At 51.0% G+C, this 230,686-nt stretch carries 216 protein-coding genes, 2 tRNA genes and 1 riboswitch (1 of these 219 running past the window's edge); of the genes, 139 read left to right on the forward strand and 79 right to left on the reverse strand.

Features of this window, described 5'->3' with window-relative positions; translation table 11 throughout:
- The 5 genes from cyoE to MJO52_RS00270 form a co-directional block, all read left to right on the forward strand.
- Positions 1–187: the 3' portion of a heme o synthase gene (cyoE, locus tag MJO52_RS00250; RefSeq protein ID WP_252084009.1), read on the forward strand. 707 nt of this gene lie to the left of the window's left edge; 187 of the gene's 894 nt are visible here — the last part of the coding sequence; its start codon lies beyond the left edge, outside the window; its stop codon occupies positions 185–187.
- Between the two features lie 3 nt (positions 188–190).
- Positions 191–874 (forward strand): SCO family protein, encoded by a 684-nt coding sequence (locus MJO52_RS00255; RefSeq protein ID WP_252084010.1) that lies wholly within the window; start codon positions 191–193, stop codon positions 872–874.
- Between the two features lie 67 nt (positions 875–941).
- Positions 942–1,721, forward strand: a complete 780-nt coding sequence (locus MJO52_RS00260) for a CPBP family intramembrane glutamic endopeptidase (RefSeq protein ID WP_252084011.1) — start codon at positions 942–944, stop codon at positions 1,719–1,721.
- Between the two features lie 110 nt (positions 1,722–1,831).
- A complete protein-coding gene (locus MJO52_RS00265; RefSeq protein WP_252084012.1) occupies positions 1,832–3,028 on the forward strand; it encodes a dipeptidase in 1,197 nt (398 codons plus the stop codon).
- 98 nt (positions 3,029–3,126) lie between these two features.
- A complete protein-coding gene (locus MJO52_RS00270) occupies positions 3,127–3,336 on the forward strand; it encodes a hypothetical protein (RefSeq protein ID WP_252084013.1) in 210 nt (69 codons plus the stop codon).
- Between the two features lie 411 nt (positions 3,337–3,747).
- Here MJO52_RS00270 and MJO52_RS00275 read toward each other — a convergent pair whose 3' ends face one another.
- From MJO52_RS00275 to znuC, 3 genes are all read right to left on the reverse strand, one after another.
- Positions 3,748–6,381: a TonB-dependent receptor gene (locus MJO52_RS00275; RefSeq protein WP_252084014.1), complete on the reverse strand. Its 2,634-nt coding sequence runs from the start codon at positions 6,379–6,381 to the stop codon at positions 3,748–3,750.
- A 231-nt stretch (positions 6,382–6,612) separates the two neighbouring features.
- Positions 6,613–7,422: a zinc ABC transporter permease subunit ZnuB gene (gene znuB, locus MJO52_RS00280; protein WP_252084015.1), complete on the reverse strand. Its 810-nt coding sequence runs from the start codon at positions 7,420–7,422 to the stop codon at positions 6,613–6,615.
- Positions 7,423–8,208: a zinc ABC transporter ATP-binding protein ZnuC gene (gene znuC / locus MJO52_RS00285; RefSeq protein WP_252086047.1), complete on the reverse strand. Its 786-nt coding sequence runs from the start codon at positions 8,206–8,208 to the stop codon at positions 7,423–7,425.
- A 135-nt stretch (positions 8,209–8,343) separates the two neighbouring features.
- Between znuC and MJO52_RS00290 the strand changes: the two genes are divergently transcribed.
- Positions 8,344–9,243: a metal ABC transporter substrate-binding protein gene (locus tag MJO52_RS00290; protein ID WP_252084016.1), complete on the forward strand. Its 900-nt coding sequence runs from the start codon at positions 8,344–8,346 to the stop codon at positions 9,241–9,243.
- Positions 9,244–9,341: 98 nt separating this feature from the next.
- On the opposite strand, the gene MJO52_RS00295 is transcribed toward MJO52_RS00290, so the two are convergent.
- Positions 9,342–9,638, reverse strand: a complete 297-nt coding sequence (locus MJO52_RS00295) for a hypothetical protein (RefSeq protein ID WP_252084017.1) — start codon at positions 9,636–9,638, stop codon at positions 9,342–9,344.
- A gap of 339 nt (positions 9,639–9,977) precedes the next feature.
- Here MJO52_RS00295 and polA point away from each other — a divergent pair, with 339 nt between their 5' ends.
- The 4 genes from polA (at position 9,978) to MJO52_RS00315 (ending at position 15,939) form a co-directional block, all read left to right on the forward strand.
- Entirely contained in the window at positions 9,978–12,716 is a 2,739-nt protein-coding gene (polA, locus tag MJO52_RS00300; protein WP_252084018.1) for a DNA polymerase I, read from the forward strand.
- 461 nt (positions 12,717–13,177) lie between these two features.
- The gene (locus MJO52_RS00305; RefSeq protein ID WP_252084019.1) at positions 13,178–13,822 is read left to right on the forward strand and encodes a dienelactone hydrolase family protein; all 645 of its coding nucleotides are present in this window, start codon (positions 13,178–13,180) and stop codon (positions 13,820–13,822) included.
- The gene (locus MJO52_RS00310) at positions 13,819–14,787 is read left to right on the forward strand and encodes a ribose-phosphate diphosphokinase (protein ID WP_252084020.1); all 969 of its coding nucleotides are present in this window, start codon (positions 13,819–13,821) and stop codon (positions 14,785–14,787) included. Before MJO52_RS00305 ends, MJO52_RS00310 begins: the two co-directional genes overlap by 4 nt.
- Positions 14,788–15,480: 693 nt before the next feature.
- Positions 15,481–15,939 (forward strand): hypothetical protein, encoded by a 459-nt coding sequence (locus MJO52_RS00315; RefSeq protein ID WP_252084021.1) that lies wholly within the window; start codon positions 15,481–15,483, stop codon positions 15,937–15,939.
- 340 nt (positions 15,940–16,279) lie between these two features.
- On the opposite strand, the gene yihA is transcribed toward MJO52_RS00315, so the two are convergent.
- The gene (gene yihA / locus MJO52_RS00320; protein ID WP_252084022.1) at positions 16,280–16,948 is read right to left on the reverse strand and encodes a ribosome biogenesis GTP-binding protein YihA/YsxC; all 669 of its coding nucleotides are present in this window, start codon (positions 16,946–16,948) and stop codon (positions 16,280–16,282) included.
- 124 nt (positions 16,949–17,072) lie between these two features.
- On the opposite strand from yihA, the gene MJO52_RS00325 reads away from it, so the two are divergent.
- The 9 genes from MJO52_RS00325 (at position 17,073) to MJO52_RS00365 (ending at position 25,163) form a co-directional block, all read left to right on the forward strand.
- Positions 17,073–17,747, forward strand: a complete 675-nt coding sequence (locus MJO52_RS00325) for a c-type cytochrome (protein WP_252084023.1) — start codon at positions 17,073–17,075, stop codon at positions 17,745–17,747.
- Between the two features lie 229 nt (positions 17,748–17,976).
- On the forward strand, positions 17,977–18,663 hold the full coding sequence (locus tag MJO52_RS00330; protein WP_252084024.1) for a thiol:disulfide interchange protein DsbA/DsbL: 687 nt from the start codon (positions 17,977–17,979) through the stop codon (positions 18,661–18,663).
- A 112-nt stretch (positions 18,664–18,775) separates the two neighbouring features.
- A complete protein-coding gene (locus MJO52_RS00335; RefSeq protein ID WP_252084025.1) occupies positions 18,776–19,969 on the forward strand; it encodes a c-type cytochrome in 1,194 nt (397 codons plus the stop codon).
- 45 nt (positions 19,970–20,014) lie between these two features.
- On the forward strand, positions 20,015–20,479 hold the full coding sequence (locus MJO52_RS00340; protein ID WP_252084026.1) for an ecotin family protein: 465 nt from the start codon (positions 20,015–20,017) through the stop codon (positions 20,477–20,479).
- 276 nt (positions 20,480–20,755) lie between these two features.
- On the forward strand, positions 20,756–21,241 hold the full coding sequence (locus tag MJO52_RS00345) for a hypothetical protein (RefSeq protein WP_252084027.1): 486 nt from the start codon (positions 20,756–20,758) through the stop codon (positions 21,239–21,241).
- Positions 21,242–21,317: 76 nt separating this feature from the next.
- Positions 21,318–22,043 carry a hypothetical protein gene (locus tag MJO52_RS00350; RefSeq protein ID WP_252084028.1) on the forward strand — a complete coding sequence of 242 codons (726 nt, stop codon included), beginning with the start codon at positions 21,318–21,320 and terminating at the stop codon, positions 22,041–22,043.
- Between the two features lie 186 nt (positions 22,044–22,229).
- The gene (locus tag MJO52_RS00355; RefSeq protein WP_252084029.1) at positions 22,230–22,640 is read left to right on the forward strand and encodes an ACT domain-containing protein; all 411 of its coding nucleotides are present in this window, start codon (positions 22,230–22,232) and stop codon (positions 22,638–22,640) included.
- A gap of 10 nt (positions 22,641–22,650) precedes the next feature.
- Complete coding sequence (locus MJO52_RS00360; RefSeq protein WP_252084030.1) at positions 22,651–23,394, forward strand: hypothetical protein; 744 nt, start codon at positions 22,651–22,653, stop codon at positions 23,392–23,394.
- 149 nt (positions 23,395–23,543) lie between these two features.
- On the forward strand, positions 23,544–25,163 hold the full coding sequence (locus MJO52_RS00365) for a M28 family metallopeptidase (RefSeq protein ID WP_252084031.1): 1,620 nt from the start codon (positions 23,544–23,546) through the stop codon (positions 25,161–25,163).
- Positions 25,164–25,231: 68 nt separating this feature from the next.
- On the opposite strand, the gene MJO52_RS00370 is transcribed toward MJO52_RS00365, so the two are convergent.
- On the reverse strand, positions 25,232–25,939 hold the full coding sequence (locus MJO52_RS00370; RefSeq protein WP_252084032.1) for a 4'-phosphopantetheinyl transferase family protein: 708 nt from the start codon (positions 25,937–25,939) through the stop codon (positions 25,232–25,234).
- Positions 25,940–26,460: 521 nt separating this feature from the next.
- On the opposite strand from MJO52_RS00370, the gene MJO52_RS00375 reads away from it, so the two are divergent.
- From MJO52_RS00375 to MJO52_RS00465, 19 genes are read left to right on the forward strand one after another with little or no spacing between them, the layout of a single operon-like run.
- Complete coding sequence (locus MJO52_RS00375; protein ID WP_252084033.1) at positions 26,461–27,192, forward strand: beta-ketoacyl synthase chain length factor; 732 nt, start codon at positions 26,461–26,463, stop codon at positions 27,190–27,192.
- On the forward strand, positions 27,182–27,967 hold the full coding sequence (locus MJO52_RS00380) for a lysophospholipid acyltransferase family protein (RefSeq protein WP_252084034.1): 786 nt from the start codon (positions 27,182–27,184) through the stop codon (positions 27,965–27,967). The genes MJO52_RS00375 and MJO52_RS00380 overlap by 11 nt, the downstream gene beginning before the upstream one ends.
- The gene (locus MJO52_RS00385; RefSeq protein WP_252084035.1) at positions 27,964–28,221 is read left to right on the forward strand and encodes a phosphopantetheine-binding protein; all 258 of its coding nucleotides are present in this window, start codon (positions 27,964–27,966) and stop codon (positions 28,219–28,221) included. Before MJO52_RS00380 ends, MJO52_RS00385 begins: the two co-directional genes overlap by 4 nt.
- An 11-nt stretch (positions 28,222–28,232) precedes the next feature.
- On the forward strand, positions 28,233–28,487 hold the full coding sequence (locus tag MJO52_RS00390; protein ID WP_252084036.1) for an acyl carrier protein: 255 nt from the start codon (positions 28,233–28,235) through the stop codon (positions 28,485–28,487).
- Complete coding sequence (locus MJO52_RS00395) at positions 28,484–29,035, forward strand: hypothetical protein (protein ID WP_252084037.1); 552 nt, start codon at positions 28,484–28,486, stop codon at positions 29,033–29,035. Before MJO52_RS00390 ends, MJO52_RS00395 begins: the two co-directional genes overlap by 4 nt.
- A gap of 9 nt (positions 29,036–29,044) precedes the next feature.
- Positions 29,045–30,751: an AMP-binding protein gene (locus MJO52_RS00400; RefSeq protein WP_252084038.1), complete on the forward strand. Its 1,707-nt coding sequence runs from the start codon at positions 29,045–29,047 to the stop codon at positions 30,749–30,751.
- Positions 30,744–31,484 carry a glycosyltransferase family 2 protein gene (locus tag MJO52_RS00405; RefSeq protein ID WP_252084039.1) on the forward strand — a complete coding sequence of 247 codons (741 nt, stop codon included), beginning with the start codon at positions 30,744–30,746 and terminating at the stop codon, positions 31,482–31,484. Before MJO52_RS00400 ends, MJO52_RS00405 begins: the two co-directional genes overlap by 8 nt.
- Positions 31,481–32,404 carry an LpxL/LpxP family acyltransferase gene (locus MJO52_RS00410; protein WP_252084040.1) on the forward strand — a complete coding sequence of 308 codons (924 nt, stop codon included), beginning with the start codon at positions 31,481–31,483 and terminating at the stop codon, positions 32,402–32,404. The genes MJO52_RS00405 and MJO52_RS00410 overlap by 4 nt, the downstream gene beginning before the upstream one ends.
- Positions 32,401–33,960 (forward strand): HAL/PAL/TAL family ammonia-lyase, encoded by a 1,560-nt coding sequence (locus MJO52_RS00415; RefSeq protein WP_252084041.1) that lies wholly within the window; start codon positions 32,401–32,403, stop codon positions 33,958–33,960. The genes MJO52_RS00410 and MJO52_RS00415 overlap by 4 nt, the downstream gene beginning before the upstream one ends.
- Entirely contained in the window at positions 33,950–34,384 is a 435-nt protein-coding gene (locus MJO52_RS00420) for an acyl-CoA thioesterase (RefSeq protein ID WP_252084042.1), read from the forward strand. The genes MJO52_RS00415 and MJO52_RS00420 overlap by 11 nt, the downstream gene beginning before the upstream one ends.
- A gap of 2 nt (positions 34,385–34,386) precedes the next feature.
- Positions 34,387–35,001, forward strand: a complete 615-nt coding sequence (locus tag MJO52_RS00425; RefSeq protein ID WP_252084043.1) for a LolA family protein — start codon at positions 34,387–34,389, stop codon at positions 34,999–35,001.
- 4 nt (positions 35,002–35,005) lie between these two features.
- Positions 35,006–37,270 carry an MMPL family transporter gene (locus MJO52_RS00430; protein WP_252084044.1) on the forward strand — a complete coding sequence of 755 codons (2,265 nt, stop codon included), beginning with the start codon at positions 35,006–35,008 and terminating at the stop codon, positions 37,268–37,270.
- A gap of 3 nt (positions 37,271–37,273) precedes the next feature.
- Positions 37,274–38,503 (forward strand): NAD(P)/FAD-dependent oxidoreductase, encoded by a 1,230-nt coding sequence (locus MJO52_RS00435; RefSeq protein ID WP_252084045.1) that lies wholly within the window; start codon positions 37,274–37,276, stop codon positions 38,501–38,503.
- Positions 38,488–39,039 carry a DUF3261 domain-containing protein gene (locus MJO52_RS00440; protein ID WP_252084046.1) on the forward strand — a complete coding sequence of 184 codons (552 nt, stop codon included), beginning with the start codon at positions 38,488–38,490 and terminating at the stop codon, positions 39,037–39,039. Before MJO52_RS00435 ends, MJO52_RS00440 begins: the two co-directional genes overlap by 16 nt.
- Before the next feature lie 2 nt (positions 39,040–39,041).
- Positions 39,042–40,202, forward strand: a complete 1,161-nt coding sequence (locus MJO52_RS00445) for a beta-ketoacyl-ACP synthase (protein ID WP_252084047.1) — start codon at positions 39,042–39,044, stop codon at positions 40,200–40,202.
- Between the two features lie 5 nt (positions 40,203–40,207).
- On the forward strand, positions 40,208–40,654 hold the full coding sequence (locus MJO52_RS00450) for a hotdog family protein (protein ID WP_252084048.1): 447 nt from the start codon (positions 40,208–40,210) through the stop codon (positions 40,652–40,654).
- A complete protein-coding gene (fabG, locus tag MJO52_RS00455) occupies positions 40,655–41,383 on the forward strand; it encodes a 3-oxoacyl-ACP reductase FabG (protein WP_252084049.1) in 729 nt (242 codons plus the stop codon). It abuts the gene before it with no gap.
- A complete protein-coding gene (locus MJO52_RS00460) occupies positions 41,383–42,609 on the forward strand; it encodes a beta-ketoacyl-ACP synthase (RefSeq protein ID WP_252084050.1) in 1,227 nt (408 codons plus the stop codon). The genes fabG and MJO52_RS00460 overlap by 1 nt, the downstream gene beginning before the upstream one ends.
- Positions 42,610–42,645: 36 nt before the next feature.
- Positions 42,646–43,179, forward strand: a complete 534-nt coding sequence (locus MJO52_RS00465; RefSeq protein ID WP_252084051.1) for an acyloxyacyl hydrolase — start codon at positions 42,646–42,648, stop codon at positions 43,177–43,179.
- 52 nt (positions 43,180–43,231) lie between these two features.
- Here the strand turns inward: MJO52_RS00465 and MJO52_RS00470 are convergent, their stop codons facing one another.
- The 3 genes from MJO52_RS00470 to MJO52_RS00480 all read right to left on the reverse strand — a co-directional run bounded on the left by MJO52_RS00470 (position 43,232) and on the right by MJO52_RS00480 (position 45,343).
- Complete coding sequence (locus MJO52_RS00470) at positions 43,232–43,630, reverse strand: hypothetical protein (protein ID WP_252084052.1); 399 nt, start codon at positions 43,628–43,630, stop codon at positions 43,232–43,234.
- A gap of 27 nt (positions 43,631–43,657) precedes the next feature.
- Entirely contained in the window at positions 43,658–44,155 is a 498-nt protein-coding gene (locus tag MJO52_RS00475) for a hypothetical protein (RefSeq protein ID WP_252084053.1), read from the reverse strand.
- Between the two features lie 300 nt (positions 44,156–44,455).
- The gene (locus tag MJO52_RS00480; RefSeq protein WP_252084054.1) at positions 44,456–45,343 is read right to left on the reverse strand and encodes a LysR family transcriptional regulator; all 888 of its coding nucleotides are present in this window, start codon (positions 45,341–45,343) and stop codon (positions 44,456–44,458) included.
- 124 nt (positions 45,344–45,467) lie between these two features.
- Here MJO52_RS00480 and MJO52_RS00485 point away from each other — a divergent pair, with 124 nt between their 5' ends.
- Both MJO52_RS00485 and MJO52_RS00490 read left to right on the forward strand, forming a co-directional pair.
- Positions 45,468–46,244, forward strand: coding sequence for a ferredoxin--NADP reductase (locus tag MJO52_RS00485; RefSeq protein ID WP_252084055.1), 777 nt, complete (start codon positions 45,468–45,470; stop codon positions 46,242–46,244).
- Between the two features lie 140 nt (positions 46,245–46,384).
- Positions 46,385–46,945 (forward strand): lipocalin family protein, encoded by a 561-nt coding sequence (locus MJO52_RS00490; RefSeq protein ID WP_252084056.1) that lies wholly within the window; start codon positions 46,385–46,387, stop codon positions 46,943–46,945.
- On the opposite strand, the gene MJO52_RS00495 is transcribed toward MJO52_RS00490, so the two are convergent.
- The 10 genes from MJO52_RS00495 to MJO52_RS00540 form a co-directional block, all read right to left on the reverse strand.
- Positions 46,937–48,628, reverse strand: a complete 1,692-nt coding sequence (locus tag MJO52_RS00495) for a hypothetical protein (RefSeq protein WP_252084057.1) — start codon at positions 48,626–48,628, stop codon at positions 46,937–46,939. The two genes, MJO52_RS00490 and MJO52_RS00495, sit on opposite strands and share 9 nt — an antisense overlap.
- On the reverse strand, positions 48,625–50,853 hold the full coding sequence (locus MJO52_RS00500; protein WP_252084058.1) for a hypothetical protein: 2,229 nt from the start codon (positions 50,851–50,853) through the stop codon (positions 48,625–48,627). Before MJO52_RS00500 ends, MJO52_RS00495 begins: the two co-directional genes overlap by 4 nt.
- Complete coding sequence (locus MJO52_RS00505; protein WP_252084059.1) at positions 50,846–52,072, reverse strand: BatA domain-containing protein; 1,227 nt, start codon at positions 52,070–52,072, stop codon at positions 50,846–50,848. Before MJO52_RS00505 ends, MJO52_RS00500 begins: the two co-directional genes overlap by 8 nt.
- Position 52,073: 1 nt before the next feature.
- Positions 52,074–52,976, reverse strand: a complete 903-nt coding sequence (locus MJO52_RS00510) for a DUF58 domain-containing protein (RefSeq protein WP_252084060.1) — start codon at positions 52,974–52,976, stop codon at positions 52,074–52,076.
- A 5-nt stretch (positions 52,977–52,981) separates the two neighbouring features.
- Positions 52,982–53,980, reverse strand: coding sequence for an AAA family ATPase (locus tag MJO52_RS00515; protein WP_252084061.1), 999 nt, complete (start codon positions 53,978–53,980; stop codon positions 52,982–52,984).
- A 2-nt stretch (positions 53,981–53,982) separates the two neighbouring features.
- Positions 53,983–54,708: a DUF4159 domain-containing protein gene (locus MJO52_RS00520; protein ID WP_252084062.1), complete on the reverse strand. Its 726-nt coding sequence runs from the start codon at positions 54,706–54,708 to the stop codon at positions 53,983–53,985.
- Positions 54,709–54,912: 204 nt separating this feature from the next.
- On the reverse strand, positions 54,913–56,544 hold the full coding sequence (locus MJO52_RS00525) for a TldD/PmbA family protein (protein WP_252084063.1): 1,632 nt from the start codon (positions 56,542–56,544) through the stop codon (positions 54,913–54,915).
- Between the two features lie 27 nt (positions 56,545–56,571).
- Positions 56,572–57,903, reverse strand: coding sequence for a TldD/PmbA family protein (locus tag MJO52_RS00530; protein ID WP_252084064.1), 1,332 nt, complete (start codon positions 57,901–57,903; stop codon positions 56,572–56,574).
- A gap of 35 nt (positions 57,904–57,938) precedes the next feature.
- The gene (locus MJO52_RS00535) at positions 57,939–59,570 is read right to left on the reverse strand and encodes a TldD/PmbA family protein (protein WP_252084065.1); all 1,632 of its coding nucleotides are present in this window, start codon (positions 59,568–59,570) and stop codon (positions 57,939–57,941) included.
- 209 nt (positions 59,571–59,779) lie between these two features.
- Complete coding sequence (locus MJO52_RS00540) at positions 59,780–61,162, reverse strand: nicotinate phosphoribosyltransferase (RefSeq protein WP_252084066.1); 1,383 nt, start codon at positions 61,160–61,162, stop codon at positions 59,780–59,782.
- A gap of 296 nt (positions 61,163–61,458) precedes the next feature.
- Between MJO52_RS00540 and MJO52_RS00545 the strand changes: the two genes are divergently transcribed.
- The 8 genes from MJO52_RS00545 (at position 61,459) to MJO52_RS00580 (ending at position 67,939) form a co-directional block, all read left to right on the forward strand.
- Positions 61,459–61,914 carry a hypothetical protein gene (locus MJO52_RS00545; protein WP_252084067.1) on the forward strand — a complete coding sequence of 152 codons (456 nt, stop codon included), beginning with the start codon at positions 61,459–61,461 and terminating at the stop codon, positions 61,912–61,914.
- Positions 61,915–62,080: 166 nt separating this feature from the next.
- Positions 62,081–62,743, forward strand: coding sequence for a PspA/IM30 family protein (locus MJO52_RS00550; protein ID WP_252084068.1), 663 nt, complete (start codon positions 62,081–62,083; stop codon positions 62,741–62,743).
- Complete coding sequence (locus MJO52_RS00555) at positions 62,743–63,396, forward strand: YqiJ family protein (RefSeq protein WP_252084069.1); 654 nt, start codon at positions 62,743–62,745, stop codon at positions 63,394–63,396. The genes MJO52_RS00550 and MJO52_RS00555 overlap by 1 nt, the downstream gene beginning before the upstream one ends.
- Positions 63,397–65,106: a flotillin family protein gene (locus tag MJO52_RS00560; RefSeq protein ID WP_252084070.1), complete on the forward strand. Its 1,710-nt coding sequence runs from the start codon at positions 63,397–63,399 to the stop codon at positions 65,104–65,106.
- Between the two features lie 128 nt (positions 65,107–65,234).
- The gene (locus MJO52_RS00565) at positions 65,235–65,798 is read left to right on the forward strand and encodes a zf-TFIIB domain-containing protein (protein ID WP_252084071.1); all 564 of its coding nucleotides are present in this window, start codon (positions 65,235–65,237) and stop codon (positions 65,796–65,798) included.
- A gap of 355 nt (positions 65,799–66,153) precedes the next feature.
- The gene (locus tag MJO52_RS00570) at positions 66,154–66,522 is read left to right on the forward strand and encodes a hypothetical protein (protein ID WP_252084072.1); all 369 of its coding nucleotides are present in this window, start codon (positions 66,154–66,156) and stop codon (positions 66,520–66,522) included.
- A 137-nt stretch (positions 66,523–66,659) separates the two neighbouring features.
- Positions 66,660–67,613 carry a DnaJ C-terminal domain-containing protein gene (locus MJO52_RS00575; protein WP_252084073.1) on the forward strand — a complete coding sequence of 318 codons (954 nt, stop codon included), beginning with the start codon at positions 66,660–66,662 and terminating at the stop codon, positions 67,611–67,613.
- Positions 67,614–67,615: 2 nt separating this feature from the next.
- Positions 67,616–67,939, forward strand: a complete 324-nt coding sequence (locus MJO52_RS00580; protein WP_252084074.1) for a chaperone modulator CbpM — start codon at positions 67,616–67,618, stop codon at positions 67,937–67,939.
- A 3-nt stretch (positions 67,940–67,942) separates the two neighbouring features.
- Here the strand turns inward: MJO52_RS00580 and MJO52_RS00585 are convergent, their stop codons facing one another.
- Positions 67,943–68,932 (reverse strand): glycerophosphodiester phosphodiesterase family protein, encoded by a 990-nt coding sequence (locus MJO52_RS00585; RefSeq protein WP_252084075.1) that lies wholly within the window; start codon positions 68,930–68,932, stop codon positions 67,943–67,945.
- Positions 68,933–69,072: 140 nt separating this feature from the next.
- Positions 69,073–70,053, reverse strand: coding sequence for a calcium/sodium antiporter (locus tag MJO52_RS00590; RefSeq protein WP_252084076.1), 981 nt, complete (start codon positions 70,051–70,053; stop codon positions 69,073–69,075).
- A 348-nt stretch (positions 70,054–70,401) separates the two neighbouring features.
- Here MJO52_RS00590 and MJO52_RS00595 point away from each other — a divergent pair, with 348 nt between their 5' ends.
- From MJO52_RS00595 to MJO52_RS00610, 4 genes are all read left to right on the forward strand, one after another.
- The gene (locus tag MJO52_RS00595) at positions 70,402–70,650 is read left to right on the forward strand and encodes a hypothetical protein (protein WP_252084077.1); all 249 of its coding nucleotides are present in this window, start codon (positions 70,402–70,404) and stop codon (positions 70,648–70,650) included.
- Positions 70,651–70,905: 255 nt separating this feature from the next.
- Complete coding sequence (gene hppD, locus MJO52_RS00600; protein WP_252084078.1) at positions 70,906–71,985, forward strand: 4-hydroxyphenylpyruvate dioxygenase; 1,080 nt, start codon at positions 70,906–70,908, stop codon at positions 71,983–71,985.
- A 15-nt stretch (positions 71,986–72,000) separates the two neighbouring features.
- Positions 72,001–72,561, forward strand: a complete 561-nt coding sequence (locus tag MJO52_RS00605; protein ID WP_252084079.1) for a VOC family protein — start codon at positions 72,001–72,003, stop codon at positions 72,559–72,561.
- Positions 72,558–73,565 (forward strand): fumarylacetoacetate hydrolase family protein, encoded by a 1,008-nt coding sequence (locus MJO52_RS00610; RefSeq protein ID WP_252084080.1) that lies wholly within the window; start codon positions 72,558–72,560, stop codon positions 73,563–73,565. Before MJO52_RS00605 ends, MJO52_RS00610 begins: the two co-directional genes overlap by 4 nt.
- Positions 73,566–73,659: 94 nt before the next feature.
- On the opposite strand, the gene MJO52_RS00615 is transcribed toward MJO52_RS00610, so the two are convergent.
- Positions 73,660–74,517, reverse strand: coding sequence for a carbon-nitrogen hydrolase family protein (locus MJO52_RS00615; RefSeq protein ID WP_252084081.1), 858 nt, complete (start codon positions 74,515–74,517; stop codon positions 73,660–73,662).
- Positions 74,518–75,158: 641 nt separating this feature from the next.
- On the opposite strand from MJO52_RS00615, the gene MJO52_RS00620 reads away from it, so the two are divergent.
- Both MJO52_RS00620 and MJO52_RS00625 read left to right on the forward strand, forming a co-directional pair.
- Positions 75,159–75,896, forward strand: coding sequence for a YopT-type cysteine protease domain-containing protein (locus MJO52_RS00620; RefSeq protein WP_252084082.1), 738 nt, complete (start codon positions 75,159–75,161; stop codon positions 75,894–75,896).
- 229 nt (positions 75,897–76,125) lie between these two features.
- On the forward strand, positions 76,126–77,910 hold the full coding sequence (locus tag MJO52_RS00625) for a DUF885 domain-containing protein (protein WP_252084083.1): 1,785 nt from the start codon (positions 76,126–76,128) through the stop codon (positions 77,908–77,910).
- Between the two features lie 106 nt (positions 77,911–78,016).
- On the opposite strand, the gene MJO52_RS00630 is transcribed toward MJO52_RS00625, so the two are convergent.
- The 3 genes from MJO52_RS00630 to rtcR all read right to left on the reverse strand — a co-directional run bounded on the left by MJO52_RS00630 (position 78,017) and on the right by rtcR (position 82,079).
- Entirely contained in the window at positions 78,017–78,796 is a 780-nt protein-coding gene (locus MJO52_RS00630; protein ID WP_252084084.1) for a TSUP family transporter, read from the reverse strand.
- A gap of 133 nt (positions 78,797–78,929) precedes the next feature.
- A complete protein-coding gene (locus MJO52_RS00635) occupies positions 78,930–80,420 on the reverse strand; it encodes a C13 family peptidase (protein ID WP_252084085.1) in 1,491 nt (496 codons plus the stop codon).
- Between the two features lie 60 nt (positions 80,421–80,480).
- Positions 80,481–82,079, reverse strand: a complete 1,599-nt coding sequence (gene rtcR, locus MJO52_RS00640) for an RNA repair transcriptional activator RtcR (RefSeq protein WP_252084086.1) — start codon at positions 82,077–82,079, stop codon at positions 80,481–80,483.
- A 229-nt stretch (positions 82,080–82,308) separates the two neighbouring features.
- Between rtcR and MJO52_RS00645 the strand changes: the two genes are divergently transcribed.
- The 5 genes from MJO52_RS00645 to MJO52_RS00665 all read left to right on the forward strand — a co-directional run bounded on the left by MJO52_RS00645 (position 82,309) and on the right by MJO52_RS00665 (position 88,072).
- On the forward strand, positions 82,309–83,538 hold the full coding sequence (locus MJO52_RS00645; protein WP_252084087.1) for an RtcB family protein: 1,230 nt from the start codon (positions 82,309–82,311) through the stop codon (positions 83,536–83,538).
- 184 nt (positions 83,539–83,722) lie between these two features.
- Positions 83,723–83,791 (forward strand) — tRNA-OTHER (locus tag MJO52_RS00650).
- Positions 83,792–84,165: 374 nt separating this feature from the next.
- Entirely contained in the window at positions 84,166–85,326 is a 1,161-nt protein-coding gene (locus MJO52_RS00655) for a slipin family protein (RefSeq protein ID WP_252084088.1), read from the forward strand.
- Positions 85,327–85,720: 394 nt separating this feature from the next.
- Positions 85,721–86,605 carry a helix-turn-helix domain-containing protein gene (locus MJO52_RS00660; protein WP_252084089.1) on the forward strand — a complete coding sequence of 295 codons (885 nt, stop codon included), beginning with the start codon at positions 85,721–85,723 and terminating at the stop codon, positions 86,603–86,605.
- Positions 86,606–86,671: 66 nt separating this feature from the next.
- Positions 86,672–88,072: an amidase gene (locus MJO52_RS00665; protein WP_252084090.1), complete on the forward strand. Its 1,401-nt coding sequence runs from the start codon at positions 86,672–86,674 to the stop codon at positions 88,070–88,072.
- A gap of 242 nt (positions 88,073–88,314) precedes the next feature.
- Here MJO52_RS00665 and MJO52_RS00670 read toward each other — a convergent pair whose 3' ends face one another.
- The 3 genes from MJO52_RS00670 to MJO52_RS00680 form a co-directional block, all read right to left on the reverse strand.
- Positions 88,315–88,758, reverse strand: a complete 444-nt coding sequence (locus MJO52_RS00670) for an SRPBCC family protein (RefSeq protein ID WP_252084091.1) — start codon at positions 88,756–88,758, stop codon at positions 88,315–88,317.
- 54 nt (positions 88,759–88,812) lie between these two features.
- A complete protein-coding gene (locus MJO52_RS00675) occupies positions 88,813–89,487 on the reverse strand; it encodes a CHRD domain-containing protein (RefSeq protein WP_252084092.1) in 675 nt (224 codons plus the stop codon).
- Positions 89,488–89,877: 390 nt separating this feature from the next.
- Positions 89,878–91,728 (reverse strand): histidine kinase, encoded by a 1,851-nt coding sequence (locus MJO52_RS00680; RefSeq protein ID WP_252084093.1) that lies wholly within the window; start codon positions 91,726–91,728, stop codon positions 89,878–89,880.
- Between the two features lie 317 nt (positions 91,729–92,045).
- Here MJO52_RS00680 and MJO52_RS00685 point away from each other — a divergent pair, with 317 nt between their 5' ends.
- From MJO52_RS00685 to MJO52_RS00705, 5 genes are read left to right on the forward strand one after another with little or no spacing between them, the layout of a single operon-like run.
- Positions 92,046–95,798, forward strand: coding sequence for a nitrate reductase subunit alpha (locus MJO52_RS00685; protein WP_252084094.1), 3,753 nt, complete (start codon positions 92,046–92,048; stop codon positions 95,796–95,798).
- Positions 95,799–95,800: 2 nt separating this feature from the next.
- Positions 95,801–97,348 carry a nitrate reductase subunit beta gene (gene narH, locus MJO52_RS00690; protein WP_252084095.1) on the forward strand — a complete coding sequence of 516 codons (1,548 nt, stop codon included), beginning with the start codon at positions 95,801–95,803 and terminating at the stop codon, positions 97,346–97,348.
- A 19-nt stretch (positions 97,349–97,367) separates the two neighbouring features.
- The gene (gene narJ / locus MJO52_RS00695) at positions 97,368–98,102 is read left to right on the forward strand and encodes a nitrate reductase molybdenum cofactor assembly chaperone (protein ID WP_252084096.1); all 735 of its coding nucleotides are present in this window, start codon (positions 97,368–97,370) and stop codon (positions 98,100–98,102) included.
- A gap of 4 nt (positions 98,103–98,106) precedes the next feature.
- Positions 98,107–98,796 carry a respiratory nitrate reductase subunit gamma gene (gene narI, locus MJO52_RS00700; protein ID WP_252084097.1) on the forward strand — a complete coding sequence of 230 codons (690 nt, stop codon included), beginning with the start codon at positions 98,107–98,109 and terminating at the stop codon, positions 98,794–98,796.
- A gap of 55 nt (positions 98,797–98,851) precedes the next feature.
- The gene (locus MJO52_RS00705) at positions 98,852–99,676 is read left to right on the forward strand and encodes a peptidylprolyl isomerase (RefSeq protein WP_252084098.1); all 825 of its coding nucleotides are present in this window, start codon (positions 98,852–98,854) and stop codon (positions 99,674–99,676) included.
- A 96-nt stretch (positions 99,677–99,772) separates the two neighbouring features.
- Here MJO52_RS00705 and MJO52_RS00710 read toward each other — a convergent pair whose 3' ends face one another.
- From MJO52_RS00710 to MJO52_RS00735, 7 genes are all read right to left on the reverse strand, one after another.
- A complete protein-coding gene (locus MJO52_RS00710; protein ID WP_252084099.1) occupies positions 99,773–100,225 on the reverse strand; it encodes a hypothetical protein in 453 nt (150 codons plus the stop codon).
- Positions 100,226–100,353: 128 nt separating this feature from the next.
- The gene (locus MJO52_RS00715) at positions 100,354–100,758 is read right to left on the reverse strand and encodes a hypothetical protein (RefSeq protein WP_252084100.1); all 405 of its coding nucleotides are present in this window, start codon (positions 100,756–100,758) and stop codon (positions 100,354–100,356) included.
- Between the two features lie 136 nt (positions 100,759–100,894).
- Positions 100,895–101,014: an energy transducer TonB gene (locus MJO52_RS21345; RefSeq protein WP_353505455.1), complete on the reverse strand. Its 120-nt coding sequence runs from the start codon at positions 101,012–101,014 to the stop codon at positions 100,895–100,897.
- Between the two features lie 193 nt (positions 101,015–101,207).
- Positions 101,208–101,999, reverse strand: a complete 792-nt coding sequence (locus tag MJO52_RS00720; protein ID WP_252084101.1) for an MBL fold metallo-hydrolase — start codon at positions 101,997–101,999, stop codon at positions 101,208–101,210.
- 264 nt (positions 102,000–102,263) lie between these two features.
- The gene (locus MJO52_RS00725; protein ID WP_252084102.1) at positions 102,264–102,653 is read right to left on the reverse strand and encodes a VOC family protein; all 390 of its coding nucleotides are present in this window, start codon (positions 102,651–102,653) and stop codon (positions 102,264–102,266) included.
- A 75-nt stretch (positions 102,654–102,728) separates the two neighbouring features.
- Positions 102,729–103,355, reverse strand: a complete 627-nt coding sequence (locus tag MJO52_RS00730; RefSeq protein WP_252084103.1) for a class I SAM-dependent methyltransferase — start codon at positions 103,353–103,355, stop codon at positions 102,729–102,731.
- Between the two features lie 109 nt (positions 103,356–103,464).
- Complete coding sequence (locus tag MJO52_RS00735) at positions 103,465–103,797, reverse strand: hypothetical protein (protein ID WP_252084104.1); 333 nt, start codon at positions 103,795–103,797, stop codon at positions 103,465–103,467.
- A gap of 689 nt (positions 103,798–104,486) precedes the next feature.
- Between MJO52_RS00735 and MJO52_RS00740 the strand changes: the two genes are divergently transcribed.
- Entirely contained in the window at positions 104,487–104,672 is a 186-nt protein-coding gene (locus tag MJO52_RS00740) for a hypothetical protein (RefSeq protein WP_252084105.1), read from the forward strand.
- Between the two features lie 86 nt (positions 104,673–104,758).
- Here the strand turns inward: MJO52_RS00740 and MJO52_RS00745 are convergent, their stop codons facing one another.
- From MJO52_RS00745 to MJO52_RS00780, 9 genes are all read right to left on the reverse strand, one after another.
- Positions 104,759–105,832, reverse strand: a complete 1,074-nt coding sequence (locus tag MJO52_RS00745; protein ID WP_252084106.1) for an alpha/beta fold hydrolase — start codon at positions 105,830–105,832, stop codon at positions 104,759–104,761.
- 103 nt (positions 105,833–105,935) lie between these two features.
- Positions 105,936–106,343: a GFA family protein gene (locus MJO52_RS21350; protein WP_353505456.1), complete on the reverse strand. Its 408-nt coding sequence runs from the start codon at positions 106,341–106,343 to the stop codon at positions 105,936–105,938.
- A gap of 91 nt (positions 106,344–106,434) precedes the next feature.
- The gene (locus tag MJO52_RS00750; protein ID WP_252084107.1) at positions 106,435–106,725 is read right to left on the reverse strand and encodes a DUF1330 domain-containing protein; all 291 of its coding nucleotides are present in this window, start codon (positions 106,723–106,725) and stop codon (positions 106,435–106,437) included.
- A gap of 285 nt (positions 106,726–107,010) precedes the next feature.
- Entirely contained in the window at positions 107,011–107,409 is a 399-nt protein-coding gene (locus MJO52_RS00755; RefSeq protein ID WP_252084108.1) for a nuclear transport factor 2 family protein, read from the reverse strand.
- 542 nt (positions 107,410–107,951) lie between these two features.
- Positions 107,952–108,386: a hypothetical protein gene (locus tag MJO52_RS00760; protein ID WP_252084109.1), complete on the reverse strand. Its 435-nt coding sequence runs from the start codon at positions 108,384–108,386 to the stop codon at positions 107,952–107,954.
- Entirely contained in the window at positions 108,383–108,874 is a 492-nt protein-coding gene (locus MJO52_RS00765) for a GNAT family N-acetyltransferase (protein WP_252084110.1), read from the reverse strand. Before MJO52_RS00765 ends, MJO52_RS00760 begins: the two co-directional genes overlap by 4 nt.
- Before the next feature lie 209 nt (positions 108,875–109,083).
- A complete protein-coding gene (locus MJO52_RS00770; protein WP_252084111.1) occupies positions 109,084–109,461 on the reverse strand; it encodes a hypothetical protein in 378 nt (125 codons plus the stop codon).
- A 317-nt stretch (positions 109,462–109,778) separates the two neighbouring features.
- A complete protein-coding gene (locus MJO52_RS00775; RefSeq protein ID WP_252084112.1) occupies positions 109,779–110,156 on the reverse strand; it encodes a hypothetical protein in 378 nt (125 codons plus the stop codon).
- Positions 110,157–110,550: 394 nt separating this feature from the next.
- Positions 110,551–111,075, reverse strand: a complete 525-nt coding sequence (locus MJO52_RS00780) for a hypothetical protein (RefSeq protein WP_252084113.1) — start codon at positions 111,073–111,075, stop codon at positions 110,551–110,553.
- 891 nt (positions 111,076–111,966) lie between these two features.
- Between MJO52_RS00780 and csrA the strand changes: the two genes are divergently transcribed.
- Positions 111,967–112,155, forward strand: coding sequence for a carbon storage regulator CsrA (csrA, locus tag MJO52_RS00785; protein ID WP_252084114.1), 189 nt, complete (start codon positions 111,967–111,969; stop codon positions 112,153–112,155).
- Between the two features lie 462 nt (positions 112,156–112,617).
- On the opposite strand, the gene MJO52_RS00790 is transcribed toward csrA, so the two are convergent.
- From MJO52_RS00790 to MJO52_RS00805, 4 genes are all read right to left on the reverse strand, one after another.
- Positions 112,618–113,253 (reverse strand): hypothetical protein, encoded by a 636-nt coding sequence (locus tag MJO52_RS00790; protein ID WP_252084115.1) that lies wholly within the window; start codon positions 113,251–113,253, stop codon positions 112,618–112,620.
- Positions 113,254–113,928: 675 nt separating this feature from the next.
- Positions 113,929–114,666 (reverse strand): hypothetical protein, encoded by a 738-nt coding sequence (locus MJO52_RS00795; protein ID WP_252084116.1) that lies wholly within the window; start codon positions 114,664–114,666, stop codon positions 113,929–113,931.
- 354 nt (positions 114,667–115,020) lie between these two features.
- The gene (locus MJO52_RS00800) at positions 115,021–116,793 is read right to left on the reverse strand and encodes a bifunctional protein-serine/threonine kinase/phosphatase (RefSeq protein ID WP_252084117.1); all 1,773 of its coding nucleotides are present in this window, start codon (positions 116,791–116,793) and stop codon (positions 115,021–115,023) included.
- 115 nt (positions 116,794–116,908) lie between these two features.
- Complete coding sequence (locus MJO52_RS00805; RefSeq protein WP_252084118.1) at positions 116,909–118,384, reverse strand: NarK family nitrate/nitrite MFS transporter; 1,476 nt, start codon at positions 118,382–118,384, stop codon at positions 116,909–116,911.
- Positions 118,385–118,792: 408 nt separating this feature from the next.
- Here MJO52_RS00805 and MJO52_RS00810 point away from each other — a divergent pair, with 408 nt between their 5' ends.
- The 11 genes from MJO52_RS00810 to MJO52_RS00860 all read left to right on the forward strand — a co-directional run bounded on the left by MJO52_RS00810 (position 118,793) and on the right by MJO52_RS00860 (position 127,798).
- On the forward strand, positions 118,793–120,094 hold the full coding sequence (locus MJO52_RS00810) for an MFS transporter (RefSeq protein WP_252084119.1): 1,302 nt from the start codon (positions 118,793–118,795) through the stop codon (positions 120,092–120,094).
- A gap of 141 nt (positions 120,095–120,235) precedes the next feature.
- The gene (locus MJO52_RS00815; protein ID WP_252084120.1) at positions 120,236–121,459 is read left to right on the forward strand and encodes an alginate export family protein; all 1,224 of its coding nucleotides are present in this window, start codon (positions 120,236–120,238) and stop codon (positions 121,457–121,459) included.
- A gap of 217 nt (positions 121,460–121,676) precedes the next feature.
- Positions 121,677–121,827: riboswitch (molybdenum cofactor riboswitch) on the forward strand.
- Positions 121,816–122,793: a GTP 3',8-cyclase MoaA gene (gene moaA / locus MJO52_RS00820; protein WP_252084121.1), complete on the forward strand. Its 978-nt coding sequence runs from the start codon at positions 121,816–121,818 to the stop codon at positions 122,791–122,793. (Overlaps the previous riboswitch by 12 nt.)
- 4 nt (positions 122,794–122,797) lie before the next feature.
- Positions 122,798–123,397 (forward strand): molybdenum cofactor guanylyltransferase, encoded by a 600-nt coding sequence (mobA, locus tag MJO52_RS00825; RefSeq protein WP_252084122.1) that lies wholly within the window; start codon positions 122,798–122,800, stop codon positions 123,395–123,397.
- A 2-nt stretch (positions 123,398–123,399) separates the two neighbouring features.
- On the forward strand, positions 123,400–123,942 hold the full coding sequence (gene moaB / locus MJO52_RS00830; RefSeq protein ID WP_108731355.1) for a molybdenum cofactor biosynthesis protein B: 543 nt from the start codon (positions 123,400–123,402) through the stop codon (positions 123,940–123,942).
- 3 nt (positions 123,943–123,945) lie between these two features.
- Positions 123,946–124,437 (forward strand): cyclic pyranopterin monophosphate synthase MoaC, encoded by a 492-nt coding sequence (gene moaC / locus MJO52_RS00835; RefSeq protein ID WP_252084123.1) that lies wholly within the window; start codon positions 123,946–123,948, stop codon positions 124,435–124,437.
- A 21-nt stretch (positions 124,438–124,458) separates the two neighbouring features.
- Entirely contained in the window at positions 124,459–124,704 is a 246-nt protein-coding gene (moaD, locus tag MJO52_RS00840; protein WP_252084124.1) for a molybdopterin converting factor subunit 1, read from the forward strand.
- Positions 124,705–124,714: 10 nt separating this feature from the next.
- A complete protein-coding gene (moaE, locus tag MJO52_RS00845; RefSeq protein ID WP_252085941.1) occupies positions 124,715–125,194 on the forward strand; it encodes a molybdopterin synthase catalytic subunit MoaE in 480 nt (159 codons plus the stop codon).
- Positions 125,179–125,961 carry a molybdate ABC transporter substrate-binding protein gene (gene modA, locus MJO52_RS00850; protein ID WP_252084125.1) on the forward strand — a complete coding sequence of 261 codons (783 nt, stop codon included), beginning with the start codon at positions 125,179–125,181 and terminating at the stop codon, positions 125,959–125,961. Before moaE ends, modA begins: the two co-directional genes overlap by 16 nt.
- Entirely contained in the window at positions 125,958–126,680 is a 723-nt protein-coding gene (gene modB / locus MJO52_RS00855; protein ID WP_252084126.1) for a molybdate ABC transporter permease subunit, read from the forward strand. Before modA ends, modB begins: the two co-directional genes overlap by 4 nt.
- Positions 126,680–127,798, forward strand: a complete 1,119-nt coding sequence (locus MJO52_RS00860; RefSeq protein ID WP_252084127.1) for an ATP-binding cassette domain-containing protein — start codon at positions 126,680–126,682, stop codon at positions 127,796–127,798. Before modB ends, MJO52_RS00860 begins: the two co-directional genes overlap by 1 nt.
- Before the next feature lie 174 nt (positions 127,799–127,972).
- On the opposite strand, the gene MJO52_RS00865 is transcribed toward MJO52_RS00860, so the two are convergent.
- Positions 127,973–129,586 carry an MFS transporter gene (locus MJO52_RS00865; protein ID WP_252084128.1) on the reverse strand — a complete coding sequence of 538 codons (1,614 nt, stop codon included), beginning with the start codon at positions 129,584–129,586 and terminating at the stop codon, positions 127,973–127,975.
- Between the two features lie 195 nt (positions 129,587–129,781).
- On the opposite strand from MJO52_RS00865, the gene narL reads away from it, so the two are divergent.
- Together narL and moeA are read left to right on the forward strand one after the other, a co-directional pair.
- Positions 129,782–130,447 carry a two-component system response regulator NarL gene (narL, locus tag MJO52_RS00870; protein WP_252084129.1) on the forward strand — a complete coding sequence of 222 codons (666 nt, stop codon included), beginning with the start codon at positions 129,782–129,784 and terminating at the stop codon, positions 130,445–130,447.
- Between the two features lie 45 nt (positions 130,448–130,492).
- A complete protein-coding gene (gene moeA, locus MJO52_RS00875) occupies positions 130,493–131,734 on the forward strand; it encodes a molybdopterin molybdotransferase MoeA (RefSeq protein ID WP_252084130.1) in 1,242 nt (413 codons plus the stop codon).
- Positions 131,735–132,337: 603 nt separating this feature from the next.
- On the opposite strand, the gene MJO52_RS00880 is transcribed toward moeA, so the two are convergent.
- Positions 132,338–132,414: transfer RNA gene (locus MJO52_RS00880), tRNA-Arg, on the reverse strand.
- 187 nt (positions 132,415–132,601) lie between these two features.
- On the opposite strand from MJO52_RS00880, the gene MJO52_RS00885 reads away from it, so the two are divergent.
- Positions 132,602–133,018 carry a c-type cytochrome gene (locus MJO52_RS00885; RefSeq protein WP_252084131.1) on the forward strand — a complete coding sequence of 139 codons (417 nt, stop codon included), beginning with the start codon at positions 132,602–132,604 and terminating at the stop codon, positions 133,016–133,018.
- A gap of 327 nt (positions 133,019–133,345) precedes the next feature.
- Complete coding sequence (locus MJO52_RS00890) at positions 133,346–135,307, forward strand: hypothetical protein (RefSeq protein ID WP_252084132.1); 1,962 nt, start codon at positions 133,346–133,348, stop codon at positions 135,305–135,307.
- Positions 135,308–135,484: 177 nt separating this feature from the next.
- Here MJO52_RS00890 and rep read toward each other — a convergent pair whose 3' ends face one another.
- A complete protein-coding gene (gene rep, locus MJO52_RS00895; protein WP_252084133.1) occupies positions 135,485–137,518 on the reverse strand; it encodes a DNA helicase Rep in 2,034 nt (677 codons plus the stop codon).
- A 153-nt stretch (positions 137,519–137,671) separates the two neighbouring features.
- Between rep and MJO52_RS00900 the strand changes: the two genes are divergently transcribed.
- From MJO52_RS00900 to bla, 7 genes are all read left to right on the forward strand, one after another.
- On the forward strand, positions 137,672–137,890 hold the full coding sequence (locus tag MJO52_RS00900) for a DUF3565 domain-containing protein (protein WP_252084134.1): 219 nt from the start codon (positions 137,672–137,674) through the stop codon (positions 137,888–137,890).
- 2 nt (positions 137,891–137,892) lie between these two features.
- Positions 137,893–138,345, forward strand: coding sequence for a YaiI/YqxD family protein (locus MJO52_RS00905; protein WP_152450565.1), 453 nt, complete (start codon positions 137,893–137,895; stop codon positions 138,343–138,345).
- Positions 138,346–138,362: 17 nt separating this feature from the next.
- Positions 138,363–138,866, forward strand: coding sequence for a GNAT family N-acetyltransferase (locus MJO52_RS00910; RefSeq protein ID WP_252084135.1), 504 nt, complete (start codon positions 138,363–138,365; stop codon positions 138,864–138,866).
- Between the two features lie 10 nt (positions 138,867–138,876).
- The gene (locus MJO52_RS00915; protein WP_252084136.1) at positions 138,877–139,446 is read left to right on the forward strand and encodes a GNAT family N-acetyltransferase; all 570 of its coding nucleotides are present in this window, start codon (positions 138,877–138,879) and stop codon (positions 139,444–139,446) included.
- 449 nt (positions 139,447–139,895) lie between these two features.
- Entirely contained in the window at positions 139,896–140,471 is a 576-nt protein-coding gene (locus tag MJO52_RS00920; protein WP_252084137.1) for a GNAT family N-acetyltransferase, read from the forward strand.
- Between the two features lie 120 nt (positions 140,472–140,591).
- Positions 140,592–141,560, forward strand: coding sequence for an alpha/beta hydrolase (locus MJO52_RS00925; RefSeq protein WP_252084138.1), 969 nt, complete (start codon positions 140,592–140,594; stop codon positions 141,558–141,560).
- A gap of 5 nt (positions 141,561–141,565) precedes the next feature.
- Positions 141,566–142,432 (forward strand): subclass B3 metallo-beta-lactamase, encoded by an 867-nt coding sequence (gene bla / locus MJO52_RS00930; protein ID WP_435583637.1) that lies wholly within the window; start codon positions 141,566–141,568, stop codon positions 142,430–142,432.
- A 226-nt stretch (positions 142,433–142,658) separates the two neighbouring features.
- Here the strand turns inward: bla and MJO52_RS00935 are convergent, their stop codons facing one another.
- From MJO52_RS00935 to MJO52_RS00950, 4 genes are all read right to left on the reverse strand, one after another.
- Positions 142,659–143,102, reverse strand: coding sequence for a MarR family winged helix-turn-helix transcriptional regulator (locus MJO52_RS00935; RefSeq protein ID WP_252084140.1), 444 nt, complete (start codon positions 143,100–143,102; stop codon positions 142,659–142,661).
- A complete protein-coding gene (locus MJO52_RS00940; protein WP_252084141.1) occupies positions 143,102–143,389 on the reverse strand; it encodes a putative quinol monooxygenase in 288 nt (95 codons plus the stop codon). Before MJO52_RS00940 ends, MJO52_RS00935 begins: the two co-directional genes overlap by 1 nt.
- A 149-nt stretch (positions 143,390–143,538) precedes the next feature.
- Positions 143,539–145,035 carry a YifB family Mg chelatase-like AAA ATPase gene (locus tag MJO52_RS00945; protein WP_252084142.1) on the reverse strand — a complete coding sequence of 499 codons (1,497 nt, stop codon included), beginning with the start codon at positions 145,033–145,035 and terminating at the stop codon, positions 143,539–143,541.
- A 34-nt stretch (positions 145,036–145,069) separates the two neighbouring features.
- Entirely contained in the window at positions 145,070–145,312 is a 243-nt protein-coding gene (locus tag MJO52_RS00950) for an accessory factor UbiK family protein (RefSeq protein WP_252084143.1), read from the reverse strand.
- Between the two features lie 422 nt (positions 145,313–145,734).
- Here MJO52_RS00950 and MJO52_RS00955 point away from each other — a divergent pair, with 422 nt between their 5' ends.
- The 5 genes from MJO52_RS00955 to MJO52_RS00975 all read left to right on the forward strand — a co-directional run bounded on the left by MJO52_RS00955 (position 145,735) and on the right by MJO52_RS00975 (position 149,214).
- On the forward strand, positions 145,735–146,490 hold the full coding sequence (locus MJO52_RS00955; protein ID WP_252084144.1) for a TorF family putative porin: 756 nt from the start codon (positions 145,735–145,737) through the stop codon (positions 146,488–146,490).
- A gap of 49 nt (positions 146,491–146,539) precedes the next feature.
- Positions 146,540–146,878: a P-II family nitrogen regulator gene (locus tag MJO52_RS00960; RefSeq protein WP_252084145.1), complete on the forward strand. Its 339-nt coding sequence runs from the start codon at positions 146,540–146,542 to the stop codon at positions 146,876–146,878.
- A 54-nt stretch (positions 146,879–146,932) separates the two neighbouring features.
- Entirely contained in the window at positions 146,933–148,192 is a 1,260-nt protein-coding gene (locus MJO52_RS00965) for an ammonium transporter (RefSeq protein WP_252084146.1), read from the forward strand.
- 86 nt (positions 148,193–148,278) lie between these two features.
- Positions 148,279–148,617, forward strand: a complete 339-nt coding sequence (locus MJO52_RS00970) for a P-II family nitrogen regulator (protein WP_152450594.1) — start codon at positions 148,279–148,281, stop codon at positions 148,615–148,617.
- Positions 148,618–148,989: 372 nt separating this feature from the next.
- Complete coding sequence (locus MJO52_RS00975; RefSeq protein WP_252084147.1) at positions 148,990–149,214, forward strand: hypothetical protein; 225 nt, start codon at positions 148,990–148,992, stop codon at positions 149,212–149,214.
- 78 nt (positions 149,215–149,292) lie between these two features.
- Here the strand turns inward: MJO52_RS00975 and MJO52_RS00980 are convergent, their stop codons facing one another.
- The 4 genes from MJO52_RS00980 to lptM all read right to left on the reverse strand — a co-directional run bounded on the left by MJO52_RS00980 (position 149,293) and on the right by lptM (position 152,640).
- A complete protein-coding gene (locus tag MJO52_RS00980) occupies positions 149,293–150,030 on the reverse strand; it encodes a DUF484 family protein (RefSeq protein ID WP_252084148.1) in 738 nt (245 codons plus the stop codon).
- Between the two features lie 83 nt (positions 150,031–150,113).
- Positions 150,114–150,944: a diaminopimelate epimerase gene (gene dapF / locus MJO52_RS00985; RefSeq protein WP_252084149.1), complete on the reverse strand. Its 831-nt coding sequence runs from the start codon at positions 150,942–150,944 to the stop codon at positions 150,114–150,116.
- 125 nt (positions 150,945–151,069) lie between these two features.
- The gene (gene lysA, locus MJO52_RS00990; RefSeq protein ID WP_252084150.1) at positions 151,070–152,323 is read right to left on the reverse strand and encodes a diaminopimelate decarboxylase; all 1,254 of its coding nucleotides are present in this window, start codon (positions 152,321–152,323) and stop codon (positions 151,070–151,072) included.
- Entirely contained in the window at positions 152,320–152,640 is a 321-nt protein-coding gene (gene lptM / locus MJO52_RS00995; protein WP_252084151.1) for an LPS translocon maturation chaperone LptM, read from the reverse strand. The genes lysA and lptM overlap by 4 nt, the downstream gene beginning before the upstream one ends.
- Before the next feature lie 105 nt (positions 152,641–152,745).
- On the opposite strand from lptM, the gene cyaY reads away from it, so the two are divergent.
- Positions 152,746–153,072 carry an iron donor protein CyaY gene (gene cyaY / locus MJO52_RS01000; RefSeq protein WP_252084152.1) on the forward strand — a complete coding sequence of 109 codons (327 nt, stop codon included), beginning with the start codon at positions 152,746–152,748 and terminating at the stop codon, positions 153,070–153,072.
- A 75-nt stretch (positions 153,073–153,147) separates the two neighbouring features.
- Here cyaY and argH read toward each other — a convergent pair whose 3' ends face one another.
- Positions 153,148–154,566 carry an argininosuccinate lyase gene (gene argH / locus MJO52_RS01005; protein ID WP_252084153.1) on the reverse strand — a complete coding sequence of 473 codons (1,419 nt, stop codon included), beginning with the start codon at positions 154,564–154,566 and terminating at the stop codon, positions 153,148–153,150.
- Between the two features lie 89 nt (positions 154,567–154,655).
- On the opposite strand from argH, the gene MJO52_RS01010 reads away from it, so the two are divergent.
- Together MJO52_RS01010 and MJO52_RS01015 are read left to right on the forward strand one after the other, a co-directional pair.
- Positions 154,656–155,813 (forward strand): sensor histidine kinase, encoded by a 1,158-nt coding sequence (locus MJO52_RS01010; protein ID WP_252084154.1) that lies wholly within the window; start codon positions 154,656–154,658, stop codon positions 155,811–155,813.
- Positions 155,810–156,550 (forward strand): LytR/AlgR family response regulator transcription factor, encoded by a 741-nt coding sequence (locus MJO52_RS01015; protein WP_252084155.1) that lies wholly within the window; start codon positions 155,810–155,812, stop codon positions 156,548–156,550. The genes MJO52_RS01010 and MJO52_RS01015 overlap by 4 nt, the downstream gene beginning before the upstream one ends.
- 3 nt (positions 156,551–156,553) lie before the next feature.
- Here the strand turns inward: MJO52_RS01015 and MJO52_RS01020 are convergent, their stop codons facing one another.
- From MJO52_RS01020 to MJO52_RS01035, 4 genes are all read right to left on the reverse strand, one after another.
- The gene (locus MJO52_RS01020) at positions 156,554–157,162 is read right to left on the reverse strand and encodes a LysE family translocator (RefSeq protein WP_252084156.1); all 609 of its coding nucleotides are present in this window, start codon (positions 157,160–157,162) and stop codon (positions 156,554–156,556) included.
- Between the two features lie 11 nt (positions 157,163–157,173).
- Positions 157,174–157,923 (reverse strand): SDR family oxidoreductase, encoded by a 750-nt coding sequence (locus MJO52_RS01025; RefSeq protein ID WP_252084157.1) that lies wholly within the window; start codon positions 157,921–157,923, stop codon positions 157,174–157,176.
- Between the two features lie 247 nt (positions 157,924–158,170).
- The gene (locus tag MJO52_RS01030; RefSeq protein ID WP_152450611.1) at positions 158,171–159,322 is read right to left on the reverse strand and encodes a PilT/PilU family type 4a pilus ATPase; all 1,152 of its coding nucleotides are present in this window, start codon (positions 159,320–159,322) and stop codon (positions 158,171–158,173) included.
- A 47-nt stretch (positions 159,323–159,369) separates the two neighbouring features.
- Entirely contained in the window at positions 159,370–160,404 is a 1,035-nt protein-coding gene (locus MJO52_RS01035; RefSeq protein WP_252084158.1) for a type IV pilus twitching motility protein PilT, read from the reverse strand.
- A gap of 69 nt (positions 160,405–160,473) precedes the next feature.
- On the opposite strand from MJO52_RS01035, the gene MJO52_RS01040 reads away from it, so the two are divergent.
- Complete coding sequence (locus MJO52_RS01040; RefSeq protein ID WP_252084159.1) at positions 160,474–161,178, forward strand: YggS family pyridoxal phosphate-dependent enzyme; 705 nt, start codon at positions 160,474–160,476, stop codon at positions 161,176–161,178.
- Between the two features lie 72 nt (positions 161,179–161,250).
- Complete coding sequence (locus tag MJO52_RS01045) at positions 161,251–161,535, forward strand: hypothetical protein (protein WP_252084160.1); 285 nt, start codon at positions 161,251–161,253, stop codon at positions 161,533–161,535.
- Positions 161,536–161,594: 59 nt separating this feature from the next.
- Here the strand turns inward: MJO52_RS01045 and MJO52_RS01050 are convergent, their stop codons facing one another.
- Positions 161,595–163,598 carry a S9 family peptidase gene (locus MJO52_RS01050; protein WP_252084161.1) on the reverse strand — a complete coding sequence of 668 codons (2,004 nt, stop codon included), beginning with the start codon at positions 163,596–163,598 and terminating at the stop codon, positions 161,595–161,597.
- A 121-nt stretch (positions 163,599–163,719) separates the two neighbouring features.
- Between MJO52_RS01050 and proC the strand changes: the two genes are divergently transcribed.
- The 16 genes from proC to MJO52_RS01125 all read left to right on the forward strand — a co-directional run bounded on the left by proC (position 163,720) and on the right by MJO52_RS01125 (position 178,726).
- Positions 163,720–164,574, forward strand: a complete 855-nt coding sequence (proC, locus tag MJO52_RS01055) for a pyrroline-5-carboxylate reductase (protein WP_252084162.1) — start codon at positions 163,720–163,722, stop codon at positions 164,572–164,574.
- Positions 164,575–164,637: 63 nt separating this feature from the next.
- Positions 164,638–165,246, forward strand: a complete 609-nt coding sequence (locus MJO52_RS01060) for a YggT family protein (protein WP_252084163.1) — start codon at positions 164,638–164,640, stop codon at positions 165,244–165,246.
- Between the two features lie 150 nt (positions 165,247–165,396).
- The gene (locus tag MJO52_RS01065; RefSeq protein ID WP_252084164.1) at positions 165,397–167,364 is read left to right on the forward strand and encodes a dynamin family protein; all 1,968 of its coding nucleotides are present in this window, start codon (positions 165,397–165,399) and stop codon (positions 167,362–167,364) included.
- A 103-nt stretch (positions 167,365–167,467) separates the two neighbouring features.
- Positions 167,468–168,673, forward strand: a complete 1,206-nt coding sequence (metX, locus tag MJO52_RS01070; RefSeq protein ID WP_252084165.1) for a homoserine O-succinyltransferase MetX — start codon at positions 167,468–167,470, stop codon at positions 168,671–168,673.
- A complete protein-coding gene (gene metW, locus MJO52_RS01075) occupies positions 168,664–169,254 on the forward strand; it encodes a methionine biosynthesis protein MetW (protein WP_252084166.1) in 591 nt (196 codons plus the stop codon). Before metX ends, metW begins: the two co-directional genes overlap by 10 nt.
- 136 nt (positions 169,255–169,390) lie before the next feature.
- The gene (locus MJO52_RS01080) at positions 169,391–169,834 is read left to right on the forward strand and encodes a DUF4426 domain-containing protein (protein ID WP_252084167.1); all 444 of its coding nucleotides are present in this window, start codon (positions 169,391–169,393) and stop codon (positions 169,832–169,834) included.
- A 130-nt stretch (positions 169,835–169,964) separates the two neighbouring features.
- Positions 169,965–170,585: an RdgB/HAM1 family non-canonical purine NTP pyrophosphatase gene (rdgB, locus tag MJO52_RS01085; RefSeq protein ID WP_252084168.1), complete on the forward strand. Its 621-nt coding sequence runs from the start codon at positions 169,965–169,967 to the stop codon at positions 170,583–170,585.
- Positions 170,575–171,555: a radical SAM family heme chaperone HemW gene (gene hemW / locus MJO52_RS01090; RefSeq protein ID WP_353505459.1), complete on the forward strand. Its 981-nt coding sequence runs from the start codon at positions 170,575–170,577 to the stop codon at positions 171,553–171,555. The genes rdgB and hemW overlap by 11 nt, the downstream gene beginning before the upstream one ends.
- The gene (locus MJO52_RS21355; RefSeq protein ID WP_353505460.1) at positions 171,513–171,788 is read left to right on the forward strand and encodes a hypothetical protein; all 276 of its coding nucleotides are present in this window, start codon (positions 171,513–171,515) and stop codon (positions 171,786–171,788) included. Before hemW ends, MJO52_RS21355 begins: the two co-directional genes overlap by 43 nt.
- Before the next feature lie 144 nt (positions 171,789–171,932).
- Positions 171,933–172,262: a thioredoxin TrxA gene (trxA, locus tag MJO52_RS01095; protein WP_252084169.1), complete on the forward strand. Its 330-nt coding sequence runs from the start codon at positions 171,933–171,935 to the stop codon at positions 172,260–172,262.
- A gap of 372 nt (positions 172,263–172,634) precedes the next feature.
- Complete coding sequence (gene rho, locus MJO52_RS01100; protein WP_108731406.1) at positions 172,635–173,894, forward strand: transcription termination factor Rho; 1,260 nt, start codon at positions 172,635–172,637, stop codon at positions 173,892–173,894.
- Positions 173,895–174,164: 270 nt separating this feature from the next.
- On the forward strand, positions 174,165–174,434 hold the full coding sequence (locus MJO52_RS01105) for an RNA recognition motif domain-containing protein (RefSeq protein WP_108731407.1): 270 nt from the start codon (positions 174,165–174,167) through the stop codon (positions 174,432–174,434).
- Between the two features lie 155 nt (positions 174,435–174,589).
- Positions 174,590–176,056 carry a 4-hydroxy-3-polyprenylbenzoate decarboxylase gene (gene ubiD, locus MJO52_RS01110; RefSeq protein ID WP_252084170.1) on the forward strand — a complete coding sequence of 489 codons (1,467 nt, stop codon included), beginning with the start codon at positions 174,590–174,592 and terminating at the stop codon, positions 176,054–176,056.
- A gap of 179 nt (positions 176,057–176,235) precedes the next feature.
- Entirely contained in the window at positions 176,236–177,456 is a 1,221-nt protein-coding gene (locus MJO52_RS01115; RefSeq protein ID WP_252084171.1) for a serine hydrolase domain-containing protein, read from the forward strand.
- 140 nt (positions 177,457–177,596) lie between these two features.
- Positions 177,597–178,109: a hypothetical protein gene (locus MJO52_RS01120; RefSeq protein ID WP_252084172.1), complete on the forward strand. Its 513-nt coding sequence runs from the start codon at positions 177,597–177,599 to the stop codon at positions 178,107–178,109.
- A gap of 287 nt (positions 178,110–178,396) precedes the next feature.
- Positions 178,397–178,726 (forward strand): hypothetical protein, encoded by a 330-nt coding sequence (locus tag MJO52_RS01125; RefSeq protein ID WP_252084173.1) that lies wholly within the window; start codon positions 178,397–178,399, stop codon positions 178,724–178,726.
- Positions 178,727–179,014: 288 nt separating this feature from the next.
- Here the strand turns inward: MJO52_RS01125 and MJO52_RS01130 are convergent, their stop codons facing one another.
- The 9 genes from MJO52_RS01130 to gshB all read right to left on the reverse strand — a co-directional run bounded on the left by MJO52_RS01130 (position 179,015) and on the right by gshB (position 187,739).
- Entirely contained in the window at positions 179,015–180,055 is a 1,041-nt protein-coding gene (locus tag MJO52_RS01130; RefSeq protein WP_252084174.1) for an alpha/beta fold hydrolase, read from the reverse strand.
- A gap of 96 nt (positions 180,056–180,151) precedes the next feature.
- On the reverse strand, positions 180,152–181,402 hold the full coding sequence (locus MJO52_RS01135) for a heme biosynthesis HemY N-terminal domain-containing protein (protein WP_252084175.1): 1,251 nt from the start codon (positions 181,400–181,402) through the stop codon (positions 180,152–180,154).
- The gene (locus MJO52_RS01140) at positions 181,399–182,757 is read right to left on the reverse strand and encodes a uroporphyrinogen-III C-methyltransferase (RefSeq protein ID WP_252084176.1); all 1,359 of its coding nucleotides are present in this window, start codon (positions 182,755–182,757) and stop codon (positions 181,399–181,401) included. Before MJO52_RS01140 ends, MJO52_RS01135 begins: the two co-directional genes overlap by 4 nt.
- 119 nt (positions 182,758–182,876) lie before the next feature.
- The gene (locus tag MJO52_RS01145) at positions 182,877–183,647 is read right to left on the reverse strand and encodes a uroporphyrinogen-III synthase (RefSeq protein WP_252084177.1); all 771 of its coding nucleotides are present in this window, start codon (positions 183,645–183,647) and stop codon (positions 182,877–182,879) included.
- Between the two features lie 17 nt (positions 183,648–183,664).
- A complete protein-coding gene (gene hemC / locus MJO52_RS01150) occupies positions 183,665–184,582 on the reverse strand; it encodes a hydroxymethylbilane synthase (RefSeq protein ID WP_252084178.1) in 918 nt (305 codons plus the stop codon).
- 89 nt (positions 184,583–184,671) lie between these two features.
- Positions 184,672–185,094 carry a Holliday junction resolvase RuvX gene (gene ruvX, locus MJO52_RS01155; protein WP_252084179.1) on the reverse strand — a complete coding sequence of 141 codons (423 nt, stop codon included), beginning with the start codon at positions 185,092–185,094 and terminating at the stop codon, positions 184,672–184,674.
- 59 nt (positions 185,095–185,153) lie between these two features.
- Complete coding sequence (locus tag MJO52_RS01160; protein WP_252084180.1) at positions 185,154–185,738, reverse strand: YqgE/AlgH family protein; 585 nt, start codon at positions 185,736–185,738, stop codon at positions 185,154–185,156.
- Between the two features lie 35 nt (positions 185,739–185,773).
- Positions 185,774–186,682: an energy transducer TonB gene (locus tag MJO52_RS01165; protein WP_252084181.1), complete on the reverse strand. Its 909-nt coding sequence runs from the start codon at positions 186,680–186,682 to the stop codon at positions 185,774–185,776.
- 100 nt (positions 186,683–186,782) lie between these two features.
- On the reverse strand, positions 186,783–187,739 hold the full coding sequence (gene gshB / locus MJO52_RS01170) for a glutathione synthase (RefSeq protein WP_252085942.1): 957 nt from the start codon (positions 187,737–187,739) through the stop codon (positions 186,783–186,785).
- Between the two features lie 353 nt (positions 187,740–188,092).
- Here gshB and pilG point away from each other — a divergent pair, with 353 nt between their 5' ends.
- The 6 genes from pilG to MJO52_RS01200 all read left to right on the forward strand — a co-directional run bounded on the left by pilG (position 188,093) and on the right by MJO52_RS01200 (position 199,045).
- Positions 188,093–188,488 carry a twitching motility response regulator PilG gene (pilG, locus tag MJO52_RS01175; protein WP_020413651.1) on the forward strand — a complete coding sequence of 132 codons (396 nt, stop codon included), beginning with the start codon at positions 188,093–188,095 and terminating at the stop codon, positions 188,486–188,488.
- Positions 188,489–188,723: 235 nt separating this feature from the next.
- Entirely contained in the window at positions 188,724–189,086 is a 363-nt protein-coding gene (pilH, locus tag MJO52_RS01180; protein ID WP_252084182.1) for a twitching motility response regulator PilH, read from the forward strand.
- 16 nt (positions 189,087–189,102) lie between these two features.
- Complete coding sequence (locus MJO52_RS01185) at positions 189,103–189,642, forward strand: chemotaxis protein CheW (protein WP_252084183.1); 540 nt, start codon at positions 189,103–189,105, stop codon at positions 189,640–189,642.
- A gap of 160 nt (positions 189,643–189,802) precedes the next feature.
- On the forward strand, positions 189,803–191,944 hold the full coding sequence (locus MJO52_RS01190; RefSeq protein WP_252084184.1) for a methyl-accepting chemotaxis protein: 2,142 nt from the start codon (positions 189,803–189,805) through the stop codon (positions 191,942–191,944).
- 159 nt (positions 191,945–192,103) lie between these two features.
- Positions 192,104–198,520 (forward strand): Hpt domain-containing protein, encoded by a 6,417-nt coding sequence (locus tag MJO52_RS01195; protein ID WP_435583638.1) that lies wholly within the window; start codon positions 192,104–192,106, stop codon positions 198,518–198,520.
- Positions 198,521–198,562: 42 nt separating this feature from the next.
- The gene (locus tag MJO52_RS01200) at positions 198,563–199,045 is read left to right on the forward strand and encodes a chemotaxis protein CheW (RefSeq protein ID WP_252084186.1); all 483 of its coding nucleotides are present in this window, start codon (positions 198,563–198,565) and stop codon (positions 199,043–199,045) included.
- 142 nt (positions 199,046–199,187) lie between these two features.
- Here the strand turns inward: MJO52_RS01200 and MJO52_RS01205 are convergent, their stop codons facing one another.
- Positions 199,188–201,872, reverse strand: a complete 2,685-nt coding sequence (locus tag MJO52_RS01205; protein WP_252084187.1) for a penicillin-binding protein 1A — start codon at positions 201,870–201,872, stop codon at positions 199,188–199,190.
- Positions 201,873–202,019: 147 nt separating this feature from the next.
- On the opposite strand from MJO52_RS01205, the gene MJO52_RS01210 reads away from it, so the two are divergent.
- The 11 genes from MJO52_RS01210 to MJO52_RS01260 all read left to right on the forward strand — a co-directional run bounded on the left by MJO52_RS01210 (position 202,020) and on the right by MJO52_RS01260 (position 217,722).
- On the forward strand, positions 202,020–203,096 hold the full coding sequence (locus tag MJO52_RS01210; protein WP_252084188.1) for a pilus assembly protein PilM: 1,077 nt from the start codon (positions 202,020–202,022) through the stop codon (positions 203,094–203,096).
- A gap of 1 nt (position 203,097) precedes the next feature.
- Complete coding sequence (locus MJO52_RS01215) at positions 203,098–203,688, forward strand: PilN domain-containing protein (protein WP_252084189.1); 591 nt, start codon at positions 203,098–203,100, stop codon at positions 203,686–203,688.
- Positions 203,689–203,700: 12 nt separating this feature from the next.
- Entirely contained in the window at positions 203,701–204,321 is a 621-nt protein-coding gene (locus tag MJO52_RS01220; RefSeq protein WP_252084190.1) for a type 4a pilus biogenesis protein PilO, read from the forward strand.
- Positions 204,322–204,371: 50 nt separating this feature from the next.
- A complete protein-coding gene (locus tag MJO52_RS01225) occupies positions 204,372–204,848 on the forward strand; it encodes a pilus assembly protein PilP (RefSeq protein WP_286037014.1) in 477 nt (158 codons plus the stop codon).
- Complete coding sequence (gene pilQ, locus MJO52_RS01230; RefSeq protein ID WP_252084191.1) at positions 204,848–207,037, forward strand: type IV pilus secretin PilQ; 2,190 nt, start codon at positions 204,848–204,850, stop codon at positions 207,035–207,037. The genes MJO52_RS01225 and pilQ overlap by 1 nt, the downstream gene beginning before the upstream one ends.
- Positions 207,037–207,558 (forward strand): shikimate kinase AroK, encoded by a 522-nt coding sequence (aroK, locus tag MJO52_RS01235; RefSeq protein ID WP_252085944.1) that lies wholly within the window; start codon positions 207,037–207,039, stop codon positions 207,556–207,558. The genes pilQ and aroK overlap by 1 nt, the downstream gene beginning before the upstream one ends.
- 79 nt (positions 207,559–207,637) lie before the next feature.
- Entirely contained in the window at positions 207,638–208,723 is a 1,086-nt protein-coding gene (gene aroB, locus MJO52_RS01240; protein ID WP_252084192.1) for a 3-dehydroquinate synthase, read from the forward strand.
- Between the two features lie 344 nt (positions 208,724–209,067).
- Complete coding sequence (gene gltB / locus MJO52_RS01245; RefSeq protein ID WP_252084193.1) at positions 209,068–213,516, forward strand: glutamate synthase large subunit; 4,449 nt, start codon at positions 209,068–209,070, stop codon at positions 213,514–213,516.
- Positions 213,517–213,536: 20 nt separating this feature from the next.
- Entirely contained in the window at positions 213,537–214,955 is a 1,419-nt protein-coding gene (locus MJO52_RS01250) for an FAD-dependent oxidoreductase (RefSeq protein ID WP_252084194.1), read from the forward strand.
- 159 nt (positions 214,956–215,114) lie between these two features.
- The gene (gene hemE / locus MJO52_RS01255; RefSeq protein ID WP_252084195.1) at positions 215,115–216,194 is read left to right on the forward strand and encodes a uroporphyrinogen decarboxylase; all 1,080 of its coding nucleotides are present in this window, start codon (positions 215,115–215,117) and stop codon (positions 216,192–216,194) included.
- 121 nt (positions 216,195–216,315) lie between these two features.
- Positions 216,316–217,722: an HD-GYP domain-containing protein gene (locus MJO52_RS01260; RefSeq protein WP_252084196.1), complete on the forward strand. Its 1,407-nt coding sequence runs from the start codon at positions 216,316–216,318 to the stop codon at positions 217,720–217,722.
- Between the two features lie 54 nt (positions 217,723–217,776).
- Here the strand turns inward: MJO52_RS01260 and asd are convergent, their stop codons facing one another.
- The 3 genes from asd to rsgA are packed head-to-tail and all read right to left on the reverse strand — an operon-like array spanning position 217,777 to position 220,498.
- Positions 217,777–218,640: an archaetidylserine decarboxylase gene (gene asd, locus MJO52_RS01265; RefSeq protein WP_252084197.1), complete on the reverse strand. Its 864-nt coding sequence runs from the start codon at positions 218,638–218,640 to the stop codon at positions 217,777–217,779.
- 29 nt (positions 218,641–218,669) lie between these two features.
- Positions 218,670–219,461 carry a sulfurtransferase gene (locus tag MJO52_RS01270; RefSeq protein ID WP_252084198.1) on the reverse strand — a complete coding sequence of 264 codons (792 nt, stop codon included), beginning with the start codon at positions 219,459–219,461 and terminating at the stop codon, positions 218,670–218,672.
- Positions 219,458–220,498, reverse strand: a complete 1,041-nt coding sequence (gene rsgA / locus MJO52_RS01275; protein WP_252084199.1) for a small ribosomal subunit biogenesis GTPase RsgA — start codon at positions 220,496–220,498, stop codon at positions 219,458–219,460. Before rsgA ends, MJO52_RS01270 begins: the two co-directional genes overlap by 4 nt.
- Before the next feature lie 86 nt (positions 220,499–220,584).
- Here rsgA and orn point away from each other — a divergent pair, with 86 nt between their 5' ends.
- Positions 220,585–221,127, forward strand: coding sequence for an oligoribonuclease (gene orn / locus MJO52_RS01280; RefSeq protein ID WP_252084200.1), 543 nt, complete (start codon positions 220,585–220,587; stop codon positions 221,125–221,127).
- A gap of 81 nt (positions 221,128–221,208) precedes the next feature.
- On the opposite strand, the gene queG is transcribed toward orn, so the two are convergent.
- Entirely contained in the window at positions 221,209–222,312 is a 1,104-nt protein-coding gene (gene queG / locus MJO52_RS01285) for a tRNA epoxyqueuosine(34) reductase QueG (RefSeq protein ID WP_252084201.1), read from the reverse strand.
- A 134-nt stretch (positions 222,313–222,446) separates the two neighbouring features.
- On the opposite strand from queG, the gene MJO52_RS01290 reads away from it, so the two are divergent.
- From MJO52_RS01290 to hflX, 7 genes are all read left to right on the forward strand, one after another.
- Positions 222,447–223,928 carry an NAD(P)H-hydrate dehydratase gene (locus tag MJO52_RS01290; protein ID WP_252084202.1) on the forward strand — a complete coding sequence of 494 codons (1,482 nt, stop codon included), beginning with the start codon at positions 222,447–222,449 and terminating at the stop codon, positions 223,926–223,928.
- 2 nt (positions 223,929–223,930) lie between these two features.
- Positions 223,931–224,419: a tRNA (adenosine(37)-N6)-threonylcarbamoyltransferase complex ATPase subunit type 1 TsaE gene (tsaE, locus tag MJO52_RS01295; protein WP_252084203.1), complete on the forward strand. Its 489-nt coding sequence runs from the start codon at positions 223,931–223,933 to the stop codon at positions 224,417–224,419.
- A gap of 56 nt (positions 224,420–224,475) precedes the next feature.
- Positions 224,476–225,786, forward strand: coding sequence for an N-acetylmuramoyl-L-alanine amidase (locus MJO52_RS01300; RefSeq protein WP_252084204.1), 1,311 nt, complete (start codon positions 224,476–224,478; stop codon positions 225,784–225,786).
- Positions 225,787–225,840: 54 nt separating this feature from the next.
- Complete coding sequence (gene mutL / locus MJO52_RS01305; protein ID WP_252084205.1) at positions 225,841–227,736, forward strand: DNA mismatch repair endonuclease MutL; 1,896 nt, start codon at positions 225,841–225,843, stop codon at positions 227,734–227,736.
- A gap of 70 nt (positions 227,737–227,806) precedes the next feature.
- Entirely contained in the window at positions 227,807–228,730 is a 924-nt protein-coding gene (gene miaA, locus MJO52_RS01310; RefSeq protein WP_252085945.1) for a tRNA (adenosine(37)-N6)-dimethylallyltransferase MiaA, read from the forward strand.
- Positions 228,731–228,921: 191 nt separating this feature from the next.
- On the forward strand, positions 228,922–229,206 hold the full coding sequence (gene hfq / locus MJO52_RS01315; RefSeq protein ID WP_020413623.1) for an RNA chaperone Hfq: 285 nt from the start codon (positions 228,922–228,924) through the stop codon (positions 229,204–229,206).
- A 136-nt stretch (positions 229,207–229,342) separates the two neighbouring features.
- Entirely contained in the window at positions 229,343–230,674 is a 1,332-nt protein-coding gene (gene hflX / locus MJO52_RS01320) for a ribosome rescue GTPase HflX (RefSeq protein WP_252084206.1), read from the forward strand.
- Positions 230,675–230,686: the final 12 nt, after the last annotated feature.

The raw sequence follows: 230,686 nt of genomic DNA on the forward strand, positions 1-230,686 counted from the left end.
TGCAATGTTAGGTTGGTTATACCTTCTTGGGGCGGTGGTGCTAGGTCTTGGGTTTATATATTGGAGTTTGGTAATGCTACGGGGTCGAGACCCCAATGCGGGAATTGAAACCTTTAAGTACTCTATTATTTATCTGATGGCTTTATTTTGCATTATGTTGTTGGATCACTATTTAATATCGGTGTAAAAAATGACTAATCTTCATAAGATGGCTGAGCCTAAATTCATACAACGCCAAAAGCGTGGTGTTCGTATAACGATTACCGTTTTACTGATGTTTATTGTGGCAGTTTTGGTTGGCTTTGTTCATAAGTTAAGTCAGCCAAGGATATTAAGTGATTCTGAGCTTCGCATAAATGGTGCCGTGAAATTACAGCGAGCAAGAATTTTAGATAATTTTCAGTTAATCGCCGATACAGGCAGTGCATTTGAAACAAAAAATATGAAAGGCCAATGGACTTTCATATTCTTTGGATTTACCCATTGTCCCGATGTTTGTCCTACAACTCTGTCGAGTCTCAATAGTTTCTATAAACTCCTTGATGAAGATATTCGTGCAGATACCGATGTTATTTTAGTTTCGGTTGATCCTGCCAGAGATAAACCACTGATCTTACATGATTATGTTCGATATTTTAATAATGATTTTCTCGGTGTTACTGGCAATTTCATAGAAATAAAGCGTTTTGCTAGTCAACTTAATGTTCCTTTTAATAAAGTTATTCTAGATAATAATGATTATACGATGGATCATGGTTCTCAAGTTGTATTAATAAATCCCCTTGGACATTACCATGCTTTCTTTAGAGCCCCACTGGATCCGGCAAAAATGAAATTAACCTATCGTTCAATTCGTGCCACTTTTAATGGTTAATTTACATATTGGAGTATTCTCATAAATTACTCTTTGACCTGTGTATACTTAGATGTAAGGAAGTAAAGTGCAGTTGAAAAGCCTTGACAAGGTTCACTCAACGGATGTTTCTAAAGTCCCTTGGGGTGCACCACTTATATTATCCTTATGTATTATTCCTTTTGGCTGGGCTGGCTTTCTTGCACCTCTTACCTGGATCGCTTTAACCACACTTGAAATATGCCGAGGATGGAGGCGTGCGGCTTTATATTTTGTTTGTATTGCGCTTATGCTGTTGGCCGGCTTTAATATCATTCCTGGTAGTGAGCGAATTCACATTTTTACTCCCTACTCAGATAGTGCAGGGAATTTGATATATGTAAGCTTCAATAGTGGTAAAGCATTAGTTGCTATTGGCTTGCTCGCTTTTATGCTTCGTCAAAAACAAACCGTACGATCTATCGATTTATTTTTTTTAATAATTACTATTGCTATTCCAATCGCTATTGGTTTGGTTTTGTATGGCCCTTCGGTAAAAATATCTAATACAATATTAATAGCAGCAGTTATCAATCTTTTAGTCGTATGTATTAGTGAGGAAGGCTTTTTTCGCTGGGTGTTACAAAGAGGATTAGAAGAATCCCTTGCTGAGTGGCGATGGCTTTCTGTTCCAATAGTCACAGTTATTTTTACCATGCTTCATGTTGAGTGGTCTGCAGATACTTCAGCAATTATTCTACTTGGTTTAGCCTCTTTTTGTTATGCAATTCTCTGGTATTTACGTAGAAATTTTTGGCTTTGTGTGATGGCTCACTGGGCGGTCAATGTATTTCATATGTTATTACTCCCTTATCCTCTTCCTACTTAAAACTGAAAAGTGATAATAATCTAACCAAGATATACGTTGAAGCGTACTGATAATGTTCAAGTTTTTACCGCAGATCTTATTCACGTTTACTATTTGATTGGGAGATTCTTATGAAAAAATGCTTGGCTTTTATTTTGATATTCTTGTCGGCTTGTGATGAGTGGAATGTTGAAAATCACCATGCACTTGCGAAAAAACTTGTACTGGAAAATATGTTAGTGGATGGTCATATAGATGTTCCATATAGGTTGTCGAAAGAAAATGTTGATGTTGGTTCCAGCGTAGAAGGTGGAGACTTTGATTATCATAGGGCCATTAAAGGTGGTTTAAACGCTCCTTTTATGTCGATCTACATACCTGCCGAAAAGGAAATTGATGGAACTGCTAAAGATTATGCAGACCAGCTGATTACTAATGTCGAGACATTGGTAGAAATGCATCCAGAAAAATTTGCGATTCCTAAATCTTTAAAAGAATTAAAAGCTCAAGTTGAGCAGGGTAAAATTTCACTGCCTCTGGGCATGGAAAATGGTGCAGGTGTCGACGGAAGCTTAGATAATTTAAGGCATTTTTATAACCGCGGGGTTCGGTATATTACCCTAACCCACTCTAAGAGTAATCATATCTCGGATTCTTCCTATGATGAGTCAAGGCCGTGGAAAGGATTGAGTGAGTTTGGTAAGGATCTAGTGAGAGGGATGAATGCACTAGGTATTATGATTGATGTGTCCCATATTTCTGATGAGGCCTTTTGGCAGGTAATGGAAATTTCATCAGTTCCTGTAATCGCCTCACATTCCTCAGCGAGACATTTCACCCCAGGTTTTGAACGCAATATGAGTGATGCAATGATAACTGCGCTTGCAAAGCAGGGAGGGTTGATTATGGTCAATTTTGGCTCAACATTTATTAGTGCTAAATCTAGAGATTCCTATAACTCAATTAGTCGGCTGACTGAAAAATATATTAAAGAAAATAACTTAGATATACATAGTCCGGAAGTTGAAAAATATACGGAAACGTTACATCAGGATATGTTTGTCTATGCCGATTTAAGTGATGTACTTGATCACTTTGATCATATTCGCGATTTAGTTGGTGTTGACCATATTGGAATAGGTTCAGATTTTGATGGTGTTGGTGACAGTTTACCTGTTGGGCTAAAAGATGTTTCAGAATATCCAAACCTTGTCTTTGGTTTACTTGAACGAGGTTATAATGAAGAAGACATCAAAAAGATCCTCGGGGGTAATCTACTGAGAATCTGGCAAAGTAATGAAGAGCATGCGACTTCACAAAGGCACTGATTTAGACATTGGCCTCAAGTTGGTGAGCTATGCTTTTAGCAATTTTATAAATTTTACTGTCGAACCTGAACACAGGTCTTTTGAAGAGATTAATTTGTATGTTTCATCGACTGAGGAAAGCGCGGCTTTTTCTTGGTTGGTTTGGTCTTTTAATTGCTATGCCATTTTTTCTTTGGGGATTGGCAGGTGTGCTAAATATTGTTCCATCAATGATTCAATATTTTGGGATCCAAGGGATAGGTATTCCCGCGATGATTACAATATCAGGATTGTTATTAGCTGCGGTAGGGTTTTGGGACTATGATTAAATTTGGCGGTTAAATCAATGTTGAAGGCATCTGATTTCTTTATTTTATTAGCTGTTCTGATCTCATTTTTTTTATCTGGGTACTTATGGTTTAACGGCTATAAGGAACAGGGTATTTTTACTGCCTTATGGGTGCCCAGTATTTTAAGTTTTGGCATCTACTTTAAAGTATCAGCTCTTCTGGCAAGAAGATAAAGGCTATGTCTGATACATTAATTTTGATAATAGGAATTGGCGTATCTACCTGTATCTTAATGGGGATAGGGCTGACTATCTATGAATTCCATAAGGCGGGTTATGAGCCAGTTGGAGATCGATCGAAGAAGAATAAGTCTATTAAATAATTTCAAAAAATCTATAAGATAAAAAGGGAAGCTAATGGCTTCCCTTTTTGTTTGCGAAAGCCCTTTGATTAGAAGCTATAAGTCATTTTTCCGTAGATAAAGCGTCCGCGAGGGTCGTGCTGAGATTGTACATAGCCATAAAGATCGCCATCTTGATTACCAATTGCGAAAGGCGGCTCTTCGTCGAAGACATTGTCGGCGCCGAGACTTAAAACCATATTTTCAAAGCCGGTATATCGAGCCTGTATACCTAAAGTGAGGAATGAATCCACTGTGCGATAAGCATTATCACCATAATCAAGGTTTCCATAGATATTTGGGGTATCCTCAAATTCACCGATATAGCTGAGCAAGGCACTTATACCGAAGGTATCAAAGTTCCAATCAGCTGTGGCATTCCAACGGTGCTGTGGGTACTCGTATTTCCCTGCTAAATCATGGGTCATAAGTGCATCACCGTTTAAGTTGAGCTCCACACGCTCAAACTCAGTTAAATAGGAGTAGTCCAAACGTAGGTTTAACTCTCCACCGGCTAGTTCCAACCCACTGTATACAGCGCTAAGGTCGACTCCAGATACGTCTTGTTCGCCAATATTGGTATAGCTACTAAGCAGGGATTGCAGCTGTCCTAAAGATTGGCCTGCAAGTGGTTCATTGCGTCGGCAGACGGTGCTGTCTTGATCGTTACAATGAAGACTATAGATGCCGGTATATGGAATGTCATCGATCTTTCCTTCCTGGGTGATATTCCAGTAGTCCAGGGAAAGACGCAGGTTCTCAATAGGCTCGTAAACGGCACCTATGTTGAAGGACTCAGACTCCTCTGCCTCTAAATCCGGGTTTTGAGAGTAAATAATTGTGTAATCGAGCTTAGTGCAATCTTTAATATCTATGCCATTGGCTTCACAGCCATAATAGTCTGTCAAAAATTTTGATTCTTGTGAGTCACCAAGACCTATCTGCGCAAGAGATGGCGCACGAAAACCGGTGCCCCAGGAGGCGCGTAAGGATAGTTGCTCAGTGGCAGTCCACAACAGCTTGGCCATGGGATTAGTGGTGCTGCCAAAGTCGCTGTAATCGTCGTAGCGGGCCGCCAATGTGAGGTCGAATTTAGCGGGAAGAGGGATGGCTACTTCGACATAAGCCGAAGAGATATCACGGCTGGCGCTGGCTGATACAGACTCAGTACCAAAAATGAGGCCACGCTGGAATTGATCGTCGGGAATATCGGAGGCTTTTTCCTCACGGTATTCCAAGCCAGCAGCCATAGCAATGGTGCCATTGGAGGTATCAAATAAATCACCATTGATTGAGAAATTGTAGCTTGTTAGATCAGACTTACCCTGGCGGACCAGATTGGTGGTGATGGCATCAATTACAGAGTCCGGATTTTGTACGCCGCCAAAGGGATTGTAATTCCCGGCATTAATCTGTTCTTGCAATAGGTCGGTGCGTACCCAACCTTGGGATTTATTCCCGGTTTGTTCTGATTCGCTCCGTGAGCGTTGAATGGATGTCTCCCAATCCCAATCGGCGATAGAACCTCGTAGGCCGAAAACGCCACGCAAGTTGTCGGTTTCTATATCCCATTGGCGTGCCCCAGCATCTACAGTGCGGTAAAAGGCGATATCGACATCTTCGCCAAAGGGGTTATTGGGGTGGTCGGCCAGTACATAAAGCCCTGCATCAGCATCTAGGGGGGTTGGGGCACCCTGGGCTACAGAAGTATTATGTTGCACAGCGATTTCACTGAAAAACTCTATGTCCTCATTTAACTGCTTATGACCAAGCATAATTAACCCGGTACGTTCCGCTTCGGGAGTAAGTAGTGTCCAAGGGCCGTAATCGTAAACACATACATTGCCATTATCGGTTACTTTTATGCGATCCTCTGGACAGTTAGGATCTTCAATTGTTTTAGTGGCCCCTGGCAGGATGAAACTTCCCGGATAACCACGACCTGAACGAAGGTCCAGGCCGCCATTACCGGACTGGTTGGCCGTACCCAAGCCGCTACGTTCGGTGCTTGCTAGGCGGCTATTTTTATGATGATCAAAAATAACGGTGAAATTGGAGTTTTCCCCATTGATGCCCCAAACAGCCGAGAAAGACTGCTCGTCATAGCCATCTGCACTGCCGTAGTCCATAGAAACTTCAGTACCTTCGAAATCTTTGCGTAGCACTAGATTGACTACACCGGCTACCGCATCAGAGCCGTAAATGGCGGAGGCACCATCCTTCAAGACTTCCACACGCTCAACAGCGGCCAACGGAACACTGTTGATATCGACGAAGTTGGTGGTTATCCCTTCGGCAAAGGCACTGATAGCGACACGGCGGCCATTAACTAGCACCAGAGTTGCATCAGCTCCCATACCGCGCAAACTCACCGCAGCAGCACCGTTAGCGGTGGAATCCTGGTTGTTGCCGCGGGTGGAGAATGTGCCATTACCCGCAGCGGGGTTTTTCTCAAACAGCTGCTGTAGGTTGGTATAACCGGATTTCTCGATGCTTTCGCGGTCCATTACCTGGATCGGAGTAGCATTTTCAAATTCAGAGTTGCGGCTGATGCGGGAGCCGACAACGGTAACCTCTTCAATAGCGCCTTCCTCGGCGGCGAAGAGAGCCTGTGGGGTTGTTGAAGCGGCCGCGGCCAAAATGGCAGAGGCCAACACATTGCGACGGAGAGTGAATTTTTCCATGTTTATTGCTCAACTTTTTTATTGTCATAGTCCATGACTGGCCCAAATTGGCTGGTCGTCGAGCAACACTAGCAATGGCGGAAAACTGAAACAATTAGCTCAGAGCTGGGCAAAGACCCTGTGGATAAATGGGTGAAGTGGGTCGCTTTTTCCGGATGAAATAAACGCCAAAGCTGCTAAAGGCAGTGTATTAGAAGCTGTGGCAGAGCTTAAAGACAGTAAAAAGGAGCGCTAGTAATTTTGAAGCGGACGTAGTTGGCTACAGAGAAAAAACACAGCCGCTGCCAGGACAATAGAGGGCCCGGCTGGGGTGTCCCATAAAATAGAGGCGAGCAAGCCGAGCACTACGGCGAGGCAGCCGATCAGGGATGCCAGCAGCGCCATTTGCTCTGGAGTGCGGGAGAGCCTGCGTGCTGCAGCAGCGGGAATAATCAGCAAGGCGGTGATCAGCAACACACCAACCACTTTCATGGCAATGGCAATTAGCAGGGCTAGCATCAGCATTAGCGCCATGCGTATTCTCTCTACCGGTACACCTTCCACCGAGGCCAGCTCCTCGTGCAGAGTGAAGGCTAATAATTTTTCCCATAGCCAATAAAGCAGAGTGAGGATGCCCACGGCAGTAACAGACATCAGCACCAGATCTTGGCTGCCTACGGCGAGTAAGTCGCCGAGTAACAGGGAGAGTAGGTCCACCTTAATTTCGAACAGGCTGACAGTCACGATTCCGAGAGCGAGCATCGAGTGGGAGAGAATCCCCAATAGAGTATCCACGGCTAACTTCTGCCTGCGCTGCAGGTACACCAGTAGAATTGCCAGCAAACAGCAGGTTGCGCCAACGGCGAGAGTGGGCATGATGTGTAGTACAAAGCCGAGGGTGACACCGAGCAAGGCTGAGTGAGCCAGCGTGTCACCGAAGTAAGCCATGCGCCGCCAGACGGCAAAACAGCCCAGTGGGCCGCTAACTAATGCGACTAGCAGACCGGCACCCAGGGCGTACCAGAGAAATTGGCTGTGCAGTAATTCTCCAAATTCGACCACTTATTGTTGCTCTCTATTTTTGCCGTTCGACTTTGTACCAGAGTGGTTGCACTCTCCGGCAATATCGCCACTCAGTTTGTGCTGATGGTTATGCTGGTGGGTATAGGGAGCCACGGTATCGCCAAAGAGCGCCAGGTAGGCGGGATCTTTGCTCACCTGTTCCGGGTGTCCGTGACAGCAGATGTGTTGATTGAGACACAGCACCCTGTCGGTGGCGGCCATCACCAGATGTAAATCGTGCGACACCAGCAGCACTCCGCAGCCCAGCTCATCGCGAAGGGTGGCTATCAATTGATATAGCTCACTCTGCCCACCAACATCGACGCCCTGGGTGGGCTCATCCAGTACCAGTAATTGCGGTTTGCGGGAGGCGGCGCGAGCGAGTAGTACTCTCTGCATCTCCCCGCCAGAGAGGTTTGCCAGGCTGGCTTGTAACAGCTGCCCGGCACCCACTCTATCCAGTGCAGCCTGTGCTTGAGTAGTCTTTATTCCCGGCTGGCCCATTTGTAGGAAGCGCTGCACGGACATGGGCATCGAGTTGTCTATGTGTAAGCGCTGGGGCATATAACCGATTCGCAAGCCCGGTTGGCGCCAGACGGTGCCACTTGTAGGCTTGGTCAGCCCCAGTAATAGTCGCAGCAGGGTGGTCTTGCCGGCGCCATTGGGGCCGATCAGGGTGACAATCTCCCTCTGAATCAACTCCACGGAGATATCCCGGAGTAATTGCCGGCCGGCGAGTTGTAGCGCGACACGGTCGGCGGTAATTAGCGGCGGGGAAGGGTTCAGGACAAAATCTCCGGGACGGGCGTGAAAAACCGTATGTTTGTGGCCTCCAAGCGAGGACTCAAAAGGAGAGTCTGTCACCAGTCGGGCTGGCGGCACGAAGCCGGTTGTGATTATATCTCAGTTTTGCGTCGCCAAATGTCTCTCATGTCTCCCTCTTCGCGTGTTTTCTACTTTTCCGCCCTGATGTTGTTCTGCCTCAGCCTGCTGGCCTGTGGTAAATCGCAGCCCATTGAGCGCACAGAGCTGGTGGTGAGCGTGCGCCCTCTGGCACTGATCGCACGGGAAATTGCCGGTGATAACCTGCCGGTGAAAATATTAATCCAGGGGGCCGACCCCCACCATTACGCCCCCAGTGTTGCGGAGCGGGCACGTCTGGAGCGCGCCTTATTAATGATTTGGTTGGGGCCGCAGATGGAGGGGCTGCTGGCCGGGCAGGTGAATTCGCTACCCGAAGAAAGGCAATTGCAGTTATTGGGCGCAACTGAATTTGAGTACCAGGGGGCCAATGCAGCCGATCCCCACCTGTGGCTGCGTCCGCGCAATGCGGCATTGGCTGGGGCCCTGATCGCTGAGCGCCTGGCACAATTGCAGCCGCAACAGGCTGAGCTGTATCGCAGTCGCGCCCGCGACTTTTCCCAATCTATGGCCAGCCTTCAGAAAGTGCTGGACCGGGCCCTGTGGGCCTACCGCGATGTACCCATAGTGGTGACCCATGATGCTTATGGACATTTCTTTGGCTCCGCTGGGGTGAATACCCGTGCTCTAAGTAATGGCAGCGGTGGCGGTCGCGGTGCACGCGCCATGTTAGGCCTCAGTGGGATGGGGCGAGGTTGCCTGTTTGGAGAAGTCCCAGAAAATACTCGGGACCGGCAAGTGGCAGAGCATTTGGGGTTGGAATATGTCGCTCTGGACCCCCTCGGCGAACAGCTGGGGCCCGATGCCAGCTATCGCGACTTGATCGAGTCACTGTTGGTACAGGCGCGCAGCTGTCTTAGTGAGATACCCGACAGCGGTGTAGATGAAGCAGAGGAGTAAACTGGGCCCCAGGTAATGTGATGTCGACTTGGGAAAAAAAGATGGCCCGACAGTAGAGACGCGGGCCATACCTTGTAACCATACCTTATTAGAGCCGCTTAACCGGCATTACCGGATTTATTTTTGAATTGCAGAAGTTTTTCTGCGCGCGCTGAATCTCGCTCGGCCTTGCGCTGCATCTTTTCCAGTTGACGCATCTGGCGTTGAAATAACGCTTCACTCTGTTCCCTGGTGGCTTCTTCCAGCATCAGCTCGTGACTTGGTATCTGTGGATAATCTGCTGTAGCGGAGACCGTTTGATGGGACTTTTCCGTTTGGCAGGCAGATACCGCGGCTACTGGCGTTGCTAGAAATGAGGCGGTAAATAGCAGTGCGGCGTACATCACTCCTCTCATAATAAGAATCCTTCCTGTACATCTGTGGGTAACTTTTTTGCGGAAATAAAAGGCCCCGTGCCGCCTGTGGGCGGCCATTGGCATTTGTTTCCGGGGAGTTGGCGATTAATAAAAGTCGCTACCGGCAAGACTAGACAAGCCTGAGCATTTGGTGAGATTGCTGCGTCGATTGTTAGTAACCCAGCGTCGAGATGAGTTGGCTTTACCGCAGGGGCTGTGGTGGCGGTAAATGTTCTGCCTGGTGCTAGCGAGCGGAAAAACTGTGCAAAGGGGGGTATCCTATCGGCCAATCCAGCGCCGCGAGCGCCCGACAGGACAAATAACAGAATCCCGAGATTTATGAGTAAACAAAGCACCCCTGCCGCCCCGCTGATCCTGGTGGATGGCTCCTCCTATCTGTACCGCGCCTTTCACGCTCTTCCGCCGTTGACCACCAGCCAGGGCAAACCCACCGGCGCCGTGCGTGGTGTGATCAGCATGCTGCGCCGCCACTTGAAGGAGCATCCGCAAAGCCCAGTGGTAGTGGTGTTTGATGCGAAGGGAAAAACCTTCCGCGATGAGATGTTTGCCGAATACAAGTCCCATCGCCCTCCCATGCCGGACGACCTGCGCGAGCAAATTCAGCCGATCCACGACATTATCGATGCCATGGGGCTACCGCGCCTGGTGGTAGATGGGGTCGAGGCGGACGATGTGATCGGCACCCTGGCCCTGGAAGCCCAGCGTAAGGGCCAGGAAGTGATTATCTCCACCGGTGATAAAGACATGGCGCAATTGGTGCGCCCCGGCGTCACACTGGTCAATACCATGTCCAACACGGAGATGGATAGCGAAGGGGTTGTGAAGAAGTTTGGCGTTGGGCCGGAGTTGATTATCGACTTCCTCGCCTTGATGGGGGATAAATCCGACAATATTCCCGGTGTCCCCGGAGTAGGGGAAAAGACGGCGCTGGCGTTGCTGCAAAATCTCGGCAGCCTCGAAAATATCTACGCAGACCTGGACGCCATTGCACCGTTGGGATTCCGCGGCGCCAAGACTCTGGGCAAGAAAATGGCCGAACACCGCGAGGCGGCAGAACTCTCCTACAAACTGGCCACCATCAAGACCGATGTGGAGATGCCTTATCACCCACAGGATCTGCATAATGCGGATCCCAATACCGATGCCTTGATAGAGCTGTTCACCCAAAATGAATTTCGCGGCTGGCTGGAAGAGCTGACCAGTGAAGAGTCTGAAGAGGCCATGGCTGAGGCGGTTGAGCGGGATTATGTCATCGTCACCGAGATGACTGAATTCGACGCCTGGCTTGAACAGCTCAAGGCATCTGAGATCTTTGCTTTCGATACCGAGACCACCAGCCTTAACTATATGCAGGCAAAACTGGTGGGGGTGTCTTTTGCGGTAGAGCCCTACCGTGCCGCTTATGTGCCCTTGGCCCACGATTATATGGGCGCACCCGAACAGCTCCCCTTCGATGAGGTACTCGCCAAGCTGAAACCACTGTTGGAAGATGAAAAGCAGAAAAAGGTGGGGCAAAACCTCAAATACGACAGTCATATCCTGGCCAACTACGGCATCGAGCTGCGTGGTATCGCGCGGGATACGATGTTGGAGTCCTATGTACTGGACAGCACCGGCAGCCGCCACGATATGGACAGCCTGGCACTAAAATACCTGGGCGAGCACACGGTACATTTCGAGGATATCGCTGGTAAAGGTGCCAAACAGCTTACCTTCAATCAGATCGAGCTGGATAAAGCCGGTCCCTATGCTGCTGAAGATGCGGATATCACTTTGCGTCTGCACAATGAGTTGAGCGCACGCCTACAGAGGGAGCCGACGCTGCAAAAGGTACTCGATGAAATCGAGATGCCACTGCTACCGGTGCTCGCACTTATGGAGCGCAACGGCGCCTATATCGATGCGAAAATGCTCGCCGAGCAGAGTGCCGAACTCGAGCAGAAGATGCGTGCGTTGGAGCAAAAGGCTTACGAGGTGGCCGGTGAGGAATTCAACCTGGGTTCCACCAAGCAGCTGGGAGTCATTCTGTTTGAGAAATTGCAGATCCCGGTGATCAAGAAAACCCCCAAGGGGGCGCCATCCACTGCCGAAGCGGTACTGCAGGAACTGGCCCACAATCACGAGCTGCCAGCGTTGATCATGCAGTATCGCGGTCTGGCCAAATTGAAGAATACCTATACCGACAAGCTGCCGAAAATGATCGACCCCAGCAGCGGGCGGGTGCATACCTCTTACCACCAGGCGGTGGCGGCCACCGGTCGGCTGTCCTCCAGTGACCCCAACTTACAGAACATTCCCATCCGCACTGAGGAAGGGCGTCGTATCCGCCGTGCCTTTACTGCGGACCCGCGCATTAATGGCGGTAGTGAAATTATTGCAGCGGACTATTCACAAATTGAGCTGCGCATCATGGCGCACCTGTCTGGGGACAAGGGTTTAGTGGATGCCTTCGCCCACGGAGCCGACATTCACCGCGCCACTGCTGCAGAGGTCTTTGAAGTGGCGCTGGATGCTGTCAGTGATGAACAGCGCCGCCGTGCCAAAGCCATCAACTTTGGCCTGATCTACGGTATGTCAGCATTTGGCTTGGCCAAGCAATTGGATATCCCACGCGCCGATGCGCAGACTTATATCGACCGCTATTTCGAACGCTATCCCGGTGTGTTGCGTTATATGGAGGATACCCGCAAGCAGGCGGCGGAAAAGGGCTACGTAGAGACCCTATTTGGTCGCCGCTTGTATCTGCCGGAGATCAACTCGCGCAACGGCATGCAACGCCAGGCGGCCGAGCGTACCGCGATCAACGCGCCAATGCAGGGCACCGCCGCAGATATTATCAAGCGCGCCATGATAGCCGTGGATGCCTGGCTGAAAGAGCAGCAGCTGTCGACAAAACTGATTATGCAGGTACACGATGAACTGGTACTCGAAGTGCCTAAGGATGAGGTTGAGACGGTGGCCAGTGGTGTACAGGAGATTATGCAGGGCGCTGCCCAATTGCATGTGCCTTTGATTGTGGATCTCGGGCGCGGCAAGAGCTGGGATGAAGCGCATTGAGTTTCTCAATTTAAGCGACTGGTTCATCCATTAAGTAAAAGAGCCAGTTCAATGAGATACGCCGGTACAAGATGGCTTAATAGGCGTCTTTTTGATGAAAAAAGTGCCAATAAGTGTGTTTTAGTCGGCGTTTTTGCATTCTTTGCGCGAAATCGTGGAACTGTTCCGGCGACATCCCCTCTAAAAAGGCAAGATCGTTGGAATGCGTCATCATCCCCCAAGGAAGTCAGATGTTTGCCCCGGAACTCCCCCAAGTCCGGGGCATTTTTTTTACCTTCAAATTAAACCCTTCTACAGCTCTCGCTTTTTCATGGATTAAGCGACACAAGTAATTCCCGCAGGCCCGCTGGCGTTCATCTGGTCTAGTCTGAGCACTACAAAGATTTCATTCGTTTGCCATAACGTCTGGGCGGCTAGGATTATTAACTGCCCCTGTCCCCTGGTTACCGAGAGGGCCATCAATGCAGAACAAAACTATAGCGTTGGCAGCGGAGCACAAAACTCTCCAGGCTTCTCTCACGCTGCCCCAGGAGGCGCGTGCGCTGGTGATCTTTGCCCATGGCAGCGGTAGTAACCGCAACAGTCCGCGCAATATCGCCGTGGCTCGACGTCTGAACGATGATGGATTTGCCACACTTTTATTTGATCTGCTCAGCAAAGAGGAAACCCGTGCAGATGAGGCCACCAGCGAATACCGCTTTGATATCGACCTGAGTGCCCGGCGTCTGGTGGAAGTGATCGATTGGGCCGCACATGGGGAAACTACCCAAACTCTGCACATCGGACTATTTGGCGCCAGCACTGGGGCTGCGGCAGCTTTGATTGCCGCCGCCGAGCGTCCGTCCCTGGTGGGTGCGGTGGTTTCACGGGGCGGCAGACCGGACCTGGCCGGTTCCGATCTACCCCTGGTTAAGGCGCCAACGCTGTTGTTGGTAGGCGGTGATGACAAGCAGGTGCTGGAATTAAATAAAGAGGCCCTAAATCATATGGTCAATGAGCCCCGCTTGCACTTGATACCCCACGCCGGTCATTTATTTGAGGAACCCGGTGCCATGGATGAAGTAGTTCGCATGACCGAGCGCTGGTTTCGTGCGAGTTTACTATGAGTAGACTGAAACTATTTAGCCTGGATGCCGGCGCCGATTTTGCTGGTCGTGTGGCTGCAGCCTTGGGTGAACCACTAGCTCGCCACGAAGAGCGATGCTTTGCCGATGGTGAGCATAAAGTGCGTCCATTGGATGATGTCGAGGGGGCGGATGTCTTCCTGGTGCAATCCCTATACAGGGACCATTGCAGTAGTGTCGATGAAAAACTGCTGCGTTGTTTGTTCTTCATTGGCGCCCTGCGCGATGCAGGGGCGGCACGCATTACCGCAGTAATGCCCTACCTTTGCTACGGACGCAAAGACCGGCGCACCAAATTACACGATCCACTACCGACTCGCTATCTGGCCAGCTTGTTTGAGGCCGTGGGGACTCAGGTGGTCGTGACTCTCGATGCCCATAACCTGGCTGCGTTCGAGAATGCTTTTCGCTGCCGCACCTTACATTTGCTGTCGGAATCGTTGTTACTGGAATTTGCGCTGAGTCAGCTGTTGGCGGAACCGCGCCCACTGTCGGTATTATCGCCAGATGAGGGCGGTATAAAGCGTGCGGAGGCCTTGCGCGAGGCGCTGAGCGAGCGTCTGGGGCGCCCAGTAGGTTGCGCTTTCGTTGAGAAGTATCGCAGTGGAGAAAAAATCAGCGGGGGCACCTTGGTGGGTGAAGTACAGGGGGCGGTCGTGTTGGTTGTGGATGATCTTATCGCCAGTGGTGCAACGCTCTGCCGGGCGGTGGAAGCTGCCCATGGAGGCGGGGCGCAGCGTATCCTGGCACTGGCCAGCCACGGCCAATTTAGTGGCGATGCTTTCTCAAACTTGTCACAACTACCCCTGGAGGCGGTGGCAGTGACCAACTCTTTACCCCAGTTAAATTTGCCACAGAGTTTCCATCTACTTGACTGCGCCCCATTGATGGCGGAAGCGATTCGGCGCCTGCATGATTGTGGTCCGGTGAGTGAGCTTACACTTTAATTTTTTCAGCAAATTAGTCTTATCGACAAAGTAACTCTCAGCTTCACACCTGTCTTACGCAATGTTGGCGCATAAATACTCCTTTGAAATCCGTTCCATCCCTATCACGCGTTATTTTTTCCGCCCCTGAGCCGCATTTACATTTATTTACTTAAGCAATGGGAACAAACGGGGCAAATGTCCTATCGAATAAAACAGATCATTGTTGCTCCCTAACCCCAAAGCGTTCAGCTTTTTAACCCCGGAATTCCCCAAACCCGGGGTTTTTTTTGTCTGCGCGTAGGAGGATTTGTTTTCCGCCTCTCTGGACCTTTCTCATTAGCTGCTGATTTATTGGTGTCTTTGGAACCTATTTCCGGAAATTAGTGATTAAAGGGCATAGTATTCGCGCACCTCTGATCGTGGTGTTTACTGGCTGGGAAACGAATCTGAGCCAGCCTAACCTTTCAATATGTAAGGTGTTTGCATATGTAGAGGAACCCTCAGACGTACCCGTCCCCCTGGGTGCGTCTGGCAAGTGCCCCACCCCAAGGGCACTGACCCCTAGCCGGCAGCCCCCATCTGCCGGCTTTTTTTATGCTTTGTTCTCAATACCTCCCCAAAAGTCTTTTCATTTGTTTCTTTCAGTCAAATGCACTTGCAAATGATAATATTTCTCATTATCTTTAATTTAAACCTAACAGGGGGGTTACCGTGAATTTACGTTACCTATGTGCTAACCACCGCCAGTGGCTGATTGAGAATAACGATCGTGCGGAACAGGCGTGGTTGGATTGGATGGAGCGCGGCAGGATGCTGTGCGAAGAGGGAAATCATAGTGAGGCGATTCCCTATCTGGGTTGCGCGTTTGATGTGGCGGGAATGCTGCTCACAAGCGAGTGGCCCAGCTATGCCGTATCTGCAACACGTTTTAGTGAATGTGCCGCTCAATTAATGGCGGCTTACCGGAAGCAGGGAGATGAAAAACACCACTACTACCTCCTTGTTGGAGCCAGTTCTGTTCTCGCCCGCCAACTGGGAGATCGCGATAAACAGCGGCTTGCCGCTGACTGCATCAGCGCACTCTATACGGATGGGGACGACGAGCCGGCACCCTTACTTGCCGGGGGAAAGCTCGTATCCCATGGCGGGGCGAACCTGCAGTTGCACTAAAGGGGAGGCGGCAGCAGAGGTCGAAAAATCCTCGCATCTGCTCACCGTTGCTATTTGCGAGGATACCCTGGTGAATCTGTTAGCACAGCGTGCCCTTTGCGCAGAGGCGCTGCACTGTGCGACCCCCCAAGCGCGACGTCGTCTGCGCGAGTTGCTACTGCGTTCGCTGTTGCCCGGGGGAGAGAACATTTCGCCGGGCCGGAACTGACAGGGTGATCATGGAGCCCCCGACCTCCTTGATCATCGCTTTGACTTGCAGATCGGTGGCTTTGGCTAGATGTTCACTGAGCAGAACCGCGTGCCAAGGCGTAACTGGATCCCGTCTCCCCCAGAGTTTGCTTTAGCTTTCAGTCTCGGTTGGCACTTCAGCATCGGTCTGGGGCGCCAGCCAGGTGTTTAGCTTGCGCTCCAGCTTGTCGAGGCCGGTTTTTTTCAGTGAAGAAAAGGTCTGTAGAGTTACGCCGCGACTCAACCCCTGCTCCTTGAGGGATTTCTCCACGGCGAATAGGGCGTTGTTGGCCGGGCCATTTTTCATTTTATCGGCCTTGGTAAGCAGGATATGCACGGGCAGTCCGGCCTCTACCGCCCAGGTGAGCATATGCAGATCGAACTCCTTGAGAGGCTGGCGTATGTCCATTAATAACACCAGGCCGCGCAGGCAGGTGCGCTGCTCCAGATACTCGGCCAGATGGCGCTGCCACTCGTCTTTCATAGCACGGGCTACCTTTGCGTAGCCATAGCCTGGCAAGTCTACTAGGCGCTGGTCTTCTGACAGGCTGAAAAAGTTGATCAGCTGGGTGCGCCCGGGGGTTTTAGAGGTGCGCGCCAGCTTGTTGTTGCTGGTCAGGGCATTGATGGCGCTGGACTTGCCCGCATTGGAGCGGCCGGCAAAGGCCACCTCGGCGCCAATGTCTTCAGGACACTGTGCCAGAGTAGGGGCGCTGGTGAGAAATCGTATGGAACGATAGTTCAGTTTCTGTGGTTGGGCTTCAAATTTGTTAATTGGCATCGTTTAAGTCTGCTGATTCAGTACACTCGCTTGGCGCGCAAGTATATAATGCCGCGGTTTTCGCGTCGCAGGACTATCGGGGGCGACACGAAACGCCATATTTCAGCGCGCAACGGGACGACGTATGAACAGCATTATCAAGAACACTGCTCTGGCACTCGGTTTGGTTTTCGGCTTGGGGGCCGTACCTTTTGCAATGGCTTCTGGCGATGCTGCTGCGGGCAAGGCTAAGGCCGCCCAGTGCGCCGCCTGTCACGGTGCTGATGGCAACAGCCTGTCACCGGCTTTCCCAAAAATCGCTGGCCTCGGTGAAAAATACCTGTACAAGCAGCTTCAGGACATCAAAGGTACTCCTGATGGTGAGAAGGCCCGCGACATACCGCAGATGATCGGTCAGTTGGATAACTTTAACGACCAAGACCTGCAGGATATCGCCGCCTACTTCGCCTCCCAGCCAATGCAGCTGACTGGCTCCACAGCCTTCCCGGTGATGCTTAATAGCGGTGACAGTGTCGATAGCCTAATCCTTGGCCGCAAGCTGTTCCGCGCAGGCAATAAAGAAACTGGCGTACCGGCTTGCATGGGCTGTCACTCTCCCACCGGTCAGGGCAATGCGCCAGCGGGTTATCCGCGTCTGTCCGGTCAGTATCCGGAGTATATTGAAGCGCAGCTGAAAGCCTTCCGTGCGGGTACTCGTGCCAATGATGGTGAGATTCGCACCATGCGCACCGTTGCCAAGCAGCTCTCCGATGCAGAGATCAAGGCGGTTGCCAACTATATCGCTGGTCTGACCGACTAAAAGGGTTAGCCACAGTAACGAGAGGCCGGTCACACACCGGCCTTTTTTGTGCCCGACGCTCGCTCAAGTGAGCGGGAATTGGGTAAAGTATTGCCACTTTTGCGACCTTTCCTTGCGCCTGGCGCTGGGAACTTAAATAATCTGCGCTGTCTATTGTGTCCTCAGTGGCCCGACAGTATGCCGCCAAATCAGGCGCTCGAACCACGAATGTACAAGCTGGAGAAGACTTATGAGAGCAGTTCTCGCCCCTATAACGATGGTTTTGGCTGTGTTGTTCAGCCTAGTCGCCTGCGCCCAAGAAGGCGGTGAATTCAAGGCGGGCCAACACTACCAAGTGCTGCCACAGGCGGTAGCGCAAAAAAACGCCAATAAAATCGAAGTGACCGAGATGTTCTGGTATGGCTGCGCTCACTGCTTTCATTTCGAACCGACCCTGGAGCGCTGGAAAGAAAAAATGCCCAGTGATGTCTCCTTGGTGAAGCTGCCGGCTATTTGGCAGCCAGTGATGGATGTTCACGCCCGCTTGTTCTACGTGGCTGATGCCATGGGTGTTCTGGAAAAAATGCACACTCCGCTGTTCAATACCATTTACAACCAGCGCCAAATGCTGGCGATTCGTGAAGGTCGCAACTTTAAGCCCGACCTGGCTGCTATTGAAGCCTTATTTAACAAGCATGGCGCCGATGGTGCTAAAGCGGCCAAGCTGATGAACTCCTTCGCCATTAACAGCAAGGTCAAGCAGGGTGTTGCCAATCAGCGCGCCTATAAAATGACTGGTACACCTGAAGTGGTTGTGGCTGGTAAGTACCGTATCAGCTCCTCTCTGCCGGGTTACAAGGGCAAAAGCAATGGTCAGGAATTGATGCTGCAGGTAGCGGATTACTTGATCGCCAAGGAGCGCGCCGATCGAGGCTAATAGCCCACCTGAAAACAAACCCCGCCCAGTGCGGGGTTTTTTGTATCTAGGCGTTTGCCACAATTAACGACTACCACCCCTTTCGTTATCTGCCAGTAACAGGAAGTCATTTTTGCGAAATTCATGGACTTTACTACTCTTGCTGGCCCTCTCAGTTCAATCTCTTTGGGCGCAGCAGGTCGCGGAAAATGACAAGCTTGCAGCGCGCGCGAGCAACCTGCTTTCCTATATCGCTGTGGGTTACGGGGATGCCATCGATAAAGGCCAAATTATCGATACAGGTCTCTATCAACTCCAGCAAGACCATGCTGCCGAGGCGCTGGATCTGGTGCGGAAGTTGCCAGATAAACCGGGCCGTTCAGCCCTGGAAAACAGCATGGCAGGGTTACAGGCGGCTTTGAGCCGACGCGAGGATGCTGAAAAAGTGCGAAGGCGCGCCAATGAGATAGCCGACCGATTGGCGGCTCTCTATCAAATGCAGCGTTCACCAGCCCACTCACTGCCTTCAGCCAGCTTGGCTGCTCCCCTTTTCCAACAGCGCTGCGCCAGCTGCCACGGTAGATGGGGCCAGGGTGATGGAGCCCTGCCCGATCTGCGCGATGCTAGGCGGATGGCGAGTTTCAGTCTTTATGACCTCTACAATACTCTCGACCCTAACGTGGATAGCGTGCATAGCGAGCGGGTTGATGGCGACTTAAATAGTCGCCAGCGCTGGGCTCTCGCGGTGACGGTGGCCGCTTTTGCCGTAAAAAATCAGCTGCCACCCTCCGCCGATCTTGCCGAGCGCTATCCAGCACTGATCAGTCTGCCGGGTATGGCGGTAACCCGACCGATTGAGTTGCCCACTGATGCCAGGAGTGCCTTATTGTGGTGGCGGGGCCACCCGCACCTGATCCGCTCCCTCGAACACCCCCTTACTCGCGCAGAGGGGTTACTAAGCCTGGCGGAAACCGCTTATCGAGGCGGTGACAATGCCGGTGCTTATCACAAATTGATGCTCGCCTATCGAGAGGGCTATAAGCCGTTACAGCAATCCATTGAAATGAGCGACCGGGTTTTGTACAGCAAGTTACAAGCCCAATGGCAAACATTGCGCCGAGAAGTGCTCTCAAACGCGCCCAATACTGATGTGATCGCTTCAATTCAAAATTTAGGCACCTTGCTGGGAAGAGCCAGAGCACGCCTGGAACCAATGCCGGGGGGACACATCAGCTATTTATGGGCGGCATTGCTCTTTGCATTGGCACTAGCACTGGGGGTGTCACTTTGGTGGGGACTGCGCTGGAGAAAGCGGTCTAGACTTTAAAGGGTTTGTGCGCCAAATCAGCTGATCAGCCGTGAGGAAGTCGCCGTGGCAAGATCCTTATTCTCCGCTCTTATTCTCTGTTGTGTGGTGCCGCTTCAGGCGGCCGAACCGCTAGATGCCTTTCCTGCAGAAGTTGAGGGTAAGCGGCGCCATGTTATTGAGTTGCCCAAGGTGGTCGATGAGAGCCGCTTTATGGTTGAGTTAGTGCCAGGCAAGAATGCATTGGCCGATTGCAACCTGCGCAGTTATAGCGCGCCCTTACAGCGCCAGGTTCTACCGGGTTGGGGTTACCCCTATTATGTGCTGGCAGAACTAAAGCCCTCCAAAGGTACCAGTAAAGTTTGCGGGTCCGATTCCGAATCGCGCCGTTTTATCCGCGTGCGCGGTAACGGCCTGATACTGCCTTATTCAAGTAGCCAGCCCCTGGTGGTGTATTTGCCGGAGGGCGTCCAATTGAAATACCGTGTGTGGCGTGCGGATAAAAACTTGTCTGATGCTCACTCAAAATAATGATTGCTCGTAGCCCTATCTAACAGCCTTTCTAATTCCACTCCCCCATAGTGGCGCCTCAATAAATATTTTTAATGCTTCTAATGCCACTGTGGGATTTAGCGTCTAGCCTTACTAAGCAAGGGATGTGAAAAATAGCGCCTGTGCGATTTTTCACGCCGGTTTTTTTGGCCTGTGGCCGTAACCGGCCAGGAAAATTGGCGGTGACGCCAGCCGCCGTTTACAGCAACCCCTTTCCGCGGTTCTTACCGTGGAGCACTTACGGTAGAGCAGCGCATGAAGTACTTGCGTAATCCCCCTTCGAATTTTGTGTTTGTCTCCATACGACAGAGTTGTGCCATTGCCTTAATGCTGTTCCTGCTATTGCCCTCAATGGCAACGGCGGAATCAGCTCAACAAAGGTGGGCGGGCAACTGGTTGGTAGTGAGTGAAGGTGACGACCAACTGGTTTGGCAACTCAATGCCGATGGCTCCGGTTATGCCTATGGCTTTAACTCCGGTGGCAGATTGACCCATGGTTTTGCCATTAACTGGCAACTGGATGGTGATCGTGTACGGGTCCGCACCGGTGCTTCCGTTAGCTGTAAGGGCGGTGTGGTCTCGGTGGCGTTTCGTGGTTGGAGCCGCTCCACTCTTTTATTTGCCGTAATAGACGGGCGGCACTGGCTGCAGGCTGGCGGTGGATTACTGAGTTTCCAGCGCCGATTGAGTGACTGGAGTACACCTAAAGCGGGTAGTAACTGCCCCAACATTGCCAGCTGATTTTTGGGTCCGAGTAAGAAACAAAAACAGGAATTTTCCACTCAGGGAGGGGAGCGCCGAACATTGGAGTAGAGCTGTGATGCAAAAGTCCTTGGTTTTGACTCTGGTATTTTTGCTCACAGCATTTTCAGCTTTTGCCAAGGAGGAGCAGAAAAAAAAAGAAAAACAGAGTGAACAGACACAGCAGCGCAATGCAGGCTGGCACGCTCAATCCAAGCTGAATGCCAGCCAGTGGGTGGGTGCCTGGCTAATCTCCAGAGATGGGGAGGCCCGCCATGTATGGAGTCTCAAACCCGATGGTACTGGCCGCTCCTACGCTTTTCTCCCACATGACGGAAAAATGCAATTTGCTTTTGGTTACGATATCCACTGGTATTTTGATCCTTTCACCCAAATGGCCAATATAAAAACCGGTCGTAGAATCATTTGCCGCAGAGGAAAAATATATCCCTATTTTCTTACCTTGAAATCCTATGAGAGCGATTATTCAGTGCGAGGTAAATTTGCATGGCAGACTACCTGGACGGAAGTGAGTGTCGGTCGGGATCGCCTGCATAAATCTCTGATTGTTTTTGTTGCACCATTATCTGCCTGGCATGATCCTGGCAAGGGTGCTCCCTGTCCCGAGTTCCCTCGTGTGCGTCTGGAAAAAGCGATTGATAGAATGTTGCAACGCTGGGAAAAGAAAGATTCCCCCGATTTAAAGGTGAATACTGCACCAGCTCCGGGCGAGCCAGAGCTAGAAGGAGAGGAGCTGAAAAAAACCAATAAAAAGAGGGTGAAAACCCGTCAGCGAAATTAAAATAAAAAACCTCTGAGACAGTGGTGTTGTCATCCATTAATAGAACGTGATGATCAAGCAGGTCTTATGGCCATGTAGTTTTACCTGTGGGAAATGTTCCCTCTGGATAATTACACTAGGTGGTTTCTGACTGGTAACCATTCGCTGAGTATTTTCACAGCAGGTTTTTTCAACGGCAAACCGGATATGACTGCAGAAGTTTCCCTCGCAAATATCCTGAGAAATATGTGCCCAGAGTTACATGAGGAAACCTACGTGTTTTGCCAGGTGTCGGATGCTCGGCTCGAAGAAGTCTTGACTCAAAGCCTGTGTATCTTCCGCGAAGGCGAGGGGATGAGTGCGATCTTACCCAGATGCTTGGCACAGCAGTATGGGATTGCTTCCAGCGGGCCCTTCAGACAAATTACCCTGCAGGTCTTTTCCGGTCTCAGTGCGGTGGGCCTTACCGCTACAGTCGCCAGGGAGCTGGCTGATGCGGGCATAGTGGCCAATATGGTAAATGCCCTGCGTCACGATCATGTCTTTGTCCCTGAAGAGAGCGCGCAGCGAGCCTTACAGCTTTTACGCGGGCTCAGTAATCGGGTGTATTACACCTGAGCGCTTGCCAGTGCGTATTAATTACCCCGAACCCCAGCCCCACGGCGAGATTCGCCAACTACTACCAGACCTGTTCTTCGTCCCTGGGACCGTAAAACTGGCTCCGGCGGTTACCATTAACCGCAACATGGCCATTGTGCGTTGGCAGGAAGAGCTGATACTGGTGAACCCGATACGCCTGCGTCCAGCGCAAGAAGAGAAGTTGCAGGATCTCGGCCGAATAGCTCATGCAGTGCGTCTTGGCTACCATCACGGCCAGGATGATCTTTATTACCGTGACCATTTTGATCTGACTTTTTGGCGGCAGACCGGCTCAAACTTTTATCCACCTAGTGCCGATAGATTGGTGAGGGATGGTGGTGTTTGTCCAATACCCGGCAGTCGCTTCGTGGAACTGCGTTACAGCCGTTACCCAGAGGCATTCTGGTGGCTGCCCTTCAATGACGGCCTGTTGCTGGGCTGTGATGCTCTGCAGTATTGGGGGAAGTGGAGCGGTTGTAGCTGGTTTGGCCGAAATCTGCTGCGACTGTCCGGTATGCGCTCGGGGATGCAGGTACCGCCTGCCTGGCGAACACGGATGACTCCTGAAGGCCGGGACCAACGCTGTTGGCTGCAGGAGGATTTTGAGCGCCTGCTACAGCTGCCCTTCCTACACTTTCTGGCAGCCCATGGAGAGTTTTGTGCGGATCGGGCCCATGAGGAAGTGACCGCAGCAATAAGCCGAGCCTTTCCTGGGCTCTACAAGGCCGCCTGAATTCTATATATTAACCCTTTCAAGTAAGTGATCACTCACATCTTGGTGCTCTGCACTAAGTCTGAACGTGGTAAGATTGCGCTCCTTTTTGGTGCGGTGTTGGTTCTGTCTGGCAGACCGCAAAGATTTATTCGAGAAGTAGTAATCCGATGAAAAGAAAAGTCCTGCTCAGCGGCCTGCTGTCGTTGCTGCTGGTGGCCTGTATGCCAGTTTCCACCAGCACAGCCCCAAGCGCGAATATCGACAATATCAGTCGGGATGTGAATTACCTGGCTTCTGCAGAGCTGGCGGGAAGAGACACAGGCAGCGAAGGCTACCTCAAGGCGGCGCAATATGTGGCCGCGCAGTTCCAATCCATGGGGCTCGCTCCGGCTGGTGAGCAGGGGTATTTTCAGGATGTACCTTTCCGTAGTGCCAGCTGGAATGGCACTGAGCCGACTTTTGTTTTAAAGGGGGGCAAAGGTGAGGTCGGCTTTGCCTTCGGGGAGGACTTTATCACCTCGCCTTCTGCGTCCAGTGAGCAGGCACGCTTGGAGGCCGAGCTGGTGTTTGTTGGCTACGGAATTGAAGCGCCGGACTATGGCCTAGATGATTATGCCGGATTGGATGTGAAGGGTAAGATTGCAGTGATACTGAGTGGTCGCCCGAAGAGTCTGCCCAGTGAAGTGGGGGCTCACTATGCATCAAGTCGCAACAAGGGTGAGACCGCTGCTCGTCATGGTGCGGTGGGTTATATCACCATTTATACCCCCGAGCGCGAGAAGCGCCGCCCCTTCGTGCGCTATGCGGAGCATCGTCACGATGAGACTTTCGACTGGGTAAACCGAAAAGGCGAGCCGGGCAGCGCTATCCCCGGTTTGTATCCTGGTGTATTGCTTGATATCGATGCGGCGAGCAAACTCTTCGACGGTGCCCAACAGAGCCTCGCAGCTATCTTCAGCATTATGGAAAAAGGTCAAAATCCCCGTGGATTTTCGCTGCCTTACCGTGCTGCCCTGAGTACAAGCTCTAGGCACGAGGAAGTGCGTAGCCCCAATGTTGTGGCCGTATTACCGGGTAGCGACCCGGTGCTTAAAAATGAATATGTGGTCTTCTCTGCACACTTGGACCATATCGGTAAAAAAGAAGATGGCCAGATTTATTACGGCGCTCAAGATAACGCTGCAGGAATCGCAGTAATGCTGGAAACCGCACGGTTGTTTGCGGAGTCTGGCCAAGCACCACGACGCTCTCTATTGTTTGTTGCGGTGACCGGAGAAGAGAAGGGATTACTCGGCTCGGACTACTTTGCCGAATACCCTACCGTACCTCTGCAGTCCATCGTGGCCAATATCAATCTGGATATGCCCATGCTGCTCTACCCATTCCGCGATATTATTGCCTTTGGTGCCGAGCATTCGTCCCTTGGCCAGATTGCGGAGCATGCGGCAAAACTCAGCGGTTTAAAATTGAGCCCTGATCCCATGCCTGAAGAAGTGATCTTTGTTCGTAGTGATCACTATAATTTCGTTCGCCGCGGTGTGCCCTCTATTTACCTAATTACTGGGCGCGAAGCTCAGGATCCGAATATTGATGGTACCGCTAAACAAGTGGCATTCCTGAAAGAGAGCTATCACAAACCCGGAGATGCGCCTGATGCTGGGGTGAGCTACGCAGCTGCTAGGCAGTTCACCGAAGTTAATTATCTAATTGCCAGGGAAGTGGCGGATGCTAAGGATAAGCCTTCATGGTATGAGGGAGATTTCTTTGGGGACCTGTTTAGCCAGTAGTTAACGTGCACTAGTGGTTATTGGAGATTCCCTCGATACCTGGCAAATTTGAGTGGGGAATCTCCAGGTCATGAAGCTTTCAGCCGAATTTCTCGAGTTGCAGGGCCTTTAAAACTATTCCGGTAAGTTCCTATTACCTCTTTAGAAGTAAAATTGGGCCTAGGCCTAACTACAAGTGAAAGGTAGATATCTTCTTCAGGCTGCCCACTCCAACATCGGTATTCAGAATAGGGTTCAGGCCAATTTTCTACTTGGCCGACCAGTGAAGAGACTTTAAGCAGCTTACCCAGTGGATCACCACTGCACTTGGCAAGCGCCTCCTTTATGGTCCAAGATTTTATAAACTCTTGCTTTAAGAGGGCTTTCGGTAAGCTTTGTAACCAGGACACCTCATAGGAGCTAAAGTAATTCTGGGCTATTGCCAGCCAATCTCTTTTGGGATGGTCTCTTTCACAGTCAATACCAACCGGAATTTTTCCAATGGAGACTGCAAGGTAGTCTGCCGTATGGCTGATCGAGAGGTTGACAATAGGGGTTCCTGAGAAATTGGCAACTGTAGGGTTCTTAGGGTCAACTTCCAGATCAGAAGGGTGGCATCCAAACCGTTCAGCAATAAGGGTTTTCGCGAGTAGGCGCCCGGCTAAAAATTGCATCCTCCGATTCGGGTTGCGAATGTTTTTTAAACGTAAATGTTCCGTGTCACTCAATAAGAAAGATGAGTTCGCCTGCCAATCCTCAGGCCAATTTTTGAATGAAGAGCAAGTAAAATAAAGCATAAAGTCTTATCTATCGATTCAGACTTAGATTGTAATCACTAATAAAGCTGAATAGCAGAACGGCTATCATGGTAAATGGTTGAGGAAAAGATGGGGTACATACATCTTCAAAAATGCCTCGGAAATAGACCATAAATGCCAGATTGGGCAATTAAGGATCACTCCTAAGTTTAGAGTTTTTTCCTTTAAGTCGTCACCTTAAGGGAATTTTGTTCTTGGTGAGAGCTTTATCATTTTTAGAAGCCTACGAAAGCTTAAGTTGACCTTATGCCAGTGAAATTAAGGGCGCTAGTATACGAGAACTGTCCGAAGGAATAGTTCTCGTGTATTTAGGTGTAATAAAGAAACTCACCAGTCCCAATTGAAGGTTCTTTTGCTAGCGGGAATTGATCATTTTGTGTACCATTCCCGCCCTGTTGCCGGTCACGAAAAGCTCAAAAAGCCACCTAAAAACAATGGTAGAGCTGGCTGGATACTAAGGCTTGATATTGAGGGTTGGAGCCAAGCTCCATAAGAGTAGTTTGTCTATTGAATTTGTAATTTCCGATTGGCGAGCTTGGTATGCGGGGGTTTCGGAACCTGCGGACTGGCATCGATGGCACAGTGGCGAGTTAGAACTGCAGGAAGATACCCTGGCTGATGTCTCCTTTCTTCCGGCGATGCTCAGGCGCCGCCTGAGCCCATTGTCTAAAGCCGTATTTAATAGTGCTTACCCACTTCTGCAGCAGAGAGATATCCCCCTGCTGTGTTGCTCTGTGCACGGAGAGGCGAAGAGAACTTACTCTCTTCTACAGGGGGTTGCTGCGGAAGAAGATTTATCCCCTACGGCGTTTGGTTTATCAGTACACAATGCGATCGCCGGCCAATTGTCTATAGCGAATAAAGTACGATCTCCAGCTCTCGCTTTAGCGGGTGGTGACTATCCATTACTGGCAGGTTTAATGGAAGCTAACGGTATTTTGCGGGAAGGTGCAAAAGAAATACTGCTGATATTTTGTGAGGAACCCCTGCCAGAAATGTATCACCCTAGCACCCAAAGTCCCTCAGGTGTTTGTGCTACAGCTTTACTCTTAACCTTACCAGTTGAGGGAAGTAAGGGTAGTGGAGTGACTTTGGTAAATTCTTCGAGCGTCAGACTAAAAACGGCATTTGAAGAGGCAGATTATCAGTTACCTCTGTTAAGCGCACTTATTAAAAATTCAGGAAAAGTACCTGTTGCCAAAGGGTGGGAGTTACTAATCAATGCAAACTAATTTGGAGTCTGGCAAGAGGTATGATCGGTATTGGTTTAGGCTGATAGCCACTGCCGTTGCGTTTAGTCTATTTGGTTTTGGTGGTCTGATCCTTCGATTTATTTTATTTCCACCTCTCAGAATTTTATACCCTAATGCAAATGTACGTATGCGTAAGGCTAGGTTAATCATACATCATGCCTTCCGTTTGTTTATTGGGTTTATGCACAAAACAGGGATATATACTTATGATTTCAAGGGTGAGAGTAAACTGCAAGAGCCCGGCCAATTAATACTGGCTAATCATCCCACTCTTATTGATGTCGTTTTTCTTATATCTCGAATACCTAATGCAAACTGTATTGTAAAGGCGAGTCTATTTCGAAATCCCTTTATGCGTGGAGCTGTAATGACTGCGGGTTATATTCCCAATGATGACCCGGAAAAAATAATTGAGCTTGCCTCAAAATCTTTGAAAAAAGGGGAGTCAGTGGTTTTATTTCCGGAAGGAACCCGCTCTGTGCCAGGGAAACCATTCAAGTTCCAGCGGGGGGCTGCCTATATGGCACTTCGTTCTGGTATTAGTCCGACTCTGGTTACCATTCGCTGCAACCCGCCAATGCTGATGAAAAATATCCCGTGGTACAGCATTCCGTTATCGCGGCCACATTTTGAATTTGATGTCTCTGAATCTTGGGAGATTCTCAAGATGAAAGAAAAAAGCGAAAGCCCATTGGTAGCCAGGCAAGTTACCCAAGAATTAAAAGCATTTTATACTGAGGAGTGTGCTGCGTGAATGATTTGGTTGAAGAGCTAAAGACACTGATTATTGAGGTTCTAAACCTAGAGGATATTACACCAGAGGAAATCATCGCAGATGAGCCTTTATTTGGTGAAGGTCTAGGTTTGGATTCCATTGATGCGCTTGAGCTAGGTCTGGCATTGCAGAAGAAATATAACATATCTATCGATGCAGAAAATGAAGATACCAAATCACATTTTGCTAGTGTGAACAGCCTGGCAAAATTTGTTGATGGTAGCCGCGCGTAAGAGAGATATGTATGTTGAAAGATAGAGAAGACATTTTTCCAAAATTGACCGAAATCCTTGTTGAGATGTTTGAGGTTGATGAAGAGGATATAACAGAAGAAGCCCACCTTGCTGATGATCTGGATATAGATAGCATTGATGCGGTTGACCTGATAGTTCGTTTAAAAGAGCTTACTGGAAAGAAAATTGCACCTGAAGAATTCAAAAGTGTAAGAACTGTTGGAGATGTAGTTGGTGCAATTGAAAAGGTAATGGCGGAGAAGTGAGTCGATTCGCGCAGCTAATATTGGTCATAATTCTGACACTGTACCCTGTGGCAATTTATTTTGGCATAGAATACTTGTCTTTAAGTAGTATTCTGTTACTGCTGTTGATTGTTGCGGTTTCAAGGGTATTGTTTGGCGGCGCGAATAAGGCGATTGGCACCAAGCTAATGGCCGTGGCCTTGGCTTTTGTTGTTGGCGTCTCCTGGTTAAGGGGCGATTCAAGTGGACTTCTTTGGTATCCAGTACTTTGTAACCTGATTCTATTTTCACTGTTTTTATACAGTTTGAGTCAACCACAAACATTAGTAGAACGGCTTGCTCGCCTTACGACTCCAGATTTACCACCTGAAGGTATTCTATATACACGAAAGGTTACCAAGGCATGGTGCCTATTCTTTTTAATTAATGGAAGCCTCGCACTGGCAACTGTTTTAAACGGCGATATGAAAGTCTGGACTCTTTACAATGGCCTTGTTTCATATGTGCTAATGGGAACTATGATGGGCGGTGAATGGCTACTGCGTTGTCGTGTCCAAAATAAGGCGTGAGTTAAGGTCGTGGACAAAGTACAGTTTGAACAAGTGTTTGGTTACTCGAATGACCAAGCAATAGTTAGCTATTCAAGTCGTGGGGAAATTTCTTTCGCCCAATTTAAACGTGAATTGGCATTTATTGAGCGAAAGCTAAAAAAATCCCTAAACGAAACTGGGTTCAAAAGAGCTGCCATTTTCTGTGAAGATAGTTACGAGTTTAGCTTGCTCTTTTTTGCTGCTATGTCTTGTTGTGAAGTCGTTGTTATACCGGCAAATAATAAGCGATTTACCCAGCAAAAACTGGGTGAGCAAACCCTATTACTGGGCAGCTGGGAAGATAGCTCGGCATTTAGTATAAATATTCCGGATCAATGTAGAGAGGAGCTTTCTGTTCCCAGTTGTTTTGATGCTGGTATTCAATTATTCACATCAGGAAGCAGTGGTGAACCACAAACCGTTGATAAAACCTTATATCAACTGCTCAATGAGGTTAAGGCCCATAATCTTAAGTGGTCACCCCGGGTAGCTAATACAACTACTTTGGCAACTGTAAGCCATCAGCATATATATGGCTTACTGTTTAAATTACTGTGGCCACTAGCCAGCGGGCGTCGATTTGTTAGTAAGACATATGTGGATATTGTGGGATTACTCCAAGACGCCCACAAGTGGGGGCCTGCCGTGTGGGTTGCAAGCCCTGCACAGTTAAGCCGCCGTATTTCTTCCTGGCCATGGGCGTTGGGAAAATCCTTAGTAGATATCTTTTCTTCTGGGGGGCCTTTACTGGAAGTAGATGCAAAGGCGATTGATCAGTTGTGTGGAATCCAGCCCATAGAGGTCTATGGAAGCACTGAAACGGGGGGGATTGCCTGGCGTAATCAATTGCGTCAGAAAAGTTGGAGTCCACTAAAGGGAGTGAACATTGCAAAAAACAGCGATGGGTTACTCAAAGTCTCTTCTCCGTGGTTGCCCAAGGAGTTTATTTGTCAGGACAAAGTACAAATAAGTACAGATGGTATGTTCGAACTCAAAGGACGAGCTGATCGCATTGTTAAGATTGAAGAGAAAAGAATTTCTCTTACACAAGTTGAGTCCCTACTAGTTGGAAGCTCATATATTGTAAAAGCCAATGCACTTGTTCTGGAGCGTAAAAGAAAAATAGTTGCCGCTGTTGCCACACTAACGGAATCCGGGAAAGAACTATTACAAAAGAAAGGAAAGGCTTCTCTTGTTCGTAAACTTAGAGAAACCCTGGCCAAGGATCTTGATGGCGTGGCTGTGCCACGTTCTTGGCGTTTTGTTGATGAAATCCCCGCTAACTTACAGGGAAAAATAACGAGAGACCTGCTAATGCAACTTTTTGATGAAATTCCGGCAGCAATGGTGCCACAGATTATTAGCAGCGAAATATTAGATAATGCTCGTCAAGTTAATTTTACGGTTAATGACGATTTGCCTTGCTTGGATGGTCATTTTGAAGGCTCACCGGTAGTGCCGGGAGTAGTACAGCTGGATTGGGCTATGCATTTTGGCCGCCCACTTGTAAAAGCCGGCAGTACGTTTACCCAAATGGAAGTGATTAAATTTAAGCAATTAATGATGCCCGGTGATGCTGTCACTTTATCTTTGGAGTTCAGCCAGGAAAAGAACAAATTAAATTATTCTTTTCGGAACACTCAAGATGGCAATTTAGAATATAGCAGTGGTAGATTGTGCTTCAGCCATGTCTAACTTTTGTTTTGTAATACCCGTTTATAATCATGAGGGGGCAATCGCAGAGACGCTAGCATCTCTGGATGACTTTAACCTGCCTTACATTCTGGTAGATGATGGCTGTGATGAACCCTGTAGAATTGAACTACAACGCTTAGAGCAGGGCTACGGTCCGCGGGTTCACTTGGTTGTTCGCCAGGCTAATGGTGGAAAAGGTGCTGCGGTAAAAAGTGGTCTGCGAGCTGCGAAAGCGCTTGGATATAGTCATGGAATTCAAGTCGATGCCGATGGTCAACACAGCCCTGCTGATATACCTCAATTCCTAGAGAAAAGCAGAAAGTGCCCTGATTCACTGATTTGTGGCTATCCGCAATACGATAAATCAGTACCTAAAGTTCGTTTGTGGGGACGCTATCTAACTCATGTATGGATCTGGATTAATACTCTTTCTCTGGAGATTAAGGATTCCATGTGTGGGCTGCGTTGTTATCCCTTATCTCGAACTGTAGATTTGTTAGATAACGAGTATACCGGTGATCGAATGGATTTTGATCCAGAGATCTTGGTACGGTGGTATTGGAGCAAAGGCGGTCTCTGCCAGGTACCTGTAAATGTGAGCTACCCAATAGATGGCGTTTCCCATTTCCGGGGATTTAAGGATAACTTCCATATATCGGCAATGCACACCCGTCTATTTTTTGGCATGTTGGCCAGAACTCTGCGTATTTCGACAGTAGGGCGAAAAGCGTGAGTAATTTACACTGGTCAAAATACCGGGAACAAGGCTTTTTCCTGGGTATCAAGTTCTTATTCTGGTTGCATCACTGGTTGGGTCCGATTGCCTTTAAAGTTGCGGTATACCCGGTAGTTTTATGCTACTACCTAAAAAATCAGAGTGGCCGCAATTCGATCCAGGAGTACTTGGAATTATTCACTAAACGCTACCCATCTAGCGGTATAGAACCGAATTGGAAAACCGGATTTAAAATTTTCCTTAATTTTGCTAACAGTGCTAGAGAAAAGCTTGAAGCTTGGTTTGTGGGTATCCCGGATAGTCAGGTAAATTTCCCAGAAAGAGCAGGTCTTCACCAGTTGGCCGCTAGTGGCCAGGGTGGATTAATTATTGGTTCTCACCTCGGGAACCTGGAGGTTTGCAGGGCACTTGGCAGCCTGACAAAGGTACGGGTAAATGTGTTGGTGCATACAAAGCATGCGGTGAAATTTAATCGCATGATGAAGATGCTCAACCCCCTGAGTCAAGTGCGACTTATCCAGGTGACAGAAGTAACTCCCGCTTTAGCGATGCGACTCTCCGAGGCTATTGAAGCCGGGGAGCTGGTTGTTATTGTCGGTGATAGAACACCGATTAACTCTATGGGACGCACCTGTGAGGCAGAATTCCTAGGGCGAAAAGCGCCTTTTCCCCAGGGGCCCTATATTCTTGCTGCGCTGCTCAAATGCCCGGTGTACACACTTTTCTGTCTGCGCAGTACTTCCGGATACGATATCTATATGGAAAAACTCTGCGATCGCGTTGTGATGAAACGCGGTGACAGAGAAGGGCATATTCGCTCTCTTGTCGAGGAGTTTGCACGACGGTTGGAGCGCTATTGTCATATAGCACCTTTGCAATGGTATAACTTTTACCCGTTCTGGGATCAACAAAAATGAATTCAGCAGTACTACAACGAACCCAAATAGTCTTTGATGGCACAGCTCTATCTATTGATCAGGTAAATACCATTGCAGCTGGCCGTGGCGATATCTCTCTATCTGATGAAGAGAGCTTTGTAGCAAGGATAAATCGCGGTGCCGAGTTCCTGGATAGCCTTTGGCAGAAGGAAGGTGTGATCTACGGAGTAACCACTGGATATGGTGATTCTTGTACCGAAAGTATTCCTGCAGATCTGGTGGAAGAGTTACCTCATCGATTATTTACCTTCCATGGTTGTGGAATGGGGGAAGTCTTTACTCTTGAGCAGAGTAGAGCGATTGTCGCAGCCCGGATTGCCAGCCTTGCAAAGGGCAGTTCAGGGGTCCGATTTCGGCTGTTGCAGCAATTGGTTCTGTTACTTCAGAAAGACATTATTCCGGTAATTCCCCAAGAGGGGTCTGTGGGAGCCAGTGGCGACTTGACCCCACTGTCTTATGTTGCTGCGGTTTTGTGCGGGGAGCGCAAAGTTTGGTACCGAGGCCATCAGAGAGATACTGCTGAGGTATTCGATGAATTACAGATTGAGCCATTAAAGCTGTACCCCAAAGAGGGTTTGGCGATAATGAATGGCACCGCCGCAATGACTGGCTTAGCGTGCTTAGCCTATAAACGGGCAGAGTATCTAGCACAGCTGAGTGCTCGTATTACCTCCATGATGAGCGTTGCGTTGGATGGCAATGCCTACCATTTCGATAGCGCGCTTTTTGCAGTGAAGCCTCACCCCGGTCAAAACCAGATTGCAAAGTGGATTCATGACGATCTCAATGTTGGTGCCGCTCCAAGACAAAATAGCCGATTGCAGGATCGCTATTCACTTCGGTGCGCTCCCCATGTAGTGGGTGTATTACAGGACTCTCTGCCCTGGCTCCAGCAATTTATTCATAACGAACTAAACAGTGCTAATGATAACCCGATCATCGATGGTGAAAACGAGAGGGTGCTTCATGGTGGGCACTTCTATGGTGGGCATATAGCCTTCGCCATGGATAGCCTGAAGAATGCGGTAGCAAATCTCTCTGATTTACTGGATCGACAAATAGCCCAACTGGTTGACGTTAAGTTCAATAATGGGCTCCCGGCAAACCTCTCAGGTGTAACCGGGCCTCGAAGATCGATTAACCACGGCTTTAAGGCTGTTCAAATTGGTGCGAGTGCCTGGACTGCTGAAGCACTAAAGCAGACCATGCCCGCAAGTGTTTTTTCCAGATCAACGGAGTGTCATAACCAGGATAAGGTCAGTATGGGCACCATTGCTGCCAGGGACTGTATCAGGGTATTACAGTTAACGGAGCAAACGACCGCAGCGGCACTGATGATTGCTTGGCAGGGCATTCAGCTTCGAGTTCGTAGTGGGGGAGTGGATTTGGAAAAATTATCTACCGCTCTTAATACCACAATCAGGCAGATAGGAGATGAATTTTCTTTTCTGGAGGAAGATAGAGAGCTTGAACAGCCATTGAGAAAATTCGTTTCATTAATTCAGCAAAGACATTGGCGCTTATATGAAAACTAATAAACCTATGCGCCCTGAAAAATGGGCGGCGCAAGTTGAACTACAAATTCCTTTCCACGATGTGGATATGATGGAGATAGCTTGGCATGGGCATTATGCAAAGTACTTTGAAATAGCCCGATGTGCATTGTTTGATCAGTTGGAATATAACTACCAACAGATGAAGGAATCAGGTTTTGCCTGGCCGGTCATAGACTTGCGCGTACGATATGCAAAGCCTTTACGATTTCAGCAGTGGATTGTTATTTGCGCTGAGGTTTCTGAATATGAAAATCGATTTAAAATCAATTATACAATAACAGATAGAGATACCGGTGTACGCTTAACAAAAGGACATACCGTACAGGTAGCTGTCGAAATTAGTAGTGCCGAAATGCTGTTCGCATCGCCTCCAATTTTGCTGGAAAAATTAGGGGTAAATTAGTGATGACTGTTACGCGCTTGGTTGTATTTTTTATTTGTTTTCTATTTTCCACAGTAACTTCTGCTTTGACCTCAGAGCAGCAGGCGGTTTTGCGGGAGATAGAGAAAAATATTGTGTCATCTCCACAGATGCTTGGCACTTTTGCCCAGACAAAGAGGCTGCCCCAGTTGCCCAGGCCTCTGGTTTCTTCAGGCGTCCTGGCTATTTCTGAAGAGTTAGGATTAAGCTGGCGAATAGAGAATCCAATAGAATCCCATCGAATATTTAAACTAGATGATGCTGATTTCGGAAATCGGATCAATAGCAATATTGTAGGAAATCATGTGGCTGATCCTCTATTAAAGATTATCAGTGGTGATTTTAGTGAGCTGGATCAGACTTTTACGGTGGGACCACAAATCGCAGAAGAGCAATGGAGAATTAACTTAATTCCCAAGCAAGAGGCTTTTAGAAAGGTTATTGAATCGATAGAAGTCGTGGGAGACAAAAAGATTCGGAAAATAGTACTAGCTGAAGCCAACATGGCAATTACTGAAATAGATATTATGAATTTACATTCAGTTGAAGCTAATAACAGTCAACTACTGAGTGAATTCTCAGAAGATAACCAGAAATAATCTCATGTCACGTCGAGTTGTTATTTGGCTTTCCTTTGTTAGTGTAATTCTTGGGATAACTGTATTACGCTATCAATCCAGCTGGCTGCAAACAGATGTTTTGTTATTAGCTGATAATAACTCCGACTCGGTAAGTAGTGCTGGCATCCAGAAAAAAGTCAGTCAGCAATTACAGGGAAGTTTAATTTGGGTTTTAGTTTCTGAAGGAAAAGAATCACAACGTCTGGCCAGGCATACCCAAGAGTTGGCGCAGAAACTAAAGGCCGCTAAATCTGTAGAGTCTGTTGAATATCGTTGGGCCGATTCTGAAAGCTATAAAGAGGAGTGGGAGCTGCTCTTTCCTCTGCGCCAACAGCTACTCAGCCTTGAAGATAGGGCGTTATTAGACGCTACGCCAGAGGAACTTATACAGCGTCAATTGGGTAAATTATACGGGCCTGACGGCGCTGGAATCGATTTGGAGAAAGATACTTTCTCAACTTTTCGCAATTACTTTACCGCTGATATTGGAGTTACTCCACAAGTCTTTGATGGAATTCCGGTACATACAGAAGGACATAAAGTTTTTACCCTGCTTTATACGCTGGCCGCACCAGTTGATTTGACTGGAGAGAGCGATATATCACTTCTTTCTTTACAGTCAGAATTAAAGCAATGGGCTCAAAAAAATGGTTATTCGCTGCTGGTAGCTGGAGCCCCCCTGCATACAGAGTATGCTGCTGCTATGGCACAGGATGAAATACGCCTGATTGGCTCCCTTTCGATCCTTGCTATTTGCTGTCTATGTATTGTTGTCTTTCGCTCATTAAAACCTCTACTAGCTTGTACATTCGCAATTCTATGTGGCGTGGCCAGTGGCATATCTGGTGTCATTATCATTTTGGGCCAAATTCATATACTGGCTTTTGTATTTGGTACGACGGTTTCTGGATTGGCAATCGATTACGCATTTCACTTTATTTGTAATCGATTGAGGCTTGGCAAGCCAAAAGATAAGGATATATTACCCGGGCTATTGTTGGGATTGATATCAAGCTGCTTGGCATTTTTCTCTCTTGCATTAACACCTTTTCCGCTTTTACAACAAATAGGGATTTTTGTCGGCTGTGGTTTAATAGGGGCTTGGTTGACTGTAATCCTGTTATTTCCAGGCTGGATTAATATTAAGCATAGGCCTTTATCGTTTTCCAGTCAGTTTCCTAAACTCAATATTAGGTACTACCTGTTCCCATTGGTTGGGCTGTTGATTTTTGGAGCTGCGGCACTTCAGAAAATTCAATTTAATGATGACCTAAAACTGTTTTACCAGCCTCCAGAATTTCTTACACAAGATGAAATAGATCTAAATTCTCTGATTAGATCCCGGCCAGACTCCCGTTACTTTCTGGTTTTTGGTGAAGATGAGCAACAAGTATTAACACGGGAATGGGAACTTAGAAATCAACTGGACTATTTAGTAGAAAAGGAAATTATTAGTGGTTTTCAGGGGGTAACCAACCGGATACCTCCAAAAGAGGTTCAAGAAGCTGACTGGAAGTTATTGTCGAAGTTTTACAGTGGGGATGCTGTCAGGTCTTTTTATCAGCAATTGGGTTATTCTGAACAAGATATTAATCAACAGTTAAAATCTAAAATACAGCCATTCAATACCTTTAACTTCTCTGAATGGTTGCCAGTTGCAGGTCGGCAATATAAAGGACTATGGCTGGGTTGTGAAAATAATCACTGTTATTCTGTGGTTCGTATTTATGGCTTAACAGAAGATTTGTCATCTTTAGAGTTACTGCCTGGAGTAACCTATGTCGATACTACCAGAAGTATCTCTAATGTGATGTCACAACAACGTGATCTGTTGCTGCAATTACTGCCATTAATATTCATTGTTGTATTTTTAGTGACGGCAACTAAAACAGGAATAAAACAAGCCTTAAGTATAGTTGCACTTCCATCCAGCGCAGTACTAGGCACCCTGGCGATAGTGATTTTACAGGGATCCGCAATTAATCTATTTCATGTTGCGGCTTTATTGCTTGTCTTTGGAATTGGTATAGATTACGCAATATTTAGCTATACGAGCCGGAAAGCAGAGCAGCATTATACCCTGCTGGCGATAGCTATGGCTGGGTTAACAACTTTTTTAGGGTTTGGTTTGCTAGCATTGTCTGGCACACCGGCCATTGCAAATTTTGGGTTAGTCCTGGCTGTGGGCACAGTATTAACTTTGTTGTTGGCATTTCTATTTTTTTGTACACGGGGTAAGGGATATTAGCCAATGAAAGAAATTAAGTCTGACGTTGTTATTATTGGTGCCGGACCTGCTGGAGCTGTAGCCGGTGCTTTGTTGGCTAAAAATGGCTGGAGTGTATCGATCGTTGAGCGAGAGATGTTCCCTCGCTTCTCTATCGGCGAGAGTTTGCTGGCACAGTGTATGGAATCTCTTGAAAACGCAGATATGTTGGAGGCAGTAAAATCCGCAGGCTTCCAATTTAAAAATGGTGCTGCTTTTGAATGGGATGGTGCCCGTACTTCATTTGACTTTCGTGAAAAATTCACACCAGGGCATGGTACAACTTTCCAGGTACAGCGAGCCAAGTTTGACAAAATACTGGCCGATGAAGCTGAGCGCCAGGGAGTAAAGATTTATTATCGTCATTCTATTGTATCAGCTGATATTGCCGAAAATGGTGCGGAACTGATTGCAGAACACAACGGTGAAGAGCTTGCTTTCCAGAGCCGTTTTGTTCTGGATGCAAGTGGTTTTGGACGAGTTCTACCAAGATTACTGGACCTGGATCGTCCGTCAGAGTTTCCTGTACGTGAATCAGTATTCACACATGTAGAGGACAATATTACTGATAGTAATTTTGACAGAGATAAAATACTTATCACAGTCAATCCCAATGAGAGAGATATTTGGTATTGGTTGATACCTTTCGCCGATGGCAGAGCTTCTGTTGGCGTTGTTGGTGAGAAGGAAAAGATCGCGGCTTGGGGACAGGATCCAGAACAGATCCTGAAAGGTGCTATTTCGGCCGCACCAGAGTTGGCAAAAACTTTATACAACGCAAAATTTGATACCGAGATTCAACGTATTCGTGGATATTCGAGCAATGTAACCAAGCTGGCAGGTCCAGGCTTTGCTCTTTTGGGAAATGCTGGTGAATTTCTGGATCCAGTATTTTCTTCAGGCGTTACCATCGCAATGAAGTCTGCAGAGTTAGCCGCTGAATGTTTACACCGTCAACTCTCTGGAGAGAGCGTTGATTGGGACAAAGAGTTTTCTGTGCCTTTAAAGCAGGGTGTTGAAGTTTTTAAAACGTATGTAAAGGCTTGGTATGATGGCCGCTTTCAGGATGTGATTTTTTATCAGACTGAGCAAAAAGAAATTAAAGGAATGATTTGCTCAATATTGGCAGGTTATGCCTGGGATAAGAAAAATCCTTTTGTTGCTGCTGCAGAGCGTAGATTGAATACACTGGTGGAAATATGCTCCGCTGGTTAGTGCTTTATTTTAGTATCTTTACTCTGGTGGGTTGTATTTCCCCAAGGGTGGAAAAAGATAAGTCTGAAAGCCGGTCTTTGGCGCCTCTTTTAGCTGAGCAACCGCGTCAGATGAATCAACATTTGCGTATTGTTTATCAAAACAATGTGTACGAAGTGATTGCGGCCACCTTGCTCTCTTCAGAGAACATGAGGGTTTCGCTTCTCAGCCCTGAAGGTATGAGTTTGTTAGATATTGCATATGATGGTAATGAGATAAGCACTCATCACTACATGCGTAGAGCGGCAAGTCTGCCACCTGAAAAACTGTTAGCAGACATCCAGTTTGTTTATTGGCCAGTTACTCAGCTGCAGAAACAATTACCTGTTGGTTGGAAGTTGCAAGAGTCCGTAGTTGAGGGGACTTATATCCGTCAGCTCTTCCACAATGGAGAAATAAGTACAGAGGCGCGCTACAGTACTAATGATATTTGGGAAGCACAGGTTGAGCTTGAGCACAAACGACTTGGTTACAGGTTAAGCATCAGGAATTTCTAGGTATGACTAATTTCTATCTTAATCATATGGGCATCATCTGTACCCTGGGAAATTCTGCTGAATCGGTAGCTAAACCCCTTTTTAGCGGTGATAGCTCTTTTATGCGACCGGATGAAAACCGATTATTAAACTATCAGGGAAACCTGGGTATTGTGCAGGAGAAGTTGCCAGAATTACCGAGTTCGCTACAAGCCTATCACTGCCGTAATAATCAGCTGGCTTTGGCTGCACTGGGCCAAATCGAATCAGAGATCGGTAGTCTTGTTGAAAGATATGGTACAAGCCGAGTTGGAGTGGTTATGGGAACTTCAACTTCTGGGATCGATTCTGGTGAATCTTACCTCAGTGGTAAAAAAGACACTGGTTACAATTACCGGCTTCAACAGCAAATGGCAGGACTTAGTACTTTTGTCGCAAAGTATCTGGGTGTGCAAGGCGTACAACTTACGGTTTCTACAGCGTGTTCATCCAGTGCGAATGCCCTTGCCAGTGCCCGGCGTCTTCTCTCTACCAATGTTTGTGATGCTGTCGTTGTTGGTGGTGTGGATTCTCTTTGTGGCATGACGATTCGTGGCTTTCATAGCCTGGGGGCACTTAGCGCGGGCCAGACCAATCCTTTCAGCGTTAATCGGGATGGTATTAACCTCGGGGAAGCTGGCGCAATATTTGTGATGACCAAAGAGCCTGGTCCTGTGGTTCTATCCGGTGTTGCTGCCACGTCTGATGCCCACCATATGTCGGCTCCAGATCCAGAGGGGCGCGGTGCAGAGGCCTGTATGCGCAGAGCACTGGAAAATGCGAGCTTGGATGCAAGCGATATTGATTATCTAAATCTCCATGGTACGGGCACACCACAAAATGACTCTATGGAGGCTTTAGCCGTTGAGAGGGTGTTTGGAAGCCAGCTGCCTTGTTCTTCCACTAAACCTTTAACCGGGCACACATTGGGAGCTGCTGGTGCTCTTGAAGCGGCCTTTTGCTGGCTTGCCCTGCAAAATGATCAACTCCCCCCCCATCAGTATGATGGGCGTTATGATCCAGAGATTGTGCGGCTGAATCTTTGCCAGGGCCAAGAAGCTGCTGGAGGATTGCGCTACGTAATGAGTAACTCCTTCGCGTTTGGTGGGAGTAACTGCTCGGTAATTATGGGCAGTCAGAGGTAAAATATATGCAAAAATATACTGCTGAAGAATTGGTTCCACACAGTGGAAATATGTCACTTCTCGATGAAGTAGTTTCAGTAGATGAGGAACAACTGCTGGCAAAATTGCGGGTCCGAGATGACGGAATTTTTTCTCGCAACGGTCGTGTTCCCGCCTATGTTGGAATTGAGTATATGGCCCAGTCAATAGCGGCATTTTCCGGTTACCACGCCAAGGAACGGGGCAAAGAGGTTCGCCTGGGCTTTCTATTGGGTACCCGTAAATTTGTGTCAAATGTTGAAAGTTATCGCTGTGGCGATGAACTTACGATTGAAGTCCAGCGTTTGCTGCAGGCTGAGAATGGCATGGCGACATTTGAGTGTGTAATAAAGGGCCACTCCATCGAGCAAAGCGCGCGGTTAAATGTATATCAACCGGACAATGTGGAACAGTATTTGAAGGGTAGAAATTAAATGTCTGAGTGGATTTTAGTTACGGGTTCAAGCCGTGGTATAGGTCGTGCAATTGCCCTTCAGTTAGCTGAAGATGGTTATAATATCGTTTTACATTGCCGAAGCCGCCGTGACCAAGCTGAAGAGGTTGCAGGGGAAATTGCCAAGCTAGGAAGTAAAAGCAGAATTCTTCAGTTTGATATTTCTGATCGGAACCAAACTAAAGATGTTTTGCTAGAAGATGTCGATGAACACGGTTGTTACTATGGGGTTGTATGCAATGCAGGTGTAACTGCTGACAATGCTTTTCCCGCAATGCCTGCCGAGGATTGGGATTCAGTCGTTCACACAAATCTAGATGGTTTCTACAATGTCTTGCATCCGCTGACTATGCCCATGGTTAGACGCCGTGCTCCCGGTCGAATAGTTGTGATGACTTCAGTCTCCGGCGTCGCTGGAAATCGAGGACAGGTAAACTATTCCGCGTCTAAAGCTGGTTTGATTGGTGCGAGTAAAGCGCTCGCACTGGAGCTGGCGAAACGAAAAATCACCGTTAATTGTGTTGCTCCGGGTCTTATTGATACCGATATGCTGGATGAAGATTTGCCGGTTGAAGACATTTTAAAAATGGTTCCAGCCCGCAGAATGGGCAAGCCTGAAGAAGTCGCAGCGACTGTAGCCTTTTTAATGCATGAGCGGGCTGCTTACATTACCCGTCAAGTTATTTCCGTAAATGGTGGTCTCTGCTAATGAAGCGTGTTGTTGTTACAGGAATGGCCGGAATATCTCCTATAGGCCAAGATTGGGAGTCGGTTAGTGAGTCTTTGCAGAGCCGTCGTTCCGGAATTGTTTATATGGAGGACTGGGACAAGTATGAGGGACTTGAAACTCGCCTTGGTGCCCCAGTAAAAGATTTTGAAAAGCCATCTCATTACAATCGCAAACGCGTTCGCAGCATGGGGCGCGTCTCATTAATGGCGGTTCGCGCCAGTGAAATTGCTCTTCAGGATGCGGGATTGTTGGATGACCCCATTCTCAAAAGTGGAGCTGTCGGAGTTTCATATGGCTCGTCAGCAGGCACTCCGTCAGCAGTGGCTGATTTCGGCAATATGTTGATAAATCACCGCACCGACGGCCTTAATGCCACCAGCTATATAAAAATGATGTCTCACACGGCTGCGGTCAATATCGGAGTATTTTTTGGTTTGTGTGGGCGGGTTTACACCACCAGCTCTGCTTGTACTTCTGGCAGCCAGGGAATTGGGTATGCCTATGAAGCGATCCGCAATGGTAGCCAAACTATTATGGTCGCCGGTGGTGCAGAGGAGCTGTGTGCAACTGAGGCAGCAGTTTTCGATACGCTTTATGCTACCTCCACAAAAAATGATACTCCTGAAGCGACCCCGCGTCCCTTTGATAGAAACCGGGATGGTTTGGTGATCGGTGAAGGTGCTGGCACGCTGATTCTGGAGGAGTATGAGCATGCTGTTGCACGTGGAGCCAGAATTTATGCGGAAGTTGTTGGCTTTGGTACAAATTCTGACGGTAGCCATGTTACTCAACCCCAGTCGGGGACTATGCAGGTGGCTCTGGAGCAAGCTATAGCTCAATCTGGCGTTGATGCTAGTGAGATAGGTTATGTCAGCGCACATGGTACTGCAACGGACCGAGGAGATATCGCCGAGAGCCATGCGACTCGCAATGCGTTTGGTCGTGCTGTGCCTATCAGTTCCCTCAAGAGTTATACCGGCCATACGCTGGGTGCCTGCGGCGCTTTGGAAGCTTGGACAAGTATCCAGATGATGCGCAATGGTTGGTTCCATCCCACAATGAATTTGGCAGAGATTGATTCTGATTGTGCTGACTTGGAATTTATCCAAGGCCCTGGCAAGCATATCGATACAGAATATGTCATGAGTAATAATTTCGCCTTTGGTGGAATTAATACTTCATTAATATTTAAAAGAATTTCTTAATTAATAGATGAGTGACCTTTAAATAAGGGATAGTAGATGAAGTGGATATTGGCTGTAGTTTCAATAATTTTCTTGGCTCAGCCAGTATTAGCTGACGATTTGTTGTTGAGTTTTGGTGGTGGACCACAGCCGGATTCAAAACAAAATAACAATACCTTTGGCTTAGACTACTCCTTTAAAACGTTTGAAAAGAGTTATCGGCAGCATATTGATATAGGTGTAAGTTACACAGAAATTAGTACTAGTGCGGATGAAAATAAACGCATAAGGGCTTTTTCCATTTACCCGCAGTTAAATTTGTACCCAAGGCAAAGAAGTTGGGGGCAAGCCTTTTTCTTTGTTCGAGCATTGGGCCCCAGTTATATATCCAGTAACTATTTAGGCGATCGACGCCAAGAGAACAACTTTTCTTTTCAGGCGCAGGTGGGTTATGGCGCAAGAATTAACTGGAGGAAAAAGGAGGATCTGGTACTAATGGTATCTTGGAAGCACTTTTCAAATGCTAATTTGTTTGATCAAAATGATGGTATAGATATGCCATTTGTCTTAAATGTTGGCATAAGGCTTTAAAAAATACTCGTATTCTCCCAATGATAGATATCATTGGGAGAATTCTTAAGCTTTAAATTGATAACTGCTTAATAATCGCATCATTCAAGTTACGTACCCAGCGATTATAATTTCTGTGGATAGTATAGTATTTTTCATTGTAATCAAGCAGGTCGCTATCTTTATAAGTAATACTATAATTATCTATATCGTATTTGATATCTGCTTCAGCGTGATGTTTGCGAACGTTAATTGAAGCGATTATTTGTCCAGGGGCGACCTCACGACAAGTCCAGTTTCTTGCTATACATCCCGCGATAATTGATTTTTTAATGGTATCCTGAGTTTGTGCGGAACCATCAAGGCGGTCAGGAATACTTCTTTCTTGGATATTCATGACTGGATTACTGGTGCAGCCAGCGAGAGTTAATGCAAAAGCCGCAGAGAACAATATTTTCTTAAAATTTTTCATTTAAATATCCTGTTGGTAGTTTTAGGATCAAATTTCGTGGTTTTTCTTCATCCACTTCGCTACATCATTACCAAGTGTATGAACACAGCGTTGGAGTACTTGGCAAGAGTTTTTAAAATTTGCACCAAATCCACCGCTAGAATTTCTAGTATTAGTAAAACTGTCTACTAATTCTCCATTATTGTAAAGTTCCGCCTCAATAGATACCGACTTTCTATGTCCTAACCAAGCGTTACCAGAACTCAGGGCATTTAGAATACTTAGTTTGAGACTATAGCCCTCTGACTGAGGATTTAGTTCAGACGTTGAAGAGATATAGTATCCATATTTACTAAGAAACTTCTGGGTCGAATTAGAAAACTGCGAGCCGAGATTCGGGCATTCACTAAGTATATTGGCAGCAATTACTTTCTCATCATGATAGTGAGCTGCTGAATTGATCTTAATGACATCTTTTGCCATTGCTAAAGAAGAGATACTTAAAATTGTACCAGCTAGTACGACTTTAAATCCGCTGATATTCATATTGCCTCAAAGGAATATTACAACTGCCAGGAAGTATACAGATGTAGCCAAATTGATAAATTGTCGAATTTTTATGCGCGATAATTTACCAGATAAGAAAGCCTGACAATAGTGGTTAAACGAACTTTAGGACAGAGGATTTTTCACTGAAAAGTAATATAGCGGAACTCAATATTCATTTTATACCCATCAGTCATCTTTAAATTTCTCGACACTGACAAATGTATATTGCCGTCAAAAGCTAAAATTTAGCAGTTGATACCGTAGTGCTCGGAAAACTAAATCTCATTGAGGGTTCATTTAATTGATTTCGATGGATTGGCATAACTCCAACCATCGCTCAATCCCCGCACTTCTATATTTTTGTCGATGAAGGGCGAAATAAAATTCTCTGTGGAAATTTCTCTGCGATACCGGCAATTCGATCAATGAACCCCGCTTCAGGGCATCAGCTAAAGAGACTCTAGATAGGCAGCTGATACCGAGCCCAGCTTCCACCGCTCGCTTAATGGCCTCTGTATGTTGAAGCTCCAACAAAATATGGAGTTTTGGTAGTAGTCCGACCATTGCACGCTCAAAAGTCTGACGTGTACCGGAACCGGGCTCCCGGGTAATCCAGGTGGCTTTGAGCAGATCTCTGTCTGTCAGGCGCTTGCGTTTGGCCAGGGGGTGAGAGGGGGCGCAAAAGACGACTAATTCATCACTACGCCAGGGAATCATCTCCAGATCCGGGTGATTAAATTCACCCTCAATAAGTCCAAGATCCAGCTCAAAATTGAGCACCCGCTCGGTAATTGCCGAGGTATTGGCGACCTCCAGCTCCACGCGTGTGCCGGGTTGCTCCTCCATGTAGCGCGCCATTACGTTCGCAGCCAGGTAATTGCCGATGGTTAGGGTTGCCCCTATTTTTAGGCGGCCCAGATCGCGATGACTGGCCAGGCTCTGTTCTAATTCCTGTGCCCGTTCCAGCAGTTCCTCCGCCTTGGGCCATAGTTGCCTACCCAGCTCATTCAGGCGCAGGCGCTTGCCGGTGCGCTCGAATAAGCGCAGCTCAAACTGTTGTTCGAACTCTTTTAGGGCGGTGGAGGCGGCAGACTGGGACATGCTCAGGCTCTCTGCCGCGCGGCTCACATTCTCGTGGTGGGCACAGGCCAGGAATACCTCCAGTTGGCGCAAGGTATAGCGCAAAGGGAATTCTCCACTTAATCGTTAAAATAGATAAGGAATATCGAAATATCCCACTTTGCCAATAGATCTTCCAGAGCTAAAATTCAACTATCAAGAGACTCGTGGAATAACCGGTTTTAAGTTTATGTCCAAATTGAATATAGAGAAGGTGTTGGATGTCCATCACTGGAACGACACGCTGTTTAGCTTTAAGACCACCCGAGATTCGGGTTTTCGCTTTGAGAACGGACACTTCACGATGATCGGTCTGCAGCAGGACAACGGCCGTCCACTGCTGCGTGCCTACTCCATTGCCAGTGCCAACTACGAAGATGAGCTCGAATTCTTCAGCATCAAGGTACCCGATGGACCCCTGACTTCTCGTCTGCAGAAGATTGTGCCGGGTGATGAGATCTATGTGAGCCAGAAGCCCACCGGTACTCTGGTTGCGGATCACCTGCTACCTGGCAAGCGCCTGTGGTTGCTGTCTACGGGTACTGGTTTGGCACCTTTCATGAGCATTATTAAAGACCCCACTGTCTACGAGCGTTTCGACCAAGTGATTCTTACCCACGGGGTGCGCTATGTCTCTGAACTGGCCTATCAGGAGCAGATCGAGAATGAGCTACCTGAGCATGAGTATTTTGGTGAGATGGTGCGTGAGCAGCTGCTCTACTACCCTACTGTGACCCGTGAGCCTTATCGTAATACCGGCCGACTGACCGACTTGATGCTGACCGGTAAGCTCTTTACAGATCTCGATGTGCCCAAGCCGAATGTCGAGGAAGACCGCTTTATGTTGTGCGGCAGCCCGGCAATGCTGAAGGATCTCACCAATATCCTAGATGACTGGGGATTCAAGGAGACCCGCGCAGGTGTGCCTCACGAGTATGTGATTGAGCGCGCTTTCGTCGAAAAATAAGTTGGCCAGTTCACCCATAAAAAAACCACCCTCGCGGTGGTTTTTTTATGGGTGAAATACAAACTCTCGAAACTATCCTGACCTTGTGAAACCCTTGTCTTCTATTTTGATTTGAGGGTGAATTTGCTGGGAGTGGCTAGATGAAGCAGTTTTCCCTGGGAGTACTACTGTTTTCCTTCCTGTGGTTAGGTGCCTGCACGCGGGTACCGGAGGGGGTTGAGCCAGTACAGAATTTCCAGCTGCAGCGCTATTTAGGCCACTGGTATGAAATAGCCCGTTTGGATCACTCTTTCGAGCGCGGGTTGACCCTGGTAACTGCGGACTACAGCCTCAACCCCGATGGTTCTGTCGCAGTGGTGAATACCGGTTATTCACAAGCGCGTGATGATTGGCAATTGGCGAGAGGGAAGGCTGAGTTTGTTGGCGCAAAAGATGTAGGACACTTGAAAGTTTCTTTCCTTGGGCCCTTCTATTCTTCCTATATCGTGATTGCCCTGGCAGGCGATTATCAATATGCGATGGTTTCCGGCTATAACAAATCCTATCTGTGGATATTGTCCCGCACCCCGACTATGCCCAAGGATGTTCTGGAGCGGTTTTTACAGAAAGCTAAGGCGATGGGTTATCCCGTCGATCAGCTGATATTCCCCAAGCAGGAGGCGCAGCCGGGTAATAAACCCTCCGCGCAGTCTTCAAGATAAGGGCCTGTTCAAGATTCTGCGCTCCCTCCACCAGCTTGTGCAGACCAATAACAGCAAAATCAAAGCCGGCCATTGGCGCTCAATGGGCATTTTGCCTGAGTGACGATTATCAACTGGCCCCAAGCGTGCGGCGGCCATTTGTCGGGCCTCCCTGGCATTTAGGGACCGTTGCCACTTGGGCCAGTCCTGTTTCGCAAAGATATAGAAGTTTAATACCGGCTCCCCATCCATATCAGTCTTAAGCTGATGCCAGCCAGAACCCTGTGGCCAGAAGCTGTAGCACTGGCCCTGGGAATTACTACTTACGGCGACACCACTGATGGGTAGGGAGTTTTCTTGGGAGCTGAATAGTATTGGTCTCTGATTAGAAAAAAGTGGGCTGCATAGGATGGTGCGTTCCTGAGTCCGCGGTAACTTATTGGAGAGGGTTACTGGTGGCTGACTACCCAAATGCTTGAGTTGGTAATCAATAATGGACTTCCACAGGTTGGCGAATTCAGTAGTAAAGCCACTGGTTAGCCAGCGATGGCTGTCACTAAATAGGATAAACCCCAGGTGTTGTGTCTCAGTCGAACGCCCCCAGAAAAGTGGGGGCTCTCCATTGCCCAGTAAAAAGTCGTAGGAGCCGGGCTGTGTGACTTTGAAGCCAAGATTACGCAGTGGGGGAATCTCCGGATTGTCCGCTTTTTGGTAGCCAAAGCCGGAATGTAAGTGGGTGGCTTCTTCCTTTTGTAGAGGCATGGATTGGGCAGCAGCGTATTGGAGAAACTCTTCAGAGCTATCGTCACTGACTAACCATAACAGTGACTTTGTAGTGGCCAGTTCGTTGAGCTGACGCTTTTGCAGAGCAGAAAATTGTGGCCACAAACTGCTGTCGAGTATCACTAAATCGAAGGGACTTTCATTCGTGAATAAATCCGCAGACTCGGTAAGTGGAAGGCCGTTGAGAGTTTCTTTTCTACTAATTTCAGGTGCCAACTGGGTCATCACTTGTGCTGTTACACCGGATTGGCGCAGCCAGCGAGAGAGGGCGGCCGTCTCAAAAGAGGGGCGTGCCAGCCACAGTAACAATTTGGGCTGGAGCGGTTCTCGCACCAGGATGGGTAAGGGGTCTGTATGGGTTTCGCCGGTTTCGCTTTCCGTCCGTACTCGGTATAGCTGGGGGCCCGCGAGTTTTGGAGTGGCAGTGAGTTGTGCCTGAATTGTTTCTCCCACTTTTAGCTCAAGACTGTCTTCAATATGGCCGTAGGGATTGAGCAGACTAATTTTTACGTTTTCAGTCAGTGGCTGGCTGTTGTGAACCTTTAACTTTAAAGAATCACCCAAGGTAATTTGCCGCTGCCAGTCGAATTCCCAGCTGCTATCAGATTCCTGGATATTCGATAGCTCCAGGCGCACTGGTGCCAGGTCCCGAAGTTTGTCGCGGCCGAGTGGCTCCCCATTGAGGGAGATATTTTCCACACCATTGAGATTTATTGGATTTGAGCTCGCCAGCTGTTTGCTGTCGATAGAGATATTGCGCTCGGCGGGAATGATTGCTGGCGGCTGCCAGAGCATCCAGGCACTCAACCAAATCACCAGTTGCAGGCCATAGTCGAACGGCTTGGCACCTCGGCGGCGCAATAGTACGAGTGATGCTAAGCAGGCCAACAGGCACAGGCCGGGTATCAAGAAATTAATCACAATGATTTCTCCCCTTGCTGGTGCAGCCAACGGCTGAAATGGCCGTCGGCCTCAGTTTGCAAAGGCAATGAAGGCGCAGACTTCGGTGCTGGCAGTAGCTGATAGAGCAGCTGATTCAGGGAGTTTGTGCAATCAATGCAATTCGGTTGCTGGAGGCGCTGCTGGTATAAACGCAGCTGTTTGGACAGCTCCAGGCCAAGATCTAATGATTGCTCTGCAGCTAGCTCATTTATCTGCACCAGCAGATCGGTATCGAGTTCGGCGCCAGAGTCTACCTGGGCCATTAGGGCGAGCACCTGTGCTCGTTGTTTTTGTTCAAATGCACTGTCGACAGTTTCTGTCGCTACGTCTTCCCGTTCACCGCTAAGCCGGCGGCTTTCGTCTATCGGGGGCGCCTCGAACCCGACTCTTTGTAAGTAAATACGCGAAGCCTGCTGTACTTCCTTGATAAAGCGCAGAGCCCGGTGCTGGTGGGGCAGGGAGGCTTGGGGCTCTATAACCGACAGGTCGCGCCAGGAACTCCACATGGCATTCAGCGCATTGCGCAGTAGCTCCTTGGTCTGGGGGTCGAACAGGGTGGCATGCTCTGAGCTGTCATGTCGGTGTCCGGCAGAAGCAGCTATGCGCTCTGCCTGTTGGAAATGGGAGTCTCGCTGTGCAAAGGGAGTGGCATTTTCTTCGCCATGTGACTGGTGCTCACCTTGTTCTGTATGATCGTGGCTATGGCCGTGTTCGGACTCCTTTTCATCATCATGCTTCTCGCTTTCTGCGCCAGAATGCTCCGCTTCCGAATCCTCTTCGCCGAGAAAGCGGCCGTAGCGCATGCGCAGCAAATTCTGTTCATAGGCTAAACCCTCGGAGCGTTTGCGAAACTCCTGTGGATGCAGCTGCTCTCGCTCGGCTAGTAGGGCCTCGGTGTCAATAATCAGCTGGCGTTGGCTGCGGAAGTACTCCGGTAATATCTTAATCGCCATCCCCTCGCTGTCACTCAGCCCGAAAATCTCTTCTTGCGGCCAGCGCAAGATAAAGTGTTGGCTCTTGGCAATGTTGGCGCTGGGCTCGCGGTTATCCCTGGCCTCCAGGTACCAGTAGAGTTCATCTCCCGCTTCCATGGAAAATTGGTGGATGGGTAGGATGAAATCGTAGCGAGCTGTTTTCTTATCTTCCGAGAGACTTGTTGATAAAGCAGTGGATTGCAAACTGGTGAGTGCAATACGCTCTTCGCGAAAGCGTAAATTTTCCCCGGTGCCGCTGGCGAGGGTGACCAATAAATCCGCAGAACTCACCTGGTAATCATCATTAATGATTACTTTCACGGGAATACCTTGGGCGCTCCCTTGAATGGTATCGACGCGCAGGCTGGGTGCCTCAAAGGTAAACTCCGGGGCACTGTCTTTTTGCACCCGAATATTATGGATTTCCGGCAATAGCAATTGGCTCTCCGCGAGTTGTACTGAGAGCTGGTAAAAGTCTGCCTTAGCGATAGTGCGTTGTAATTGCCATTTTGTACTGGGTAGATTACCTAGCGGAGAAAAGGCGAAGCGCTCAGTTTCGGCCAGCATTTCCAGCCCTTGCACCGGCTGATTCAATTCAAGTTGCCATTCGACCTTGGACTGCTCCGGCACATCGACTTGTAGGGATTGGCTATCGGCTGCGAGCCCAGTGTAGGCGGGCGGCTGGATATGGGTTGCCGCGCGGGTTATGGCGAGCTTTTCGGCAACGGGAATAGCTGTATTTTGTTGCGTGGTCTCAGTTTTATCCCCGGTGAAGTGAGAATCGCTCAGTACAAATAACAATAGTCCCAGGCAGACACCGAAGGCATTTGTCAGGGCACTGCGGAGTTTTTTTGGACCGAAAAACGACCGGTCGCCACTTTCCAGCAGTTGTTGCAGCGCTGTTTCGATACGCGTGCGCTGTAATTGCTGCAAAGGACTTAGGTTGGTTTTCTGTTGGCTAAGCAACTGGCTGCTGTCTTGCAGCTGTGGATATTGTCCATCCAACTGTCGACATAGGCTCTCGGGGCTTGGGCGCCAGCTGCGATCCAATAGAATTGCTACAACAATAATTCCAAGCCAGGCAAGCAATAGCCACTGTGGCCAGCCGAATACAAAAATACCCAAGCCTGCCAGAAGGCTGAGGCCAGTGGCAAGCCAGAGATAGGGCCGCAGGGCTGTCAGCTGCCAGCGCCTGCGCACAGCGTTAAGGGTTAACTGGTGCTTATCCATAGTCGGCCTCCCCATCCCGATTACTATCGGTTGCCATGATGGCTGGAGGTCGCGATAGGGCAATTAGGCGTTCAAAGGCCAGAAGTAACAGTAGGGCGATAATTAACCAGGGTTGCAGGTGTTCAATGCGGCGGTTTTCTACCTCGCTGTCTTCTACAGTAAGACCTGCCCCTGCTATGTCTGCCACTACTTTATTGGCAGACCAGTAGCCACGATTTTGGTGTTGCAGATCCCAGTCTTGCCCAGACCACTGCTGCCATAAGCGTTCAGGTAAATCCGCACGGCGATAAAAGGCTTCGTTATACCAGTCACTTTCGTAGCGCAGCCAACTTCCCCGTCCCACTGAGGCCGCCTGAGCTGACTGGCTGTTATCCACAGCAAAGAAGTTGAGATTATCGGCAGGGGGGATACTGTTGTCGGTGATTAACAGGCCCCCATCTGTAACAAATTCCAGCACGGCTTGTGGCAGGGGAGCGAGGCCTGTGTAGATAAGCCAATCTGTCTGCTCCACGCTGGGCGTATCTTCTCGTTCCAGAGTTTGCACCGATAGTCCCGGCATATTGTTGTGCCAGTCTTCCAGCACAGGCGCCCACCAGCTGGGCGCTTTGCCGATTAAAGCGACACTCGGTAATACCGGTTTCCGATCTGTGGATGGTTTATCAAGGCTGTGCCACTGCCAGTGGGGGCTGACTCTCAGTGCCTGGTGGGATGCTGGAACCCCGTTGTTTATCAACAGGATATGAGCCCTGCGCAAATCTGCCCGGCGTGATAGTACCGATAGAGTTTTCCACAGGTCCACATTTTGTGGTGGGGGTGAGGTTACGGAAGGTGTTTCTGGGGATAACCACAGCACTTTATAACCTTCCCCGACAAGCTGCGGCAGTGAATTGTGGATAAATGTATTCGCTTCGCCCGCCTCAATTCTGGGGTCTACCAGTATCACGCCCTCTTGGGGATAAATTTCCCGTTTAATCAGTGGCTGTGCCAATAAACTTGCCAGCAGGGCGACGATTAGCAGGCGCAATAGCAGCAGCCACTTGTTATCCACAATAGGGCGGCGCGCACGACTCTGTGAATATCTTTGTACCCATTGCAGCGCAGCAAAGGAGATCTGCTGTGGATTACTTCGGCGCAGCAAATGAATGGCGATAGGGATAATCAGGGCTGTGAATAGCCATAGCCACTGTGGGGATTGAAATAAGTTATTTATCCACAACATCTCAGCACAACCTGCCGTGCAGTTGAATAAATTGCCGCAGTGACTTTTCCACAGGCTGCTCGATAAGGTCGGTCTGTAGTGAACACTCCTGTGTGGCAAAGCGTGCTTTTAACTCGCTCTGTGCTTGAGCAAAAGCATCCAGGTAAGACTGGCGTTGCCGCTCGGCGTCCACTTCTAAAGTTGCGGGAGTAATGGCGCTTACTTCTGGATTGAGCAGCTTTAGCTCTCCGCCAAAAGGAAAAGTCTGTTCTGCCTCAACTAACAATTGCAGTGGCAGGCAGGGGCGGCCGGCGGCATGCAAGCGTGCGGCAAAATCGCCGATCTCATTGCCCTGTTGAAAAAAATCACTCAGCAACACCACCTGACAGGGGCGTTCAAAGTATTGCCACAGCGGCGCCAGTTGAGCGCGATCTGGCCAGTGGTCGCTGGCGTCGAGTTGTTGTAGCTGAAGGGCGATTTGGCGCTGGTGGCCCTCGCCCTGGCCTTCGGGCACATAAACCGTCCGGCTGCTGTTAAATGCCAATAGGGAATAGCTGTCTCCCTGAGCGTTGAGCAGCCAGCAGAGGCTGGCAATCCAACACTTGGCGTAATGCAATTTATTCAGGCTGGGCTCGACAAAGCTTGCCTGGCCCAGGGAGGCGCTGGTATCGAGCACAAAGCACACGTGCATACGGCTCTCCTGCTCGGTCTCGCGCACATAGTAGCGATCGCTGCGGGCAAACAGTTTCCAGTCGATATGGCGGATGGAATCGCCCGCTTGATAGCCTCGGTATTGATGAAATTCCAGGCCGGTGCCACGGCGCTGGCTGTGTTGCACACCGAGCATTACGCCCTCGGCGATATGCCGCGACAGCCACACCAGATCGCGACAACTGGCCAAGGTTTTGGGGGACAGGTATTCCACGCTGATCAGTCCCTGCCCGGTTCCGGCACCGCCGCCAGTAATTCGTCAATCAGCTGTGGCATCTGCACGCCATCGGCCTGGGCCTGGAAGCTGAGCAGCACCCGGTGGCGCAGTACCGGCAGTAACAGGCTGCGGATATCCTCGCGGGTGACGGCGAGGCGTCGCTGCAAAAGGGCGCGGGCCTTGGCGGCGAGAATCAGAGCCTGCCCCGCACGGGGGCCGGCGCCCCACTTGATCCACTGTTGCAGGGTATCGCTGCCGCTGGTTTCCATACGGGTAGCGCGCACTAGTGCCGCTACGTAGCGGTACAAATCGTCGCTTACATGAATTTCCCGCACCAGTTTCTGCATTTCGCGCAATTGCTCCGCATCCAGGCTGGGGCTGGGTTTGACCCTGCTGGCACCGGTGGTGGAGCGCAGGATTTCAACTTCATCCTGCTCATCGGGATAGTCGATATGAATATTTAACAGGAAGCGGTCCAGCTGAGCTTCCGGCAGTGGATAGGTGCCGGCCTGTTCGATGGGGTTTTGTGTGGCCAGTACGAAATAGGGATCGGGCAATTTGAGTGTTTTACCGCCCACGGTTACCGAGCCTTCCTGCATGGACTCTAATAGGGCTGCCTGGGTTTTCGGCGGTGTGCGGTTAATTTCATCGGCGAGCAGGATATTGGTGAAAACCGGGCCCTGCTGGAATTTAAAAAAGCGCTTGCCGGTGCTGTGATCCTCTTCGAGGATCTCACTGCCGAGAATATCTCCGGGCATTAAATCCGGGGTGAACTGTACCCGCTTAAAATCCAGCGCACTGGCATCGGCGAGGGTTTTTACCAGCAGGGTTTTACCCAGCCCCGGCACCCCTTCGAGTAGGGCGTGGCCGCCGGCCAACAGGCAGATCAGCATCTGTTCCACCACGGGTTTCTGGCCGACAATCACCCGCGCAATTTCCTGTTGAAGATTGTCGAGGCTGTGCAGTTGTTGTTCGATACTATTTTCCAGGGTGGTCAGCATAATCAGCTCGTCAGTGCGTAAATAACAATGTTCACCGCAAATTTTGTGTTGTCGATGGCGAGCCAGCGTTTGTTGCGGTAGTCGTAGTCCCATTCGCAGCCGAAATCTTTGTTGCTGTAGAGCACGGCGATACGGCCGTTTACAACAATGGCTTTCAGGTAGTCGTGTACCAGATCATCACCCCAGCCATTTAATTCAAAGCTGGTTACCGGCAATTCATCAAATTGAAAGAAACAGCGGTAGAGGTCGTGATCGTCCGGGAGTTTTTGCAGGCAGTCTTCGCCAAACAGCTCGGCCATTTGCGCTTCGAAAGATTTGGCAAAGAGACCGTCGATATCGTGGTTGCAGTCGTCGACAAATACAAAGCCACCGCGATTGACGTAATTGCGAAAATTCTTTGCCTCTTCCGTGGTGAATTGCACCAGCTTGTGTCCGGCGAGGTAGCAGAAAGGCGCCAGCAGCATTTTCTTATCAGCCAGCGGCACTATGTGCTCTTTGGGATCGACCCTGAGATTGGTGTATTCCACCAGTGAATTGAGCAGGTTGGAAGGCATGCGCTGATCCACATCCCAGTCACCGGACTCGTACATCAAGCGGGTGAAATAAAAATCGTAGTGCTCCTGCGCACTACCCGGTGCGGTATTTTGTGCGCGTGTGCCCAGCGGCAGCGCTGCGGCGCAGCTACCCAGGATCAGGCGCTGAAGAAAAGCCTTGCGGGTGAGGGACACGGGATAACTCTGTTACTGCGTTGGTTTATTGTTAGCTAGAAAGGAAAGTAGGTACTTCACTCAAGACCGTATGAGGCATGGATGCCGATTACGAGCGTACAGGGACGTATTCACAGCGCGTCTTGAGTGAAGTGCCTGCTTTCCTTTAATCATAACGCTAGGGCCATACCGGTTTTCCGGCCTGACCCCTGCGTGGATCAGTGATTAGCCCAGCTTGCGCTTGGTGTTAATCACATTGATACCGTCGAAGCGTGCAGTGGAACTACCGTGGGACACGGCACTGGTTTGCATCGGCTGTCCCTTACCGTCAAAGAAGGAACCACCCAGGCGGTAATCATCTTTGTCGCAGACTTGCGAACAGGCATTCCAGAATTCCTGGGTGTTGGACTGGTAAGCGACGTCCTCCACCATGCCGGTAATCTTGCCGTCTTCAATCTCGTAGAACAGCTGTCCACCAAACTGGAAGTTGTAGCGCTGCTGATCAATGGAGAAGGAACCGGCACCCACAATATAAATGCCTTTCTCCACATCCTTGATCATATCGTCGACGCTCAGCTCCTCCTTGCCAGGCAACAGCGAAACATTGGACATGCGCTGGAATTGCACGCTGGACCAACTATCTGCGTAGCAGCAGCCGTGGGATTTCTTTTGCCCCAGCATATGTACCTGGTCGCGGGTGGCCTGGTAGTTCACCAGCACCCCGTCTTTTACCAGATCCCAGTTGCGGGTCTTCACGCCTTCATCATCGTAGCCGACGGCGCCGAGAGAGCCGGGCTGTACCTTATCGGCAAACAGATTGACCTTGTCACTGCCGTATTGGAATTTGCCGCTGCGCCATTTATCGATAGTGGCGAAAGAGGTGCCGGCAAAGTTGGCCTCGTAGCCGAGCACGCGGTCCAGCTCCAGCGGGTGGCCGACGGATTCATGGATGGTGAGCCAAAGGTGGCTTGGGTCCAGCACCAGGTCGTACTTGCCTGGTTTGACCGATTTAGCCGTGAGCTTTTCCTTGGCTTGTTGCGCCGCCAGGCGTGCGTCTTCGGCCATATCGTAGGAATCGCGATAGAGCACCGTCTGCGCTTGGATCTTGTCTTCGGCGCGGCCATCCAGGTATTCAAAGCCGCGTCCTACCGGCTGGCTGAGGCCTTGGCGGGTGCGGAAGCCGCCGGTTTTCTTGTCCACTGCGGTGACCGAGAAGGGCGCCCATAAACGGTGAACATCCTGGTCGATATAGGAGCCGTCGGTAGAGGCAAAATACTTTTGCTCATTCACCAGGTACAACATGGAGTTGATATAGCTGGCGCCGGCATCCAGGGCAGACTTGTTTACATCCATCAACAGATCCACCTTGTCGGCCAGGGGGATCTGCATAGCGTTTTTCTGGATCGGTGTCTGCCAGCTGACTTCGCCATGACCTTTTACCGGGGCCAGTTGTACTGGCTCCTGCTGGTACTTGGAGTTGGCCTTGGCCGTGGCTACTGCCTGACGGGTGGCGCGGGCGACGCCATCGGCGGTCAGGTCATTGGTGGCAGCAAAGCCCCAGGTGCCATTAGCAATAACCCGAATGCCCATGCCGATAGATTCGGTGTTCACCACGTCCTGCACTTTCATCTCGCGGGTGATTACGTATTGATTCAGGTAGCGACCAATACGCACATCGGCATAAGTGGCGCCGAGTTTAGTGGCGGTATTCAGGGCTACATCGGCAAATTCTTTTTTTACCGAGAGATCGATACCGCTTTGGGTCAGTTTGCTCTCGGCCACCAGATTGCCGGACAGCGGCAACATGGAAACACCCAGGCCGGCACCGCTGAGCTGGAGAAATTTTCTTCTATCCATTTCGTTATCCTCAAGTGGTGCTGGCGGTTAAACGGCGTCAGAAAGGCTGCTGAAAGTAAAGTCGCGTACTTTCAGTGCGGGAATCATGGCGGACATGCCCCACATACCCACTCGCTGGGGGACGCCCATATCTTCGATATTGTTGAGCATGATTACCGGGCTCTCGTTGAAGCGGAAGTTCTTCACCGGGTATTTAATCTTGCCGTTTTCGATATAGAAGGTGCCGTCGCGGGTGAGGCCGGTGAGCAGCATGGACTGCGGATCGACCATACGGATATACCAGGTGCGGGATACCAAAATACCGCGGCGGGTATTTTTGATCAGTTCTTCGGTGGTTTTATCGCCGCCGATCATAATCAGGTTGTTGGGCTCGGGGACCACTTCGCCTTTGCTTTGCTCGGCCCAGTAGCGGCTGCGCGCTAGGTTTTTCACTACGCCGTCTTTCACCCATTCGGTGCGCCCCAGCTGCATAAAGTCACCGTCGGTCCAGGGTTGGGCCGGCACATCGAGACTGGTGGGGTCGGAGTAGAAATTTACGCGCTTGTCGAACATCTTCTCGCCGGTACGGTTGCCGCCGCCCTTTTTGCTCATAAAGCTGCGGCCTTCGTCGGCACTGCGCGCATCGAAGCCGCTCATCATGTAACCCACCAGGCCGGACACCGCATTGGGCTCCAGGATCACGGTGTACTTGCCCGGTTCCAGGGCGCGGGCTTCCTGGGACAGGACCGCCTTGTCGATGGCCACAGAGGAAGTGCTGCCAGTATTCATCGCGCCGAAATCGGTAACGTCACTTTCAGCCCAACCGGAACCCAGGCCATTCTCGGTGCGCATGGTCACGGTGAAGTTGGCTGAAGTGGAGGCGTGGTAGCCGAACAGCCCCTTGCTGGTGGCGACCGCGGCAAAAGAGCGCTCGTCTTCCAGGTAACCTGCGGCAACCACTTTCTTTTCCTTGGCTGCAATAATGGAATCTGCGGCTGCCTTGGCGCGCTGGTCTGGAGTGATATCCGCGGTGGACTTGGCAAAACCGTCCACGCTGACATATTTCTGTGGTCCCAGCATCGGCATGGCTTCAGGATTTTCCGGAGACAGCTTGGCCAGCTCTTCCGCGCGACGCATCACTTTTTCCAGGGAGGCATCGCTGAATTCATTGATGGTGGCCACACCGGATTTCTTGCCGAAACGGGCCTCTACAGCCAGCTCGATATCGTTGACGATGCCACTGGTGGAAACACTGTTGCGCGCATAGCGAATATTGCCGGTCTCGCTGCCGGCCAGCTGTGCGCTGGCTTCATCGGCGCGGCTGTATTTCAAAACCTTGTCGAGAATACGCTTCGCTTCACTTCTACTCAGAATTGCCATTGCCTTTTCTCCAATTACTTATTCTTGTGCGCCCTTCAGGAAATCTTGCGCTTGGTATTGATTACATTAATTTTGTCAAAACGGGTGGTGGAGCAGCCGTGGGATACCGCACTCACCTGGCTGGGTTGGCCCTTACCATCGAAGAAGGTTCCGCCCAGGCGGTAGTCGCTGCTGTCGCATATCGCCGAGCAGGAATTCCAGAATTCCTGCGTGTTGGACTGGTAGGCGACGTCCTCAACCTGACCGACGATCTCACCGTTTTTGATCTCGTAGAACAGCTGTCCGCCGAACTGGAAGTTGTAGCGCTGCTGATCGATGGAGTAGGAGCCGCGCCCGACGATGTAAATGCCTTTTTCCACATCGCGGATCATGTCTTTGGCTGAGTACTTCTTCTCTCCCGGAGCCAGGGAGACATTGGGCATGCGCTGGAACTGCACGCTGGACCAGCTATCGCCGTAGCTGCAGCCGTGGGATTCCTTTTGGTCGATCATATGCACCTGATCGCGAGTGGCCTGGTAGTTCACCAGGATGCCATCTTTCACCAGATCCCAACGTTTGGTTTTTACCCCTTCGTCGTCATAGGCGACGGCACCGAGGGAGCCCGGTTGTACCTTGTCGGCAAACAGGGTGACTTTGTCGCTGCCGTACTGGAATTTACCGCTGCGCCACTTATCCAGGGTGGCGAAGGAAGTTCCGGCATAGTTGGCCTCGTAGCCCAGCACGCGGTCCAGTTCTAATGGGTGGCCCACAGATTCATGGATGGTCAGGCATAGGTGCGAGGGTTCCAGTACCAAGTCGTACTTGCCCGGATCGATGGATTTGGCCGATAGCTTGGCTTTGGCCTGCTCGGCCGCGAGCACGGCATCCTCGGCCATATCGTAGGAGGCTTTGTAGAGCGTGGTCTGTCCGCGAATTTTGTCTTTGTCGTGACCAGCCAGGTATTCATAACCCCTTCCCACTGGATCGCTGAGGCCATTGCGCGTTTTGAAGGCCCCACTTTTCTTATCCACAGCGGTCACCTGCATGGGCGCCCACAGGCGGTGGATATCCTGGTCGATATAGGAGCCGTCGCTGGAAGCAAAGTATTTCTGCTCATTGACTAAATACAGGGAAGAGCGAATATAGCTGGCTCCGGCTTTGAGTGCCCCATTGTTAACATCCATCAGGAAATCGACTTTCTCACTGATGGGCACCTGCAGGGCATTCTGTTTGATCGGTGTCTGCCAGGAAACCTCGCCTGCGCCTTTAACCGGTGCCAAGCGCACGGGCTCGGTCTGATATTTGGCGTTAGCCTTGGCAACGGCAACCGCCTGGCGTGCGGCGCGGGCAACGCCATCGGCAGTCAGATCGTTGGTGGCGGCGAAACCCCAGGTGCCATTGGCGATTACGCGGATACCGGCGCCGAGGGATTCCGTATTGACGATATTCTCCACGTTAGTTTCGCGGGTCATCACGTACTGGTTGAGATAGCGACCGATGCGCACATCGGTATAACTGGCACCGGCTTTGCGCGCCGTATTCAGGGCGACATCTGCCAGGTGTCGTTTGTGCGAGCTGTGCATGCCCTCATTGAGCAGTTGCTCGGCGCTGACTTGAATGCCCTGCAGTGGTAATAAAATACCACTGGAGCCGACGCCGGCGATCTTGAGGAATTTTCTTCTTTCCATTGGCTACCTTTATCCCCCCAATAGGGTTTGGGGGTGTGCTTATTGTTATTGTGCCCGATACATACAAGAGGCCCGGCCGGGCGCCTTGTCCAGACAGCAAACCTATACAGGTAACAGGCCATGATTACTTTTGTAAAGTGTTGGTTCGGTGAAATGAGGTTTGCTAGGGGCAAATGGTTACGGAAAGAGGAGGGGGATGAATCAAGTTGCTATATGACTGCGCGCTGGCGCACCTCAGCAAAAGTCGTTTCTATAAGCAAATTGCCGTTACGAAACACTGGTCTCAGAAAGTTCTTGTATTGATTTACATCCTCCAGACGAATGGTTCTGAAGTCGCCATTCTCGCATTGAATCAGTGCCAGGCGTCCGCGTTTGGATTTTTTCTCTGGCCCTGTGCGTGGGTCCTTGTAGATGTCCCGCCAGATACCGTTGATGCGAATAGCACTGGCTTTCATGGCAAAGCTCATGAGGTCCCTGTCGACTTTTTGCAGCAGTCCGCCTCCCATACCGAAAGCGATATTCTCAGCACTCTGCTTATGCTTCTGCATTGCGTGCAGTATTTTGGGGATAGTGAAGCGGGAGATGCTATCTCCTTGGATAACACGAATATACTCAGGCAAAACACGGTAACCTTTGCTGTTGGTGTGAGCCCCAAATATATGCATCAATCGCTCTATACAATCGACAACAATCTGTACAGGGTTGCCGGAGTCTGGGCGGATAACCAAGGTCCCACCACTGTTTTGAATCGTGTTTTTTAATTGGCCACCCCAGATATTTTCCACTGCATGCCATAAATCATAGCTATCACTGACCACCGCAACGGTTTTATTTTTTCCGGAAAAATGTTGCAGAATGTTCTGATAGGCCAATGCTTCCCCATCCCGGCCCCAGGCGGTAATGGTGCTATGCTCCGCAGCCGGAATAGAAAATCCAGGCATATCGGCATGGTAAAAATTTCTCGCACCTAATATTCCTGAGAGAGTATCTGTTCCGTAAAAATTCACTAGATGAGCCATACCGCCCAACGTGGCACTTTCCAAGCTACTGGCCCCACGCGCACCGAAATCGTGTAATTGAAAGGGGAGACTCTTTTGGCTGTCGGCCGTTTGCTGTAAATAATGTGCAATGATTTTTTTGATTTCCCGACTCTGTGTGGCGACAGTACACGGATACCAGAGAGCGCGTACCAGTGCGGTCTCAAGATAACTGGTCAACCAGAAACAGGATGGGCAGGTATTAACAATTTGTGCCATAACATTGTGTAAAGGAATAATGCCTCCCTCCTCTACAGCACAAATCTCTAAAGGCAGCAGCCCTCGATGTTTACTGACGATATGTTCCCAGCCCGCGCGATTAAAGGGCAAACCGTGGGTTTCTAGTAGTGTTTTTGCCTCTTCGATATTGGCAAATGTGATAGGTCTTTGTAGGTACTGCTTAATAAAAGCTTGTAAACCAAAAAATACCGTTTCAGAAAATTCCCCGCCGCGGCACTCGATATAGCTGCTAATAAATTCCGTACCTGGTGGATATTGCAGGTAGTGGCTGGCTTTATAGCTATCGACATTGAGAATCAGGTTTTCTATCGACATTACATCCGTCAGTTGGCGATGGAACTATAGATGTGTCGCCAAAAGCCTGTTTCTGGGTATGAAAACAAAAATATTTGTGCGGGAATTTATCCCTGTAAGGATGTGTAATTTAAAACAACTGGCGGTAATCAGAACAAATCCTTACAAAAATCCCCTGAATTATAGATAGCACAATCAACAAAAGATTATTTTTCCACACCGACTGGTTCTGTCGTACCAATAGGTCATGCGAGTTTTAATTGACCACTACACATAGTGGTGTGTACTTTTGTATACATGGCAAGCAAGGGATCATTATGCTCAATAAAACACAATCTATATCGGCACGCCTATCGGCGGAAGATTATGCATATTTGATGTCGATTGATCGCAATGGGGCGGTCACCCAAAGTGAAAAAGTACGCGAAATTATTGCACTGGCGAGAGAGTCTATTGGCGGGGATTGTCTTTCCCGCAGCTATCTCTCCTCTGCAGAGGCCATGCTGCCGTTGAAGGCTCGTTATCTGGAGGAAAACCAGCGGAGTCTGTTGATTGAGGCGGTAATGGACCTGCTCACAGAAGGTGCCGCCATTATCCAAAATGTGGCCGGTAAAGAGCCAATGGCACCGGAATTGGAGAAAGACTTGTTGCCAAGTGTTGAGGCTTTCCTGGAAAAAATGTTGCTGTTGTCACAACAGAGCCGTCCACGCAGCATTCACCGTGATTCCGCCGTGAGAATTCGTGAACGCCTTGAATGTGAAACTGCGAAATAAGTATCTGCGCAAATGAGTTTTATGGTTAAGCAAGCGGCAGAATTACTGTTGAAATAAAAACGGTAATTCCACAGCCTGTTGTGGGAAGTAATTAATAGAGTTTGTCAGATCTTGAGGGACTTGGTCTGACTTTGATGGAAGTTAAACAGTAAAAGGAAAGAAAATTTTGAGAGAAGGATTAATTAAGCGCATTTCACGCTTAATCTCTGTGTCTGCGAATGCAGTTGTAGACTCAGTTGAAGCCGCTGCGCCAGAGTCAGTGATGGAACAGGCAATCCGGGATGTGGATGATGCGATTAAGGATGTGCGAGATCAGCTAGGAAAAGCAGAGGCATCTAAGTATCTAAATAGTAGAACGTTAAACGAAGAAAAAACACGTCATAAACGTTTAGCTGAACAAATTACCATCGCTGTAAATAAAGGTCGTGATGATTTGGCTGAAGTCGCCATCGCCAAGCAAATGGATATTGAGGTGCAGCTTCCAATTTTAGAGAAAGCGATCAGTGAAAATAATATAGAAATAAAGGAGCTAGGTTCTTATATTCTTGCTCTGCAAGGTAAGAAGCGTGAAATGCGTGAGCAATTACAGGAATTTATTGCAGTCAATAAAAATGCAAGAGGTAGCGTTTTTACTGATGAATATGGTAGGGATAGAAAATCGAAAGCTCAGGTAGAACAAGCTACAGATGCATTTAATCGAGCAGTAGGTAATACAGCTATATCGACATTCGACTCTGGGATAGATGCCAGCAAATTAGCAGAGCTTGAGGAGTTTGCACGAAATAATCGTGTGAAAGAACGTTTAGCCAAAATTAAATCGGGGGGCTGATGATATTTTTGTTGCAAGATCAAAACCTGATCTTCACTGGCGCGCTACTTTTAATGTTTATGATAGCGCTTCTTGAAGGCGTGATGACATTGATTGGTGTTGGTATTTCAGACTTACTGGATAACGTACTACCAGATTTTAATGTTGACGTACCAGACACAGGGTTATCAGGGGGGATGACTAAACTACTCGGATGGTTACGCTTTGGGGAAGTGCCTGCACTTATCTTGTTAGTTACTTTTTTGGTTGGTTTTGGAGCAACGGGCTTATTAATCCAAATGCTCATGGAGTCATTCTTTGGGTATCTATTGCCGGGTGGTTTACTTGCTGTCGGAGTCCTTTTCCTGGCTCTCCCCCAGGTACGTTTTGTTGGCAATATTATGCGACGCTTTGCCGTGGGTGATGAATCTGAGGCGGTTGAGAGAAACTCCTTTATTGGCCGTGTAGCGATTATTACGATCGGCAGAGCAGAAGCCGGTTCACCGGCAGAGGCGCGTTTTAGTGATGAATATGGAACCACACACTATGTAATGGTGGAGCCGGATGAGAGTGAAATATTTAATCAGGGGGATAAGGTGTTACTGGTTGAAGAGCTGGGAGCACATTTTCGAGTAACTCGCCCCAGCAGTATACATCTTATGGAGAATAACTAAATGGAGAATCTAGCAGTGATAGGAAACCTTCCGATTATGGTATTTATTGCCGGGGCTATATTAGTGGCCCTGATTGTTATTGGGACTATTTTTGCACGGCTTTATACCCGTGCCTCTAAAGAGCGTTCTTTTGTGCGTACCGGTATGGGTGGGCAAAAAGTTATTATGAATGGTGGTGCACTGGTATTACCGGTGTTACATGAAATTATTCCGGTGAATATGAATACCCTGCGCCTTGCGGTATCCCGCAAAGAGCACCAGGCGCTGATTACCAAGGATCGCATGCGTGTGGATGTACTTGCGGAATTCTATTTGCGCGTGAAGCCCGATGCCGAGGCGATTGCCAATGCGGCACAGACTTTGGGCCTACGCACTCTGGACCCCGAAGCCTTGAAGGAAATGATTGAGGGCAAATTTGTCGATGCGCTTCGCTCTGTGGCCGCCGAAATGGAAATGGCAGAGTTGCATGAACAACGCAGTCAGTTTGTACAAAAAGTACAACAGGTAGTTTCCGAGGATTTGTTGAAAAACGGACTGGAACTGGAGTCTGTTTCTTTGACTGGTCTTGACCAGACTCACAAAGAGTTTTTTAACCAGGATAATGTCTTCGATGCCGAAGGCCTTGCCAGCATGACCCGCTCCATTGAAGCGCGCCGCAAGGAAGTGAACGACGTCGAACAGGAAACTATGGTGCAGATCGAGAAGAAAAACCTCGAAGCCGAGCGCCAGAAACTGGAAATTGATAAGGAAAAACGTTACGCCCATTTGGAGCAACAACGCGAGCTGGAAAATCGCGAAGCCGCACAAAAAGCTGATATTGCTCGTGAACTGGCCGCACAAGACAGGGCTGCGCGTCAGGCAGAAATTGAAGCCCAGCGTGAAGTTAGCCAATCCCAGATTGCCGCAGAGCAGGCGACTAAACTGTTGGAGATTGAAAAGGAGCGCCGCCTGAGAGAGCAGGAAATTGAGCGCGAGCGTATTCTCGATGAGCAGCGTATCTCCAAAGAGAAATCTGTAGAGATTGCGGAGCAGGAGCGGGCAATTGCCGTTGCGGAAAAATCCAAAGAGCAGTCCCAGGCAGACCAGCAGGCCAACGTTGCACTGGCTGAAGCGGTAAAAGCGGAGGAGCAGGTGCGCACTGCCAAGGACGTGGAAGTGGCAGAGCGTGATAAGCGCATTGAGATTATCGAAGCCCAGAAAGTGGCTGAGCGTCAGGCTACCGGTATTAAAGTAATGGCCGAAGCGGAGAAGTCAGCTGCAGAAGATAAAGCCGAAGCACTTCGCTTGCAGGCTTCTGCAGAGGCAGAGGCAATTCGTATTAAGGTTGAAGCAGATCGCGAGAAATACGCAGTGGATGCTGAAGGTCAGCGCCTGATGAACGAGGCATACAACAGTCTCAGTGAAGCTCAGATTGCATTGAAGAAGGTGCTGAGCCTGCATGAGAATCTGCCCAATATTATCCGTGAAAGTGTTAAACCGATGGAAAGTATTGATGGCATGAAAATTATTTCTGTCGAAGGTTTAAATGGTGTGGATGGTCGTGCCTCCAGTGGAATTCTGGATGGAGAGTCGGAAGCTAAAGGCCAAAGCCTGCCGGAAGCTTTAGTCGGCAGTGCTCTGAAGCACCGTGCGATGGCCCCCTTAGTGGATTCTCTCTTGAAAGAAGCGGGTGTTGGCAACTTAAGTAAACCCGTTGAGACAGAGAGTTAATATTTTTCAGATTTGGTAGATAAACGATATTCGGGCTTTATTTACTAGTTATTTATCTGATAAAAACTCTAATCTCGCAGCCCAGGTCTTTAAAAAAGGTCTGGGTTATTTTTTATGGAAAAAAAATTATGAAACGTTGTACCAGTTGTAAAAAAGGTGTGCTCAAACCAGTTGTCATTGAGCAGTTGTTTCGTGCACATACCTGCTCAAGTTGTGGTGGGAACTGGATTTTGGTTGAAGACTATCTGACTTGGAAAAGAAAAAATCCCGAGTACCAGTTTTCCGATAATATAGCTGTGCTAAATGAAATCGTGGCTGAAGATACCAAGAAAGCTATTTTATGTCCGGTAACAGGCATGATCATGCAGAAGTTAAAAATTACTGCGGCTAGTGAACACCGTTTAGATTATAGCCCTACAGTTGGTGGTATTTGGCTGGATAAGGGAGAGTGGGAGCTTCTGAGAGCTGAGGGGCTTGCTGCTTCTTTGAACTCATTGGTTACCCATGAGTGGCAGAAAAAGGTTAGGGATACTAGGGCACAAGAGACTTTTTCTGAGGTTTATAGAAGCAGATTTGGCGAAGAGCTATATGACAAAGTAAAAGAAATTCGAGAGTGGTTACATTCCCAAGAAAAGAAAGCAGATATTCTTGCCTATTTGACCGCGGAAGATCCTTATTCTGCCGAGCGATAATTACCAGTTTTGTAGTGATGTTACTCTGGGAGCATGATTCATTTTTGTTTCCTTTAGCTGAGTAGTTGATGTTTATGTGCTATTTAAGTTGCTAATTGAAATGGCGCATCAACACTCTTTTTTTGATGTCGTCTTTAAAGGCTGAATCGACATTTAAATTATCCGTATTTGGATTTTATAAACTGATCTATTGGTAATGGAAAAAAATTGCATAAAATTGATAAAAGATTCTCAATTTTTTTCGTTAGGACTCTGGAAGCGCCTTTGAAGATTAAAATCTGGATGTTAACCTGATTAAGGTCGCTAATTTGGTTTGCTGCGACAACTAATATATAAAAATAACTAGGTTAGGAAAATGACTATCAAAAAAATTCTATTAGCGAGTTCCCTAATTTTTGCCTCCTCTTTAGCCGTTCCGGCTTTTTCTGCCAATCTTGTTTGCCAACTAAATGTCAAATCTGGCGGCCAAGTGTTTGGAAATGGCACTTCCCACTGTAATGGAATAGATTTCAGTTTTGGAAGCTCCACTTCTGGAAGTTGGAGTATTACCAATATCTCTAAATCTATTGATCGGGTCCATTGGATAAAAGGTTGTAATTCTGGGCTCTCATGCGGTGTGACAGTCAGAGCTTATTCATCCAACGAGGCACAGGCCTATATCCATTACAAGGATGGAAGTATCGAATATGTAACAGCCAACATGTGGTACGAAACTGGGCATTAAATTAATACTACGGCGCCGATTGTTCTATCGGCGCTTCTATTTACCAGTGGACATCTACTTAATCAGATAATAGTCGCGTCGATTTTCTCACTTTAAATACGTGGCGAACCCTCTCATCATCGGCTTTTATTAAAGCCATGGAATACAAGGACTATTACAAGATTCTCGGTCTGGAGCGGAATGCTGATCAGGCGGAGGTCAAGCGTGCCTATCGAAAGTTGGCACGTAAATACCACCCCGATGTCAGTAGTGAGAAGGATGCCGAGGAGCGCTTTAAAGAGGTGAATGAGGCCTACGAAGTGCTTAAGGATCCAGAGAAACGTGCGGCCTATGATCAGTTGGGTAGTGGCTTTCAGTCCGGCCAGGATTTCCGGCCGCCCCCTAATTGGGATCAGGGGTTTGAGTTTCACGGTGGTGGTTATACCGATGCCGATAGTGAGGCTTTCAGCGATTTCTTTGAGAGCTTATTTGGGCGAGGCGGATTTAGTCAGGGCTATGGCGGCAGACAGAGGCGCCAGTACAGTGCTCAGGGGGAAAACACCTACGCGCGAATCGCCATAGATCTGGAAGACAGTTATCGCGGCAGCAGTCGGCAGATTACCCTTAAACACACGGTGTTGGGGGAGGATGGGCGCCCGCAACTGCAGGAGCGCACACTAAACGTCAAGATTCCAAAAGGGATTACTGAAGGTCAGCAAATTCGTCTGGCCGGGCAGGGTGAAGCAGGCATTGGCGGCGGTAAACCCGGTGACCTTTATCTCGAGATCATTTTCAACTCTCATCGTCTCTATCATACCGAGGGCCCAACGGTTTATCTGGACTTACCCATGGCCCCTTGGGAGATGGCCTTGGGGGCCAAAGTACAGGTACCAACACCGAGCGGGCCCCTGAAAGTTACCATCCCTGCCAATAGTGATAACGGCAAGAAGCTTCGCCTCAAGGGGCGGGGTATCCCTGCCAAACAACCTGGTGATATGTACATCGTGCTGCAGACAGTTACCCCCTCTGCCACTAGCGATGCTCAGCGCGAGGCCTATCGTCAATTCAGTAAGGCCTTTGACTTTAATCCGCGCCAATCCATGGGGAGCTGATAATGAGAGTTAGAAAGGCCGAACAGGTCACCGGTGTGCTGCTTGATGAAGAGAGTGAACTGAGTTTGAGCGAATTGTGTCGCGCCTGTGAGCTTCCTGCTGAACGTATATTGGCACTGGTGGAGGAAGGTATTATCGAGCCACGTGCGCGCAAACCCCGCTGGCGCTTTAGTGGTATTTGCGTGCGCAGGGTTCGTCGTGTCTACACGCTGGAGCGGGATCTTGGAGTCAATCTTGCCGGTGCTGCGCTGGCGCTGGAATTACTCGAAGAGATAGAGCGGTTACAAGCACAGCTGGCGCGATTAGAACAGCGGCGAAAACGTTAGTGTTTATTCATGGCTGGCTTGTAACAGTGGACCAATGACTTCAATTTTCTCAATCCAGATAACACCGTTGTAATTCTTAGGCAGGAAATTTAAATCCTCTGGTCGGTAGATAGCGGTAAGGCCGCCCTTTTTATCTCGATGATCCAGCACTATGACTAAACTGCCGCTTTGGGCTACCCGGTCGATTAATCGGTTCGGCCAGCCCCAGAGTGCCCAATGCCAGGTATTGGGTGCCATAACAATACTGTTGCGGCAAGCCTCGGGGATATAGCCGCTCCACCCAATCAGCAAATATCCCAGTGCACAATCTTTTGCGCTGTCCCTACTGAAGGCCAAAGCTTTGGGCCTTAACTCCCGTATTCTTGCGATTGGGAGGGGGCCGCCGTAGACCATTAAGCGGGAATCGGAGAGTAGTTTGTGTTGGCGTAAATAGTTATTGAGTAGGTCTGCTTCATTGGGGTCATTACTTTTTATATTGATCAGGAATTGTCGATCTGGGAAGTGTTGCAGAACTTCTTTCAATGTGGGCAGTAGTCCAATGCCCTGGCCGCGAAAAGGGAAGCTTTTTCCGCCATCGAAGGTGTACCCATAGCCGATATCGAGCTTCTTTAGGTCAGTGATGGCATGCTTCCGAGTGACGCCTCTTCCATTTGTACGGCAATCCAAAGTCCAGTCATGAAATACGGCAAATTCGCCGTCGGTTGTGGGATGGATATCGAGTTCGACAATATCCGCGCCATGCGCAAATGCTGCTTCCATGGAGGGAATGGTGTTTTCAAGATAGCGGTGCTCAGGCTGGAATATGCGAATAGCCGTACAATCGTCACGCCCTAGATTATCGCGATTGTAGGTTTGGTAGACACCGCGATGGGAAATAAGAACGGGCTCGCCCTGGGGTGTTGGAGCCAACCAGGAAGCATTTAATAGGTAAATAGCTCCAAAGCCGAATAAAGAACCCAACATGCCAACTTTGGCAAAAAAGCTCCGCCTCATAAAAGCATCTCCGTCATTATTTCCCTTGAGGTGCTGCCAATACTAGCTGGCACTGGTCTGGAAGAACGGGCTTTTTGGGGGCAAATTATGGCGAATTCAGGCGGTAAACTTGGGGTGGTGTGAAGCCACCCCAAGTACGGTCAAAGTGCGGCTTTAGTAATGGTGGTGATGAGGTAGCCAGTGTAGATAAGGTAAGCTGTCAAAAGAGCACCGCCTTCCCAGCGGTTGATTCGACCCTGGCCACGAAAGCCATAGGCGAAGACAAACAGGGCCAGGGTCAAGCCGATCACCATGGGCCAGTCTCTGGTGAGTACTTCCGGTGGCACACTGGACATGGGAGCGATAGTGCCGGCAATCCCCACCACGGCCAGCAGATTGAACATATTCGAACCCACCACGTTGCCTATCGCAATATCGTGTTCGCCTTTGCGCGCGGCTACTATGGTGGCTGCCAGTTCTGGTAGAGAAGTACCGAGGGCGACAATAGTAAGGCCGATAATCAGATCGCTAACGCCCAGCGATTCGGCGATGGTCACTGCGCCCCAAACCAACAACCGCGAGCTGACAATCAGAAGTACCAAGCCGGCGACTACCCAGAATAGAGCCCGGCCCAGGGGCATGGCGTGTTCTTCCAGCTCCTCAGCGACCTCACCTTCCAGATTATCGCCTTTGCCGCGCAGGGCGGAGAATACACTCCAACCGATCAAGCCGAAGAAACCCAGTAACAGAATGATCGATTCCCAGCGCTCCAGCTTGTCATTCCATAGGAAGGCGCCACTCAGAAGAGTGATGGCCATTAATAGCGGTAGCTCTTTGCGCACAATTTTCGAATGTACGCTCAAGGGAATTATCAGGGCGCTGAGGCCAAGGATCAGGCCGGTATTGGTGATATTGGAACCATAGGCGTTGCCCAGGGCCAGGCCGGGGCTGCCATCCAGCGCGGCAATGGCTGAAACTACCATCTCAGGGGCAGAAGTACCGAAACCGACAATCACCATGCCGATCAACAGCGTGGGCATACCGGCGTGCTTGGCTGTGGCAGCGGCGCCTTCCACGAAGCGGTCAGCACTCCAGACCAGCACAATAAAGCCGGCGATAATGGCGAGAGCGGCGAGAAGCATAGGCAGTCCTCAAAAGATACAGGCGGATTGGGGCATGACCCGACAAACGGTCAGCGATTGTACCGGCTCTCGGCGTCACAATCAGTGAATTGCTGAGAAGGTAGGCGCGATATCTGTAAAAAATCGAAAGTGTCCCGCCAGTCAGATGGTTCCGCTGCCAGTGTGGGCTACAGTCAATGCATGGCCCGGTAAATCTACGGGATGGCTGAGAGGCTCTGTGCCCCGGTGCGAAGCCCGCTCAGTTGGTGGAGATGTCGGGTATGTTTACGCGGGTCGCACAGAGCCATGGGCGGCGGATTCCGCGACATCCATGTCACCGGCCACTCGCCGGCTAGTTAGGAGGCCTATATGCAATTCAAAGCTTCAATCGGAATACTGGCGGCTGCGCTGGTGCTGACCCTCTCCGCTTGTGAACAGAGGAAAAAGGAAGAGTCCATGGACAAAGGCGGTATGGGCACTGCTGAAACCGGGTGCTGCCAGCATGCAGAAAGTGCCTGCGCCGGGGATGTTACCAAATCCCAGTGCGACCAGATGAGCGGCAAGTTTCATAAAGAGCATATGTGCCGCACCGATACTGGCAAGTGCGCTCGTAAATAGCATCTGCTGCTGAGGGTGCGGTACAAACCTGTGCTGCGCCTCTCTTTCTCACCTGAATCGCTTATCTAGCGGTCTTTCTTACAATTCACGTGAATGCATAACCTCCTCATACTTAGTGACTGAATGCTGCCTTTGGGTACGTATTCCTGGCCCCTTGACATTAGTTACATCTGCAACTAACTTCCTTTGCGCTAGAAATTAACCAGCGCGCAGCCCCGATAAATGGCGCCGCGATGATAAGAGACGGAGGACTGCATGGCCGACTTATTTGAGAACCCGATGGGTTTGGATGGCTTCGAATTTGTAGAATTCACTGCGCCGGAGAAAGGCATTCTCGAGACTGTGTTTAGCGCCATGGGCTTTACTAAGGTGGCCAGCCACCGCTCTAAAGCCGTGGAGTTGTGGCGCCAGGGTGATATCAACTTTGTCACCAACTACGAGCCCAACAGCCACGCCTATTACTACGCCCAGGAGCACGGTCCCTCCGCTTGTGGTCTGGCCTTCCGCGTAAAAGATGCCAAGTTCGCCTACGAAGAGGCCCTGCGCAAAGGTGCACAGCCTGTTCATGTGAATACCGGCCCGATGGAACTGCACCTGCCGGCAATCAAAGGTATTGGCGGTGCGACCCTGTACCTGATCGACCGCTACGAAGATGGTGAGTCTATCTACGATATCGACTTTATCTGGGAAGAGGGCGTTGACCGTCGTCCGGAAGGTTGCGGCTTCCACACTCTGGATCACCTCACCCACAATGTGTATCGCGGCCGCATGGATTACTGGGCCAAGTACTACGAAGATCTGTTTAATTTCCGCGAGATCCGTTACTTCGACATTAAAGGCGAATACACCGGCCTGCTGTCCAAGGCGATGACAGCACCGGATGGCAAGATCCGTATCCCGCTGAACGAAGAAGCAGCTGGTGGCGGTGGCCAGATCGAAGAGTTCCTGATGAAGTACAACGGCGAAGGTATCCAGCATATCGCCTTTGCTTGTGATGACTTAATTGCCTGTTGGGATCGCCTGAAAGAACGCGGTATGGAGTTTATGACCCCGCCGCCGGACACTTACTACGAAATGCTGGAAGAGCGCCTGCCAGGACATGGCGAACCTACCGAGGAATTCCAGAGCCGCGGCATCCTGCTGGATGGCACCACTGAGGGCGGCCAGCCGCGTCTGCTGCTGCAAATTTTCTCTGCCAATATGCTCGGCCCGGTATTCTTCGAGTTTATCCAGCGCAAGGAAGACGAAGGGTTCGGCGAGGGCAACTTCAAAGCCCTGTTTGAATCCATTGAGCGTGACCAGCTCAAGCGTGGCGTCATTAAAGAAAAGGAATAACAATCGGAGGCTTCTATGGGCATTAAGCGCATTCACCACGTGGCGTATCGCTGCAGGGACGCTAAGGAGACGGTGGAATTTTACCGCGATCTTCTCGGCATGGACTTCCAGCTGGCCATTGCCGAAAACGAGGTACCCTCAACCGGTGAGCCGGACCCTTACATGCATGTCTTTATGGACGCGGGTATGGGGAATGTGCTTGCCTTCTTCGAAATCCCCAACTCCCCGGAGATGGGGCGCGATGAGAACACACCCAAATGGGTGCAGCATATCGCTTTCGAAGTGGAGTCCATGGAAGAAATGCTTGAGACCAAAGCGCGACTGGAAGCGGCCGGGGTCGACGTACTCGGCCCTACCAATCACACGATTTTCCAGTCTATCTATTTCTTCGACCCCAACGGTCATCGCATTGAGCTGGCTGCCAATACCGCCAAGCCTGGTATGCACAAAGAGCTGAAGCGGGTTGCTGAGGATATGTTGGAAGAGTGGTCGCGTACTAAAAAAGCCCCAAGGCACGCCGCCTGGATGCACGGGGAAGAAGAATTTGTGGAAAAAACTGAAGGGGAGGCACAGTGAAGTTAGCCAGCCTTAAATCCGGCCGCGATGGCCAACTGGTTGTTGTTAGCGATGATCTTACCCGTATGGTGCCAGCTGGCGATATTGCCCCCACCATGCAGAGTGCGTTGGACAATTGGGCATCAGTCAGTGGTGAGCTGGAGAAGCTGCACGAGCGTTTGCAAAACGGCGAGATTGCCGGTGAGCCATTCGAGCAGAGCCTGTGTGCATCGCCTCTACCGCGCGCCTATCACTGGGCCGATGGCAGTGCCTATGTGAACCATGTTGAGTTGGTGCGCAAGGCTCGCGGTGCCGAGGTGCCTGAGAGCTTTTATAGCGATCCGCTGATGTACCAGGGGGGCTCTGATACCTTCTTGGCCCCGCGCGAGCCGGTGACCATGCCGCAAAGTGAGGGCTTTGGTATCGATTTCGAGGCGGAAATCGCCGTAATCACCGACGATGTACCTATGGGAGTATCCTCCGAGGATGCGCTCTCCCATATCAAATTGGTAATGTTGGTGAATGACGTTTCCCTGCGTGGATTGATTCCTGCGGAGTTGGCTAAAGGTTTTGGTTTCTACCAGTCCAAACCCTCTAGTGCTTTCTCACCAGTATGCGTGACTCCAGAGCAGCTGGGTGAAAACTGGCGTGAGGGCAAATTGCACCTGCCACTGGTCTCACAACTGAACGGTGAGAAGTTTGGTGAGCCCAATGCTGGTGTGGATATGACCTTCCATTTTGGCCAGTTGATCGCCCATGCGGCGAAGACCCGCCCACTCTGTGCGGGTACTATTATCGGTTCCGGTACCGTATCCAATAAGCTGGATGGCGGTCCCGGCAAACCGGTAGCAGAGGGTGGCGTTGGCTACAGCTGCATCGCTGAGATCCGCATGATCGAAACCATCCAGAATGGTTCGCCTAGTACACCGTTTATGGATTTCGGCAACACTATCGCTATCGAGATGTTCGATGGTGAAGGTCAGTCTATTTTTGGGCGTATCGAGCAGACAGTGGAGAAGGTTTAATATCACCTTCTTGCCACAGTCTATGTCGTAAAAAAGGGGCAACCGTTAGGTGCCCCTTTTTTATTTAGGCACCTTTTGTTTAGATTCCTTTTATTTAGACCCCAAGCCGACGCATGGAAAGTAATGGCATTTGCCGCCGTATATTGGCCAACTTTTCAGCTTCTAATGTGGCAGTGATGACTGCTTCACCCTCGCCGGCTTCGGCCAGGATTTCACCCCAGGGATCAATAATCGCGGAATGTCCCCAGGTACGTCTTTTCTCCGAGTGGATCCCCCCCTGATTGGCGGCAATTACAAAGCAGCCGTTCTCAATCGCACGTGCTTGCAATAGGGTCATCCAGTGTGCCCGCCCTGTGGTGTGGGTAAATGCCGCAGGCACCAAAAAAATCTCAGCACCGGCTATGGCCAGCTGGCGGTAGAGTTCGGGAAAGCGCAGATCAAAACAGATACTGAGCCCCAGAGCCCCCCAGGGCGATGTCGCCACACAGGGCTCGTTGCCGGGTTCAATACTGGCGGATTCACGATAGCTGCCGGTAGCGTCCTCAACTTCCACATCAAATAAATGTATTTTGTCGTAGCGAGCCAGCAAAGCGCCTTGATCGTCGAATAGCAGGCACGCTGAGCGGCTGCGCCTCCCCTCAGTAGGGCTACCGTCGGCTCGCTCCAGTAAGGGTATCGAGCCTGCGACCAGCCAGATACCCAGCTCCTCTGCCCAATTTGCAAGTGCGTGTTGAATGGGTTGTCTATCTGCATTGGCTTTACCAGAAATGCAAAAAGGTTCGGCCACGGAAAAACTACCTTTATCCGAGAAATGCGCAAAGTTTTCCGGCAGTAGTATCAGTTGCGCGCCGTGCCCGGCAGCTTCCACAAGTAGTTTGTAGGCCTGTGAGAGATTATTTGTAACGCTCTCGCCACTGACCATTTGCACTGCAGCAACACAAAGGCTTTTCACTACGGGTCTCCTTTTTCTCCAGTTTTATTGCGGAGTATTGATAAAGCTAAAACCTGATGATGAGAATGAAATGTAACAGAATGATAATTCTCACTTTGCTAGCCCCACTTATCTTGAGGCGAACTTTGGATAGGGTGAACCCCATATTGGTTTAACAAGCTCTTTTTAGTGTAGGTCCAGTTTCGTAGGGGGATGGCTACTGAAATTTCTCAATAGTTTTCTGCCAAAATTTCCCTCTCCATTTTTCTTTATACTTTTTAAGCAATTAAAAAACTGGGTGGTTTTGTATATGGTCTTAGCAGAAATGGTAATTCCGAGGGAAAGCCCTACCAATTAAAATTTCAGCAGTAATTTTTAGACTCTTACTATCTATTTTTTTCGTGGTTGAACAAAAAAATACCACTATAGCCAATAAAATTTGGCCAGCACCACTTAAAACCTCCCTTCAAAATAAGCATTTATGCGGCCTGGAAAAAGAGTGCCAGAGTCGATTTAAAAAGCTTTTCTATTTCCTGTTGGCGCTGAAACTTTTCTGCTTCAATGCCGGCCCAATCTGATAAGTGGCGTAGAAAAATTCCACTAAATTTTTAAAAGGGATTTTAAAAGCGCTTTTCTTGCCTAGTAGAAGTGAGAGAATAAAAATGCCTATTTGGGTCGACAAAACCATTCTTACCGTAACTGGTACACGTGTACAGCCCGTGCAACAGGCGGTGCCCAGATACAATGGAGTAATTGTCAAGGACTTTAGCCAATGCTTCGATCCGGTGAAGGGGTTGATCACCATGCATGAAGATACTGCTGGTGGTGTGTGTGAATCCCTCTCGGCTTTTTGGATGAAGTATCACTCTGAAGGCGGTACTTTGTGGAGCTGGTTATACCCCAATAACACGCTCGATGAGCGCCATCTCTATCATGTGATGACTTTACAACAGGCAGGCATGCACGATGATCAGGATCGGATTACCGAAGCCTGGTTGGGGGTGCAAAACCTGTATCCTGTCAGTCAGAATATTTTTGGGGGGGCTTTCCCCAATGGGCGTGGTGGTAATACGATTCGTGGTATTAATAATCCGCGCAGAGCCAATGGGCAGAGCGGTTTGTTCTCTCCCAATGCCTTGGCTCGGGAAATTATTCTCGATCAAACGGGCGGAGCGGGCTGCTATAAAAAAATCAGCCTGGATGGCACTTTCGCCGGTCACACCATGGCTGCCTGGGTAGCGCAAGACATCGCCTTCTTTGATCCGAACTTTGGCGAATTCTGGTTTGAATCCCGCGCGTCTTTCTTTAATTGGTTTACCCAATCCTTCTGGTATCAGTCCATGTATTCCGCCGGTTTGAGTGGTGGCTTTGCTATTCGCTCTTATGCGCGCAGGGGCTAATTAGTCACCGATAGTGTGGGAGTTGCAGCCACTGCGGCTCCCACAGTCCTCTCAATTCACACCTTTTTATGTAATCAATCTTTAACCACCTCGTCCTCAAGTCACGAACTATCTCGGTTTCAGAGTCACGGAAAACAATCTTGCAGTGTGTCACTCATGTTAAGGTTGGCCGATCATAACGAATATCAATTTCGATGAGCATAAACTTAGCGATTAAATGGAGAGCAGCGTGAAATCCGGCAAGGCCCTGGCAAAACACTTTAAGCGGCTATCTGGCGTTATCTTGGCCACTTGTGTACTAACCCCAGTATCTTGGGCCACAACGGCAACAGAACAGCTTCAGGATGTGATCGAAGACCACTGGCAGTATCGCCTGCGCGAGGATCCAATTACCGCGGGACGTATGGGGGTGTCGGACTATAACCGTCAGTTGCCGGGGGTGACTGCTGAGGATAGAGCGCGTCGGTTGAAGTCTGAACAGGAATTGCTACAGCGCTTGCAAACGATAGACCCTAGCGAGTTAGCGGATTCGGACAAGGTTAATCGGGAGTTGCTCACCTGGGTACTGGAAAACTCCATCGAGGCCAATCAGTTATTCTTAAAGCGTATACCGCTCAATACCTTCTCTAGTTTCTTCGGTACAGCCCTGGATGCGCACAGTGGCCTGGCGATGACCAGCGTCGCGGATTATGAGGATTACACCGCTCGTATCCGCGAGTTTGGCCGCTTCTTTGATGAGAATATTGCCAATATGCGCGAGGGTATTCGCACAGGTTTTGTTTTGCCCAAAATAGTGGTGCAAGGCATAGCCCCTACGGTGCGAGCCCAGGTTTATAAAGACCCAACTAAAAGCAGCTTGTATAAGCCATTTGCGGAGATGCCTGCTGCAATTACTACTGAAGAGCAGCAGCGCCTGCGCAATGCCGGCAAAGAAGCCATTGAACAGGTCGCTATTCCGGCTTTTGACCGTGTAGCAAACTTCCTGGAAGGGGATTATCTGAAAGCCGCCAGTGAGACCCTTGGGGTTGAACAGCTGCGTGGTGGTAAGGATTACTATCGCTACAACATCGGCTATTACGTCACCTTGGATATGGATCCAACGGAAATTCACCGCACAGGTTTGGCCGAGGTGAAGCGTATTCGTGCAGAAATGGAAGCGTTAATAAAGGAATCTGGTTTTAAAGGTAGCTTTGCGGAATTTACTCACTTTCTGCGTACGGACCCCCAGTTCTATGCCAAAACGCCGGAAGAGCTGCTAAAGGAGACTGCCTATATCTCTAAGCGAATCGACTATGTGTTGCCGGAGTTCTTTAATCTGCTGCCACGCACCCCCTATGGCGTCGTTCCGGTACCCAGCGAAATCGCGCCCAACTACACCACGGCTTCCTATAATCCTGCCGCTATCGGTGGCACCCGTGGTGGGGCCTATTGGCTGAATACACACGGCCTGGATCAGCGCCCCTTATATGAACTGCCTGCACTGACCTTACACGAGGCGGTACCCGGTCATCACTTGCAAGGTGCTTTGTCTCAGGAACTGGAGAATGTACCGGACTTCCGCCGTGAACTTTACTTAAGCGCTTTTGGTGAGGGATGGGCGCTTTACTCCGAGCGCCTTGGCAAGGAAATGGGCTTATATACAACGCCTTATGAACACTTTGGCCGTCTCAGCTATGAAATGTGGCGTGCGGCACGTTTGGTGATCGATACCGGTATTCACTCTCAGGGCTGGACTCGCCAGCAGGCGCTCGATTTCCTCTCCAGTAATACCTCGCTATCTCCCGCGAATGTACGCGCAGAAGTGGATCGTTATATATCCTGGCCGGGCCAAGCCCTCTCTTACAAAATGGGAGAAATTAAGATCCGCCAGTTACGCGCTCAAGCGGAAAAGGAGTTGGGAGAAAAATTTGATCTGCGTGCTTTCCACGATGCACTGTTAAAAAATGGAGCCCTACCGCTTTCCATGTTGGAAGAGCAGATGCAACGGTTTATTGCGGAGCAGAAAGCCTCTTAAAGTGTCTTGTTTTGCAATCCCGCTCTTCATTGTTAGAGCGGGATTGCCAGAATAAGCCAGCGTATAACCGGCAAATTATTGATACAAGCGGTAAAGCAGCTTGTTTTCAGATAAAACCTATCCATCCCATAGCGTGTGCGTATTTTATTAGCATTCCGCTACACATCAGTACGACTACCCCTCTCAAATAGGTGGGGTTGATTTTAAAAAGGCAGTGTGACCCTATCCATGCACCTATGACTTGTCCAGCCATCATCAGGATACCTATAACCCATACCACTTGCCCTGCAACTAAAAATACCAATAAAGAGGCTACGTTGGTGGAGAAGTTAAGAGGCTTTGCCATTGCGGTGGCTGTCAATAAATCTTGTCCTCGGCAAGCAATGCCTGACAAAGTGAAAAATGACCCAGTCCCAGGCCCAAACATGCCGTCGTAGTATCCAATAAATGGAATTACCCCATATTGATATTTCTTGCTAGATAATTTTGGTTCATCATTATTCTGGCCTATAGCCGGAGAAATCAGAAAGTAAATAGCAATAAATAACAGTACTATAGGGATAACAAAAGATAAGATGTCAGTATTGATAAGTTGTACGGATATGGTTCCAATAGCGGCTCCAATAAAGGCGGATAGCATCAACCTCCTAACCCCATCCCAGCTTACCTTTTTACCCCTAATCATCATATAAGTGGCTGTTGCTGTACCGATACTGCCTTGTAATTTATTGGTACCTAAGGCAGATAGTGGTGGAACACCGCTTAAGATTAAGGTCGGAACGGTTATCAGGCCGCCGCCACCCGCTAATGTATCGAGTAGGCCGGCAAAAATAGCAACGAAAAATAAGATAAGTAATAACTCTGTAGAGAAGCTAGCGAAATCCAAAAAGATACCTCCTTTCGCTTACTGTTAGATTTATTAGCTAATAAAGCCTGAATATTTTTTACAGGAAGAAGCATTTATAAATTTCCCGCCAAATTAATAAGAAATAACTTATTTCTGACGAAGAAATACCCGTCTAATTTGCTTTCTCTTTCCCCTGCCACCACATCAGGAAGTCCTCTCCCACTGAATACTGGGGCAGGGAGTGACGGCTTCTGCTAATTTCCTGCTCCTGCTCCATTTCGGTTACTTTTAATTTTGTAGCTTCAAACCAGGCTTCAGGATTGTCTACACCTTGGTTAAGGGCCTCACCGTAAAGGGCTGAGCTAAACCAGGTGCGCTGAGAGTCGTCACTGCAACCAAAGGAGCTGCGGTCGGCAGCGGCTGAAGTAAAGATTACTCTGTTGGGGTTATTTAAAGCTTCTATCCACTGGCCGGAAAAGCAAGCCGAAACTATGATCCATTGGTGCTGGGCGTTAATATTGTCTAGCCACTGTTGCCCATCTTTTAGAGATAGGTCGTTAAGTGGTATTTCACCTTCGGCAATTTTGAAGTCTCCATTGCGAGCACCATGGCTTACAAGGTGCACCAGAAGCAGGTCTTCTTTGGGATCCATCAGTTGATCTAGAGCTGTTAGACTTTCCTGGATACTGGTTCGAGTGGCCAAGGGAAAACCGTAACCGCCACCGTTACTAAGGCGCAGTAGTCGCTGGTCGATATCAAAAGCTTCATCTAGGCGTTCTGCCACCCACTCCAGCTCCCTTGCAAATACCGGAGAGGTACCATCACCACCTACTAGTAGTGTGTAAATATCACGGATGCCGGGTCTTTGTGGGGGCAGTGCGTTTATAGCGTTTCGTAAGCGTTCACTCTCACTGTAGAGGCGGGTTTCCGCTTGGGCGGCGGGTATATTCGCCAGTGCGCGCCAAGCAGCTTCGCTAGGGTAATAAATACCTTCGGAGAAATAGCCAGGTTTCTCGATAATGTTGCCTTCAGCATCCGTACTAATTTGTTTACCTTCCCCCTCAGCTTCCCCATAGCTGAATGTGGCATGGATCACAGTGCCGTCAGGCTGAGTGAGTTCACCCTCGCCAGAGTATGAGCCGTACTCAAAGCCGCCGGTATAACGATAGCCATCGCTATCCGAGTAGTTGCCTTGTATTAAATAGCCGTTTTCAAAAGTGCCCTGATAAAGGCTGCCATCATCGGTACTGAGTTTGCCTTCGCCATGAGGGTCAAAAGCCAAAAACTCGCCATTGTAAATGTCACCGTCATCCCAATTTAACGTACCGTTTTTTAGCTCCCCTTCAAGGAATTCGCCTATCCACACAGTTCCATTGCAGGTATAGCGACCTTTGCCGTGGGGCTCCCCATTGAGAAACTCGCCTTCATAAGTACAACCATCATTTCCGGTTAATACGCCTTCGCCCGTCATGCGGCCTTCTCGAAAGTTGCCACGATAAAGGCTGCCATTGGGCCATTCGAGTTGGCCCTGCCCATGAAATAGGCCGTTTAACATATCGCCTTTGTATACCGAGCCATCTGGCAAGGCGGTTCCGCCTGCAAACTGAGTTGGCTCGCAGGCACTGAGTAAAAAAATAAGCGGGAAAAAGTAGATAGATCTCATTCCGTGATCCAGCATCAGGGTTTAGGAATGAGACTAACAAAAAATGGTGCCAGGCGGCCTCTATGTTTTATTCAGTTGGTCGAATTTAAGACCGTATTTATCTAAAAGTTGGCGTATCCGGTGAGAGTCGTTATTGGATTTTTTTGCTGTGCGGCTCACTTGGAACAGTTTGCGCCCGGCCGCCGCCATAGAGTTGGACTCCTCACAAACTTGAATCAGTCCCGCCAGCTTGATCTGCTCGTAGTAATCCATCTGTTCGATGCGGTCACGGCCCAACAACGTTTCAATACGGGCAAAGGGCAGTGATGACTTAATCTGTGGGCTTTGCCACTTAATCTGTAATCTGTGAATTTCCTCCTCCACTACCTGGGTCGTGATACGCCCGCCGTCGGCGAGGGTGCCCATGCGCAGGATACTGGCGTTAAGATCGCGAAAGTTCGCTGACCAGCTGGCCTCTCCCGAGCGGCCAAAGTTCAGGTACCTCTCCCGCGCCGCTTTATTGAAGCTCACCAGGTGGCCAGACTTTGTGGAGAAGGCTTCAAGCTCAAAGTCGATATTGGGTTCCAGGTCTTCAATACGCTCACGCAGAGAGGGCAAGCGGTAGGTCCATAAGTCGATACGGGCCAGCAAGTCTGCACGAAATTTACCCTCGCGACTGAGCTGTATTAGATCCCGGTTGGTGCCGGCGATCAACTGGAAGTGACTGCTCACTTCTTTATCTGAGCCAAAGGGCATAAAGCGCTTGTGCTCTATGGCCCGCAGTAGCATTGCCTGTTCGTCCAGTCCCAACTCGCCAATCTCATCCAGAAATAGCAGGCCCTTATCCGCCTCCATTAATAGCCCAGGGCGGTGTGTGGTGGCACCGGTAAAGGCCCCTTTGCGGTGGCCGAATAGGGCGGACATGGCATTCTCACCGCGCAGGGTGGCACAGTTTACTGCTACCAGGCCTCCTTCCAATTTTCCACGCTGTTTACGTAACTCATAGACACGCTGGGCCAGCTGGGATTTTCCTGCCCCCGTTGGTCCTGTAATGAGAATGGGCGCATCGGAGCGAATAGAGACCTGCTCTAACTGCTCGATCATCTGGTTAAAGGCCTGGTTGTTGGTTTCGATACCGCCTTTCAGGTAGGTAGTGCCCTCCTGGTGTTCTCGCTGGAAACGTGAGGCAATCTGGTCGTACTTGGATAGATCCAAATCGATAATCTGGTACTGACCCGGCAAATTACTGTTTTTCTGTGCTGGAGAAGTTTGCAGCAGGCGCCCAGGGAAATAACCGGCCTCTGTGAGCAGGTAGAGACAGATCTGGGCCACGTGGGTGCCAGTTGTAATATGTACCAGGTATTGCTCCTGATCCGGCTTAAAAGCGTAATCGCGGGCGAAATCCAGCAGGTTGCTGTACACACTCTCGAAATCCCAGGGGTCATTGAAGTTGACCCGGTGATGGACCACGTTGGTTTCAGGGGAAATACGTGCAATGTCCTCAGTGACCTGGTCTGCCAGGTTTTTCGAGTGGTTGTCGAAAAGGAGCTCAAGCCGATCGATCAGCAGGTCATCGTGCTGGCACATAGAGATATTGGGGCGCCACTTGTTCCAACGCTTGTCACTTTTACCGCGCCGGTCTTTAGTCGTGCCGAGAATACTGATAGCTACTGTTTTCATACTATCTAAAATAATAAATAGCTATCTTAAAAGATAGATTTTCTAAACATCGTACTGGGCTAACCCTCCCTTAGAACGCTACCTATAAAATAATTTTTTCATAAAAAACAATGAGTTACAGAAATTTGGAAAGTTTCTGCAAAAGTTGGCACTCGATTCGCTATATCAATGGCAAAAGAAGCGCGTGAAGTGGTAACGCGGTTTCATGAGATTCTTAAAGGAGCGAGAGATGAAACCATTGCCGTATGAAGTGATGCAGGCAGGTGGGGTACCGATTAAGTCCTGGACCTTAGGTGTGCCCTTTGAAGAAGAAGCCAGGGCTCAGCTTAAAAATATTTCGCAGTTGCCTTTTATCCACAAGTGGGTGGCGGCAATGCCCGATGTACACCTGGGCAAAGGCGCCACCATTGGCAGTGTGGTACCCACCCTGGGAGCGGTAATCCCCGCAGCCGTGGGTGTGGATATTGGCTGTGGCATGATGGCAGTCCGCACCAGCCTCACCGCAGCACAGCTGCCAGACAACCTGGCGGGCGTCCGCAGTGCTATTGAGCGCGCCGTGCCCCACGGCCGCACTGGTCGGCACCGGGGTAGGGGTCGGGATAAGGGGGCCTGGGAGAATCCGCCGGACGATGCACTTGCCGGCTGGGCACCGTTGGCAGCGCAGTTTGAGGTGCTGAAAGAGAAGCACTCAGTATTGAAAAATACAAATAATATCAATCACTTGGGAACGCTTGGTACCGGTAATCACTTTATTGAGATGTGCCTGGATGAGCAAGGCAGCGTGTGGCTGATGTTGCACAGCGGCTCTCGTGGTGTGGGTAACCGTATTGGTACCTACTTTATCGAAAAGGCCAAGCGGGATATGGAACGCTGGCATATCCACTTGCCCGATAGTGACTTGGCCTATTTCCCCGAGGGTAGCGAGCATTTCGATGACTATGTGCGGGCGGTGGAGTGGGCGCAGGAATTTGCTCGCATCAATCGTGAAGTCATGATGGTACGCACTATTGGCGCGGTGAAGCAGGCACTAGGTATGGATTTTGAGGCGCGCATGGAGGCGGTAAACTGCCATCACAATTACGTTTCCCGCGAACAACACTATGGCAAGGAGGTACTGGTAACGCGCAAGGGCGCTGTAAGGGCGCGTGTTGATGAAATGGGCATTATTCCCGGAAGTATGGGGGCCAAGTCTTTTATTGTGAGGGGGTTAGGAAACGAGGAAAGCTTCTGCAGCTGTAGCCATGGTGCCGGGCGGGTGATGTCCCGCACCAAGGCGAAAAAACTGGTATCCCTGGAAGAGCATCGCGCGGCTACTGTCGACGTGGAATGCCGTAAAGATGAAGGTGTGATCGACGAAACCCCATCGGCCTACAAACCTATTGAGAAGGTTATGGCAGCACAAAAAGACTTGGTGGAAATCGTTTACACCCTCAAGCAGGTAGTCTGTGTCAAAGGATAGTTAGCACCGGCCAGGGATAAGGCGTTTAATAGTGAGGAATGTCGGAAGTTATGCCTAAAGGGCAGGCTCTCCGCAAGCAAGTTTGAATGTTTGTGTTCCAGTCAGCGGAGCCGGTTCTGTATGCCGGCCTGGCACCCCCGACGCTGGCGGTAGGTGTACCCATTGGGGCAATCTTCAAACGCCTACTTTGTAGCTCAATTGGTAGAGCAACCGTTAAATCGGTTTGTTACAGGTTCGATTCCTGTCAAAGTCACGTCGCCTGGAAAGCGACTTTAAGGGAAGGCGAGAGCCTGGGGTTCGAGTCCCCACAAAGAAGCCCTCTTTGTTGAAATCTATCCGGGGCCTACAGTGCCTTATGGTTTCGGTTATTGGGAATTGCAGCAATAGCTAGCCATAAAGGCACGCCGGCGGCAGTGTCGCCTTGCGTGGGTTTACGCTGTGTGTGTGGATTACAGCATTCGCATTGATTCTATTTTGGCCAAGGATGTTGGCTTCGTTACCCAGGATGGGTGCAAGAAGAATTTTGCAGAACCGCTGTATTTTGCACCCTCTGTGTATAAGCGTTGGGCCACTCTGAGATCAAGTGGGCCCCACCCTAAAGGAATAAAATGATAAGAGATCGGAGAAATGAAGTCTCTCTTTAAAATATGGAAGATTGTCAATGTGGCTGATAACGAGCGAGCACTACTGTTTCGCCGCAGCCGATTTGAAAGGGTGCTGCCACCAGGGCGTCACCGTATTTGGCTGCTCTCAGGTGATGTACGGGTGGAGACCTATGATATTACTGAGGTGGTTTTTGATGCGATTAAAGCAAAATTCCTGCTGAATACTTATAGCGAAGTGTTAGGTGAATATTTGCAGTCCTACGAATTGTCTGATCAACAAGTCGGACTTTTCTATCGGGATGGTAACCTGGTAGATATCCTTCCCCCTGGTTCATACCGGGCCGTATGGAAAGGAGGGGAAACCGTTCGTGTAGGTATTGTGGATATTTCCAGGGAATACACCATTGATGACAATGTACTGGGGCTTCTCGGTCGCGGTGCCTGCGCAAGCCAAATACGCATCGCTGCTCAGGCAGTAAGCTATAACGAAGTCCCCGATGAGCATGTGGGTCTTTTAGTTGTCAATGGAAAGTTGGAGAAAGCGCTGCAGCCGGGTCGTTATGGATTTTGGAAATACAATCGCTCTATCGCAGTGAAATTGATAGACATGCGCCTGCAAACTATTGAAGTGAGTGGCCAGGAAATTCTAACCAAAGATAGAGTTAGCCTGCGTATCAACTTAAGTGGCAGTTTCAAGATTACAGATCCACAGCGGGTGGCATTGAAGCTCAGTGATTATAAAAACCATATTTATCGTGAATTACAACTAAGTTTGCGTGAAGCGGTGGGTACCCAGACTCTGGATAGCTTATTAGCAGATAAAGATCGACTGAATATTGTTATTGCAACGGCTATCCATAAAAAACTAGCGCATTATGGTATCGAGATTGTCAGTGTCGGAGTGAAAGATATTATCTTACCAGGCGACATGAAGATGATTCTTAATCAGGTAGTGGAAGCTCAGAAGGAGTCTGAAGCGAATTTAATAAAGCGTCGTGAAGAGACCCAGGCTATGCGTTCCCTGCATAACACTGCCAAGATGATGGATAACAATCCTACATTACTGCGTCTAAAAGAATTGGAATCCTTAGAAAAAGTCAGTACACGCATCGATAAAATATCAGTTTATGGCGGCCTAGAAGGCGTGCTTAATGATTTGGTGAAGCTGCGTCCAACAGCTTAAGGTAGCAAGCTACCAAGTAAGCTTTGAGTTTTAAGGACTTAGGCAGTGACTAAGATAGACGGTGCTCAGGGGAAGGGCTGCAGACAGATTTTGCGGACTTTCCTTACTTTGTCCTTATGACTGGGAATGCCGGTTCTTATTAAAACTATTCGTGCAGGCCGTAAAAGTTTGGCCTTTCAAATCGTATTGTCACCGCTATTGTTGACCAGTGGAGTAAGCAAATTATGCTTTGAACACTGTGTCTACAATAAAAAAACCATTTTAGATTTTTCCAAATAGAATTTTTTGTCGACGTTAATACGTATGGGTGCAGGAAAATAAGCTGGACGAAGATATAAATACTGGCTGTAGATTTTTCATGAGAAATCGGTTCAAGGGTAATTAAAATAATCCGATGAAAAAGTTGGATAAAAATAGAACGAAAGTAACTCAAGCAGCGCAGTTAATTGAGGAAAACCTTCATAGAAATTTGAAAGTTACCGATATTGCTAATCATGTTCATCTGTCGCCTTTTCATTTTCAACGATTGTTTTTTGCCTATATGGGAGAACCTGTGAATCGCTATATTGCGGTGCGCCGTCTGGAGACCGCAGCATTGGAACTCACCAACACTCCAAACGTCAACTTACTGCAGCTTGCACTTAATTGCGGTTTTCAAACCCATAGCGCGTTTTCTCGGGCATTCAAAAAACAGTTCGGAATAAGCCCCTCTGCTTTTCGCAACTCTCCCGAAGCCGCAGAAACAGGGGTGCAACAGGGCCGCCCGTATTTGATCAATCAGCCGCCGCGCCAGGTGATTGAGCCAGTCGAGATCGTCACTCTACGACCATTTTATTTTCGGTTTCAGCAGTCGAGAGGAACCTATGAAGGCCAATTTTTCCACAAGAGTGATTTAGATATTGGTGCATATTTTTTAGCGCTACTGAAAGAGATAGTGCCGCCGGATCAATTCTTGATGAGCTGTTTTCCTAACACCCCCCAGATGCTCAATGATGATACCGTTACAGTTTGGTACGGTGGAGCCTACTCAGAACGCCCGAACAACAACAAAAGCTATAATTGGCACATGTTCGACGCTGGAACATGGGCGGTCTTTGAACACTGGGGGGATTACAAATTCCTCTACCAAACTTGGAACCAGATTTATCGCAACTGGCTTGCTCAGACAGCCTATAGGCTACGTGATGAATTTCCGTTCGAAGCTTATTCGGGAACACCGAACTACATCGACCCAGCAAAACAACTCACTCGTATTTATATTCCACTCAGAAAAGCATGATAGGAACAGCAGGTTTCCACTTTACTTGCTAAATTCGTCCGGAACAAAATTGTTCGGGATTAAGCCATGCAACTTCATCAATACCCAGCCACCCAGATTTGTGCAGCCTTGTCGGCAGGGGATATCCAGGCCAAAGAGGTAATACACCACCAGCTAGAACGTATACAGCGCCTCAACCCGGTGATCAATGCCGTTGTAACACTTAATGAAAACCAGCCTACAAGTAACATGCGTCCGTTGGCGGGTTTGCCCATCACCCTGAAGGATCAAATTTACTATCGAGGGATGGCCTGCACATTCGGGTCGGAACGTTACAAGGGGTTCCACCCTACCCAAACCGCATCTGCCGTGGAACGACTGCTGAATGCTGGTGCACAGGTTATGGGTAAAACGAATCTCCCGCCCCTCTCGATGGACTTTCAGTGCAGTAATACTCTATTTGGCACCACTAACAACCCTTGGAATTTAGAATACACACCGGGGGGGAGTAGTGGTGGCGGCGCAGCTGCGATAGCGGCGGGGATGAGCTTTGTCGATATTGGTACAGACTTGAGTGGGTCTTTGCGTATCCCCGCCTCATTTTGTGGTGTGTTTAGCCTTTTGCCGAGCGAGGATGCCATTCCCATTGATGGGACTATGCCAAACGAGGCTGCACCGCTGAAGCATTTTGCGCGCATGGGGCCGATTGCCAGAACTTGCGATGACTTGGACCTGGTATGGACACATATGAATAACCAGCCAGACGTTGGGCAGAAAGAGTTTAAAATGCCAAAGGTCAACTGGAGTGTCGATAGCGGCGGGATTGAAGTTTGTAAGAGCATCGTTAAATGTTTTGAAAGTGCGAAAAACGCTTGGGAAGAATCTGGGGTTCACGTAGTACAGGCTCAACCAAAAGATTTCGATTTTAAACGGGCACGTCGTGCATTTGGTGAAATTATGGGGTTTGAAACAAGCGCTTTAATGTCGGCGCCTGTACGTTTTCTTTCCAGCATTCTTGGGCGTGCAAGCGCGCGCCGTTCACCAGAATTTATCGCGAATGTCATGCTTGGTTATCGCCACAATAAAAGCCGCCTTAGCAATGCAATTGATGAAAAAAAGATATTGTCTGGTGCTATTGATGCCTTTTTGACTGATAACAGTGTATGGGTGTTGCCCGTTACGGCGACTTCGGTGTTTAAGCATATGGCACCAACCAGCGATCGCAATGGTGTGCGTGATTACGCCCTCCCTATGTACATCAATGAGCAACCGGTAAATTATTTTGATGCGATGGCAGCCTTTACAACGCCGATTTCACTGACGGGTCATCCAGTTGTGACCTTACCAATAGGATTTGATGGAAACGGGCTTCCGATCGGAGCACAGCTGATCGGCCTTAAAGGCCAAGAGAAAGAGCTTATCGAAACTGCGAAACGCTTACATAACATTCTGAAACCACACCAGTGTCCCATGTTTACGAATGGCTAATAGTGGTTTCTTTGTGTCAGTTAATCGGTGTTGCTATCAGTTTTTGGTAAGAGGATGAGGGTTAGTGGCGAGAGGTAGTCGGTAAAAATTGAAAAAATATGTGCCAACAGTAGGTAAAAGGGCATTGAGATGCCCTACATCTTTAGGCATTCATTGCCCTAAGTTAATATTCTATTGCAACGGTAACGGCAGAATTCACCAGATTTTTTGTGAAATCTGTCCTTATAGGGCCGTCTATATCGCTAGTAGCTGTTTGGCTTGCCGGCCCCATCTTTGAGGTAATCCTGAAGACTTTCCTGCAGGTAATAATCCCAGCCACTTTTACACATATCCCAACATTTCATTTCTGGAGATAGACCAATATGGGTAAATTTAATCAGAGTTCCCGTATTCTCCTCAGAAAATTCGAAACGCAGAGTACTGCCTTTCCACTCCTCGGGGTCATCTACGTTATCGGAAACCATATTGGATTCAGTACATTCAAGCTCAATCAATTTCTCGGGCTTCAATATTTTGGCGCGAAAGACCCAGTAAGATTGACCTTTGAAACCGGTTTTGGCGATGTCGCCGACCTTTAGGAAGGGTGCGCTTACCGGAGTCCACCACTGGGACATTTTTTCGGTTACTGCCTTGTAAGCATCTTCCCGGGAACTTGGGCTAAAAAATGATGTAGTGTAGTTGGACATCACCGTTCTCCATAGGGTCATCGAAGCTGGGTCTGGAAGGCATGGTAAAGAATGCTATTTACCTTTCATCAGCAATCCAGAGATTTCACCCTTGGGATCTAGTTTGCTGTGCATATTAATAAAGACCTTTCCATCCATTAGCGCTTTTCGATAAGGCTCTTCCACCATCCATTTACCCATAATAAATCCACTGGTGCCCTCGGAGCATTTCTTTTCCAGTCCGTGTTTATCCTTATCGGTTTTGGTCTTGGGCCAATCGGGAACCATGCCGGGGTTTGTCGGCATTCCACAGATAGTTTGGATAATCGGACCGCTCGCTTTACCGGGCTTGCAGATAGGCGGCTCTTTGCCATCGCCAGCGCATTGCATATGGAAATGCGACATGGCTACCCCACCGGGTGATAGATCGCTGTAGCCAACCATAAAACTCAGCATATGTGTCTGGTTATTGTAGGCGCCAATAAAGAATCCACCCGCATCTTTAGGGGTTTGTGGATTCACCTTTTTGCCGAGCATATTTTCGTTAGCGGTGGTCAGGTCAGCCTTAAAGATGGTAAACCGCTTGTCATCTCCGGCATCGGACCAGGCTTTCTCGCCAGATCCATGTTTGGCAGTTGGTGAGTCTTTTTCTTTTTTATTGTGGTTATCTGCAGTGGTGAAAGTGGAATAGGCCAGTAAAAGCATCGCCATTATTAAATAAGCGATTTTGGGTAATGAACTGAGTTTCATAAACCTCTCCTCTATATTGAGTCGATCTTGTTATTACCTATACGAGAAATTTAATGCCAGACGCTTAATAGCGCTCATATTCACTATGAAGATTGGTGTAGATCATGGATGGCTGGCGATAACTACTTGTAGCATATGTGCTTGGTTCTGGCCGTTTAGGGCCAATTTAGGAGACAGTATTTTTTACTGGGTATCTTGGGGAATAAAGGAATTCGTGGAAACGGACTATCCGGCTTCACAAGAAGCGATGGGTATAGGGAGGATGCAGCCGGAAAAAAATTGGGGTTATCGAAAAAAATTATTAACAGGCATTTTCGTTAAATTTAAAACACTAGATACGGGGATTGCTTATCCGTACCCAGTGACTCTGCTGTCTAGGATGGGGCGCTATTATCCCGCATCCTTCCAAACCAATTCCCGCTCTCGGGCATAAAGGGGAATAAAGTTAAATTGTACCTCTGTGCCCCCCTGCGTACGTCGCTGAATATTCAATTTTCCATTCAGATTACTGGCGCGCTCCTGCATGATTGACATACCGAAGTGGTTGCGCTTTTCCGGTGCGTTGCTGATACCCACACCGTTGTCGCGGATGCGCACATTAAGCGATTGGTTATTAGCCTGAATCATGCTGATTTGCACCATATCGCCCTGAGAGTGGTATACGGCATTCTGGGTAGCTTCGCGTACCAGCTGCAGCAGATGGATTTCCTCGTGGGGAGTGAGCGGCACTTCATTGAGGTGATAGTCGAGCAAAATAGTGATCTGCGGGTGTTGTTCGCGATAGGCGAGGATGGATTGCTCGAGGATATTGCGTAGGCCGCCAGGGCCTATCTGCAGCCTGAAAGTGGTGAGCAGTTCGCGCAGCTGGCGATAGGAGGAGTCCAATCCCTCTTTTAGCTCGGTAATAATCTCCTTCACCTTGGACTTATCCACCTGCTCGCTGCGATTGGCGCGATTGAGCCTAGTGACTTGGATTTTCAGGTAGGACAGCGATTGGGCCAGGGAGTCGTGCAATTCCCGCGCGATGATCGCGCGCTCATCCAGAAGGGCAACGCGGCGCTCTTGGGCCTCGCGCTCGTTGATGGCAATGGCGGCGGTGACGCTGTCGGCAAAGGTGGCCAGGCGCTGTTGCTGTTCCTCATCGAGGCTGTTGCCTCTGGGCAGAGTACACATCAGTACGCCGTAATTGCGCTTATCCACTTCCAGGGGGAAGCGGTACACGCGGAACTCTCCCTCATCGGAGGGACCGCAGGTGCTCACGCAAACACGACAGTCACTGCCGCTGCACTGGCTGTTGCCAAACCCCTGTACCAGATGTTCGTAGGGGGCTTCGCCTTCGGGTGTCATCAGGCACAGGTCCAGGTTGTTCAAGTCGGCGACATTGGCGAACTCGCCCAGCCATTGCCCCAGCTCGGACCCGGCCAGGGGCCCCTCGCTAATACGCCGTGCCAGTCGGTATTGGAAATCCAGTGCCTCGTGGCTCTTCTGTAATTGAGCGGTTTTTTGTTCGACGCGGTGGGCCAGGTCACGATGGGTTGCGTGAATCTCGTCGCTCATATAATTGATGGTGCGCGCCAGAACCCCCAACTCGTCTTCGCTGTCGATCTCCAGGCGATTTTGGTTGAAGTTCCCTTGGGCGATGCTCATTGAGCGGCTGATGAGTTGCTTCAACGGTTGCTCCACGGAGCGATGGAGTATGTACAGGGACAGGTAAACAAGCGCCACTATGGCGAACAGGGAAGCCACCTGTACCAGGCGCAGCAGGCTGATTTTTTCCTCGGCGATGGTTTGATAGTCCAGTACCAGGGTGTCTACATCGTGAATAAATGGTTCCAGGTGGGTGGCCAACTGCAGGGAATCCATGCTGGTGCGGCCGGCGGCAATGGATTCCAACAGTGGTCGAATCTCTTCCTCCCAGCTGCTGATCACCTTGCGGTAGTTGCGCGCCGCGCGCAGGTTATCGCTGGCACTGAAGTCGGAAATACTCAATACACGGCTCAGGCGCGAAGTCACTTCGTTCGATAGTGTGGCGGTGGCTTCCATATCACCAGAGGGTGCTGTCGCTGCGAGCCGGTAGCTCATAGCGCGCAGGGAACCGGCCAGGTTCACTGCGGCGGCATCGTTTTCCGCGGCGTCAGAGATAATGTAAGAGGCCACCATGGAGCTCAGCGCGACTAACACTGTGAGCAGCATCAGGGTGCCGATTCGATAGACGATGGACTGTCGGATTCGATTCAACATATCAGTTCACTTCGATCTCGGGCCGCTGTTGGATAGCCTCTATTGTGCCGCTTACAAGCGCTCAAATTTGTGAGTACCACCAAAGAGTGCCAGTTTTGCACAAAATTTAACCTATTGCCTGTGTTTTAAATACCGCCTAAGTCATTACGGGACTTACGCCCAACCTCAACCATCAACTGGCGCCATTTTCTTACCTACTCATGGGTAGCTCAGCGCTTTTCTACCCCTTTTTGGTCAGGTGATCCTCTTTTACAGCGCTTTTATATTCCCAGCTAAACCGATGCTTTAACCGCATTTCGATGCCCTGGGAGTACCGCATGAGCCATTTCCTGGACCGACTGAAATATCTGAAGAAACAAAAAGAGCCCTTTTCCGGTGGACACGGGGAAAAGACCCATGACGACCGCAGCTGGGAAGACGGCTATCGTCGCCGCTGGCAGTTCGACAAGATCGTACGCTCCACCCACGGGGTGAACTGCACCGGCTCTTGCAGCTGGAAGATCTACGTCAAAGACGGCTTGGTCACCTGGGAGACCCAGCAGACCGACTACCCGCGCACCCGCCCGGACCTGCCCAATCATGAGCCCCGAGGTTGCCCACGTGGCGCCAGCTACTCCTGGTATATGTACTCGGCCAACCGCCTTAAGTACCCGAAGATCCGCAAGCGCCTGGTAAAACTCTGGCGCGAAGCCAAGTTGAGACACAGTGATCCGGTGGATGCCTGGGCCAGTATTGTCGAGGACCCGGCCAAGGCCAAGTCCTACAAAGAACGCCGGGGAATGGGTGGCTTTGTGCGGATTAAGTGGGATGAAGCCAATGAGCTGATCGCCGCTGCCAACGTCTACACCACCAAAAAATACGGACCCGACCGGGTAACCGGCTTCTCACCGATTCCCGCCATGTCCATGGTGTCCTACGCCGCAGGTGCCCGCTATCTGTCATTGATCGGCGGTAACTGCCTGAGTTTCTACGACTGGTACTGCGACCTGCCGCCCGCCTCTCCACAGATTTGGGGCGAGCAGACCGACGTGCCCGAGTCCGCCGACTGGTACAACTCCAACTACCTGATCGTATGGGGCTCCAATGTGCCGCAGACCCGTACACCGGATGCGCACTTCCTCAGCGAGGTGCGTTACAAGGGCGCCAAGACCTGCGTAATCACTTCCGATTACTCAGAGTGTTCCAAGTTTGGCGACACCTGGCTGGCACCGCGTCAGGGTACCGATGCGGCCCTGGCGATGGCCTTTGGCCACGTGATTCTGAAAGAATTCCACGTCGACAAGCCCAGCGCCTACTTCACCGAATATGTGCGCACCACCACCGATATGCCGATGCTGGTGACCCTGGAAGAGCGCGAGGGCAAGCTGGTACAGGGCCGCTTCCTGCGCGCCTCCGATCTGGCAGATGACCTCGGCCAGGACAACAACCCAGAGTGGAAGACTATCGCCGTCAACCATGATGGCCAGCTGGTGTCACCCCAGGGCTCCGTAGGTTACCGCTGGGGCGAGCAGGGAAAATGGAACATTGAGCAGCGCGATGGCTTGAGTGGTGAAGAAGTAAAGCTGAAGCTCAGCCTGAAAGACTGCGCCGATGAAATCGCCCAGGTGGCCTTCCCTTACTTCGGTGGCCAGACCCACGAGCACGACTACTTCCAGCACACCGACCACAGCGATGTGATCGACTACAAGGTGCCGGTGAAGTTTGTGCAGAACAAAGATGGCGAGGTGCTCAAAGTTGCCAGCGTCTACGACCTGACCCTGGCGAACTACGGCGTGGAGCACGGTCTCGACGATCCCAACTGTGCGCACAGTTACGACGAGGACAAGCCTTACACACCCGCCTGGCAGGAGAAGATCACCGGCTGTCGCCGTGAGAATGTTATCCAGGTAGCGCGCGAGTTTGCCAACACTGCCGACAAAACCCGTGGACGCTCCATGGTGATTGTGGGTGCCGCCCTCAACCACTGGTACCACATGGATATGAACTACCGCGGCCTCATCAATATGTTGATGATGTGCGGTTGTATCGGCCAGAGTGGCGGTGGCTGGGCCCACTATGTAGGGCAGGAAAAACTGCGTCCGCAAACCGGCTGGACCCCGCTCGCTTTCGGTCTCGATTGGCAGCGCCCGCCGCGCCATATGAACGGCACCTCCTTCTTCTACAACCACGCCAGCCAATGGCGCTACGAGAAGTTGGAGATGGACGAAGTGGTTTCGCCATTGGCCGACAAGAGCAAGTGGCAGGCTTCCATTATCGATTACAACAGCCGCGCCGAGCGTATGGGCTGGCTGCCCTCCGCACCGCAGCTGGGTATGAACCCGCTGCAACTGACCAAAGATGCCGCCGCTGCGGGTATGTCCGCCAAGGATTACACCGTACAGCAGCTCAAGCGCGGCGCGCTCAAGTTCGCCAACCAGGACCCGGATAACCCGCAGAACTACCCGCGCAATATGTTTATCTGGCGCTCCAACCTGCTGGGTTCCTCCGGTAAAGGCCACGAGTACATGCTGCGCCACCTGCTCGGCACCAAGCATGGCCTGATGGGTAAGGACCTGGGTGAAGCCGGCGGCAAGAAGCCGGAAGATGTAGCCTGGCACGATACCCCCAGTGAGGGCAAAGTCGATCTGCTGGTGACACTGGACTTCCGTATGTCGACCACCTGTCTCTACTCCGACATCGTGCTGCCGACCGCCACCTGGTATGAGAAGGACGATCTCAATACCTCCGATATGCACCCCTTTATCCACCCGCTCACCAAAGCGGTGGACCCGGCCTGGGAAGCGCGCAGTGACTGGGACATCTTTAAGGGTGTGGCGAAGAAATTCTCCGAACTCACCGACGGCCACCTGGGGGTGGAGAAGGATCTGGTAACCCTGCCAATCCACCACGATACCCCCACCGAAATCGCCCAGCCCTTTGGAGTGAAGGCCTGGTGGAAGGGTGAGTGTGACCTGATCCCCGGCGTTACCGCGCCGAGCATGATCGAGGTGGAACGCGACTATCCCAACACCTACAACCGCTTTACATCTATCGGCCCATTGCTGGAAAAACTCGGCAACGGCGGTAAGGGCATCAGCTGGAATACCGATGACGAGGTGGACTTCCTCAAGAAGCTCAACCGCACCTGGAAAGATGAAAGCGCCCGCGATGGTCGCGCCCGTATCGACAGCGCCGTAGATGCCGCCGAGATGATCCTGTCACTGGCCCCTGAAACCAACGGCCAGGTGGCGGTGAAGGCCTGGGAAGCGCTGGGCAAGATCACCGGTCGCGACCACACCCACCTGGCCAAGCCTAAGGAAGACGAGAAGATCCGCTTCGCCGATATCGTGGCGCAGCCCCGCAAGATCATCTCCTCGCCCACCTGGTCTGGCTTGGAAGATGAGCATGTGAGCTACAACGCCGGCTACACCAATGTGCACGAGCTGATTCCCTGGCGCACCATCACCGGCCGCCAGCAGTTCTACCAGGATCACGAGTGGATGCGCGACTTTGGCGAGACCATGTGTGTGTACAAGCCGCCCATCAACCTGAAGACCGTACAGCCGGTGCTGAACCAGAAGCCGAATGGCAACAAGGAGATCCTGCTGAACTGGATCACCCCGCACCAGAAGTGGGGTATCCACAGCACCTACTCCGACAACCTGCTGATGCTCACCCTGTCTCGCGGTGGCCCCATCGTGTGGATGAGTGAGAACGACGCCAAGCTGGCGGGTATTGAAGACAACGACTGGATCGAAATCTTCAACGTCAACGGCGCCATTGCCGCCCGCGCGGTGGTGTCCCAGCGGGTGCCCGACGGCATGGCCATGATGTACCACGCCCAGGAGCGCATTGTGAATACACCGGGAGCGGAAACCACCGGCACCCGCGGCGGTATCCACAACTCCGTAACCCGCGCGGTGATGAAACCCACCCATATGATCGGCGGCTACGCCCAGCAGTCCTACGGCTTTAACTACTACGGCACTGTGGGCTGTAACCGGGATGAGTTTGTGGTGGTGAGAAAAATGAACAAGGTCGACTGGCTGGATGGCGAAGACGTCAAAGAGCCGACGCGAGAGGAGGTGTGACAATGAAAGTTAGAGCCCAGATCGGCATGGTGCTGAACCTCGATAAATGTATCGGCTGCCACACCTGCTCGGTGACCTGTAAAAACGTCTGGACCTCTCGCGAGGGGGTCGAGTACGCCTGGTTTAACAACGTCGAGACCAAACCCGGTGTCGGCTATCCCAAAGAGTGGGAAAACCAGGACAAATGGAACGGCGGCTGGACCCGCAAGAAAAACGGCAAGTTGCAGCCCAAGATCGGCAGCAAGCACCGGGTGCTGGCCAACCTGTTTGGCAACCCGGACATGCCGGAAATCGACGACTACTACGAGCCGTTCGACTTCGACTATCAGACCCTGCATAAGGCGCCGGAGCAGAAGCACCAGCCGGTGGCTCGCCCGCGCTCGCTGATCAGTGGCGAGCGTATGGAGAAGATCGAGTGGGGTCCCAACTGGGAAGAAATTCTCGGGACCGAATTCGACAAGCGTAAGAAGGACAAGAACTTCGAACAGGTCCAGGCAGATATCTACGGTGAGTTTGAAAACACCTTTATGATGTACCTGCCGCGCCTGTGCGAGCACTGCCTCAATCCGGCCTGTGTCTCTGCCTGCCCCAGCGGCGCCATCTACAAGCGTGAAGAGGACGGCATCGTCCTGATCGACCAGGACAAATGCCGCGGCTGGCGCATGTGTGTGTCTGCCTGTCCCTACAAGAAGATCTACTACAACTGGAAAACCGGTAAATCCGAGAAGTGTATCTTCTGTTACCCACGTATCGAGGCGGGTCAGCCAACTATCTGTTCCGAAACCTGCGTGGGCCGTATCCGCTACCTGGGGGTGCTGCTCTATGACGCCGACCGCATCGAAGAAGCCGCTGCGGTAGAAGACGAAAAAGCCCTCTACCAAGCCCAGTGCGATATTTTTCTCGACCCCAGCGACCCCAAAGTCCAGGAAGCTGCTCGCGCCGAGGGTATCCCCGAAGCCTGGCTCGAAGCCGCGCAGAAATCCCCGGTGTACAAGATGGCCATCGATTGGCAGATCGCCCTGCCGCTGCACCCGGAGTACCGCACCCTGCCCATGGTTTGGTACGTGCCGCCGCTGTCTCCGATCCAGAACGCAGTGCAGGCCGGCCAAGTGGAAACCGTCACCGTGGGGCGCGGCGCCGAGATCCCCGATCTCTCCACCCTGCGTATCCCGCTGCAATACCTGGCCAACCTGCTCACCGCCGGCGACGAAAAGCCAGTGGCCCGCGCCCTGGAACGCATGATTGTGATGCGCGCCTATATGCGCGGCATCCATGTAGACGGAGTGCAGGAACGCGAGTTGCTGGAAGAGGCCGGAATGACCGTAGCTCAGGTAGAAGAGATGTACCGCTATATGGCCCTGGCCAATTACGAAGACCGCTTCGTGGTGCCCTCAAGCCATAAGGCTTACGCCGAAAACGCCTACGACATGAAGTCCTCCTGTGGTTTTAGCTTCGGCAACGGCTGCAGCACCGGCAACGACAGCACCAACATCTTCGGTGGCAAGCAGAATGCAGTGCGCGAAGTGATACCGGCCAAAGTAGTCGACTGAGGCTGAGGGGAGAGTACCGATGAAAGTATTAAACCTGATCGCCCGCCTGCTGGATTACCCATCCGATGAGCTGGTGGTGCATCTGGATGAGTTAACCAACTGGGTGGCGGAATCCGAAGACCTAGACAAGCCCCTGCGCGATTTGCTGCTGGCGTTTATCTCTCATTACGAGCGTATGGATGCGCTCGATTGGCAGAGTGAATACGACGGTTTGTTTGAGCGCGGCCGGGCTGTGTCCCTGCACCTGTTCGAGCATATCCACGGCGAATCCCGCGATCGCGGCCAGGCCATGGTGGATCTGATGAACCGCTACAGAGCCGCCGGCCTGGAACTGAATGAGCGCGAACTGCCAGATTACCTGCCCACCTACTTAGAGTTCTGCGCCACCCAAGGTGAAGCGGCCTACGGTTGGGTGCACGATATCACCCATGTGATTGCCCTGTTGAGTGCGCGCCTTTCAAAGCGCGAGAGCCCCTATCACCTGTTGATGGATGCGCTCTTGCAGATGGCCGGAGTCTTCGTCGACCTGACCGCGCTCAAAGAAGAAGTCGCCAATGAGGAGCGCGACGATACCCCCGAGGCGCTGGACAAGATCTGGGAGGAAGAGGTGGTCAGCTTTACCGGCGCCAACAATTGTGACCAGTCCATAGCGCGGCCCAGCGCTGCGCAGCTGCGCGACGGCCAGCCCCTAACCTGGGCCTCCAGTGCCAAAGATGCCGCGCAGAATTCTGCCCAGCCCGTACCACAGGAGTAACAAGATGAACTATCTGAATACGCTGCTCTTTGCCATCTATCCCTTTGTTGCCCTCACGGTGTTTCTGGTGGGGAGCCTGATCCGCTATGACCGCGATCAATATACCTGGCGCACCGGCTCCAGCCAGTTGTTGGAGCACAAGCAATTGCGCATCGGCAGTTACCTGTTCCATATCGGGGTGATTGCCATTCTCGCGGGCCATTTTGTCGGCCTGCTTACGCCCAAAGCGGTGTGGCACTTACTCGGCATTGAAGCTTCCACCAAGCAGATGATGGCAATGGTGATCGGCGGTTTCTTCGGGGTAATCTGCTTTATCGGCCTAACCATTTTGATTAAGCGCCGCCTCACCAATCCGCGAGTGCGCGCCACCACTTCCAAAATGGACCTGACCATACTGCTGATGCTTTACGCCCAGTTAATCCTCGGCCTGATCAGTATCCTGGTTTCCGCCGGCCATATGGACGGTGCCGAAATGCTCAAACTGATGACCTGGGCCCAGTCCATTGTCACCCTCGATGGCTCCGCAGCCGCAGCGGCTATCGCCGACGTAAATATCATCTACAAGCTGCATATTTTCCTCGGTATGACCCTGTTCCTGCTGTTCCCCTTTAGCCGCCTGGTACACGTATGGAGTGTTCCAGTGCAGTACTTCCGCCGCAATTACCAGGTAGTGCGCGCCAAAGCCGCGCGCTAATCCCAGCAATCGTTAACCAGGCCCGCCAAGTGTGGGCCTTGTGTGGAGAAGAGTCATGAGTGCATTACTAGCTTCCGACGCCACCGGGCACGAATTCGAACTGGCTGAAGCCGTGGCCGTGAACGGCAGTGAAATTCCCGCAGACCTGATTTACCAGGAGATGCAATACCAGACCGCCAACTCCCCGCGCCAAGCAATTTACCGCGCTGCACGGGCATTGGTTATCGGTTGGCTGTTACGGGAAAAGGCCGCAGGGCAGGGGCTTTGCGCTGCCGATGAAGACTTGCACAGCGAGGCCTTCGATCACGCCGTTTCAGATCTTTTGAAAGGTGAGTTGCAAGTGCCCCCGGCCAGTGAAGCCGAGTGCCGCGCCTATTTCGAAGCCCACCCACATAAATTCCGCTCCGATCCCCTCGCCGAAGTGCGCCATATCCTGATCCCGGCCGCACCGGATGACTCCGAAGCCTGCGCCAAAGCGCGCGCCGCCGCTGAGGAAATGCTCAAGCAGATCCGCAACGATGCCAATCCGCTACAGACCTTCGCCCAGTTAGCCCAATCCCACTCCGCCTGTTCCTCCGCCGAAGCCGGTGGCAGCCTCGGCCAAGTAGGGCGCGGTGATACCGTCGCCTCCTTCGAGCGCGCAGTATTCGAGCAGGGCACCGGTTTGGTAGCAGAACCTGTGGAGACCCCTTACGGTGTGCATCTGATATATGTGGAACACTGCGAGCCGGGCCGCCCGCTGGAATACGAATATGTTTCGGAGCGAATCGAGGAATACCTAACTGAAAAACGCCGCCGCCAGATGACTAGCGACTATCTGCAAAAAATGGTGCAAGCCGCGCAAATCTCCGGCCTGGATTTATCGGGGGAGGCCCACTGAGGGGCAGAGATTCGCCAACCGTTCGCACGCGATTGCGATTGCGATTGGGTAAATTGAAGTGGAATTCTTAATCCAGTACAGGTACAAATCCACTTGTTAATCTTTTCTATATAAGAGGCCGTAACCTAAACCACTAGTAGCCCCAAATAGAAGGCCTACTGTAAGTACATGCGTTAGATAAATTAACCAACCCCAAAGCGTTGGATAGCCATTAACTGCTTTTATTACATCTACGCTCATTAAAGTATCTTCAACCCTGCCAATGTAATTGCCATCAGGGTACGGCCAGTCATTAAATCCAGGATATAGAGAGCCAACAATTAAGCCTAGACACATGCACTTGAATAGATTTAGCCCGAAGTATCTTTCTATGATTAATGCAAGTGGTACATAAATCATCAAGTGTGCTAGTGATATAGGAATTGAAAAAATCAAAATAAATGCTGGGCCGGCTGAGTTTATTTTAGAAAATCCTAACGTACCGGCCAGTAACAAAAGTACTATCGAAGGAATAAGGCTTGCAGCAATTATTGATGGTATATGTCGCACAGAGATTTGGTTTTAACCTACGTCCAGAAATTATAGGCTATCATAGTGCGCCTAAGCTATGTGATTGATTGACGTGTCATATCCAGCTAGTACTTTCGCACCAAAGCGTCACATGATGTCTAAATGCGTTAGTGTGACTGTCTTCGCAAAGACCACAGCGCAGCGATTACTACCATTCCACAAAAACCTAAATATATTATTTTGCCGTTAAAATTTTCAACATCAACACACTGCCAATTTTCACACTGACGGACTATAAAAACATTTCTCGGGTCAATCCAGAAAATTATACCTGCCGTTATTGCGGAAAATATAACCGGGTAGGATCTTACTTTGGGGGCAACTTCGGCCAAGAATGCCGCAAGCCAGAAAGCGAAGAGTGATGCCAAATATAACTTTAATTGGCTCTCACCAGAGAAAATCAAGCTGGTAATTGTGCTGAAAAAAGCACACAGCCCGATAAAGAATCTAAGCCCACTTAATCTGTAAAGACCACCATCATCCTTGGTAAATTTGTAGCCATATCTTTTCATGGTTTATTCTAGTGTATTGATGGGCAGCCTAGGCTTAAACCGTTAGTCATTGAATTTAAAGCGTAATCTAGCCTTATATTTACACCAGCTTCCTGACCAGTCAAATTTCCTACATTCTTAATGCTTTTACAGCAGATCAATCAAATAAGTTATCCGGTTCTGACTCTACAATTTCAATATCTTGCAAAATTCCATCAGGATTAAGCAGGGCAGTTAGCACTACCCAGCCATCTACAGATCGTCGGTACTCTCTCATTGGATATTTAGGGTCATATCCCTCAATGCGCTGAAGGTTTTCTGGGCAAGGAGTGATGTTTTCAGCATGATAAAATAATTAGTAAAAATGAGGTTGCAATTTTCATAAATGAATAAAGCCTTGCTGGATTGATTTTTTTCTCCGACAAAAAAAGAATAGAGTTAACATGAGCTTATCCTGATAAGACTTCTTGTTATCTATTATTTTCTTCATTAATCACTGAAATAGTTTTTTCTATAAATTTTTTATGAGCTTTTTGGGGTAGGAATGGGGGTTTATTATTTATATTGAACTTCTCCAAAATATCTTTAACTTGTGCGTCAATCATTATTTGCTCAACACCCAACCCTTTTTGATAAAGCTCTTGAATTTTATGTATCCATGTAAAAGTATTTTTCCTGAATTCAAGTAAAGATGGCTTGTTTGCTGGAGCGCCATGCCCCGGTATTACCAAGCTCTGATCATCGCCCAGATTTAAAATGGCCTCAATGGCTTCATTAAAACCTTTAATTCCGCCAGCATAAAATGTTGGATGCCAGCTGGTATCGAATACATCACCGACAAATATAGAATTACTTTCCTTGTGGTAATAGATATTGTCGATTGTTGTATGAGACTTGACTTTAATGTGAGTGAGGTCATCTAAATTGAAGCTGCTCTCTATCAGTTTTCCACCTTGCTTTTCAAAGTGCGCGTTTCCACCGGTGTGGTCGGAATGCGCGTGTGTGTTTAAGATGAAGGAGATAGGCTTATCGTAAATTGATCGAATTGTTTCATCTAATGTACTTAACTGATTATTTCCTGGCATAGGATCAATGAGTACCAACCCATATTTCGTTGATACTAAGCCAATATTCGTTCCGTACTCTTTTCCACTCAAGATATGTAGGTGTTCAGAAACTTTTTGCACACTAACGCTACTTGATAAAGCGATAGAGCTGGTGAGTAGAAATAAAGTGGAGGTCAGAATTATAAATCCTTTCAAAACTAATCCTCTTGCATTGTGATAAATGGTTCTTTAGTGTGTATTGGCTTTGTCAGTTGCACTTTGGATACAGGATAGTATTGGGCTACTTTGGTAAGGCTAGCCAAAAACGTTAACTGCACATAATTGCTAGCCGTAGCTATTCCACGCTAATTTTAATTTCATCAATAGGGTAAGCCGGCTTAATTTGAGCACAACTTAGTGCCTTGATGAAGGCAATGCACGATATTTAAGTAACCAGTTATGTGAATTAATGTTTACTGGCTATTTCATAGAATGAAAACCGATATTATTTCCTTCGGTATCTTGCGCTATTGCGATAAAACCATGCTCCCCAATAGACATTTTAGGCACTACTACCTTCCCACCTGCTGGCTCAACTCTGGCCAGTTCAACAGAACAATCTTCGCTATCAAAATACGCTAGAGTGCTATTACCTCCAGCTTCAACACCCTCCATTTTACAAATTGCTCCACTTGCACCCGGCTCTTGTTTCATTGGAAATGCCCACATCTCGGGTTGAGGGAAGTCTTTTACTTCGTCAGGATTGTCTAGTCGAGTTAACTCCTGCTTGAGAACAGCTTCATAAAAGGACTTTGCACGAACCATATCATTTACATAAATTTCAAACCAACAAACTGCATTTGTATTCATTTGAGTATCCTCACTGTTAAGTATCTAAGTATGGTTTGTATTTCTGGAGACATAACGAAGTTTTAGAAATATCATTCATATTTTACGCGCAATAATGAAAACTACCATGTCATGCATTCCATGCTGCCATATAACTTCAATGGTAAAACCAGCGTCTTGAATTTCTTTCTCTAATTTTACTTTTGTTAGGATGAAGACATCGGGCATTATGCCCATGAATTTTCCCAGAGGTGCTAAGAGCTTAATAAACCGTATATAGGAATTACCCATACAAACGGTACTACTCACGAAAACACCACCAGGCTTGAGGATTCTAGCAGTTTCTGCCAAAACATCTCTTCTATCTGGTAGTAAGTGAATAACATTTAAACCCAATACTGCATCAAAACTCGCCGACTCAGCATTGAATTCGGTTAATGTACCTCTGGTAAATCTAATATTATCGATACAGGCTTCCCTGGCCTTAGTTCGGCCAATCTCAAGCATATTTTCAGATATATCTACCGCTTCAATATGTTGCACATGTGGAGCGTGGCAAATCGCTGTAGTCCCTGTTCCGCAACCAAACTCCAAAATATTCATATCAGGCGTAAAGAATTTCTGGGTATCTGAGAGCTTCTTCTGATAACTTGCCTCGTCAGAAATAGGGCTCCTAGCATACTCCTCTGCTTTTCTATCCCAGAACTTATCAGACCTAGTCATATCAGTTCCTGTATAAATGCCAAGGCGTTATCGGCACTGTTTTTTTTCCCTGACTCATGAAGCCTCATGCTGCGGACCGAAGCGTCCGAAAGCCTTAACATTTTAAGTTTCAAAACCCATTAAGAACACCCCACAACTTATCCCAACGTTCAAGCTTTTCAGCGGCACTCAACAGTCTTGGCTGAATTTGAATAGGGTTGCCAAGTTGATTCACATCTTGCATTAAATTGGAATTTACTGCTCCGCGAAGCCGACCATTTATATTGCAGCCTACGGCTAGCAGTTCATTACAAGCTTTACAATGGTAGAAATTAGCAAGCTGATCACCATTTTGTTTAGTTAAAATCCCATCACCAATGAAAACCACTGACATATTCGGATCACTAATAATACGTGACGGGTTGGCTTGGCAATAATTACAATCGCAAATGCGCGGATTCAAACCTTCGATCGGTCCAGCTAACTGAACCTCAACCCGCCAACGCTTACATTTACACGATCCCTTAAAGAGCATAATAATTAGCGCCAATTACGATGAAAGATACGCTCGCCGCAATTGCCGGAGGCTACTGGCATCTTTTTGTCAGGGTTTTGACAAAAAAGGTGACAGCAACCGCAGATCAGATTGCATGCACTTGGTACGCCCAGCATAGGCGTGAACTAATAGGGTGAAAGTCCCCTGTAGGAAGATCAGCATTTAATGGCACTCCATTAAATGCTAACTACCAGCGAATGGCAACTGCAAAATGGTGAGATCTTAGGGGGAGGGGGCCACTGAAAAACTACAAATTACCGAATAGAAATATCATTTAATGCTTAGCCTAGAGGCGAGGTGGTCAAGGGCACTGAAGCCATGTGATCTAATGGGTAGAGTAAATGATGAAATTGTGTGGTGAAAGTCACACCCTTATCAGGGGAGATCTGTGTAACCTGCTGATATGAAGCTGTCAGTATTGCCGCTGACTCATAAGTAGGCCCAATCCGCTAGCCACCATCGCAGGGAAAAGAAGTGGTGAAACATAGCTGCGCCTCGGTCAGTAATGACCAAGGTGATTAAACAGAAGTCAGGCTACGGGCATAGTTATCCATGATGAAGAAACAAAAGCAACTTATGCAAGCATCTTAGATGGCATGAATAAAGCAATTTTGGAGTATGCCAAAAGTTATATTGATTGCGCTGAAGATGATATTTTGTCAGTAACTGCAATGCTCATTGGTGCAGTTGCCATAGCAAGAATCATAGGTAACGAGAGTTCCGTTACAAAATTATTGCAAGCGTGTCGCCAACAGGCGGGGTTGAAATTGGGTGGAATGTAATGCTGAGCACAGGGACGGTCGAAACAGAGCGAGGCGGCGTATAAGCCGCCCCAGCCCGCGCTATTTACGGACGAATATTGTACTTGTTATGCTTTTCGTGGAAAGTTTTTTTGCAGCCATACTAAAATCTCAGCACTCAATTTATCGGGATTTTCTTCCGAAGGAAAATGACCGCAGTTCTCAAGCTCCACACTTTCTAATTTATGTATAAAGGACTCCATATCTAAGTTAAGTCCTAGCTGATTAATTGGATCTTCATTTGGCCACAAGTAAAGATACGGGAATTCAACCTCATAAGTACCACCTCTCTTACTTAGTTCATGCCAGGAAAGCTCCATAGCTCTATACCAGTTTATACTCCCATTGAACCCGCTTTTTTTGAAACTTCGCACATAGAATTCAAGCTCTTCACCACTCAGATACAATTCACCAGGAAGGGTTTCTCTTTTGAGAATTTCAGGTAAATTCATTCTTCTTTCAGCCGAACTAACTGGAAGACTCCTTAAATACGAGGCATGGAATAGTTTGCTTCTCATAAATGTTGTAAAAAACTTTTCAACATTTTCATTTAGAAGTTTCTCAGAGACTAAAGGTGTTTGTAAAAATTGATTGAAGGCGGCCTTATCTATTACCGGCACCTCTTCAGAGGGAAGATCATTTGCGTATTCTGGTCGAAATGCATGTGGAGCACCAATATTTATAACTCCTAAGCAACGCTCTGGATAAATAAACGCCATCGACTGGACAATAAACCCACCCCAATCATGCCCACAAAAAATGGCTTTCTCCAAGTTCAAATGATCTAGAAGACCAACCAAATCATCACAAATTTTAGTTGCGGCATAATCCTCAATATTTTTCGGGCTCTGGGTGAGACCATACCCACGCAAGTCAGGCGCAATTGCTCTATATCCATTTATCGATAGAGTCTCAATTTGATGTCTCCATGTAAATGCCAGCTCTGGAAATCCATGACAAAATATTACTGGAACTCCCTCGCCTTTTTCATAGTACGCCAATCTAATCCCGTTCACATTTGCAAAATTTGGCGAATTGAAAAGATTAAACGTGTTTTGTGATTTAGTTAATGCCGCAGTGAGCCTCGATTGAAGCAATGCTGCTAGCCCTATTGAAAGATTTAGGAAAGTTCTTCTTTTCATTATTATTTGTTCCTTGCCATTTTTTTAAACTGGTCTTGTCCACAGCACTGGGCAAATTAGAGTGTAGCGAAAATAGATCCGTGTGATTATGCATGTTAAGCATTTACTCCGGACCTTCGTGAAACTGAAGTACACCTTTGGGTATAACTTCCCAATTTGCTTTCGAGCCAACGAAAATATGTTGGCTTATTTCGATATCTGGTGATCCGTTAACAGACCCTAAGGTGACTTGGAAAACCTTACCATTATGTATAGTGCATAGTGTAGATCCACAGTTTTTACAAAACTGTAAGCCATACCCATACTTGCCGATGAACGAGGTTAAGAGAGACTCGCCAGAGAGCCACTCAAATTCATTTGGATCTACAAAGGCTGATGCAGATGCTTGCACACTAAATGCCTTGCGACATCGAGAGCAATGGCAAGATTTTGCATCTCGAAGCTTTCCACTTACTCTATATTGAATGTCTCCGTAGAAACATTCTCCCGTTATAGGCATAAATTCTTCCATGATCTTTAACGCCGCGAGCAAAGGCTGGAGCACTTAATGCGGAGGTTGACCCCACAAAGTAAGCGATTGTACCTAGCTTTGTTGTGATTGATTAAATACAACCCTCTGCCAATATTAATTGACTATTTGTTGTCTTGTGGCGTATCTCAAATAGATCCTGTGCTTCTGGATCAGCTAAAAACTCTTTTGCTTTTTCAGTTGATGGAAATTCCAATATCACTAACCTCTCCGGAATCCAATTGCCTTCCATTTTTTCTGGAACCACTCCTTTTACAATGTATCTGCCGCCATGCTTTTCAATAAATGTCGGTATTTTTTCAGCATATTCTAAGAAGCTCTCTAATACTTTAATTGAGAAATCTAAAACCAAGTATCCTTTCATTTGCATTTACTCTAATCTCTTTTGATGCATAACGCCTCAACTGGCCGCGATGCGTTCGACTAGATTAACTTGTTGTATGATATGTTCTCGTACCAGTCGGCACGCTAGTACCGGACTGGGATTTTCTTCGGTCAGCACTTGGGTATTGCCTTCGATGATCATGAATCTCTGGGCGACTCGTAAGCTGATCAAGTAATTCCAGAGGGAGTTGAAGGACTTCGCCAAAACCGATGCCTGGAGGCAGTTCGCGTTATCATCTCCAGTGAAACCGTGGTCCACGCCGCCTCACTCACCACGCACGAGCAGTTGCAGGTCCTCCGCAGTCCCTTCGATAAGGCGGCTAAGGGATTCGGCGCGCGAGATCCGACCGTCTCTTAGCGTGTACAGGCTGATTACCTTGATTGTGAGCTGTTGGCCATCTTTCGCCTTCGCGCGCACCAGATGCATATCTGCTATCCGATCGCCCTCGCCAATTACGGAAAGGTAATCGAACCTGACGGCCGAGTACTCCATTCGGAGCAAATTGATACGCGAATCGAGTTGCGATCGCCCAATCGTTGTGTCGTCGATAACCTGCACGAAGTCTTCGGTAAAGTAGCGGTCGGTGACCTTAGAATCAGCGTTTGGATCACATACCGCTTTGGCCATCTCATCCAGAAACGCTTCGGCCTGTTCACTATTCATTTTCGATTCTTCTCTGTTCGCGTCCGATTATGGTCGAACGCATGGACAGACATCTACCATTGACTAACGCTAAGGTTGACCGAGCTGTCATGCAGCTCGCAAAACTATAACAAACTAGGCGGAGCCTATCTCGCAATTTTGATTGTAGCGGCTTCGGTCCAACGCTTTGTTATGCACAAGTTGGTCCGTACAAACCTTCGGTAGCGGGATGGCAGTAAAGGCAACCACTGCGCTGAAGGTCGAAAGTGAATAATGCACTAGTATTGCACTCGTTCATGAAACTCGGGTCAGAATTTCCTTGGAAAGCATATACAACCCCGTTTCTGTCAATCCAGAAAGCTCTCCAAGCGGAGTCTGCTGTGAATGGGTTTGTGCCTGAAGCGGAGATTAGTGAATTAGGATAGTTACCGACAAGGATCAAGCAGTTGGCAGTGTAGGCCAGCATATATTTATTCTTGTACGCAGGTTGCCAGCAAGTGCAGACGAAGCGGAACGCAGGCTGTACAGCCCAGCCAATGGCTGGAGCGAAGTCGATGCACTTGTTATGCATAGTCTGCCCACCGTCGCTGTTTACCAACCTTTTGCTTGTGCGCAGGATTATTATCAATAAATTCGGAGATACCAGATTTACTTTTAGGTAGTGCCGGGTCACTGTGATAGCCGCTACCCACAAAACGAAATCCTGCCTCCCATAATCTCTTTGCCGCTTCCCAAGCAGAAGAGTCTGCTTTTGATGGTGCTGCAAAATTACGTCCCATAAATGCCATACGATGAGCGCAATTTGGACACTTATGGATGATGTTCGAATCAGACTGATGTGCTGAGCGAGATGATGCATCCTCAATAGCTCGTCGCTTAAAGGCGACCTGACAATCGAAGCATGCAAACTTATGCAAAAACTCAGTCATAGTGTATAGCGTGTGGTGAAGGGGGGGGCTATGCAATGAACCTTTGATCTTGACTTCAAGTATCGTCATTCACTAATTTTTGAATATAAATGTTCGTCGAAGTATTGGCCATTTTTACATGACGCTTTTCGAAGAGTACCTTCATACAAATAGCCATTTTTTTCTAGGACTCTAATAGATGCACCATTCATGGAAACTACAGAAACAAATAACCGGACGAGATCTGTATATTTAAAAAGCATATCCGTAAAGACTCGAACTGCCTCAGTAGCAATTCCATTGTTCCAGAATCTCCTTCCAATCCAGTAACCCAGTTCAGCGCCGCAGCTATATTCAAGTTCACCTACCTTAGCCGATATACATCCTACAAGCTCTTTATTGTACTCAATCGCTTTTGTTAGGCTTGAACTCTCATTATTTTCAACCCACCAACGAGCATCACTCACTGTATAAGGTTGAGGAATAGCATCTGTTATATATTGCGTTACCTCATTATCATTAAGGTACAACATTAGTGAATCAATATCAGATTTTTCAAACTGTCTTAGCTTAAGCATTTTTTAGAAACTCTACCGTAGCGACTCATCAGCGACAGCAAATTAAGAAGGTGATCCTATGTGAAGGACCGTATTATATCCTTGTCAATCGTAACTATTCCTTGTACCTCAGCCTATGGGGATCAAAGATTTTATCATATTCCCCATGCCCCCTATCTTAATTACTCGGTTAAAACGGAGTGCTTAATCAATTCATTAAGCTTGTACTGTTAGTGCAATGAGCTTTCGAAATATCTAAAGGCAAATCCGATAGATATTGCAAGGAGGGCAGGTCCGAGGTTACGTCTGAATAGGCGTTTTATTTTACTAGGTGTTCGGCCGTTACGTAGGTCACTAATTAATTCATGTTTTGCATGAAAGGCACATAGAGCTGATAATACGGCGGCGACCAAAGAGTAGGTGAACTCTTCAGTAATAGGTTTATCAATACCAAGAGCGGTTCTGAGAGTAACAATACCGCCTATAAATGCCATAGCGAATGTCAAATTAGATTTTAAAAATCTGAACTCTAATTCTTGACTCAGAAGATAATGAGGGCTTTGTTCTATGGGTTTATTAATAACTAATTCTTGTAATTTTTCTTTCATTGCATACAACCGTCAATGGGATCTATTTACATAATAGTATCTTTACCAGTCCAATGGAATGTCCAAAACCTACAGTAAGACCTCTAGTAACAAAGCGACAGTAGTTCAGCAAGAAAGGTTCGTTCGTACCAATATTGTTAACTTAGGCCATCTGGGACTATTTTCATAAAAAATTATTAAAAGTATAAACACATCAAGGTTATAGCCAAGTTTGCGATATTCAGGAATCGCATGTTCTCAAATATCACAAATAAAAACCCTGCTATTTGAACAACGGCTGTATAGGAGCACTTAAACAATTTATTAAGTTTGTACTGTTAGTGCAATGAGCTTTCGAAATAGCTAAAGGCATAACTGATAGATATTCCAAGGAGGAAAAATCCGGGAAAATGTCTGAAAAGGCGTTTTATTTTACTAGCTGTCCGACCCTTACGTAGGTCACTAATTAATTCTTGTTGTGCGTGAAAGGCAAATACAGCTGATAATACAACGGCGGCTAAAGAATAGGTTAACCCTTCATTAATAGGTTTATCAATGCCAAGAGCAGTTTTGAGAGTAACAATACCGCCTATAAATGCCATAGCGAATGTCAAAATAGACTTTAAAAATTCGAACTCTAATTCTTGACTCAGAAGATAATGAGGGCTTTGCTCTATGGGTTTATCATTTACTAATTCTTGTAACTTTGCTCTCATTATTCACAACCGTTAACAGGATCTATTTGGATAATAGTACCTTTGCCTTCCCAATGGAATACTCAAAGCTTACAGTAAGTTCTGTAGCAGCAGAGTAACAGTTGTTCAGCAGAAAAGGTTCGGTCGTACCAATTTTATTAGTTTAGGCCATCTGGAGCTATCTTTATAAAGTAAATACAGTCCTAGTGTTCCATAAAAATTTGCTAATTCTGGAGCAATAAGAGCCGGAAAGGTCGCTACCAGCAAATATGAGATGAACCCACATAGCATCGCGATACTAAGTCTACATACTAAATAATTTGTTCCTCCCATATTAGTTTTTAATTTTACTTCTCGCATAATGAAGCGGGTCAGACTTTAAAGAACTCTATGACAGACTGGGTAGATTTATTTTCTAATAATACATATGTAGTATTAGCTCAAAACCTTTTATTGAAAATCTTACTCTTTCCATGTCTTCTGTATATTTGCCGAGGTTATTCCCCTCAAGATCCCAGACATTTTCTTTGGCGAACCACGTATTTAATTCGTGATCATGACATTTGAACTGGCTTTGTGGGACTACCTTACCGTTTTTCATGGTCGGCCCAAAATTCCTACATTCTGTGCCCCACCTCCACCACGTTATATCTGGCATATTTACCATGCCTTCTCTGAGGGGAACGCCAAAAACTGTGATTTCGGACTCATAGTTTTTATAAATTATGTATCTAAAGCCCCACTTCCCTCCCGCATCATAATTTACATCCCGAGTAAGTATTTCACCCGGCTCCAGGTCAGCTATATCAATACTAGGAGATAGTTCACCAGCATTTGCTGGAGGCTTTAGGGCACTGCCAAACATGCCAAGTAGGAATCCGATTCCAATTAGAGAGACAGTAAGAAGGCTAAACCAAAGTAATTTCTTGCGCTTTTCCATTTGATGTTCACAGCGTATTTAAACAAAGCTTTATCATATCACTTGCTGGTAAATCTAGAGAGATTAAAAACTGCCTGAATAGAGCGATGTTGATTGTCATACTAGATAATTTGTACCAAATATAGAAAGTATCCATGTAGCTAAGCTTTCACTGATCTATGGGTATCCAGTATTGTTTCCTCAACCTCTCATCAATACCTTCCAGCAAAGAGCTTTTATTTACTGAGATATTTTTTATCGATACAAGTGAAACGTTACTAGTTGGAGTTAATGATCAATTACTTTTCTGAATTCAAAAGAAAAAACCAGTAAAGAGTATCAATTTAATTTTCTATTTTCATAATCAGCCTAGATTTTCGTCAGCATAAATGAAAAAAATATAGGCACAAAAATGATCTTATTGGATTTTATTCAGTTTGTTTTAGTGTCAAAGCTGCGTAAAATCGATTGATACTTATTGGTATTTTGGCCGGAATTGGGTGGCCTTTTGTAGGCCGATGACCAAAGACTAAAGGGATTCGAGAGAATCAAGACATCTAAGAGTTTTCTAAAGAACCATCTTCTCACAGGAGAACAGTAGCGTGACGTAAGAGACAGTAAAAGGCGCTGACCCAAGGTGCAGCAACACCAGGGGCCAGCTGACCAAATTGATAATCAGAGTATCAAGATGGCTATATGGATCATACGCTAGAAACCCGCTCGTCTTCAATAAAGTGGAGTACATTCAGCGGCTTGGTGCGATTCCCCAAGCTCTGGAAGCGTTGTGCCTGCCTTTTCTTCTTCTATGCCTACCGTTCCCGCGCACCACCCCGTATTTCCTCACAACGTTACTTTCTCAGCCTTCCATCAGAGAAGGTTTACCCATGATTTGAGTATCAGTAGGAAATCAATATGTTGATCTTAAAGCGCCGGACAGGTGAAAACTTAAGAATTGGAGCCAATGTTTCAGTTACAGTCTTGGAAGTTAAGGGCAATCAGGTGAAGATAGGAATACGTGCTCCCAGATCTCTACCTGTTCACCGTGAGGAAATATACGTACGTGTTCAAAAGGAACAAGCACAGAAGAATGGAAATCGTTGAGATATGATTTTGTTATGGAGCGCCTTAATCAGCCGGCGGATCAGTGGTCGGCTGTGTTAGTCTGCTTGGTTTTCATTTGATTGGCATATTTAGTTAAACTGAATAAATGGTAGTGGTTGGTAATCTACGACCCTAAATCAGAATCGGATTTTCCTTTTGATCCATATAATTTATTTGTCTCAATAATTGATCTATCTATTTTAATTTTTGTTTACCCCCTTTTTCTATATTTTCACTTCCAGTGTGGTCAAGATGAATACTTATTACTGTTAGTGTTTTAATCAAATTACTTGTTATTAAGGAAGTCAATATAAGTTTAACTTTGTAGTGTCTTGTCTGCTCTTTGACTAATAACTCTGTAAGTTAATTGGTTTGCATCCAGTTCTTTCTTCAGGAAGTATGTTTTATCAAATAAATTACAGGAGGTGTTGGGATAAACATGTCATATGAAAATAATAAAATTTATATGTTTTTTGTGATAAGAATTCTCCTCTCTGTGGTTATGCTGTTACATCTAAACTTATAGCGTCGTAGATATTTTTCTTGTCCGTTTATATTGTGATAATAGTTTATTGGAACGTCAAATAGGTCAACGCAGCGTTTTATAGTTTCTGTTAGGCTCCGTTTATTCATTTTCTCCTGATCCAGGATATTTATAACATGATAAAATGCAGGCCAAAATAGAGCTGCCTTATCAAAACGTAAATTTATTGGAGTCCCAATAACAGATTGACCGTGACATTTATTTATAAATACTGTTGCCATGTTCCTATTTCCTGCTTTACATGCAGATAGGAAGAGTCTCCTTTTTTTGATATTTCCTTTGAAAATTTCAATAAGCTCTTTATTTGAGATTATTTTATTATCTACTTCAATACCATCCATATTCGCGTGACATGATAAATGAAGGTATCTCAAATTAGACTGTCTGAACTCTTTAACTGCTTCTGAAAGTTCTTCTCTAGTGTGAACATATCTATATTCACATTTGATTTGTGATAGTTTTAAAATTTCTTTTAGATTCTTTCCGTCATAGTAGTCACCATTCTCTAGTGATTCTATGATGAATATTCCGTATTTACTTTGAGTTTTGGCCATAAATATTTCTGGACTTTATAAATCTAAGAATAGTATTCATCGTTGATAACTTTTAAAGGGTTTTAATCATATCACATTGTTAACACATCATTAGTATAATTTTTATAAATTAGAAGAAATTATAATCAGTAGATTAGCCAAATATTGATGCCAAATTAATTTGGCGGAAAAATTTGGAGCGAAAAATATATTAGAGGAGGTCTATAAAATGCGTAATGTTTGTTGGTATTCATAGAGGTTTTTGCCGTAATAAAGCTCTCCTCAAATGATGGTGATAGTGGAGGTGAAAGTAATTAAGAGTTACCAAGTAAACATGTTGAAATACATTTCTTTCAATATTGTATGATACTTTAATTGATTTGGAGGGCTATCCAAACACTTTTGCTGCCCGCTGTAAAGAAATATATGCTTACCTCAAAATAGCAGAATCATGTGAAATGAAACTGTTGAGGGCTTGTTAATGACTATGGAACAGCTTAAGCAGGGCGATTCAATTTATGGAATCGCCCCTATTTCTTGTTAGTACTACTTTCCTTTTCCTTTACCCCCGGTACTATCTTTTACGAGTCTTACTGGTGGTGGCTCTGGAGGAGGTGGTGGTGTTGGCTTATCTTTAGACATATATTTACCTTTTATTTTTTTGGTGGTTTTGGTGGTTTTGGTTGAACATCTTCTCTAAGGATTCTCTTTGGTGGTGGTGCTGGAGGTGGTGGTGGGCTCGATGACTTTGGTTTTTCGGTCATTTATTATCTCCTTTAGGTCATCTGAAAAATCAATTTCTAGAGTTGTAAAATCTAAATCACCATTGATTTTTAATGGTGATTTAGGTTGATTTATTTCGATAGGTTTGGATATCTGTACTTTGATCTCTTTCTTTACTGAGTTCTTATCAATTCCAGAAAGGGTAAATATCAAGAATGCAACTGAAAGAGGTAGAACAGTAAAAATTAAATATGTATTACATTTGTGAAGATTTTTAGATCGCCTGTCATTCACGCTTGTGTTAGCAGATGAGCATTCGTTATAATACCTAAATATGTATTCATTGAAGTACTTTTCTACCAATTTATCACATTCTGGATAATCACGATAAGTCTCTATTAATACTTTTCTGTAGTTTTCTGTGTCTAAAGCAGATGGTATAAACTCATATGTATGCCCATAAAAAGCTTTAATGAAATATGATATGCTCGTTACAAAAAGAACGAGGCTAATCACAAGCAAAAAGCCAAAAAGTATGTTCCAGAGACTGCTGTTTTCTAAAGAAATTCCTTTAATTAAAAGTGCATAAACACTCGTCATAGACAGTAATAGTGCTAAAGGGATCTGTAGGCGAGAAGATATTTTCTCTCTTGCGTCCACCTCGTGAAAATATAGCTTTTCATAGATTTCAAATCTTTTTTTATCGTCCATATCTTTTGTACATAAGTGAATGGCTTTGGATGCTAACAGCGTATTTAAAAGAAAACTGCATCATATCACTAGTCAACATACTCCAAGAAAAGGAAAATAATCTGGCTGTAGAAAATTAGCAAGCACCCTGTTAGTCAGTGCTGGCACAAAATCTATTCATGGACATATTATGGCTGTTTTGACTTCCAGTTGCGGGCACATGAAAAATTGGTTAGTGCGGTGATGTGTATAAAATAGGAAAAATAAGGGTGATAGATAGTATCAACTAAAGTTATTAGCCAAACCCGAGCACCAGATAGATGTTATAACGTGATATGTTTGTCAAATGAAGCATCGTACCGGAGTATCCTACTCTCAACCGCTAGACGAAAACAGCGCCGCCACCGCCAACAAAGTAGCCACCCAAATCCCACAAAGAATCTTCCAAAATAAAGAGGCATCCCCTTTTTCAGTAGGATCTTCCCTTAGGTAATCCGGGTTGGGATTAGCGAGGTCGCGCATAAACTCTGTAAGCGTGGAGTAGCGCTGTTCCAGGTCGATACTGCATCCGCGTTCCAGGGCGCGGTCGAACCAGATGGGGATTACGGGGTTAAATTGGCTGGCGGTGCGGTAGCGCAGGCGTTCGAAGTCGGCGTGGGAGCGGCAGTTTTCGATTTCTTCACCGTAGGGCAGTTCGCCGGTAAACATTTCGTAGGCAATAGTGGCGAGAGCATAGACATCGCCGCGAATACCGCTGTTGTGCCCGAGGATATAGTGGGGGTCGGAGTAGCTGGCAGTGCCCAGCGCTTCCGGGTGCTCCAGGGGGCGAAAAATCTCGGCACTGCCGGCTACATAAACTGAGCCGAAATCGATAATTTTCACCCGCCCGTCGCCGTCGATCATGATATTGGCTGGGCGCAAATCCTGGTGAATGGTTTCCTGATCGTGGAAGGCCTGCAGTCCGGTGGCAATCTCCTGAAGGATGCGAAACGCCTCTGCGGGTTTAGGAAAGCGGTTGTTGGTGATCCACTGCTCCAGGGTGCTGCCCTGCACATACTCCATCAGGTAATAGAGCGCGGTGCGCGGGCGGGTCTGGCGGTGCAGGCGCACTACCTGGGGGCTGCGAATACGCAGGCCTATCCACTCTTCCTGAATAAAGCGGTCGATATAGTGGATATCGTCCTCGTAATTTACCGAGGGGGTTTTCATTACCAGGATTTCCCCGGTGGCACTGTCGCGCACCAGGTACAACTGGCTGCGCTGGGAGGAGAACAGCTCCCGTTCCACCTGGTAGCCATCCAATACCATGCCCGGTTCCAACTCCGGGGGAAATGGCAGACGAGTAAGCTGGCGGCTGTAGTCGTCCAGAGTGGTTTGTGGCAATGCTTTTACCTTTACCACTAATGCGGAGAGGTTATCGTCACTGCCGTTTTCCTCGGCGAGGCGCACCAGGGTTTCCGCTGTTTCCTGTTCGCTTAGTTGGGTATCTGCCAGCAGCTCGTGCAGTAGATCCTGTTTAATAAAGTCGTGCACGCCGTCGCTGGTAATCAGCAGTACATCATCCTTAGCCAGGCTTAGCTGGCCGTAATCCACTTGCAGGCCGGTATCCATGCCCAGCGCACGGGATAGCATCTGCTGGCGGTGGGCCAGGGTGATGTTGTGGTCCCGGGTGAGGCATTTAAGGTTGTCACCGCGCAGGTGATAGATACGGCTGTCGCCGATATGGAAGTAGTGGGCGGTGCGGGATTTAAAAATCAGGGCAGAGAAGGTGCAGAGGAAGCCTTTTTCCTGTTGGGGAAAGTCGTGGCTCTTGCGGTATAGCTTGCTGTTAATGGAGGCGAGAATTTTCTGTCCGGCGTGGGCCACAGACCAGGTATCCGGCACTTTGTAATAGTCCCGCACAAATTGCTCGGTGGCGGTGTGGCTGGCGAGGGCGCCGGCTTCGGCAGAGCTGACGCCGTCTGCCAGTGCGGCGACTGCACCCAGATATTCCTGTAAGTGCGGGTTGTCTGGCCAGTGGTAGATTGCGGCATCTTCGTTCTGCGGTTTGATGCCGGCACTGGTGCAGAGGCCGTGGCTCAATCGCGGTGTCTGGGCTTCGGGGTTTGCCTCGGTTTCTGTTTGCACCCCGGAATTGGTTTCGCTCACAGCTCTCTCCACTCTCTTTTCGTCCCCTCAGACCAACGGCGAAAAACAAAGAAGGGCCATTGGCCCTCCTTTGCGTTTGTTGCTGGATAACTGCTTTACGCTCACTCTTTCCGGATCACTCCACGCTGATCAGCTGCACTGTGCCATCCGGTAGCACTTCGGCGATATTGCCTTTGGGCTCTTCCAGGAACAGGCAGGCGAAGAAGATCACCGCTGCTGCGCCGCAGATAATCAGGAAGAACTGGCTGTAGCTGACATAAGACAGGGCGGTAAGGAAAGTAACCGCACCCACGTTGCCGTAGGCTCCGGCCATACCGGCGATCTGCCCGGTCATGCGACGCTTCACCAGGGGTACGACGGCGAATACGGCACCCTCACCGGCCTGCACGAAGAAAGAGCAGCACATGGTGGCAACTACCGCAGCGGGAATCCACCAGCTGCCGTTGATCTGGCTCAGCACAAAGTAACCCACTGCCAGGCCGCCGATCAGGAACATCAGGCTGCGGCGGCGTCCCAGTTTGTCAGAGAAGTATCCACCGGTTGGGCGAGCCACCAGGTTCATAAAGGCGAAGCCAGAGGCGAGCAGGCCGGCCTTCACCGGGCTCAATCCCTCAAAGGTTTCCAGGAAGAACAGGGGCAGCATAGAAACCACGGCCAGCTCTGAGCCGAAGGTGACGAAGTAGGCCAGGTCCAAGATGGCTACCTGCTTGAAGTTGTATTTCTCCAGCTCGGGCACACCTTCGCGCAGGTGGTCTTTGTTTACATTCCAGATCATGCGGGTCTGGAACGCGAACAGTGCTACTAGCAGTCCCCACATTGCGTAGGTGGCATTCTGGCTCAGCAGGGCTACGCCGCTGGGAGACAGTTTGTAAGCCAGCGCTGCCAGTGCCAGGTACATGGGCACATTCATCAGCAGGTAGAAGTAGAAATCCCGCTTGCTGGTTACTTCTAGGCCGCCGCTCTTTTTCGGCTTGAAGTAAGTGGAACCTTTAGGAGTGTTGCGGGCAACGCGGTAGTAGATGATGCCGTACAGGCCGGCGATGATACCGGTGAGGCCCAGGGCATAGCGCCAGCCGTCTTCACCGCCGAACAGCAGGGCGATGGTGGGCAGGGTCATGGCACCGGCAGCAGAACCGAAATTCCCCCAGCCGCCGTAAACACCTTCTGCCAGGCCAACTTGTTTGGCTGGGAACCATTCACCCACCATGCGGATACCAATGACAAAGCCGGCACCCACAAATCCCAGCAGGAAGCGGAACAGGGCCAGGGATTCATAACTGTCTGCGGTGGCAAAGCCCAAACAGATTAAAGATGAGGTCATCAGCAGACCGCTGTACACCAGGCGCGGCCCCAATTTATCCACCAGCATACCGATAATGATACGGGCGGGGATGGTGAGTGCCACGTTGAGGATTAACAGGGCTTTTACTTGCTGGCTCGTGAGGTCGAACGCTTCCTTGATAAAGACCATCAGCGGAGCGTGGGAGAACCACACCACGAAAGTCAGGAAAAACGCAAACCAGGTAACGTGCAGCGTCTTTATTTTGGGATCGCCCCAATTAAATAAATTGAGGCCGCTGGATTGACTCATGACTATTTTCTCCGGCTTCTCAGCAATTTAGAGGTGGATAGGGTCATGGCCGATAGTATTTGAGCAGCGCTATAGGGAAAGTACACAAAGGGGGTAGTTGGGTACTGAATAAAGGCTTTGGCACTCGGGATTAGCCCATTTTGGGTAGTGCCTTTTAAGGGGAGCTGCTGCCTATTGAATAAGATTTACCCCTTGTTGAGTAGTCATAAAAAATCGCTTTGTGAGCGGAGAGTTTTTGGGAGTAATTGTGATTACCGGGGTTTTTATGCATCTTGCTGGCAGGTGGCCTTTACCAATACCGCTCTTTTCAATCCGTTCGTAGCGGCGCAACAGGTGCGTATTGATCGGGCAGCCGATGTGGTGACCAAATCATTTTTCCGAAAACTGAAAAAATAGGAGAAGCCCGCCGTGCAATATACCCAGCAACTCGCCGGGCGTGTGCTGATATTTGCTTCGGCCATGTTTGCTGCGAACTTTTCCGTGTGGACACTCTATGCGGTGCTTGGAGTGGAAGTCCGCGAGCAGCTAGACCTCTCAGCCACAGAGTACGGCATCTTACTGGCCGCGCCGATCCTGAGCGGTGCGCTGCTGCGTTTTCCCGCCGGCTTGTTGGTGGAATATTTCTCGGCAAAAAAACTTATCCTCCTGCAAATGCTATTGCTGCTGCCGGTGCTTTTACTCTTGCCCTATATCGAGAGTTACGGTGAGCACCTACTGGCCGGTTTGTGGTTGGGGATTTCTGGGGTCTCCTTTGTGTTGGGTATTCGCTATATCACTCCGTGGTTCGAAAGGAGGCAGCAGGGCACCGCGATGGGCATTTTTGGTGCAGGTAATGCCGGGGCGGCTATCACCCTGGCCCTGGCGCCAGCGATCCAGAATTGGCTGGGGCGTGAATGGATTGGGCCGATTTATGCGGTTGGTATTTTGCTTATGGTGGTGTTATTCGAATTTTGTGCACCTGAAGAAACCCGTTATATGCGCAGTCGCAACAAGGCAAAAATTCAGCACCATCTAAGACCACTGATGCAGATCAAGGTGTGGCGTTATGGGCTCTATTATTATTTTGTCTTCGGCAGCTTTCTCGCACTTTTACTGTGGCTGCCGAATTACTACCTGGCGGTATACGAAGTCAGTACCCAGGTGGCGATGGCGCTGACCCTGCTGTTTGTGGCCCTGTCCAGTTCGCTGCGTGCGCTGGGTGGCTGGTTTGCAGATCGCTATGGTGCGCGCACGGTGAATTGGAGTGTGTTCTGGACCTGCTTGGTATGCCTGTTTTTTCTCAGTTACCCCCCAACCAGTATGACGATTCACGGGGTGGAACGGGATGTGCATCTAAATATCGAGGTGGGCATTGAGTTGTTTACCCTGTTGTTGCTGGTAATTGGTATTGCCCAGGGGTTTGGTCGCGCTTCGGTTTACAAGGCGCTACACGATAATTTTCCGGCACATATGGGCAGTGTCGGTGGCACTGTAGCCACAATCGGTGCGCTGGGTGGTTTTACTCTGCCGGTCCTGTTTGGTATCGCACAGGATTTAGTGGGTATTCACAGTGCGGCATTTATGTTGCTCTACGGCGTGCTGGCAGTTTGTATGTTGGTAATGTATCTGGCAATCCAGAGGGAGCAATATCAACAGCGTTTGACCTTCGCCAGGCAAAATAATTTTTTGCATGAGGATGCGAGTACCTCTGCGGCTTTGCCAGATAGGTAGCGCCCACTACCAAAATGGAATTATGTGTGTGTAAAGGGTAGGAAGTATTTATTTTTTCTACCGAGAAAAACTGTGGTTTCAACCACGTCTGAAAAATTGTAATTTGTCACTGTCACTCCGTTGTTGCAAAGGAAAAGCGTAATGACCATTTCCAGATTTCCCAAAATTTTCGGTGCTTTACTGTTGGGGGCCTGCAGCACAGTCGCATTGCAGGCCGCTGCGCAGGATGGTGAAAATGCCACTCTTGTCGACGCGCTTAAATCCGGTGAAGTCGGGTTGAATCTGCGTTATCGCGTAGAGATCGTCGACCAGGAAGATTATGACCAGGATGGTATTAATGGGGATGCACTCGCGTCCACTCTGAGAACCCGCCTCAACTGGCGCAGCGGCAGCTACCGCGGCTTCAGTGGTTTTCTTGAGATGGACGATGTTACTGCAGTCGGTAACGACAATTACAATTCCACCGTCAATGGTAAAACTAATTACCCGATAGTGGCCGATCCGGATGGCACCGAGGTTAACCAGGCCTATATCCGTTTTAACGGAGAAAATTCCATAATTACTGCTGGTCGCCAGCGTATTAACCTCGATGGCCAGCGCTTTGTTGGCGGTGTTGGCTGGAGGCAGAACGAGCAGACTTACGACGGCATACGCTATCAGTATGGCAGCGCCGACAGCCTGCAGTTGGACTACAGCTACGTGTACAACGTAAACCGGGTTTTTGGTGAAGATAGCGCCGGCGCCGAATTTGAAGGCAATATTCAGCTACTCCATGCCAGCTACCCGGTGGCCGAAAACCATAAAGTCAGCGGTTTTGTTTACAGCCTGGATTTAGAAAATTTCGTGAATAATTCCAGCCGCACCTATGGGGTGGATTACAAAGGAAGTTTTGGCCCTGTAAAAGCTAATCTAAGCTACGCGCGCCAGGACGATACCGGGGACAACCCCTTCGACTACAATGCCGACTACTATCTGGCGGAAGTTGGCGCAGACCTGGGCCCGGTAACCGCAAAACTCGGTTATGAAGTACTGGGTTCTGATAATGGCGTTGGTTTCAAAACGCCGCTGGCTACCCTGCATAAATTCCAAGGTTTCACCGACCAGTTCTTGGTGACTCCAGGCGAAGGCATTGAAGATATGTATATCAGCGGTGCTATGAAACTTGTGGGTGGCAAGTTGAATATGGCCTACCACAATTTTGATGCGAATGAAGGTTCCGCAAATTATGGCCATGAGTGGAATATCAGCTACGGCCGCAAGCTGACAGAGGATATTTCTGCACTGGTGAAATACGCCTCTTACCAGGCTGACGATCACAACGTGGATACCGACAAGTTCTGGTTAATGGTTACCGCCAATTTTTAATTAAATAAAGCCGCTCCATAGCGAGGCCCCGGCTGTGGCCGGGGTTTTACTTATAAAAACCGACGAATTTCTGTAGGGGAATTTTTCGGTTTTTAGCCATTCTGCCTACTGAATTTCTATTTTGTGATGTTATTTCCCTTAATGGTTAGCATCACTGTGAGTACCAAGGGAGTACCACCTTTGCCCCAAGCATAAATTAACCAGCTTGATACACTGGCATCAGTTTAAACACCGAGTCCCGCTACCTAAACAGCGCCGTTTTTTATTGACGTTGCAAGGTGCCGGGACCGTGGCCGTACCGGCCACCAGGGTCTAGCGGGAAACTGCGCGGCCTCCCGAAATTGGAAAGGCGTTTAATGTTACAAGACAATTTTGGCCGTAGGTTTTACTACCTGCGCCTGTCCGTGACGGACATCTGCAACTACCGCTGCAACTACTGCCTGCCCGAGGGCATCGGTTGCGGACGTTCCCTGGAAGGGGAAAATCCTCTCTCAGTCGCTGAGGTGGGCACATTGGTGCACGCTTTCGCTTCACTGGGTACGGAAAAGGTACGCCTTACCGGCGGAGAGCCCTCCCTGCGCAAAGACCTGGTGCCGCTGCTCGAAGCCGTGCGCGCTAGCGATAAGATTCGCCGCTTAGCCATTACCACCAACGGTTACCGCCTGCCCAGTCAGATTGACGACTGGCACCGCGCGGGTCTGGATCAGGTGAATGTCAGTATCGACAGCCTCGACCCGGCTCAATTCCACCATATCACCGGCCACAATCGCCTGGATAAAGCCTTAGCAGGCCTGGATCGCGCCCTGGCCTTGGGTATCGATACCAAGGTCAATGCAGTGCTGATGCGTCAGTACAACCTGGCCGAGCTGGATAACTTCCTCGCCTGGGTTCGCGAGACTCCGGTGACCCTGCGCTTTATTGAATTGATGCGCACCGGCGATAACCGCGAGTTCTTCGCCAGTAACCATGTCTCCGGTGGCGATATAGAAACCCTGCTGCTGCGGGAAGGCTGGGAGCAGGTGATCCGCACCCGCGATGCCGGTCCGGCGCGGGAGTATTTCCACCCGGATTACGCCGGCCGTATCGGCCTGATTACCCCTTACGGCAAAGACTTCTGCGCAAGCTGCAACCGCCTGCGGGTATCGGCCCAGGGCAAGCTACACCTGTGCCTGTTTGCGGACCAGGGCTTTGATATGCGCGAAATCATTGCCGCCGGCGATAGCGAAGCGCTGGCAGCCCATATCCGTGAGTTGATTGTGGATAAAACCGCAGGCCACCAACTGCACGAAGGTTTTACCGGCGCTACCCGCAATCTGGCGATGCTGGGGGGCTAGGGTTATGGCCAGGGCTCTTGTTAGTAAATCGACAATCGGCGTGGTGCTGGCCGGCGGCCGCTCCAGCCGGATGGGCCGAGACAAGGCCCTGCTGGCACACCCCCAGCAGGGCAATTTTTTGCAGCATGCTGAGGCATTGCTGAGAGAGCTTCCGCTGGAAAAAGTCGTCACCAGCGGCGCCCGCCCCGGAGCGATCGAAGACCTGGTGCCAGAACGGGGCCCACTGGGCGGCCTTTATTCGGTAGCCCTGGCAACCGGTGCCGATGCAGCCCTGGTGATTCCGGTAGATATGCCCCTGCTCGGGCGGGAGCACCTCGCAGAGTTATTGGCAGAGGGGCAGGCAAGTGGCCGGCCCTGTTATTTTGAAAACTTCTTTTTTCCCCTGTGGCTGCCTCTGAACAGCGACTGCCTGGATTATTTGCGCCGTGCCGTTGAGGGCTGTGCACGCAATTCTGTCGGCGCGCTGCTGCGTCACCTGGGGGCCAAATCCATACCCATAAAAAGTGCTGGCGATTGGCATCGCAATATCAATACGCCGGCAGATTATCTCGGCTTGAGTACGCCGGATAAAACTCCAGAAAACAGTTTTTTGAGAGACCACTGATTATGTCCGCACACGCTAGCAAAGAATTTGTACCGCTCAATATTGCGGTACTTACCGTATCCGATACCCGCAACGAGCAGACCGATACCTCTGGCCAGTACCTGGTGGAAGCCCTCAAAACTGCCGGCCATCAGCTCGCGGATAAGCGCATTACCCCGGACGATGTTTACCAGATGCGCGCGGTGGTCTCCGCCTGGATTGCCGATCCCAAAGTACAGGTGGTATTGGTGACCGGCGGTACTGGTTTTACCGATCGCGACTCCACGCCGGAGGCCCTGAGCCCGTTGTTCGATAAAACCGTCGACGGCTTCGGCGAGCTGTTCCGCCATATTTCCCTGGGGGATATCGGCAGCTCCACCGTGCAATCCCGCGCGCTCGCCGGCCTCGCTAATCGCACGCTGATATGTTGTATGCCCGGCTCCACCGGAGCCTGCCGCACGGCTTGGGAAGGCATATTGCTGGAGCAGCTGGATGCCCGGCACAAGCCCTGTAACTTTATCCCCCATGTGCGCTTTGCCAGCGCGCCCTGCGAGAGCCGGGGGTAATTTGTGAGCCAATTAACCCATTTAAACCAGCGCGGCGAAGCCAGCATGGTGGATGTTACCGAGAAGGACATCACTGACCGCAGCGCCCTGGCCGAGAGCAGCATCTGTATGAGTGCAGAGGCTTTTGCACTGCTTAGCCAAGGGGCGCACAAAAAAGGCGATGTGCTTTCTGTAGCTCGTATCGCCGGTATCCAGGCCGCGAAGAAAACCTCGGATTTAATTCCCCTGTGCCATCCGCTGGCGTTGACCAAAGTAGCGGTGGATTTCGAATTACAGCCGGAAAAACACAGTGTGCATATCACTGCTTTCTGCCGCCTGGCCGGGCGCACTGGGGTAGAGATGGAAGCGTTAACTGCGGCTTCGGTAGCGGGGCTGACCATTTACGATATGTGCAAAGCCGTGGACCCGGCGATGGAAATCGGCCCGACCCGCCTGCTGCAAAAAACCGGCGGTAAGCGCGGCCACTGGCGCGGCGATGCTGCGGACAAGGCGTAACAATTTCAGAGGTGTAAAGCGATGGTAAAGGTTCTGTTTTTCGCGCGTCTGCGCCAGCAATTGGGCATGGGCGAGATTACCCTGGAGGACTTTTCCGGCAGTCTCAGCGAGTTGCGCAAAACCCTATGTGAACAGCACCCGGATTGGAGCCCGCATCTGCAAAGGGATGATATTCGTATGGCCCTGAACCAGGAGCTGGCAGAAACCGGAGACCAGGTGAAGGCTGGGGATGAAGTTGCATTTTTCCCGCCGGTTACCGGCGGCTAGTGGTGCCAATATGAAAGCCGTTGATCGTATTGAAGTCTGTGAAACGCCCCTCGACGTAGCGGCTGAATATACTGCGCTGCAAGGCAACAGTGGTGATGGTGCCTGCGCCCTGTTTGTGGGTTCGGTGCGGGACTTCAATGCCGGTAGTGATGTCTGCGGCTTGGCTCTGGAACACTATCCGGGCATGACCGAAAAAAGCCTGCAACGGATTATCAATGATGCCCGCGATCGCTGGTCCCTGGGTCGTGTGACTATCGTCCACCGGGTTGGCCCCATGCAGATCAACGATGAAATTGTTTTTGTCGGTGTTACCAGCCCCCACCGCCAGGCTGCCTTTGCCGCCTGCCAATACATCATGGATCGCCTCAAAACTGAGGCGCCTTTCTGGAAGCGCGAAGCGGTAGCGGATGAGTCCGGTAAACCTTCAGAGCGCTGGGTTGAAGCTCGGGCCAGCGATGCTGCGGAGATGGAAAAGTGGTCCGCCGGCTGAGCCTGCTGCTATCCGCTTTACTGGTGGCCATCGCGCTGCCGGTTAATGCGGATAACTGCACCTTGCGGGTGGCGGTAGCGGCCAGCTTCCGCCCGGCACTGGAAGAGGTACTGCCGGAATTTGAGCGTCGCCATGCCTGTGTGGTGCAAATCAGCAGTGGCAGCTCCGGGGTGCTCTACCAACAAATAGCGCACCGCGCGCCCTTCGATTTATTCCTGTCTGCTGATCGCGAGCGACCTGAACTGTTGGAAAAGCAGGGTGGGGCACTGGGTAGCAGTCGTCAGACTTACGCCCTGGGTTTACTGGCTCTCTGGCACCCAAAATCGGAATCGAATATCGAGCAGTTACTGCAAACCTGGCCCGATAAAATTGTATTAGCCGATCCGAAAGTAGCGCCGTTCGGCAGTGCCGCACGGCAAGCGCTGCAAAGCCTGGATTTGTGGAAGAAAAAACAAACTCAATTGGCCCGGGCCCACAATGCAGGCCAAGCCTATTTAATGCTGGATTCCGGCAATGCGCAGCTGGGCTTTGTCGCCGCCAGCCAGATGCAAGCAGCCGGTCGCGATAACTACTGGCTGTTGCCGCAGCATTTGTATAAACCCATTGAGCAGCAGCTGCTGATTCCCACCCAGAGCCGTCGGCCGAAAGAGGCGCAGTCCCTCGCTGACTATTTGCGTTCAGGGGAAGTGCAGGCGCAACTACAGCACTTGGGTTACGGTGTTTTGCCGACTCAAGATCGAAGTAGAGACGGAGGGAGTGGCTTATGAATATCGCCGCTGCCGACTGGCAGGCCCTGTGGCTAACTTTAAAATTGGCCGGCTTAACTACCTTGCTCCTGTTTATTATCGGCGTGCCCCTGGCCTGGAAATTGAGCCAATGGCAGAGCCGCTGGCGCCATGGCATAGAGGTATTAATTACCCTGCCGCTGGTACTGCCACCCACGGTGTTGGGTTTTTATTTACTGCTTTTATTTTCCCCTAACTATGCGCCCGGGCAGTGGCTGTCACAACTTTTTGATGGCCCTTTGGTGTTTTCCTTTACCGGCCTGGTGTTTGCGTCAGTGATTTATTCCCTGCCGTTTATGGTGCAGCCGCTGTTGGCTGCGTTTAATGCCAATGGCCAGCGCCTGACCCAGGCTGCCGCAGCGCTGGGTATACCGCCCTGGGCGGCACTATTAAAAGTTCTTTTGCCGGCGAGTCGCGCCGCTATTGTGAGTGCCTGCGCTTTAACGTTTGCCCATACCTTGGGTGAGTTTGGGGTAGTGCTGATGATTGGTGGCGCTATTCCCGGTGAGACCCAGGTGGTTTCTATCGCTCTTTATCAGCATGTGGAGGCGATGGAATACGGAGCCGCGCACCGGCTGGCTTTGATGCTGATGGGGATTACTACGGTACTGCTACTCGCTGCCCGTTGGCTGGGACATAGATTGGCTCCGCGTGGATCAAACAACGAGCAGGCTAAACCGGTAGTGGGGGTGCTGGGCTAATGGAAATCACCTTACCCCTATTCGGTACTGCGTCTACCACTTCTGATTCCACCGGACTGAGTGTTACAGGGCTGGTGACTTCGCTTAACGCTGCGACTCCCTGGCAATTAGAGCTGCCTGCCTCTGGAGTTTTTGGCCTTACCGGCCCCTCCGGCAGCGGCAAGAGTACATTGTTGGCAGCCCTGGCTGGCCAGCGCCATTGCCGTGGCCATATCACTTTTGCCAATACGGTTTGGCAGCGCGGACGCCGCGCCCTGGCTACCCATAAAAGAACGCTTTCTTTGGGCTTTCAGGACAGCCGCCTGTTTGCCGGCCAGTCGGTGGCAGATAACCTGGCACTGGCCCGCCGTTACAGCCGCAGGCCACTGCCCGAGGAAGAGTGTGGTCGGCTGCTAGAGGCTTTTGGTATTGAACCGCTGCTATATCAGCCGGTGGAGCTATTGTCTGGTGGAGAGGCCCAGCGTGTGGCTGTATTGCGCCAGCTTTTTAACAACGCGCCGCTGCAATTATTTGATGAGCCACTATCAGCGGTTGACCGTGCCCAGGTACTGCGGCGCCTATTGCCGACCCTACGGGATTTCTGGGCCCGATATCCGGCGCTGGTGATCTGGACCAGTCATGACTTTGATGAAATTCAACTGCTGGCCCAGCGTTGTTTATGGATGGATTCTGCCAATTTGTCCGCGCCACTTCCTTTACCTGAAGTTGCCCAGCGCCTGGATAGCCACGGTGTAGGGGATAGCTGTCGCAGCCGGATTGAAGCGCGAGTGGAATCCTTAAACGATGGTCTGCTCACTTTGGATTTAGGGGGGATTTCCATCTTTGCAGATAGGGTGGCAGGCCATTATCGCAAAGGCGATACCGCAGCTTTCCTGTTGGAGGCTGGAGATATCAGCCTTAGTGTAGAGAAGCCGGGCTTGTCCAGTATCCTCAATTGCCTGCAGGTAACTTTAGTTGCTAAGCAGAACCTTACCGATGGTCGCATTCGCCTGCGGTTAGCTGCTGCTGATCAGGTGTTCTACGCAGATATTTCCCGTCTCTCCTGCGAGCGTCTAGAACTGCGTGAAGGCACTACCTACTTTGCCCAGTTTAAGGCCGGTAGTCTTGCCGGTTTGTAAGCCTCTTACTTCTCTTTGAATAACCTTGTACTGAAAACTTCTGCGGAATATGGAGGTTTAGAATGGCTGAGGGAAATGGCTGTAGAAAAAGGTATCGCTTCTCCACCAGTGCATCATAAAAAAGGGGAGGTAAAAACCTCCCCGAAGCAACGGTATCCCGTGAGTGAAACTGAATTAAGGGTTATAGAACTCCCCGTTCTTACGCAGGTAGAACCAGTAGTTAACCACCAGGCAAACCGCGTAGAAGATGGCAATGCCTGCCAGGGCGTATTCCGGAGTGGTGGCTTTGATCTGCTCGCCGAAGACCTTGGGAATATAGAAGGCACCGTAGGCGGCAACTGCTGAAGTCCATCCCAATACCGGACCTGCCTGCTCTTTCGGGAACACCATGGCGATGGTGCGGAAGGTAGAGCCATTGCCGATACCGGTAGCGGCGAACAGCACCAGGAACAGCAGGAAGAAGGGCAGGAAGAACTCTTCCGGCGTGGCTGAGCCGTAGGCGGCCTTCATGTAATAGGCCACACCCAGGGCACTAGCCACCATGATTGCGGCACAGATTTGGGTAACCAGGGCTCCGCCGATACGGTCGGAGATCCAACCACCTACCGGGCGAATCAGGGCGCCGATAAACGGACCCATCCAGGCGTACATCAGGGCGCTGGGGCCATTGTTGTTGATGGTATCGTGAGTCATAACCCCGTCCACCATCACGTGGCTGTACCCGAAGATCACTTTGATAGCCAGGGGGAAGGCCGCCGCGAAACCGATAAAGCTGCCGAAGGTCATGGTGTAAATCACACTCATTACCCAGGTGTGCTTGTTGTTGAAGATGCGGTACTGGCGTTGCAGGCTGGTTCTGATCTCACCGGGCAGCAGTTTCAAACCGAACACGGTGGCAGTGATTACCAGCACCAGCACGATTTCCTTGGGCACGCCCCAGCCTGAACCATTGGCCGCTTCGGGAAGCAGCAGCCACAGACCTGCGATTGCGGTGAAGAGGCCGATTCCCAACATCATGGTCATCTTCATCATGGCACCGAGCGAGCTGCCCACATCCGGGGTGACTTCGTCGGTGCGCAGATTGTTCATGCCGAACCAGCCCACAAAGGCCAGCGGAATCAGGAACAGCAACCATACAAAACCGGCATTTTGAATCCACGCTTCAGAACCGGCCGGTATCTTGCCTATCAGTGAGCCAGAGCTACTCACCAGGGTCATGGGATCGCCGCCAGCAGCGCCGAAGGCTCCGAAAGTCATAAACAGCGGTACCAGGATCTGCATGGTGGTAACACCGAAGTTGCCCAGGCCTGCATTCAGGCCAAGCGCCAGCCCCTGCTTTTCCTTGGGAAAAAAGAAACTGATATTGGACATGGAAGAGGCGAAATTACCACCGCCGATGCCAGACAACAGCGCCAGCAATTGGAATACCCACAGTGGAGTCTCCTTGCTCTGCAGGGCGATACCGGTGCCGAGTGCTGGGATCATCAACAGGGCTGTGGTAAATACAATGGTGTTGCGCCCACCGAACAATCGAATAAAGAAACTACTGGGTATTCGCAGGGTAGCGCCGGTGAGACCGGCGATGGCCATTAGGGTAAATAGATCGGCTTTGGCAATGGGGAAGCCAAGGTTGAGCATTTGAACGGTAATAATGCCCCAGTAGAGCCACACGGCGAAGCCGCACAGCAAACTGGGAATGGATATCCACAAATTCCGGTTTGCGATTTTCTTGCCCTTGGACTGCCAGAATTTGCTGTCCTCCGGGGCCCACTCGTAGATGTCAGACACGGCGGCCACTCCTCCTCGAAATGATTCGTACAGCCACTATGGGCCGGGGTTTGAGCCTACTCAATTACCAACAGGAAGTAACCCTTTTGCCCTGGAGTAATAGCTACCTCTTAGGGGGTAAGTGCCGAGGTGGGACGCTATGGTAAAGTCACTGTACAGATTTAAACCAATTTTCAAATTGAAGCGGGGCTCTCTATGATTTCTTCTGCTACGGTAATGATGGTCGATGACCACCCGCTATTTCGCAAAGGCCTTAAACAATTATTTGCAATGGAGCCCGGCCTGGAGCTGGTGGCCGAGGCCAGTAGCGGAGAGGAAGCGCTGGTGCTGGCCAAGCAACACGAGCCGGACCTTATTCTGCTGGACCTGAATATGCGCGGTATGGATGGGCTGGATACACTGCGCGCAATGCGTGCTGCAGATGTTTCCTCGCGTATCGTGATACTCACCGTTTCTGATAATAATGCCGACGTGGTGTCTTGTATCCGCGCCGGTGCCGATGGCTATCTGCTCAAGGATATGGAGCCCGAGGATATCCTTGAACAAGTCATTCTGGCTACTCATGGCAAACTTGCAATCAGCCAGCGTCTCACGGAAATTCTCGCCTCGGCACTGCGCAAACCGGATAACTCCGGAGCGGATATCCTCTCTTCTCTTACAAGTCGTGAATACCAGATACTGCAATTAATCGCCGATGGCCTGAGTAACAAATTAATTGCTCGCGAATTAGATATTAGTGATGCAACAGTGAAGGTGCACGTTAAACACTTATTGAAGAAATTGGGGATGCGCTCCCGTGTGGAAGCCGCTGTGTGGATGGTCAATCAAAGACGCCCTGATTTCCAGGATCGAAACCACTGATCACTCTGCCCCAATCGCAAAGGACTGAAGTAAGAGAAATTCTCTATGCCCACTATCGACTGCTGTAGCCAACCGGGTCTGATGCCCATAGAAAGTGCCCGCGAAAAACTTCTCGAAACACTGAGTCCAATCAGTGGCACTGAGAATTTGTCCCTGGCACAAGCCGCCGGTCGAGTATTGGCTGAGGATGTTTTCTCCACCGTTAACCTACCGCCCTGCGACAACTCCGCGATGGACGGTTACGCCTTGCGATTTGAAGACTTGGCCAGTGGCTTGCCGCTGGAGCTGATCGGCAAATCCTTTGCCGGAGCACCTTTTGACGGTGTGGTGAACCCGGGCACTTGCGTGCGCATTATGACGGGAGCTGCAGTACCCGCCGGTGCAGATACGGTGGTGATGCAGGAAAATGTCGATGCTCAGGAAGAGTCGATACGTATAAACGGTGAAGTTCGCCCTGGAGATCATATTCGCCGCTGCGGTGAAGATGTTGCCGAAGGGGCTAGCCTGCTTAAGGCCGGAGTGCGTATTAGCGTTCCCCATATCGCCCTGCTCGCCGCTGCCGGTGTTGGCACAGTGGCAGTAGTGCGCAAACCAGTAATTGCCCTTTTCTCTACTGGCGATGAACTGCGTCAGCCCGGCGAAGCCCTAGGTACAGGCGATATCTACGATAGCAACCGCATCGCTCTATTGGCTGCTCTCGATCAGTTGGATCTGGAAATTTTGGACTTGGGTATTTTGCCCGATAACAAACAGGCCATCACCAATGCCTTGCAACGCGCTTCCCAAGAGGCCGATGCCATTATTACCTCCGGAGGAGTCTCCGTTGGTGAAGCGGATTACACCCGTGAAGTGTTGGAAGAATTGGGAGAGATTGGCTTCTGGAAAGTAGCGATGAAGCCAGGCAAACCTTTTGCCTTTGGTTTCCTACAGGGAACCCCTTTCTTTGGCCTACCCGGCAATCCGGTTTCCGCATTGGTTACCTTCTACCAGCTGGCCGTGCCGGCCCTGAGTGTGATGAAAGGCGATCAGTGGACTGGCCCGCAGACCTTACAGGCAAAACTGTTAAAACCCCTGAAGAAAAAGCCCGGCCGTACCGATTTCCAGCGGGGAGTTTACCGCAGCGATGGAAGTGGGGCACTGGTGGTGGAGCCGGTTGGCACCCAAGGGAGCCATATTCTTACCGGCCTGGCTGTTGCTAATTGCTTTATTGTTTTGGCGCGGGATAGCGGCAGCGTAGAAGCTGAGGAGCAAGTGGTGATTGAGCCTTTGGGGGTGCCGTTGGGGTAGGGCTGCTAATAGACTTTTGTGGCTGGCCAGAGCCGATATTTGTCTATCTAAGAAAGTTTGTCTCAAGCTGATGTAATCAGAGAGGATTAGCTTCGCCCTTTGGGTTCGCTGCTCTCCGGCAGCTATGCTGCCTCCGAGTCGAACCTGAGCTCGAACGAAGCCCGGGAGTGAGCCATATACAAAGAAGCCCGCTTATGCGGCTAGTGTGCGAGAGGATGAGCTTCGCCCTTTGGGCTCGCTGCTCTGCGGCAGCTATGCTGTCTCCGAGTCGAACCTGAGTTCGAACAAAACCTGGGAGTGAGCCATATACAAAGAAGCCCGCTTATGCGGGGAGTGTGCGAGAGGATTAGCTTCGCCCTTTGGGCTCGCTGCTCTACGGCAGCTTTGCTGCCTTAGAGTCGAACCTGAGTTCGAGCGAAGCCTGGGAGCTTGCCATATATAAGGAAGCCCGCTTATGCGGGTGGTGTGCGGGAGGATTAGCTTCGCCCGTTGGGCTCGCTGCTCTACGGCAGCTTTGCTGCCTCCGAGTCGAACCTGAGTTCGAACAAAACCTGGGAGTGAGCCATATACAAAGAAGCCCGCATAAGCGGACTTCTTTGTATATGGCCCGCCCGAGAGGATTCGAACCTCTGACCTTCGCCTCCGGAGGGCGACGCTCTATCCAGCTGAGCTACGGGCGGTTTTGGCTATCTGCGCTAATGGGAGGCGGATTATACAGAAGGGTGGGGGCGGGTGAAAGGACTTATGGCGCTTCTACGCAGGCTTTGGCAGGGGGCGGCACAGTGCTTATAATGCGCGGCGTGGAAGTTTGCGGCAGTAAATCGATAGTCTACGGGCCAACTCACTTCGGCCCTTTGGGGGAATAGCATGAAGAGCATTTTGGGTATTGTGGCGGCACTGGCCGTCAGTGCGGCTGCGGCAGTGGCCCAGTCTGTTGACCAGGAAATTGAACAGCGTATCGCTCCGGCGGGTGAGACCTGTATGAAGGGCGAGGAGTGTGCGGCGGCAGTAGCGGCTGCCCCGGAAGCTGCCAGTGGCGGCGCCCGCAGTGGTGAAGATATCTACAACAAGAGCTGTACTACCTGTCACGCGGCCGGTATAGCGGGCGCGCCTAAGTTTGGTGATGCCGCTGCCTGGGCACCGCGTATTGCCAAGGGCATGGACACTCTTTACACCAATGCCATCAATGGTATCAATGCCATGCCGCCTAAGGGCCTGTGTATGGATTGTAGCGATGACGAAGTGAAGGCTGCGGTTGATTATATGGTGGATAACAGTAAGTAAGCTGTTTAGTCGCTATAGATAAGGCCGCATTTTAAGCGGCCTTTTTTATTTCTCTCCTAAGCAAAACCTACCTTCCTCTAATCGGCTTTTTTCTTTCGGTCATTTCCAGCTAACACCTGGACCTTCAAATAAGCTTATCGAATGTCGTATAAAGCCAAATGATATAACTTGTCTTAAATGACTATAAGAAAATTCAGTGTCAGATAAGCTGCAATAGTAACTGTAATAAGCCGTAATTAGGCATTTAATCCCTACTCACGTAATAACTCTGTATTATCCGCGCCTGCCTGTAAGTTAGATGTATACAACAACTCAAGGAAATTACGCATGAAGCTGGGGAAACTCTTCTCTTTTGCTGCTCTATCGTTTGTATTGGCCGCTTGTAGTGGTGGTGGTGGAAGTGGGGGCGATAGCGTTAATGGTGAATTACCGGAAACGTCTAGTGGATCACCGGAAACATCTGAAGGAAGTGGTTCACAACAACCCCAGCTCATTATTCAAGGTTTAATTGGAGAAAATATTGACGGCTCTGCTTCAGTGGAAGTCAAGGTAGGCGATATTGATTACGATGCAACCGTTGATGGGAAAATTTTCTCAGCAGAAATCAAAAATGCAGCTTCTGATGAATTAATCAGTGTAGTTGTCCGTTATCCCGCCACCGAAGAGCGTAAAGAAGTTGTCCTAAAATCTTATGTGGGAAAATATTCACAGATCGAGGAACTAGAGAATGAAGGCTCTGTTTCTGTTTCTGAGTTGCCAACACTTTATGTTAATGCCTTGTCTACCGCTTCGGCTGCTTTTTTGGAAAAAGTGAATGAAGGTGATATCACTACATCTAATGAGTTGTTAAGTGCTTCACAGGTTTTACCGCAGGAAATATTGTTAGAGAGTGCTGTTGGGCTTCGTTATATTGTTAGTGGTGGTGAGTCGCCGTTATTTTCTCATGAAAATACTTATGACTTTATTCGGGATTATCCCGTGGCTGCAAAAGTAGCATTAGAGTTAAAAAACATATCTTCTTCGGGTATTAAAAAATATGAGCAGATTTTTGATCAGCTTGTAAATAATAAAGAACAGATTTTATCTGTTGAAAATTATTCTGGAGAGGATTTGATATTTGTCGCAGTGAATTCCACAGTAGCACGTATATATGGATTTGCTATGAATTTGACCGGGGGGGAGTCGGGTACTGGGTATTTCGCTGACAGTAATTATTCAGACCAGTTAAATAATTCTGTGAGTTATGTAAAAAAAGACAATTTGATAACTTTGGAAATGTCTGGCTCAGATCGAGTAAATTTTTATTTTAGTGAATGCTGGGGAGAAAATGGAAGCTCTGGAGCCCGGCTAAATAGTGTTCGTTTGAAAAAATATTACGATGCTGCATTTTATTCAGCCTATAAAGTTGATTATGATTATTCTTGTCAACAATTAGGCGGAGACGAAGTGTCTGCTGATTCCTTTGTGGTGAGTAGCTTTGCCCAAGTGAATACCCAGCGAACAGGAAGTTTAGAAGAAATATCTTCAGATGCGTTTTCTATCTCAGGTTTCAGAGATAGATCGAATGATGATAGCCTTTCAAGGGCCGGTTCCTGGGAGCCATCCATTATTGATCCAAATACAAAGGGTACAGTTAACCAAAGATTTGATCATCGATCTGGCTATGTAGATGATGGAAAACTGTCATTTAGTGATGCTGGGAATCTAGTTATCGAAAGTAATCGGGGGAGTAAAGTAGAGTATTATACTTTTGGTTCCGATGGTGTAGCTATGCGAACTTTGGGCGTGTTACGTCGAGATGATGGTTCTTTAGCTTCGGTTGGTGGACACTATGCTACCCCGGTTGTACAAGGTACGGAGATGCCTGTCGGTTCAGATATTTTCAATTACGGTGGAATCTTTGATTTATTTGATCCGGAATTTCCCAATTATTATGACCAATTTGGATTTCGGTACTATGAGGATGGTAGTGGTTATCAAGTGTATAAAGGGCCAGAATACATAACTGAGGCTGAGTGGGCTCGTTTTGGTTGGTCTGATAAAGAAAATTTTCGAGAACAAAGATATTTTGTAGATTTTGTTACTCGTGAAACATATAGTAGTTGTCCTGAAGGCAATATGAATTGTGTTGAGTGGCGTTATCGAGAAGTTGAGCCACTATTTTTTGATGGTACCTTTTATTATCTTCGTGTTTATCAGGAAATTGATAATTGTAAATTGAATGGTAGAGGCTCTTGTGTGGAAGCCTCCGGTTATATTGATCGCTGGAAAGTGTCTGCAATACAATAATTTATTAACGCTTCTAGCTGTTAAAGTGAAATGGCAGGCTTAGAGAAATTTATGCGAGTGTATGTAAGATATCGGTGGCAATATGAAATACAGTTTTCTCGCCAGATGATTATCTGAAGTAAAAAGGCCGCTTATTAAGCGGCCTTTTTGTGGAGTTGATTGAGTGGTCTAATTCTCCTAATCAAACATACTCAACAAAGACCCTAAAGTTTCCTCTCCCTTCGCCTGATTCTGCTCCGGCGTCGCTTTACCAAACCCTTCCAACAACACATCTTCTTCCGGCAATTCGTCAATAAAGCGGCTGGGTGTGGTGTCCTGGGTTTCGCCGAACTGTTTGCGCTTGCCTGCCAAAGTCATGGTGAGGGTGCGTTGGGCGCGGGTAATACCCACGTAGGTGAGACGGCGCTCCTCTTCGATGTTGTCGTCTTCAATACTGTTGCGGTGGGGAAGTAAGTTCTCTTCCATACCGATCATAAACACGTGGGGGAATTCCAGGCCCTTGGCGGCGTGCAGGGTCATCAGGCTGACCTTATCGGTGGCTTCCTCTTCTTCCTGGCGCTCGAGCATATCCCGCAGGATCAGTTTGGAGATGGCCTGTTCCAGGCGGATATCCTGCTCCAGTTCATCGTCGGTGCCCTCCATAATCTTGTTGAGGCTTTCCAGCAACCAGTACACATTCTCCATGCGCTTTTCGGCCACCTTCTCGCTGCTGGCGTTTTGTGAGAGCCAGCCGGCGTAGTCGATATCTTCCAGCATCTCACGCAGGGCGCCATTGGCTGTGGTATCGCGACAGTTGCGCTGTACCCCTTCGAGCCACAGGGCGAAGCGATTTAGGCGCTCGTAGCCCTGCTCGTTGATATGCTCCTTAAAGCCCAATTCCGAGCAGGCTTTGAACATGGAAATCTCTCGGCCCTTGGCGTAGTTGCCCAAGGCTTCCAGGCTGCTGGTACCTATTTGGCGACGCGGGGTATTGATAATGCGCAGGAACGCGTTGTCATCATCCGGATTTACCAACAGGCGCAGGTAGGCCATCACGTCCTTGATTTCAGCGCGGGCGAAGAAGGAAGTACCGCCGGACATCTGGTAGGGAACCTGGTGCTCCTGCAATTTCATTTCGATCAGGCGCGCTTGGTGGTTGCCGCGATAGAGCACGGCAAAATCCATAAACTTGCAGCCGCGACGGCTCTTTTGCAGAAAGATCTCGTTGGCGACCCGCTCCGCTTCCTCGTTTTCATTGGCCACCTTGAGCACGCGGATCTCCTCACCCAGGCCGCGATCGGACCACAATGCTTTGTCGAATTCGTGAGGATTGTGGGCGATCAGGTGGTTGGCCACTTTGAGGATGCGGCTGGTGGAGCGGTAGTTCTGCTCCAGTTTGATCAGGCGAAGGTTGGGGAAGTCGGTCTTCAGCGCACTCATATTTTCCGGGCGCGCGCCGCGCCAGGCGTAGATAGACTGGTCATCGTCTCCCACCACTGTGAGGCCGCCGCGCCCGCCCACCAGCAGCTTCACCAGCAGGTACTGGGAGTTGTTGGTGTCCTGATATTCGTCCACTAGTAGGTAGCGAATCTTTTTGCGCCAGCGTTGCAGTAACTCTGGATCTTTGTCGAACAACTGTACCGGCAGCAGGATCAGGTCGTCGAAGTCGACGGCATTGTAGGCCTTGAGGGCTTCGCAGTAGCGATCGTAGGCAACCGCGATGGCCTGCTCACCGGGGCTCTGTGCCTGCTCCAGGGCACGGCGCGGGGTGAGCATATCGTTCTTCCAGTTGGAGATCTGGTTTTGTACCCGATCCAACAGGTCTGTATCCAGGTCGCCATCCCTGAGCATCAGCTCCTTGATCAGGGCGCGGGCGTCTTCCGCATCGAAGATGGAGAAACCGGGCTTAAAGCCGGCGGCGCGGTATTCCTTGCGCAGGATATTCAGCCCAAGGTTGTGAAAGGTGGATACGGTGAGACCGTGACTCGCCTTGGAGCGCTTGCCATCCGGGCCCGCCAGCAGTTTGCTGACCCGCTCTTTCATCTCCCGTGCCGCCTTGTTGGTGAAGGTGAGGGCGGCGATATTGCGCGCGGCGTAGCCACACTGCTCGATCAGGTAGGCGATCTTGCGGGTGATTACGCTGGTCTTGCCGGAGCCGGCACCGGCCAGTACCAGGCAAGGGCCATCGACGTACTTCACGGCTTCGGATTGGCGGGGATTGAGCTGGGTCATAGATGGGGCTGCATCTTCGCGTCGCGGAAAAACGGGAGATTCTAGCAGTCTTGGCTCGAATCATCCCAGTACCAGTGCGAACCACCGGCCACACGTATACTTTGCCCTTGGGATTGGCTATAACTGCGCCTTATTCCCTGCTTGTGTAACCCCATGCAACAACCCATCGCCGGCTACCACCTGGATGAAGAGAATCACTGGGTGGCGGAGCTCGCCTGTGGCCACTTCCAACATGTACGCCACAATCCTCCCTGGACCAACCGGCCCTGGGTGATCACTGAACAAGGGCGCGAGTCCATGCTGGGATTCCAGCTCAATTGCAAGAAATGCGATGAGGGCGCACCGCCCGATACGCTCGAAAAGGTTGTATAGCCATGACAAAACTCTGGGTCGATGCCGACGCCTGCCCGGTCGCCATCAAGGAAATCCTGTTTCGCGCCGCTGAGCGTACAGCCACAGAACTGACTTTGGTGGCCAACCAAGCGGTGCGGGTGCCGCCGTCGCGCTATATTCGCTCCGTGCAAGTGACAGCGGGTTTTGATGTGGCGGATAACGAGATAGTGCAGCGCTGCGAGGCGGGGGATCTGATTATTACCAGCGATATCCCCCTGGCAGCAGAGGTGATCGACAAGGGTGCTGAAGCCCTTAATCCCCGTGGGGAGCGCTATACCAAAGCCAATATCCGCGCGCGTCTGAATATGCGGGACTTTATGGATACCCTGCGCTCCAGCGGCGTGCATACCGGCGGACCACCGGCCCTTAGCCAGGCGGACCGCAAAGCTTTTGCCGATCAGTTAGATAGATGGCTGGCAAAGAGTCGCAAGTAACTTTAAGGAGAATTGCCGTGGATAATTTGAGACTGAAGCCAATGGAAGAGTGGCAATTCCCAACATTGATGTCTTGGCTACCTGATAGGGAGCAGTGCCAACAGTGGGGGGGGCCTGATTTCAGGTTTCCGTTCGAGGGGAGGTCCTTCTTGGAGGATTGTCGATGGCCGGAGTTGCCCAGCTACGCACTTCAGGACAGCAGCGGCGATGTGCTGGCTTTTGGGCAGTATTACCAACTCCTGGGCCGCTGCCACCTAAGTCGCTTAATTGTCTCTCCCAATCATCGCGGAGCCGGATTAGGACGTTCGCTAGTAGTACAGCTTGCACAAACAGGAGCCAGAGCCCTGGATGCAATCGAGTGCTCTTTATTTGTCCTGCGTACTAATCTAGCGGCACGGACTCTCTACCAGAAATTGGGTTTTGAGGAAGCGGCTTATCCTGGGCAGCGAAAATGGCTGGATCAGTGCGATTTTATGCTTGTACCTTCTAAAGGTTTTCAGCAGAAACAAAATATTGAATAGCGAATATTCCATGCCTGAATTAATACAACCCATTACTGAACGCTTACAGCTACGCCAGTGGCGAGAGGAAGATAAGCCTGTATTTGCTGAAATGAATGCCGACGCCAGGGTGATGGAGTTTTTCCCCTCATTGCTGACGCGACAGCAGAGTGACGCCGGTGTGGATCGCAGTATTGCGCATATTGAGAAGTACGGCTGGGGCTTTTGGGCTTTGGAGCTGAGAGAAACCGAAGAGTTTCTCGGGTTTGTCGGTATGAAAAATGTGACTGAAGATTTGCCCTTCGCACCGGCGGTAGAGATTGGCTGGCGCTTGGCCTTCCCTTATTGGGGAAAAGGCTATGCCAGTGAAGCCGCAAAAGCCTCTTTGGATGTAGCTTTTAATACCTTGAATCTCAGTGAGGTCGTTTCTTTTACACCGTTACAGAACCTTCGCTCCCAGCGAGTGATGGAGCGGTTGGGTATGCGGCGGGATTCTCTTGTCTTTGAACATCCGCAGGTTCCAACTGAAAGCCCTTTGTTAAAACATTGTTTATATCGTATCAATGCTGATGAATGGTCTAGAGAGCATTCAGTCAAATAATTTATCTACTCTGGGTGCTCTTTTGCTGAAAAAGAGGCCCCGGATTAGTTTCGTATTCATTTGCGGCCTCAAGATCCTTCCTGCGCAGCTTACTATGTGACTCACATTCTGTATTATGACGTTTTGAAAGGCTTACACATTCCTGCGAAGCCGCGCCTTCTCGAGAACCATTCTGAAAGCCAGGGGCATCATGAATATTGAGTGATTCCCTGGTAATTTTTCCCGCAATCTGATGTTTCGTAGGGTGTGTGTTTTCTGCTGGACAGGAATACATACACCTATAGAACGGATTGTATTTCTTTTAGTCCATTTGATGCTTTATGAAGGCAGAAAAAGTTCGCCAAATTTAAGTTAATCATTTTTTAGTTAACTGGACTTTCATTACTTCAAAATGGTCTTAACGGTGTAGGTGTTACCAGAAATTTTCTCAGCGCGTAGCTACCCAGACTATGGCCAGATTGATTCAGACTGATTCAAAGCGATTAGTCCTTCGCCAATGGCGAGAAGAGGATCGTGGTGATTTTGCTCATTTAAATGCAGATACTCGGGTTATGCGGTTCTTTCCCTGCACTCTGAACCGAACTAAAAGTAATAAGCTACTAAATACCCTTAAGGAACATATCGATGAATACGGGTGGGGGTACTGGGCGGTGGAATTGAAAGAGAATGGACAATTTATTGGTTTCGCTGGTATTAAACATGCTTCGGCTGAGTTGCCTTTCTCTCCAAGTGTGGTACTTGGTTGTCGCTTCATCAGGGATTTCTGGGGGCGGGGGTATGCCAGTGAAGCGGCCAAGGCTGTCTTTGCAGTAGCATTCGAACAATTAAATCTTACTGAGGTAGTGGGGTGTACCGCATTACAAAATCTTCCTTCACAAAGAATGATGCATGGCCTGGGTATGAGTCGTGACGCCTCAATCTTTGACCATCCACTGGTACCGGAAAACAGCCCCCTGCGGCCTCACTGTTTGTATCGGCTCTCGTTTGATACCTGGTGGGAGCAGATAGGCGGAAAATCCTATTAAGTGGTTTAAATTAAAATTATAGATAGTCTTTAAGCTATTCAATGGAACCTATTTAATGGACTTGCGTCATAAACAGCAATCTCAATAAACATAAGAAACAAAAGCAAATGGAGGTGTTTTATGATGAATCTGTTTCGTTTAAAGGTAATAAAAGCTGTCCTTATAAATATTCTGCTGTTATTCAGTTTGCCAATGGCTCATGCGGAGTTCATAAAAAATACGAGTAAACGTCCAGATAACTCAACTCTTTATTGGTCTCTAGAATTTCCTGCCCACAGCGAGTCTCACGGCTTGTTACTGATCGCTCAGGGCTCAGGTTGTCTTCCTGCCATTAAGAATAAGACAGTACAGCAAGTTAAGAAGATTGCCCCAAAATTTGCCGTGCTATTGGTAGAGAAATACGGGGTTACCCATGCGGATGGCCCCAATGACCAATTTAAAGATTGCTCACAGGCTTATGTGACGAACCATACCGTTGAGCAGCGCACCCGGGATGTTGTGCAAATAGTCGAAGAGTTAAAGGGAGCTGACTGGTGGAATGGCAAGCTGGTTTTTTTTGGTGGCTCAGAGGGCGGTGATGTTGTTGCCCGTTTGGCCCCCAAATTAAATCCAGATGCGGCTGTAGTTTTCTCTAGTGGGCTTGGGCAATCTTTTGCAGAGGTACTTAAGCCCTTGGTTCCTCCTCATGTAGCGACAGAAGTCGATGCCAAACTCGCTTACGCACGGACGAATCCTGAAAGTGTAGAAGTCTGGGGGGGGAATTCTATGCGCTGGTGGGCCGATGTTGTCGATCGGGTACCAGTCAATGACTTATTAGATAGCCATGTTCCTGTCTTATTGATTCAGGGTACAGAAGATAAGTCCTCTCCTGTCAGCTCCGGCCGTGCAGCGCGTGATGCTTATACAAGCGCGGGGCGATGTGAATTAACTTATTGGGAGTATCCCGGTTACGATCACTATATGACTGATACCGATGGTGTGAATCACCGAAGAGAGGTTTTTGAACGAGTTGCTGGATGGATAGAAAATACCTTACTTAATGGAGCACCCAGATGTATATCCGGTGTAAAGAAAATAGAGAGCAATTGATGAATATAAGAACCAAACTAGCCGCGATAGTAATGACAGTTTACGCCAGTACCACGATGGCTGAAAATTTCTCCGTATTGCCGCAACTGGAAAACTACAAAGTGCCAGAATCCTGGCGCCAGCCAGTAGCGCCTCTTAAAATAGCAGATAATACCTGGCAAATAGGTACAGAGGGAATTACCTCACTGTTATTAAAGGGCAAAGAGGGATCGATTCTAATTGACGGTGGCATGGAGCAGACGGCTGAGCATTTATTGGAGAATATGCGCAGGTTGGGAGTCGCCCCCTCGGATCTCAAGCTAATCTTGCACAGTCAGGCCCATGCAGACCACGTAGGTTCCTTAGCTGAGTTAAAACGCGTGACTGGTGCACAGGTAGTAACCAATGCCGAGTCGGCTGTGTTAATGGCTCGCGGTGGTGCCAATGATATTCACTTTGCCGACGAACTTTTATATCCCCCAGTAAAGACAGATCGTATTCTGCATGATGGCGAGCAAGTGGTTCTGGGAAATTTGCGTTTACGTGTACATTTTATCCCAGGTCATACACCGGGCAGTATGGCCTGGACCTGGGAAGATGTAGCTGATGGTAAAGCTACAGACATCGCTTATGTGGATAGCCTTACAGCGCCGGGTTATCAACTGATTGATAATAGCCGCTACCCCAATATCGTAGAGGACTTCCGCACAAGCTTCGCCCGTGTGCGCGATTTACCTTGTGATTTACTACTTACCCCTCATGCACCTGCCAGTGGCTGGGAGTTTAAAAACCAAGCTATACAGAACAAAAGGGTAACTTGTGGTCAATATGCACAGAAAGCAGAAGCAAGATTAAATAAAAAGCTAGAAGCTGAGAAAAATTCAGATGATTAATTATTGGTGCCATTAAAATACACCCGGCTTAATTAATGCCGGGTCAAAAATTGATGTACCTTTGGTACAAGATAGAAATACATTAGTGGGACCAGAATGGCGGTCATTATTAAAGCCTTTAAACCAATTGCAATTTGCAATTCCAGTGCCTGTATCCCCAGAAGTAATAGAGTAACAATGGGGTAAACCAATGCCCATATGCACAGGGCGTGTACTATCGGTCCCTTCATTTGTTCAGTTCCTCCATAAATTTGGAAATTGTCTTAAAATACCCAGGCAAAATTTTCTGTAAAAATTGTTTTCCACCCTTGGTGAGTGCTACACATTTTGCCCTACCATCGCTGGAATCTGCTTCCATAGCGATAAGCTCATCTTCCACCATACTTTTCAAGGTTCGTGTCATTACCGGCCGAGAAACATCAATTCGTTCTGCAATTTCTGAAGCTAGTAAACTGTCTCTTTGTGGCTCCCGGTCGATGACGATCATTACTAGGAAACGCAGCTGGGAGGTTCCGTGCTCAGTAAAATAGCTCTCCAGCTCTCGTAAAAGCAGGCTTGCATCCCGCATCATGGTAAGTGCGCCCTGAACGGCTGTGGGATCTTTTACTGAAAAACGTTTGGCATATCCTTCAATCATTTGTTGCGAGGGAAGATCTTTGAGGAAAAACATTAGGCCAGTCTCTTGAGCTTATTGATCTCCACCGGCTCTTTTAACCACTCTTTATAGGCTTCGAATATCGGGGCGATATAGGGCATGGAGTAATGCTTTTCTAAGTCTTCCTGGCTACGCCACTCCTCGTATAAAAACAGGCATTCCCCATCCTGGTGCACTGCGAACTGGAGGCAGCCCTCCTCTTCGAGGGTATTTGGCACTATGGATAAGATGGCCTGTTTGGCTTGCGCAAAGCATTCTGTCTTGGGGAAAATTCTGGCAATAATGAATAGGTGATTATTCATAAGGTTAACTCAGCAGTGTGCAATATAGTTATCATGATAACTATAGTTTTTGGCCTGTCAAATACCAGTGCAATACACAGCTGATGGCGCTGTAGCAATGAGAATCCACTCAGGCGGTAAATTCGGGATTTAGAGGTCGTAAAGAGTTTTTAATGTGTATGAACGCTTGCCTGGCGTCTGTCTAGATTCCGGTAAGCCAACGCTTCGGCAATTTGTGCCGTACCAATTCTTTCCTGTTTGGCGAGGTCCGCCAGCGTGCGGGCAACTTTAAGCACTCGATGATAGCTGCGTGCGGAAAGCCCAAGTTTTTCTACTGACTGTCGCAGTAGTAGTTTTTCGGTATCGCCCAGGGCGCAGTGGTTTTCCAGCGATGCCCCTTTTAATAAGCTATTGATTGTTCCTTGTCGCAGTAACTGCTGTTGGCGGGCATTACAGACTCGCTCACGCACACTCTCAGATGACTCACCGGGAGGAGAATCCTGTAACTGTATTGCGCTCATTGCGCCAACTTCCACCTGCATATCAATACGGTCCAACAGCGGTCCGGAAAGCTTGTTGCGGTAGCGGTCTATCTGGTCCGGTGTACAGCGGCAACGAGTTTCCCCCAAATAACCACAGGGGCAGGGATTCATCGCGGCCACTAATTGGAAGTGGGCGGGGAAGGTAACTTGCGCTCTGGCGCGGGAAATACGCACCTCGCCATTCTCCAGCGGTTCACGCAATATCTCTAGGGCATGGCGGGGAAACTCTGGCATTTCATCCAGAAATAAGACCCCGCGGTGGGCCAGGGAAATCTCCCCTGGGCGCGGTGTGCTGCCGCCGCCCACCAGTGCGGTTGGGGAGGCGCTGTGGTGGGGGGCGCGGAAGGGCCTGTGACTCTGGTGGGGTAATCCAGCGCTAGAGTACACAGCCGCCACTTCTATAGATTCATGGCTGGTTAGAGGCGGCAATATACCGGGCAAACGGCTGGCTAACATGGTCTTGCCTGTACCCGGTGGACCATAGAACAAAAGGTTGTGCCCTCCTGCTGCAGCGACTTCCAGCGCCCGTCTCGCTTTGAGCTGGCCGCGAACATCAGCGAGGTCTGCGGTGTGTGTAATTACTCGCTCTAATTGCTGCTCGGCGCGGGGTAATTTTTCCCGGCCATGCAGTTCTGCACACACTTCAAGAAGCGAGTTGGCGTTAGCGATTTCGCTGCCAGCCAGGGCGGCTTCGCTGCCGTTTTCTTTCGGTACTATTAATAGGCGTTGAGCGGCAGCACTGGCGATGGCCGCGGGGAGTGCGCCGCTGACCTGGCGTATTCCGCCGGTAAGGGCGAGCTCTCCGATAAATTCGTAGCTTTCCAAGGGCTCACTAGGCACTTGGCCGGAGGCGGCGAGTATGCCTATAGCGATGGCGAGATCGTATCGCCCGCCGTCTTTAGGTAGGTCCGCGGGGGCCAAATTAACGGTGATACGCCGCTGGGGGAATTCAAAGTGGCTGTTAATTAGGGCACTGCGTACCCGGTCGCGGCTCTCGCGCACGGCAGCTTCGGGCAGGCCCACGATATGAAAGGCGGGGAGCCCGTTGGCCAGGTGGGTCTCAACGGTGACCAGTGGGGCGTTAACACCCAGCTGGGCACGGGTGTAGCTAACTGACAGGCTCACATTTTCATCCTTGATGCGGCGGCTTGTGGAAGAACTAATCCTCGGGTTTGTGTTCTCTCTGTGCGAGAGCCTGCTCCAGTATTTCCACCTTGTCTTCCAGGCGAGCCAATTTTTCTCTGGTGCGCCTCAGTATCTCCACTTGAGTATCGAACTCGCGCTGGGAGACCAGCGGCAATTTATCCAGTGAAACCTCCAGCGCACTGCGCAGGTCATTGGTAACTACTGTGCCCTGCTGTTGCAGTTCTTTTAAGAGTTGTTGCAGTTTGTCCGCAGCCACGGGCAACTCCTTGCTGTCAAAATCTTATTTAATGGCACCAGATTGTAACCCACACCCTATAGCCACAAAAGCTGACTCTTTGTGCACTATTCTGATCACTGCCTCTGCAAGATTCCCCACTTCTGTGCACGCGATGACAAACAGTTCCATCTTGGTGCGTGAGACTTTGTGGGCTCATTGTTCGTATTTATTCCGGTTGTCTGCTTTCCCGTTAACTTATTGATTTCATTGGATATTGCTGTCCTGGCATCAAGTCTGCAGTGAAAAGGCAGGTGTGCCATTTACGATCACTGGGAGTCTGGGAAAGTAGCGGTTCACAAGACGCAAGAGACCCTCTGTCATACCCGACAGTGCAGGACCGATTGCAGGCGGCGCCATTACAGCTCTTGAAATACAGCCTATAGAAATTTAGGAGAAATAAAGTGGAAGTTAAAAAGCATAAAATTGCCACTATTTTCGCTGGCGCTTTACTGGCGTTGGGCACTGCCAATCTAACAAATGCTGAAGAAAATACCTCTTCCAGCAGCTCTCAGGAAGAGGGCATCAGTTTCAGCGCCAACCTGGGTATGGTTTCAGATTATCGCTTCCGAGGCATTTCCCAAAAGGATAGAAATCCCGCAATTCAGGGTGGTCTGGATCTGGATTTTGGCAATGGCTTTTACGTGGGTACCTGGGCTTCGCAGGTGGATTTTGCTTATGGGTTTGATGAAACCGATTACGAGCAGGATTTTTACGGTGGTTTCTCCTCGGATTTCAATGACTCCATTAGTTACGACGTCGGCTATATCTATTACGCCTATCACGGCAGTGACCAGGATGAAGATTACTGGGAAATTTACGGCAACCTCAGTATTTCAGATCTGACCCTCGGAGTTGCTTACTCTCCCGACTATTGGGCGCAGAGCGACGAATTTTATTACACCTTTGCGGAGTACAGTTTCTCACTGCCAGCAGATCTGAGCCTGGATTTTCATGTTGGTTACAACATTTTTATGGAGCGTAGTGAGTTCCTTTATGAGGACGATGATTATATCGATTACTCCGTAACGCTCAGCAGAGGCTTCGGTGGTTTGAACCTGAGTGCGGCTTACGTTGGTACCGATGTCAGTAAAGAGGAATGTTGGGATACCGATTGGTGTGAGCCAACCCTGGTAGTTGGTGCTACTTATACTTGGTAATCAATTCGCCCGCGATATTTCGCGGGCATTTTTTTTTGGGGGGGAATCCATGAAATTAATCACCGCAATTATCAAGCCTTTTAAGTTGGATGCCGTGCGCGATGCCCTCAGAGAAGTGGGTGTTAATGGTGTGACTGTAACTGAGGTGAAAGGTTTTGGTCGGCAAAAGGGCCATACCGAATTGTATCGGGGCGCTGAGTATGTCGTGGACTTTTTGCCGAAAACCATGCTGCAGATTGCCGTAGAGGATTCTGAGTTAGACAAAGTTTTGGAGGCACTGGGCTCCAGTGCACACAGCGGAAAAATCGGTGATGGAAAAATATTTGTTGCCAACCTGGAGCAGGTAGTGCGCATACGCACCGGCGAAACCGGCAGAGACGCAATCTAACTCAATAGCAACAAACATAATTTTAAAAATATACAGACTTGAACGGAGAGAAACATGGAAAACCAGATATTTCAGTTGCAGTATGCAATTGATACTTTTTATTTCCTGGTAATGGGCGCCCTGGTGATGTGGATGGCTGCGGGTTTTGCCATGCTGGAAGCCGGCCTGGTACGCTCAAAGAACACTACAGAAATCCTCACCAAAAATGTTGCGCTGTTTGCAATAGCCTGCATTATGTATCTGCTCACTGGATACGCGATTATGTATGATGGCAACTGGATGCTATCTGGCATTGAGGCATTTAGCCTTGACACTGTACTGGCCGATTCCTCCAGTAATGGATTTGAAGGCGATTCCGTTTATTCGAGTGCTTCTGACTTTTTCTTCCAAGTCGTATTTGTCGCCACCGCTATGTCCATCGTGTCCGGTGCCGTGGCCGAGCGTATGAAGCTGTGGAGCTTCCTTGCTTTCGCGGTGGTATTGACTGGCTTTATTTACCCTATGGAAGGTTCCTGGACCTGGGGTAGCCAGGATGTCTTTGGTCTATTTAGCCTGGGTGACCTCGGTTTCTCCGATTTTGCCGGTTCCGGTATCGTACATATGGCCGGCGCCGCCGCCGCTTTGGCTGGCGTGCTGTTGCTTGGCGCACGTAAAGGTAAATACGGACCCAATGGCCAGGTTTATGCGATTCCCGGTGCCAATTTGCCACTGGCCACACTCGGTACCTTTATCCTGTGGATGGGCTGGTTCGGCTTCAATGGTGGTTCCGTATTAAAACTGGGCGATGCCGCCAGTGCGCATTCTGTAGCTATGGTGTTTGTTAATACCAATGCCGCTGCAGCCGGTGGTGCTATCGCCGCACTGATTACCGCCCGTTTGCTGTTCGGCAAGGCCGATCTCACGATGCTGCTCAATGGCGCTCTGGCGGGCTTGGTGGCAATCACTGCCGAGCCCTCTACTCCTACCGCGCTGCAGGCGACTGTGTTCGGTATGTTTGCCGGTGTTCTGGTGGTCTTCTCCATCATTACTCTGGATAAACTCAGAATTGATGATCCGGTCGGCGCTATTTCCGTGCACGGTGTAGTTGGTCTGCTCGGCCTTCTGTTGGTGCCCCTCACCAATGAGGAATCCACCTTTGCGGGTCAGTTGGTTGGCGCCTTGACTATCTTCCTGTGGGTCTTCGTAAGCTCCCTGGCGGTTTGGTACCTGCTCAAGTTGGCAACCGGTATCCGTGTCAGTGAGGATGAAGAGATGGAGGGTGTTGACTTGGCCGAGTGTGGAATGGAAGCTTACCCGGAATTTATGAGCAAATAGTCGCTCGGTAGTGGCGTCGCCTCAGTTTTGGGGAGATAGCCGCATTGAGGTTCCCGCAAAGAAGATAAACCAGGGGAAAACACAAGATGAAATTAATAACGGCCGTAGTGAAGCCCTTCAAGCTGGACGATGTGCGCACTGCCCTTTCCGAGGTCGGTGTCCAGGGAATGACGGTAACAGAGGTGAAAGGCTTTGGCCGCCAGAAGGGCCACACCGAACTCTACCGTGGTGCGGAGTATGTGGTGGACTTTCTGCCCAAGGTTAAACTGGAGCTGGCCGTCGATGACAGCATGGTGGATGCGGCTGTAGAAGCTATCACCAAAGCGGCGCAAACCGGAAAAATCGGTGATGGAAAAATCTTTATCACCGCGCTGGAGGAAGTGATCCGAATCCGTACTGGGGAAACTGGTAGCGAAGCGGTGTAATGTTTGCCGATTAATCAGGGTACTTCTATTAATAATGCCCAGTATGTTTAAGGCCCCGTAAGGGGCTTTTGCTTTACTTTATCCCCTAAAAATGATCCCTGATCGTCTCCTACTAGAAGGTTTCTCCCTACCTGTCACTTAAATCGCCATAACAAACTGCAATATCTCCTCGATTTTTTCCCAACAAAAAACTCTACGGGCTCCGGTGCCTGCAGCTGGCAGCGTAGATTGTAAGTGCCTATATATTAATCGCCGCTTTTGATGCGGTGGGCGATTGCTACTCCGGTGGCTTTCAATTTCATTGGCGCCGCGGGAAGGGGCGGCACAGAGGTACTCCCTCTGTAACAGGAGTAAGGGTTACAGGGTTTTGCTATGAAAGATAGTTATGAAGATCAGGGTAAGAACGCTCGCAGCAAGGATACAGAGGAATTTGCCGAAGAGCGCTCCATTACCTCCCGTGAACGCGCCAGAAGCCAGCTGAGTTCTGATGTTGAGGAATTTCTAGCCGGTGGCGGGGCGATTAATGAAGTCGATCCAGACGTCACCGCCGACCCGCCACGGAAACCGCAGCCAAAATACGGTAGTCGACCTATTTAGTGCTTTTCAACGTTGCCGCCCCTGAGATCAGGTTGGCGGCAAAATCTTTTCTGCAGGAAACCCCGAAGCCTGTTGGCCTCAGGGATTCAGTAGCCTGGGCAGCAGGCGCTCCAAAACTTCGCCAATATAAGAGAGAAACAGAGTGCCGAGGCTGGAACGGTAGTATTGGGGATCGGATGATCCAACTGCCAGCATGCCGAGCTGATTGCCGAGCGGGACCACTGCGGCGGAGGCAATTTCCTGCCATTGGTCTCCGAATAAATACTCTCTTTCCCCGGGGCGCAAAATTCCACATATTGGGCGGCCATTACGCAATATGGCGCCAATGGCCGTCTCTGCGCTGGAGAGTGTGCTGGTGCGCACTTCACCGAGCTTGTCGGCTGACACGCCCAGCGGCCCAAATAGAGTTAGGCTGGTAAATTCCACATTGAAGTCATGGGAAAAGCTGTTGTACAGAGCCGTGGTGGCCTCACCAATGGTCTGTGCTTCCAGTAGGGCGAGGATCAGACGGCGGCTATTAAAAAACAACTGATCGTTATCGCGTGCATTGTGCAGTAATTGGTCGAGGCGTTGCCGCATCTCAATATTGCGCTCGCGTAGCAGATTGGTCTGATGTGTCATCAGCGACACGGTCTTGCCATTTTCCCGCGGCAGTTTGATGGTTTCGAGCAGGTCCATGCGCTCGACAAAAAACTCAGGGTTTTGCATTAGGTAGCGAGCTACCTGGCGCGCGAGCAACTTGTCATCGCGCTGGGTTTCCCTGTGGTTGCCGGCGACAATCTCATCAGAAGTTTGATTGGCGTCTGTGTGTTCCATCGTGTTCTGTTCACATTGGCGCGGGCGCGTGGTGAATCCTGTGCTCTATCGGAATTAGAGCTGAGGCTCGCCCGCTAAATTATTTAAACAATGATTTGCCCGTGGAAAACTGTAGTCGCGGGCCCGGTCATAGTAACCGGCTGATTCGGCCCACTCCAGTGGATTGTCAGGGACCCGCCGGGAAGGCGGATTTCCACCTGCTCATCCACCAGGTCGCGCAGGTGGGCATACACCATGGCTGCGCAGGCACCGGTGCCACAGGCGTGAGTTTCACCTACGCCGCGCTCAAATACACGCAACTGTGCCTGGCTGCGGGATTCGACTTGCAGGAAACCCACATTCACCTTCTGGGGGAAGCGGGGATGTGCCTCGATTAAAGGGCCGAGGGTCTCTACCGGGGCGCTGTGAATATCGTCGACCAACAGTATGGCGTGGGGGTTACCCATGGAGACTGCGCCGATGGTAAAGGTCTCGTCACTGGCTTCCAGCAGGTAGCTATCCGCACGGCGATCGGCATTGAACGGAATCTTCTCCGGCTCTAAAACGGGGGCGCCCATATCGACACTGACCTGGTCGTTATCCAGTACACGAAGGTGCAGCATTCCCGCAGCAGTCTCGACCTTGAGCCGTTTTTTTCCCGTCAGGCGGCGTTCGCGTACAAAGCGGGCGAAACAGCGTGCACCATTGCCGCAGTTCTCCACCTCGCCGCCATCGGCATTAAAGATTCGATAGCGAAAATCTGCCTCTGGCCCCCGTGGCGGCTCTGCCAGTAGTACTTGATCACAGCCGATGCCTAGGCGCCGATCGGCGATTCGGCGAATTTTATCTGGTGACAGCTTGAGTCTCTGGCTGATGCCATCGAGCATTACAAAATCATTGCCGAGCCCATGCATCTTGCTGAATTTAACGCGCATTCCATTTCTCTGTAAAACTGATTGAGCGGGCCATCCTAGGGGTGCTCGCCACCGGTGACGCCGGCATTGCTGGCGCCCCGGAATTCTGTTGGTTGGTAATTAAGAGGCAAGGGTGACACAAACCGTTAGACCTTTTCAGGCACCGGGGTCTCACCCCGAACCAGGTCGTCGAAAGTTTCCCGTGTGCGCACTAAATAGCTATTCTCGCCATCCACCAGCACTTCCGCTGCACGCGGGCGGCTATTGTAGTTGGAACTCATGGTAAAGCCGTAGGCGCCGGCGGACAGCATGGCCAGTAATTGCCCCTCGCGCAGAGCCAGGGCGCGGTTCTTGCCGAGGAAGTCACCAGTTTCGCAAACGGGGCCAACGATATCCCAGAGTGTGTCCTCACCGTCGCTCGGAGTAACCGGCACTATATCCTGCCAGGCCTGATAAAGGGCAGGGCGTAGGTTGTCGTTCATGGCGGCATCGACAATGGCGAAGTTGTGTCCTTCGGTGTGCTTCAGGTATTCAACCCGAGTCAATAGAACGCCGCCGTTAGCGGCAATCGAACGACCGGGTTCCAGTATCAGGCCCAGCTGGCGTTCGCCGATACGCTCCAGAACCGCTTGCAGATAGTCTGCAACTACTGGGGGCTCTTCACCCCGGTAGCGGACCCCGAGACCGCCGCCCAGATCCAGGTGTTCCAGCTGGATACCTTCGGCGGAGAGGGTGTCCACCAGCATCAACAGCCGGTCGAGAGCATCCAGGAAAGGGGCCACCTCGGTGAGCTGGGAGCCGATATGGCAATCCACCCCGGTAACTCTCAGGTGAGGTGAGCGCGCTGCGTATAAATACACATCCAGAGCGCTGTTGATGGCGACGCCGAATTTATTTTCTTTGAGGCCGGTGGAAATATAGGGGTGGGTTTGTGCGTCTACATCTGGGTTGACCCGCAGTGAGATTGGGGCAACAGCTTCGCACTCCGCCGCTACTTGCTCGAGGCGGCGCATTTCAGCCTCCGATTCGATATTGAAGCAGTGCACACCCACTTCCAGGCCACGGCGTATCTCGTCTGCGGTTTTACCCACACCGGAAAATACTATTCGCGAGGGATCTCCTCCCGCCAGCAATACCCTCTCGAGTTCGCCCCCGGAGACGATATCAAACCCAGCGCCAAGCTGGGCCAAAAGCGACAGGATACCCAGATTGCTGTTGGCCTTCACCGCATAGCAGATCAGGCCGGGGTGGCTGCCCAGTGCTTCGGCATAGGCTTGATATTGGCGCTCGAAGTGGGCGCGGCTATAGACGTAGGTGGGGGTTCCGAAACGCTCGGCGACCTCTTCCAGTGATACCTGTTCTGCCCACAGGCTGCCTTGGCGATAACTGAACTCACTCATTTCTGCGGTGCTTGCTCCTCTGGGTAGCCCTCTTCCGGGTAGTCTTCTGGCGTAGAGTAATCCCCGGGTTCTGAATAGTCGTTTGGTTCGGAGTACCCTTCCGGTACAACAGTTTCTCCGGCTGGAACAAGTACCGGCTCATCCGGCTCCACCGCCGTGCTACTAGTGGGCACCGTAGTGGGCGGGCCTGTGGTGATAGCAGGCGCGGGTTCGGCCGGCGCCTGGGGCAGGTACAGCGGTCCTTTCTGACCGCAGCCGCTGAGGAGTGCAGATGCACTCAGCAGGGCGCAAAGGGGGTAGAGCATTTTCTTTGGCATGGGTGACATCCTGCACTCGGGCTTTAGAGCGGTCTTAGGCAAAAGCCTGATAGTATAGCGAGCCAATAGATTGAACACAGTAGACGGTAACAGAAGTAATAAAAGATGAGCCAAACGGAATATGAAGCGGCCATTGAGCATACCCTGATGGCGATTGAGGATGCCCTGGACGATTGTGACTGGGATATCGATTACGAGCGCAGTGGTGCCGTGCTCACCCTGACCCTGGAGGATAATGGAAGTCAGGTTATTCTCTCCCGGCAATCTGCCAATCGGGAACTTTGGATAGCTGCCAAGTCGGGCGGTTACCACCTCTCGTTTACCGCGCCCGGCTGGAAATGCAGTACCACCGAGGAAAATCTACCGACCCTGCTCAATCGCGTGCTGAGCGAGCAGCAGGGTGAATCGGTCGAACTGGGATTACCGCAGTAATCCCGGTTTACTGATCGGCCGTACCCCAGGCGCCCGGATGCAAAAAACGGGCTCCTAGTCCTGCTGGGGCCGGCCTTAATGACGCCCTTCAATTTGCACTCGTGCTTGTGCACAGGCAGCACGAACCTGGTCGGGAGCGGTGCCGCCGATATGGTTACGGGCGGCTACCGAGCCTTCCAAGGTGAGCACTTCAAAGACATCCGCACCGATATCAGCAGAGAATTGCTGCAGCTGTTCTAAGCTCAGCTCCGCTAGGTCTTTCTGCTGCTCAATGGCAAAGGAAACCGACTGGCCGACGATCTCGTGGGCATCGCGGAAGGCAATGCCTTTGCGCACCAGGTAATCCGCCAGGTCGGTGGCAGTGGAGAAACCCTTGGCGGCTGCCGCCAGCATGTTTTCTTTTTTTGCCTTGAGTGCGGGCACCATATCCGCAAAGGCGCGCAGGCAGTCCAATGCGGTATCGGCAGCGTCGAATAAAGGCTCTTTGTCTTCCTGATTGTCTTTGTTGTAGGCCAGTGGTTGGCTCTTCATCAGGGTCAGCAGTGCAATTAGGTGGCCGTTCACACGGCCGGTTTTGCCACGCACCAGTTCGGGCACATCCGGGTTTTTTTTCTGCGGCATGATAGAAGAGCCGGTGCAGAAACGGTCTGGTAGGTCGATAAAGTCGAACTGGCTAGAAGCCCAGAGCACCAGTTCCTCGCTGGCGCGGGAAAGATGGGTGAGCAGTAGGGCGGTGAAGGCGCAGAATTCAATGGCGAAATCTCGGTCGCTCACCGAGTCCAGGGAGTTCTCGGTCGGAGCATCGAAGCCCAGCAGTTCGGCAGTGCGCGCGCGGTCGATTGGGTAGCTGGTGCCGGCCAGTGCTGCGGCACCCAGGGGCGAGCGATTGACTCGTTTGCGGCAATCCATCAGGCGCTCGAAATCCCTGCTGAGCATGGCATTCCAGGCCAGCAGGTGGTGGCCGAAGGTCACTGGCTGCGCACTCTGCAGGTGGGTAAAGCCGGGCATAATGGTATCGGCTTCGCGTTCGGCCAGGTCTACCAACCCGGTTTGCAGTCGGGTTAATTCGGCGCCGATCCGGTCGATGCGGCCGCGCAGCCACAGGCGGATATCGGTGGCGACCTGGTCGTTGCGGGAGCGGCCAGTGTGCAGTTTTTTACCGGTGGCACCGATGCGTTCGGTCAGGCGCGCCTCGATATTCATATGCACATCTTCCAACTGCACCGACCAGGGAAAGTCACCCGCCTCAATTTCTACTGCAATCTCTTTCAGGCCATTGGCAATCTGGTGATATTCATCACCGCTCAATACCCCAACCTCGGATAGCATCTGTGCATGAGCGAGGGAACCCTGAATATCTTCCAGCGCCATGCGCTGATCGAAGGTGACAGAGGCAGTGAATCGCTCTACGAAAGCGTCGGTGGCTTCGCTGAAACGGCCGCCCCAGAGTTTGGCGGCGGGATTAGTGGAGGAGTCGGGTTTGTCGTTGCTCATGGTTTTCCTGGCTGCAGTGAGGTGAAAGGCCGGGGAGCTTGGTGGTATCGTGCGCTTTGAATATAGGGACAATCAAGAATAACAACTGCATGTCATTTCCCAGGCCGTCGGGCATTATATCGCAGAAAATTCGAAAAACTGACACTGATAGCAAGGATTCTGCGCTTTGCGGGCAGGTGCCTTTTCTTCCGGATTTATGCAGTGTCACCGCCCTGGCCGCATTGGTGTTGATGGGGGAATTGCTGGCCCTGGTTCTGGTGCTCGCCTTGGACGGGCTGCGCGACTTCAGTTGGCAGCGCCTTGGCCTAGTGTCCCTGGTGATTCAGTGGGTGATATTGCCCTGTGCCGCCGTGCTTTGCCGGCTGCGCCCCTATCTAGCCAAGTTACCCCACAAACATGCCGGCGCTATCAGCTTTATCGCGGTGTTGGGCGTGCTTGGATTAGTAATGGGGGTTCAGCGCTATGTGCGTGCTCTATTGCTGCAGGCGGATTTCGATTGGTGGGGACTGGCTAGTGATTGTCTCCTTGGGGCTATCTGCGCCGGGGTGGTATTGCGCTACGCCTATTTACAACAGCAGTTATACAACCAGCAACAGGCGGAACTGGGCGCGCGTATCGAGGCGTTGCAGTCGCGTATACGACCGCACTTTTTGTTTAACAGCATGAATAGCCTGGCCAGCCTGATCGCGGTAGACCCAGATCGCGCTGAGCGTTTGGTGGAAGATTTGTGCGTGTTGTTTCGGGCCAGCCTCGCCGACCCAAAGCTAGTGCCGCTGTCGCAGGAAATACAATTGTCCCAACGTTATCTGGAGATTGAGGCTCTGCGCCTGGGCGAGCGTTTGCAGCAGCAATGGCAGCAGCAGGGTACTTTGGAGGATATACAAGTACCCAGCATGTTGTTGCAACCATTGCTTGAGAATGCCGTTTTACACGGTGTGGCACAGCGGCGTGAGGGCGGCACAATTACTGTGGCCGTGAAAACTGGAGGCGGTGTTCTGTACATTGATATTGAAAACCCACTTCCGGCAGAAACTGTGCATTTCACCAGGGAAAGCAACGGGATGGCAGTGGAGAATATTCGCCAGCGCCTTGCCGCCTATTACGGTGATCGCTTCAAGTTTACCGCCGGTCGGGTGGGGGACCACTACCGAGTGCAGCTACAACTACCCTTGTTTCCCCGGGAGGTGGTTCAGCGTGAAACAAAACCGACCATAAATTCCAGTAGAGATACTGAGGTGATGGAGTGACCCAGTTGCGAGTCCTGATTGTCGATGATGAACCCCTGGCCCGCGCGCGGCTGCAGCGGCAGTTGTCTACAATCGAAAATTGTATTCCTGTTGGTGAGGCGGCAGATATTGAATCCGCGTTGATGCAGGTGCAGATACTGGACCCAGATCTGGTCTTGCTCGACATAGAAATGCCCGGCGGCAGCGGCTTGGAATTGGCCCAGCAGCTTTCCACCCGCGAGTGCCCACCCGCGATAATTTTTTGCACCGCCCACGATGAGTTCGCCCTGCCGGCCTTCGCCACCGCCGCGGTGGGTTATCTACTCAAGCCTGTCAGCGTGGAGCAGCTGCGCCAAGCGCTGGCAAAGGTGCAGTGCCTCAATAAACCCCAACAAAAACTTGTTAGTGGTGACGAAAAGGATCGCGGTCGCAGCCGTATCAAAGCGGTGAGCCGTATGGGGGTCGAGCTATTGGAAGTGGACAGCATTCGTTGTTTGGTTGCCGACAGCAAATATGTGGTGGCCCATCACCCTGCCGGTGAGACGATTCTTGATGAGTCATTAAAAGAGTTGGAGAGCGAATTTGCCGAGCGCTTTGTTCGAGTGCACCGCAGTGCACTGGTGGCTGTAGCATTTATTACAGGCTTACGCAGAGACGGAGCGAATTATCGGGTGGAGCTGGAAGGGGTAACACAAGCCCCAATGGTAAGCCGGCGTATGCTGTCTTCGGTAAAAAACCTGATCACGGAGATTTGCTAGTAGTTAAGCCATTCCGCGAAGGAACACGATTAGCACAGCTGCTACCATCAGAAGGGCAAAGCAAACTCTGATTATTCGTGCTTGTTTAGGTTTATGAAAAACCGGTCGCAAACTTCCTCCCAAACATAGCCAGATAAAATCGACCACAGCCGCGACTATCAAACAGACCATTCCAGTAGCAATGTAACTTAGGTTGCTTTCTTCAATTGGCAGTAAAAATTGGGAAAAGATGGCAAAGAAGGCGGCATAAGCTTTGGGGTTGAGTAGATTAAAAATAAACCCATCCAACAGTGATGGCGCTTGAGTTTCCGCTGATGGGTTTTTCTCCATTACCGGGGCTGTGGCAATTTTTATGGCGATATAGCCAATATACAAAGCCCCGCAAAGTTGTACGGCAAAGCGTGCCTCGGGCCAGGTTGCCAGCAGGGCCGCTATCCCGGCGGTTGCGCCCATAATTGCAACGCTTAGCCCCAGTAGGATACCGATAAGAAAATGGCTACTTTTCCTGATCCCAAAAGTTGCCCCAGAAGCGGCCAGCGCAAGTGGTGCGGGACCGGGGGAGCCAAGTAGCAGAGCTGTTGCCGCAACAAGGGAAAAAAATGCTTCCAACATATATTCTTATCTTATTTTCCACCTGCGACATCAATAAATGAGCCGGTTGTAAAGGTTGATTCGTCACTGAGAAGCCAGGCCACTGCCTTAGCCACTTCTTCGGCTTGCCCGCCACGTTTGAGTGGAATTGCAGATTTTACTCGCTCAATTCTATCTGGTTCGCCGCCATCAGCATGCATTTCCGTGTAAATAAAACCCGGCCTTACACCGTTCACTCGAATCCCCTCACCGGCGACTTCTTGGCTGAGTCCGATGGTTAGAGTATCTACAGCACCTTTGCTAGCCGCGTAATCGATATATTCGTTAGGTGACCCTGAACGGCTGGCGGCGGATGAGATATTGACAATAGTTCCTCCGCTGCCCCCGCTTTTTGTTGACATCCTTTTAATCGCCTCGCGACAGCAGAGCAATGTACCGGTGATATTGGTCCGAAGAATCTCGTTGATACGCTGAGAATCCATTAATTCAACACGCATCTGCGGTTTAATGACTGCGGCATTGTTTACCAAGCTGTTAATCGGGCCGAGATTTTGATCAACCTTTTCGAATAGACGGACAATCTCATCTTCTGAAGTGATATCGGCACGTGCCGCTATTGCAGTAACGCCCAAAGATTGAAGTTCATTTACTAGGTCTTCCGCTTGCTTCCTTCGTTCCCGATGGCTGATGGCAATCTGATATCCACGTTGAGCCAGTAGTTTTGCTGTGGCGGCACCGATTCCCCGGCTGCCTCCGGTTATCAAGGCAACTTTATTTTTCATTTCTATGGCCGCGATGAAGTGAGTAATTCGGTGAGGGGAGGAGAAGGGTAAGGAAATATTGTTCCCCAAGTCAAATAGTAGGTTGGGGCCCTGAGTATCTTGGAATAAAGCAGCTCGTAAATTATTGAGCGCAGCTTGCTGTGGACTTATCGGGAAATTAAAAGCGGTTTTTTCAGATGAGAACCGTTTACAGGTGTTAGGGCGTTGATTTTTCTGTAAACGGTTCTTGGATAGCTAAGTAGCAACCTTAGTAAAGTTGCGGCCCACCATCGCCGTACTCAGAGTCATTTTGTAGACTCAACTCACCGGCAGCGCTGTTTAAATACTCCGCATCGGATTCAGACTTAAGCTTGATCATCAGGCGCAAGTCGTTGGCGGAGTCGGCGTGGGCGAGGGCATCCTCGTAAGTAATTTCGCCGCGATCGTAGAGTTCATACAGCGCCTGGTCGAAGGTCTGCATGCCCTGTTCGCCGGAGCGTTTCATCAACTCCTTCATCTTGTGCACCTGGCCTTTGCGCACCAGGTCTGACATCAACGGCGTGTTGATCATAATTTCCAGACAGGCGCGGCGGCCATCGCCATCCGGTGTTGGTACCAGCTGCTGGGCAACCATGGCCTTAAGGTTCAGGGACAGATCCATAAACAGCTGTTGGTGACGGTCTGCAGGGAAGAAGTGAATGATCCGGTCGAGGGCTTGGTTGGCATTGTTGGCGTGCAGTGTACACAGGCACAGGTGACCAGTTTCGGCGAAAGCAATGGCGTGCTCCATCGTTTCGCGGGAGCGCACCTCACCAATCAGGATGACATCTGGCGCTTGACGCAGAGTGTTCTTCAAGGCGATTTCGAAGGAGTCGGTATCCAGACCCACTTCGCGCTGGGTCACAATACAGCCGCGGTGCTGGTGGATAAATTCGATCGGGTCCTCAATGGTGATGATATGACCCTTGGTGTTCTCATTGCGGTGGCCGATCATCGAGGCCAGGGAGGTGGACTTACCGGTACCGGTGGCACCTACAAAAATAATCAGCCCGCGCTTGGTCATGGCCAGATCTTTGAGTACATCCGGCAGGCCGAGGCCGTCAATGGTGGGGATTTTTGTTTCAATGCGTCGCAGCACCATACCCACCAAGTTGCGCTGGAAGAAAGCCGACACCCGGAAACGGCCCACGTTGCGTACCGCAATGGCGAAGTTTAATTCCTTCTTCTCGGCGAACTCACGGCGCTGTTTCTCATTCATGGTGCCCACTACTAGCTCGCGGGCTTTTTCTGGGGTGAGGGCACTGCTACTGCAAGGCACCACGCGGCCGTGCAGTTTAATGGAAGGCGGTACGCCGGCGGTGATAAACAGATCCGATGCACCTTTCTCTACTACCAGCTGTAGGAGTCTTTCTATATCCATGATTGTTACCGCGTATTATTTTTTGACTGAAGAGGGGCCGTTAATGCTTAGAAGTTTTCTGGCATCTTGGCTTTTTCCCGCGCTACTTCGCGGCTGACGATACGCCGTGCCACCAGGTCTTCCAGGCACTGGTCCATGGTCTGCATACCAACGCTGGCACCAGTCTGGATGGCGGAGTACATCTGCGCGATTTTGTCTTCGCGGATCAAGTTGCGGATTGCGGGAGTGCCGCGCATGATCTCGTGGGCAGCGACACGGCCACCGCCGTTTTTCTTCAGCAGTGTCTGCGAGATTACCGCTTGCAGGGATTCCGATAGCATGGAGCGCACCATGGCTTTTTCCTGTGCCGGGAACACATCCACCACCCTGTCGATAGTCTTGGCGGCGGAGGTGGTATGCAGGGTGCCGAATACCAAATGGCCGGTTTCCGCTGCGGTTAATGCCAGGCGAATAGTTTCCAGGTCACGCATCTCACCCACCAGAATGATATCCGGGTCTTCACGCAGGGCCGAGCGCAATGCTTCTGCGAAGCCGTGGGTATCCCTATGCACTTCGCGCTGGTTCACCAGGCATTTTTTGGATTCGTGAACGAATTCGATGGGGTCCTCAATGGTGAGGATATGCTCGTATTTGTTGTCGTTGATATAGTCCATCATCGCGGCGAGGGTGGTGGACTTACCGGAGCCGGTGGGCCCTGTGACCAAGACCAGGCCGCGCGGAGTATCGGAGATTTGTTTGAACACTTGGCCCATGCCCAGATCCTCCATGGTTAAAACCTTGGAGGGAATGGTCCGGAATACGGCACCGGCACCGCGGTTGTGGTTAAAGGCGTTCACACGAAAGCGGGCTACACCAGGTACCTCGAAAGAGAAGTCGGTCTCGAGAAATTCTTCGTAGTCCTTACGTTGCTTGTCGTTCATGATCTCGTAGATCAGGCCGTGCACCTGCTTGTGTTCCATGGCCGGCAGGTTGATACGGCGCACGTCGCCATCCACACGGATCATCGGCGGAAGGCCTGCGGAGAGGTGCAGATCCGAAGCGTTTTGTTTGGCGCTGAAGGCGAGGAGTTCAGTGATATCCATACTGCTACCTTATGGTTCTTGTTTGGGCTCAGGTAAAATCGCCACTCATTTCGGTAAGGGCCTCAGTATATGCGCAAAGAGACAATCGTCGAAAACCTGAATGCAGTAGGTGAGCGGATTGTGACCTGCTGCAACAACTGCGATCGCGATCCTGCAGAAATTACCTTGCTAGCGGTTTCCAAGACCCGCCCAGCGGAGGATTTGCGTATCGCCTATGCGGCTGGCCAGCGACACTTTGGCGAAAACTATTTGCAGGAAGCCCTGGAAAAACAGAATGCCCTACAAGATCTGGATATCCACTGGCATTTTATCGGGCCATTGCAGTCGAATAAGTCTCGCGCGGTAGCCGAGCACTTTGATTGGATGCATACGGTGGATCGTCTAAAGATCGCCCAGCGTCTGTCATCCCAGCGGCCAACAAATTTGGCTCCCCTCAATATCTGTCTGCAGGTCAATATCGATAATGAGCAGAGCAAGTCTGGCATAGCTCCACAGGATTTGGAGGCACTGGCGCGGGAAGTAGTGCAATTGCCGGGGCTGCGCCTGCGTGGTTTGATGGCGATCCCCGCGGCGCGACAGACAGTACAGGCGCAACACCAACCTTTTTTAGAGATGGCGCGCCTGCTGCATTCCCTGCAAGAGTTATTTCCCAACGAGGAGCTGGATACACTTTCCATGGGTATGTCTGCCGATATGGAGGCGGCGATTGCCTGCGGTGCGACCATTGTGCGCATCGGCACAGATATTTTTGGCGCGCGCAATTACTCTGAATGAAAGATCCTATTTTTATCCGAGCGCTTGCCCTAAGTTCTAGGGCTGAGTTCGTGGGGAAAGTGTAAGAGACCAATGAAACGCTCAGGGACTCTCGAAGTGATATTGCTGGGGTTGACGCTATGCGCAGTGATTTCCCTGTCTATGGCGCACACCCTGCTGGTGACCTGGATGGCCTTGGAATGGCTGGCTTTTCTTTGCCTGCTTTCCTTTGCGCTACCTAAGGTCACACTGATCACTAATTTCTTAGACCGCACCGTCTCCCAGGCCCTGTGGCCTGAGAGCCGGCACTGGTTGTGGATACTTGCCATAGCGCTCAACCTGATCGCTGTTGTGGAAACATTGAGTTTAAGGCCTTAAAAACTAAACGGCCCACTGGGCCGTTTATTAAGCATTACGATTTAGAAGAGCCTTTGTCACTATTCAACTAAAGTCAGTTTTTCCTTCTGTGTTTCGTCGAGCAAGTGTTCGGCAAAAAACAGCGCGGTAGCCTGGGTGAAGACATCATTGTTTTCCTTTTTACGGTAGCCGTGCCCCTCATTTAACGCATTCATGTACCAAACCTGGTTACCGCTTGCTCGCAGTGCCGTCACGATCTGTTCCGCTTCTGTGACGGGGACGCGGGGGTCGTTTTGTCCCTGCACCACAAACATGGGGACCTGGATTTTCTCCACATGGTTGTTAGGGCTGATACCTTCCAGGAATTCGCGCATTTGCGGATCGCGTTCGTCACCGTATTCCACACGGCGCAGGTCCCGGCGATAACTCTTGGTATTGGTGAGAAAGGTGACAAAATTGGAGATGCCGACAATATCCACAGCTGCTTTTAAACGATCCGAATAGTGAACGCTGCTGGCCAGTACCATATAGCCGCCGTAGCTACCCCCGAAGACGGCAACCCGCTTGGCATCCAGGTCCGGCTGGGTGGCGATCCAGTCCAATAGCGCGCCAATATCTTTCACCGAATCTTCACGCTTGTAGCCGTTGTCCATGGCCAGGTAACTTTTTCCGTAGCCGGCGGAGCCGCGCACATTAGGGGCGATCACTGCAGCCCCCAATTTCTTCAACCACAGTTGGTATTTGCTGGAAAACAGTGGGCGGTACTGGCCTTCGGGGCCGCCGTGAATGGAAATAATGACCGGCACAGGCGCCTTTATATCGCGTGGTTTGTAGACGAAGGCGGGAATCTTGCGTGGCTCTCCATCTACTTTATCGAAAGTGGGGTAGTGCACCAGCTTGGGCTCGATAAATTGTTCGGTATCCAGGCCGCCCACTTCACTAAATGTCCAGCGGTTCAGATCGCCACTGGATAGGGGGCGCCGGCCCAGATCCAAAACAAAGGTATCGGTGGGGGTTTTGGGGGTGTTCAGTGATAACGCTAACTTGTCTCCGCTGGGGTTGAACTCGATATCGCCGATTACACCAATAGGTAGTGTGTCGACTTTGCGGTAGCGATCATTGCGCGGGTCGTACAGGTACAGTGCCGACATGCCGTTCTCGTTGGACACGAAAGCACCGCGGCGGCCGTCCTCACTAAGGACAAAGCTGCTGATATCCCAGGGAATACCGGCACTAATAATTTTCTCATCGCCGCTGGCGAGATCTTTGCGGATCAGTTGGGTGAACTCGCCATTTTTATCGCTAACCAGGTATATGGAGCGGTCGTCGTAGCTAAAGCCAGCGGGAAAGTTGCGAGAGTCTTTTTCATCATCACCGGAGAGCAATGTTATTTCGCCGCTGTCCAGGTCCAACAGGTGAACTTTAGAGCGGGTGGAAGAAACATATTGCAGAATCAGTAGCTGGCTGCCGGATTGAGAGAAGTCACTGGGGCCCCACCAGCTGCCATCCTCCGATTTTAGTATCAAACGATCTTCATTTTTCTTGTCGCCAATCGTAGTCAGCCAGATATCGTTGGCCCTACCATCGCGGCGGGTGCTTTGGTAAGCCAGGGCCGAGCCCTGCTTATTCCAAAGAATGGCACCATTGCGAGATTTGCCATCGCTGAGCATCTTGCTCTTACCGTTGGCACTGTCAAATAGGAAAATCTGCGCATATTCGTTGCCGCCGGCGTCCATGGTGTAGGCCAGCTGTCGGTGCTGGGGGCGGGTAAGTACTTCCCCAATGGGTTCGTCAAAAAAAGTCAGCTGGCGGCGGGCTCCTCCAGCGCGCTCTACCTTGTGCAGCTGGTTTACCTCGCCAAAGCGGGTACTGATATACATACCGCTGCCTTCCATATCCCAGCCGCGAAAACTGGCTGAGCGCACATTCTGGTAGCGGTCGAGCTCTTCCACCAGGCTCGCTGGGATTGGGGGAATGTCCTGTAACTGCAGCTGGCCATTGTTCTCGGTGCGGGTCTCCACTCCATGGGCAACAGCAGCCGCGCTGAGCATTGCGGCGGTCACCAAATAGCGCCATTTCAACATTGTGTTCTCCTTGGCTAGCGCGCTCGGGCGCGCTTCTCTTGTTATTGGAATTGAGCGACCACATATTATCGGAATCCCTGCGGGGTATAACAGCCAGTAAAACTCACAGAGAATGAGGCGAATGCTCGCCGAGGTAACCCAAGTGACTGCAACAAATCCCAAAATTGTTTTTATCGGCGGTGCCGGAAATATGGCCGGTGCAGTAATCGGTGGCCTGCTGGCGGCGGGATACCCGGCCGATAGAATTGTGGCTACCGGGCGTGATCCCCTCAAACTTGAGGCGTTTGCCAAGCGCCACAATACCGTGGTGCACAGTGATAATATCGATGCGATTGATGGCGCAGATGTCATCGTTTTGTCAGTAAAGCCCCAGGTGATGCGCGATCTGTGCATGGATTTGAGCCCCCACCTGAAAGGGCGCAAGCCGCTGATTATTACTTTGGCCGCAGGTATTCCCTTGGCTGCCTACCAGCGTTGGCTGGGCGAGCATCTGCCGATTGTACGCGCTATGCCCAATACGCCGGCTCTAGTGCAGAGTGGGGTGACCGGGTTGTTTGCAGATGAGGCGGTAACTGCGGAGCACCGCGCCATTACTGCGCGCATAGTCAACGCAGTAGGTATCTCCCTATGGGTGGATAAAGAAGAGGGTATCGACCAAGTGATCGCTGTGGCAGGGTCGGCGCCGGCGTACTTCTTTCAGTTTATGGAGGCGATGATCGACGCCTCCGCAGCCAGTGGCTTTGCCCGCGCCGATGCCGAGCGCCTCGTGTTGCAAACTGCCCTGGGCGCCGCCAAACTGGCCATGACCAGTGATGTAAATGTAGCCCAGTTGAAGCGCAATGTGATGTCGCCGGGTGGTACCACCGAGCGCGCTGTGCAGCGCTTTGAGCAGGGCGGCCTGCCGCAGTTGGTGGCCGATGCCATGCGCGATTGTGCCGAGCGCGCTGCAGAGATGGCTCGCGAACTGGACCAATAAACTTATCAACACAATAAATGGTGCAGGCTGCGCCGCGAGTTGATCACTCTTTAGGGATTTTCAATGACAAGTACCTTCAGCAACATCGGTGTTTTCCTGGTGGCTACCCTGGGTATCCTCTATCTATTTGCGGTATTGATGCGTTTTTTGCTGCAATTGGCCCGGGCAGACTTCTATAACCCGATTTCTCAGGGCATCGTTAAAGTTACCAATCCGCTACTACTGCCACTACGCAAGGTGGTGCCGGGTCTCTTCGGCGTGGATATGGCCTCGGTAGTGCTGGCCTTGCTGGTGGGTCTAGTGATGATACTGGTTTGCGGTGCGTTTGCCGGATTTGGTCTTTTCAATCCCCTGAGTGCACTGCTGTGGTCTCTGATCGGCTGTGTCGCTACCGTGATCGCGGTCGTGTTTGTGGGAATGCTGATTTCCATTGTGTTCAGCTGGATCGCTCCGCAGAGCAGCCACCCAGCACTGATGCTACTGCGCCAGTTGCTAGAGCCCTTCTGCGCACCGGTACGCCGCTTGATTCCGCCTTTGGGGGTGATCGATATCAGCCCTATCTTCGTGTTTATTTTACTTACTGTGGCGGATAAGTTGCTATTAGGCTTTGCCAGTATGGCCAATATGCCGCGCTTTGTTTATAGCCTTTTCTGGCATATCCCCGGTTTTTAAATTGACTACTGTGCGCTTTTCTTCCACCGCGCGCACTGGATCGCATTTGGCGCAGTGTTAGACTTTTATACTAACGGCTACTGGACCAACTCAGCTTTGAGTGTTTTGGGTCGGTAGCCCGCAGAGTATAAATTACAAGAATACTGTGAAATGGAAGACGCACTCCTACGCCAACATATCTCTGAATACGATCGCTGGAAAAAGAATCTGGATCGACAATTCGCCCAGTTCAGTCAGTGGTTACAGCAGCATTTCCCCAACTCTGCCGGCGCCTGCCAAGTTGTACAACAGGCCCGTGCGCTTCTCAGCGATGATCAGTTCACCTTGGTGTTTGTGGGAGAATTTTCCCGTGGCAAAACCGAGCTGATCAATGCCCTCTTGGCACAGACCTACGGTCAGCGGCTGCTACCCTCCAAACCCGGCCGCACCACCATGTGCCCAACGGAGATCTTTAGCGATGGCGGAGAGCGCGCCAGCCTGCGCCTGTTGCCCATTGAGACCCTGGCGACCAATACCAGCCTTGAGAGCTTCCGGCGAATTCCACAGAAGTGGGTCACGCACGAGTTCGACGCCAATAATCCCGATGCGACCCGCGAAGCTCTGCTAAAAGTGGCCGCCACCAAATCGGTGTTGCCGGAGGAGGCTGCGCGTTATGGCTTCGATCGCCGCCACCTGGATGACAAAGGCAATTTGGTGGAAATTCCCGCCTGGCGATATGCGCTGATCTGCCTGCCTCATCCACTGTTAGATCAAGGCCTGCGGATTATTGACACACCGGGACTCAACGCTCTGGGCAATGAGCCGGAACTGACTCTGAGCACACTGCCTGGCGCCCAGGCCGTCGCATTTCTGCTGGCCGCCGATGCCGGTGTCAGTGGCACTGATATGAATATGTGGGAGACCCACCTGGCTCCTCTGCGTGAACATCGCGGCACTCCGGTTATGGCGCTGCTGAATAAAGTGGATGTGCTTTGGGATGATCCAGATGAAGATGCGCAGCAACTGTTGCGGCGCATGCGTTCTCAGGTCGCAAAATTACTGTCCCTGCCACAGGAGAGTGTCACCGGAGTCTCGGCAAAAATGGCCCTGTTAGCGCGTCAACAGCAGGATGTCGAACTTTTGCGCAACAGCTGTTTTACTGATTTTGAAAAGCTGTTGGTTCAACGTTTGCTGGAGCACCGCCAAAAAGTGGCGGAACACCGCTCTCTGCACCAGGCCCTGACGTTGATGGCGGATACCCGCGATCTGCTCAAGCGCCGGCTCAACAGCGGCCGTGCCGCGCTGATGCATTTGCAGCGCAATAGTGCCAGCACTGAGGAGCAACTGACCGAGTTGGGCCAGTTGCAGCAGACTGTGCGTGAGCAACATAAGCTCTGCCATCAGGAGTTACTCACCCTAAAGTCCAGCCAGCGCATGCTAATGCGGCAGAGTACGGCCCTACTCGCGCCTATTACCATACAGCAGCTGCAACGGTTGGTTGATGAAACCAGTAAGGCGCTGCATAAGCGTTGGACACCCATGGGACTTGCCAAGGCCATCGATACCTTTATGGAGGGAGTCGATTGCCAGTTAGCCACCTTAGAGCGGGAAGTGGATCAGGCGAATCGACTGCTGGATGCGATTTTTGAGCGTTCCAGCCTGAAGAAGGTGGACAGTGCCGAACAGTACTTCACCATTCGCCAATTCCGTATCACCCTGCGCGGCCTACACCGCCAGGCGGCCCAGCTGCGACGCTCCCCACAGCTTTTACTGGCGCGGCGCAACCGTTTGAGCGAGCGTTTTGTTACGACCCTGGCCAGTGAGGTAGGGCGCCTTTATAGCGAAATGGGTGCCGCGGCAGAAAACTGGCTTGAGCAGGCTCTGGAACCACTCAAGCAACATACGCAATACCAAAAACATCTTCTGAATCGGCACTTGATCAAATTGACCGAGCTGAAGCAGAAAACCCGAAGTCGGCACACCGATTTGCGTACCTTAGAGGATGAGGTACTGCGCAATGATCGGGCCCTGTCCGCACTGGAGGACTTGCTGCGCTACAGTACTTCGGCACCACAGCCTTTGGCGCCGGCGCCGCGCGCGCACAATGTCACCCCACTGAAACCAGCTCTGACGACTTAACACACTCGCCGGCGGTTGCTAATTGTCATAAGTTGCAGCACTCCCGTACACTTGCTGCAGTGACAATAACCAACCGCCAAATAACCCGACAGATATAATTACTTTGTCCACGGAAAACTCCAGCCCCTCCCGCGAGGCACCCAGTACAGCAGATCACGGCTCTGTAGGTCTTGTAACAGCAAAGAGCCACAAGTTTTGTGAACCTCTGCAGTTGGCCTGCGGGCGTGTTTTACAGGACTACACCCTAGTCTATGAAACCTATGGCGAAATGAATGCCGATAAAAGTAACGCGGTTTTGATTTGCCATGCGTTATCCGGTCACCACCATGCTGCGGGTAGACACAGCCCCGAGGACAAGCGCCCAGGGTGGTGGGACCACTATATCGGTCCCGGCAAGCCCATCGATACCAATAGGTTTTTTGTGGTGGCGGTCAATAACTTGGGCGGCTGCCATGGTTCTACCGGGCCCGTCTCTATCAATCCCGCCACGGGTAAACCCTGGGGCCCGGATTTTCCCTCCTTGCGAGTGCGCGACTGGGTACACAGCCAGGCGCGCTTGGCCGATATTCTTGGCATAGAGCAGTGGGCCGCAGTGATTGGTGGCAGCCTGGGGGGAATGCAGGCCATGCGTTGGTCTCTGGAGTACCCGGAACGCTTGCGCTATTGCGTGGTGATTGCTTCGGCGATGAAACTCTCGGCGCAGAATATTGCTTTCAATGAGACCGCACGTCAGGCGATAACCTCGGATCCGGATTTCTGTGCAGGGCGCTATCTGGAGGAGGGGAAACTGCCACGTGGAGGTTTGGCCGTCGCGCGCATGATTGGCCACATTACCTATCTTTCCGATGATGGTTTGGCGCATAAATTTGGTCGTGAACTGCGTTCCGGAAGCTTCCAGCAGGGCGTTGACGAAGAGGTGGAGTTCCAGATTCAGAGTTATTTGCGCTACCAGGGTGATAGCTTTTCCAGCAGTTTCGATCCAAATACCTACATCCTTATGACACGAGCGCTGGATATTTTTGATCTCGCACGGGAGTACAACGACGACCCAGTAGCGGCTTTTGCCCATGCGCGTTGCCGCTTCCTGTTGATCTCCTTCACTTCGGACTGGCGCTTCGCCCCCAGCCGCTCGCGGGAAATCGCCGATGCGTTGATGCACGCCAATCAAGCGGTGAGCTATGCAGAAATAGAGTCCGCCATGGGACACGATGCCTTCCTGTTGCCAAATAAGCGCTACGAGGGCGTCTTTCGTGCCTACATGCAGCGTGTAGCGCTGGAGCACAAAGCAGGGCAGCCCGCATGCGTATAGATCTCAATGTAATCCAGGAATGGATAGCACCCGCAAGCCGAGTACTAGACCTGGGCTGTGGTGATGGTGAACTGCTGGAACAGTTGCAGAAGAACAAAGACGTTGTCGGTTACGGACTGGAAATAGATGCGCAGCAGATACACCGCTGTGTGCAGCGTGGGGTCAATGTCGTCGAGCAAAACCTCGATGCGGGGCTTACCAATTTCGCCGATGCCAGTTTCGATACCGTGGTAATGACCCAGGCCCTGCAAACGTTGAGGCACCCGCATCTGGTAGTGGGTGAAATGTTACGAGTTGGGCGCGACTGTATTATCACCTTCCCCAACTTTGGCCAGTGGAAGGCCCGCTGGCACCTGGCTTTTTCTGGGCGTATGCCGGTTTCCGATTTATTACCATTTGAATGGTATGACACACCCAATATTCATTTTTGTACTTTTCGAGACTTCGAGGTGCTGTGCGGGCAGAACGATTGGACTATTTTGCACCGCCAGGTAGTATCTGAGTCGAAATTAGGGGTGGTCTTTAAAGACTTTTTGCCAAATTTATTCGGTGAGACCGCGATATACCACCTGACTCGCTAAACTAATATCTGCGCCAAGTTTTTGTTCCGGGTCTCTGGGGCAAACTGCTGATATGGGTGATTATCGCTCTGGCCAAACCGCCGGGTCTGCCCGGTTATTCAGTTGAAAGGGCGCTCATAACAATTGGAGGTGACCCGTGAACCGCAACTTTAATGTCGCTGCTGCTCTTACGCTGCTCTTCCTGACCGCTAGTGCCATGGCACAACAGGCCCGTGTTATTAAGAATTACGAGGACTTCGGAGATTACCGGGTGATTTTCTCGGTGTTCAACAGTGACTTTATCCAGCCGGACATCGCCCAACAGTACCAACTGGTGAGGGCTAAAGACCGCGCCTACGTGAATGTCTCTGTGGTGAAAAAAGATGGTGGTACCAAGGGCCTTAGTGCGGAGATGTCCGGCAATGCGACAAACTTGATTCAGCAGTCGCGACCGCTGAAGTTTAAAGAAATTCGGGAAGGCGACGCGGTTTACTATCTGGCACCCTTGCGCTTTGAAAAAGAGGAAACTCTCACCTTCAATGTGGATGTGACCCTGCCCAATGGCAAGAAACAGACAATTTCCTTCCGTCGCAAGCTCTAGCGGCAATGGTGAATGATCTGAGTGAGCGATTCTCTCTGTTTATACGGCTGCAAGCTGTGTGATCAAGAAAGACTTCTCAATTAAACTGAATCCTTTGCGGGCCCAGAGCCCGTTTTTTATTTGATACGGCATGTTAAAAAGAATTGTTTTGGCCAGCGGTAACGCCGGCAAATTGCGAGAATTTTCCCAACTCTTCAACAGCTGGGACATCGAGGTTCTGCCACAGTCGGAATTCGGTGTGAGTGATACAGAGGAGACGGGGCTCAGCTTTATTGAAAATGCCCTGATCAAAGCACGTCACGCCAGCCGCATTAGCGGCCTCCCGGCGCTAGCCGATGACTCTGGGTTGGCAGTGGATGTGCTCGGTGGTGCGCCGGGAATCTATTCGGCGCGATATTCCGGCGAGGGTGCTACGGATGCACGCAATAACAACAAGCTGCTTGAGGCCTTGCAAGGGATCGAAGAGGTGCGTCGTGGTGCCAGTTTTCATTGTGCACTAGCCTTTGTACGCAGTTTTGATGACCCTGTCCCCCTAGTATGTAGTGCCCAGTGGCGTGGCCATATACTCACTGAGCCTGCCGGTGAGCAGGGCTTTGGCTACGACCCCCTGTTCTTTGTGGATGCGGAAGGGATGACCTCTGCGCAGATGCCGAGAGAGCTGAAAAACCGCATTAGCCACCGCGCCCAGGGAGTGGTGGCATTTGAAACGATGTGGCAGGAAACTATGCTGGGTACCGATCTTGCAGGATAGAAACCATAGTTTGCAGTTACCGCCGCTTAGCCTTTACGTACATATCCCCTGGTGTGTGCGCAAATGTCCCTACTGTGATTTCAACTCCCACCAGGCGAGCAGAGATCATACGGATACGGAGTATGCTCTCCCACAGGCGGACTATGTGGCGCAACTGCGCCGTGATTTGATCAGCCAGCTGCCTTGGGTGCAGGGACGCAAGCTGCGCTCGATTTTCTTTGGTGGTGGTACCCCGAGCCTGTTTTCTCCCGAAGCAATCGGCCAGATCCTGATAATGGCTGAGGAGCTGGTTGGCTTCAGTGAGAATATTGAAATAACTTTGGAAGCCAATCCGGGTACTTTCGAGCAGGCTAAATTCACCGGCTATCGGGCCGCAGGGGTTAATAGACTCTCGATTGGCGTGCAGAGTTTTAGCAGTAGCCAGTTGCACAATCTGGGCCGTATCCACAGCGGTGAAGAGGCCAGTGAGGCCCTAGGGATGGCGCGGAAGGCCGGCTTCGATAATATCAATCTCGATCTGATGCATGGCCTGCCTGGACAGACAGAGGCTGAGGCTCTGGAAGACCTGCAGCGCGCTGTCTCCCTGGCGCCTGAACATATCTCCTGGTACCAATTAACCATTGAACCCAATACAGCGTTCTACAGCGCTCCCCCCTCGACACCGGGTTCACAGCTGATCGCCAGTATGCAGAGTCACGGGCGCGAGTTCCTTGCCTCGGAGGGGTACTTTCGCTACGAGGTGTCCGCCTACAGTGGCAGGGGGCTGGAGTCGCGCCACAACCTCAACTATTGGGGCTTTGGCGATTACCTGGGTATTGGTGCCGGAGCCCATGGTAAGGTCAGCTTGCCCGCAGAGGGGAAAATATTGCGCAGTCGCCGTACGCGAACTCCAAGAGACTACCTATCGATTGCACCCCAGGGGGGGAGTTGTTGCAGCGCGCACTGGCTGAGCCCCATATTGATTCAATAGAGTTCAGCGATTTGCCTCTCGAGTTCTTGATGAACGCCCTGCGCCTGGTCGAGGGTGTACCGGTAGATACTTTTGAGCGCTATACCGGCCTATCATTGGAGGCCCTGCAGCGACATTGGCCGGGGCTGATGGCTATGGATCTGGTACAGCCGCTGGAGCGCCGTATTGCTGCCAGTGCCTTTGGCTTTGACTATCTTGATGAGATTCTTCAGCGGTTTTTAGAGCAGGCCTGATATCTGAGCAGGGCTTGAAAACGGAATTAATGCCCCAAACTCTGGGCTGATCGGCGCAGTACAGCTGTATTACCACAGCCGGCATCGTGAGATGATGCGCCTGCGGTGTCCCCGCATCGAGTAACTTAAGAACAGGAAAGCATTATGAGCGAGCACGCAATCATCAACGTAACCGACGCTGAGTTTGAAGCCGAGGTTCTCAAGGCTGAAGGTCCGGTGCTGGTGGACTTCTGGGCGCAATGGTGCGGTCCGTGCAAAATGATCGCTCCGGTCCTGGAAGACCTCTCTGGTCACTATGGCGAAAAATTGAAAATCGTCAAAGTTGACGTGGATGCCAACAAAGAAACTCCAGCAAAGTACAATGTACGCGGTATTCCTACCCTGCTGCTGTTTAAAGGTGGCAATGTGGAAGGCACTAAGGTTGGCGCCCTGTCTCGCGCCCAGTTGACCGAGTTTATCGATAGCCAGCTTTAATCCCGGTTAATTCATCCTGCAAAGAAGGCAAATTTCTTTGCAGGATGGGAAACACCCGTTATACTGGCTGTAATTCTGTAATAGTTCAGTCAGCTGTGAATCCAGTGACGACCAGCTGAAGAAAACGCCCCCCCATAGGTCCCTGACTATTCCCGGCGTATTTATTCCTCGAATTGAGCTTAATTGAGACGGCTTTCCCTATAACGCTTAGTGTTGGAAAGCTAAAGCCAATGAGTATTACGCTTTTGAAAGGCATGGAGTCCTGGAGTACCGGGCAAATAAACGAGCAAATCTCTGATTTTCAAACCCCTCCTCAAATTATTTCCGGCGTGTCCGCGCCAATGACAACAGAAACCTTAATAAGCAATTGGTATGAATCTCTCCGAATTAAAAACCAAACCCATTGAAGAGTTGATTGAAATAGCCAAAGGCATGGGCCTGGAAAACCTGGCCCGGTCGCGTAAACAGGATATTATTTTTAATATTCTCAAACGCCACGCCAAAAGCGGTGAAGATATTTACGGTGATGGCGTATTGGAAATCCTTCAGGATGGTTTTGGATTTTTGCGTTCCGCTGATTCCTCCTATCTTGCGGGTCCGGATGATATCTATGTTTCCCCCAGCCAAATTCGTCGATTTAATTTGCGCACGGGTGACTCAATTTCCGGAAAAATTCGCCCACCAAAAGAGGGTGAGAGATATTTCGCTCTATTAAAGGTTAACGAAATTAATTTCGATAAACCGGAAAATGCCCGCAATAAGATTCTTTTTGAAAACCTCACCCCGCTTTTCCCCAACGATCGCTTAACCCTGGAATGTGGAAATGGCTCTTCCGAAGACCTGATTGGCCGCATTATTGATCTGGTTGCGCCGATTGGTAAGGGCCAGAGGGGTTTGATCGTGGCGCCGCCAAAAGCCGGTAAAACGATTATGTTGCAGAATATGGCTCAGGCTATCACGCGCAACAATCCAGAGTGCCACCTTATTGTCCTGCTGATTGATGAGCGTCCGGAAGAAGTTACCGAAATGCAGCGCTCGGTGCGCGGAGAAGTGGTTGCCTCTACATTTGATGAGCCTCCGGCACGTCACGTGCAGGTTGCCGAGATGGTTATCGAAAAGGCCAAGCGCCTGGTAGAGCACAAGAAAGACGTGGTCATCCTGTTGGACTCTATTACCCGTCTGGCGCGTGCCTATAACACCACGGTACCCAGTTCCGGTAAGGTATTGACTGGTGGTGTGGATGCCCACGCCCTCGAGAGACCTAAGCGTTTCTTTGGCGCCGCACGGAATATTGAAGAAGGCGGAAGTCTGTCTATTATTGCTACTGCACTGATTGATACTGGCTCGAAGATGGACGAGGTGATTTTCGAGGAGTTTAAAGGCACGGGTAATATGGAGTTGCAGTTGGATCGTAAGATCGCGGAAAAACGTGTTTATCCGGCAATTAATGTTCGACGCTCGGGAACACGTCGAGAAGAGCTGCTGATGCCTGAGGGCGAGCTGCAGCGGGTGTGGATCTTGCGCAAGTTGCTACATGATATGGAAGATGTAGCCTCAACTGAATTCCTGGTGGACAAGCTGAAAGACTTCAAGACAAATGACGAATTCTTCCTATCCATGAAACGGAAATAATTTTTTCATATAAAAGGCGCCCACATCGGCGCCTTTTATATTCTGAAGCGCACAAAGTAATTATTTGCGTGAATTAATGTTGAAAAGGCGAGCTATAAGGCATATAAAGTTCCACATCGTGGCGCTGGGTATGAAATTTATAGCATGACGCCCGACCGAATTGGCCCAGGGGTAATCCCGGAAAAGGGCCAATCTCAAATGGATAATCTGGTGGAGCTGGTTATTCATTTGTGACTGCACGACAGCCCACACATCTAGTGAGAACCTTTTGTGAATATCTATATTGGAAATCTGGCCTACGCGGTAACCTCTGACGACCTGCACGAAGCTTTCGGCGCATTCGGAGAGATCTCTCGGGCTACTGTTATTACTGACCGTGAGACTGGCCGCTCTAAGGGCTTCGGTTTCGTAGAAATGCCTAACGATGACGAAGCGCGCAAAGCGATCGAAGAGATGAACGACCAGCCTATGTCTGGCCGTAACATCCGCGTAAACGAAGCTAAGCCTCGCGAAGATCGTCCGCGTCGCCCTCGCTTCTAAGCTACGGCTAGCTTAAGTTTTTTGCGACCCGCAGCATTTTGTTTGCGGGTCGTTTCTTCCTTTTCTCAATTGGCACCCTATCCTGGGGGCTGTTCCCCATTTTGTAATTTCTGTTTTACACTGCGCGCTGGATTTTTCTTCTTGACCGGCAGCCCATGAAATACAAAGACCTGCGTGATTTTATCCAATTGTTGGAAAAGCGTGGCCAGCTCAAACGGATTAAATTCCCTGTAGACCCCAATCTGGAAATGACAGAAATCTCTGATCGCGTTCTGCGCTCGGGAGGTCCTGCATTACTTTTTGAAAATCCTATCGGTTTTGATACGCCGGTGCTCGCCAATCTGTTTGGCACCACTGAGCGAGTAGCGCTTGGGATGGGGCGTGAGAGCATTGATGACCTACGTGAGGTGGGTGAATTACTCGCCTTCCTCAAGGAACCTCAACCGCCTGAGAATTTGCGCGATGCCTGGGAAAAACTGCCGGTTTTCAAGCAAGTGCTCAATATGGGGCCGAAGGTGGTCAAGGGTGCAGCCTGTCAGCAGGTGGTAGTAGATAAAGCTCAATTAGACCTCACCAAATTGCCAATTCAGACCTGCTGGCCGGGAGATGCGGCTCCATTGGTAACCTGGCCATTGGTGATCACTCGTGGGCCAGAGAAGAAGCGCCAAAACCTGGGTATTTATCGCATGCAGTTAATCGGTAAAAACCGACTGATAATGCGTTGGCTCAGCCACCGGGGAGGTGCGTTGGATTACCGTGATTGGTGCCGGAAGCACCCCGGGGAGCCCTATCCTGTAGCTGTAGCACTTGGCGCAGATCCGGCCACAATACTGGGAGCAGTGACCCCGGTACCTGATAGCCTGTCGGAATACGCCTTTGCCGGGCTATTGCGTGGAGATAAAACCGAAGTAACTGGTGCATTGCTCAGTGATCTGCAGGTTCCCGCCAGTGCTGAGTATGTGTTGGAAGGTTTTATCTACCCCGATGACATGGCCGATGAAGGTCCCTATGGGGATCATACGGGCTATTACAATGAGGTGGACCGTTTCCCGGTGTTTACCGTGGAGAAAATCACCCACCGGAAAAACCCCATCTATCACAGTACTTACACTGGCCGTCCGCCGGATGAACCCGCGATCCTTGGCGAGGCACTCAATGAAGTATTTGTGCCTATTTTACAGAAACAATTTCCTGAAATTGTCGATTTTTACTTGCCACCTGAAGGCTGCTCCTATCGGCTAGCTGTAGTAACTATGAAAAAGCAGTATCCCGGTCATGCCAAAAGGGTAATGATGGGAGTCTGGTCTTTCCTGCGCCAGTTTATGTATACCAAGTTTGTTATCGTTACCGATGATGATGTGAATGCAAGAGATTGGAAAGATGTAATTTGGGCTATGACAACCCGTATGGACCCCGCGCGTGATACGGTGATGGTGGAAAACACCCCGATTGATTATCTGGATTTTGCCTCGCCAGTTTCTGGCTTGGGTTCGAAGATTGGTTTTGATGCTACTAATAAATGGCAGGGAGAAACCAACAGAGAGTGGGGTAATCCTATCGAGAAAGATCCACAGGTGGTCCAGAGAGTCGATGAAATCTGGTCCAAACTAGGTTTTGAATAATTACTGGTCCTACTTTATTTTAGTTGTTCTTCCATAGGGCGTCCCAAGAGGCGCTCTAGTTGCTAATTTCTTAGCATTTAACCATTTTCCATATTCCCGCATCTATAGATAAAGCTGATAACGTCAAATCTCGGTATCAGCTTTATGGCCGTCTTTGATTAATTGTGGGGAATATTTAAATGAGAGTACTTTATGCTGTCAGCTTAATGATTGTTGGCGTTTTCGGATTTTGGGCTATATTGCCAAGCCAGCAGGAGAGAAGCGCCGAGATTACCAATATTGAAGAATTTCTGCCCACAATTATGAAAGAGGCGGCTATTCCTGGTATGGCCGTCTCAAGAGTAAAAGACGGTAAGCTTGTTTTTCAGCAAGTCTACGGAATGGCGGATGTGGAATCTGGTGAGGCAGTTACCCAGAATACCCCTTTTAATATCGCATCAATTAGCAAACCTATTATGGGCGTAACGTTATTGCAATTGGTCGATAATGGAAATTTGGAGCTCAATCGGGATATCAATACCTATTTACCATTTAAGGTGGATAATCCACATACAAGGGGTGAAAAAATTACTTTAAGAAATCTGGCAAGTCACACTGCAGGTATTGCGGATTACTATGACTATGCCACTTATTCTGAAAACCGCGACCCAGAAATTAGTCTTGAGCAACACCTCCGTGCTCTCCTTACTAAGGAAGGTAGTCTGTACAATAATGGAGACCATTATCTGAAATCTATGCCGGGGAAAAGACGGCAATACAGCAATTTATCTGCAGGTTTGGCGGGCCTTCTAGTGGAGTCTGCAATAGGCCAAACCCTCGCTGACTATAGCAAGGATACCCTTTTTCACCGTTTGGAAATGGAAAGTGCAAGCTGGAAACTTAATGGGATGGATCTGAATTCTATAGCTGTGCCTTATAAAGTAGAGCAATGTGTACCATTTGTCGGCCTGTGTACTGATGATGAATCAAGCAAAATAAATTATTTTGTGGGAAGGTTTATTAAGCCACCTTTCGAATATAAAAAATTTCATCCATATCCTCACAATGGTAATCCACAGTATCCGGATGGTGGTGTTCGCGTAAGTATTGCAGACCTTAGTGATTTCCTACTGGCAGTCCTTCATAACCGGGATAAATCAGGGGCGAAACTCTTGTCTGATACCATGTATGAAGAAATGTTTCGTTTGCAGTTGCCCAAATCGGTTTCTGATTCGCAACGCTTTTTCTGGAGAGATCGCGATGGACTTGTGGGGCATATGGGGTCAGATCTGGGGGTTTTTACTGCTATGTATTTTGACCCAGACCGTAAGGATGGCTTTATTATACTAATGAACCGTGGTATGGATAGTAAGTCAGCCGAGGCGATGAGGCATATTGCCAGACGTTTAGTGCAAATATAATAATCATAAATAAGATAAAGTGATCAAGGTTGTATCTGAAGTTTCTGAAAATCCATTAATAGGTTTTTTCGGTGATTGAGGAAGTTCCAATGGGTATCATTGGGTTGAGCTCTCTCACTATAGGAAAAGGAGTACCAATTATGATTAGAGCCAAAGAGAATATAATTAAAATTCTTTCAGTCGTCCTGTGTTGTTTTCCACTTATGGTGAATGCAGGAGAGACTAACCTGAAGAGTAAGGAAGCTTTCGAGCGAATAAAATCACTTAGTGGAGATTGGAAAAAGGAAGGCGATACAGGGGGGAATTTTTATATTAAATTTTCCCAGACTGCCGGAGCCTCTGTTTTGGTAGAGAATTGGCTGTATAAGGGTAAATCTCATTCGCTCACTATCTATCATATGGATAATGGCAATTTATTGGCAACCCACTATTGCCCTCAAGGAAATCAGCCCCGTTTGCAGCTTAGTTCAAGTGGTGAAAGAGGACAGCTGGTATTTTCTTTCAAAGATGCTACCAATCTTTTGGATTTAGAAGCCAATCACCAACATAGTTTGGGCTTTGAGTGGTTGGAGAGTGAAGGGATCATCCGTTCAGAGAGCTATATGGAAAATGGAGCTCTAAAGCCTTCGAGTATGCGTCTAGTACGTAAGTAAACTGTCAAATCAATCAATTCTGTATATCACTCTTTCTTGCAATAAAGCTGGTAATGATTCTTCTGCCAGCTTTTTTTGTGCGTCTAATTCAACCAAATGTGACTTAGGTAGTATGATGTAATCTCTTCTATACTTCGATGCTATATTGCATGTTAATTATGCAGTCGACCAATATATTTAACATTTGATGACATTCTTGTCTGGCTTTTAGTGGTCGATAAACAAATTACATCATGATGGTCCTGGGGATTAGGGTAAATAATTACAATATGAGGGAGGGGTGATAAATGGAATTGATTCTTTTTGTAATCATTATGGTGGCAGTCTTAGTCCTGCCATTAAAAATGGCTGCTGCCATGATGGGGGCGAGAAATACAGGAGTTTTCCACTGTCTTTTTGCTTTATTGTTGGCATTAATTGTACAGAGAATAGTGGGCGGCATGTTGCCCGGTGTGAGTGACAGCGCCGGGGTTCTCTTGACTATTCCACTGGCGGCTATTGCCTATATGTTGGTATTGGGTACTGGATTTTTGAAAGCAATAATTATTGCGATTCTGCAGGGAATAATTACTTTCCTAGCGATGCTTCTTTTTGCTGGTATGTTCGCAAATATCTAATAGCTTCGAGCAATTTTTTTCTTATTCAGCTTGGTCAGGTAGCTTTCAAATAGCTTTTTTACGGATGCCTTCTGTTCCTGATCCAAGTTAGATCTCCCTTTAAGTGGCGCTGTTTTATAAATTTTTCTTTTTTTCTGGTGTAAAGGTGAACAGAAGCTTCGCCGCTTTACGATATAGATTTAGTGAAAATCCCCAAGCTAGAGAATTTTATTGCCGCCTGGAAAGCTTTTGTTTTTCCATTGAGGCTATTTCAGTCAAGTGGGGCTGATTTAGGTTGAAAGAAATTTTTCAATCGGAATCCCGCTGAGTCTCCTCCTTAAGGAACTGGCTCAGGGATTCGAAATAATCGTTGAAGGCCTCGAACTGCGGTATGTGCCCGACCCCATCAAGTTCTGTTAACTTCGCATCTGGAATAATGGCAGCCGCTTTTTTACCCAATAGGTCATAACGCCCCAGAGCCTTTTTAATGGGTTCGGCAGCGCGGGCGCGGCCAATCGCGGTGCGATCCCGGGTACCGATAATCAGTAAGGTAGGTACAGTGAGATCTGCGAATTCATAGATAACCGGCTGTGTGAAAACCATTTCTGAAGTGAGGGCATCAATCTTGGCTATATGCTTAGAATCAGGGCCCAGTGACCAGCCGGCCTGAATATCGAGTAGGGAATCGTAGGACTTCCTCCATTTCCCATCAAAATAGGCCCTGGACATATAGCTCTTAATCCCTTCGGGTGTTTGTGCCTGCTCTCTAAGGATGGCTTGTTCCAGGGGTTCGTATGGTACGACGCGCTTCCAGTCCTCCAAGCCGATTGGGTTTACCAAGGCGAGCTTTCTCACCATCCCCGGGTACATTAAAGAAAAGCGTGTAGCCAGCATGCCTCCCATGGAGTGACCAACGACAGAAACCTGATCCACTTTGAGTTTGTCGAGCAGAAATTTGGTATCTGTAGCCATACCGTGCAGGTTGTATTGCATCAATGGCTTACTGGACTTTCCGAAGCCAATTTGGTCTGGAGCAATAACACGGTAGCCCTGTTCTGTGAGCGCGGCGATACTATCTTTCCAGTAGGCGCCGGAAAAATTTTTACCGTGCAGAAGCAGTACTGTTCCCTTAGAGGGTACAAGCTTGTTCGCAGAAATATCCATATAGGCCATGGCCACAGGCTGGCTTAATTTGGATAGCTCTAGAGTCTTAACCGGATAGGGGTACTCGTAGTCACTCAGCAGCTTATCTTGTGGCTGGATTGGGTTGTCAGCAGCCAGCGTCACCTGTGATAAGAGAATGGAAAATAAAATAGCGAAGGATGAGAGATATTGCTGTGACGGTGTCATGGAGCAAGCCTCAAAAAGGATGCGGAGGCTTACTACTATGGGGCAAATAGTATAACAGGAAAAGGGCCCAGATTATCTGGACCCTTGGAGAAACGGTTAGGCGTGTACCCCGAGCAGGGGTTTGTCCTGACTGGGCATGGATACAGGAGGTAAGTTTGGAACAGCTTGCATCAGCCCTTCCTCAAACAAGCGCGAGGCTTTGTCCTTCTCGCCGAGTGCTTTAAATAGCCGTGCCAGTTCTGCAGAGGTTGCGGGGTCCTGACGTAACAACAGGCTCTTCTCAAAATACTGTTGTGCCTTTCCCCACAGCTCGTTGCGTAAGCTCAGGCGCCCGAGACAGGTGAGCAGGTCGGCACTCTCACCATATTCCTTGAGCCAGCCCTCTGCAGCAGAGAGCTGAGCCGCTGCGTCGGCACCGGCAAGGCGGCCGTATAGATCGGCCAGCTTGGGAGCCCACTCACGGTTTAGTAGCCAACGCAGGTGTTTTTCCGCGGCACTGTCATCACCGCTTTGGTGCAGCAGACGGGCAAAGAGACTGCGAAGCTCTACGTTGCGTTGCCAGCGGCCATTCAGGCCGTGCCAGATGTCGTGTAGTTTCTCTCTGTCGTTTCGGTTTGCGGCTTCGATGAGTTGATGTTCGTAGACTTCCCGCTCTAGTTTTTGTCGGTCTTCTTCGGACATATTGGCGTGCTTTTCTAATTCAGGGAGAAGTTCTCTCAGGTTGCTCCAGTCCCCCAAAGCGTAATAGGCCTGCTTGAGCATCTGTAGCAGAGCCGGGTGCTTAGGTTCTAATTGCTTGGCTCGCTTGAGGCTGGCGATACACTGTTCGTAGTGTTTATCCTGTAGCTGCATACGGGCCTGACTCAAAGCCACTGCCAAGCCAGTGTCATCGCCACAGGCTTCGGCTTTTGCCAGCAACTCATTGGCTTCTTCGCGAAATCCAAGCTCATGAGCGCTGCGCGCGGCAGCCAGGTAATTAATCAGTGGCGCCTCGGAGCGCGGCGCACTTTTTAAAAGTTGTCGTCGGGCACGTGACCAGTTGCCCTCCATAAACTCCACCAGGCCACTAGTGAGACGTCTGCGGGCGACCCGCTGGCGGCCAAAGCGTAGGCGATCGACGCTGCCGCGCACAGCGCGAAAGAGACTGCGGCTTATCCAGGTGAGAAGAAACAGGGCGAGCAAAAGGGCAACTAGCGCGACTATGGCGAACCAGAGATTCATCTCATAGCCTTTGTTGAGTTCGCCACCGAAGCCGATTACCAAATACCCGGGGTAATTCTGATTTATCTGCGGCAGTAAGGCACCGAGAAGTAATAGGGCGACAGCAGCAAAAAGGACCTTTCTCACTGGCTGACCTCCTCGGCGGTGCCGGTGCCATACCCTGACGTTTTGTGCAGCCGCTCAATGTAATTGTAGAGAGCCACCTGTGAGGCATTCAGGTCTGGCATTTGCGCCTGAATGGGCTGTTTGCTGAGTTCTGCCAGTTGTTGCGCGAGTGTGTTGCGCTGGGAATTGGCTGTGCCATAAGTCAGAAGCAGCTCGCGGGCGCTATCAAGAGCGTCCTTGTAAACGGTGCTATCGCCGCGCAATAGAGCCAGTTGTGCCTGCTCCATATTTAGACGCAGGGTTTGGCGAAAGCGTGCCTCGCTTTGAGGGGAAAGCATTACCGGGTTGATATCGCCATCGATGGGGCGAACAGAGTCGCGTAGGAAGTTGGTAAAAATTTGCCAGCTGCGCTCCCATGCGGATTGGTTATCAGGCGTGGGCTCTGCTTTTGCCACCTCCCTTGGAGTTTGGGTCATATCGAATTGCGGCTGTATAGAGGCGCGGATCAACTGCTCTTCCAGGGCGCGCAGGCGTAAATAGAGGCCTTCTCGATCGATATTTTCCACGAGTTTCAAAGCGGTGATATCCCGTGCCAACTGTTGGCGCACTCCGTAGAGATCGGGAAGATTTACTTGGCGCAAAATGGTGTCGACCTTTTCAACCAGGCCCAGAGCGGCGCGGCTATTGTCTTCAAGCATCAGCCGTTGATTGGCCATTCGCAATAGGTAGTCGGCCTCGGCCAGCTGCCAGTCCTCCCGGCTCACATTACCCAGCTCACTGAGCCGGTTGCCCTGGGCGGTGAGGCTGCGCTGAAGAGCCGCTAGCTGTTGCTGTAGCTGCAAAATAGTACGCGTTTGCGATTGTATTTGATTGCGCAACTCAGTATCTGTCTGTTGAAGTTGATCAAGCTGCTGGTTCTGTGGGGAGACGCTCGGCGCTTCTGCCTGCTGGGGTTCTATGGAAGGAGGTTCGGCAGTAGATCGTGCAGCGGGTGCAGTAGAAGTTGTCCCTTCGCGGGCTTGGCTGGAAGTATCAGGCCCGGTAGAAATATTTGGCGATGTGACTTCACCTTGTGATTCGGCTTTCTGTGTGGACACAGTCTGTTTGGCAGGGAAAAAGTCCAGCTGTGCGATGCGGTTGCGCAGTTGGGGCCAGCTGTACCAGGCAAAAGCGATCAAAGCGATAAGCAGCAGAATAAAGACCAGCCACCACCAATGCCCCCCGCCCTTTTTAGGCATCACATTTTTAGCGGCCTTATCAGTTTTGCCTTCTGCTGCTTTGGCAAAATTGCTCTTGCTCCCCCCCTTGTCCAGTACATCGGAAGTGAGTTCGTTAGCCGGGGTGGAAGGATTGTCCTTGGGTTTTTCGTTGGTCATGGGCTTGGGGCGCAGCTGGTAATTGTCGTCGAATTATAGCGAGTGGCACCGACCATAATAGCGCCGGTGGCGTCGTTTTGAGATTTTTAACCCAATAGGGCAGCAAATTCGAGAGCAATTCAGTTTAGCGCCCTGAGCAGTGCCTCTAGCATAGCGCTGTCTCCGGCATTCTGAGCACTGCTGGTATAGATAAAACCCAGAGCACGGGCTTGCTCCGCGACGCGCGCGCTGGGACAGATAAGGGCAGCCTGGAGGAGGTGCGCGCAATTTGTACGCTCAATGCAGCTGTGTAGGTTCGCGAGAGTCTCGCCACTGTGGACCGTGATGGCATCCGGGGTGAAAGAATATCCCGCCAAATCCGCTGGGGCACCTGCAGGTAGGGACCTACGGTAGAGTTCACAGTAATCCACACGCCCACCCCGTGCGCGCAAGGTGTCGCCAATAAGAGTGCGTCCGCCAGTGCCGCGGAAGATCAGTACCCGAAGTCCTGAAACCTCTTGTAGGGTGGGCAGGGCGAGCAGGTCCTCGGAAGTCATGTGTTCGCCGCTGTGCTCGCAGGGTATACCACGCATCAGTAATGCTTTAGCCGTGGCCGCGCCAATAGCGAGGTATCGTGGCCCCTGGGGTAACTGTGGCCAGTAATCCTCCAGCCAGTCGACGGCGTAGCACACCGCATTCTGGGAGACGAAAATGGCAAAATCCACCTGGTCGAAATCGAGAATCCGTTTTTTAATGGCCTGCTGAGCCGCCTCATCAATGAGGGGCTCAATAGCCAACATAGGGATAGTGTCAACCTCCGCGCCCGTAGCGCGCAATAGCGCGCCCCAGGTGTCGGCTTGATGGGCGGGGCGCGTGGTGAGTACGCGCTTGCCTTGCAGGCGCTTGGCCATATGGATCTGTCCTGGGCTTAAATCGCGTCGAGAATTTTGTCGGCACCCTGCTCCAGCAACTGTTCAGCGAGTTGAACGCCCAGAGCTTCGCCATCAATGGCTGCACCACGGATTTCGGCGCGGATCATGCGGGTGCCATCGGGGCTGCCGACCAGGCCGCGAAGCCACAGAGCGTCGCCTTCCAGCTCGGCATAACAGCCGATGGGAACTTGACAGCCGCCGTTCAGGCGCTTAACCAGTGCGCGTTCTGCACTGAGTCGCGCGGCGGTTTCATGGCAGTGTAGTGGTTGCAGTAGGGCTTCCAGCTCGCTGTCTTTGCGGGCTTCGATGCCGACAGCGCCCTGGCCGCCGGCGGGCAGCAATACTGTGGAGGGGAGAAAGCTGCGAATGCGCTCACGCATCTCCAGGCGTAGCAGCCCGGCGGCAGCGAGAATAATAGCGTCGTACTCTCCCGCATCCAGTTTGGCGAGGCGAGTGTTTACGTTGCCGCGTAGGAACTTGACCTCCAGATCGGGGCGCTGCGCCAGAAGTTGGCACTGGCGGCGCAGGCTCGAAGTGCCCACAATCGCGCCTTGTGGCAGTTCCTCCAAATTGGCAAAGCGGTTGCTGACGAAGGCATCACGCGGGTCCTCGCGCTCGCAAATAACTGGCAGGTAGAGGCCTTCAGGAAATTCCATCGGCACATCCTTCATAGAATGTACGGCGATATCCGCGCGTCCCTCCAGCATGGCCACTTCCAGCTCTTTGACAAAGAGCCCTTTGCCGCCCACCTTGGTTAGGGGGATATCCAGCACCTGATCGCCACGACTGGTCATTGGCAGCAACTCTACCTCCAGCTGAGGGTGCTCCTGCTGCAGGCGATCCTTAACATAATTGGCTTGCCATAGGGCCAGGGCGCTCTCGCGCGTAGCGATGCGGATACGGGAAATGGGCATTGGGCTCGATCACTCATTTGTGTGGGCGGGTAATTCTATCAGAGCGGCGGCAGCTATGGCTCAGCTTGCACAGATTCTGGGAGCGGATATCAGGCGCGTGTGCGCAGCCAGTCCTCAAGAATGATACGCGCGGCAATGGAATCCACTGGATTGTCGGCGTAGCTGCCGCGGTGGCCGCGTTCCGCTGCCTCCTCTTTGGCTGCGCGGGTACTGAGGCGCTCATCAATCATTTCCACCGGTAGCCCGGTGCGCCCGTGCAGGCGCTGGCCAAATTTACGTGCACGAACACCAAATTCACTCTCACTGCCATCCATATTCAGTGGTAAACCCACAAGCAAATAATGTGGCTTCCACTCGTCGATCAGTCGTTGGACCTTGTCCCAGTCCGGTTTGCCGTCTTTTGCCGGCAGTGGTGGCAGCTCTTTGGCGCTGCCGGTCAGGCTCTGGCCAAAGGCGAGGCCGATGGAGCGGGTGCCAAAATCGAAGGCGAGGGCGGTAATGGGTTTACTCATCAAGGGGAACATCCGGTATTAGAGGGATCAATCTTGGGCCGGATGATAACCGGGAAGGGCTAGGCGTGTCCGGCCTGTGAACCGAGCCCTGAGAGGTCGATACCGTGTCGAGCGGCAGCACTTTGCCAGCGTTTTTGCACTGGGGTGGCAAACAGGATTTCGGGTTCTGCCGGTAGAGTCAGCCAGGCGTTTTCCGCCAGTTCCTGCTCCAATTGTCCTGGCCCCCAGCCGGCGTAGCCCAGCGCTAGCAGCACATCGTCGGGGCCATGTCCTGAGGCCAGTGACTCGAGAATATCCCTGGAAGCTGTAAGACTGATTTCCATATTGATTTCGCTCGTCGAGTCGAAATGTACGCCGGCACCGTGTAGGACAAAGCCCTGCTCGGGAGAAATAGGCCCGCCCAGCAGGACAGTTTCATCGCCACGTTGGCTGGAGTCCTTCAGCGACAGCTGCTCAAAAACCTCTCGCCAGTGCACTTTGCTGGGGGCGTTGATCACTATGCCCATAGCCCCCTCTTGGCTGTGCTCAACAATTAGAGCGATGCTGTGCTTGAAGCGCGGGTCCTCCATGCCGGGCATGGCCAGTAGGAATTGGCCGCGCAAGCTGCCATGGGTTAGGTCGCTGTCAATGTTCGAATTGGGCATAGTTGGATTCTAGGTCGCTTGCGTGCAAGGCAAGTTTAGCCGCGCTCGGGCAGCTCACCTGCGGTAGTGGAGAAGCCAGTTAAATCGAAGCGCCAGGTGCGGATAATTTCGAGGCGGTCAGCTTCCTTGCGAATCTCTGCTGGGAAAGGCGCAAAGGGGGCTGCCAGGCGTACAATCTGTTGGGCGGCATCGTCGAGGATTCGCTCTCCCGAAGAGTCCAGAATCATTACTTCCTCCACCGCGCCTGAGGGCAGCAAGCGCACCATCATGCGCAGGCTGCCAGTGATTTTCTGCTGCAGGGCTTCCGCGGGGAAGTTGTCGCTACCTATTGCTTCCACCTTCTGGCGCCATTCGTGCAGATAAGCGGCATCTGCAGAGGCTTTGGTTGCCACTGAGGTCAGGCGTCGCACTCGCGGGCGCTGGGCAATAGTTTGGCGAATTTTATCCAGGCGCGCTTGCAGGCTGGCAATCTTTGGATTTGTCCTGGCTAGATCATTTGGGGCATCGCCGCGTTTCTCTTCGGAAAACTTGTCTTCGGCGGGTAGCTCCGGGGCCTGCATAGGGCTATCGCCGATCGTGGTGATCAACTGGCGGCGCTGGTCAGCAGGCCGTGCGGCTTGCTGCTGTGGTAGAGGATTAACATCGTGAATTTGCGTATCAGCAAATTCGGCGCGACGATTGCTGGACAGTTCCTTTGGGGTATCTGCCGTGCCGCTGGCCTGCTGGTTGTGTTGGGCCAGGTAGTCGGCATCTTCCGGTGCTTGTGGCGAGTTATATTGTGACAGAGTAACTTCCAGGGTTGGTGCGGCTTGCCGTCCTTCAGGCTCGGCAAAAGTCACACCAAAAATCAAAAGCGCGTGAATGGCGCCAGCGAGAAACAGCGAGAACGTAAAACGCTCGCGCTGGTCTGCATAATTTGGCGTCGTGTTGGCGGTGGAATTCATTATCTATTATCAGTTACTGCTTATATCTTGCCGAGCGTAACGCTCGGCATTCCCATCCGGCCCGTTCACTGGTGGGAGTCATTCAAGTTAAAGGCGCAGTTTAGCGCTTTTGTGCCAGACGGTGTGTGATGGCGCTCATTAGTCGCGCACCGATATAAGTATCGTAGGCCGCATCAATCTCACGCACACAGGTTGGGCTGGTGACATTAATTTCCGTGAGGTAATCACCGATAACATCCAGACCGACGAATAACAGCCCTTTTTCCTTCAGGGTGGGGGCGACTTGTTCTACGATCCATCGATCTCGATCAGTCAGTGGCCGCGCTTCACCACGGCCACCGGCGGCTAAGTTGCCGCGAGTTTCACCCGCCTCGGGAATTCTGGCTAGGCAGTAGGGTACGGCTACACCATCGACAACCAGAATGCGCTTATCGCCATCTTTAATTTCGGGAATATAACGCTGCGCCATGATTTGCTGGCGGCCGTGCTGGGTGAGCATCTCCAGAATGGCGCCTAAATTAGCGCCGTCCGGTTTGCAGTGAAAAATACCTGCGCCACCCATGCCATCGAGGGGTTTGAAAATGACATCCCGATGGGTTTTATGAAACTCCCTCAGGCGCTGCATATCCTTGCTGACCAATACAGGCGGGCAGCACTGGGGAAAAGTCGTTGCAAAAATTTTTTCATTACAGTCCCGCAGGGACTGCGGTTTGTTAACGACTAATGCACCTTCGCGCTCAGCCGCTTCAAGGATGTAAGTGGAGTAAATGTACTCATTATCGAAGGGGGGGTCGATACGCATTAAAATGGTATCGAGTTCTCCAAGGGGCATCTCCCTGGCTTCTTCCAGGCTGAACCAACGCTCGGCATCGTCAAATACCCTCAGTGGTCTGCCCTTACCAATGGCGCGGCCATTGTCCAGATACAGGTCGCTTTGCTCAAAATAAAACAGCTGGAAACCGCTGTCTTGTGCGGCCTGTAACAGTGCGAGTGTCGTATCTTTCTTAAAATTGATCTGGGCGATGGGGTCCATCACCACACCGAGGGAGTAATTCATCTTAGCTTCCGTAGTTGAAGGGATTTTTGATCCCGCGCCGCGGTGGTTGTGGCTGATTGAAATGTTGCCACTGCCAACTTGTAGGGTGGATAAGGTAAGAGCAGCTTCGTCTAGGTGCAACTTAATTAGATAAGTTGTCTGGATTGGCAATAAAAAGTGGTGATTATTTGCACCATAAGGTCTGCGGTGCTTCAGCGCGGCTAGATTCACCTGGGGTTCTGTGATAAAAGTTCCACCCAGTGTGCGATCTTGGCAAAGATAGACACCCAGGCCCCGCAAGCGGCTCAAAAAAGGGTGCAGATAAAAATTTTCGCGTGCCCGAAAATAAGTAAACAGGGGATTCAAAAAAGACTATGGAGCTTAACTGGGAAAGTCTGACTGTAATGGTGATTGACGACAGTAAGACAATTCGCCGCACTGCCGAGACTCTGCTACAAAAAGCAGGTTGCACGGTCGTCACTGCTACAGATGGTTTTGATGCGTTGGCGAAAATCGCGGACTCCCGTCCCGATGTTATTTTTGTCGATATCATGATGCCGCGCCTGGATGGCTATCAGACTTGTGCGCTGATTAAAAACAACAGTGAATTCCGCTCCACTCCAGTAGTGATGTTGTCGAGTAAAGATGGTTTGTTCGACAAAGCGAAAGGCCGCGTTGTTGGTTGTGATCAATATCTGACAAAGCCATTTAGTAAAAGCGAGCTGTTGGGAGCAATTTCCGCTCACGCAAAGCCGCACCACGCAGCCTAAGTAATCACTAACAAAAATGGTCTGATTTTTTGGACCGACCCCTTCGCTCTTTGGGGGGGATGAATTAACAGACATACCGTTCACCACATCTGCCTGTGGTGGAAGGTTCTGTAGTCTGGCAGTGCATTGGCAGTAAGTGCAGACTTGGCACATGCCATCAAAATAAATACAACAAATTGCCAAGCACTGTCATTTATTGAGCAGTTGCCAATTCGAAGAAGTCATGGGGGAAATGATGGCAAGAGTATTAATAGTTGATGACTCTCCTACCGAAACACACAAGCTGACCACAATACTTGAAAAGCATGGCCATTCGGTAATCACCGCACCCAATGGTGAAAATGGTGTGGATGTTGCACGCAGTCAGCGACCAGATCTGATTTTGATGGATATTGTGATGCCTGGGTTAAATGGATTCCAGGCCACACGCCAGCTGAGTAAGGATGGCAACACCGCGGGGATACCGATCATTATGGTGACTACCAAAGATCAGGATACCGACCGGGTTTGGGGTATGCGCCAGGGCGCAAAAGCTTATCTCACCAAGCCCGTTGATGAGGGCAAATTGTTGAGTGCAATTGGGGAGGTGTTGGCCTGACGGCCAGCTGCTCAGCGTGCAGTCACAAACTCCTTATCTAGCACTTGTTGATATCGCTCGGCGAGCTAAAGCGCAGGCCACCGGCCTGCCCGGCCGCCGAGAAATCAAACCCTATTGGACCGGAATCGGTTTCTCTTTACTCGGCCACAACTTCGTCGCCTCAATGGATGATGTTGTGGAATTGCTCGAAGTGCCGCAGCACACCTTTATTCCCGGCGTTCAGCCCTGGGTAAAAGGTGTTTCTAATGTTCGCGGCCGCCTGTTACCCCTGATTGATCTCGCAGCCTTTTACGGCGGCCACCTCTCGGGCCAGCGCCAACAGCGCAGGGTTCTGGTGTTGGAGCGGGAAAAAACCTACGTGGGGTTGATTGTCGACAGGTTGCACGGAATGCAGCATTTGGCATTTGAATATGCCCGTGAAGCACCAACAGATTTAATTGAGCCATTTGCGCCGATGGTGCATGGCCAGTTTATTTTACAAAAGGACCGGTGGCTGGTGTTCGACATGCGGGCTCTGCTCAAAGACCCTCATTTCATGGATGCTGCCACTCATTAAGGTCCGATTGAATTTTCGGCATCTCGCAGCTTTTGAGATGTTGGGGGGACCCTAAAGCGGTGCAGGGATATTCGCACTGGCTGAGGGCCATTGTCATTAAAGCGTTAAATATTCAGTGGTATTAAACCGGCCTAATGCTTGGGCCCGCTAGGAGTAAACTATGAAAACAGGCTCCCAGAGCTCCTTTTCCGCGTTTCGCAGTAACCCTGCTGCGCTGGGTTTGGGTCTGCTGGTACTCGCCGTACTGGCGGGGCTGATTGTCAGTATCTATTTGGTGCAGACCCGCAGTGATCGCGATAAAGAGTACTTACAGCAAGTTGCTGAACTTCGCGCACTTTCCTATCAGCTGGTCTCCTATGCACCGGCGGCCACTTCCGGAGACGATGAAGCGTTTGCCGAGCTGGAAAAAGTTTCCGGGCAGATGGCTAACGCCTGGAATCAGCTGCAGGGAATGGATAAAGGCAGCCGCAGGGCGTTGGACGCTGAGCTAGCGACTTACGGTACCGTTTGGCGTAAGTTGCGCGAGCAGGTGGAAACGATTACCGGTAACAAAGAAACGATTATCTTCCTGAACGATGTTGCCACCACTTTGAGTGACTCCCTGCCGGAATTGCAGGCTGAGCACAACAATATTGTGGAAATTCTGCTAGCTAATAATGCCCCCGCTAATCAGGTTGAACAGGCTCAGTTACAGGTATGGCGGGCTGAGCGAATCGGTCGAAACATCGACAAGATGCTGCAGGGTGATGACGATGCCGAAGGCGCAGCCGACCAGTTTAATACCGATGCTAGCCTGTTCGGTAAAGTGGTAGATGGCATGAAGAGCGGTGATGTAGTGATGGGTATCTCCCGCATTACCGATGAGGAAGCGCGCCGCTCGCTCGATGAAATTACCGAACTGTTTGAATTTGTAAGTTCGTCTGTTCGCGAGATCTTCGAAGCAACCCCGGCACTGTTTGCATCACGTCAGGCAACCAACGGCATTATTGCATCCTCGCCACAGCTGCTTGAGGCTCTCAGTACTCTGAACGACCGTATTGTGAACTTGGCCGATGAACGTCAGCCAAACAATATGACTATTACCATTTTGGCTGCAGCATTCGTGCTGTTAATTTTTGCCATGATGGGAATGGCCTTCTCCGGTACCCGCCGCAGTCTGATGGAAGAAGCCGAGACCAATGAGCGCAACCAGCAGGCGATTATGCAGCTGCTGGATGAGCTTGCTGACCTCGCCGATGGTGACTTGACCACCTCTGCAACGGTAACCGAGGCCTTTACCGGTGCGATTGCAGACTCTATCAACTTCACCATCGACCAGTTGCGTGTGCTGGTATCTCGAATTAACGGTACCGCACAGGAAGTATCCGGGCTTTCTCAGGAAACCCAGCAGACAGCCCTGCACCTTGCCGAGGCTTCCGAGCATCAGGCTCAGGAGATTGCCGGGGCCTCTGCCGCGGTGAACGAAATGGCGGTCACCATTGACCAGGTATCTGCTAACGCCTCCGAATCTGCTCAGGTTGCCGAGCGCTCGGTACAGATCGCAAGCAATGGTTCCAAAGTGGTACAGAACACCATCAAGGGCATGGATAATATCCGGGAGCAGATTCAGGACACCTCCAAACGGATCAAGCGCCTGGGTGAATCTTCCCAGGAGATCGGCGATATCGTAAGTCTGATTAATGACATTGCCGACCAGACCAACATCCTCGCACTGAATGCTGCCATTCAGGCGAGCATGGCGGGTGATGCCGGTCGAGGCTTTGCCGTGGTTGCGGACGAGGTTCAGCGACTGGCGGAACGCTCTGCCGCGGCAACCAAACAGATTGAAGGCCTGGTAAAAGCGATTCAGTCTGACACCAACGAGGCGGTAATCTCCATGGAGCAGACCACCACAGAGGTGGTACGTGGTGCACGTTTGGCACAGGACGCCGGTGTTGCGCTGGAAGAGATCGAGAATGTATCCAGCAACTTGGCCTCTTTGATTCAAAACATCTCCAACGCCGCCCGCCAGCAGGCTTCCTCTGCTGGCCACATCTCCAACACCATGAACGTGATTCAGGAGATTACTTCGCAGACCTCTGCCGGTACACAGGCTACTGCCCAGTCCATTGGTAATCTGGCGCAGACCGCCAGTGCCCTGCGTGAATCTGTTGCCGGCTTCAAACTGCCGCAAGAGGAGAGCGTGGAAACCAATAGTGAAATGTACGACGTGGAGTTGCCGGAGATGGATGCGGAAACTTTCACGCTCGACAGTGAGGAAAGCAACTCCTTGGAGTCCCGTGAAGACCGGGCTCTGGCCTAACCCACAAAATAAAGCCCGGCGCCTTCGTTGGCTGCCGGGCGGAGAGGGCGCACGGAGCAATTTCCGCAAGATTGCGAACCCTGGATCGCTTCGGGTAGAGCGCCTGCATAGAGAATGAATTATTGGGGACTTGGCGTGAGTCACGACAATCCGAACTTCATGGCCCTGGACTGGCTGATAGGCGAAATTAACGAGACTCTGGCACAGGCACGCCAGTTCCTCGAGACTTTCGCAACGGATCCGCAAGCCGGTGAGACCCTGCTGCAGAACAGCTTGTCCCTGGTGCACCAGGTACACGGTAGCCTGCATATGGCGCAACTCAATGGTGCGGCGATGCTGGCTGAGGAAATGGAGCAATTGCTTCAGTCACTGGCCGGTGGCACCGTTGAAAATACCGATGAGACGCGCGAATTCATGATGCGCGCCCTGCTGGAATTACCTCTCTATTTAGAGAAGGTTTCTTTTCAGCGCCGTGATAATGCGGTGCTGTTGCTGCCCCTCCTCAATGATTTGCGCGCGGTGCGCCGCGAGCGCCTGATTACCGAGGGCGCACTCTTTTCCCCGGACCTCACTTCATCGAATCGCATCACCGGAAAGCGCCAACCTTTGACTGCAGACAATGTGCGCCTGCAGGAGCTGGTGGGCAAGTTGCGCAAGATGTATCACGTTGCCGCAGCGGGGCTAATCCGCGATGTAAACAGTGGTGAGAGCCTCTCTTACCTGGTGAAAATTGTCGAGAAGTTGCAGCTGCTCTACAGCGGTAGTCGGCGGCAGTCTCTGTGGGAAGTATTACTGGGTATCCTGGAAGCCCTGGCAGAGCACCGTATCAATGTGCAACCAGCATTGCGCCATCTGCTGCGCCGAGTCGATGTAGAGTTCCGCCTGCTGCAGGGTCGCGGTGCCAGAGTACTGGATGCCGAGCTGGATGCAGACTTCCTGAGCAACCTACTCTTCTACGTTTATCTGGCCGGTCCAAATGGTAGCCGTTGCCAGGAACTGTACCAACGCTTTGCCCTGGATAGGGCAGTGCCGGGCACGCCCCGCCCAGATACAGAAGATGTCTTGGCCATGGGACCTGAAGCATTGGGTACTGCAATAACTGCACTGCGTGAAGAGTTGCAGCTGGTGCGTGAGGCGCTGGAACCCAGTGGCGCAGCCTCCGAACTTCCTCCCCTCAGTGAGACTGCTGCTATCGCCAAGCGGATTGCAGACACCCTCGGCGTTTTGGGTCTCGAAGCGCCGAGAGGTCGTGCCCGCGGCATTTATGAGTACCTACGCGATGCTTCGCGCGGCACTGATGTCGAAGAGTACCTGATGCGCGCCGCAGGTGAGCTGGTGCAGCTTGACTCAGCTCTATCGGCTGCTGTCGACCGCAATAAGCGCGGTGATAATGAACAGCCGATTATGGGGGATGCTACAGATTCGGTGCTGCGCGAAGCGCGCCTGGGTCTGGAGGCGGTTAAAGAGGCGGTCATGGAGTATGTGGCCAGCCACTGGGATATCAGCTATCTAAGCCGCGTACCCCAGCGCCTGCAAGAGGTATGTGGTGGCCTTGAAATGGTGGGCTACCAGCGTGCGAGCAAAATTATTGCCGCTTGTAATCACTTTATCAGCGATGCACTGATCGACCGGGCAGAGCAGCCGGAATGGCGAATGCTCGATACCCTGGCCGACGCGATTACGAGTGTCGAATACTATCTGGAACGCCGAGTTGAAGGCCTGGATGATACCGAGATGTTGCTGGCTCTGGCGGAAGACAGTGTCGCGAACCTCGGCATTGCCTTTACTGATGCTGAGGTATCTGCGGAGGAGGGTGAGTCCGTCCACGAAAGCGTGGTGATTGAAGAGGATAACGCTGGACTTGAGCTATTTTCACCGGAGTTTTTCGATAGCGCAGACACCGACAAAGATAATCGTGAAGAGCAACTTCTCAATGTTGTCTCTGCAACGGCTGAGCTTGAGATCGAATCCGTCCCTAATGTTGAACAGCCAGTGGAGAAAACACTGGATCTGCAGCAAGTGGAAGCCCCTGTTGCGAAAGAAGCTAACGAACAAGAAGACAACTGGTTCTCAACAGTTGAAAGTACTGTCGAGCCTGAGACTCTTTCCGAGGCCCCGGCGGTAGCTGCAGAAGAAGAAATTTCTGTAGCAATGGCAGCAGACAGCGAAGATGTGTTGTCACCTAACGAAGTGGAGCCGCTTGCAGAAACTGGGTCAACCTCAGAGCCTGTTGAGGGCGAATCGCAAGAGTTAGTTGATGATAGCGAGAGCTTGATCGATGATGAGATCATCGAAATTTTCCTCGAAGAAGCCAGCGAAGTACTCGCGCATATCGGTAATTATTTTCCGGAATGGGCCGCTAATTTTGCCAACTCAGACGCCCTGGTGGAGTTCCGCCGTGGCTTCCATACCCTGAAAGGCTCCGGCCGTATGGTCGAGGCGCTGGATATCGGTGAGTTGGCCTGGTCTGTGGAAAATATGCTTAATCGGGTAATCGATGACAGCATAAAGCCTGAGCGCGCCCATGTGCTGTTAATTGAGCGGGTATATCAGAAGCTGCCATCGATGATCGAGGCATTCCGTCTCCGCAAGAGCGATCCGGACAAATCCCTTACCCTGCAGTTACAAGCCTGGGCGGAGCAGCTCAGCCAGGGGCATATCCCCTCGGAACTGCTGGTCGAAGATGCCAATACCGCAGCTACTGCAACCGTTGAGGAAGAAGAATGCAGCGACGAGCGGGCACAGCTGTGGGAGATCTTTGCCCAAGAGGCCGAAACCCATCTGAGCGTCGTTGATGACTACCTTGCGGACATGCGTGCTGCGGCCCCGGTTTACGGTGTACCCAGTGACCCCCTGCACCGAGCCCTGCATACCCTGAAGGGCTCTGCCCATATGGCAGAGGTCAAGGTGGTGGCCGAAATGATGGCGCCGCTGGAGCGCTTCGCCAAAGAGCTGCGTATTTACCAGGTGCCCATCGATGCGGATATCTTCGAGTTGATTGGCGATGGCGCAAATTACGTGCGTCAGGTTTTGGCACAGATCCGCGTTGCAGAGCCCATTGAGGTTGAGAGGGCCGAGCAATTCCTTGCCCGTGTTGCCGAGTTGCAGGAACGTTCCGTAGGCCACCTGATCCGCGAGCGCGAAGCGAATGAGCCCAGAGCAGTAGATCCTCAACTTCTTGAAGTGTTAATGGCAGACGGTATGCGTGTCCTGCTGGATGCGGATCAGATGCTCAATCAGTGGCGTGCAAACCCTGCCGATAAATCTCAGGTGAGTGAAGTTGCCGAAGAGCTTAATACCCTGCAGGAGGCCGCCAGCCGCGCTCAGCTACCGACCCTGGCAGAGCTGGCACAGTTACTGCTGGAGGTTTATCGCAAAGTATTGGCCGATCAGCTAGAGGAAGAACCCGCCTTGTGGGCTTCCCTTGAACAGGGACACAACGAGTTACTCGATCTAGTGGATGCTGTCGCCGCTGCCCAGGACTTACCTGAGGTTAGTGAGGCGGTAGAGGAAGCTCTGCGCTATCTGGCCGAAGGCGAAGTGAGCGAAGATGTATCAGAGGATGACTACGACCTGAGCGAACTGGGTATCGAGGCACAAACTCTCGACCCTGCAGCTGGAGAGGCTGCAGAGGTATCTGATCTAGAAACTGAAAATATTGAAGAGCACTCGGTTTCCGTCGACGAGGTGCAAGCCTCCGTACTGGAGCCGATTTCTGCCCCCACCGCTGAGTCCGTTTCTGCGACTTTGCCTGAGGTAGAGTTAGAGTCCACGCAATCAACGGAAGTTGAAACTGTCGATACTCCAATGGTGGAGATGGTAGACAAGAGCGCAGTGGATTCCGAGGGCGTCTCACCCGAGCCAGTCTTGGATGACCTCTATGACGCACTGTTCGAGGTGGCCGAGACTACAGACATCTGCGCTGACAAGACAGCTGAATCTGAACAGAGTGCAGTAGGGCCTGCTATTGAGGCTGTGGAGCCTGTTCACCAAGCGCCTACTGTGGAAGTGGTATCAGAGTCACAAGCTGGGCTGAGTATTGCCGAACAACAGCGCCTGTTGGCGGATATTGATCCCGATGTGGTCGATGTCTTTATGGAGGAAGCTGGCGATCTTACCGACGAGCTGGAAGAGCTGATTCAGGCTTGGGAAGACACACCAGAGAGTGGTGAGCAGGCTGAGGCGCTCAAACGGGTGCTGCATACCTTCAAGGGCGGCGCCCGCATGGCCGGCCTTATGGGGCTTGGTGAAGTTGCTCACCGCTTTGAAACAGCGATCGAGGGCATGCGCGATATTGTGAAACCCTCTGCACAATTCTTTAGCGAGGCGCATTTCACACATGACCGTATTGCCGAGGGAGTAGAAACAGTTCGCGCTTGGATGGCAGGTGAGCAGCTGGAGGCCTTTGTTCAGCTGATCACCACAGATTGGGCCGACATTCAGAACCCGCTTGGCAATGTGTCTGAACCTGTCACTCAAGCTATCACGGAGGAAGTACCTCCAAGTATTGATTCTGAATTTGTGACTGTTGCTGATGAGTCCATCGTTGTCGATAAACAGGAGTCACTGTCCGCAGAAAGCGAGGAGCGTCCTGAACCTGAGCAGCAGCTAGAGCCCTCTGAGTCATTGCCGCAGCCATTACAATCTTCTGATGCTGGCAATGTTCTGCCATTTATCCGCAAGCCCGAGGGTGTGGAAAATGAAGTGGCGACTCCCACCAGGAACCAACCACAGGAAATGGTTCGGGTTGCCGCTGAGCTTTTGGAAGAGCTGGTGAACCTCGCCGGTGAAACCGCAATCTCCCGAGGCCGTCTCGAAGAGCAGATGAGCGAGTTTGGCCTGGCCCTCGATGAGATGGATTCAACCCTGTTGCGCCTCAATGAGCAGCTGCGTCGTCTGGATCGTGAGACCGAGGCACAAATCTTGTTCCGCCAGGAGCAGCTGGCCGAGCAGGATGGTGATTTTGACCCGCTAGAGATGGACCGCTACTCATCTATTCAGCAACTGTCCCGTTCCCTGCTTGAGTCCACTTCTGACTTGATGGAGCTGCGCTCCACCCTGGATAACAAAGCCCGCGATACCGAGACACTGTTACTGCAGCAATCCCGTGTTAATACCGAATTGCAAGAGGGGTTGATGCGCAGTCGCATGGTACCTTTCTCTCGCTTGGTGCCCAGGCTTCGCCGTATTGTGCGTCAGGTGAGTGCTGAGCTCGGAAAACAGGTGGAGCTGGTGTTCTCCAATGTCGAGGGGGAACTGGACAGGTCCATGCTGGAACGTATGGTGGCACCTCTGGAGCATATGCTGCGCAACGCGGTAGACCACGGCATTGAAATGCCTGATGCACGCCGCGCGGCAGGCAAGGCCGAACGCGGTCGCATCGATGTGGCTCTAGCCCGAGAGGGCAGTGAGGTGGTGCTGACCATTCGCGACGATGGAGCAGGGGTGAACCTGATCCGTGTGCGGGAGAAGGCTGTGGAAAATGGCCTGATGCGCCCGGATGCGGAGCTCTCTAATACCGAGATATTGCAGTTTATTCTTCAGGCAGGTTTTACCACTGCGGAAAAAGTTACCCAAATTTCCGGCCGTGGTGTCGGTATGGATGTAGTTTCCGCCGAACTCAAACAGATCGGTGGCAGCGTGCATATCAATTCCGAGGCGGGTGCCGGCACGGAATTTGTAGTGCGTCTGCCGTTTACCGTATCGGTCAACCGCGCACTGATGGTGAAGATTGGCGAAGACCTGTTTGCCCTGCCACTCAACACTATTGAAGGTATCGTACGCCTGAGCCCCTTTGAGCTGGAGCATTACTACCGCTCTAGCGATGCCCGCTTTGAATATGCGGGCGAGCTGTACGAGGTGAACTACTTCGGCACCCTGCTGAAGTCTGGTGCCCAACCGAAGCTCAGTGTTGATGATATGCAGTTACCGGTATTGCTGGTGCGCTCCGAGGGTCACGCCATGGCCCTGCAAGTGGATGCTATCCGCGGCAGCCGCGAGATTGTTGTGAAGAGTCTTGGTCCACAGTTTTCTGGTGTACAAGGAGTTTCTGGGGCAACGGTAACTGGTGATGGCAGTGTGGTGGTGATTCTCGATGCCCATGCCCTGCTGCGGCGTCAGGCAACCCAGTTAGCACGCCCGGATATCCCACAGCTGCAGTTGCAGGTAGAAGAGCAGCCCGAGCGGGAAGAGCGCCAGCAGACCGTAATGGTGGTGGACGATTCCGTAACGGTACGCAAGGTAACCACACGCTTCCTGGAGCGCGAAGGTTATCTGGTCAGTACCGCCAAAGATGGTCAGGATGCCGTGATTCAGCTGCAGGATAAGGTTCCAGATCTGATACTTCTGGATATCGAGATGCCCCGTATGGATGGCTTCGAAGTGGCGCGGCATATTCGCTCCAGTAGTCGCTTGCGAGATATCCCCATCGTGATGATTACTTCCCGTACCGGTAGTAAGCACCGTGATCACGCTATGTCTCTCGGAGTTAATCACTACCTGGGTAAGCCCTACCAGGAAGACGTATTGTTGGAGGCTATTCGAGAATATGCCGGCACTTCGGCCGTTGGCAGTTGAGCGAATACCAAGAAATGAAATATTGCATGCAAGAGGTGGGCAATGAGTGAAGTTGAAGCGCTGCCGCTAGATGTTCCCCAGGAGGTGAGCAGCCTGCTGTTGCCGCTACAACAGGGCCAGATGTTGGTTCCTGTAGAAAGCCTTTCCGAGGTGATCGCTATGCAGGTACCTATGGCGGCATACGATGTGCCTGAGTGGTATCTGGGGGACCTCATTTGGCGTGAGCAACGCCTGCCGTTGTTGTCTTTTGATGTGATGCGTGGCGAAGCACTGGGCGGAACCTCAGAGAATGCCCGTATCGCGGTGCTGAGTAGCGGAAACCCCGATGGAGACCTGCCCTATTTTGCTCTTATATTGCAGGGAACACCGCGTTTAGTAAGGGTGACCCAGGAAGAACTAGTGCTACGGGAGCAAACCCTGAGCCCAGGGGAGCTAATGCACGTGGCACTTTTAGGTGAAGAGGCCGTCATTCCCGATCTGCAGAGCGTAGAGCGTGCCTGCCTTAGGTATAGAGAGTCAGAATAGTGGCGTAATAGCGCGGATATCTCTTGTATGACAGGTGATCAGAGAGAAAACAACAACCAATAAAAGAAAAGGGGCCATGGGCCCCTTTTCTTTTATTGGTATGCCCATTCATTAAGTGGGCTTATGGCAGGGATGCCGTATCTTAGAAAAGCTCTTCGGGTGGTGGCTCACTCGATCGGTCCCGGCCCGGCATCTCATCGTCGGAGTATCTGGAGCGATAGGGGTTGTAGGCCTCGCGCCCGGGTACCCTATTGGTGCGGAATATCTCAAACATGCCGCCATAGGAGGTACGTAGGCCGTTCTTGGGGTTGATACGCACGGTCGTTATGCTATCTGGCTGGGGCAGGTGACGCTCGGGCAAGCCCTCCAGGGCAGTACTCATAAAATCTATCCAGATAGGCAGCGCCGCAGAGCCACCGTACTCATTCTTACCGAGTTCGCCGTAAGAGTCGAAACCCACCCAAGCACTGGTGGCAAGGTAGGGGCTATAACCTGAGAACCATGCGTCGCGCGGGCCGTTGGTTGTTCCCGTCTTACCAGCGATATCACCGCGCTTCATAGCGAGGGCGCGTCGGCCGGTGCCTTTTTTTATCACATCCTTGAGAATGGAATCCATGATGTAAGCCGTCTCCGGGGTCATGGCGCGCGGTGCCAGGGGGCGTGCCTGGAGCTTGGATGAATCCAGTGGGCCAACCGGGAGTACTTTCAGCTCGGGAGGCTCTTTGCCTTGGTCCGGGCCCTCTTCACCGGGCTGAATTGCCGCTAGGTTGAGTGGCTCCTGATTATTGAACCCTTGGGACTCACTGCCAGGCTCAGGACAGTCATTGCACACAGTGAGTGGTAGGGCCTGGTAGAGGGTTTCGCCATTTACATCTAAAACCCGGTCAACAAGATAGGGTTCCACTCGATAGCCACCATTGGCGAAAGCTGCATAGCCACGCACCATTTCTAGGGGCGTCAGGGCCGAGCTGCCCAGTGCGATGGTTAGGTTGCGCGCCAATTTACTGCGGTCAAAGCCGAAGCCCTCGACAAAACCGAGGGCGTAATCGAGCCCCAGTGCCTGCAGCAGGCGAATGGAGACCATGTTACGTGACTTATACAGAGCCATACGCAGGCGGGTGGGGCCAAGGAAAGTGCCGCCATCATTCTCCGGGCGCCACACATCTTGCAGATTGGTTTCCTCGAAGATTATTGGGGCGTCGTTAATCACACTGGCGGCGGTATAGCCGCGCTCGATAGCCGAAGCGTAGATAAATGGCTTGAAACTGGAGCCAGGTTGCCGCGCCGCCTGGGTGACGCGATTGAAGTGGCTCTGGCGGAAGTCATAACCACCTACTAAGGCGCGTATGGCGCCGTCTTGGGGATCGATGGAGACTAGGGCTCCTTGGGCCGATGGCACTTGGGTTAGCTCCCATTCCTCAGTAATTTGTGGCTCCAGGGGGCTGGAAGAGACCTCTTCGGGCTCTGCAAATGGATCGGGGTTGGGTGTGTCTTCAAAGGCGCTAGCAAGTTGGGTTGCCCCACCTGCGCTGGTAGGTTTGTCCTGGGAGCCGATAACCTCAGTGTGCTTAATCTCAATGCGGCGTAGGCGCACCACATCACCAGGTGCAAACATCTTCTCAGCAGACTGTAAGCGTGGTCCTCGTGAGCTTTCAGTAATATAGGGACGAATGGAGTCGAGCCCATTCTCCCAGGGAACCTCGACCACACGGCGGTCGCGCAGCTGTACTTGCAACAGCTTTGGCTCCACCGCAGTGACTACCCCAGGCTCAAGCCCACCCAGCACAGGGATTTCATTGAGCAGATCAATCAGTTGGTCACTGTCATGCAGCAATTCCGGTGGCAGTCGCTGTTCCGGGCCACGATAACCGTGGCGTGAATCGTAGGTTTCGAGGCCGTGTTGCAGTGCCCTGCGCGCCTGGTCCTGCAGGCGGCTGTTGACCGTGGTGATGACCTGATAGCCATCGGTGTAGGCACTGTCGCCAAAAAGCTCAACAGCTTCTTTACGCGCCATTTCGGCTATATAGGGGGCATCCAGATCCAGATCGCGGCTGTGGTAGCTAGCGGTCACCGGTGCGGTAATGGAGTGCTTGTACTCATCCTGATCGATGTATCCTAGGTCGAGCATGCGCTTCAAAATCCAGTTACGGCGCACCAGGGCCCGAGTGGGGTTGGCGATGGGGTTGAAGGTGGAGGGGGCCTTGGGCAGCCCCGCCATCATTGCCCATTGCGCCATACTCAGGTCCTTGATGTCACGACCGTAGTAAACATGTGCGGCAGCCTGAAAGCCATAGGCGCGGTTACCCAGGAATATTTTGTTGATATAGAGTTCCAGAATCTCATCTTTGCTGAGTTCGCGCTCAATTTGCAGTGATAAGAGGATCTCATTGAACTTGCGGATAAAACGCTGCTCACGGCTTAGGAAGAAATTGCGCGCCACCTGCATGGTTAAGGTACTACCACCAGACTGGATTGAGCCGGTCTGCACCAGCTGTGAAGCTGCCCGCATCAAACCCTTAATCGAAACCCCACTGTGTGAGTAGAAGCTCGCATCCTCTGCTGCCAGTATTGCCTTGATAAATGGTTCTGGCGTTTGTTCGATGGTAATAGGGTTGCGCCGTTTCTCGCCAAACTCACCTATCAGTTTCATGTCTTGTGAATAGACGCGCAGTGGGGTCTGTAGGCGAATATCCCGCAGGCTTTCGACTGAGGGTAGCCCGGGTTTCAGGTAGAGGTAAATGCTGGCGAAAACCATGGCTGCGCCGGCTGCTCCGGCGAGGCAAAGCCAGAGCAGCGCTAGTAGACGATTTCGGGCTTTTACTGTCATGAAACTACTTCTGTGTACTTCATTTGTATGATTCGGTGAATAATTATACGAATATTGTGCGCTATTACCTATGCAAATGCCGGTTGAAGCGGTAATTTAAAGTGCTATAACATCAAACTTTCATAACCCACGGAAAAGATAAGAAAAATGGGGATTTTCCCTTTTCTGGATAAAGGCCCGAAGGCCATGTTGGGACTCGATATTAGCTCGACCGCAGTAAAGTTGCTGGAGCTAAGTCGCAATGGTGACAAATATCGGGTCGAAAGTTACGCCGTGGAACCCCTGCCGCCGAATGCGGTAGTGGATAAGAACATCAATGATGTTGGCGCCACGGCGGAAGCTATCCGCAAGGTAGTGCGCCGTTCCAAAACCCGACTGCGCCGTGCGGCTGTCGCCGTATCCGGCTCCGCAGTGATCACTAAGACCCTGGAAATGCCCGCTGATCTCTCCGATGAGGATCTGGAAGCGCGTATTGCCTTGGAAGCAGATCAGTACATTCCCTATCCCCTCGAAGAAGTTAGTCTCGATTTTGAGGTACAGGGGCCATCCGAAAGAGGGGATGACCAGGTGGAAGTGTTACTGGCAGCATGCCGCAGCGAAAATATCGAACAGCGGGTTTCCGCCCTCGGTGAGGCTGAGTTGGAGGCGGGTGTCGTGGATGTGGAAGCTTACGCTATTGAGCGCACTTACACTCTACTGGAAGATCAGTTTCCTCCCCAAGAGCAGTTGGTTGTTGCGGTAGTGGATATCGGTGCGACTATGAGTGCACTGTCTGTACTGGTTGATGGCAAGACAGTTTATACACGGGAGCAGCTATTCGGTGGCCGCCAGCTCACCGATGAGATTCAGCGGCGCTACGGCCTCTCCGCCGAAGAGGCCTCCCTGGCGAAGCACCAGGGTGGCAGCGGATTGCCCGATGACTATTATGCCGAGGTTCTGGAGCCGTTTCGGGATGCGGTGATTCAGCAAGTCACCCGCGCGCTGCAGTTCTTTTACTCTTCGACTTCCTATAGCGATGTGGATTACATATTGCTCAGTGGTGGTGTTGCCGCAATGGAAGGTTTGTCTGATTTGGTCGGTGAAAAACTGGGCAAACCCACAGTGATTGCCAATCCTTTTTACAAAATGGCTACCTCTTCTCGGGTAAACCAACAGATATTAGCCAAAGAGGCTCCAGGGCTGATGATCGCGGCAGGGCTCGCCATGCGGGAGAAGGAGTACTGAGATGGCCAAGATTAATCTACTCCCCTGGCGCCAGGAATATCGCGCACAAAAGCAGAAAGAGTTTCAGCAAGTATTAGTGTTGGTGATTATTGCTGCTGCGGCGTCGGTTTTTCTTTGGATGAAAACGGTTGATCGGCAAGTCGCTACCCAGAATGAGCGCAATCAGATACTGCAGGTCAAGATTAATGCTCTAGATAAACAGGTAAGTGAGATTAAGGACCTGAAAAAGCGCCGCCAGGAACTGATTGATCGAATGCGGGTGATTCAGGAGCTCCAGGGGAACCGTCCTCTAGCTGTTCGTTATTTTGATGAGCTGGTACAGGCAACTCCTGAGGGGCTTTGGCTCCTTGAACTTACCCGCAAAGGTTCTCAATTGGAGTTGTCAGGAATTGCAGAATCCAACAACCGTGTATCATCTTTTATGCGCAATTTGGACCAGTCCGACTGGTATGAATCTCCAAACTTAACGGATGTTACTGCTAGCCCTGAGTATGGGGAACAAGCGAGTGCTTTTCAGTTAACAGTAAATTTGAGTGGTCGTAAGAGTGACGATGCTAACGATAGTGATTTAACTACCACTGGCGTTGAGTAAAGGAATTATATAATGGCATTCGCAGAAACTCTTAAGCAACTCCAAGATGTAGATATTAATGACATCGACTTTTCAAGAGTTGGGGTCTGGCCGATAGCTGGTCGTATTACTCTCTTAATCATTGTTTCAGCAGTTTTGGTTTTTATTGGGTATTACCTCTGGATAGGTGATCTTTATAACAGCCTGGAACGTGCGCAGAATAAAGAGAAAGAGCTGTTTTTGCAGTTTGAAAACAAGCAATTTGAGGCTGCAAATCTTGATGCGTATCGTGAGCAACTAAGGGAGATGGAGGGCACCTTTGGCGCACTGCTAAAGCAACTACCAAAAGATACAGAAGTTCCAGGATTGTTAGAGGATATTGATGAGTATGGAAGAGGTAGCGGCCTAACGATCGAAAAAGTTGCTCTGGAAAGTGAGTTGGTTGGAGAGTTTTATGTTGAGCTGCCAATTCGTATAGAGGTTCAAGGGGGGTACCATGAATTTGGTTCTTTCGTGAGTGGTATTGCTGGAATGCCTAGGATTGTAACTCTTCATGATTTTACTATCTCAACCAACCGAGATAGTGGTGGGCTGCTTGATATGGTTATCAATGCAAAAACCTACCGCTATAAAGATCAGGAGGATGAGGAGTGACAAAAAAAACAGCCATCGTAGCTACACTTTTAGCGGTTTCTGCTTGCAGTATGAATGTAGATCAAAATGATTTACATCAAAGAATGGCCGAGGTTGAGCGGAGGCCTAAAGGTCAAATTGAGCCTATCCCAACGTTTACGCCATATAGCCCATATATTTATAGTGCCGCTGCTCAAAGGAGTCCATTTACTCGCCCTGTTTTGGAGTCTGATCAGCGATTAGTTGGTAGAAGACTTGAAATAGCACCTGATCTAAGTAGGCGTAGAGAGTTGCTTGAAAGTATTAACTTTGATGCTTTGGCAATGGTGGGCACAATTTCCCGTGATGGCCAGTTATGGGCCCTGATTGATGATGGCAATGGTGGAATTCACAGAGTAACTGTGGGGAACTACTTGGGGAAAAATCACGGGCGAGTTGTGAGCGCTACACCCACGCAACTCGATGTGTTGGAAATTATACCGGATGGTACCGGGGGCTGGATTGAGAGGCCACGTGCACTCGCGCTGGAAGAGAAGGACAACGGATAATGATTAATAAGCAGTTTGCTAAGTGTTTGGCACCGTTTCAGATTTTACTGCTCGCTGTATTGATGGTTCCTGCGGCGTTACAAGCGCAGGTGAATCAACTGAACGATATACAGTTTTCAGAGCTTCCCGGTGGCCGGGTTCAGCTGCGTTTAACTTTCACTGAGGAGCCTCCAGAGCCCACTGGATACACAATTGAGCAACCGGCTCGGATTGTGATGGATTTTGCCGGTGTTGAAAGTGTGCTACCACAAAAGAAATATTCACTGGGAATAGGTGCCGCTCGCAGCGCTGTGGTAGTTTCCAGTGAGGGGAGAACTCGCCTAATTGTTAATCTGGATCAACTGCCGGTATACACCAGTGAACGCCATGGTAGCCAGCTCGTGATGGAGATTGGTGAATCTGTAGTTGCGACGGCTTCATCTCCACAATCCCCCACCCATGACAGCGGCCTTAATCTTGGTGGAAACAAGCAGTTCAATGCCTTGGGTGCTATTGCTGTTAACGGGGTTGACTTCCGGCGCGGTGAAGAGGGCGAAGGTAAAGTCATTGTTAGCCTTTCTGATCCGGCAGTAAATATTGATGTGGAACGCACCAAAGGCAAAATCTATTTGACTTTTCTGGGCGCAGAATTGCCCGAATCTCTTCGCCAGAAGCTTGACGTAACTGACTTTGCAACCCCTGTGAATGCCATTACGGTAGACTCTGATGGCCGCAATACCGTAATAGCTGTGGATCCGACAGATGCAGATTATGATTATCTCGCTTATCAAGCCGATAATCAGTACGTGTTGAGCGTAAAACCTCTGTCCGCAGCGGAAATTCGCGAGAAGGAGAAAGAGTTTCAATTCACAGGGAAAAAGCTTTCGTTAAACTTCCAAGATATTGAAGTTCGTTCCGTGCTCCAAATTATTGCTGACTTTACTGATCTCAATCTGGTGGCAAGTGACACCGTACAGGGGCGAATCACATTACGGCTTGATGGAGTGCCTTGGGATCAGGCCTTGAATTTGATTCTTAAGGCCAAGGGCTTGGATAAGCGCCAGGAAGGTAGCGTCATTATGGTAGCTCCAGCTGCTGAGATTGCAGAAAGAGAGCGCCAGGAATTGGAGAGCCGTAGGCAATTGCAGGAGCTGGCTCCACTAAGAACTGAATATATTAGTGTGCGCTATGCTGATGCCGGAGAGCTGTTTACATTATTTTCTGGTCAGCAGACGGATGATCAAGGAAAGGGCAATTTTGCTGGGGGTAAACAAGACGCTAATCAAGCAAGTATTTTGTCAGCCCGTGGTAGTGCAATTGTAGATGAGCGAACCAATACAATTATCCTTACAGATACAGAAGAAAAAATCGCACAGTTTCGGGAACTGATAGAAGTTATAGATGTGCCTATTCGTCAGGTGATGATTGAGGCCAGGATCGTCACTGCAAATAGTGAGTTCGAGCGCGAGCTCGGTGTCCAGTGGAACTATACAGGTACTCATGATATTAACGATGACTCTGTAGTCATTGGTTCTGGAGGGCAAAATAGCGCTAGTGTTGGTGGATCTGGATTTGGACCCAGTGTCTCTTCACCGGCCAGCACCCATGATCCTTTGCTGGTGGACTTAGGTGTTGGAACACCTGCTGGGCAACTAGCTTATGCGATATTAAAGGACAATTTTTATTTGGGTTTGGAGCTGTCTGCGATGGAAGATGTGGGCATGCTTGAGATTGTATCCCAGCCCAAAGTAGTAACTGGTGATAAACAAGAGGCGAATATCCAATCGGGAGTGGAAATACCTTACTTGGAGGCTACCTCTTCTGGTGCAGCTTCTGTGACATTTCGAGAAGCCGTTCTTGAGTTAAATGTAACACCTCAGATAACTCCAGATAACAACATAATAATGACGCTTAATATCGAGCAGAATAGTGTTGGGGATTTGTTTAGTGTTAGTGCTAATACGGCTGTTCCTACAATTAATGTGAACACCCTAGCGACAAAAGTACTAGTCAGTAATGGCGAAACAATTGTTTTAGGCGGTGTGTTTGAGAGCAATGTTCTTGAGGGGGAGACTAAGGTACCCTTACTTGGAGACATTCCGTACATAGGTAACTTGTTTAAGAAAACTGTACGCACAGATGATAAACGTGAGATATTGATGTTTATCACCCCGCGTATTATCGAAAGTGAGACTTTTTTATCTAAGTGATTAACCGCTCCATCTTTTTAGTCGGCCCCATGGGGGCCGGCAAATCCACGATTGGCAGGTTGTTAGCGGCACAATTGCAGCTGCCTTTTGCTGATACCGATAAAGTCCTGGAAGAGCGCACAGGGGCAGATATCCCCTGGATATTTGATGTAGAAGGCGAAGCCGGCTTTCGTCGACGCGAGAGTGAAGTGCTCGAAGAACTTTGTCTGGGTCCCCACCAAGTTATCGGCACCGGTGGTGGCATCGTTCTACTGGAGGAAAACCGGCGGTTGCTGCAAAAGTTTGGTCATGTGATTTATTTACAGGCCGGGGTAGAGCAGTTGCTGGAACGCACTTCCAAGAACAGTAACCGCCCTCTTTTACGAGTGCCCAATCCACGCGCGCGTATTGAAGAAATTTTACAAGAACGCGCCCCTCTTTATCGCGAAGTTGCGGATGTTATCTGCGACACTGATGACCTGACCCCCAAGCAAGCATCAGCCCTGGTAGCTGAGCGCCTTATGGAAAGCCTCTCCCAATAACCCCTTTTTCACTCTGTGCTAAAGTGCGTCTCATTAACTCAATGCGCTACATATTGGCGCTAGTGGGAAGGAGAGCATTGTGCACTGTTTTAATGTGGAACTGGGGGAGCGCAGTTACCCCATTGTCATTGGGTCCAAGTTATTAGCCGACTCACAATATTTACTGCCCTATTTACGTGGGCGCCAGATCTGTGTGGTTACAAATGAGACAGTGGCTCCCCTGTATTTGTCCCGCTTACTGGATGGGCTCTCTGATTTCGATAAGGTTGATGTTGTCGAACTACCCGACGGGGAAGCCTTCAAGACTCTGGATACCGTCAATCGAATTTTTGACGCTCTATTGGAACAGCGTCACAACCGCACGACTACGCTAATTGCCCTAGGGGGTGGTGTTGTGGGAGATATGTGTGGATTTGCCGCTGCCTGTTATCAGCGCGGCGTCGATTTTATTCAGGTGCCCACTACACTCCTTGCCCAGGTGGACTCCTCTGTGGGAGGTAAGACTGGCGTCAATCACCCGCTAGGTAAAAACATGATTGGGGCTTTTTACCAGCCCCGGCTAGTACTTGCCGATATGGATACATTGACGACCCTGCCAGATCGTGAATTCTCAGCAGGCATAGCTGAAGTAATCAAGTATGGCCTGATCTGTGATGCACCATTTTTCCACTGGATAGAGACCAATATCGATGCACTCTTATCGCGAGATCCCAAGGCTTTGGCTTATGCCGTGGATCGTTGCTGTCGTGATAAGGCAGAGGTTGTGGCTAGTGATGAGCGTGAGGCAGGCCGCCGTGCCATATTAAACTTTGGTCATACCTTTGGACATGCAATTGAGACTGTGCAGGGCTACGGGCGTTGGTTGCATGGTGAGGCGGTGGCCGCAGGAATGGTGATGGCCCTGGAGCTCTCGCATTTACTGGGAGACGTGGACGGTGAATTGGTACAGCGTGTTCGTCAGTTGCTGCAAAAAGCCCAGTTGCCGCAGCAGTCTCCCGCGGATATGAGTGTCGATGATTTTCTGCAAGCTATGCAGTTAGATAAGAAAGTGCTGGATGGCAAGTTGCGTTTAGTATTGCTGAGATCTTTGGGGGACGCAAAAGTTGTCGATGATACGCCTCAGGAAAAAGTTATAGATGCGCTAAGGAACTGTGGTGCCAGGTGACAGGGGATTCGCGAACTGCGCTTATTAGAGAGTACGATCACATAAAACCAAGTTGACAGGAAATAAATCTGTCTTATTTTTGTTTGGCAGTTAAAAAAACTGTGAATTATTGAAAATGTAGTGGTGAGCAAGTAATATTGCGCGCCCCCCGGAAATAATGGCGGGGCAAAATAACCGCCAATAAGAACAATAAAGAAAGCCCCATTAGAGGGCTTTTTTTATCTCGGGATCTTTTACTTAGGGACCGCAGGAGAGCGTAGCGCGAGCGTTAAGCCATTTTTGCCCATATCAGGCCGCTATCGGCAGTGCCTGTGGTCCCCCAATCGATAGTGACGAGGAATTCTATGGGTAGCAGTCTGTATCAGTTGGATGAGTTTAAGGACAACTGTGGTTTTGGTCTGATCGCTCATTTACAGGGTGTGGCGAGCCATAAGTTAGTACAGACGGCCATTGAGTCCCTCACCTGTATGACTCACCGCGGCGGTATTGCCGCCGATGGTAAAACTGGCGATGGCTGTGGCTTACTGCTGCAGAAGCCCGATAAATTCCTGCGTGAGAAAGCGCTAAAGTTGTTCGGTCTGGAGCTCACTGAGACCTATGCCGTAGGTTCGGTGATGTTGCCTCTGGATGACGGTGAGGCGCAGAGCGCTCGCCAAATCTTTGAGTCTGAGCTGCAGGCGCAAGGAATGCGGATTGTTGGTTGGCGCACAGTGCCCACTAACCCCGAGTGTCTTGGCCCCATCGCCAGGGACTGCCAACCTCGCTTCGAACAACTGCTGATTAATGATGCCGAAGAGCCACTGGGTGAAGCCCGTTTTAATGCTCGGCTGTATGTGGCCCGGCGTAAGGCCGAGTTGCAGCTGAGTGGTGATGTTTATATCGCCAGCCTATCTACTAGTGTGCTCTCCTACAAAGGACTGATGATCCCGGCGGATCTGCCAAAATTCTTCCCTGAGTTGGCGGATCCGCGCCTGGAAACCGCTATCTGTGTTTTCCACCAGCGCTTCTCTACCAATACCATGCCGCGCTGGCCTCTGGCCCAGCCTTTCCGCCTGCTGGCGCACAATGGTGAAATTAATACCATTACCGGCAACCGCAATTGGTCGGTGGCGCGCACCAACAAATTTGTTACCGAGCTGATTCCCGAGCTGAATGCGCTGGTACCGCTGGTGAACCGCGAGGGCTCCGACTCCTCCAGTTTGGATAATATGCTGGAGATGCTGTTGGCGGGTGGTATGGAGCTACACCGTGCGGTGCGTATGCTGGTGCCGCCGGCCTGGCAAAATGTTGAGGGCATGGATGCAGACCTGCGCGCTTTCTATGAATACATCTCCATGCATATGGAGCCCTGGGATGGCCCCGCCGGCTTGGTGATGACCGATGGCCGTCACGCGGTATGTACTCTCGACCGCAACGGCCTGCGCCCGTCCCGCTGGGTGATTACCAAAGACGATATTATTACCGTGGCTTCGGAAGTCGGTGTTTATAACTATGCACCGGAAGATGTAGTAGCTAAAGGGCGTCTCGGGCCCGGGCAGATGCTTTCTGTGGATACCCAGGAAGGCAAGCTGTACCACACTGCCGATATCGACAATATGCTCAAGCGCGCCCAGCCTTATAAACGCTGGCTGAAAGAGAAGGCGCGCCGTATTCGCTCCACCTTAGTGACTGCGCCGGTTGACAATAATTTTTCCCACCAACAGTTTAAGGTCTACCAGAAACTGTTCAGTTCCTCTCTGGAGGAGCGCGATAAGGTAGTGCGTCCGATGGCGGAAGCCGGCCAGGAAGCGGTGGGTTCCATGGGCGACGATACGCCGATGGCGGTGCTGTCCCGCTACAACCGCTCGCTCTACGATTACTTCCGCCAGCAGTTTGCCCAAGTGACCAATCCGCCTATAGACCCGCTGCGGGAAACGGTGGTGATGTCCCTGGAAACCTGCTTGGGCCGTGAAAAATCCGTGTTTGAGGAGACGCCAGAGCACGCCGACCGCGTGATTCTGTCCTCGCCGGTGCTCTCCCATATGAAATACACCGCGTTACTGTCGCTGGATCGCCCCGGCTTCGACGCGGAGATTTTCGACCTGAACTACGATCCGGCAAATCTGGATCTTCATAGTGCAATTGAACGTCTGTGTGCCAAGGTAGAGGCTTCTGTTCGTGCCGGCACCGTGATTGTGGTGCTGTCCGACCGCGATATTCGCCAGGGCCATCTGCCCATAGATGCGCTGCTCGCCACCGGTGCCGTGCACCATCATTTGGTGCATGCGGGCCTGCGCTGTGATTCCAATGTGGTGGTGGATACCGCCAGTGCACGGGATGCGCACCAGCTCGCCTGCTTGGTGGGTGTGGGAGCGACGGCAGTACATCCCTATTTCTCCTACAGCATTATTAATCACCTAATCGACAGGGGGGAGCTGCTGCTGGATGCGGCAGAAGCGCAGAAGAATTACCGCAACGGCATCATCAAGGGCCTGTTAAAAATCCTGTCAAAAATGGGTATCTCTACGGTAGCCTCTTACCGCGGTGCGCTGTTGTTTGAGTTGGTCGGTCTTTCCAAAGAGGTGGTGGACCTGTGTTTCCCCGGTGCACCCACTCGTATCGAAGGCGCCGGCTTTGCCGAGTTGCAGGCAGATATGGCCGCGCGCGCGGATATCGCCTGGAAAGCGCGTAAGCCGGTGTCCCCCGGCGGCCTGCACAAATATGTGCATGGCACCGAATACCATACCTTCAACCCGGATGTGGTGACGGCCCTGCGCCGAGCGGCCAGTACAGGGGATTACTCCGCTTGGCGTGATTACTCGGAACTGGTCAACCAGCGCCCGGTGGCAACCTTGCGGGATATGCTGGCTTTCAAGGAAAACCTCGAGCCTGTGCCATTGGAGGAAGTGGAGCCGGCCGAGCAGATTGTGCGTCGCTTTGACTCCGCAGCTATGTCCCTGGGAGCTCTGTCTCCCGAGGCGCACGAATCTCTGGCTCAGGCCATGAACCGCCTGGGTGGACGCTCCAACAGCGGAGAGGGCGGTGAAGATCCGGCCCGTTTTGGCACCGACAAAGTCTCCAAAATCAAACAGATCGCCTCCGGCCGTTTCGGCGTGACGCCGCACTATCTGGTCAATGCCGAAGTGCTGCAGATCAAGGTGGCTCAGGGCGCTAAGCCCGGTGAGGGTGGTCAGTTGCCCGGTGGCAAAGTGAATGACCTGATTGCTCGGCTGCGCTACTCGGTGCCCGGTGTCACTCTGATTTCACCGCCACCGCACCACGATATCTACTCCATTGAGGATCTGGCCCAGCTGATCTACGACCTCAAACAGGTTAACCCGGATGCACTGGTATCCGTGAAGCTGGTTTCCCGTCCAGGAGTTGGCACTATCGCCGCTGGCGTGGCTAAGGCTTATGCGGATTTAATTACCATTTCCGGCTATGACGGCGGTACTGCAGCGAGCCCGATCACCTCTATTCGCTATGCTGGTTCACCTTGGGAATTGGGTCTGGCGGAAACACACCAGACCCTGCGAGCCAATGACTTGCGCGGCAAAGTTCGTGTGCAGACGGATGGGGGCCTTAAAACTGGCTTGGATGTAGTCAAGGCGGCGATTCTCGGTGCGGAGAGCTTCGGCTTTGGTACTGCGCCAATGGTGGCGATTGGCTGTAAATACCTGCGTATCTGTCACCTGAATAACTGTGCCACGGGTATCGCGACCCAGCGCAAGAACTTGCGCGATGCGCACTATATCGGCACCGCAGAAATGGCGATGAACTTCTTCCGCTTTGTTGCCGAGGAAACCCGCGAATGGATGGCGAGCATTGGTGTGCGCACCATGGAAGAGCTGGTCGGCCGTGTAGACCTACTTCGCATCATTGAGGGAGAAACCAACAAGCAGAAGAAACTGGATCTGTCGCCGCTGTTGCATACCGATGCACTACTCGATAGCAAACCGCAAACCTGCCAGCAGGCCACAAATGAGCCCTGGGATAAGGGCGAGTTGGCCGAGTGCATGGTGGAAGAAATTCTACCCGCCATTGAGAACCTGACTGGTGGTGAATTCAGCTTCGAGGTGACCAACTGCGATCGCTCTCTGGGGGCGCGTCTTTCTGGCGAGATCGCCAAGCGCCACGGCAACCAGGGCATGGTGGAGGCGCCAATAAAACTCAACCTCAATGGAGTTGCCGGGCAGTCTTTCGGCGTATGGAACGCCGGAGGGCTGGAGATGTATCTCGAAGGGGATGCCAACGATTATGTCGGTAAGGGCATGGCCGGCGGCAAGTTGGTCATTCGCCCGCCTGAGGGCAGTGAGTTTGCTTCCCAAGACACCAGCATCGTCGGTAATACCTGCCTGTATGGCGCTACTGGCGGTGAGTTGTTTGCCGCTGGCCGCGCCGGCGAGCGCTTTGCTGTGCGCAATTCTGGCGCCTTCGCCGTAGTGGAAGGGGCCGGCGATCATTGCTGTGAATACATGACCGGTGGAATGGTCGCGGTGCTAGGGCGCACCGGCTACAACTTTGGTGCCGGTATGACCGGTGGTTTTGCCTATGTGCTGGATTTGGAGCGCGATTTCTTCGACCGCTGCAACCATGAGCTGATCGAGCTGCGTCGTATCAGTAGTGAAATTCTCGAGCCGCACCAGAGTCACCTGCGCGAGGTGATCGAAACCTATGTCGCGGAGACCGGCAGCGCCTGGGGTGAAGAGCTGCTGGATAACTTCGACGATTACCTGAGCCGATTCTGGCTGGTGAAACCCAAGGCAGCCAGCCTTGCGGATCTTCTTTCTGACGTGCGCAAGCGCGGCGAATAAGGCTGGGGTGGAGAGACCGTATGAAAGACAGACTGAACAACGATTTCCAGTTTATCGACGTGGCCCGTATAGATCCGCCGAAGAAAGATATCATCGCGCGTACCAGTGAATTTGTGGAGATTTACCAGCCATCCAGTGAAAACCAGGTAGCGAGCCAGGCACACCGCTGCCTGGACTGCGGCAACCCCTATTGTGAGTGGAAGTGCCCGGTGCACAACTATATTCCCAACTGGCTGAAATTAATCAGCGAGGGTAATGTGATCGAGGCGGCGGAACTCTGCCACGAGACCAACACCCTGCCGGAAGTTTGCGGGCGCGTTTGTCCCCAGGACCGCCTGTGCGAGGGCGCCTGTACCCTCAACGACGGTTTCGGCGCTGTGACCATCGGCAATGCTGAAAAGTACATCACTGATACCGCCTTTGCCCTGGGTTGGCGTCCGGATCTCAGCCATGTGGAAAAGACAGGTAAAAAAGTCGCGATTGTGGGCGCGGGCCCAGCCGGACTGGGCTGCGCCGATATCCTGATACGCAACGGCGTACAGCCGGTGGTCTTCGACAAGCATCCGGAGATCGGCGGCCTGATCACTTTCGGTATTCCGGAATTCAAGTTGGAAAAATCGGTGATGGAAAAGCGCCGCGAGGTGTTTGTTGAGATGGGGGTGGAGTTCTGTCTCAATACCGAGGTGGGCAAGGACATCAGTTTCGAGCAGTTGCTCAATGACTATGATGCCGTATTCCTGGGGATGGGCACTTACAACTACATGAAGGGCGGCTTCCTTGGTGAGGACCTGCCCGGCGTGCACGACGCTTTGCCGTTCTTAGTGGCCAACGTCAATCGCAATATGGGTTGGGAGAAGGACCCTGCGGAATTTGTCTCGGTGGAAGGCAAGCGTGTAGTGGTGCTTGGTGGCGGTGATACCGCCATGGACTGTAACCGCAGCTCTATTCGACTGGGGGCCAAGAGCGTGACCTGTGCCTACCGTCGCGATGAGGAAAATATGCCGGGCTCCCGCCGCGAAGTGGTCAATGCCAAAGAAGAAGGGGTGCAGTTCCTGTTTAACCGCCAGCCGGTAGAAATTGTCGGAGACGGTAAGGTCTCTGGAGTGAAAGTAGTCACTACCGAGTTGGGTGAGCCCGATGAAAACGGGCGTCGCCGTCCGCAGGTAGTGCCCGGTTCCGAAGAAGTCATCCCGGCAGATATCGTGCTGGTGGCCTTCGGTTTCCGCCCAAGCCCGGCGGAATGGTTTGCCGAGCACAGCATTGAAGTAGCGGACTGGGGTGGTGTCGTTGCCCCGGAAGAACAGAAATACAAGTTTCAGACCTCCAACGAGAAGGTCTTTGCCGGTGGCGATATGGTACGCGGTTCCGACCTGGTGGTAACAGCTATTTGGGAAGGGCGCCAGGCCGGTGAGGGTATTCTCGATTATCTGGATATCTGATTTTCCCGGTTGCGGATGGGAGGCTTTAAGCCTCCCATTTTTATATCTTTGTAGAGCGGCACCAGCCCTCAACCTGCCTGGATGATATTGTTGCCAAGCTGTATCTAGTGGCCCCGCCCCCTGTACAATGGCCGTTTTTTTAGCCCGCTCGGTGTACCTATGTCTGATACCAAACCGTCCGAATTGAAAAACGACCGCTTTCTCCGCGCCTTGTTGCGCCAGCCCGTGGATCGAACACCAGTGTGGATGATGCGCCAGGCGGGTCGCTACCTACCCGAGTACCGCGCCAGCCGCGCCGAGGCTGGTAGTTTTATGGATCTATGCCGTAATACCGAATTGGCGTGCGAGGTCACTCTGCAGCCGTTGGAACGCTACCCACTCGATGCGGCGATTTTATTCTCCGATATCCTCACCATCCCAGATGCTATGGGCCTTGGGCTCTATTTTGCCGAGGGCGAGGGGCCCAAATTCCATAAGCCGCTGCGCACTGCCGCTGATATCGAGGCATTGGAAGTGGTGAACAGCGAACGGGATCTGGACTATGTGATGAATGCTGTGTCCACCATTCGCCGCGAGCTAAATGGTCGCGTGCCGCTGATCGGCTTCTCTGGCAGCCCCTGGACCCTGGCCACCTATATGATTGAGGGTGGCTCCAGCAAGGACTTTGCTCGCAGCAAAGAAATGCTCTACAACCGCCCCGAGCTGATGCACCAGCTACTGACCATACTCGCCGATTCGGTGACAGACTACCTGAATGCACAGATTCGCGCCGGTGCCCAGGCGGTACAAATTTTTGATACCTGGGGCGGCGCCTTGAGTCACCGCGCCTACCGCGAGTTCTCCCTGCAATATATGCAGCGTATTCTCAGCGGTCTGATCAAAGAGGCCGATGGCCGCCGGGTACCCGCTATCCTGTTCACCAAAGGGGGTGGTCAGTGGTTGGAAGCGATGGCGGATACCGGTGCTGATGCTCTGGGGCTCGATTGGACCACCGATATCGGCAGTGCCCGCGCCCAAGTTGGGAATCGCGTTGCCCTGCAGGGTAATCTGGATCCTTCCGTGCTCTACGCCAGTCCAGAGCGCATCCGCCAAGAAGTGGAAGCTGTGCTGCAGTCCTATGGCCAGGGTAGTGGCCATGTTTTCAACCTTGGCCACGGTATTACTCCGAAAGTAGATCCGGCCCATGCCGGCGCCATGATCGAGGCAGTGGTAGAGCTTTCCGCAAAATATCACGTCTAACTGTGGCAACTAGTGTCTGAGTCTGTGAATACAGTCTCACTTTGTATAGGTGCTCGCCAATATCTGTCCGTGATATAAATGTGCGCTTGCCCGAGGGGGCCCGGATTTAGAAACGGGGCCCTTGCTGAGGGCAGTCTCCAAGCATTTACTACAGTGGTCGGTACCTCCCCAAGTGGCACTCGAACAGGCAAAAATTTCCGTCGGTGATCTCCAGCGCGGCATGTTTGTGTCCAGGCTAGACAAACCCTGGACACAGACTCCATTTGCCCTGCAGGGCTTTTATATCCGCGATTTGGAGGAGATTCGCCAACTACAGAAGTACTGCCGTTTTGTTTATGTCGATGTGCACAAGACCGTAGGCAGTGCCGGTGTGACCTTGCGCCGTTTGATCGGCGCTAGTGGTGCAAGTGCTAAAGGGCATGGCCGAGCCGCCGTGCGCGTCACCATTCCCTGCCGCCCCGTTGCGGTCTCTCACAAGACTTACCCCCCCCCTCAGCCCGCTCAGCGCGAGGCAGGCAATGCGCGCAAGTTGCACGGCCAGATATTGCGTGGCATGGGCGAAGTTATGGGGTTGGTAGCGAGCAATCGACCACTGCCGGTGCCACAGATGAACCGGGTGGTAGAGGATCTGGTTGAGAGTGTGCTGCGCAGCCCGGATGCTTTCGCCTGGTTGGCGCGAGTGCGAGACAGGGATGAACATACTTACAGTCACTCGGTACGCGCCAGTATTTGGGCGGTGCTGTTTGGCCGGCATATCGGCTTGGCGCGACATGAGTTGTTGCAGCTGGGGGTGGCCACCCTGTTAAAGGATGTGGGCAAGTTATCGATTCCCGCAGAAGTGCTGCAGATGCCCAAGCGCGACCCGCGCAGCGAGCTGGAGTATCGTAAATTTGTGCAACACAGCGTGCAGATGCTATCGGCAGACGCCCAGGTCGACCCCCAGGTGATTGATATTGTGCGCGGTCATCGCGAGCGCCACGACGGCGGTGGTTATCCCGGTGGCTTGCGCGGTGACAAGATTCCCGTATTGGCGCGCATGTGCGGCATCGTTACTTTTTATGATGAAGCGACGAACCCCCGCGGCGCCAGCCAGCCCATAGCGCCTTCAAAGGCCGTGGCCGAACTCTATGACCTACGTGGCATCGCCTACCAAGAACAGCTGGTCGTCGAATTTATTCAGGCGATAGGACTCTACCCCACCGGTACCCAGGTAGAGCTCTCCAGTGGCGAAGTGGGTGTAGTGGTGGAGCAGACCTATGACCGGCGTTTGCGCCCCAAGGTGATGATTGTGCTGGATGCGCACAAGCGCCAGCTGAGTAAACCGCGCCTGTTTGACCTGGCGGCTGCAGAGGATCGTGCAGAAAAGCTGATTGAGCGTGGCAAGATGCGCCCGGAGGAAAAGGTCAGCATAGTGCGGGATATAGAGCCAGGGGCTTATCCGGAGGTGAATACCTCGGCGGTGCGAGACGATTACCTTTTCAATAGTGGTGGGCAGCTGTCCCGCTTTTTCTCGCGCCTGGCGAGATAGTTTATTCTCGAGGGAAGCCTTGAGAGCGGCGTAACTTACCGCTCTCCCGAAGAATTAGCCGGCGTCAGCTATCATGCTGCCGAAATACTCACCCATACGCACAGGGGTTTCCGCCTCAAGGCTGTCCAGCCAGCGCACTTGATCCGCCCCAAACAACATGACGACTGTGGAGCCCAATTTAAAGCGACCCATCTCCTCGCCTTTTCGCAGGTGAATCGGTGCATTCTCAAGATAGTTGGTGGTGCGCACATCGCGAGTATGGGGCGCCACCTGGCCGGCCCAAACAGTCTCGATTCCGGCAACGATCATGGCACCAACCAAAATCATGGCCATGGGTCCGGCTTCAGTATCGAATACGCACACCAGGCGCTCGTTGCGGGCGAACAGGCGCGGTACGTTTTCGGCGGTTACGGTGTTGACCGAGAACAGTTGGCCCGGCACATAAGTCATGCTGCGCAGGGTGCCGTCGATAGGCATATGTACCCGGTGGTAATCCTTGGGTGACAGGTACACGGTGGCGAAGTGGCCATCGTCAAACTGGGCCGCCAATTCCGGGTCACCACCCACCAATTCCAGCAAGCTGTAGTCGTGCCCCTTGGCCTGGAACACACGGCCATTGTGGATAGCACCGAGCTGACTGATGGCGCCATCTGCGGGACAGGCCAGGCTACCCTCGCTACTGACAATCGGGCGTGCGCCCTCTTTGAGTTCGCGGGTAAAAAAGTCGTTGAAGGTGCGATAAGCGGTGCAATCGGTCTCTTTGGCCTCCTGCATATCGACACCGTACTTCTCGACAAACCAGCGGGTGAAAGGGTCTTTGATCGACTTGATCTCGGTGTTCGCCAGCCAGCCCGCAGCGCGGGAAAGAGCGTGTTGCGGAGTCAGGTATTGCAGGGTGGTAAAGAGTTTTGGATTCATACGGGTACAACGTTTTCCGGTAATACTTACTATTCGACGGGCGTATTGGGCAGGTTGCCCCACTCACTCCAGGAGCCTGGGTAGGCGCGAATATCAAAACCCAGGGACTTACCCACCAACCAGGTAAAACCAGAGCGGTGATGACTTTGGCAGTGGGTGACGATTTTATGTTTTTCATTGATGCCGAGCTTGGCGAGTAGCTCGCGCGCATCGGTGCGGATACGCAGGTCGCGCTGAGGGTCCATCAGCTGGGTCCACTCGCAGTTGATTGCGCCGGGAATATGACCGCCCTTGGTAGCCAAGACCCTTTCTCCACTGTACTCCTGGGGGGAACGGGCATCCCAAACGAGGAAGTCGGGGTTGCCAAGATACTCCTGGATTTCTCGGGCACTCATGGCAGCATCGGTATCGATCGAGACTTCGATATCGCTTGGGGTAACCTGTGGTTCTTCAGTGGTCAGTGGTAACCCGGCACCGCGCCAAGCGTGCATACCACCGTTTAAGTAGCTGTAATTGCGGTGGCCAATACTCTCCAGGGTCCACAGGAGGCGTCCGGCCCAGCCGCCGCCTTCATCATCACAGGCCACTACATGGGTTTCCGGGCGCAGGCCAATAGCGCGAAAAACTCGGGTCAGCTGCTCGGAGCTGGGGAGTTTACCCGGCGCAGGGGCAGTACCCGCCATCAATGCCTGAAATGGTAGGTGCAGGGCGCCGGGGATGTGTCCGTTCAAGTAATTTTGCAGGGAGCTGAGGTCGACAACCAATAGCTCTTCATGCTCCAGCTCGGCGGCGAGCTCTTCCGCCTCAATAATCAGGTTCAAAATTTATTCTCCGATTCCAGGCTGTTGCGCAGGTGTAAAAAGCTGTTCATACGGCGCTCACTGATGTCGCCGTTGGCCAGTGCTTCGCGAATGGCACAGCCGGGTTCGCCCTGATGGTTGCAGTCGCGAAAGCGGCAGTGGCCGATAAAGGGGCGGAATTCCACAAACCCTTCCAGTAGCGCGGCCTCCTCCATATGCCAGAGACCAAACTCGCGGATGCCGGGAGAGTCTATCAGATCGCCTCCGCTGGGCAGGTGAAACAGTTCCGCTGCGGTGGTGGTGTGGGTGCCCTTCAGGGTTGCCTCGGACAGGGCGCCGGTACGGGCGCCGGCACTCGGTAGCAGGGCGTTGACCAGTGAAGATTTACCCACGCCGGACTGCCCGACAAAGACGCTGCTGCCCTTGGCCAGGGTCTCGAGTAGTTGTGGCAGGCCCTCGCCGGTTTTAGTGGAAAGGCGCAGTACTGGGTAGCCGAGGTCGGGGTAGGGGGCCAGTAGGGTATCCAGTGCCTGGCGGTTGCCATCGTCGATCAGGTCGATCTTGTTCAGCAGCAGGATTGGCGCTATACCGGTGGTCTCTGCGGCGACCAGGTAGCGGTCGATGGCATTAGCGAAGGGCTCCGGGTAGGGGGCTATAACAATCACAATGCGGTCGATATTGGCTGCTACGGTTTTCAGGTCGCCGTAGCGATCAGGGCGCTGCAGCTCTGAGTTGCGCGGCAACCGCGCACCCACAACCCCATAGCCGCCATCGCTATCACTAGTGGCGGGACGCCAAGCGACGCGATCGCCGGTTACCAGGGTATCGATATTGGCACGCATGTGGCAGCGTTGGCGCAGGGAAGCATCGCTCTCACTTTCCACCAAAATTTGGGTGCCATAGTTGGCGATGACAAGACCGGTCTGTTCCTGGCCCAGTTGACCGTCGTCCAGAGCTTGTTCTGCGGACTCTTCGCGCTTGCGCGCGCGGGCCTCACGCTCCTGCTGGATCTTGGCGACGCGCCACTGTTGGCGGCGGTTTAATTTGCGTTTACTCATGCACTGGCACCTGGAGATTAGCGGCGGATTATAGCCATTGCCGGGTAGTTGCGGTAACTTGCGCGGAAAGTTTGAGGAGACCCGCTGTGGATCAGAACAACCTGATCTGGATAGATCTGGAGATGACCGGCCTCGATCCGGAAAAAGAGCGCATTATCGAAATCGCCACCATTGTGACCGATTCGCGGCTGAATGTGCTCGCCGAAGGCCCGGCGATGGTGATTCACCAGAGTAATGCCCTGCTGGATGCCATGGACGACTGGAACACCGAGCAGCACGGCGGTTCTGGTTTGGTGGCAAAGGTAAAGGAGTCGAATATATCCGAGCGGGAAGCGGAGCGAGAGACCCTGGAGTTCCTGCGCCACTGGGTGCCGGAGGGTGCCTCGCCCATGTGCGGTAACTCTATCGGCCAGGACCGTCGCTTCTTGGTCAAATATATGCCGCAGCTGGAATCTTACTTCCACTACCGTAATCTGGATGTGAGCTCGGTGAAAGAGCTGGCCAGGCGCTGGCGTCCGGATGTGTTGAATGGGGTGAAAAAACACAGTAGCCATTTGGCTCTAGACGACATTCGCGATTCTATCGAAGAGTTGCGCCACTACCGCGAGACCTTCTTTCGCCTTAGTTAAGCTTCCGACTTAGCGGAGCACTCGGCCGATTAGAGCCTCTTTTCTGCTGCCCCGACTCTTTTCTGTGCCTCGTTCAGGGGCTCAGGTTACGCGTTTGATCTTGCGTTTGCGTTTGCGTCCACTGCGTAGCCGCGCCAGGGCCCAATCGATATGCTCCAGCACCAGAGGCGTGGCCGTTTGCCGCGATTGTTCCAGGCTTTCGAATACCTCCTCGCTGGCCGCGCCGTTGCCGAGCGCCACCGCCAGGTTGCGCTGCCAGCGCTCGTAGCCGATACGGCGGATTGGCGAGCCCTCTGTCTTGCGCAAAAACTCCTCCTCGCTCCAGTTGAACAGCGCTAATAGCTCGCCGTTGTCGAGGCCGTGGCGCGGGTGGAAGTCCTGCTCTGCGGTGGGTTTGGCGAACTTGTTCCAGGGGCAGATTGTCTGGCAATCGTCGCAGCCGAAAACTCGATTGCCGATGGGCTCGCGGAATTCCTCCGGAATCGGCCCCTTGTTTTCGATGGTTAGGTAAGAGATACAGCGCCCGGCATCTAAGGTGCGCGGGCCGATAAAGGCATCGGTTGGGCAGACTTTAAGGCAGGCCACGCAATCGCCGCACTCGTCGGCAAAATCTCCCTCATCGACAGGCAAGGGCAGATTGGTATAGATCTCGCCGAGGAAGAAAAAAGAGCCAGCTTTGGAATTGATCAGCAGACAGTTCTTGCCGACCCAGCCGAGGCCGGCCTTGCGCGCCAGAGCGCGTTCCATTACCGGTGCGCTGTCGGTAAAGGCGCGACCCTTGGAATCGATACCCTGTTCGGCACAGAAGGCATCGATCTTCTTGGCCAGGCTGGCCAGGCGCTTGCGAATCAGCTTGTGGTAGTCGCGACCATTGGCGTAACGGGAGACATAGGCCTTACTGGAATCCTTGAGCACTTTGATCGGCTGGGTATCCGGTGGCAGGTAGTCCAGGCGCACACTGATGGCGCGCACGGTTCCCTCTTCCAGTAGTGCCGGGCGCCAGCGCTTTTCCCCGTGGGCGCCCATCCACTCCATATCCGCGTGGTAGCCCTTATCGATCCAAGCGCGCAGGCGCTCACCGTCCTCCTCCAGCTGGCAGTCGGTGATACCAACCTGCTGGAAGCCCAGCTCCCGTCCCCAGAGTTTGATCAGGTCGGCTAATTCGGCGAGCAGTGATTCGGTCATAGATAAAGCGGCTCGATATCCCATGCAAGCACAATGACTGGCCGGGGCGGTATACTTTGCTGTCAGTGCAAGTGGCAGCGATACAATCGCCCATTTTGCCACAGATGACATCTTCACCACATTGCGGGAGCCGCATGGATACGCCACAACCTTTGTACAGTGCCGAATCGGTACGGGAACTCGACCGACAAACAATCGCCGCGCTGGAAATTCCTTCGATACAGCTGATGAAGCGCGCGGCCCGCGCTGCTTTCATCCATTTACGCGCCCGCTGGGCAGATATCGGCCGCATCCAGGTATTTTGTGGCGGTGGCAACAATGGCGGTGATGGCTATGTGATTGCGGCTCTGGCCGCGCAGAAGAAGATACCGGTGACGGTGTTTGCCTGTACTGACCCCGAACTCTTGAAGGGCGATGCCCGCGAGGCCTATGCCTACGCCGTTCGCGAAGGCGTTCAGGTGCTGACCTCGCTGACCGAGCTGGACAGTGCCGATGGTAACACCCTGATCGTGGATGCACTGCTGGGGACAGGGTTTAGCGGTGAATTGCGTCAGGATGTTGCTCATGCCATAGAGCGAATTCGCAAGAGTCCCGGTCCGGTTTTTTCCGTGGATATTCCCTCGGGCCTGAGTGCCGATAGTGGCAGCGCCGATCTGGCCGTTCAAGCCAATATGACTGTGACCTTTATCGGTCGCAAGCTGGGCCTCTACTGTGGGCGTGGCCCGGCGCTTTGTGGCGAGGTGATCTTTGCCGATCTGGGTGCCCCCGCACCGATTTATCAAGCAGTAGAGCCCCTGGCGCAACGGTTTGAGCGCTCCAGCCTGAAACGCCTGCCCGAGCGTGCTGCGGACAGCTACAAAAATATGTTTGGCCATATTTTGATAGTCGGTGGCGACAGCGGTTTCGGTGGCGCAGCGCTGATGGCGGCGCAGTCCTCTGCACGCAGTGGTGCTGGTCTGATCTCCCTGGCAACCCGCCCGGAACACTTAACTGCCGCTTTGACCCGTTGCCCCGAGGTCATGGCTCATCCGGTTATTTCTGGCCAGGAACTGGAACCACTTTTAGAGGGGCCCGATGTCATCGCAGTGGGCCCGGGTCTTGGCCGCTCTCCCTGGAGCGAACAGTTACTGGCTCGCGCTGGCCGCGCTCAGGTGCCGCTGGTGGTGGATGCGGATGCACTGAATATCCTCGCCGTCGGGCGGGTACTCGCTGGTGTAAAACGCGATGATTGGGTGCTGACGCCCCATGTCGGCGAGGCGGCGCGCCTGCTCGGCTGCAATACCGCCGAGGTACTGGCAGATCCCCGCGCGGCGGCGGTGGCAGTTCAGCAGAAATTCAGTGGTGTGGTGATACTAAAAGGCGCCGGTACTCTGATTGCCCACGAAGGCGGTGTCGATCTGATCAACAGCGGTAATCCGGGTATGGCCTCGGGAGGCATGGGGGACCTGCTCACCGGAATAGTGGCGGCCTTGATCGGTCAGCACCTGCCTTTGGTAGATGCAGCGCGCCTGGCAGTTTGGCTGCATGGCGAAGCGGGTAACCGCGCCACGGAGGATGGTCAGCGCGGTTTGTTGGCTACAGATTTATTGCCCTGGATTCGACGGTTGGTGGACTGATAGTGAGTGAACTGAAATTGCATTTAGCGGACGAAGAGGCAACGGTGGCCGGCGGCGAAGCGCTGGGCCGCGCCTGCTTGGCCAGTGGCCTACAGCAGGGGCTCACCCTGTACCTGAATGGCCAGCTGGGCGCTGGCAAGACCACCTTTTGTCGCGGAGTGTTGAGTGCCTTCGGGCACCAGGGCGCGGTGAAAAGTCCTACCTATACCCTGGTGGAGCCCTACGAACTCGGCCCCCAGCGAGTATATCACTTCGACCTCTATCGCCTGGGAGATGCCGAGGAGTTGGAGTTTATGGGGGTGCGGGACTATTTCGCCACGCATAGCCTGAGCCTGGTGGAATGGCCGGAACGAGGCGCTGGCGTTTTACCTGAACCGGACTTGGAGTTGACTCTGCAAGTACCGGATAGCGGCCGCCAGCTGCTGTTGAATACCCATTCCAAACAGGGAGAAGCGGTACTCGATACTCTGGCAAAGATGCTAAATAAATAGCAATTGGCCTGGATTCAGGGATGTGTAAAAACAATAAGTGAAAGGGTTGGGAAGTAATGAGTAGGATGTGGCGCTCGCTGGTGGCCCTGGTAACTGGGCTGGTAATTGCACTGCCGCTGATGGCGGCTGAAGTGGAGGGCGTGCGCCTGTGGCGGGCGCCGGACCACACGCGCCTGGTCTTCGACTTGAGCGGCCCGGCGGAGCACAAGTTGTTCACCTTGAGTGGGCCGCACCGTGTTGTGGTGGATATTGCCGATACTCAGTTAAAGGCGCAGTTAGATACTCTGGATCTGAAGGGTACACCCATCGCCCAAGTGCGCCACGCCCGCCACAACAAGAAAGACCTGCGCGTTGTCCTCGATCTGAAGCAGCAGATCAATCCGCGCAGTTTTTCCCTGCGCCGTCATGAAGTACTGCCGGATCGCCTGGTGCTTGATCTTTACGACAAAGTGGAAAATCAAGAGAAGACCCTGCAGCAGGTAAGCACTGAACGCGACATCGTTATTGCCGTGAATGCTGGTCACGGCGGTGAGGACCCGGGTGCACTGGGTCCCAGAGGTCTGCGCGAGAAGGATGTGGTGCTGGCTATTGCGCGAAAACTACACAAAGAACTCGATCGCGAGCGGGGTTTCAGCGCGAAATTGGTCAGAACCGGTGATTACTTTATTCCCCTGCGCCAGAGGGTGAAGAAGGGGCGCAAAATGCGCGCGGATCTGTACATTTCGATTCACGCCGATGCCTTTACCCGCAAGGAGGCCCGTGGTGCCGGTGTCTATGCCGTTTCCTCGCGTGGCGCTACCAGTGAGACTGCACGTTTCCTGGCCCAGCGGGAAAATGAATCCGATCTGATAGGCGGTGCCGGTGACTTGAGCCTGGATGACAAGGATGACACCCTGGCTGGGGTATTACTGGATTTGTCGATGACCGCCACCATGAATGCCAGCCTGGATATTGGCGCCAGTGTACTGAATTCACTGGCCAGCTTTACACACTTGCACAAAAAGAAAGTGGAGCAGGCGAATTTTTCGGAGTTGCGCAACCCGGATGTACCCTCAATTTTGGTGGAAACGGGCTTTATCACTAATCCCTACGAGTCACGGCGATTGAGTGATCCCAAGTTTCAGCAGCGTATGGCAGAAAAGCTCAGTGAGGGTATAGTGGCTTACTTTCGCGCTAACCCTCCGGCGGGTACCTGGCTGGCAGCCAACAAGCCTGCCAAGTCGCGCCGCCACGTGATTAGCCGCGGCGAGACATTGTCCGGAATTGCCGCGCGTTACCGGATTTCCGTGGCCTCCCTGAAGAAAGCCAACGGTATTAAAAGCTCAGTGATCCGCGTGGGGCAGACTCTGAGTATCCCCTCGGGTTAGCCGCAAAGTTACCGCCTTATCGGCCCTTCAAATTAGCGTTAACAAGACAGAGTTATGCACGAACGTATCCAGCAATTATCTCCGCGTCTCGCCAACCAGATCGCTGCCGGTGAGGTGGTCGAACGCCCCGCCTCTGTAATCAAGGAGCTGCTGGAAAACAGTTTGGATGCTGGCGCCACGCGGCTGGAAGTGGATATCGATAATGGCGGTATCAAGCGCATGAAAGTGCGGGATAACGGCAAGGGTATCGAGAAAGAGGACTTGCCCATGGCGTTGGCGCGTCATGCCACATCGAAAATCCATGTGCTGGAAGATCTGGAAGCGGTGGCCACCCTGGGTTTCCGTGGTGAGGCCCTGGCCAGTATTTCCTCTGTCGCGCGATTGAATCTGATCAGTAGCCGCGATGAGAGCGGCAAGGGCTGGCAAGTGAGCGCCGAGGGCCGTGATATGCAGGCGCAGCTGGCCCCAGCGGCCCACCCCCGCGGCACCACCGTGGATGTGCGTGATCTATTTTTCAATACGCCGGCGAGGCGTAAGTTTCTGCGCACCGAGAAGACTGAATTTAACCGTATCGACGACACCATCAAGCGCCTTGCTCTGTCCCGCTTCGATGTGTCTATCACTCTGCGCCACAACGGCAAGGGCGTGCACAACCTGCGTGCCGGCAGCGGCCGCGTGGAGATGGAGCGCCGTGTGGCGCAGGTATGCGGTCCGGCTTTTATGCAGAACGCCCTGCATATCGATGTGGAGCGCAGTGGTTTGCGCCTATGGGGTTGGGTGGCCGAGCCGGCTTTCTCCCGCTCCCAGGCCGATCTGCAATTCTTCTACGTCAATGGGCGTGCTATCCGCGATAAGGTGGTGAGTCACGCGGTGCGCCGTGCCTTTGCGGATGTGCTCTATCACGGCCGTCATCCGGCGTTTGTACTCTATCTGGAGCTGGACCCGGCATCGGTAGATGTAAATGTACACCCGACCAAGCACGAGGTGCGTTTCCGCGATGGTCGCTTGGTACACGACTTTTTGTTTGGCAGTTTGCATCGGGCTCTGGCGGATGTGCGCCCAGGGCAGAAAGATGAGCAAGCTGAAGAGGCTGATGGGCAAGAGAATGGCGCTGCTGAAAGAATCAGTGGTATTCAGGCAGGAGAGTTTTCCGGCCAACAAAAAATGCCACTCTCCAATCGCCCCTCACCGGCGAGCTTACAGCAGCAAATGAATACCTACGGTGCCTTGCATCAACCCTATCGGGAGCCGGCAGCTGTTGCTGAGCCTGCGGTACCTTCTCCAGATGCGCCTCCGGCTGGCGCTCCTGTTGCACCAATGGCTGCGCAGGCACCCACGATTAACGAGAGTGCTAATGGAGAAGATGTTCCGCCGTTGGGTTTTGCCATCGCTCAGCTGCATGGCATATATATCCTCGCGCAGAACGAGCAGGGCATGATCGTGGTGGACATGCATGCCGCCCACGAGCGTATTGTCTATGAACAGATGAAAGTGGCTCATGCTGCGGGCGGTATTCAGGCACAGCCATTGCTGGTACCAGTGAGCCTGGCGGTAAGCCAGCGTGAGGCGGATTGCTTCGAGGAGCGCAGCGAAGTGTTTACGGCTCTCGGTTTCGTGCTACAGCGCGCAGGCCCGGAAACTCTACTGGTACGACAGGTGCCGACCATGTTGCACGGTGCTCAGGTGGAGCAGCTGGTGCGCGATGTATTATCAGACTTACTTGGGCAGGGTGACAGCGAGCGTATAGGCGAGCAAATCAATGAAGTGCTCGCCACCATGGCCTGTCACGGTTCTGTGCGCGCCAACCGCCGCTTGACGATTCCGGAAATGAACGCGCTGCTGCGGGATATGGAGCGCACTGAACGCAGCGGCCAGTGCAATCACGGCCGTCCGACCTGGACCCAGGTTAAACTGGCCGATATGGATAAGTGGTTTATGCGCGGTCAATAATCGCGTTTTGGAAGTAGGTGGTGATTTGAGCGAGCGCACTCTGGACGATAAACCCCGCGCAATTTTTTTGATGGGTCCCACGGCATCGGGCAAGACGGATTTGGCCATGGCTTTGGCCGATCGCCTGCCGGTGGAATTAATTAGTGTGGATTCGGCTCTCGTTTATCGGGGTCTCGACGTGGGCTCGGCCAAGCCCAGCGCGGAGGAGCTGGCCCGCTATCCCCATCGCTTGATCGATATCTGTGATCCCAGCGAGTCTTTTTCTGCCGGCCGATTTCGCAAAGATGCTCTCGAAGCTATGGACGAAATCAGCGTAGCCGGTAAGATCCCTTTACTGGTTGGCGGAACTATGTTGTATTTCCGTGCTCTCCTGGAAGGAATGGCAAAGTTGCCGGAGGCCGACCTGAAGCTACGCGCTGAGATTGAAGCGCGTGCCGAACGTGAAGGCTGGCCGGCACTGCATGCGGAACTCGCACAAGTCGACCCGCAATTAGCGGCGGAACTGCATCCTAATCACTCGGTACGTATAGAGCGGGGGCTGGAGGTTTATCGGCTTACCGGTGTACCTCTTTCCCAGTTGCGTCGAGAACAATCTGGTGGCGGGGTACAGGAACGCTACCACTTGACTCAGTTGGCGATTATGCCTCGGGACAGGTCGTTGCTACATCGGCGTATTGAACTGCGCTTTAAGCGGATGCTCGAAGCTGGGTTTGTGCAGGAAGTGCGCGGTTTATTTGATCGTGGCGATCTGCATGAGGATCTACCGGCGATTCGTGCGGTGGGCTATCGTCAAGTGTGGCAGTACCTGGAAGGGCACTGCGATTATGATGAGATGGTTGCTGCGGGAATTGCCGCCACCCGCCAGTTGGCCAAGCGACAGCTGACGTGGTTGCGGCGCTGGCCCGAGTTGGAAATTTTGTACACTCAGGACAGCGAGGGTAGGGTGCGTGAGAATGATGAAATATTGGCCGAAGCCTTGAAATTTCTCGCTTGAGCATCCATAACGTGGTTGGGCTATAAAACGACAAGCTCAGTCAGTCAGTTTTCACAGGGTCGGCCTTTTCCGGCTCGCAACTACACTACTTATTACGCGTATTCGACCTCAGTCGTTTTTTGATCCGCGCACTTCGCGGATACGATTGCGGCCTGCATACCGCATTCAGCTTTTTGACAAGGAGAAAAAAGATGTCAAAAGGGCACAGCTTACAAGACCCTTACCTCAACGTATTGCGCAAAGAGCGTATCCCGGTTTCTATCTATCTGGTAAACGGCATCAAGCTCCAAGGGCAAATTGAATCTTTCGACCAGTTTGTGGTGTTGCTGAAAAATACCGTCAGCCAAATGGTTTACAAGCACGCTATTTCCACTGTTGTACCGTCCCGCGCAGTGCGCGTTCCCCTGTTGAACCCAGCCGCACAGCATGGCGGCGAGGGCAATGGTGAAGGCGGTGAGCGCGAATCTTTCAGCTGATTGAGTTGCGCTTAACGAGACTCGCGCCCCGTTACCGGGGCGCAAGCAGCCGAGTGAATCCGGAGTTGGACTTGCGGCTGCCATTTCAATCTAGGGAGCCAGATAGGCGCCCATTTCCTCATATAGAGATTTCCCATTGTTTTTCGATCGACCGGAATCTGGTGAACTGGCAGTACTGGTACACCTTGAACTCTCCGCTATAGACAGCCCCGATGATCCTCGCGAATTTGAGGAGCTGGCCCTCTCTGCCGGAGCCGATCCGGTCAGTTTTATTTTTGGACAACGTGCCACTCCAGACCCTAAAACCTTTGTTGGTCGAGGTAAGCTGGAAGAGATTCGCCAGGAAGTGAAAGAGCAGGGTGCCGAGCTGGTGATCTTTGATCACACCCTCTCACCCAGCCAAGAGCGCAATATTGAGCGTGAACTCAAGTGCCGGGTGCTGGATCGCACCGGCCTGATTCTGGATATCTTCGCCCAGCGTGCGCGCACCCATGAAGGTAAGTTGCAGGTGGAGCTGGCGCAATTGCGCCATATGACCACCCGCCTGGTGCGAGGATGGACCCATCTGGAACGGCAGAAAGGCGGTATCGGTTTACGCGGACCGGGCGAGACCCAGCTGGAAACGGATCGGCGTTTATTGCGTGCGCGTATCGATTCCATTGAGAAGCGCCTGGAAAAAGTTCGCCGCCAGCGAGAGCAGGGCCGGCGTGCGCGCTCCCGTGCCGAAGTGGCTACGGTTTCCCTGGTGGGTTACACGAACGCCGGCAAGTCGACTCTGTTTAACAGGCTCACTGATGCCGACGTGTATGTGCGCGATCAACTGTTTGCAACCTTAGACCCTACTATGCGAAGGGTTGAATTACCCAATGTCGGCGCCATGATCCTTGCTGATACGGTAGGTTTTGTTTCGCACCTGCCACACAAACTGGTGGAGGCGTTCCGCGCGACCCTGGAAGAGGCTGCGCAGGCAACGCTGCTTCTACATGTGGTGGATGCCGCCGCAGAAGATCGTCTGCACCTGATGGAAGAGGTTCAGACCGTACTGGAGGAAATTGGTGCTGCGGATATCCCGCAGCTGCTGGTGTACAACAAAATCGACCTGCTCGCCGACAGTGAGCCCCGCATTGACCGCGATGAAGAGGGGGTACCGCGTGCGGTTTGGCTCTCAGCGGTGACCGGTGCTGGTTGTGACCTGCTGGTGGAGGCGATTGCAGAGCGCCTGGGAGAGCAGATGGTACAGGGGCTGCTGGTGGTAAAACCACAGCAATCCCGCCTGCGCGCGCAGCTCTACCAGATCAACGCGGTGCAGAGCGAACACTATCGGGATAATGGCGATTGCGAATTGCAGTTATTGCTTCCGCGCAGTGATTTCCAGCGTTTACTGGCCCCATTTACAGATGGTGGTGAAGAGCCGGAGTGGCTGCCAAAAGAGGCACTTCCCGATGATAATGAGGCGCAAGAACACTAGCGCCAGCACATT

Source organism: Microbulbifer variabilis (genome assembly GCF_023716485.1).
GTDB classification, from domain to species: Bacteria; Pseudomonadota; Gammaproteobacteria; order Pseudomonadales; family Cellvibrionaceae; genus Microbulbifer; species Microbulbifer variabilis_B.

Bases quoted from the DNA above. Each gene is read 5' to 3' on its own strand.
- MJO52_RS00255 (WP_252084010.1), top strand. From the start codon at position 191: ATGACTAATCTTCATAAGATGGCTGAGCCTAAATTCATACAACGCCAA.
- MJO52_RS00265 (WP_252084012.1), top strand. From the start codon at position 1,832: ATGAAAAAATGCTTGGCTTTTATTTTGATATTCTTGTCGGCTTGTGAT.
- MJO52_RS00270 (WP_252084013.1), top strand. From the start codon at position 3,127: ATGTTTCATCGACTGAGGAAAGCGCGGCTTTTTCTTGGTTGGTTTGGT.
- MJO52_RS00275 (WP_252084014.1), bottom strand. From the start codon at position 6,381: ATGGAAAAATTCACTCTCCGTCGCAATGTGTTGGCCTCTGCCATTTTG.
- MJO52_RS00290 (WP_252084016.1), top strand. From the start codon at position 8,344: ATGTCTCTCATGTCTCCCTCTTCGCGTGTTTTCTACTTTTCCGCCCTG.
- MJO52_RS00295 (WP_252084017.1), bottom strand. From the start codon at position 9,638: ATGAGAGGAGTGATGTACGCCGCACTGCTATTTACCGCCTCATTTCTA.
- polA (WP_252084018.1), top strand. From the start codon at position 9,978: ATGAGTAAACAAAGCACCCCTGCCGCCCCGCTGATCCTGGTGGATGGC.
- MJO52_RS00305 (WP_252084019.1), top strand. From the start codon at position 13,178: ATGCAGAACAAAACTATAGCGTTGGCAGCGGAGCACAAAACTCTCCAG.
- MJO52_RS00310 (WP_252084020.1), top strand. From the start codon at position 13,819: ATGAGTAGACTGAAACTATTTAGCCTGGATGCCGGCGCCGATTTTGCT.
- yihA (WP_252084022.1), bottom strand. From the start codon at position 16,948: ATGCCAATTAACAAATTTGAAGCCCAACCACAGAAACTGAACTATCGT.
- MJO52_RS00325 (WP_252084023.1), top strand. From the start codon at position 17,073: ATGAACAGCATTATCAAGAACACTGCTCTGGCACTCGGTTTGGTTTTC.
- MJO52_RS00330 (WP_252084024.1), top strand. From the start codon at position 17,977: ATGAGAGCAGTTCTCGCCCCTATAACGATGGTTTTGGCTGTGTTGTTC.
- MJO52_RS00345 (WP_252084027.1), top strand. From the start codon at position 20,756: ATGAAGTACTTGCGTAATCCCCCTTCGAATTTTGTGTTTGTCTCCATA.
- MJO52_RS00355 (WP_252084029.1), top strand. From the start codon at position 22,230: ATGACTGCAGAAGTTTCCCTCGCAAATATCCTGAGAAATATGTGCCCA.
- MJO52_RS00365 (WP_252084031.1), top strand. From the start codon at position 23,544: ATGAAAAGAAAAGTCCTGCTCAGCGGCCTGCTGTCGTTGCTGCTGGTG.
- MJO52_RS00370 (WP_252084032.1), bottom strand. From the start codon at position 25,939: ATGCTTTATTTTACTTGCTCTTCATTCAAAAATTGGCCTGAGGATTGG.
- MJO52_RS00380 (WP_252084034.1), top strand. From the start codon at position 27,182: ATGCAAACTAATTTGGAGTCTGGCAAGAGGTATGATCGGTATTGGTTT.
- MJO52_RS00390 (WP_252084036.1), top strand. From the start codon at position 28,233: ATGTTGAAAGATAGAGAAGACATTTTTCCAAAATTGACCGAAATCCTT.
- MJO52_RS00405 (WP_252084039.1), top strand. From the start codon at position 30,744: ATGTCTAACTTTTGTTTTGTAATACCCGTTTATAATCATGAGGGGGCA.
- MJO52_RS00415 (WP_252084041.1), top strand. From the start codon at position 32,401: ATGAATTCAGCAGTACTACAACGAACCCAAATAGTCTTTGATGGCACA.
- MJO52_RS00420 (WP_252084042.1), top strand. From the start codon at position 33,950: ATGAAAACTAATAAACCTATGCGCCCTGAAAAATGGGCGGCGCAAGTT.
- MJO52_RS00425 (WP_252084043.1), top strand. From the start codon at position 34,387: ATGACTGTTACGCGCTTGGTTGTATTTTTTATTTGTTTTCTATTTTCC.
- MJO52_RS00430 (WP_252084044.1), top strand. From the start codon at position 35,006: ATGTCACGTCGAGTTGTTATTTGGCTTTCCTTTGTTAGTGTAATTCTT.
- MJO52_RS00435 (WP_252084045.1), top strand. From the start codon at position 37,274: ATGAAAGAAATTAAGTCTGACGTTGTTATTATTGGTGCCGGACCTGCT.
- MJO52_RS00440 (WP_252084046.1), top strand. From the start codon at position 38,488: ATGCTCCGCTGGTTAGTGCTTTATTTTAGTATCTTTACTCTGGTGGGT.
- MJO52_RS00445 (WP_252084047.1), top strand. From the start codon at position 39,042: ATGACTAATTTCTATCTTAATCATATGGGCATCATCTGTACCCTGGGA.
- MJO52_RS00450 (WP_252084048.1), top strand. From the start codon at position 40,208: ATGCAAAAATATACTGCTGAAGAATTGGTTCCACACAGTGGAAATATG.
- fabG (WP_252084049.1), top strand. From the start codon at position 40,655: ATGTCTGAGTGGATTTTAGTTACGGGTTCAAGCCGTGGTATAGGTCGT.
- MJO52_RS00460 (WP_252084050.1), top strand. From the start codon at position 41,383: ATGAAGCGTGTTGTTGTTACAGGAATGGCCGGAATATCTCCTATAGGC.
- MJO52_RS00465 (WP_252084051.1), top strand. From the start codon at position 42,646: ATGAAGTGGATATTGGCTGTAGTTTCAATAATTTTCTTGGCTCAGCCA.
- MJO52_RS00470 (WP_252084052.1), bottom strand. From the start codon at position 43,630: ATGAAAAATTTTAAGAAAATATTGTTCTCTGCGGCTTTTGCATTAACT.
- MJO52_RS00475 (WP_252084053.1), bottom strand. From the start codon at position 44,155: ATGAATATCAGCGGATTTAAAGTCGTACTAGCTGGTACAATTTTAAGT.
- MJO52_RS00485 (WP_252084055.1), top strand. From the start codon at position 45,468: ATGTCCAAATTGAATATAGAGAAGGTGTTGGATGTCCATCACTGGAAC.
- MJO52_RS00490 (WP_252084056.1), top strand. From the start codon at position 46,385: ATGAAGCAGTTTTCCCTGGGAGTACTACTGTTTTCCTTCCTGTGGTTA.
- MJO52_RS00500 (WP_252084058.1), bottom strand. From the start codon at position 50,853: ATGGATAAGCACCAGTTAACCCTTAACGCTGTGCGCAGGCGCTGGCAG.
- MJO52_RS00505 (WP_252084059.1), bottom strand. From the start codon at position 52,072: ATGTTGTGGATAAATAACTTATTTCAATCCCCACAGTGGCTATGGCTA.
- MJO52_RS00515 (WP_252084061.1), bottom strand. From the start codon at position 53,980: ATGCTGACCACCCTGGAAAATAGTATCGAACAACAACTGCACAGCCTC.
- MJO52_RS00525 (WP_252084063.1), bottom strand. From the start codon at position 56,544: ATGGATAGAAGAAAATTTCTCCAGCTCAGCGGTGCCGGCCTGGGTGTT.
- MJO52_RS00530 (WP_252084064.1), bottom strand. From the start codon at position 57,903: ATGGCAATTCTGAGTAGAAGTGAAGCGAAGCGTATTCTCGACAAGGTT.
- MJO52_RS00535 (WP_252084065.1), bottom strand. From the start codon at position 59,570: ATGGAAAGAAGAAAATTCCTCAAGATCGCCGGCGTCGGCTCCAGTGGT.
- MJO52_RS00540 (WP_252084066.1), bottom strand. From the start codon at position 61,162: ATGTCGATAGAAAACCTGATTCTCAATGTCGATAGCTATAAAGCCAGC.
- MJO52_RS00545 (WP_252084067.1), top strand. From the start codon at position 61,459: ATGCTCAATAAAACACAATCTATATCGGCACGCCTATCGGCGGAAGAT.
- MJO52_RS00555 (WP_252084069.1), top strand. From the start codon at position 62,743: ATGATATTTTTGTTGCAAGATCAAAACCTGATCTTCACTGGCGCGCTA.
- MJO52_RS00560 (WP_252084070.1), top strand. From the start codon at position 63,397: ATGGAGAATCTAGCAGTGATAGGAAACCTTCCGATTATGGTATTTATT.
- MJO52_RS00565 (WP_252084071.1), top strand. From the start codon at position 65,235: ATGAAACGTTGTACCAGTTGTAAAAAAGGTGTGCTCAAACCAGTTGTC.
- MJO52_RS00570 (WP_252084072.1), top strand. From the start codon at position 66,154: ATGACTATCAAAAAAATTCTATTAGCGAGTTCCCTAATTTTTGCCTCC.
- MJO52_RS00575 (WP_252084073.1), top strand. From the start codon at position 66,660: ATGGAATACAAGGACTATTACAAGATTCTCGGTCTGGAGCGGAATGCT.
- MJO52_RS00580 (WP_252084074.1), top strand. From the start codon at position 67,616: ATGAGAGTTAGAAAGGCCGAACAGGTCACCGGTGTGCTGCTTGATGAA.
- MJO52_RS00585 (WP_252084075.1), bottom strand. From the start codon at position 68,932: ATGAGGCGGAGCTTTTTTGCCAAAGTTGGCATGTTGGGTTCTTTATTC.
- MJO52_RS00590 (WP_252084076.1), bottom strand. From the start codon at position 70,053: ATGCTTCTCGCCGCTCTCGCCATTATCGCCGGCTTTATTGTGCTGGTC.
- MJO52_RS00595 (WP_252084077.1), top strand. From the start codon at position 70,402: ATGCAATTCAAAGCTTCAATCGGAATACTGGCGGCTGCGCTGGTGCTG.
- hppD (WP_252084078.1), top strand. From the start codon at position 70,906: ATGGCCGACTTATTTGAGAACCCGATGGGTTTGGATGGCTTCGAATTT.
- MJO52_RS00605 (WP_252084079.1), top strand. From the start codon at position 72,001: ATGGGCATTAAGCGCATTCACCACGTGGCGTATCGCTGCAGGGACGCT.
- MJO52_RS00620 (WP_252084082.1), top strand. From the start codon at position 75,159: ATGCCTATTTGGGTCGACAAAACCATTCTTACCGTAACTGGTACACGT.
- MJO52_RS00635 (WP_252084085.1), bottom strand. From the start codon at position 80,420: ATGAGATCTATCTACTTTTTCCCGCTTATTTTTTTACTCAGTGCCTGC.
- rtcR (WP_252084086.1), bottom strand. From the start codon at position 82,079: ATGAAAACAGTAGCTATCAGTATTCTCGGCACGACTAAAGACCGGCGC.
- MJO52_RS00645 (WP_252084087.1), top strand. From the start codon at position 82,309: ATGAAACCATTGCCGTATGAAGTGATGCAGGCAGGTGGGGTACCGATT.
- MJO52_RS00655 (WP_252084088.1), top strand. From the start codon at position 84,166: ATGAAGTCTCTCTTTAAAATATGGAAGATTGTCAATGTGGCTGATAAC.
- MJO52_RS00660 (WP_252084089.1), top strand. From the start codon at position 85,721: ATGAAAAAGTTGGATAAAAATAGAACGAAAGTAACTCAAGCAGCGCAG.
- MJO52_RS00665 (WP_252084090.1), top strand. From the start codon at position 86,672: ATGCAACTTCATCAATACCCAGCCACCCAGATTTGTGCAGCCTTGTCG.
- MJO52_RS00670 (WP_252084091.1), bottom strand. From the start codon at position 88,758: ATGTCCAACTACACTACATCATTTTTTAGCCCAAGTTCCCGGGAAGAT.
- MJO52_RS00675 (WP_252084092.1), bottom strand. From the start codon at position 89,487: ATGAAACTCAGTTCATTACCCAAAATCGCTTATTTAATAATGGCGATG.
- MJO52_RS00680 (WP_252084093.1), bottom strand. From the start codon at position 91,728: ATGTTGAATCGAATCCGACAGTCCATCGTCTATCGAATCGGCACCCTG.
- MJO52_RS00685 (WP_252084094.1), top strand. From the start codon at position 92,046: ATGAGCCATTTCCTGGACCGACTGAAATATCTGAAGAAACAAAAAGAG.
- narH (WP_252084095.1), top strand. From the start codon at position 95,801: ATGAAAGTTAGAGCCCAGATCGGCATGGTGCTGAACCTCGATAAATGT.
- narJ (WP_252084096.1), top strand. From the start codon at position 97,368: ATGAAAGTATTAAACCTGATCGCCCGCCTGCTGGATTACCCATCCGAT.
- narI (WP_252084097.1), top strand. From the start codon at position 98,107: ATGAACTATCTGAATACGCTGCTCTTTGCCATCTATCCCTTTGTTGCC.
- MJO52_RS00705 (WP_252084098.1), top strand. From the start codon at position 98,852: ATGAGTGCATTACTAGCTTCCGACGCCACCGGGCACGAATTCGAACTG.
- MJO52_RS00715 (WP_252084100.1), bottom strand. From the start codon at position 100,758: ATGAAAAGATATGGCTACAAATTTACCAAGGATGATGGTGGTCTTTAC.
- MJO52_RS21345 (WP_353505455.1), bottom strand. From the start codon at position 101,014: ATGAGAGAGTACCGACGATCTGTAGATGGCTGGGTAGTGCTAACTGCC.
- MJO52_RS00725 (WP_252084102.1), bottom strand. From the start codon at position 102,653: ATGAATACAAATGCAGTTTGTTGGTTTGAAATTTATGTAAATGATATG.
- MJO52_RS00730 (WP_252084103.1), bottom strand. From the start codon at position 103,355: ATGACTAGGTCTGATAAGTTCTGGGATAGAAAAGCAGAGGAGTATGCT.
- MJO52_RS00740 (WP_252084105.1), top strand. From the start codon at position 104,487: ATGAATAAAGCAATTTTGGAGTATGCCAAAAGTTATATTGATTGCGCT.
- MJO52_RS00745 (WP_252084106.1), bottom strand. From the start codon at position 105,832: ATGAAAAGAAGAACTTTCCTAAATCTTTCAATAGGGCTAGCAGCATTG.
- MJO52_RS21350 (WP_353505456.1), bottom strand. From the start codon at position 106,343: ATGGAAGAATTTATGCCTATAACGGGAGAATGTTTCTACGGAGACATT.
- MJO52_RS00750 (WP_252084107.1), bottom strand. From the start codon at position 106,725: ATGAAAGGATACTTGGTTTTAGATTTCTCAATTAAAGTATTAGAGAGC.
- MJO52_RS00755 (WP_252084108.1), bottom strand. From the start codon at position 107,409: ATGAATAGTGAACAGGCCGAAGCGTTTCTGGATGAGATGGCCAAAGCG.
- MJO52_RS00760 (WP_252084109.1), bottom strand. From the start codon at position 108,386: ATGACGATACTTGAAGTCAAGATCAAAGGTTCATTGCATAGCCCCCCC.
- MJO52_RS00765 (WP_252084110.1), bottom strand. From the start codon at position 108,874: ATGCTTAAGCTAAGACAGTTTGAAAAATCTGATATTGATTCACTAATG.
- MJO52_RS00770 (WP_252084111.1), bottom strand. From the start codon at position 109,461: ATGAAAGAAAAATTACAAGAATTAGTTATTAATAAACCCATAGAACAA.
- MJO52_RS00775 (WP_252084112.1), bottom strand. From the start codon at position 110,156: ATGAGAGCAAAGTTACAAGAATTAGTAAATGATAAACCCATAGAGCAA.
- MJO52_RS00780 (WP_252084113.1), bottom strand. From the start codon at position 111,075: ATGGAAAAGCGCAAGAAATTACTTTGGTTTAGCCTTCTTACTGTCTCT.
- csrA (WP_252084114.1), top strand. From the start codon at position 111,967: ATGTTGATCTTAAAGCGCCGGACAGGTGAAAACTTAAGAATTGGAGCC.
- MJO52_RS00790 (WP_252084115.1), bottom strand. From the start codon at position 113,253: ATGGCCAAAACTCAAAGTAAATACGGAATATTCATCATAGAATCACTA.
- MJO52_RS00795 (WP_252084116.1), bottom strand. From the start codon at position 114,666: ATGGACGATAAAAAAAGATTTGAAATCTATGAAAAGCTATATTTTCAC.
- MJO52_RS00805 (WP_252084118.1), bottom strand. From the start codon at position 118,384: ATGAGTCAATCCAGCGGCCTCAATTTATTTAATTGGGGCGATCCCAAA.
- MJO52_RS00815 (WP_252084120.1), top strand. From the start codon at position 120,236: ATGACCATTTCCAGATTTCCCAAAATTTTCGGTGCTTTACTGTTGGGG.
- moaA (WP_252084121.1), top strand. From the start codon at position 121,816: ATGTTACAAGACAATTTTGGCCGTAGGTTTTACTACCTGCGCCTGTCC.
- mobA (WP_252084122.1), top strand. From the start codon at position 122,798: ATGGCCAGGGCTCTTGTTAGTAAATCGACAATCGGCGTGGTGCTGGCC.
- moaB (WP_108731355.1), top strand. From the start codon at position 123,400: ATGTCCGCACACGCTAGCAAAGAATTTGTACCGCTCAATATTGCGGTA.
- moaD (WP_252084124.1), top strand. From the start codon at position 124,459: ATGGTAAAGGTTCTGTTTTTCGCGCGTCTGCGCCAGCAATTGGGCATG.
- moaE (WP_252085941.1), top strand. From the start codon at position 124,715: ATGAAAGCCGTTGATCGTATTGAAGTCTGTGAAACGCCCCTCGACGTA.
- modB (WP_252084126.1), top strand. From the start codon at position 125,958: ATGAATATCGCCGCTGCCGACTGGCAGGCCCTGTGGCTAACTTTAAAA.
- MJO52_RS00860 (WP_252084127.1), top strand. From the start codon at position 126,680: ATGGAAATCACCTTACCCCTATTCGGTACTGCGTCTACCACTTCTGAT.
- narL (WP_252084129.1), top strand. From the start codon at position 129,782: ATGATTTCTTCTGCTACGGTAATGATGGTCGATGACCACCCGCTATTT.
- moeA (WP_252084130.1), top strand. From the start codon at position 130,493: ATGCCCACTATCGACTGCTGTAGCCAACCGGGTCTGATGCCCATAGAA.
- MJO52_RS00885 (WP_252084131.1), top strand. From the start codon at position 132,602: ATGAAGAGCATTTTGGGTATTGTGGCGGCACTGGCCGTCAGTGCGGCT.
- MJO52_RS00890 (WP_252084132.1), top strand. From the start codon at position 133,346: ATGAAGCTGGGGAAACTCTTCTCTTTTGCTGCTCTATCGTTTGTATTG.
- rep (WP_252084133.1), bottom strand. From the start codon at position 137,518: ATGACCCAGCTCAATCCCCGCCAATCCGAAGCCGTGAAGTACGTCGAT.
- MJO52_RS00900 (WP_252084134.1), top strand. From the start codon at position 137,672: ATGCAACAACCCATCGCCGGCTACCACCTGGATGAAGAGAATCACTGG.
- MJO52_RS00905 (WP_152450565.1), top strand. From the start codon at position 137,893: ATGACAAAACTCTGGGTCGATGCCGACGCCTGCCCGGTCGCCATCAAG.
- MJO52_RS00915 (WP_252084136.1), top strand. From the start codon at position 138,877: ATGCCTGAATTAATACAACCCATTACTGAACGCTTACAGCTACGCCAG.
- MJO52_RS00920 (WP_252084137.1), top strand. From the start codon at position 139,896: ATGGCCAGATTGATTCAGACTGATTCAAAGCGATTAGTCCTTCGCCAA.
- MJO52_RS00925 (WP_252084138.1), top strand. From the start codon at position 140,592: ATGATGAATCTGTTTCGTTTAAAGGTAATAAAAGCTGTCCTTATAAAT.
- MJO52_RS00935 (WP_252084140.1), bottom strand. From the start codon at position 143,102: ATGTTTTTCCTCAAAGATCTTCCCTCGCAACAAATGATTGAAGGATAT.
- MJO52_RS00940 (WP_252084141.1), bottom strand. From the start codon at position 143,389: ATGAATAATCACCTATTCATTATTGCCAGAATTTTCCCCAAGACAGAA.
- MJO52_RS00960 (WP_252084145.1), top strand. From the start codon at position 146,540: ATGAAATTAATCACCGCAATTATCAAGCCTTTTAAGTTGGATGCCGTG.
- MJO52_RS00965 (WP_252084146.1), top strand. From the start codon at position 146,933: ATGGAAAACCAGATATTTCAGTTGCAGTATGCAATTGATACTTTTTAT.
- MJO52_RS00970 (WP_152450594.1), top strand. From the start codon at position 148,279: ATGAAATTAATAACGGCCGTAGTGAAGCCCTTCAAGCTGGACGATGTG.
- MJO52_RS00975 (WP_252084147.1), top strand. From the start codon at position 148,990: ATGAAAGATAGTTATGAAGATCAGGGTAAGAACGCTCGCAGCAAGGAT.
- MJO52_RS00980 (WP_252084148.1), bottom strand. From the start codon at position 150,030: ATGGAACACACAGACGCCAATCAAACTTCTGATGAGATTGTCGCCGGC.
- dapF (WP_252084149.1), bottom strand. From the start codon at position 150,944: ATGCGCGTTAAATTCAGCAAGATGCATGGGCTCGGCAATGATTTTGTA.
- lysA (WP_252084150.1), bottom strand. From the start codon at position 152,323: ATGAGTGAGTTCAGTTATCGCCAAGGCAGCCTGTGGGCAGAACAGGTA.
- lptM (WP_252084151.1), bottom strand. From the start codon at position 152,640: ATGCCAAAGAAAATGCTCTACCCCCTTTGCGCCCTGCTGAGTGCATCT.
- cyaY (WP_252084152.1), top strand. From the start codon at position 152,746: ATGAGCCAAACGGAATATGAAGCGGCCATTGAGCATACCCTGATGGCG.
- argH (WP_252084153.1), bottom strand. From the start codon at position 154,566: ATGAGCAACGACAAACCCGACTCCTCCACTAATCCCGCCGCCAAACTC.
- MJO52_RS01010 (WP_252084154.1), top strand. From the start codon at position 154,656: ATGTCATTTCCCAGGCCGTCGGGCATTATATCGCAGAAAATTCGAAAA.
- MJO52_RS01020 (WP_252084156.1), bottom strand. From the start codon at position 157,162: ATGTTGGAAGCATTTTTTTCCCTTGTTGCGGCAACAGCTCTGCTACTT.
- MJO52_RS01025 (WP_252084157.1), bottom strand. From the start codon at position 157,923: ATGAAAAATAAAGTTGCCTTGATAACCGGAGGCAGCCGGGGAATCGGT.
- MJO52_RS01030 (WP_152450611.1), bottom strand. From the start codon at position 159,322: ATGGATATAGAAAGACTCCTACAGCTGGTAGTAGAGAAAGGTGCATCG.
- MJO52_RS01035 (WP_252084158.1), bottom strand. From the start codon at position 160,404: ATGGATATCACTGAACTCCTCGCCTTCAGCGCCAAACAAAACGCTTCG.
- MJO52_RS01040 (WP_252084159.1), top strand. From the start codon at position 160,474: ATGCGCAAAGAGACAATCGTCGAAAACCTGAATGCAGTAGGTGAGCGG.
- MJO52_RS01045 (WP_252084160.1), top strand. From the start codon at position 161,251: ATGAAACGCTCAGGGACTCTCGAAGTGATATTGCTGGGGTTGACGCTA.
- MJO52_RS01050 (WP_252084161.1), bottom strand. From the start codon at position 163,598: ATGTTGAAATGGCGCTATTTGGTGACCGCCGCAATGCTCAGCGCGGCT.
- proC (WP_252084162.1), top strand. From the start codon at position 163,720: ATGCTCGCCGAGGTAACCCAAGTGACTGCAACAAATCCCAAAATTGTT.
- MJO52_RS01060 (WP_252084163.1), top strand. From the start codon at position 164,638: ATGACAAGTACCTTCAGCAACATCGGTGTTTTCCTGGTGGCTACCCTG.
- MJO52_RS01065 (WP_252084164.1), top strand. From the start codon at position 165,397: ATGGAAGACGCACTCCTACGCCAACATATCTCTGAATACGATCGCTGG.
- metW (WP_252084166.1), top strand. From the start codon at position 168,664: ATGCGTATAGATCTCAATGTAATCCAGGAATGGATAGCACCCGCAAGC.
- rdgB (WP_252084168.1), top strand. From the start codon at position 169,965: ATGTTAAAAAGAATTGTTTTGGCCAGCGGTAACGCCGGCAAATTGCGA.
- trxA (WP_252084169.1), top strand. From the start codon at position 171,933: ATGAGCGAGCACGCAATCATCAACGTAACCGACGCTGAGTTTGAAGCC.
- rho (WP_108731406.1), top strand. From the start codon at position 172,635: ATGAATCTCTCCGAATTAAAAACCAAACCCATTGAAGAGTTGATTGAA.
- ubiD (WP_252084170.1), top strand. From the start codon at position 174,590: ATGAAATACAAAGACCTGCGTGATTTTATCCAATTGTTGGAAAAGCGT.
- MJO52_RS01115 (WP_252084171.1), top strand. From the start codon at position 176,236: ATGAGAGTACTTTATGCTGTCAGCTTAATGATTGTTGGCGTTTTCGGA.
- MJO52_RS01120 (WP_252084172.1), top strand. From the start codon at position 177,597: ATGATTAGAGCCAAAGAGAATATAATTAAAATTCTTTCAGTCGTCCTG.
- MJO52_RS01125 (WP_252084173.1), top strand. From the start codon at position 178,397: ATGGAATTGATTCTTTTTGTAATCATTATGGTGGCAGTCTTAGTCCTG.
- MJO52_RS01130 (WP_252084174.1), bottom strand. From the start codon at position 180,055: ATGACACCGTCACAGCAATATCTCTCATCCTTCGCTATTTTATTTTCC.
- MJO52_RS01140 (WP_252084176.1), bottom strand. From the start codon at position 182,757: ATGACCAACGAAAAACCCAAGGACAATCCTTCCACCCCGGCTAACGAA.
- MJO52_RS01145 (WP_252084177.1), bottom strand. From the start codon at position 183,647: ATGGCCAAGCGCCTGCAAGGCAAGCGCGTACTCACCACGCGCCCCGCC.
- hemC (WP_252084178.1), bottom strand. From the start codon at position 184,582: ATGCCCATTTCCCGTATCCGCATCGCTACGCGCGAGAGCGCCCTGGCC.
- ruvX (WP_252084179.1), bottom strand. From the start codon at position 185,094: ATGAGTAAACCCATTACCGCCCTCGCCTTCGATTTTGGCACCCGCTCC.
- MJO52_RS01160 (WP_252084180.1), bottom strand. From the start codon at position 185,738: ATGCCCAATTCGAACATTGACAGCGACCTAACCCATGGCAGCTTGCGC.
- MJO52_RS01165 (WP_252084181.1), bottom strand. From the start codon at position 186,682: ATGAATTCCACCGCCAACACGACGCCAAATTATGCAGACCAGCGCGAG.
- gshB (WP_252085942.1), bottom strand. From the start codon at position 187,739: ATGAATTACTCCCTCGGTGTGGTGATGGACCCCATCGCCCAGATCAAT.
- pilG (WP_020413651.1), top strand. From the start codon at position 188,093: ATGGAGCTTAACTGGGAAAGTCTGACTGTAATGGTGATTGACGACAGT.
- pilH (WP_252084182.1), top strand. From the start codon at position 188,724: ATGGCAAGAGTATTAATAGTTGATGACTCTCCTACCGAAACACACAAG.
- MJO52_RS01190 (WP_252084184.1), top strand. From the start codon at position 189,803: ATGAAAACAGGCTCCCAGAGCTCCTTTTCCGCGTTTCGCAGTAACCCT.
- MJO52_RS01195 (WP_435583638.1), top strand. From the start codon at position 192,104: ATGGCCCTGGACTGGCTGATAGGCGAAATTAACGAGACTCTGGCACAG.
- MJO52_RS01200 (WP_252084186.1), top strand. From the start codon at position 198,563: ATGAGTGAAGTTGAAGCGCTGCCGCTAGATGTTCCCCAGGAGGTGAGC.
- MJO52_RS01205 (WP_252084187.1), bottom strand. From the start codon at position 201,872: ATGACAGTAAAAGCCCGAAATCGTCTACTAGCGCTGCTCTGGCTTTGC.
- MJO52_RS01210 (WP_252084188.1), top strand. From the start codon at position 202,020: ATGGGGATTTTCCCTTTTCTGGATAAAGGCCCGAAGGCCATGTTGGGA.
- MJO52_RS01215 (WP_252084189.1), top strand. From the start codon at position 203,098: ATGGCCAAGATTAATCTACTCCCCTGGCGCCAGGAATATCGCGCACAA.
- MJO52_RS01220 (WP_252084190.1), top strand. From the start codon at position 203,701: ATGGCATTCGCAGAAACTCTTAAGCAACTCCAAGATGTAGATATTAAT.
- MJO52_RS01225 (WP_286037014.1), top strand. From the start codon at position 204,372: ATGAATGTAGATCAAAATGATTTACATCAAAGAATGGCCGAGGTTGAG.
- pilQ (WP_252084191.1), top strand. From the start codon at position 204,848: ATGATTAATAAGCAGTTTGCTAAGTGTTTGGCACCGTTTCAGATTTTA.
- gltB (WP_252084193.1), top strand. From the start codon at position 209,068: ATGGGTAGCAGTCTGTATCAGTTGGATGAGTTTAAGGACAACTGTGGT.
- MJO52_RS01250 (WP_252084194.1), top strand. From the start codon at position 213,537: ATGAAAGACAGACTGAACAACGATTTCCAGTTTATCGACGTGGCCCGT.
- hemE (WP_252084195.1), top strand. From the start codon at position 215,115: ATGTCTGATACCAAACCGTCCGAATTGAAAAACGACCGCTTTCTCCGC.
- asd (WP_252084197.1), bottom strand. From the start codon at position 218,640: ATGAATCCAAAACTCTTTACCACCCTGCAATACCTGACTCCGCAACAC.
- rsgA (WP_252084199.1), bottom strand. From the start codon at position 220,498: ATGAGTAAACGCAAATTAAACCGCCGCCAACAGTGGCGCGTCGCCAAG.
- queG (WP_252084201.1), bottom strand. From the start codon at position 222,312: ATGACCGAATCACTGCTCGCCGAATTAGCCGACCTGATCAAACTCTGG.
- MJO52_RS01290 (WP_252084202.1), top strand. From the start codon at position 222,447: ATGGATACGCCACAACCTTTGTACAGTGCCGAATCGGTACGGGAACTC.
- MJO52_RS01300 (WP_252084204.1), top strand. From the start codon at position 224,476: ATGAGTAGGATGTGGCGCTCGCTGGTGGCCCTGGTAACTGGGCTGGTA.
- mutL (WP_252084205.1), top strand. From the start codon at position 225,841: ATGCACGAACGTATCCAGCAATTATCTCCGCGTCTCGCCAACCAGATC.
- miaA (WP_252085945.1), top strand. From the start codon at position 227,807: ATGGGTCCCACGGCATCGGGCAAGACGGATTTGGCCATGGCTTTGGCC.
- hfq (WP_020413623.1), top strand. From the start codon at position 228,922: ATGTCAAAAGGGCACAGCTTACAAGACCCTTACCTCAACGTATTGCGC.